We start from the raw sequence: 228059 nt of genomic DNA on the forward strand, positions 1-228059 counted from the left end.
AGCCCTTCAGCAGAGGATTGACGCCTTGAAGGAGAAGACATTGAAGAACCTCGTCGCCATCGAGGGCGGGAAGTTCTTGATGGGGGATTTCGGCCCCATAGATCCTAAAGTCAACCTGCCATATTCAGGCGACCGGAACGACGACGTCCTGCATGAAGTGACACTCAGCGACTATTCATTGGGCGCCTACAAGGTCACATATGAAGATTTCGACATCTTCACTGCCGCAATGGGAAAACCAAAGATTGCGCAGCAGGAAATGGACCTAAGCTATCGCGACTTGCCAAATATGGCAGCCGGCGTGAACTGGAATGATGCGCAGGCCTACTGCCAGTGGATCGGAAATGAGATTGGCGGAAAAATGGACCTGCCTACTGAAGCACAGTGGGAATTCGCTGCTCGAAATCGCGGGAAGTTCATCGTCTGGCCGACTGACAACGGAGTGGTCGATAATGGAAGAAATGTAGCCAACTACAAGTCTTACGCGGACTTCGCCACCAAACACAATGCACGGACCTACTTTTCATCTATTGGCTTATACCCACCTACCCCACTTGGGTTATATGACATGATCGACCATGGATTCGAGTGGGTAATTGACTGGTACTCTCCCTCATATCAACCCGCCTCCACCAAAGATCCTCACGGCCCACCCACTGGAACGGAGAAAGTGCAGCGAGGTCATTCGAATAGGGGCGGAGATTCGCTCTTCATCGTCTCAATGACAATAACTCGATTTCATTCCTTACCATCTCCGCCCCCAAAGATGTCGCCGCTCGACCAATCCATAATTCCGATTAATCCCAATAGATCAAACACATTTCGCTGCGCGGCGGGCAGCAAGTGAATTTCTCCTATGCAAGTGGCCCTCCTTGGGGTGGGTCATTATCCAGCATAACCGGTTGAAGCACCCCCTGTTGCAAGAGATTAGCTGGTTGCCTCCCGAGTGTCCCAGACAACCCAGTCGCCGGATGCCACTCCGGCTAGGGCACGGACCGCCGGCCAGATCAACTCCGCGAAGCTAAGCTTGATGTCGTCCCGCCAGTTCACCGCTGCGAATTAAATCGCTGAATGATCTCCGCCTCGCTCAATGCATGCCCGCCTGCGGCAAGGATCACATGCTGCGGAAACTCAGGCATTTTTCCATGGCCCGACGTCCTTAGGCGCTCCCCCTCTGGAAGCGGTGCCCCTCCCTCTTCCATGTAGCGACGAATGTGTTCGTAGAGCCTCCAAAGTAACTCATCTTCCCACCAGCCCTTATAGCCAATGTTCACGACGTCAGAGCACAAACGACGCGTCGGCTGAGTAGCCCAAAGGAGCGCCAACGAGTAAGACGAGCGCATTGCCTCTCCGGTCAACTCGTTTACATGGTAGCTCCGTACGTAGGCATCCTCCCAACGACGCGTCTTTACCGCTCCAACACCAGCTAGGCTCCAGAACTTCCAGAAACGCATTGGAATTATCGTAAAGAAATGAACCTCGCCCGTTCTCCTATTGAAAACAACCGGCTGATCTCGGGGAGTCAAGAAAGCCAGCCGAAAACAGAAAAATGAGAAGTTCAATAGAAACAGTGAGACCAATGAGGCGATTATAGAGATCGGCAAATTAAAGCCGACCTCAGCATTGACATGCACCAAGAAGGCATCAACCGACAAATACATCATCCCAGCTGCCGCGACAAAAAAAAGCACAGAAAAAACAACCAACATCGCGAATGCATCCGAGGTTCCGGCTGGCGCCCCAACAACAATTGCGTCCTCATGCACTGCCAAAATGGAATCACAGCCGCTCGCCCTCTCGTGTGCCGGCATATCCTTTGCCGGCTGAGCAGCGCGATACGGGGAGAGCACAGGCAAAGATGTCTTGCCTCTAATATCAGCATCAAATTCGAACCAGGGCTCACCTGATTTGCAGACAGGAACCAGCACTTGAAAGTCAGGATTGTCTTCTTTTGACATCACTCACTCCAGAACTTCATTAATAATAATATCCCCGTCCGCAGGAGACAGCATGATCTGCGGCAAACCGCTGTTCGAGATTCATCGCCATTCGGGCCCCCGCTCCCGCCCCCCCTTGCTCATCAGCCCTTCTGCCTTCCCAGACGTTTCTGCGTGGACTTCGCGACAACCGCATCGACCATCTCTTTGAGGCGCGCATCGTCAAAAAGACCGGCACCAATCGATGCGCGGATGTCGTCCGGCCACTTCGGCGCGCGCTTCAGCCGAAAGCTGAGATAGCGATTCAGCCCGATATAGGCGCTGAGCGGAAATGCAATCAAACATACCGCGCCGCCGATCCACATCAGCGGCCCTTTGGCCCAGTACTTCGAACTTCCGGGCCCAATCAACGGCTGCATCAGCGTAAGCGACTCCCAGAATGTCACGCCGAAGTCCTTGTAACGGACCTCTCCCGGCGCCCACGCCGGTCCCTCACCCTGCATGAAGCGGCGTACATACTCCCAGCGTTGGACCGGACTGGTTACGTCGCCATAGGCGAACGAGGGGCCCACACCAACCCGTTGAATCTCCACACTACCGCCGGGAGACTCCTTGATCGAGAGCACCAGGGCTGACTCGCGCCGTGGCACTTGACCGGTGAATATGGTGAAGGTCACCACTTCTGCATCCACGCAGGCCCAGTCGAAGGATTGCACCTCGCTACGCGGTCGACCAAAAAGATTCCATCCCAACTGCCACCAAGGCATTCCAAGTGACTTGAAAATGTGAACTCGCCGTGCCGGGGCATCAAACAAAACTGGTTCGTATCTGTAACCCGTCCAATCTTCCTGCACAAATATAAGATTAACAAATAGAACAAAAAACATAACACAGGCAAGAATAGGAGAAATCCACCCACCCAAGGATATAGCTTGGGAAGTTGTAAAAAGCATTCCTGCAAATCCCAATCCAACTCCCAGGGCACCAAGACTGCTCAGATAGCCTCGTAGCACTCCCATCTGATCGACAAACGAGAGCCCTCTCTCATAAACACTCAGGATGCCGCCGTGAGAACATGCCCCGGAGCTCGCGGACTCGGTTTTCGGCGGCATCACCAAGGTAAACGAGGCATCAGATCCCATTGGAAAAACCCATATCTACCCGTGGAAGAACACCACCATGAACCATCGATTCCCCCCTCATTTCCTGCTCGGCGCTCTTCCACATCGCTACCGCTGTCCCTTTAAGCATCACGAATTACATCCATTAGCGACCGACGTCGACCCGCCTGATTTCCAGGAGATTTCAACATTCTGCATAAGCCGCTATGCATCCTTGCATTACAGCGAACGGACGGATGATGCACCTGCCTGCCTGACTATGGCCTTGCCTTCTGCTGTACCAGCTCGTCGATAGCTTCTTGGTCCAATGCCGGGCCACCGGCTGCGGCAATAATCTCAGGCGGGAACTCTGGGACACGCGACAGATCCGTTGCGCGCAGCTTGTCGCCTGGCTGCAGCGGCGGACCGTCTTCCTCCATGTACTGCCGGATGTGCTCCCACAGCGCCAACTGCGTGCTGTCGAAGCCGTTGGATTGGACACCCAACTGGATCAGATGCTCGACTTCGTTACCGGTTCCCTCGCGGATCGCCAGCAAACCCAGCTCGAAACCTTCGGAAGCGAGGTTCGCCCCTCGGAAATAAATGTAGCTGTAGATACGCGCCTTGATCTGATCATCCCACCTGTAGGAGACGGGCGCTCCATGGGAACCACTCTTCCAGAACTTGAAAAATCCACCCTTTATATAGGGAAGAATGCAGACCAGCCTGGACTTCCTGTTGAACAGGACAGGATCATCCAGAGAGTTAATTCTGGCGGATCTCCAAAAGTATGAGCCAAAGCAAAACATGAAATATGCGCCGAAACCAAAAGTCGCAATTATGAATAGATCAACACCTCTTTCAAAGCGGATCGATAAAATATTCACATAAACCATGAGGGAGAAAAACAGCAACCCAAAAGACCACATAAAAAATGCCGAAAACTTAGACCACCCTATGTCCTTCGAATACTCGCCACGAACAGTGCCCACCTCCAGCGCATCGGGATGAACTCTCAGCACGGCATCAAAAGCAACCGGATCGACCTCCAATGACACTTCATGATCCGCAGGTAGAACGCGAAATGGCGCACGCCGCGCATGCGCGTTCTCCTTGAAGAGCTCGGGCCCAAACACGACTTCCGGTTCGGCCTTCTTCCATTCCGCTACTGTCGTCTCGCGAAGCATCAAGAGATGCATCCGTTAGCTAGTGACGTCCAATTATCAGGTTGTGCTGACCACTCAATGATCGACATCATCTCTCTCCTCTGAAGAAGCCCACATCACCAGGCCTGCATCCGTGCATCCGTGCATCCGTGCATCGCATTGCAAGGACGAAGGAAGCATCCGTTCCTGATTATGGCCTCGCCTTCTGCTGTACCAACTGATCAATAGCTTCCTGATCCAATGCCGGGCCGCCGGCTGCAGCAACAATCTCAGGCGGGAACTCTGGAACACGCGATAGATCCGTTGCGCGGAGCTTGTCGCCTGGCTGCAGCGGCAGACCGTCTTCCTCCATGTACTGCCGGATGTGCTCCCACAGCGCCAACTGTGTGCTGTCGAAGCCGTTGGATTGGACACCCAACTGGATCAGATGCTCGACTTCGTTACCGGTTCCCTCGCGGATCGCCAGCAAGCCAAGCTCGAAACCTTCGGAAGCGAGGTTCGCCCCTCGGAAATAGATGTAGCTATAGATGCGCGCTTTGATCTGGTCATCCCACCTATAGGAGACGGGAGTTCCATGAGAGCCGCTCTTCCAGAACTTGAAAAAACCACCCCTTACATAGGGAAGGATGTAGACCAATCTAGACTTCCTGCTGAACATGACAGGGTCATCAAGATAATTAATGGTTGCCGACCTCCAAAAATAAAATCCAAAACAAAGCATAAAATACGAAATAAACCCAAAAGAACCAAAGAAAATTAAATCTGAAACCCCCCGAAAAGCACCAGGCTTACCAAGCGAAGACAAAACAATAATTAGCGCGAATATACTAAGGGCCCACATTAAATATGCAGAGAACCTCGCCCATCCAACATTTTTTGAATATTCACCACGGACCGTACCCACTTCCAAGGCATCGGGATAAACCCTCAGAACTGCATCGAATGCGACCGGATCAACGTTCAATGACTCGCCATGATCCGAAGGAAGAATACGAAATGGGGAGCGTCGTGCATGAGCATTACTCTTCAAAAGCTCCGGCACAAATACCACTTCCGGCTCAGCACTCTTCCACACCGCCACTGTTGTTTCTCTAAGCATTACGAGTCCCCACCATCCATCAACTTTATCTTGGACGAAGATTCCGCAAAGTTGCCAGCATCCTCTTCCGTCTCCTGCAACCAGATAATTGCATGCGCATCTGTGTACCGGAAATTAGGAATTCCGTACGCCGTCACCAACTCAAAGACCCCACTCTCATTCTTCTCGATCCCAAGATCGATAGCCTCATTACGAATATCTACAACATCCGGGTACTCATTCATGAGAACACCCAAGGGCATGTCACCAGGAAAATATGCCCCGGCCAACACCATGCGCCTACTGAAAGTCTTTCTTGCATATACCCCTATGCAAATGCGGACCGTACTCTTGAGTTCACTGGGCATAGTGATCCTAACCCAGCCCTCACGCACCCCTCCTCGCTTCAAGCGATCTTTGTCACCGAGTATATTCTTAAGAACCATCCATGGCGTTATATTCGAGAATATTCCTTTACCGCCAGGAGTATTCATATCCGTAAACAACCTATCCTCAAATTCAAATTTGGCACCGGACTGCAGCATATTCAGCTTCAACTGCTCTTCCGCCAAACCCCTAAACCCCCCTCCAGAATTTTCACCCCATATAGACCTCGCCCCCCACTCTTCCAAAGGTGAATCCTTGAAATAGTAATAAACAAATGTCAAACCCACGCCTACCAAGGCCAGAATCAAGCCCCAACCTGTCATCCCAATTCCGAGAAGTGTCGCTGACGAGCTGACTGCTGCCGCCCACGCTGCCGCGCCAGCACCGAAAAGCACGATCGCTTGCACAGCTAGGATGCCAGTGGAAACTGAATCTCCACGTGATTTCGCTTGGACGGCTTTAGCTGAACTGACGACAGCATCCACAAGCGACGCTACCGCCACCAATCTTCCCGCCAGCATTTTCATATTCGCTGCCCGCAGATCGTAAGACTTCGCCTTATATATCTGCTCCTGGAGCGTCAATGCAGCGCCGGCGAACGCAAGGGAACCGGTCAAAATCCCTATTGCCGCCTCCGCCCGTTCCGTCTCATTTCCCTTGGAAAACTGCTCATAGTTCTTCATGATCGAAAGAACAGAAAGCACCCCGGCACCACCGGCCATGATCGCCGTTCCATTGGCCAATACCTTTCCGCTTGTCCCTGTCAGCTGTGCGAGCGTGGCGCCGTTGATATGGCGGGTCGCCTGAGTCCAGGCTCCACTCATTACGCCTGGCATCAATCGAATGGCGTACTGGGCCGCTCTCGATCCTTGACGAATGGCCCCTGTCAGCGCAACCGACTTCAGCGCATTTGCCTGCGCCCAAGCCTCCATCTCGCGCGGGGCCTTATCCACCCACATGTAGACTTCAACCAACGTGTCAGCAGCGGTAGTCGCGCCAATCGATTTCAGCATGCTGCTGAAGTTGACGACCGCCGATCCTTTTGCTGCAGTGACACGTCCTGCGGCGATTGCCGCATCCTGCGCATTTATCATCATCCGCCGCCATATGCGCAGCGCTTTATACAGCGGCATGGTGACGCCGACCAGAGTGGTGCCAGCATGGCGGGCACCGGCATTGCTTACCAATGAAATCAAACTCGTCATCCGCGCCAGGGCGACGGGCGTCATGCGCCCTGCCAACTGAAGCAGACATGCCGCTCCCCCGACAATCGGCAGCAGCCCGGACACATACCCGGAAGCAAGCATGCGCAATGCATTCGAATGCTTCCCTCCGAACCTCACCCAGCCCGCTGCCGCGGGATTCCTCGAAAGTTCCTCAACATTATCGAGAACGTTGCCCATCATGCCGAAGTGCCCGTCCCGCTTGTCGAGCCACTCCTTGAAGCCCTGCGAGGTATTGCCAAGCAACGCTCTCAACAGGATGTTTTCCCTCAAGGTCGGGTCATCGCCAAGGTAGCGCGCATACCATTCCCCGCCTTTGCCCTTCCCCAGATTGCCGGCGCCAGCCTCCCCCTGCTCCTGTGCGGTGTTGCCGGTGATATGGCCGCCATGAAGGACGCGGGCAGCGGTGCACGCATAGAAGAAGCCGCTGAGCTTATCGTCCTCATCGAAGTCGTACTCGAACAGGAATTTTCTCGGGGCGCAATCGAGGCAATCGAAATGATCCCCCTCCATTGCCAGAATTCCCTCCGCGTCCCTTCGAGCATGCGTCTCGTAGGCGTCGAGAAAACTCCGATAGTCCGCTTTCGCTCCCCGTCCACGAAGCTTCTTACGGAGCTTTTCGCACTGTTCCTCCGCCTGATTGACCGGGGAAGGCAGAACCACCCTTCCAGGAACCGAGTAATCAGAAACGGGATAGCCTGAAGCCAATGGACCGCCTGGGGCGACATGCACCTGCCTATTGGGCACAAACTCCGCTTCAGCCGGGAGCTGCTTGCCCTGTTGGAGTTGCACAAATACGTCGTGCATCATCGAGGTGTTGTGATAGCGCGAATACCCTGCCTCGTCGTACTCCTGCTGCTTACGTTGGCCTGCCTGCCTCAGGCTTTCCATCAAGCCTTCTATGCTCAGGGCCGACTTGAGCATCCAGTCAGCCTTCTCCGCGTTTCCGTCGGCACGGCCAAGGACGTAGTCACTCGCACTCTTGAAGTAGGTTGTACGCAGCACCGCTGTTTCATGAGCAATGCCCACAACATCATCAACCATGACCATCCGCAGATCAGATTCGGAATACTGGTTGCGCCCCCGCGATAGCATTTCCCTGGCAGCAACCACTACATCCTGCGCGACTTCAGAACGCATCCGCGGGGGCGCCGTTCCCGGAATTTTCAGCTCCATGGAGAGTCCGCTAGCCATGCGCGGGCTCCAGCGCGGGTATGGCCCAGCATCGCCCGCCAATGCCACGGTCGTGTACGAGTAGTCGTAGATGAGTTGCTCTGCAGAGCCCGCAGTGAACGGGAGCGACGCCGGGCACGACGCTGCTGGAGCGTTGATGCAGGTCATTCTCCTGTTCCGCAAGCCCTCGTCTTTTGCGTAGCGTTCCAAGACCTTGGGAGCCCAGGGGTTCTCACTGAAAGCCACCCATACTCTTCCCGTGTTCTTCGCATCGGGAATGACAAACAACATCGCAGCAGCATAGCCGGCCGTGCGCTCACATGAGAACCGCGGCACTTCACCCACCCCGACCAATGGAATAGGCGAGAGCGGAACCGGGGTCAGGTAGCCACCTTCGTCAACCAGATTCACCTGCCAGCCACCTTGTGCCTTGATCTCCGGCGTATGGGCCTTTTCATAAAAAGCGTAAAGGTACCCCTCGCGCAGCGTGCGCGCCGCGTAATCAAGGTACTTGAGCCTGGGCAGGCCAATCCCCCGCAGCAATGGCGAAAGATGCCCTTGGATACCGGACATGAAAGGCTTGGCGACCACCCCGGGCCTCACCACCAGCACGGGCAATCCTGTTTTCACACATGATGGACAACCGCCTTGGCCACATCGGCTTGCTGCACTCGCGGCTTGAATGGCCCTGGGGCCGTAAGTCATTATCGGCTGGTTACCGTCGAACATTCCTGTGTTCCTTAAGTTTGCGCAGTGTCGAAGGCAAAGTGGGGGAACCTGAACGGCCCCAATTCACTCTTGATCTGGTCCCAACCCTCCGGATCGGGAATCTCAGCCAAAGCATCCATCAACGGCGACCGCTCGGCTACTGAGCGCTCAACCAACGCAACCACCGTGGGATGGCTGGCGAGCAGTGGATGAATCTGCAATGTGTAGGCCGCCAACAGTTGAATATCGTGATTTACCGACAACCCAAGACGTTTTGCGGAGGCAAGCGCCGCACGCAACTGGTGAAGGTAATCTTTGGGAAGCACCTCAACCATGCCTTTCCAACCACGAGCCATCTCCTGGACCTGTTGACATTGCTCCAACTCCAGCCACTGTGCGTGATCGAGTCGCAGCCTCTGGCCGGAAACTTCGTGGCGTTGATCGCCGTCTTTAAGAGCAAGGCTCTGTATATCGTCGCGTCGATCAATGAAATGCCAGTGAGTGATGGGGCCCAACAACGAGCGCCGCTGAGGGATATCCAGAAGAGCCCAGACAAACTCGAGTACGCGTCGATCGGAGATCCGCAACACCCGTAGTTGGCCGGTCGTCCCAAGGCGCTGCTCCATTGTTACTGCGAAATGCCTGGCCAAGACTTCCAGCGGAGCATCGGTTTCCATCCATCCGGCCACGGACAATCCGGCAGCAGCTTCCTGTAGAGGGAAGGCCTGCTCTCGCAACGCCAGGTCGAGGACGCACGCAATCAGGTCGGAGTCTTCTGGCCTGATATGAACAAGTCGCGGCGTGCGGCAGACATCCGTGAATGCAGGGTGCTTCAAACACACATCAACCGAATGGCAATCGCGGCCAACGAACTCCTGGAAACCCGCGCCGCGATCCAGGAAGCGATCCAGCATCACGACAAGCCCGTGTTCCGAACCAGCCGCACGCTCAGCCAGAAACCGTTGAATGGACTGTTTTTTTTGGTTTGTATCCATCTTCAGACAAAAGCGGCGCCAGATGCAGCTGCCGCATCATCCTTGGTGGGGCATGCTTTCAGCTCGGCTTCCGGAATGGATTGAGAGCCGCTTGTACTCGCCGGCCCCACCCACTCCCTCTGGCTCGCCCTGAACTCGATCTTCCCCGGCGCGCCCAGCTCGATGTTGTCGCCCTCGATCCGGATGTATGCACCGGCGGCATTGGCCAGCAGGTGCTTGGTGGGTGCGGACAACTGCACGTCCGCTTCGGTGCTGGCGATGCGTACGTCGGTCTTGGCGGCCACCTTGGCCAGGTTCTTGTGCGCCCTGGCGCTGACCTTGCCCTGCGCGGCGTGCAACGCGATGCCGCTCTCCTGGTTGGGGCTCTCGCCCCGTGCCTTCTGGCCAACGGTATAGACGACCAGGCCGTTGGCGACGGCCAGGGTAAGCGCACCCTGCGTCATCCAGTTCAGGGCCACGCCCGCGCTCAGCAGGGTGTGCGTGCCGCTCACCCAGGCCTGGTCGGCAGGCGTCAGGCTGAGCACGCCGGCCACGCCGCTGCCCAGCAGTGCCGGTGCGCTCCAGCCCGGCGCCTCACCGCCGCCACCGGCGATGGCGCCACCGCTGCTGCCGCCCTGCGTCGCCTTGAGCTGCTCCTGCAACTCGCTCAGCATTTTGTCCGCAGGTAGTTCGTCCTGGTCCTTGGGCAGCTGCGCCTTCTGCTCCTTCGCCGAGTCGGCCAATGACTTCAACAGGTTCTGGCCTTCCATCAGCTGCGACAGCGCCTGCGACGCGGAGAGCTGCTGTGCACCCTGCTCGGTGGTCAGCAGCAGGCCCTTGCCGGCACGCAGGCTGCCCTGGGCGCGGGTGGAAAGCTCGGCGCCGAAGCCGCGCTCGGCGCCACGCACGTTGTCCTGCCCCGCTTTGACATGCCCCAAGGTGAGCGCACTTTCGTGCTGGGTGGTGGACAGCTGGGTGCGGCCTTGGCCGGGGGTGTCGTCAAAGCGCAGTTGCTGGTAGCCGCCGGTGCCGGACTGGCTTTCGGCCAGCGCCTGGCTCTTGAAACCGGTGAACACCGCCGCGTGGTCGTTGCCTTCGAACCAGGCCGCCGCATTGCCGGTGGCGTTGGCGCCGCCGCCGTTGATCTGGTTGTGCTGCGCATCCTGCTGGCCGCGGCCGTTGTAAAGGCTGCCGACCACCACGGGCCGGTCGATGTCGCCTTCCAGGAAGGCCACCAGCACTTCCTGTCCGCGTCGTGGCAACACCACGCCGCCCCAGTTGTCGCCGGCCCAGGGCGTCATCACGCGCACCCAGGTCCAGGCGTTGCCGTCGGCACTGGCGTTATTGTCACCCCCGGGATGATCGCGGCCGCTGCTGCCGTTGCCGCCACGCTGCCACGGGAACTGCACCTTGATGCGGTGGTCACGGTCGGACAGCAGTGGCTCGCCGTCACTGACCACGATGGCGCTGAGCGTACCGGTGATGGTGGGGCGCGGATGCAGGCGCCCGCCATGGCCATCGTCGGTCTGCGGCCGGTAACTCACCTCGGCCGGCACCGCGACGAAGTGGTTGTCGTAGAAGGCGGTCTCCACGCTGCGGCTTGCATCGGCTTGGGCGGTGCCGGCCAGTGCGGCAGGCAGCGACGGTACCGCGATGGCCGCAGGCCCAAGCAGCTGCTCCAGTGCATCTAACACATCGGCGTCCAGGTTGTTGCGTGCCTGGTGCTGCACCGACAGGCAGAAGAAGCGGGCATCGCCCTGCACCTGCGGATGCTGCTGCAGGCCGAACCGGGTGCCGGGTGCGAGCGCCCGCCACTGGCCGGCGCCTTCGATCTGGTGGGTCTGGACGCGCGGCGCATCCAGGTGCTGCTGGGCGCGGCGTTGCCCGCGCGCATTGTCCTGCCAACCGTAAGGACCGCCGGTGTCGCGGTCGACGATGCCGAAGTCGCTGGCACTCTCCGCCGCGGCGCTGGCCTGCCGGCGCTCGAGGGTGCGGTGGTCCCAGGTCGCGCGCTCCACGCGGTGGGTGCGCCACCGCCGCGCCACGTCCCAGCGCTGCACGGTGTCGCTGCGCTCGCTTTCATCGCGTCGATGGAAACGCACGCTGCCCGCATCGGTGGCGTCGTGGCCGTGGTCGGCCAGTACCAGCGTGTGCTTGCCGAAGTCCGCGTCCGAAGGTTGCCCCTCGTGCTCGAACCAGTAATAGATGCCTTCTTCGGCGAGCAGGCGCTGCACGAAGGCCAGGTCGCTCTCCTGGTACTGCGTGGTCAGGCTGCGCCGCGCGTACTGGTTGGCATCACGCAACGACCAACGCCACGCCGGTGCCAACACGCCGTAGTCGGCGAACACATCCTCCACGATCTGCACGACGGTCTTGTCGTGGAACACGTAGCTGTCCACGCGCTGGGACAGGAACGCCAGCCATGGCTGCAGGCGCAGGCGGTAGCGGGCAAGGCCGCCATTGCTGCCGATGCGCTCGGCAGCGGTGATCCGGCCATGCAGCGGGCGCAGGTTGCCGTCGGCCTGTTGCAGTTGAAGCAGGGCGGCCTGGCCGACCAGCGGCCCCAGTTCCAACCCGGCATCGGTGGACAACGCGGTGATGGTCCATTGGAAGCCCGGGCCATCGACCTGCTCGACGCCATCGAGGGTTTCAGCCACCAGCACCTCGCTTCCCAGCGCGGTATGCAGCCGCAGGAAGCGTTGCGCATGCGCCGGCCCCGCCAGCGCTGCCAGTATGTTGCTTGCCAGATCCATGGTCATTCCCTGCCTTGCAGTACGCGTGCCTGCCCCCTCAGGCATGCGTTCCGTTCACGCTACCGCTGCATTCGTGCAGCCCCCTGCCCCGCGCATTGCCGGTACCGGCCAGTGCGCACGGGAGTGGTCACACGCCCTGGACGATCTCTTCCAGCTGCAGGCGCACGCCTTCGCTGATCTTCAGCCGATAGTCGCGGCCACCGGCCGTGATCTGCACCTCGCGCGCGTTGCTGACCAGCTGCGGCTTGCCGACCACCGCCGCGTCCATGTGCACCCGCCAGGAGCCGCGGCTGATCTGCGCGGCCACGTTGCGCGCTTCCCAGCGTGCGGCCGGTGCAGCGGTATCCAGCAGTTCGATCACGTGTTCCGGGCGCACCCGGTTCCAGGCGCGGACGCGGTCCAGGTCACGTGCAAGGCCAACCTCCAGGCTGTCGCAATGCTTGAGGGCGGCTTCGCGGTCAAATCCATAGAATTCCATCGTCATTCTCCTTTGCTGGTAATCAAGAAACCTTGTACTTGAAATCACCCTTCTTGCCGGCGGTGACCTTGATGGCGTTGATGCGGTTTCCTTCCGCCATCGCAGCCAGGACACTTTCAGCAATCTCCGGCAACAGGGTGCCGTTGAGGATGTGGTCCACATTGCGCGCGCCCGAATCCACCTCGGTGCAACGCGCCAACACGGCTTCAACCAGGCTGTCGTCCCAGCTGAAAGTGGCCTTGTGGTTGGCCACGACACGGTCGCGGATGCGACCCAGCTTCAACGTGATGATCTTCACCAGCACGTCGTCGTTGATCGGGTAGTACGGCACCACCTTCAGGCGGCCCAGGAAGGCGGGCTTGAAGCTGCGCATCAGGATCGGGCGCAGCGCCTCGGCCAGCGCATCGGCGGCCGGGATCTCCTCGGCCGGCTTGTTGAGGCAGGCCTGCATGATCTGCGAGGAGCCGATGTTGGAGGTGAGGATGATCAGGGTGTTGCGGAAGTCGATCTCGCGGCCTTCGGCATCGTCCATCACGCCCTTGTCGAATACCTGGAAGAACATCTCCAGCACGTCCGGGTGAGCCTTCTCCACCTCGTCCAGCAGCACCACGCTGTAGGGGTTGCGACGCACCGCCTCGGTGAGCACGCCACCTTCGCCGTAGCCCACGTAGCCCGGCGGCGACCCCTTCAGGCCCGACACGCTATGCGCTTCCTGGTACTCGCTCATGTTGATGGTGACCAGCTTGCGCTCACCGCCATACAGGATGTCGGCCAGCGCCAGCGCGGTTTCGGTCTTGCCCACGCCGGACGGGCCCACGAACATGAACACGCCCCGCGGCTTGTTCGGGTCTTCCAGCTTGGCGGTGGCGGTACGCACGCGCTGCGCGATGGCATCGAGCGCGTGGTCCTGGCCAATGACGCGCTCCACCAGCAGGTTGCCCAGCGAGCGGATGGTGCGGATCTCGTCCTTGACCATGCGCCCCAGCGGCACGCCGGTCCAGGCCGACACGATCTCCGCCACCACGGTGCCATCCACCTGCAGCGGTACCATCGGGGTTTCACCCTGCAACTGCTTCAGCTCGGCCTGCAGCGTCGCCAGTTCGGCAAGCTGCGGCGACTGCGCCGGCTTGGCGGCCTTGCGCTTGCTGGCCGGCTTGGCGACGGCGACATCGCCCTCGCCTTCCTCGATGGCTTCGCCCTGCGGCGGCGGCGCCTGCTCCAACTGCTGCCGCAACTGGGCAATGCGCCCGGCCAGCTCACGCTCGCGGCCCAGGCGCTCTTCGTTGTTGGCCAGCACGGCCTGCGCTTCGGCCTGCTGCGCATGCAGCTCGGCCAGTCGTTCACCGTGCTGGTCGTTGCCACCGGCAGTCTCGCGCTGCAGCGCATCGATCTCGGCCTGCAGGCGGTCCAGGTGCTTGCGGGTGTCCTCGATGATGGCCGGCGTCGCGCTTTGCCCCAGGGCGACCTTGGCGCAGGCGGTGTCGAGCACGCTGACCGCCTTGTCCGGCAGCTGCCGGCCGCTGATGTAGCGATGCGACAGGCGCACGGCCTCGGTCACGGCCTCGTCCAGCACGCGGATGCCGAAGTGCGACTCCATCAAGCCGACCATGCCACGCAGCATCGCGGCGGCAAGCGTCTCGCTGGGCTCCTCCACCTTCACGACCTGGAAACGACGGGCCAGCGCGGCGTCCTTCTCGAAGTACTTCTTGTACTCGCCCCAGGTGGTGGCGGCGATGGTGCGCAGCTCGCCGCGCGCCAATGCCGGCTTGAGCAGGTTGGCCGCGTCGTTCTGCCCGGCGGCGCCGCCGGCACCGATCATGGTGTGGGCTTCGTCAATGAACAGGATGATCGGGTGCGGGCTCTTCTTGACCTCGTCGATCACGTTCTTCAAGCGGTTCTCGAACTCGCCCTTGACGCTGGCACCGGCCTGCAGCAGGCCCATGTCCAGCGTGTGCAGTTCAACACCCTGCAGCACCTCGGGCACGTCCTTTTCGGCGATGCGCCGGGCCAGGCCCTCGACCACCGCGGTCTTGCCCACGCCGGCCTCGCCGGTGAGGATCGGGTTGTTCTGGCGGCGACGCATCAGGATGTCGATCACCTGCCGGATCTCGGTATCACGGCCGATCACCGGGTCGATCTTTCCCTCGCGCGCACGCTGGGTGAGGTTGGTGGTGAACTGGTCCAGCGCCGGCGTCTTGGACAGCCCACCCTTGGCCTCGCCGGGCATCGCATCGTCGCCGTCCGCGCCTTCTGCGCCGGGCGCAGCGGCATCGGCGAAACGCACCGTCTGCACGGACTCCTGCGAGCCCTCGGTCAGCTTGGCGAATTCGTGCTTGAGCTCGTCGCGCTTGAAGCGCACGAACAGCTTGGAACCGCGATACGCCAGCTGCGCCAGGTCCGGCTCGGTCAGCAGCGCCAGCAGCAGGTGGCCGCTGCGGATGCGGGTGGTCTCCGAGTCCAGCGACGCGATCAGCCAGGCATGCTCGAACAGCTTGGGAATGTGCTGCGAAAACACCGGCGTGCGGCTGTTGCCGGTCTTGAACTGGCTGATCTCGTCGTTGAGGTCGCGCTCCAGCGACTCGGGCGAGATGCCACTGCGCCGGGCGATCAACACGAAGTCACACTGCGGCTGTTCCAGCAGGGCCAGGAACAGGTGCTCCAGGTCCACCTCGTAGTTGCCACGCGACATGCACAGGTTTGCCGCCCGCTCGGCGGCCTGCCGGCAGGTGTCGTCCAACTTGCTGATCAGGGTCTTGAGGTTGATGCTCATGCAGAAACGCGCACTCCATGCTGGATCAGTTCGGGTGCCCCCGGCGCCGGCGCCAGGGGCATGGGGTCATTGCAACGTGTGGATGCCATAGGTCGTGTCTTCGCGCGATGCCGTTTGCGGACGCGTGGTCATGTAGCTGTCCCAGCCCAGGCGCGCACCGCCGCCTTCGCCCAATGCGCTGCCCTGCACGTCGTCAGCACGCAGCACCAGCCTTACCTCGTATTCCAGCGTGCCCCCGGTCAACAGCGACAACCATTTGGCCAGCGCTTCGGCGGCGCTGCCGCCGGGCAGGAAGTCGTCAAACTGGTCGCGTCGCAGCGGCCCGATGCGCAGGCGCATGCGCAGGTCACGCTGCCAGACCCGGTCGCCGGCCAGCGCGCTGGCGCCGAGCACGGCATTGGCCTGTCCCAGCCGCGATGCCTGTCCGGACGGCACGCGATACCAGGCGCCGACGAACTGCTCCAGTTCCACCGGCACCTTGAAGTAGTCCGACAGAACACGCTGCATCAACGCAGCGGACACCGGCCGTTGGCGCACCGCGCCGGCGTAGTACGCCACGGCCTGGTCGAAGATCTCGCCCTGGCCCTCGTGCAGGCGGTCGCGCAGCTCGCTCATGCCCATGCCGAGCAGCGACAGCACCAGCGGCAGGAAGCGCTCGCGCCGGTCCAGCTCGTACTGCAGGGCCAGGCGGTGCTTCTTCCACGCGGCGTAATGCAGCGACACCGCGCGCGTGGAGAAGATGTCCAGGAACGCGCGCGCCGTGCGGTCGCGCTGGTACAGCTCACGCAGTTGCAGGGTCTCGGTGTAATGCAGCGGCAGCGCACCGGCCGTGCCCAGCAGGCCCATGAACTGCGGGGTCAGGTGCACCTCGCCCAGCGTCTCGTCGTGCAGCGCCTGTTCGATGGCCTGCGCGTCCTGCAGGGTCTCGCCCTTCAGCGACACCACCGTGCCTTCGGAGGACAGCTCGGTCGCCGGGAACCCCAGCGAGAGCGTGTTGCGGAAACGCACCCGCATGGGCACCGCCTGCCCGGGCGTGACGCCCTGGCGCAGGAACACCTGCTCGAGCAACCGCACCGCCTGGAAGAACTGGAAGCGGTGGGGTTCGGCGAGCAGCTGCTGCGCTACGCCAGGATCGATTCGCCGCTGCGCGCTGGGCATCGGACGATCTCCTCCCCGCTGTCGCCGGAAACCAGCACCAGTCGGGTGAAACTGTTGGCGTGCACGTACAGTGCGAAGAAGTGGTCCATCACCTGGGCGAAGGCGGCCACACCGGTGCCCACGAAGTGGGCTTCATTGATGGTCAGGCGGATCTCCAGGCCACGCACCACCGAGGCGAACTGGCGGCCGGACATCCACGTGGTGGCCGGGTGCTGCTCCAGGCCGAGAATGCCGTCGATCTGGCGCGCCGAGACATTGGAGCCGGACAGGTCATACAGGCGCAGCATCTCCTTCAGCGCCGGCAGGCCACTGCCGGTCAGCGACAGCTGGTTCAAGGACAGGTGCGAGATCAGCCGCCACTGCGCGTTGCGCCCATGACGGAAACGCAGCGGCTTGGTCGGCTTGCGCAGCAGGCCGATCGAGCGGGCCGGGCTGCCACCTTCCATGCTCAGGTCACCGCCGGCCGCGCCGTAAGGCAGCTGGTTGGGCAGGTCGCGGTTGCTGCAGGTCAATTCCACGCTGACCGTATCGGTCTGCGGCAACACCGGGTTGAAGGACAGGTCGACGAAGCTGATCTCCATCTCGAAGCCGGGGCTCTGCCGGGCGACGTCCTCATCGCGGCGCGCGACCCAGTACTGTCCGGTCCGCTCCGGGTCCTCGCCATGGTGCAGCGAATAGAACGGCCGGAATGCCTGGATCACCTCGCCCTGCGGCGTCTGCCGGATGCGGTGCACCGAATCGATCGAATGCACCTCGTAGGCGAACGCGCGCCGCGCGTCGGCCAACACCGGGTAGTTCACCGTACGGTGGGTGACCCGGATCGGCTCGCCGCTGGTCTTGAACAGGTTGACGATGGGCGTGCAGCCCAGGCGCACGTTGTGCACGCCCAGTTCCTCCAGGACCATCGTGTTGCTGCGGTCGTTGCCGGCACTCTGCAGCACCAGGTGCAGGGTGAAGCGACGGCTGGCGCCGGCGGTCACCGTCGGCAGGTGAAGGTCGACGAAGCCGAACTTCTCCGGGTAGGCGAACAGCTCGGTCAGCAGCCGATAGGCCGGATGCGAGCGCGCGGGGAAATCGATCAACGCCTCGTTGTCGGCAAACCCCACCGCTTCCAGAGGCACCTGCTCCAGGCGTCGCCAGCGGCCGTCGCCGTCCGATTCGACATAGGCGGCCTTGACCCCGTACATCAGCGCATCACGCAACGCCGCGCGTACCGACGGTTCGCCGTCCAGAAACAACCGCAGCTTCTCGGTGCCGAGCTGGGAGAACCCCAACTGGTCGGACAGCAGCTGGAAGCCCAGCGAGATCTGCCCGCCCACGCCGGCCGGCAGGGTCGTTGCCATCGGGGCCTCGGCTACCCCGCGGTACACCACCTGCTGCACGCCGATGGGCGCCAACACCACGTCATAGGCACTGCGGAAGTCGCAGGGCACGCCACGCACCGGCCGGCTCTGCAGGGCGGTGCCACGCGGGATGCGGACCGGCGCGCTGAGTTTGGATGCCACGCCGTCCATGTCGAAGTGCGCGATCGAGCACGACGGGAACGGACGCAGGTAATGCGGGTACAGCACGTCCAGCAGCGCGTCGGTGAACTCCGGGTAGTCATCCTCGATGCGCTTGGACACGCGCGCACTGAGCAGCGCGAAGGCCTCGATCAAGCGTTCGACATGCGGGTCCTGGCTGCCTTCCGGCGACAGCTGCAGGCGCCCGGCGATCTTGGGATAGCGCTCGGCGAACTCGCGACCATAGCGGCGCAGGTAAGCCAGTTCGCGCTCGTAGTAGGGCAGCAGGTCCTGCATCAGCCGGCCTGCGTGCGACGCGCGCGCGTCACCTGGTACTGCAATGTCGAGGGCTGCAACATCGCATCGAAACTGACGGGCTCACGCGCCGGCTCAAGGTCGAGCAGCGCATGGATGGTGAAGTGCAGGCCGCCGGCGAACTGGTTGCCGGCGTCCAGGTGCACGTTGATGTTCTTCAGGCGGCGCTCGTGGCGCGCCACGGCCTGTTCCAGCGAACGGCAGATCGCCGAGCGGTCGTAGGCATTGGCCAGGCTCATCGCCGAGAAATCGGCCAGCCCGTAGGTCAGCAGCGACTGGCGGCAGTTCGGGAACTCCTGCATGTCGCTCTCCTGGAACGCGGCGCGGGAGTTCAGCAGCCCTTCCAGGTCGCGTGCGATGGATTCCTTGTACTGCTCGAGCGAGACGGACTTGAATACCGGCCCGGCACCCGGCTGCTTGGGGGTATCGTCGAACAGTTTTTCCAGCAGACTGGGTTCGAGTCCCTTCATTGGTCCATCCACTCAGGTTTCGGCATCCGTGCATGCGGCAGCGGTGCAGCGAGGCAAGGCCGCTCCTGGCCCCGCCGGGATCAGACTGCGATGGCGCACGAGGCGCCATCGCAGCGACACAACATCACACGGTGTAGTTCGGGATGTTCTTGGTTGCGCTCCACTGCGCCACGGTCTTGCCACCAACACCGCCTTCCGGCTTCTGCTGCTGGTAAGTCCACTTGATGGCACCGAAGCTCAACTGAACAACCTCCTGGGGCATGCCCTCCTTGTCCACCGTAGTGGTGACGCGGTGGACCAGCACATTCATCAACTCGACCAGGTAGTAATTGATCGCGTTGCCGTCCTTGTCGGCGCGCATGAACTCCACGCGGGCCTTCGGGAAGGTGGTGCCGTTGGCGGCGGCCTGGTTGAGGGCCGTGGAGGCGAGGTCGATCGATTTGGTGATTTCGATCGGTGACAGGTTCACGCGGGCTGCCGTGGTACCGCCGGAGGTCGACGCGGTGGCCGAACGCGGCTGCAACAGGTCCTGCGAGAACGACTGGATCTCGATCCAGTCCTTGTGCTTGTCGTCGTGCGACTCGCCCTTGATGGTGTCAATCGAGAGAAAAGCGTGCTGCATATCTGGTCTCCTAAGTTCCGTTCTTCCGTGAGATTTGGGTTGCCGGGCGGGGGGGCCCGGCGGTTCAGGGGGCTATGCCCTCTAATCGCGTCGCTGCGTACAGGGACAGGGGTCCCCCCGACGCTACAGCAACAGCAAAACCGTTACGCCTTTTTCGCGGAAGCCGGCAGTTCGGCCACCAGACGCAACGAAACAGACAGCTCATCGAGCTGGAAATGCGGCCTGATGAAGGCCACCGCGCGGTAGACACCGGGCTTGCCCGGCACTTCCGAAACCTGCACGGAAGCCTCACGCAGCGGGAACTGCGCCTTGGCTTCCTGGTTGGCGTTGTCGTCCAGCAACACGTACTGGGCGATCCACCGGTTGAGGAACTCCTCGACGTTGCCGGCCGAGGCAAAGCTGCCGATCTTCTCGCGCATCATCGCCTTGAGGTAGTGGGCGATGCGCGAGACGGCGAAGATGTACTGCAGCTGCGCCGACAGGATCGCGTTGGCATTGGCCGAGTCGGTGTTGTACTTCTTGGCCTTCTGCGCCGACTGCGCACCGAAGAACGCGGCGTAGTCGGTGTTCTTGCAATGCACCAGCGGCATGAAGCCCAGGTCGCTCAGCTCCTTCTCGCGGCGGTCGGTGATGGCCACTTCGGTCGGGCACTTCAATGCCACTTCGCCATCGTCGGTACGGAAGGTGTGGGTGGGCAGGTCCTCGACCAGGCCACCGCCTTCCACGCCACGGATCGCGGCGCACCAGCCATAGTTCTCGAACGCCTGGGTCAGGCGCGCGCCCATGGCATAGGCGGTGTTGCACCACAGGAACTTGCTGTGGTCGGCGGCCTCGACTTCCTCGACGAAATTGAAGCCCTCCACGGTGGTGCCGTCCTTCGGGTTGTACGGCAGGCGGCCGAGGAAACGCGGCATGGTCAGGCCGACGTAACGGCTGTCCTCGCTCTCGCGGAACGACTTCCACTTGGCGTACTCGACGGTGTCGAACACCTTGGCCAGGTCACGCGGCTTGCCCAGGTCGGTGAACGACTCCAGGCCGAACATGCCCTCGCCCGCCGCGGAAATGAACGGCGCATGCGCCGCCGCGGCCACGTGCGACATCTGCTCGATGAAGTACATGTCCTCCGGCTGGCGGCCAAGGAAGTAGTCGCCGATCAGCGCGCCGAACGGCGCACCACCGAAGGTGCCGAACTCTTCCTCGTAGACCTTCTTGAACAGCGCGCTCTGGTCGAAGTCGATCGCGGACTTGAAGTCCTTGACCAGGTCCTTCTTCGGCGCGTTGAAGACCTTGATCTTCATGTTCGGGCCGGTGGAGGTCTGCGAGCACAGGTAGTGCAGGCCGCGCCAGCTGCTTTCCAGCTGCTGGAACTCCTTGGCATGCATCACCGCGCTGAGCTGCTCGGAGATGATCCGGTCGATCTCGGCGATGCGTGCATCGAGGGTGAGGTTGAGGTTGTCCGACACCACCACCGTGCCATCCAGCACCTCCTGCGCCAACGCGGAAATGATGTCCTTGGCGCGCTCGTGTTCGGTCTGCGACTTGGCGACCTTGCTCTTCTCGACGATCTGGTCGAGCAGGCCGACCTCTTCGGTGACCGCTGCTGCTGCGCCCAACTGGCTGGCTTCAACCGACATAGATCACTCCCCCTTGCCCGCGCCGAGCTGCTTGAGCTGCTCGGTGTTGTTGAGTACGTCCGTCAACAGGTCCTCCAGCTTCTCGTTGCCCGCTAGCTTGTTGCGCAGGTCGGCCAGCTTGGTGCGCGACTCCAGCAGACGGCGCAACGGCTCGATCTGCTCGACCACGGCTTCCGGGCGGAAGTCGTCGATCGAATTGAACTTCAGCTCGACACCGAACTCACCGCCCGAATCACTGATCTTGTTGGGAACACGGAACACCGCGCGTGGCGCGGCGCCTTCCATCACTTCGTCGAAGTTGTCCAGGTCGACGCTGACGAACTTGCGGTCCTTCACCTTCGCCAGCGGCTGTTCCGGATTGCCGCTGAAGTCACCCAGCACGCCGACCACGAATGGCAGCTCCTTCTGCTCGATGGCGTCACCCTTCTCAACGTCATACGTGAGCTGGACGCGCGGCGGCCGGATCTTCTGCAGCCGCTTCTGAACACTGTCCTTCTTGGCCATACGTGTCTCCTGACTGTGAGCTCGTTGGCTCAGTTGCCGATATTCTGAAAGGGATCGGAGTTATCGCTGCGTGTTTGCGGCCGTTCCGGCGCCGCGGCCGGGGCCGAGGCCGAGGCCGGTGCTGCCGTCGCGGCGCGACGCCCGGTCGACCGGGCCGGCGTGCGCGGGCGCGGCTTGGGCTTTTCAGCCACCAGCACCGCATCGCCCATCGTCGCGCGCAGCGTATCGGCAAGCGTCTGTGCCTCCCGGCGCGCGGTCTCGGAGGCAAGCACGCCACGCCCCTGCAGTCGCTGCAGCGATTGGTTCGCCACGCGGAAGCCGGCTACGGTGAGCACGCCATCGGCCACCAGGTCATCCGGATCACGCTGCAGCACTTCCTCGGCCGCAACGATCGCACGCGCGTAATTCCCCTGGTCGAACTGCAACTGCGCGATACGCACCCAAGGCTCCTTGCGCGTTGGATCCGACTTCGCCGCATCTTCGAATGCCTTGATCGATGCATCCGCGCCGACCGTTGCGACCTGTGCCTCGGCATTCGCCATGGTCGTTTCGAATGGCACTGCTACCGGCTTCTTCGGTGCGGACGCACACGCAGCAAGACCGGACAACAGAACCAATGCCATCATCGGCCGATAGGCGACCGCGCTTATTGCCTTCACATCCATCGTGATCCCTCGTTGAGAAAGTTCCTCTAAAGGGAACCAGACAACCGCCGATACAACACACGGGAATCCAGTCCCTGCGGCGCGAGTGTACATTCGCCAACACGCGTCGGTATAGTGATTTTCAACAAGTCAGAAATCACTGATCTACACACACTCTTCACATGTTGAAGATTGCACACCTGCTGCAGTGCACACGTCACTCCGTGTCGTAGCTCACACAAATCCACTGTCACCACAATAATGAATACGCCTATGAGAGATTTCCTACGCGTGGTTTCAGTTACAACTGTCATGGGGATAGTTCTACTGACAACGCCCGGCTGCGCGAGCAACGGAAAGATCGGTAAAGCGGTAGACAGCACCTTGCAGGCCGTGGGTCTGCGCGAGAAGAAACCTGCCGAACCCCCAGTGATTCCGCTGCGGCTGTACGCCGGCAGCAATCTCAATGCAGCCAATGACAAACGCGCCACCGCGGCCGTCGTGAAGATCTACCACCTGCGCAGCAGCCAACGCTTCGAGCAGGCGCCTTTCAACGCATTCCTCGATCAGGCCGGCGAGCAGGCAGCCCTGGGTGCGGACCTGCTGTCCGCCAACGAAGTGGTGCTGACACCGGGCGTGCGCCAGGAATTGTCCGAACAACTGAGTGATGGAACCATGGTGCTTGGCGTGGTGGCGCTGTTCCGCGCACCTGCCGAGAACCGCTGGCGGCTCACCTTTGATGCCAAATCCAAGGACCTCCCGGCCACCGGCGTGACCATCGGCGTGCACGCGTGCGCCCTGACCAGTGACAGTGCCGCCCTGCTGACCAGGATCTCGGGCGATCCCAACAGCCTGGCCTCCATCAGGTGCGCTTCGTCACGCTGATTAAGAGACGCAGTCTTCATAATGAACGCCGACCTTTCTATCGTTCAGTCTGTTCAGCAACGAAGCAAGGCGGCACGGATTTAACGCTTGCGCTAGTATCTTTGCGTCTTTAACCGACATGGCGGCAGGGGATTTGCACCGCTGTGATGGCATTGGAACAACAGTCAACACGATGTCGGTGAACAGGAAAGCATAAGGATTCGCATGCGACGCTCGACGGATAGGGGCCGTCGATTCAACGGGATTTCCAAGGATTGAAATGTGGCTTACGTAAGCAGGATGTCCAAAGTTCTCTGGGGTGAAGGCCTGTTCCTGCGCCCCCAGCATTTCCAGCGGCAGGACGCCTACTACGAGGCACGCCTGCAGGATCTTTCGCACACACTTCACCCCTACGGCTGGGGCGCACGCCGCGTCCGCTTCGATCCGCACGCGCTCAACGGCGGTGCGCTGCGTCCACTGGACCTGTCTGCGGTGTTCCCCGATGGCGAGACCTACGACGCGCCCGCGCACGACAGCCTCCCCGATGCCGTTTCGCTGCAGGGCCTGCCACAGGGCGTGCAATCCACGGTGATCCACCTGGCGTTGCCGCTGCTGCGTGACGACGGCAACAACTGCGGCGATGCCGAAGGTACCCAGCTCGCGCGCTACCGGCAGGCCAACCAGGTCACCGGCGATCTGTTCACCGATGCCGCCGAAGCCGAGCTGGCCTACCTGAGCAAAGCGGTGAAGCTGCTCACCGATGACCAGCCGCGCGACGCCTACGCCACCGTGCCGATCGCCCGTATCCGCCGCACGTCCAGCGGCGGCTTCGAGCTGGACGACGAATTCATCCCGCCGTGCGCGCAGTTGCAGGCCTCGCCCTACCTCCATCGCGAACTGCGCTCGGTGCTCGACGCCCTGCAGGCCAAGGTCGACGCGCTGTACGGCCTGCACCGGCAGACCTCGCAGAACATCATCGAGTTCCGCTCCGGCGACATTGCCTCGTTCTGGCTGCTGCACACCATCAACACCTCCTTCAGTGCGTTGGCGCACCTGCTGCACCATCCGCAGCTGCATCCCGAGCGCCTGCACCAGGAGTTGCTGCGCATGGCCGGCGCATTGCTCACCTTCTCCAACGCCTATGCACTGAGCGACCTGCCGGTGTACCGCCACGACCAACCGGAAGAGTCGTTCCGCAGGTTGCTGGACATCGTGCGCGCACTGCTGGATACGGTGATCTCCACGCGTTACTTCAAGATCGCGCTGAGCGAGGTGAAGCCGTCCTATCACCTGGGCCGGCTGGACTCGCAGCGCATCGATGGAAACGCCTCGTTCTACCTGTCCGTGTCGGCGGCCCTGCCCGCCCAGGAACTCATCCAGACCGTCCCGGTCCGGTTCAAGGTCGGCGCACCGGACGACGTGGAGAAGTGCGTGCTGTCCGCGCTGCCCGGCGTCAAGCTCGCGCACGCCGCCCAGGTGCCTGCCGCCATCCCGGTACGCCCGGGCAGCCATTACTTCGAACTGGATGCGCGCGGCGCGCTGTATGAGCGCATGCTCAAGGCGCAGTCGCTGATGATCTACGTGCCGGCCGGCATTACCGACCTGAAGATGGAACTTGTCGCGGTGACCTCATGATGAACTCCCAGCTTCCCCCGACCCCCGGGCCGATGCCGTCGCTGACCTCCAACGCGACGATGGCCAATGCCACGCCCAATGCCGCCGCGCCGCAAAGCCTGCTGGACCTGATGTCCGATGGCTTCTACCTGCTGCTGCTGCTCAAGCGCGGCCAGTTGCCGAACGACGCCGAGTCGTTCGTACAGACCGTGCAGAAATTCCTGGATGGCGTGGAACGCAACGCCATGCGCCTGGGGATCTCGTCCGAGGACGTCTATGCGTCCAAGTACGCGTTCTGCGCGGCCGTGGACGAGGCGATCCTGTCACAGCCCTCGGCACTGCATGAGGTCTGGGAACGCAACCCGCTGCAGCTGCGGCTGTTTGGCGAGCACCTGGCCGGCGAGCACTTCTTCGACCGGCTGGAGGAACTGCGGCGCCAGGGCGCTCCCCGGCTGCCGTCGCTCGAGGTCTACCACTACTGCCTGCTGATGGGCTTCGAAGGCAAGTACCGCCTGGAAGGCACTGAGAAGCTTGGCTACCTCACCGCGCGGCTCGGCGACGAAATCGTGTACCTCAAGGGCAAGCGCCACGGCTTCGCACCGCACGCCCTGCCGCCGGACAGCGTGCGCCACCAGCTGCGCCGCGTGATCCCGATGTGGCTGCCGGCGGTGCTGGTCGGCTGCTTCGGCGTGCTGGCCTTCTTCGGCCTGCGGTTCTACATGGGCCATGAAACCCAGAAGCAGCTGGCCGCCTACAACGATGTGGTGCAGATGCCGGAACGCACGGCCCACATCACGATCACCCTGCCATGAGCCTGCCGATATGGATATCCCAAGCTCCACCCTGCTCGCCTCCCTCTCCAAGCTTTCGCATCGTGATCGCCTGATCCGCCTGCAGGGCATTTCGGATGCACTGGTGGTGGAGCGCTTCGAGGGCGAGGAAAGCGTCTGCGGCGACACCCGCTTCCAGATCGACTGCCTGGCCACCGATGCCTCCCTCGATACCGAGGCCTGGCTGGAACAGCCGCTCACCCTGCAGCTCAGCCAGGCCGATGGCAGCACGCGTCAGTGGCACGGCCTGTGCACGGCCACCGCGCTACTGGGCAGCGACGGCGGCCTGGCGCGCTACCGGCTGGTGATGGAGCCATGGACCGCGTTGCTCGGCCTGCGCCGCAACGCCGTGATCTTCCAGGACATCGATACGCGTGCCATCTGCGAGGCCATCTTCGCCGACTACCCGCAGGCGGACTATCGCTTTGACGTGAAGGCCAGCCTCCCCCGCCGCGCCGTCACCACGCAGTACCGCGAGACCGACGGCGAGTTCATCAACCGCCTGCTCGCCGAAGCTGGCCTGGCCTGGCGGATCGAGCAGAACCAGGACGGTGATGGCAAGCACCAGCTGGTGATCTACGAGCCCGCCAGCGAGCTGGCCGACCTTGGCACGATCCGCTTCCATCGCGCCCATGCCACCGAGAGCAGCGATGGCATCACGCAGTTTTCGGAGCGACGGCAACTGGTTCCCAACATCAGCACGACCTCCAGCTGGCATAGCGAGAAGCTTGTCGCCGTCGCTGCGCAACTGGAAGCCGATGCCGGCAACCTGCCCCCGCTGGAGGTCTACGTGCAGCCGCGCGCCGGCCGCTTCAACGAGGCGCAATGGGCCGAAGACGAGGCGCAGGCACGACTGGACGCCCTGCGCGTGCCGCAGCAGTTGTTCAGCGGCGGCGGCAGCGAACGTCGCCTTGCCGCGGGCAGCCGCTTCGCCCTGGCCCAGCACCCCCAGCATGAAGGGCAGTCCCTTCACCTGCTGTCGGTCCAGCACGTCGCGGTCAACAATCTGGAACATGGCATCGCCGAACTGCTCGGCAGCGCGGAACTGGAGCGTGGCAGCTACCGCAACCAGTTCCTCGCCACCGACGCACAGGTAGCCATCCGCGCCTTGCCGCAGGACCGCCCCACCCTGCACGGCCCACAATCCGCGCGCGTAGTTGGCGTCGCTGACGCCGCACTCAGCCCCAATCGCGAGCACCAGGTCCGCGTGCAGTTCAATTGGCAGCGCGGCGCGCAGCCCAACAGCGGCGGCCTGAGCGATACCGGCAGTACCCAGGACGGCCATGCCCCCGGTGACCAGACCACCGGCAGCTGGGTTCCCGTTGCCGAATGGGTGGCCGGCCCCAACTGGGGCACGGCATTCCTGCCGCGCATTGGCAGCGAGGTGCTCGTTGAATTCCTTCACGGCGACATCGACCAGCCACGCGTGACCGGCCAGCTGTACAACGGGGAAGTTGCGCCGCCCTTCGGTGGCGGCGTGGACGAAGACGCCAAGCACCCTGGCGTGCTGAGCGGCCTGCACACCACCTCGCATGATGGCGGCGGCAGCCAGCAATGGGTGATCGACGATACGCCCGGGCAGCTGCGCACCCGCTTGCACAGCTCCTTGGCCGACAGCCGCCTGGAACTGGGCTACCTGATCGAACACCAGAACACCTCGCGCGGAAACCTGCGCGGTGAAGGGTTCGAACTGGCCACCACGGGCTGGGGCAATGTGCATGCCGCCGAAGGCATGCTGCTGTCGGCAAGCGCGCAGGAGCGTGCTGCCAACACCGTGATGGAGAATGCCAGCGTCGTTTCCCAGCTCAAGGGCGCCGAGCGCAGCCTGGACGCCATGCAGCAGACGCTCGGCCAGCAGCAGGTGCCCGGCCTCAGTGCCTGGCAGCAGACCGGCAAACTGCGCGAGCTGATCGACCCCGAGCAACAGGGCCGTTACCAAGGTGAGGTCAACGGGCAATCCGCATTCAAGCCTGACGACGGCCGCACCCCCGGCGACACGCCGGTCGAACGCTTCGGCAAGCCGCTCCTGCTGGCCGAAGCACCGCATCACGTTGCATGGACCACCCCGGCCAGCGCCGTGGCCTTCGCCGGCCAGAACCTGGAACTGACCGTACAACAGGACCTGCATGCCAACGCCGGCGAAACACTGGCCTCGGTGTCCGGCGGCAGTGTTTCCCTGTTCTCGCAGGCCGGCCCGTTGCGGGTCATCGCCGCGCAGGGGCCGGTCAGCCTGCAGGCCAATGACGGTGAACTGGAACTGCTCGCCGAGCAGGCACTCACGGTGACCGCCACCGACAAGCGCATCGACGTGCTCGCCCAGAGCAAGGTGGTGCTGCAGGCCGGCAGCAGTGCGATCACGCTGGAGGGCGGCGACATCACGTTCAGTTGCCCGGGCGAGTTCACCGTCAAGGCAAGCGAGCATCCGTTCATGGGAGGGCAAAGCGATGCTGCGGGTCTGGACGCACTGCCACGTGGCCTGACCGACGCAGCGCGAAAGTTCTCTTTTTCCAGCTAGGCACGACTCTCCAGCCATCCCGAGCCGCCATCCTTGGCCGCTGCGATGCCGTAGCGGATGAGCGCAATGCTTCAATCAAGCGACAGCCGCTCGTTGAAGCACAGAGGGAGTTGGGTTGAAAGCTCCCGTATGAGGCAACGGTGGTACGCCGTTGCCTCATCACTGGAGTGAAGACACGCACCCTGCGACTCACTCGCCTCGTTCTTGTTCCGCCCTGCACACGCGCGTCACCTGCCGATGTCCTGCTCACAGGCCTGCGTATCCCTCACGGATTCGTCGCGAAGGCAGAAGACCGATACCCGGCCGCCCTCCCGGGACGCGATGCATTGGTACTCTCGACAATGCCGCATTTGTGATCGACGCACGCTGCTTTCCTCACCAATCACGCGTGCATCCGGGGACCTGAGAAAGGTACGGCATGGCCTCCCGCGAACAGCCTCCCCCCCTTTCCTCAAGTTCGGATGCCATCGCTTCCACGGATGCTACGATCCGCTCCCTCCACGCACGGAAGACGCGCCATGACCGACCTGCCACCCCTCCCGCCCCTTCCGCTCGGTCGCTACCGGCATTTCAAAGGAGGCGAATACGAGGTGATCGGCCTTGCCAGGAGCAGCGAGACGCTGGAGCCGCTGGTCCTCTACAAGCCGCTGTATGGAGATCTCGGCATCTGGGCACGGCCTTACGCCATGTTCGTCGAACAGGTCGAGGTGGGCGGCGTGCTGCAACCCCGGTTTGCCCATCAGGAATGAGCCCCGGCTGATCCACGGTGATGGCGGTTGTCGGGCGGCTGCCCCCTGTCGTAAGACGCCTTCCAGATATGGGTTGCACAGGTATCGCCCTGTAAAGACACTCGCCCCAACCTGCTATAGGATTTCCGCACAAACCACCTGCAGGAACTCCGCCCATGCTGCGCTCACTCGCTCTCCCGACCTTAGCGCTTGCCGGACTGCTGGGCCACGCCGCAGCTGTCCAGGCGGCTATTCCGCTGACCAACGCCCTCTGCCCGGGTGACCTTGAAGTCCACGCGGACGAAGGTGGCCCAATCTACGTGAACGGTCGTGAGACCAAGCTCAAGCAATTCAACGAGAACTATTACGAGGCCTTCGACAGCCAGAGCGGCGTGACCCTGTCACTCAGCCGCAAGCCGGACGGCGGCGTGGACCTCTCCTACACGGGGCGCGGGGGTGCAAATGGCGTTTGCGTCGTCGCAAGGCAGATCGTCGCCGGAACCGGGCCCGCCCCCGCAGCAAGCGGGCCCGCCACGTCCAGCGGACTGCCCGCGGAAGTCACCTGCGAATCACGCGGCAGCGAGCAGCAGGAATGCGACATGGATACCCGCGGCAACGTGGAGCTGGTACGCCAACTGAGCCACAGCGCCTGCGTCGAAGGCCAAAGCTGGGGCCTCAACCGCCACTCGATCTGGGTCAAGGACGGCTGCCGTGCCGTGTTCCGCAACAGTTCTTCCGAGGGCCACGCGCCGCACCACGCCAGCGCGAATGGCGGCGTCCAGCTGGGCGCCTGCAACATGCGAGCGAACGCCGACGGCGCCCTGGTCACCCGTGTCCCGGTCAACGACACCTTGGACGAGCTCATCGTGGACTATCCCGATGGTCGCTTCCTGTGCATGGTCACCAAGGAAGGCATGGTCCAATCGCTCACCCGGATCAAGCAGCGCTCGCACTGACGGCGCTCCTCCCTTCGCCTCGAAGCAGAACCCCTCGCAAGAGCGCCGCCGGCACGTAAGCCGGCGGCGTCTTCAAGCAATGCCTTGGGACCGCATCAACCGTTCGGGCACATCAGTTCCAGGCAGCTTTCATAGATGGCCTCGCACTTGTCCTGCGCGGTGCCACGGGCAATGCAGGCGTTATAGCTGTTGAGACAGCCCGTGCCACACCAGGACGCGGAGGCCACTCCCCCGAAAACGGCCATCGACAGGAAGCCACAGGCGACGACGCGCTTGATCCACTTCTTCATGCCACTCTCCTTGTAGGCCTGATCGTTCAGGCAGACAGAGCATAGGACGCGATGTAACGACCATTCTGTTTCGCGGCGCACATTTGCGCCCACCGGCCTGCTTGAGCGTGGGCACGACGTCAATCGAAGCTAGATGATGCCCAGATGCACCCGCAAATCGCCCGCGCAGGTGGCACCATCGCAATCAGAGAAAGTCGGGCCATCACGCAGCAACTTCGTACTCGTAGAACGGGGCCGCGTGCCATCAAGGATGTCGTGGAACACGTGGAGATTGCCGGGGACCAGGGTTCAACCAGACCGGGGCCCCAGCCCTCAGCCCACCAACCACCATGGCTACAATCCGCATGCAGCCCAGCACAACGAGCTGGCAACCAGACGCAGGCATCGCATGAACATTCGTCCCTACCAGAATGCCGATTGGCCCCGCCTCTGCGCGATTCATGACCTGGCCCGCATGGATGAGTTGCGCGAAGCTGGCCTGCAGGATGCATTCATTCCCCTGGAGATCGCCGCCGAGAAAGAAGGTCTCTTTGACTATGACATCCTTGTCGCCGAGAGGAACGGCACTGTTCTGGGCTTCGTCGCCTTCAGTGAGGACGAACTCGCATGGCTGTACGTAGACCCGGGGTCCTACCGCTCCGGCGTCGGAAAACTTTTGACGAAGGCGACGCTGCTGGAACGACCGAACGGACTTTCCATCGAGGTCCTGTCCGGGAATGAGGCCGCATTGGCATTCTACAAATCCGTGGGATTCATGGAATCAGGCATCGCCAACGGACGGATGCCAGGCAACGAGAAGTTCCATGTCACCGTCCACTGCCTGACGTACGCCGGCAACACCTGACTGACGGTTGCAACCGGTCTGCACCCGTGCGCGCAGCGCCTGATGGTCGTCCATCCTGAGCTGGGCGCCATCGCTCTTCTTGACCATCGAAACGAGCGGTCTATGCCTGATTCTTGGGAAAGTTCTGAAGCATGGCTTCATGCGAAAGAGCGGCCTTCTCCCCTTCGTCAAGATACCTCACGCGGTCATGAACGCGACGCCATTCATCAATGGCCTCGCTCCCGAAGTTGCCTCCCAGCCTGCATAGAGGCCATCCCCCATCGGAGCCGTTCCCGATCTGGAACGACAGCGGTGGCGTTTTGATACACGCACTGTCCATACGTCCAAGCACGGACAGATCGGTTGTGACCTTGCGCTTGTAGATGCCAATGCAGACTTCACGACGCTGTCCATACTCGAAGGGCTCGCCGCGGATGCCCCGATGAAATTCAAGTATCGATAGATTGGATGCATCCAACTCCGCGAACGCATAATCGTGCCGGAACACGATGGGGGTTATGCCGATATGGCACGACATGGCGAACATCCCGTCCTCTGCGGACACCTGCAGTACGACCGCCGCCCCCCAATATCCATCACGCGGGTGCGTTTTGATGACGTCGCCCGTATCGAGCAGCAGCTGAGGCTGCTTCGTTGCTTTCAACTTCGTCACAGACGCCTCCAGAAATCCACACACTCATTCCGGCACCACCCTGGGTACTCGTGAGATGGTAGGCCAGCTGGCGAACGCCCTCAATTGCCTGACCGAGGAGCGCACATCTGCAGACACTCATTTCATTGCGAGGCCTGAGTGCGCCCGTTCGGGAGCAGGTTCCGGTTTGGGCTCGGGGATAAGCCCCGGCTCCACGCCGATCCCGATGTACTGCGCCGCCCGCCTGCCGAAAACGACCTTGGCGTCAGGTAGCGACCTCATGCGAGCGTGGGCAGATTTCGGTGTGGACGGCGTTCTGAATGGTCCTGGTTTCTGTGCGCGGCCAGCATTCCGGAGCATGTCTATCGGCGCGAGTTTGGAGCGAGGACAACGTTTGCCGCCAGCTTGCGTCATGCGCTCGCTTGTTGGCTGAGCTCGCCGGCCCTAAGATCAAGTTGTTCTCAGGGAAGCGCGCGTCATGCGGTGCCTCTCGGATAGTCGTGTACCCGGCCCTCTGAGTTCATCTATTTGGCAGCTAGGCCTGCATGGAGAGATCATGAACCCTCAAAGCATGAAGCACCTCATTGCCCGCTACCTGGCTTCCTACAACGCGTTCGACGTTGATGGAATGCTGTCGCTTCTTTCCCAGGATGTTCGCTTCGAGAACTACTCGGGCGACCAACTCACGGCGGCAACAACCGGAGCTGCTGAGTTCAGACAGCTCGCGGAGCAGTCCAAGTTATTGTTCTCTGAGCGCGAGCAACGCATAACGGACTTGGAGTTCGGCCATGACTCCGCCATCGCAACCATTGCGTACCGTGGAACGCTGGCCGCAGACATTCCTAACGGCCCGCTCGCCGGTACTGTTCTTGACCTTCAGGGAAAATCGGAATTCTCATTCGGCAACGGACAAATCACAAAAATCGTTGACCGTAGTTGAGTGCGCGCCCAGGAGGCCAGCCGACGCCGCCAGGCGAAAGCCAAAGTGCCGTGAGCGGCCAACTTTGGCTTCTACCCTGTGCGACCCCAAACGGACATCTGTGCTTCTGCCGGTGCGAGCCTGCAGTAATCGCCGAGCGTATCTCGTTGGGTCCGGTTATACGTCGGCTTGTTAGCCGGACCGAGCAGCCCTAAGATCAAGCCGTATCAAGGGTATAGCCCACCATGCGGTGCTTTGTGGTTAAGTCGTACAACCGGACCCACGGGTCAGTCTATTAGGTAGTTAGGTGCCGTGAGAGTTCCAGATGACATCCACGAGCGAGTTCTTGGCCTTACTACCGACATTCTCAACACCTGGGAGCCGGACTATAGAAGAGCCAGATGGCGTATCTATGGAGAGTTACGCGATTACTGTGAGTCCGTAGCGATTACGGGGCGAGATCACCCGTTCCTCTGGGAGACCTTGGCTGACTCCACAGTCGATGATCGCACCGCGATTGACATCTACGCCCGCGCCTTCGCACTAGCCATAGCTTCGGGTGCTTCGGAGTACGAAGCTTCGATTCTCTTCGCCCTAGCCGAGCGGCACTCAAATCTTGGCGAGGTATCAGTGGCCTATGATTACGCCTTTCAAGCAAATGAGCGCGCCATGCGCACCGGCGACCTAGATCTTCGGCGAGATGTCAGTCAGTTCTTGCTCGATCATTCGGGTGTCCCGGCGGGGAACCTAACAATTCATTCAAGCCGAACCCGCTTCGCGGGTCGGCTCAATTCCAGAGTTAGGCCGCATGGATAGTACGTCGCGTCAGTCGCTCATACTTTCGTTGCTCCGGGGTCTTTTGGGCGAGGTTCACCCTGAGTTGCGTCAAGCCTCAATCGAGACCGACGGAGACGCGCATATCGTTCGCGTCCGATTTGAGTACGACGGAGATGCCCATGGGCCTGCTCAAGAGAGCTGCTCCTGTGCGGCTGGAGAAGTCATCGGAGATTTTCCGGCGCCATGGGGTCTCGATGAACAACACGTGGCTGCGCCGTTGCCTCGCGTTTTATCTCCCCTGCGATACGTTGTTTACCGTCGCTGGGAGCACGAGGGTGCGGCCGCGCCATACATCCAAGCCGAACTCGCTTCGCGGGTGAAAAATTCAGGGTAGGAGATGAAGATCTTTCGCCGTCAGTTGATGTACGTTCAAGTTCACCAAGACCACTTCATTGCTCGTGCCGTCGGTGGAGACAGGACAATTCGCCGCCAGTGCCACGCTCTTGGCAATCGTGCGGGTCCAATCAGGAACTTCTCAACCATCCGGTCTCAGCTCAAAGAAATATTCTCAGAACTCAAGTCCGGCTTCTCGCTCGTCAAGCCATGGGCGCTTTTGCATTTTGATCCAGTCGAGTACCCGGTCACAAAGGAAGAGCTCGCTGAATTCCAAGCGGTTGCTATGCGTAGCGGCGTGAGCTTCTGCTTGCTCTCCACTTGGGAACACCAACACGAAGACAAGGACTTGCTGACCATCTTGGGGCAGGGTCCGACCAAGTAACTTAAAGCCGCGGCGCAGCGCGGCTGGTTTTGAGAATTCGAACGTCTGCTTCTGGCCGATAGCGGCCTCCTCCGCTGAACCAAGCATCGCTCTGCGTCACGGCGACGTCGGCCCCTCGGGCTCTACGGCCGGCTCTGCGCCGATCCCGAAGTGCTGCGCCGCACGTCGGCCGTAAGCGACCTTGATGCCCGCAAGGATCACCGCGGCCGGCGATACGGCCATATCCGGCAGACTCAGAGGCAGTTCGGGCACACCACAGCGTCAATGACCGAGCACCACACCCGGAAGCGCAAGGGCGACAAGGTGACTCCAACCAAATGAGATTGCGGAGCGGCTTCGATATTGCGAAGCAGCCGACCCAAATCGCAGGCAAAGAAAAAGGCACCTAAGTGCCTGTTTTCAAATGGTGCCGAAGGTGGGACTCGAACCCACACGCTTTTAAGGGCGGCGGATTTTGAATCCGCTGCGTCTACCGATTCCGCCACTTCGGCTGGCCGGAGCGGGAGTATAGCGGACGCATCGGCGATTGGGCAGCCTCTGCGGCACAATTTTTGTGTAATGGGAGTTTCGCCGACTGGCTATACTTGTTTCGACTGACTGATCAAGGGTACAGGCAAGCGATGACCTCGCTTCAGGACGTGCAGGTGCTCGTCGTCGAGAACGACGAGCTGAATGCCATGCTGCTGCAGCTGCAGCTGGAAGGTGAAGGCATGCACGTGGCCGGCGTGGCCCCGTCCGTGGCCGATGCCCTGCGCCTTGTCGAGGAGCTGCAGCCGCAGGTCGTGTTCCTCGACTACTGGCTGGCCCGCAACGAGAACAGCACCCCGGTGGCCGAACGGCTGGTGGCGCTGGGCACGCCCTTCCTGGTCGCGACGGGCATGGATATCAGCCAGTTGCCGGCCGTGTTCAACGCGGGAATCAAGCTGCGCAAACCCTATACCGGCGCGGACCTCGGCGCCGCATTGCGCAGGGCGCTGGCGCCGGCCTGAGCCGCCGCAGGCGCTGACGACGCCCGGACTCCTTCCGCTCGCCCGCCTCCTCCCGTTACCGGGAGAAGGCATGCTCCGCCTCGCTTCAGCCCTTGCGGGCCTTGGCAAAGGCCTCGGCCAGGGCGTTGTTGATCGGCGGCGCCGATTGCGCCGGGCGCGGGTTGCCATTGCCTCCCGGACGTGCGCCGCGGCCGCCATTGCCGCCGTCACGATGCGGCGCCATGCCCTGCCCTGCGCCGCGCTGCTCGCGCTCGGACTTCTTCGGCGCCGGTGCGTCGTCCAGGCGACGGGTCAGGGCGATGCGCTTGCGCGGCACGTCCACCTCCAGCACCTTGACCTTGACGATGTCACCGGCCTTGACCACGTCGCGCGGGTCCTTGACGAAGGTATCCGACAAGGCGGAGATGTGGATCAGGCCATCCTGGTGCACGCCGATGTCGACGAACGCTCCGAAGGCGGCCACGTTGCTGACCACGCCCTCCAGGACCATGCCTTCGCGCAGGTCCTTGATGTCCTCCACGCCTTCGGCAAAGCGCGCCGCCTTGAACTCGGGGCGCGGGTCGCGGCCGGGCTTTTCCATTTCCTTGAGGATGTCGCGCACGGTCGGCACGCCGAACTTTTCATCGGTGAACTGCTCGGCCTTGAGCCCACGCAGGTAGCTGCCGTCGCCCAGAAGCGCCTTGATCGGGCGATCGGCCGCGGCCACGATGCGCTCGACCACCGGATAGGCCTCCGGGTGCACGGCCGAGGCATCCAACGGCTCGTCACCGTCGGCGATGCGCAGGAAGCCCGCACACTGCTCGAACGTCTTGTCACCCAGCCGCGGCACCTTCAGCAGCTCCTTGCGGCGCTTGAACGGGCCGTTCTCGTCGCGGTGGCGCACGATGTTCTCCGCCACCGTCGAGGACAGGCCCGACACGCGCGACAGCAGTGCCGCCGAGGCAGTATTGACGAACACACCGACGGCATTCACGCAGTCCTCCACGCGCGCATCGAGCGCCTTGGCCAGGCGGAACTGGTCCACGTCATGCTGGTACTGGCCCACGCCGATCGCCTTGGGCTCGATCTTTACCAGCTCGGCCAGCGGGTCCTGCAGGCGACGCGCGATGGACACCGCGCCGCGCAGCGAGACGTCCAGGTTCGGGAACTCCCTGGCCGCGAACTCCGAGGCCGAGTACACCGAGGCACCTGCCTCGCTGACCACGACCTTCTGCAGCTTCGGATTGTTGCAGGCCTTGATCACCTCGCCGGCCAGCTTGTCGGTTTCGCGGCTGGCGGTGCCGTTGCCGATGGCGATCAGCTCGACGTTGTACTTGCTGCACAGCTGCTTGAGCGCCTGCAGCGACTGTTCCCACTGGCGACGTGGCTCGTGCGGGTAGATGGTGTCGGTGGCCACCAGCTTGCCGGTGGCGTCGACCACCGCGACCTTGCAGCCGGTGCGGATGCCCGGGTCCAGCCCCAGCACCGTCTTCGGCCCTGCCGGCGCGGCCAGCAGCAAGTCCTTGAGGTTGTCACCGAACACGGCGATCGCCTCGGCCTCGGCCTTCTCGCGGGCCTGGTTGAACAGGTCCAGCAACAGGTGCATGTGCAGTTTGGCGCGCCAGGCCAGGCGGCAGGCATCGAGCAACCAGCGGTCCGCCGGGCGGCCCTTGTCGGCGATGCCGGCCTTGCGCGCCACGCGCCCTTCGGCGTACTGGTGGCCAGCCTCGGCCTCGCTGCCGGGGTCCAGCTCCAGGTACAGGATTTCCTCGCGGCGGGCGCGGAACAACGCCAGCAGGCGATGCGAAGGGATCTTCGCCAGCGATTCGGCATGATCGAAGTAGTCGCGGTACTTGGCGCCTTCGTTCTCCTTGCCTTCGGCCACCCGTGCGCGGATCACGCCGTTCTCGCCCAGCCACTGGCGCAGCTCGCCGACCAGCGCAGCGTCCTCGCCCCAGCGCTCCATCAGGATCGCGCGGGCACCTTCCAGCGCCGCCTTCGCATCGGCCACGCCCTTGTCGGCGTCGATGAATCCTGCAGCAAACGCCTGCGGGTCCCGCGACGGGTCGCCGAGCAGGCCGTCGGCCAACGGGTCCAGCCCCGCTTCGCGGGCGATCTGCGCCTTGGTCCTGCGCTTGGGCTTGTACGGCAGGTACAGGTCTTCCAGCCGGCTCTTGGTATCGGCGGCGAGGATGTCGTTGCGCAATTCCTCGCTCAGCTTGCCCTGCTCGCCGATGCTGGCCAGCACCGCAGCGCGGCGGTCTTCCAGCTCACGCAGGTAGGTCAGCCGCACTTCGAGATTGCGCAACTGGGTGTCATCCAGCCCACCGGTGACTTCCTTGCGGTAGCGGGCAATGAACGGGACGCTGGCACCTTCGTCCAGCAGGGCGATGGCGGCCTTGGCCTGTGCGGTCTGCGCACCGATCTCGGTGGCGATGGTCTGCGCGATCTGCTGCGCGAGCTTGGAATCCTGCATTGCCTGTGTGAGCGCCACGTTCAAGGGGAACCGGCATTCTGGCAACGCAACGCCGCCTGCGGAAGCGGTTGACAGCAAGCGCCGGGCATGCAGCCCGGCGCGTCGTTCGGAAAGCTCAGGCCAGGTGCTGGTTCAGCCGCTGGCTGGCAATGTCATCGCGCAGGTCCTCCAGCACCATGACCCGCATCCGGCCCCGGCCGGTCACATCCAACATCCGCTCCACGTAGACCTCCGGGCCGTTCTCCGTGTCCGCGCGGGTCTTGCTGAAACCATAGGGCAGCACGCCCTTGTCACCGTCCTTGCTGCCACCGATATAAAGAACAACTGCCATGGTGGTTGGTACTCCTCGTAATTCTGCAACGACGCCACGGTACGCGGGTGGGCGTTAGAAGGATGTACACAAAAGGTTCGCGGTGCATGACTGTTGCGTTGCGACACGAAGACAGCGCGCAGTCAGGGCCACCATCCGCGGCCCTGCAACGCATAGCGGTCAGCCGCACGCTCGAAGGGATTGCGCACGCTCACCCCGCCACAGGCGAGGTACACCGGCAGGAATAACGGACCCAGCACCATGTACTGGTAGACATGGGCGCGTTCATGATCACCCAGGCGCACGCGCGGGTGTTCACAACGCCCCGCTCGATGCTCGTAGGTCAGGCACAGACCATCCAGGTCGGGGCCGGTATGCAGGATCACCATGCCCAGCGTGATCGCGCCACCCGGCCCCCATGGCCAGTGCCGGAACACCAGCGCACGTTCGCGACCGCTCCAACGCCCGCGCGCGCCTGCCGCCATGCCGGCCATTCCCGCCAGCAGCCCGATCAGCGTGTTGGGCGAGGTCCAGATCGCTCCCAGCACCTGCAGTGCGGTCACGCCCCATGACGGGGCCGGACGGAACTGCCCGGGCACCTGCCTGGCCATCGGCGCGGCTATCTGCCCGCCGCGCGCAGGCCGCGCAACTGCTGCTGGAACCAGGCCGAGGCATCCTGTTCGGCCGCCCCCGGGCAGGCCACCCGATAGGCACGGCCGCTGATGCTGCTGCGGCTGGCCGCACGCTCGATGAACTGCTCGGGCGTATCGGCCAGGTTGCGCTTGAGCAGGTAGTCGTACTTGCGTTGCAGGTGGGACTTCGCCTCGGCCGCGTCGTGCCAGCTGCCATTGCGCTGGAAACGGCAACCCGAACGCTCCAGCGCCTGCATCAGGCCGCTGATCTCGCGCTGTGCGGCGGCACTGGGCGCGGCGGTGGCCACGGACGAAAGCGCGGCCAAGGCCAGGCCGGCCAGAAGAACGATGCGATGCTTCATCAGCGTTTGCTCAACCAATCGTGGATGGCGCCCGGCACCTCGCGTTGCGCGCGGCCGGACACGTAGATACCGATATGACCACCGCGGAACCCGACCTCGGTGTAGTCGTCGCTGCCCACCTTCCCGCGCATGGCCCGGGATGCCGCTGGCGGCACCAGATGGTCCTGTTCGGCATAGATGTTCAACACCGGCATGCGCAATGCTGCCAGGTGCACCGGTTCGTCACCGATGGTGATGGCGTCGTGCATCAGCCCGTTGCCCTGGTAGAACTGCTTGACGAACTGGCGGAATGCCTCGCCGGCCAGGTCGGGCGAATCGAAGATCCACTTTTCCATGCGCAGGAAATCCTCCAGCGCCTGCTTGTCGTCCAGGATGTCCATCAACCCCACGTACTTCTGCACGTTGAGGCGGAACGGCTTGAGCATCAGGTAGCTGGCATTCATCAGGTCGGCCGGGATGTTGCCCAGCGTGTCGACGAACAGGTCCACGTCCACGTGGCGCGCCCAGTGCGAGAGCATGTTATCCGGCGTCTGGAAGTCGACCGGCGTCACCATCGTGATCAGGTTGCGCACCTTGTGCGGGCGCAGCGCGCCGTAACACAGCGAGAACACGCCGCCCTGGCAGATGCCCAGCAGGTTGACCGGTGCGCCGTGCTGCTGCGCGCGCAGGTGGTCCACCGCGCCGTCGATGTAGCGCAGCAGATAGTCCTCCAGGGTCAGGTAGCGCTCGGAGCGGTCCGGGTAGCCCCAGTCCAGCACGTAGACGTCCTGGCCCAATGCCAGCAGCTTCTGCACCAGCGAGCGGCCGTCCTGCAGGTCCACCATGTAAGGGCGGTTGACCAGCGCATAGACGATCAGCAGCGGGGGCTGCCCGGCGGGCGCCGGCGTGTCGCCGACGAAGCGGTACAGCCTGACCTTGCCGTCGCTCCATACTTCCTCGCGCGCGGTCACGCCGTAATCGACATCGTCCACGCCCGGCAGCAGCTTCAGGCCATCGACCAGCTTGCGCTGCCATTGCAGCGTTTCCTGCAGCAGGTCATCGCTGCCGAAGCCCAGCGGCCCCTTCATGGCGCCCTCCCGCGGCGCGCGGCCGGCTTGCCCGCGGACTTGCCGGTGGCGGCAGCCTTCTTGGCAGCGGCTTTCTTCGCGGCAGGCTTGACCGCCGTCTTCGCTGCGACCGGCGCTACGGTGGTCTTCGCCGGTTTCTTCGGTGCAGGTCGCGGCGCTGCCTTTGGCGCGGCGTCCGGAACAGGCCTGGCCGCCGCATTGAGCAGGCGTCGCACCTGGCGCTCGAGCTCGGCGATGCGCCGGTGTGCGGCATCCATCTCGGTGCGGGTCGGGACGCCCATCAGTTCGCAGGCGCGCTCCAGCTCACTCTGTGAGGCAGCACGCAGGCGCATCTGTGCATTGGCCAGGTCGGCGTAGATGCGCTGGAACTCCTCGGACAACGCCATCTTGCCGTAGGCTTCCTCTGCCGCGTCGATCCACAGGTCGAACATGGCACGCGCACTGGTCAGCTGCGCCCCGGGCGACTCGTGCTCGGCCAGCTTCTGCTCGAAGCGGTTGAAGGCGTCGTCCAGCACTGCGCGGATCGCATCGACATAGTTTTCGGCATGGGCCTGGTACTCGCGCTGCTTCTTCAGCAATGCCTGCCAGCGCGCCTGGTGCTCGCGTGCTGGGCCGAACGCCGGTGCCTCCAGCCATTCATCCCCCAGCCCACCCTGCGCGGCACGTGCGAAGTCACGCACCCAGGGCTGGTCGTTGAGCGCGTTGCCACCACGGGCCGCGCCCAGCATCCATTGCAACAGCGCATCTCCCTGCCCTTGCACGGCCTCGCGCCAGGCGCCGGCGACCTCGGCCGCACTGGTGTCGCGCCCGGCGAACCGCGCCGCGATCTGCTGCATGGTGCCGAACCAGTCGCCGGCCTGGTGCTGGAAACGCCCGCCCAGTTCCTGCACTTCGGGCGGGGTATCGGTGGTGACCAGCCGGGTCCATTGCTCGATGCTCTCGCGCCACGGAAATTCGGCGGCACTGCCTTCGGCGGCCCCCTTCATGCCCTGCGCCCATGCCTCCCAATAACGGCGCATGCCCGCCTCGAAATCACCCTCATCGTTGTTGCCTGACGCGCTCATGCTCGTGTTCCCGGATTGCGCTGCGATGATATCAATGCCCGCACCACGCCATGTCAGGGCTTGGGAATGCGCAGCGTCTTGCTGATCATCAACGAGCCGGACAAGCCGAACAGCAGCACCAGCGGGTGCAGCTGCCACGGGCCCAACTGCCAACTGCCACCCCACAGCGCCGGGCCGATGGCATTGAAGTGCGCCGCCAGCGCCAGCACGATCACCAGCGCCAGGCTGGTCGGAATCGGGGTGCCCTCGAAGTACGGCACCTTGTCGGCATCGCCGGCAATCTCTTCGGCCGTCACGTTGTAGCGGGCCAGGCGACTGACGCCGCAACAGACGAAGTAACTCAGCACCAGCCAGTCCCAGCCCCCCTGCATGCCGCAGGCATAGGCCAGCGCCGCCGGGGCCACGCCGAAGGAGATCACGTCGGCCAACGAATCCAGCTCCCGCCCCAGCGTGGACGAGGACTGGCGCCAGCGCGCCACCCGGCCATCCAGCGCATCGAAGATGAACGCCAGCGGGATCAACGCCATGCCGAACATCAGGAAGCCACGCTCGCCGTCCTGCAGGAAACGCATCGCGGCGAACACCGCGCCGGTACCGCAGAAGGCATTGCCAAGCGTGAACCAGTCCGCCAACTGGAACTCGCGGAGCATCGAAAAGTGACGTTTCATGGGGACTCACGGGACATGGACCCGGACAGGTTACCGCGAGCACCCACGGCCGCGACAGCGCCGTGGCTCGGGCCACCCACCTTGCGTTTACGCAGCGGCGATCGCCATCATCGGCACTGGACCCGCCGCCGCCACGTCCGCCCAAGCCTGAACGGACGACGACGATGCTGGACACCCCCACCCTGGCCGCCCAGTTGCGGCATCCCCATGGCGCGCCTGCGCTGGCCGTGGCCGAGTCGATGAACCGCAGCAACGGCGCGCTCAACCGCACCGCGATCGCATTGCTGGCGGTCCAGGCCAACGAACACGTGCTGGAAATCGGCCCCGGCAACGCAGCCTTCGCCCCACTGCTGCTCAGCGCACCCGGCAGTCGCTATCTGGGCGTCGAACTGTCCAGCGCGATGGTCCACGCCGGCAACAGGCTCCTACGCGACCAGGGGCTGGCCGACCGCGCGCGCCTGCAGACCGGTGACGCGCAGGCGCTTGCCGTGGGTAACGGCGGCTTCGACGCCGCACTGGCCGTGAACACCCTGTACTTCTGGCCGGACCTGCCCAGCGTGCTGGCACAACTGGCCGCTGCGCTGCGCCCCGGGGGCCGGCTATGCCTGGCCTTCGGCGATGCCACGTTCATGCGCACCCTGCCGTTCACTGCCCACGGCTTCCACCTGTACGAACGGGCCCAGGTCGAGCACGCCCTGCGCGCCAGTGGCTTCCCGACCTGGAGGCACCAGACCCATGCCGAAACCGGTACCAGCAATGCGGGGAGCCGTATCGACAAGCAGTTCCACCTGCTGTTGGCCCGGCGCGGCTGACGCTTACAGGCGGGTGAAGCTCCAGGACTGCATCCGGCCATCGCGGTATGGCATCACGCCATGGAACGGACGCGTGTCCTCGTCGAACACCAGCGGCAGGAAATGGCGGTCGCCCTCCCACAGCGGCAGCGATTCCAGCTGGTCCACCGGCACCCACTCCAGCGTGCCTTCGGGGTTGGATTCCAGCGGCGTGCCGGTGTAGTCATCGATGACGAAGATGAAGGCGAACCAGTCCTCGCCATTCTTGCCGAAGCCCGGCCAGCTGAGGGTCCCGCGCAGGCGCGTGGTACCGCATTCGATGCCGGCCTCCTCGCGGATTTCGCGGTGCATGCAGGCCAGGATGTCCTCGTCGGCCTCCATCTTTCCGCCCAGGCCGTTGTACTTGCCCAGATGGATGTCGCCGGGGCGGGTATTGCGGTGGATCATCAACGCCTGCTTACCGTCGGCGGACAACACGTAGCCAAGCGTGGCCATGATCGGGGTGTACGGCATCAGCAACAACCGGAACGGGAAAGCGCCAAGTATGACCGATCCCGCCGCCGGGCTCAGTGCTCCCGCGTGCCGGCAACCCGCAGCGGTGCCTGCGAACCTTCGATGCGACGCAACGTGGCCACGCCGTGGCCGCGCTCGGCCAGGTATTCCAGCCACTTGCCAAGGAAGGTGTTCATGCGCATGCGATGGCTGATCAGTGCATCGGCCGGCGGATACATGCCGACCACGTCCTGCCAGCGCCGGCCCACGTAGCAATGGGTGGCCTCGGCCTGGCGTGCGTCCTGGTACAGGCGGACATAGGCCGACGGATCCGGCTCGCCGGTCAATGGGTCGCAGATGTCGTAGGTCATGCGCAGCTCCACCGTGTAGCGGTGGCATTCGATGACATCCAGGCGCAGGTCCAGCCCGTCGCCGATGCAGGACACGTAGCTGCCCGCGGCCAGGTCCTGCGGCGCGAACAGCCGCACCAGATGGTCATGGTTTTCCGCGTACAGGCCCATCAGCCAGCTCAGACGGCTCAGCCGGGGGATGCGATCAATACGGGAAAGTGCTTGTGCCATGGACTGATCGTACACGCGGCGATGTGTCAGAGGCAGTCTTGTGGATCGGACGCACTGGCGCGCATGCTGGGGTAGTGCCGAGCCATGTCCGGCACGGGGGCATTTCTATCTTCGCCCCCTCCCTTTGGCCGAGCCAAGGGGAGGGTTGGGGAGGGGTGCTTCATTCGCACTGCCCTGTCCATCGCCGGCTTCGCGGCCGGGGCTGCGCCTGCCGGTCAGTACATCTCGCGCTGCAGGCCCAGCGTGGCCAACACCTTGCTGGAGATTTCCTCGATCGAGGTATGCGTGGTGCTCAGGGTCGGGATGCGCTCCATGCGGAACATGGTCTCGGCCGCGGACACTTCCCGCTTGCAGACCTCGGCGCTGGCGTAACGCGAGTTCGGGCGGCGCTCCTGGCGGATCTGCTGCAGGCGCTCCGGGTCGATGGTCAGGCCGAACAGCTTGTTGCGGTACGGGCGCAGCCGTGCCGGCAGGCGGTCCTGCTCCAGGTCTTCCTCGGTCAGCGGGTAGTTGGCCGCGCGGATGCCGTAGTGCATCGCCAGGTAGATGCAGGTCGGGGTCTTGCCAGCACGCGAGACCGCCACCAGCACCACGTCGGCCTCGTCGTAGTTCACCGCGATGCCATCGTCATGGCTGAGCGCGAAGTTCATCGCGTTGATGCGGCGGTGGTAGGTGTCGAAATCGACCATGCCGTGCGCCTGGCCGACCTTGGAATGGCGGGTCGCGTTCAGCTCCTGCTCCAGGGGGCCGATGAACGGCTTGAACACGTCCAGCACCAACGCCCCGCTCTCCTCCAGGATCAGCCCCAGGCTGGAATCCACGCAGGAGCTGACCACGATCGGGCGCACCTGGTAGCGCTCCCCCGCGGCCCGGATCCGGGCCGCGGCGTCATGGGCTTTGTCCGCATCGTCGACAAAGGACATCCGGTCCGTGACAAAGCTGAATCCGGTGAACTGGGTGAGGAGGCTGTGGCCCACGGTTTCGGCGGTGATGCCGGTACCGTCGGAAACGTAGAAAACCGGCCGAATTGCCGACATGCGCGTTCCTTTCGTCTGTAAGTTTCGACCCTGCCCCGGGTGGGGGTCAGGCCCCTGTCCCGGAAAAGACAAGCACAAGACAAAGTATTGTCACAAGCTTGTGCGGGTACGGTGTGCACTGCATCATATTGGCTTCTTCCTACGGACGTGGCCATCCAAGCCCGGCTAGGGCGATGGCCTAACGGAGCATCGCGCTTGAACGAGAATATCCTGTGGTTGCATGAGCTGCGCCTGGCTGATCTGGCCCGCGTAGGCGGTAAGAATTCCTCGCTTGGCGAGATGATCGGCAATCTGGCCGGTCTCGGGGTGTCCGTCCCCGGTGGTTATGCCACCACCGCCGAAGCCTTCAAGGACTTCATTGCCCACAACGACCTGTCCAAGCGCATCTTCGACAAGCTGGCCACGCTGGACGTGGAGGACGTCGCGGCGCTGACCGCTGCCGGCAAGGAAATCCGCACCTGGGTGATCGACGCCCCGCTGCAGCCGGCCTTGGACACCGACATCCGCGATGCCTACGCCAAGCTGAGCGCCGACAACGGCGGCGGCGACGTGGCCGTGGCGGTGCGCTCCTCGGCCACCGCCGAAGACCTGCCCGACGCCTCCTTCGCCGGCCAGCAGGAAACCTTCCTCAACGTGACCGGTGCCGACGACGTCGTGCACAAGGTCAAGGAAGTGTTCGCCTCGCTGTACAACGACCGCGCCATCGCCTACCGCGTCCACCACGGCTTCAAGCACGAGGACGTGTTCCTGTCGGCCGGCGTACAGCTGATGGTGCGCTCGGGCGTGGGTTCCTCCGGCGTGCTGTTCACCCTGGACACCGAGTCCGGCTTCCGCGACGTGGTGTTCGTCACCTCGTCCTTCGGCCTGGGCGAGATGGTCGTGCAGGGCGCGGTCAACCCGGACGAGTTCTACGTCTACAAGCCCACCCTGCAGGCCGGCAAGCCGGCGATCCTGCGCCGTTCGCTGGGCTCCAAGGCCATCCGCATGGTCTATTCGGACGTCCCGGGCGAGCGCGTCAAGATCGAGGACACCCCGGCCGCGCTGCGCAACACCTTCTCGATCAGCGACGAGGACGTGCAGGAACTGTCCAAGCAGGCGCTGGTCATCGAGAAGCACTACGGCCGCCCGATGGACATCGAGTGGGCCAAGGACGGCGTCAGCGGCAAGCTGTTCATCGTCCAGGCCCGCCCGGAGACCGTGAAGTCGCGCGCCAAGGCCACCCAGATGGAGCGCTACGCGCTGCAGGGCAAGGGTGAAGTGATCGCCGAGGGCCGTGCCGTCGGTGCCAAGATCGGCGTCGGCACCGCCCGCGTGGTGAAGTCGCTGGACGACATGGCCCGCGTGCAGCCCGGCGACGTGCTGATCGCCGACATGACCGACCCCGACTGGGAGCCGGTGATGAAGCGTGCCTCGGCCATCGTCACCAACCGTGGTGGCCGCACCTGCCACGCCGCGATCATCGCGCGCGAGCTGGGCGTGCCGGCCGTGGTCGGCTCCGGCAACGCCACCCAGTTGATCCAGGACGGCCAGGAAGTGACCGTCAGCTGCGCCGAAGGCGATACCGGCTTCATCTACAACGGCAAGCTGGCCTTCGAGCGCACCACCACCGACCTTGAGAACATGCCGCCGGCACCGCTCAAGATCATGATGAACGTGGCCAACCCGGAACGTGCCTTCGACTTCGGCCAGCTGCCGAACGCCGGCATCGGCCTGGCCCGCCTGGAAATGATCATCGCCAGCCACATCGGCGTTCACCCGAACGCGCTGCTGGAGTACGACCGCCAGGACGCCGATACCCGGAAGAAGATCGACGAGAAGATCGCCGGCTACAACGACCCGGTGAGCTTCTACGTCAACCGCCTGGCCGAAGGCATCGCCACCCTGACCGCGTCGGTTGCGCCGAACCCGGTGATCGTGCGCCTGTCGGACTTCAAGTCCAACGAGTACGCCAACCTGATCGGCGGCAGCAACTACGAGCCGCACGAAGAGAACCCGATGATCGGCTTCCGCGGCGCCAGCCGTTACGTCGACCCGTCGTTCTCCAAGGCGTTCGCGCTGGAATGCCAGGCCGTGCTGCGCGTGCGCAACGAGATGGGCCTGGAGAACCTGTGGGTGATGATCCCGTTCGTGCGCACCCTGGAAGAAGGCCGCAAGGTGGTGGAAGTGCTTGCCGCCAATGGCCTGAAGCAGGGCGAGAACGGCCTGAAGATCATCATGATGTGCGAAGTGCCGTCCAACGCGCTGCTGGCCGACGAGTTCCTGGAGATCTTCGACGGTTTCTCGATCGGCTCCAACGACCTTACCCAGCTGACCCTGGGCCTGGACCGCGATTCCTCGATCGTCGCGCACCTGTTCGACGAGCGGAACCCGGCGGTCAAGAAGCTGCTGTCGATGGCCATCAAGACCGCGCGCGCCAAGGGCAAATACGTCGGCATCTGCGGCCAGGGCCCGTCCGACCACCCGGACCTGGCCGAATGGCTGATGCAGGAAGGCATCGAGTCGGTGTCGCTGAACCCGGACACCGTGGTCGACACCTGGCTACGCCTGGCCAAGCTCAAGGCCAACAGCTGATCCAGCGGTTGGTTGCATGAACAAAACCCCGCCAAGGCGGGGTTTTGTTTTGGACGGGCGAAGAGAAGCGAAGCCCCTTCCCCACCTCCCTTCGCCCTGCAGGAGAGAGGGCACGCAGGCCAGCACGCATTCCCGGCCCTGCCGGCACCGCTCACCCCTGCATGTGCCCCGCCAGCGACTGGTATGCCAGGCGCACCGGCTCGAAGCCGTAGGTCTTCTCCAGGCGCCTGACGATGAAATGGCCGCGCGCCATGTCCTGGTAGTAACTCACGAACATGGTGTTCAAGGTGGCGCCGGCCACCGCGCCGATCACCGGCACGGCCTGTGCGGCGAACTTCTCCGAAACCACCACGCCAAACCGTGCGGCGACCTTCTCCACGATCTTGGCCAGCCACTTGCCGGCTTCCTTGGGCCCGATCCCCAACCCCAGGCCGTGACCCTTGACCGCGCTACCGGCCAGCTCCGCCGAGAAATGCCGCATCAGCTCCGTGGTGAAGCCGCGGGTCATGTAGTAGCCGGTCTCGCTGGCATCGTCCTTGCCACTGTTGCCGCCCAGCGCGAATACCTCCAGGCATGCCTGGCGCGTGGCGAAATCGTTCAGGTCGAAGCCTTCGCTGCGGGCGATGTCGGCGACCGCGCGCATGATGATGGTCGTCGACAACGGCAGCTCGATGGCCAGCGTCATCAGGCCACCCGCCCCTCCGACGGCACCGGACGCGGCCGCCGCCAGCTTGTGCAGCCGTGGCGAGGCGCGCTTGCCTGGCTGCGTGCGGTCCATGGTCAGCAGCGCGGCCTGCGCGGCCTTGTACAAGGCCGCCTCGGTAACGCTCTGGATGCGCGAGGACACTGCATTGGGCAGTTTGCGCACCGCGAACTCCAGCGGCGCGCCGACCACGTTGGCCATCCGCGCGGTCAGGGTCGGCGCCTCCAGCAGGGCCACCGCGCGCTGCAGGTCGGCCATGTCCTGCGGATGGTCCTGCACGCGCAGCGCCAGCTCGTTCATGCCCTCAGTCCGCGGTCGGCAGGCCGGCCAAGGCCCCCATGAACTGGCGGTAGTGACGCAGTTCGGCGATGGAGTCGTGCACGTCGCTCAATGCGGTATGGCTGGAGGTCTTGGTCACGCCGCCGGCCACGGTCGGCGCCCAGCGCTTGGCCAGCTCCTTGAGGGTGGACACGTCCAGGTTGCGGTAGTGGAAGTAGCGCTCCAGGCGCGGCATCTGGCGATGCAGGAAGCGGCGGTCCTGGCAGATCGAATTGCCGCACATCGGCGATGCACCGGCCTTGATCCAATCCTGCAGGAACACGATGGTCTGTGCCTCGGCCTGGCCGAGCGAGGTGGTGCTGTCCAGCACCCGCTGCCACAGGCCCGAGCGCTGGTGCTGGTTGCGGTTCCACTCGTCCATGGCCTCCAGCGTGGCCAGCGGATGCGAGATGGCGAACTCCGGCCCTTCGGCCAGCACGTTGAGCTGTGCGTCGGTGACCACCGTGGCGATCTCGATGATCGAATCGTTGTCCGTGTCGAGCCCGGTCATCTCCAGGTCGATCCAGATCAACCGGTCATTGCCTGCACTGTTATCCGCCATGTCATGCCTCTTGCTGGGGGCCTGCGACGGGTGCGCTGGCCGGAATACGAAGCGCACATGATACGCCGGCACCACCGGCCGGCCGCGTCAAAGCTCGCCGGGCCCCAGCAATGGCCGGCCGCGCTTGGCCCGAAAGTAATTGGTCAGGCGCAGGCTGGCATCGGCTGCCAGCACCCCGCCGTGCACCTGCACGCGGTGGTTGTGGCGCGGGTCGCCCACCAGGTCGAACACGCTGCCGCAGGCGCCGGTCTTGGGGTCGGCGGCGGCGAACACCAACCGCGCGATCCGCGCGTGCACCAGCGCCATCGCACACATCGCGCAGGGCTCCAGCGTCACGTACAGGGTGCTGCCGATCAACCGGTGGTTGCCCAGCCGCTTGCCCGCCGCGCGCATCGCCACGATCTCGGCATGCGCGCTCGGGTCATGGCTGGCGATGTTGAGGTTCCATCCCTCGCCCAGCAGTTCGCCGTCCGCACCGACCAGCACCGCACCCACCGGGATCTCGTCGAACTCCCGTTGTGCACGATCGGCCAGGGCCAATGCGTGACGCATCCAGTGTTCGTCATCGCGGGAGGAATCGGTCGGGGACATCGTGGCAACGGTCAAGGCAAGGCATCAGCGCAGGGGATGGGTGCAGAGGATAAGGCGTCACCGCCTGTCACGCGACGGGCAGCCATCCCGGGCCTGAACCCGCGCCGTCCTGCTCAGGCACCGCGCATGGGCGCGGCATCGCTGCCCGACGGGCGCACGGAAACCCGGTTCCTGCCACCGCGCTTGGAGGCGTACAGCATCTCGTCGGCGGTCTTCAGCACCGCCTCGATGTCGAAGCTGCTCTGCGGCCAGTTCGCCACGCCCAAGGAGACGGTGATGCTACCGACCTTGGGAATCTTCATTTCCTCCACCGCCCGGCGCAGGCGCTCGGCCACCTGCGTGGCGGTTGCCAGCGTGGTGGACGGCAGCAGGATCAGGAACTCCTCGCCCCCCACGCGCAGCGGCACGTCGTAGGCACGGCAGGCTTCACGCATGCGTTGCGCCAGGCAGCGCAGGGCTTCGTCGCCGGCGTCATGGCCGTAGGTGTCGTTGACGGCCTTGAAGTGATCGATGTCCAGGGAAATCACCGAGAAGGTGTTCGCCTGGCTCTCGAAGGTCCTCAGCGCATCGTCCATGCGCCGGCGATTGCCCAGCTGGGTCAGCGGATCGGTCGCGGTGTCCTCGCGCAGCTTGGAGAAGCTCTTCTGGATGGCATCGATGCCCATCAGCATCGCCTTCTTCAGCTCCCGCGATTCGAAGTACCAGGACTTCACCGAACGGATGTCCCCGGCCGAGGCCGGGTCGTCCATCTTGCGGGCACCATCGGCGAGCAGGCGCAACGGCCGCGAGATCAGGCGCGCGCTCCAGAGCAGGAATGCCAGGGTGAGCAGCATCGCCGGCAACGCCTTGTACAGCGTCGACTGCATCAGCTCGGTGAGCGGCGCCAGGGTCGCCGCCTGCGGACGCTGGGCGACGATGCCCCAACCGGTCGACGCCACCGGCGCATAGCCGGCCAGCATGCTCACGCCATGCGAGTTGACGGCAGCGCCCTTGCCGGACTCGCCGGCGGCGACGCGGTCGACCACCGCATTGTTCTCCACGAAATCACCGATCCGCTGCGGATCCGGGTGATAGATGATGCGTTTCTGCCGGTCGACCACGAACAGGTAGGAACCATCGACGTAGAAGTGCTGACCCAGCAGCCGGTCCAGGATGTTTTCCTTCTGCAGGTAGATGGCGCCGCCCACCGCGCCCAGGTACTGCCCGGCCGGGGACACGATCGGATGGTTGATGAAGACGATGAAGTTGCCGGTCGCCGACTGGTACGGTGCGCTGATCAGCGGCCGCTTCTCGCGCAGCGCCGCCTTCACCGCTTCGCTGTTCAACACCCTGCCCTGCAGCCCGAGCGCCTCTGGCGACGTGGCCAGCACCTTGCCGGTGGCATCGAAGATCGTGATCGAGTTGAAGCTCTTGCTCATCATCCGCAGCCGCGTGGCCTCGCCACCCAGGCGGCCCACGTCGTCCATCTGCGTTGCCAGCAGTTGAGCGGTGTACGCCAGCTGCAACTGCGAGGCCTGGAGGAAATCCTCCGTGCTCTTGGCCAGCTTGCTCGCATACGCGTAGTTGCTGTCCAGCGTCGCGTCCATCAGCTGCTGGCGCTGGACCGTATAGCTTGCATAGAACGTATTGGCGAACGGCACCAGTGCTCCGAGGAAGGTGAGCACCAGGATGAGCTTTCGTAAATCCATGAGATCCAACGCGAACGTGTGACGGGTGTTGCCGCGGCTTTCGCTCGAATCCCCGGGTGCGCAGCCCCCTGCCCGGAACGGCGCATTCTACCGATCCACTTCCCTGTGGGCGATGTCAGCCCCGCCATCGGCCTGCCGCCTTTCCAGGCGGGCCTGGAGGGATACCCGCGGCGCGCGGGAGGCGCCGGCACCCAAGAGCCGGTTCACGACGAGCCTTGCGGGCGTCTCGCGCCATGTTTTGGGCCACGGCGGCCGGCGCACTGGAGTTTGGGCTCGCAGCGCAGAGGCCCTCCCGGTGAAAAGAGGGCTGGCGGCACATGGCCGCCACCGGCAATAGTACATGCGGCATCGCCACGCACGTCACATGAATAGACATTTGCTGACGTGCAGCTGCAAGACGCAGGACAGGCCAGGACAATCGCCAGACAAAAATCCCGCGCCGCACGAGTGCCACCCAGGCCAGCGATGGCGCCCGGCGGCAGCAAATACAACGGACAGCAAAAAGCCGCTGCAGGCAGCGGCTTTCGGGAAGCTTGGCGGACAGAGTGGGATTCGAACCCACGGAAGGTTTGACCCTTCGCCGGTTTTCAAGACCGGTGCCTTAAACCGCTCGGCCATCTGTCCATTGATCAGGTCCCGCGCTCCGGCATGCGGCTCGGGGCGCGCATTCTCGCATGCCCGCCCGTTTTTTGCTCAACCGGCCTCGATCGCCAGCGCGCCTGCGGTGGAGGCACGGATCTTTTCCTTGGCGCGTTCGCAGGCACCACCGCAATCCAGCCGCGAGGCTTCCAGCTGCGGCGGCAGGTGCTCGGCCAGGAAGTCGATGAACACGCGCACCGCCGGCAGCAGGCCGCGGCGGGAGGCGAACACGGCGTGGCAGATGCCCTGCGGCAGCGACCAGTCCGGCAACACCACTTCCAGCTCGCCGTTGCGCACCGCGTCGGCGCACACGGTCTCCGGCAGCATCGTGATCCCGTAGCCGTCCTTGACCATCGACTGCAGCAGCGGGAAGTCGAAGCCGGCCACGCGCGGCTGCAGGTCCACGCGGCGCACCTCGCCACCGGGCCCGTGCAGCTCCCAGCGCTGGCGCGCCTCGTCCTCGCTGATGCTCATGGTGACGTGGTTGGCCAGGTCTTCCGGCGCGGTCGGTCGGCCGGCTTTGTCCAGGTAGGCCGGGCTGGCCACCAGCAACTCCTGCACCTGGCCGAAGCTGCGCATCACCAGGCTGCCATCGTCGTCCAGGCGCGAGCGCACCCGCAGGGCGACGTCGTAGCCTTCGTTGATGATGTCCACCCGGCGGTTGCTGATGTTCAGCTGCAGCCGCACCTTGGGGTACTGCTCCAGGAACTTCGGCAGCAGCCTGGGCAGCTGCATCTGTGCCAGCGACACCGGCACGCTCGCACGGACCAGGCCGCGCGGTTCGGCACTGAGCCGGTCCACCACCTCGCGGGCGGCCTGCGCCTCGGTCAGCATCGTCTGGGCATGCCGATGCACGCTCATGCCGACATCGGTGACCGCGAAACGTCGCGTCGAACGCTGCAGCAGGCGCACGCCCAGGTCGGTTTCCAGCTGGCTGATGCGCCGGCTCAGGCGTGACTTGGGGATGCCCAGGGCGCGCTCGGCCGCCGCAAAACCGCCGTGGTCCACGACCATTGCGAAGTAATAGAGGTCGTTGAGGTCCTGCATGAATTGATCCCAGAATTGGAACGAATCACCGAATTCAAACAGCTTTGTCCTGATTTTACAAATCAGACCCCAAACAGTCCTATTTAAGCAACCCCATCCCGCCGCGCAGCGTTCCAGAAATGCTTACGGTTCAATATGTTCCGTTCAGGCCACGAAAAAGCCCGCCATGCGGCGGGCTGTTCCGGAATCGGCCAGATGCGCAACGCGCCGTCAGCCGATGCGCTCCGCGCCACCCATGTAGGGCTGCAGCACGGCGGGGATGCTGATGGAACCATCGGCGTTCTGGTAGTTCTCCATCACCGCGATCATCGCCCGGCCCACCGCCACGCCCGAGCCATTGAGCGTGTGCAGCAGCTCCGGCTTGCCGGTGGCGGGGTTGCGCCAGCGCGCCTGCATGCGGCGGGCCTGGAAGTCGCCACAGTTCGAGCAGGAGGAGATCTCGCGATAGGTCTGCTGCGACGGCAGCCAGACTTCCAGGTCGTAGGTCTTCACCGCCGAGAAGCCCATGTCACCGGTGCACAGCAGCACCTTGCGGTACGGCAGGCCCAGCTGCTGCAGCACGGTCTCGGCGCACTGGGTCATGCGCTGGTGCTCGGCCTCGCTCTCCTCGGCCCGGCACGCGCTGACCAGCTCGACCTTCTCGAACTGGTGCTGGCGGATCATGCCGCGCACGTCGCGGCCACCGCTGCCGGCCTCGGAACGGAAGCACATCGAATGCGCGGTCATGCGCAGCGGCAGGCGTTCGGCCTCGATGATCTCGTCGCGCACGATGTTGGTCAGCGGCACTTCCGAGGTGGGGATCAGGTAACGCGTGGACTCGCCCAGCGCGGTCTTGAACAGGTCTTCCTCGAACTTCGGCAGCTGGCCGGTGCCGCGCAACGAGTCGGCGTTGACCAGCACCGGCACGTTGGTTTCCTCGTAGCCGTGCTCGTTGCTGTGCAGGTTGAGCATGAACTGGCCCAGCGCACGGTGCAGGCGCGCCAGTTGGCCACGCAGCACGGTGAAGCGCGCGCCGGACAGCTTGGCGGCGGTTTCGGCGTCCAGCCAGCCATCACGGGCACCCAGCTCGACATGGTCCTTGACCGGGAAATCGAACGTGCGCGGCGTACCCCAGCGCAGCTGCTCGACGTTGTCGTTCTCGTCCTTGCCGGCGGGCACATCGTCCGCCGGGAGGTTGGGGATGCCCATCGACAGCATCTCGATCTTCTCGCGCAGCACGTCGAGCTGGGCTTCGGAGGCCTTCAGCTCGTCGGCGAAGCCGGCCACCTCGGCCATGATCGCCGACACGTCCTCGCCCTTCGCCTTGGCCTGGCCGATCGCCTTGGAACGGCTGTTGCGCAGGCTCTGCAGCTCCTGGGTACGGACCTGGATGCGCTTGCGGTCCGCCTCGAGGGCCTCGAACGCACTCACGTCCAACGCGTAGCCGCGCGTATCGCGCAGGCGCTGTGCAAGTTCGGCGGGTTGCTGGCGAAGAAGGGCTGGATCAAGCATGGGAGGCACTGTGTACGGATGTGAAAGGGGATTATCGCGCGAACGGCGTCCGTCTGCCGCGCTTTGTCCATCCTGTGCCAGAATCGTCTCGTTCAATCCGGTCAAGCCCATGCCCGCCTCTTCTTCCCGCTCCGACCAGAACATCACCTTCCATCTGCCACGCAGCAGCCTGAAGATCGCTGGCATCGCCTTTGCCGTGGGCCTGCTGCTGTTTGTCGTGGTCTGGCTCAACGCGCGTCGCAACAACGACTTCTACCGCGCCGACCCGGCCCAGCCGCAGACCGCCGTGGCCGAACTGGCCCCGCTGCCGGCCCCGTTGCCCGCCGGTGCGGGTGCGGCCGACATGCCCGAGGCCCGCCCGGCGCCGGTCGAGGAGAAACCCGAGCTGGTCGAGGCACCGCCCGCCCCGCCGCCGCAACCAATCGCCGAAACCGCGCCCACGCAAAGCCCGGCCGGTGACGCGCCGGCGCCGGTCGCGGCAACCCCCACCGACCGTCCCAGCCCCCTGCCCGGCCAGCGTCCGCCCGAGTACCCGCCAGCCGCCCTGCGCCGTGGCGACAGCGGCACGGTGGTGGTGCAGGTCGTGGTCGGCGTGGATGGCACCGCACTGGATGCACGCGTCATCCAGCGCAGTGGCTCGCGTGACCTCGACCGTGCGGCGCTGGATGCCGTGCGTGGCTGGCGATTCCAGCCGGCGCTGAGCAATGGCCAACCGATGCAGGCCAGCCTGGATATCCCGTTCGATTTCAAACCGGCTCAGTAAGCTGAACCATCGCCCGCGCCAGGGCGATGGGTTTAGGCCCGGCTCACCGCCGGCGGACCAGACTGGCGGCGTCGAGTCACTACCGAGACGCCCCGTCGATGTCCAGCATCCCGCATGACCAAACCAGTGCAGACACCACCGGCCGCGGCATCCATGCCGTGGCCGGTTGGCTGTGGGCGTTGCTGGCGGCCGGGATGCTGGCGTTGCTGCTGCTGATGGGGTGGCAGGCAACGCATCCGGCCGTATTGACCGAAGCCACGCCTCCGGCCATGCCGGCGGCCAGCCCGCCCCTGGCAGCCAAGCCGCAACCCGCACCGGCGGTGATCGACATGGACGCCGAACCGATCGTCGGCAACCCGATGCCGCGCTATCCGGCCGACGTGCTTGACGCGGGCATCGAAGGCGACGTGATCGCACGCCTGCAGATCGACAGCAGCGGCCGGGTGACCGATGCCGTCATCGTTTCGCACCAGGGCCAGCAGGACGTGCGGCTGGACCAGGCCGCCATCGAAGCCCTGCTGCAATGGCGCTTCCACCCTGCCCTGCGCGATGGCAAGGCCATCGCCAGCGTCGTGCAGGTGCCGGTGGAGTTCAGGACCGGGCGCTGAGTCCGAAGCCAGCACCGCTGGCCAACTGGTCGAAGCCCGGGAACGACGTCGCCACGTTGGCCACGTCATTGATGCGCACCTCGCCGGTGCTCAGCTGACCGGCGATGGCGAATGCCATCGAGATGCGATGGTCGCCATGGCTTTCGATGGTGCCACTGCCCAGCACGCCACCGTGGATGGTCGCGCCGTCATCGGTTTCGTCCACGCGCAGGCCCAAGGTGCGCAGGCCGGTGGCCATCGCCGCCAGGCGGTCGGATTCCTTGACCCGCAGCTCGGCCGCGCCGGTCACCACGGTCTGTCCTTCTGCCGCCGCCGCGGCGACGAACAGCGCCGGGAACTCATCGATCATGTCCGGCACCACGGCTTCGGGAATCTGCGCGCCCTTCAGCGGCGCATGACGCACGACCAGATCCGCCACGGCTTCGCCACCGTGCTCGGCGTGGTTTTCCTCGGTGATGTCCGCGCCCATCAGGCGCAACGCGGTCAACAGGCCGGTCCGGCGCGGGTTCAACCCCACCGAACGCAGGCGCACTTCCGAACCCGGGATGATGCTGGCCGCCACGATGAAGAACGCCGCCGAGGAGAAGTCCGCCGGCACCGCGATATCGGTCGCGCGCAGGCGCTGGCCACCACGCAGGCGTGCCTTGCCCGGTTCGAAGTCGATCTCCACGCCGAACGCACGCAACATGCGCTCGGTGTAGTCGCGGGTGGGGTGCGGCTCGACCACAGTGGTTTCGCCCTGCGCGTACAGGCCAGCCAGCAGCAGCGCCGACTTGACCTGGGCACTGGCCACCGGCAGTTCGTAATGGATGCCCTGCAGCGTCTGGCCACCGTGGATATGCAACGGCGGGGTGCCGTCGTCCTGGGTGTCGATGCGGGCGCCCATCTGCGCCAGCGGCACGGTCACCCGGCGCATCGGGCGCTTGGTCAGCGATTCGTCGCCCACCAGAGTGCTGTCGAACGGCTGCGCGGCCAACAGGCCGGCGAGCAGGCGCATGCCGGTGCCGGCATTGCCGCAGTCCAGTTCACGCTGCGGGGCCTTCAGGCCGTCCACGCCCACGCCGTGCACGATGCGCTGTGACGGTGACGGGGTTTCAAAGCGCACGCCCATTTCGGCGAAGATGGCCGCCGTGGCGCGGGTGTCCTCGCCTTCCAGGAAGCCGTCGATGTGCGAGACGCCATCGGCCAGCGCGGCGAACATCACCGAGCGGTGCGAGACCGACTTGTCGCCGGGAATGATCAAGGTGCCCTGCAGGGCCGATCCTTTGCGTGCAATCCAGTAAGGCTGGGAACTCATGCGGGCTCTCTAAACGTTCTTTTCTTCCCGGCGCCATGCGGGAAGCGGGGGACTGAAGGCGGATCAACGGTCACGGGCTGGAACTGCCCCACCCGCCCTTCGGGCACCTTCCCCCGCCTGGGGGAAGGGACAGGTCTGCGTCCGGGACGCGATCAGGGCACGGCGACCGGATAGGAACCGAGTACCTTGATCTGCGCCGAATGGGCCTTGAGTTCGGCCAGCGCGGCCTGCATCGATTCATCCTCGATGTGACCGGCCAGGTCGATGAAGAAACCGTACTCCCACTTGGCCTGGTGCGACGGCCGCGACTCGATGCGGTTCATGCTGATGCCATGGCGCGCGAACGGGCTGAGCACGTCGAACAGCGCACCGGGCTTGTCGTGGATGAACACCAGCACCGAGGTGCGGTCATGGCCGGAGGACGGGAACAGCTGGCGACCGATCACCAAAAAGCGCGTGGTGTTGTCCGCGTCATTCTGGATCGGCTTGGTCACCACCTTCTTCAGGCCGTAGACGTGGCCGGCGCTCTCGCCGCCAATGGCGGCCGCGTCATCGGCATTGCGGGCGCGGCGTGCGCCTTCGGCATTGCTCGATACCGGGATCTTCTCGGCCTTGGGCAGGTTGGCACGCAGCCAGGACGAGGTCTGCATGAACGACTGCGGGTGCGCGTAGATGCGCTCGATGTCCTCGAGCCGACCGCTGCGCGACATCAGGAACTGCTGCACGCGCAGTTCCACCTCACCGCAGATCTTGAGGTTGGAGGTCAGGAACATGTCCAGCGTGATCTGGATGGTGCCCTGCCCGGAATTCTCCACCGGCACCACGCCGAAGTCGGCGTTGCCGGCTTCCACTTCCTGGAACACTTCCTCGATGCTGGCCATCGGCAGGCCCATCGCCGAGCGGCCGAAATGCTTGAGCACGGCCTGCTGGCTGAAGGTGCCTTCCGGGCCGAGGTAGCCGATCTTCAGCGGCTCCTGCTGGGCCAGGCAGGCGGACATGATCTCGCGGAACACGTGCACCAGCACTTCATCGCTGAGCGGGCCTTCGTTGCGGTCCACCACCATGCGCAGCACCTGCGCCTCGCGCTCGGGACGGTAGTAGTCCACGGCGGCGGCGAGCTTGCCCTTGGCCTTGCCGACCTGGTGGGCGAACTCGGCACGCTCGGCGATCAACGCCTGGATGCTGCGGTCGATGTGGTCGATCTTGGCGCGCACATCGGCCAGCACCGGCTTGGCGATGGCACCGGCGGCGGGCTTCTTCTCGGCCGGCTTGGCGGCCTTCTTCGCGATGGCCGGCTTGGCCTTGGCGGGGGTCTTGGGCGGCTTGCTTGCCATCAATCATTTACCTGTTGCGGGCCGGCGCACGGCGCACGGCGTTGTTGGGGGCTCAGCCGTTGCGCTGCTGGAAATCACGCATGAACGCGGCCAGCGCCTGCGCGCCCTCCAGCGGCATGGCGTTGTAGATCGAGGCGCGGATGCCACCGACCGCCTTGTGGCCCTTCAGGGCCAGCAGGCCGGCGGCCTTGGACTCGCTCACGAAGCGCGCATCGAGTTCTTCGCTGGGCAGGAAGAACGGGATGTTCATGCGCGAGCGCACCGCCGGCACCACTTCGTTGCGGTAGAAGCCGCCGGAGCCGTCGATGGCGTCGTAGATCGCGGCCGACTTGGCCTGGCTGAGGCGGGCGAAGGCCTCCACGCCGCCCTGGGCCAGCATCCACTTGAACATCAGCCCGGCCAGGTACCAGTTCCAGGTCGGCGGGGTGTTGAGCATGGAATCGCGCGCCACGTGCGAGCGGTAGTCGAAGATGTCCGCGCGCGGCTGGCCGGCGCGTTCGAGCAGGTCGCGGCGGATGATCACCACCGCGATGCCGACCGGGCCGAGGTTCTTCTGCGCACCGGCGTAGATCACGCCGTAACGCGAGACGTCGATCGGCTCGGAGGCGATCGAGGAACTGAAATCGGCGATCAGCGGCACCTCGCCCACGTCCGGCACGTCGCGGAACTCGACGCCATGGATGGTTTCGTTGGCGGTGATGTGCACGTAGGCCGCGTCGGGCGACAACTGCCACTGCGCCACCGGCGGGATGTCGTGGAAGCCGCCGGCTTCGCCGCTGGCGGCCACGTGCGCATCGACATAGGGCTTGGCCTGCTTGACCGCGGTCTTGCCCCAATGGCCGGTGACCACGTAGTCGGCACGCTGGCCCGGGCTGGCGAAGTTCAGCGGCAACAGCGCCTGCTGGGTGGTGGCGCCACCGCCGAGGAACAGCACGGCATAGTCATCGGGGATGCCGACCAGCGTGCGCAGGTCGGCTTCGGCCTGCGCCGCCACGGCCATGAAGTCCGCGCTGCGGTGGCTGATCTCGACGATGGATGCGCCTACGCCATTCCATTCCAACATTTCCTCCTGCGCCTGGCGGAGGACTTGCTCCGGCAGCGTTGCAGGGCCGGCACTGAAATTGAATGCGCGCGTCATGACACACCTGTTGGGCAGAACCCCTAGTATGCCGCAGCGCAACAGCCTTTGGGGACGCAGAAAAAGTTGCATCTGCACCCAATTGGATCGCCGCCAAGCCGGCCAGGGCGCGGCCGGCGCGTGGGCTCAGCGGGCGCCGTACAGCAGCAGGGCGCTGATCGCCGCGCCCAGCAACAGGGCGCTGAGCAGCAACCAGGGCCAGCGCCGCGGACGCCGCGGCGCGGCGGTGGCGGCCGCTTCGGCCGGTTCGGCCGGCGCTTCCTCTTCGACCGCAAGCACCGCCGCCAGGCTTGCGGGGTTCAGCGGCATTTCCAGCACGAAGCGGTGCCCGCCGTCGAACACGACCTGGTCACCGGCCTGCAGCCAGCAGTTGCGTACCGCCACACCATTGACCAGCGCCCCGTCGGCCGAACCGAGGTCGCGCAGCAGCACCTTGTCGTCGTGGCGCTCGAAGCGGGCATGGCGTGCGGTGAAGGTAGGGTCGTCGATGACGATGTCATTGGTGGCTTCGCTGCCGATGCCACGGGACCGATCCAGGGTGAAACTGCGGCCATGGTGGCGGCCACCGACGCCGCGCAGCAGCACGCGCTGGTCATCACCCGGCTCGGCGACGGCCTCGGGCACCTGCCCGGCCGGCTCGCATTGGCCGCGCAGCAGCATCTCCGCCCCGTCGGCGTAGACCGAATCACCGGCGCGCAGCTGCGCCATCCGGCGCACCGGGCGGCCGTTGACGTGGATTCCGCGGACGCCATTGGCGACCTGCAGCCAGACGCCGCGCTGGTCCACGCAGAACTGCGCCAGCAACATCGGACCGACGCTGTCATCGCCCAGCCGGACCTGCCCGGATGCATGGCGCACGATGCGCTGGACGCCCGGACTCAAGGGCTGGTCGGGCTGCTGGCGGTTGCTGAAATGGACTTGCAGGATAGGCACCGCGGCAGACTAGCAGGTCGGCCTGCCGCGCAGAAGGTGCCACGACGCCCGGAGCAGGCCACGCAGGTCCTACAATGCCCTCCCTTCAACCCGACGCCGTATCGCAGGAACGCTTCATGTCCACCATCGACATCCGCCACGCCCACAGCCTGTCCGAAGACAACGCCCGCTCCGCCATCGCCGAAGTGGCGCAGAAGCTGCAGGAGCGCTTCGACGTCACCACGCGCTGGGAAGGCCAGGTGCTGCACTTCGCCCGTTCCGGCGTGGAAGGCGGCATCGAACTGCTGCCCGGCGCGGTGCGGGTCAAGGCTGAACTGGGCTTCCTGTTGTCCGCGATGAAGGGCATGGTGGAATCGGAAATCCAGCGCGTGCTGGCCGAAAAGCTCGGCTGAGCCTCCATCACGCCAAGCACGCATCCCACTCGTTACGGTGTTGCCCAAGGTTTCGTCCCTACAGGAGCACCGTCATGAGCGCATATGAACGTCGTCCCGGTGACGACGGCGGCAGCAGCCCCGGCCTGCAGCACCAGGCCGAGCGCATCGGCCGCAGGATGACCGAATCGGCCCAGCAGGTCTGGCTGGCCGGGCTGGGCGCATTGGCCCGGGCACAGAACGAAGGCAGCCGCCTGTTCGATTCACTGGTCAAGGAAGGCGAGGCCGCCGAAGAGCGCAGCCGCGAGGAGTCCACGCGCGGCGAAAGCCTGCGCGACACCGTGGAGAACACCCTGGGCCAGGCGCGCGAGCGCGCCGCCGGCACCTGGGACCGGGTGGAGAAGAACTTCGAGGACCGTGTGCACCGGGTGCTGCGCCGGATGGACATCCCCAGCCGCTCGGACATCGAGGCGCTGAACGAGCGCCTGGACGCGCTCAACCGGCGCCTGACCAAGGCCGAATCGCGCGCCGCGCACGCCGCTTCGCCTCCGCATGAAGATTGATGTTGCATAGCAGCAAAAGTTGCGCAAGAATCCATTGACCCGCCAGCAGTACCGCGCCGTTTGTCTCCCTCCCCTCACGGCTCCGGATGGCGGGTTTTTCATGCCTGCGCTCCGGGAAAGATGCCCCGCGGGACGGTAAAGGCGACAATGGTCGGCCCGGCCGATCGCGCCATGAGAGCCGCCATGCAGACCCCGCTGTCCGACACCCCCACCCGCCACGACCAGCATGGCCGCTACCCGCGCGCCGAAACCGTAGAGGACTTCCGCCACAACCTGGAGGCCATCCAGACCCGGATCGATGCCGCCTGCGCGCGCGCCGGCCGCGACCGCGGCAGCGTGCGGCTGTTGCCGGTCAGCAAGACCATCGACGAGGCCCACATCCGCCTGGCCTACCAGGCCGGCTGCCGCCTGCTGGGTGAGAACAAGGTGCAGGAAGCCCACCACAAGTGGGAGGCGATGCAGGACCTGCACGACCTGCAGTGGTCGGTGATCGGCCACCTGCAGACCAACAAGGCCAAGCTGGTGGCGCGCTTCGCCAGCGAGTTCCAGGCCTTGGACAGCCTGCGCCTGGCCGAGACCCTGGACCGTCGCCTGCAGCTGGAAGGCCGTTCGCTGGATGTCTACGTGCAGGTCAACACCTCCGGCGAGGACAGCAAGTTCGGCCTGGCACCGGCCGATGTCCCGGCCTTCCTCCAGGCCCTGCCGCAATTTGGCAGCCTGCGCGTGCGTGGCCTGATGACCCTGGCGCTGTTCTCGGCCGAGGCCGAGCGGGTACGCCGCTGCTTCATCGAACTGCGCCAGCTCCGCGACCGCCTGCGCCAGCAAGCGCCTGCCGATATCACGCTGGACGAACTGTCGATGGGCATGTCCGGTGACTTCGAGATCGCCATCGAGGAAGGCGCCACGGTGGTCCGCGTCGGGCAGGCCATCTTCGGCGCAAGAACGGTGCCGGACAGCCGCTACTGGCCGGGTTGAGCACGCGCGCGGGCAGCGTCCCCGGCAGCGCCCTGACGGCTTTCGCAAAAGCTGAAATTGGCCCTTCTTACGGTCATGAAGGAAGCTAGACTGAGGCCCCCTGTCTTCCGTTCCCTCGGGTAAATCGATGTTTTCCTGGATCCTGGCCCTGGTGCTCGCGCTGTTGATCTGGAGCCTTGCGGCCGCCTGGCTGTGGTTGGTCAAGCGCCGGGAAACCGAGATGAAGCATGGCCTGGCCGCGCTGGCCGGCATGCGCTGGCGCGAGTTCTCGCAGATCGTCCGTTCGGCGATGGCCGAGCGCCGTGGCCTGGTTGCCCTCAATGCCAGCGATGACAGCGAACGCGGCACCAGCAGCGACTTCCTGCTGCAGCGGGACGGCGAGCGCTGGCTGGTGTCGTGCAAGCACGGACGCGCGTATCGGTTTGATGCCTCGGCCGTGCACGAACTGGGCGCGGCGATGCGCCTGACCGGTGCGGTCGGCGGCCTGCTGCTGACCGAAGGCCAGGTGGACCGCGAGGGCGTGACCGAGGCCGGGCGGCAATCCATCGAGGTGATCGACGGGCGCGACCTGTGGCAGTTCCTCAAGCCCTACGTGCCGGACGAAGTTCGCGAAACGGTCACCGGCTTCGCGCGCCGCGAGGCCGTGCGCCACACCGGCATTGCCGGGCTCGCCGCCGTCACCCTGGGCCTGCTGGTCAGCATGGGCTACCTCACACTTCGCGACGAAGGCGCCAGCGGGGCGGCCATGCCGCGCAGCGCACCGGCAGCGTCGGCGGCGGCACGCGAAGGACACCCGAAGCCGACCGGCAACGGTGCCGAAGCCGCGGCGCCGGATGCCGCAACGCCCGCTGCCGCAGCCACTCCGGTGGCCAGTGCCAACCCCGGCGACCTGGTCGCCGATCCCGACCCGCAGACGCTGCTGCGTTACCAGCAGTCGGTGTCCAAGGCATTGGCGCGCACCCCGGGCGTGGTCAGCGGCATCTGGCAGACACGCAGCACCCTTGCAGTGGAACGCAGTGGCGAGGATGCGGCGATCTGGCCATTGATCTGCGCCGAGCTGGAACGTTTCCCGGCGCTGCGTACCACCCGCGTGCAGCTCAACCCGCGTCCCGGCGTCGATGAGCCGGTGCGCTGGCGGCAGTGCCGCACGTTCTGAGCCGTAGGCGCGGCCCTGGCCGCGCGGCGGGGACACCCCTCCCGAGCGGGATCAACGGCGATGGCAGGCATTCGCCAGCGCGCTGAGCGTCGCGGTTCCGCGGCCGAAGCCGCCCCTACCGGTTGCCGGGCGCGAAGCGGGCGATCAGGTCGTAGGCATCGCCCAGGAACTTCTGTCGCACCCAGGTGATGGGCTGTTCGCCGCGCCAGGTCTGGCGGTCGATGGTCAGGCAGGCGGTACCGGCCGGCACCTGCAGCAGGGCGGCTTCCTCGGCGGTGGCGGCCACCGCGCTGATGCGATGCTCACCACGCGTCCAGGACACGTTCTGCAGCAGCCAGCTGCCCGGCGGCTGTACCGAGAAGTCCACTTCCAGCGTTTCGGGGACGGCCTCGGGATTGATCAGGCGCCGCTCCAGCGCCAGTGGCTTGCCGTCGGCCAGGTGCAGGCAGCGCATCGCCAGCAGCTTGCCGGTACCGACCAGCGCCAACTCCTCGACCTGTCCTGCGCGGGCCTTGCGATGGGCGTGCTCCAGCAACTGGAAGCCATAGGCATGACCGCGCTGGATGACCGACACCGCGATGTCCGGGATCTCCAGCGCCACGTGTTCCAGGTGCGGCGGCTGGCGCGCCACGAACGAACCGGCGCGGCGGCGGCGCTCGATCATGCCGCTCTCGGCCAACGTGGTCAGCACCTTGTTCACCGTCATCCGGGAACACCCGTACTGCTCCATCAACTCATGTTCGAAGGGAATGCGGTAGCCCGGCTCCCACTCGCCGCTGAGGATGCGGCTTTCGATGTCACTGCGGATGCGTTGGTTGAGGGTGGGAGCCTTCTTGCTCTTCACTCGCGATTCCTGAAATGGGCAACACCGTGTCGTCAGGCCAGTATCCGGCCGAGGGCGGCGCGGTAGCGCAGCGTGATCGCGTCGCGATTCACATGGCGTCCTGCCCGTACCAACTCGCGACCGTTGCGCCAGACGCTGCGGAGGGCGCCATTACGTGCGGCGAACAGCCAACTGTCAAGCAAGGCATCCCCCTGTCGACCCTGCAGTGCCGGGTGTTCCGGATCCAGTTCGAGCAGGTCGGCCGGCGCGCCCGCCTGCAACCCGCTGGCCACGCCCAGCACCTGCGCCGCGCCCTCACCGGCCTGCTGGTACAACCAGCGCCCGGTGGAGAACACGCCCGGCGACAACACGTTGCGCCCCCGCAACGCCAGGCGCTGGCCGTACTCGAGCAGACGCAGTTCCTCGGCTGCATCGATCAACACGTTCGAATCCGAGCCCACCCCGAACCGGCCGCCGGCCTGCACGAAGTCGCGCATCGGGAACAGGCCGTCGCCCAGGTTGGCCTCGGTGATCGGGCACAGCCCCACTACCGCTCCGCTGTCGGCGATCTGCTGCACTTCCCGCGCGGTGACGTGGGTGGCATGCACCAGGCACCAGCGCGGATCGACCGCGACGTGGTCGTACAACCACTCCACCGGGCGCTGGCCGCTCCATGCCAGGCAGGCGTCGACCTCGCGGGTCTGCTCGGCGATATGGATGTGGATCGGACCCTGCCCCATCGCCGCCAATGCCTGCAGTTCCTGCGGGGTGCTGGCGCGCAGGCTGTGCGGGGCCAGCCCGAGTACGGCATCGGGCGTGCCGGACAGGGCGCGCTGACAGCCTTCCAGCAAGCGCGCGAAGCCATCCACGTCGTGCAGGAAGCGACGCTGGCCCGGCGTCGGCGCCACCCCGCCGAAATCGCTGTGCGCATAGAAAACCGGCAGCAGGGTCAGGCCCAGCCCGGTCTCGGCAGCGGCGGCGGCCACGCGCGCGGACATTTCCGCCGGATCGGCATAGCCGCTGCCATCCTGGGCGTGGTGCAGGTAGTGGAACTCGCCGACGCGGGTGAAGCCGCTTTCCAGCATCTCCATGTAAGCCTGCGCGGCGATGGCCTGGAAGTCGTCCGGGTCGAGCCGGTCGAGGAAGCGGTACATCAGCTCGCGCCAGCTCCAGAAGCTGTCGCCCGAGCGCCCGCCCACTTCGGTCAGGCCGGCCATCGCGCGCTGGAACGCATGGCTGTGCAGGTTGCCGAGCCCGGCCACGACCGTGCCCAGCCGCCGGTCCCCGTCCTGCGCCGGCACGCCTGCCGTCACGGAAGTGATGCGCCCGGCCTGGCTTTCGATGCGCACGTCATGCGCCCAGCCATCGGCCAACAAGGCCTGCTGGGCATGGAAATGAACCGGTTGCGATGAGGATGGGGTGATCACTGGACACTCTCCGTTTTCGGTCGTTATTGTATATACAAATTCACCGGGATGAGTGCCCATGCGCTGCGACACGCTCTGGCAGAACGCCAACCTGATGACCCTGGACGATGCCAGCGGCGGCCTGGGCGTGGTCCGTGACGGCATGATCGCCGCCACCGAAGGTCGCATCGTATACGCCGGCCCGGCCAACACCGCCCCGGCATTCATACCGGCCGAGCGCATCGATTGCGGCGGCCGCTGGATCAGCCCCGGGCTGATCGACTGCCACACCCACCTGGTCTACGCCGGCAACCGCGCCGGCGAGTTCGAGCAGCGCCTGCAGGGCGTGAGCTACGCCGACATCGCCCGGGCCGGCGGCGGCATCGTCTCCACCGTGCGCGCCACCCGCGCCGCCGACGATGCCGGGCTGATCGCCGCCTCCCTGCCCCGACTGGACGCGATGCTGGCCGAAGGCGTGACTACGATCGAGATCAAGTCCGGCTACGGCTTGAGCCTGCCCGACGAGCGCAAGCAACTGCGCGTGGCCGCCGAACTGGGCAGGCTGCGCAAGGTGGAAGTGGTGCCGACCTTCCTCGGCGCGCATGCGGTGCCGCCCGGCCACGAGGCACAGGCCTACATCAACGACGTCAGTGCAGTGATGATCCCGGCCATCGCCGCCGAAGGCCTGGCCGAGGCCGTGGACATCTTCTGCGAGAACATCGCCTTCTCCACGGCACAGGCGCAGCAGGTGTTCGAGGCCGCACGCGCGCACGGGCTGGCGATCAAGATCCACGCCGAGCAGCTGTCCAACCAGCATGGCGCCGAACTGGCCGCCCGCCACGGTGCGCTGTCCGCCGACCATATCGAACACCTCGACGATGCCGGCATCGCCGCCATGCGCACGGCCGGTACCGTCGCCGTGCTGTTGCCGGGCGCGTTCTACTTCACCCGCGAAACCGTGCTGCCGCCGATCCAGAAACTGCGCGACGCCGGCGTGCCGCTGGCCCTGGCCACCGACAGCAACCCCGGCACCTCGCCGCTGACCAGCCCGCTGCTGACCATGAACATGGGCGCGACCCTGTTCCGCCTAACCGTGGACGAATGCATCGCCGGCTTCACCCGCGAAGCCGCCCGCGCGCTGGGCCGCAGCGATCGCCTCGGCAGGCTGGTCGCCGGCATGGACTGCGACCTGGCCATCTGGGACATCGAGGCACCCGCCGACCTGGTCTACCGCATCGGCTTCAACCCCTTGCATGCCCGCATCTGGCGCGGGCAGGCCGCCTGACACCACGCACTACAACGCACGTTTGGAGCATTCATGAGCACCACCCTGACCCTTCTTCCCGGCCACGTCCCGCTCGCGCAGTGGCGGCAGATCTACCGCGGCGCCAACGTGCAGCTGGACGCCTCGGCGCAGGCCGCCGTGCAGCGCAGCGCGCAGGTCGTGGCCGACATCGTCGCCAGGGGCGCGCCGGTGTACGGCATCAACACCGGTTTCGGCAAACTGGCCAGCGTGCGCATCGAGCGCGAGGACCTGGAAACCCTGCAGCGCAACATCGTGCTCTCGCACGCCGCCGGCGTGGGTGAGCCGATGCCGGTCAACGTGGTGCGGCTGATGATGGCGCTCAAGCTGACCAGCCTGGCGCAGGGTGCCTCGGGCATCCGCCCGGAAACGCTGGCGCTGCTGGAAGCCATGCTGCAGAAGGATGTGGTGCCGGTGGTGCCGAGCCAGGGTTCGGTCGGTGCCTCGGGCGACCTGGCACCGCTGTCGCACCTGGCCAGCGTGATGATCGGCGTGGGCGAAGCCTTCGTCGGTGGCGTGCGCATGCCGGCCGAACAGGCGCTGCAGCAGGCCGGCCTGGCACCGCTGGTGTTGGGCGCGAAGGAAGGCCTGGCCCTGCTCAACGGCACCCAGTACTCCACCGCATATGCGCTGGCCGGCCTGTTCGAGATCGAAGTCGTGTTCCAGAGCGCGCTGGTCACCGGTGCGCTGTCGGTGGAAGCGGCCAAGGGTTCGGATACCCCGTTCGACCCCCGCATCCACCGCATCCGCGGCCAGCGCGGGCAGATCGCCACCGCCGCTGTGCTGGGCCAGCTGATGCAGGGCTCGGCCATCCGCGAATCGCACCGTGACAACGACGTGCGCGTGCAGGACCCGTACTGCCTGCGCTGCCAGCCGCAGGTGATGGGCGCGGCACTGGACGTGATCCGCCAGGCCGCGACCACGCTGGAAATCGAAGCCAATGGCGTGTCCGACAACCCGCTGGTGTTCACCGATACCGGTGAGGCGTTGAGCGGCGGCAACTTCCACGCCGAGCCGGTGGCCTTTGCCGCCGACATGCTGGCCATGGCGATCTGCGAGATCGGCTCGATCAGCGAGCGCCGCACCGCGATGCTGGTGGACCCGGCGTTGAGTGGCCTGCCGGCGTTCCTGACCCCGAAGCCGGGCCTGAACTCGGGCTTCATGATCCCGCAGGTGACTGCCGCGGCATTGGTGTCGGAGAACAAGCAGCGCGCCTACCCGGCCAGCGTGGATTCGATTCCAACCTCGGCCAACCAGGAAGACCACGTATCAATGGCCGCGCATGGTGCACGCCGCCTGATCGCGATGGCCGAGAACGCCGCCAACGTGATCGGCATCGAGCTGCTGGCCGCCGGCCAGGGTTGCGACTTCCATGCGCCGCTGCGTTCGAGCGATGCACTGGAAGGCGTGCGTGCGGTGCTGCGTGCGCAGGTGCCGACGCTGCAGGACGACCGCTACTTCCACCCGGACATGGTCGCCGCCACCGAGTTGGTGCGCAGCGGCGCGCTGCTGGCGGGCCTGGGCGTGCAGTTGCCGGGCGTGGATGTGGCTGGCAACTGACCTGACGTCATGCGGCATTGGGTTCACATGGGGGGTTCTATGCGCTTTCGCTTCAGTGCAAAGCGCTGCCCTCATCTGCCCTTCGGGCATCTTCTCCCGCAGGCGGGAGAAGAGACGGCATCGGCTTTCCGCGCAGTGTATGACATAGCCGTGCGGCCAGCGCTCGCAGCAAACCCTTCCCTTCTCCCGCAAGCGGGAGAAGGTGGCGCGCAGCGCCGGATGAGGGCGCTTTTCAGCTTCACTGCAAAAAGCTCCCCTCATCTGCCCTTCGGGCCTCTTTCCTCGCACGCGGGAGAAGGGATAACGCATTCCCACACGCTTCATCGTTCTGCCCTGCCCTCTGGAGTCCTCCATGACCCACTCGCCTGACTGGCTGCAGATTCACCGCGGCGATGCCCCGTTGATCGTCAGCTTCCCGCATACCGGCACCGAACTGCCCGACGCGCTGGTCGGCCACTTCGTATCGCCATGGCTGGCCCGCCGCGACGCCGACTGGTGGGTGCACGAGCTGTACGCCTTCGCCAGGGAGCTGGGCGCCACCACGGTGCGCACCGCGGTCTCCCGCTCGGTGATCGACGTCAACCGCGACCCCTCCGGCGCCTCGCTGTACCCGGGCCAGAACACCACCGGCCTGTGCCCGACCACCACCTTCGACAACCAGCCGCTGTACCGCGACGGCCATGCACCGGACGAGGCGGAGATCCAGCGCCGCCGCCAGACCTGGTTCGACCCGTACCACGCCGCGCTGCGCGCCGAGATCACCCGACTGCGCGCCATCCACGGCACCGTGGTCGTCTACGACGCACACTCGATCCGCTCGCTGATCCCGCACCTGTTCGACGGCGAACTGCCGCAATTCAACATCGGCAGCGCCGGCCCCAGCGGTGCGCCGGACACGTCCTGCGACAACGCGCTCACCGACGTGGTCGAGAACCTGTGCGCGATCAGCGGCCTGGGCCACGTCCGCAACGGCCGCTTCAAGGGCGGCTGGATCACCCGCCACTACAGCGACACCGCCGGCGGCGTGCATACCCTGCAGATGGAGCTGGGCTGCCGTGGCTACATGCACGAGCCCGCGCCGGCCGATGTCGATGAGCACAGCTGGCCGACCCCGTACGACCCCGACCACGCCGCACCGGTACGCGACACCCTGAAACAGATCCTTCGCGCCTGCCTCGATTTTGCTTCCCGGAGAAACGCATGACCCGTCACGATCCTTCCCGCAGCCCGCGCGCGCCGCGCGGCAACACGCTCAACTGCAAGTCCTGGCAGACCGAGGCCCCGTTCCGCATGCTGCAGAACAACCTCGACGCCGAAGTGGCCGAAGACCCGACCTCGCTGGTGGTGTACGGCGGCATCGGCCGCGCCGCGCGCGACTGGGAGAGCTACGACAAGATCCTGGAAACGCTCCAGCGCCTGGACGACAACCAGACCCTGCTGGTGCAGTCGGGCAAGCCGGTCGGCGTATTCCCCACGCACCCGGATGCACCGCGCGTGCTGATCGCCAACTCCAACCTGGTGCCGCACTGGGCCAACTGGGAGCACTTCAACGAGCTCGATAAGAAGGGCTTGATGATGTACGGCCAGATGACCGCCGGCAGCTGGATCTACATCGGCAGCCAGGGCATCGTGCAGGGTACCTACGAGACCTTCGTGGAGATGGGCCGCCAGCATTACGGTGGCAGCCTGGCCGGCAAGTGGATCCTCACCGCCGGCCTCGGCGGCATGGGCGGCGCGCAGCCGCTGGCCGCATCGCTGGCCGGCGCCAGCAGCCTGACCATCGAATGCCGCCAGAGCAGCATCGACTTCCGCCTGCGCACCCGTTACGTCGACGAGCAGGCCACCGACATCGACGACGCGCTGGCGCGCATCGCCAAATACACGGCTGCCGGCGATGCCAAGTCGATTGCCCTGCTCGGCAATGCCGCCGAGATCCTGCCGGAGCTGGTGCGCCGTGGCGTGCGCCCGGATTGCGTCACCGACCAGACCAGCGCGCATGACCCGGTGCACGGCTACCTGCCGATCGGCTGGAGCGTGGAGCAATGGCTGGCCGAGCAGCAGGCCAACCCGGAGAAGGTACGCGACGCCGCCAAGGCCGCCATGCGCGTGCACGTGGAGGCGATGCTGGCCTTCCATGCAGCCGGCATCCCGACCGTCGACTACGGCAACAACATCCGTCAGATGGCCTTCGATGAAGGTTTGAAGAATGCGTTCGACTTCCCGGGCTTCGTGCCGGCCTACGTGCGCCCGCTGTTCTGCCGTGGCGTTGGCCCGTTCCGCTGGGTGGCACTGAGCGGCGACCCGGAGGACATCTACAAGACCGATGCCAAGGTGAAGGAGATCATCGCCGATGACCCGCACCTGCACCGCTGGCTGGACATGGCCCGCGAGCGCATCAGCTTCCAGGGCCTGCCGGCGCGCATCTGCTGGGTCGGCCTGGGCCTGCGTCACAAGCTGGGCCTGGCCTTCAACGAGATGGTCCGCAATGGCGAGCTGAAGGCACCGGTAGTGATCGGCCGCGATCACCTGGATTCGGGCAGCGTCGCCTCGCCCAACCGCGAGACCGAGTCGATGAAGGACGGTTCGGATGCGGTCTCGGATTGGCCGCTGCTCAACGCCATGCTCAACGTCGCCGGCGGCGCCACCTGGGTGAGCCTGCACCACGGCGGTGGCGTGGGCATGGGCTACTCGCAGCACTCCGGCGTGGTCATCGTCTGTGACGGCAGCGAGGCCGCTGACCAGCGCATCGCCCGCGTGCTGTGGAACGACCCCGGTACCGGCGTCATGCGCCATGCCGATGCCGGCTACGACATCGCGCTGGACTGCGCCCGCGAGAAGGGCCTGGACCTGCCGGGCATCCTCGGCTGATCGCCACACCTTCACTTCCGTAGCGATGGAAACCATGCCCCCTCCCGTCCACGGGAGGGGGCATCTGTTTTCGGGCGCAACGCCGCTCGGGCGCGCCGTCCGTCGATGTGCTATCAAGCAGCACCTTCGTCGGGTAAACACCATGCGCAGCCTGCTCACGTTGCTGTTGATGCTGTTCGCGGCTTCGGCCTACGCGGCCAACGACGACATTGTGCTGCCGGCCGGCTGGGAGCAGCGCCTCGATACGACCGTACCGGCCCTGGCCCGGCAGGCATTGGCGCGCTACGACACGCCCGATGCGCAGCAGCGGCTGGGCACGGTGTTCCGCCTGCAGTTGGCCGCCGGCAGGTATGCCGACGCCATCACCAGCATCCAGGCGCTGCGCCGCCTGCGCAACGACCCACCCAACCAGCCGCCGTTGTTCCTGCAGTACGAGATCCATGCGCGTGCGCGGCAGGCGCAGACCGAGTATCGGCAAGCGTTCGCGCAGGCATGGCCACAGGCCTTCGCCGCCCGCTTCGCCGAGCTCGACGACCGCAGCGCGCAGCAGGCCGGCGTTGCCTTCGGCGGTTACCTGCCGCGCATGCGCCAGGACCTGGACCAGCGCATCGAACACGCACGTGGCAAACGCAGCCTCCCCCTGGACCAGGCCATCGAACTGGTGCGTGCCTGGCAGGTCCACGACAGCTACGCCGCCTTCCAGCCCCTGTTCGCCGCGGCACAGGCCGCCGACGACGCACGCCGTTACCAGGTCGAGCGCGACCTGTTGATCGCCACCCCGGACGGCGCCCGCGTGTCCGCGCTGCTGGTGCTGCCGCGCCACGCCGCCACTCCCCTGCCCGCACTGCTCACCTTCACCGTCTACGCCAACGACGATTGGGCCTGGGACGACGCCCGCAAGATGGCCGCCCACGGCTATGCGTCGGTCGTGGCGTACAGCCGCGGCAAGGGCCGCAGCCCGGATGCGATCGTGCCGTTCGAGCACGATGGCGGCGACGCGGCGGCGGTGATCGACTGGATCGCCGCGCAACGCTGGAGCGATGGCAGGGTCGGCATGTATGGCGGCAGCTACAGCGGCTTCACCCAATGGGCCGCGCTCAAGCAACGCCCGGCCGCGCTGAAGGCCATCGCCACCTCGGCCACGACCGCACCCGGCATCGATGTCCCGATGGAAGGCGGCGTCTTCCTCAACTTCATGTACGCCTGGCCGTTCTATACGGCCAGCAATCGCAGCCTGGACGATGCCAGCTACGGCGACAGCGCCCGTTGGCAGCGGCTCGACCAGCAGGCCTACCGCGGCGGTGGCCGCTACCGCGACCGGCCCGCCATCGATGGCACGGCCAACCCGGTGTTCAGCCGCTGGCTGCAGCACCCGCGCTACGACGCCTGGTGGCGCGCGATGATTCCGCAGGGCAGTGCGTTCGCCGACATCGACATCCCGGTCCTGGCTACCACCGGCTACTTCGATGGTGCGCAGATCGGCGTCCTGCACTACTTCCGCAACCACCTGCAGCACCGCCCGAACGCCGACCATACCCTGCTGATCGGCCCCTACGAACACTTCACCATGCAGACCGGGCTGCCGCCGGTGGTGCAGGGCTACACGCCCGACCCCGGCGCCCGCATCGACCTGCAGGCAATGCGGCTGGCCTGGTTCGACCACGTCTTCAAGGGCGCGCCCACGCCCGCCCCGCTCGCCGGGCGCGTCAACTGGCAGGTCATGGGCGCCGACACCTGGCGGCATGCCGACACGCTGGAAGCCATGGCCACGCGCAGCCAGCGCTACTATCTGCACGCCGGCGCCAATGCCGCGCACCGGCTCGATGCGGCACCGTCCAACGGCCCACCGGCGATCCAGCGCGTGGACTTCAGCGACCGCAGCGACGCCGACTGGCAGCCTTCGCCGAACGTGTTGAACCCCACGCTGGACCCGCACGCCGGGTTGATATTCCGCAGCGACGTGCTCACGCACGACCTGGAATTGGCTGGACCGTTCAGCGCCGACCTGTACTTCACCCTCAACAAGGCCGACGCCGACCTCAGCATCGGCATCTACGCGCAGGGGCCTGCAGGCCAGTACTTCGACCTGGCCTATGCGCTGCAGCGCCTGAGCCAGGCCGATGACCGCAGCCAACGCCACCTGCTGCAGCCCGGCCAACGCAGCCACGTGCGGATCCATGACACCCGCCTGCTCGGCAGCCGCCTGCCCGCCGGCAGCCGCATCGTGGTCACCGTCGGCGTGCTCAAGCAACCCAACGTGCAGCTCAACCTCGGCAGCGGCAAGGAACCCGCCGACGAGACCCTGGCCGACGCCGGCGAGCCGCTGGTCATCCAGTGGCACGGCGACAGCCACGTGACCCTGCCGATCCGCGATTGATCCGCATCCGGCCAGGACGCGGGCGAGCTCAGCGCAACAAGGCTTCCAATCGCTCGACCACCCGGTCGAACGCGGCGATGTCACGCGTGGCCCGGCTGATCGCCACCGCGCCTTCGACGCTGGCGATCAGCATCGTCGCCAATGCCTGCGCCTGGACCGGCGCATGGCCTTCGCCGATGAACGCTTCGGCCAGGCGTCGCTCCCACGCCGTGAACGCAACACCGGCCGCTTCCCGGGCATCGTCGGCGCCGCCGTCGATGGGCTCTTCCACCGCCGCGGCAAGTACCGGGCAGCCCACGTGGAAGTCGGACTTGAGCAGGCGTTCGCGCCATAGCGCCAGGAAGCGCGAAACGCCGCTGACCACGCCCTCGCGCAGGACCTCGTCGAGCATGGCGTCGATGCGGCTGCCGGCCAGGGCGGTCGCTTCGGCCAGCACCTGCTGCTTGCCACCGGGGAAATGGTGATAGGTCGAGCCAAACGGCGCCTCGGCACGCTTGGTGACCTCGCGGATGCTGGTGGCATTGAGGCCATAGGTCGCCAGCATGTCGGCGGCGGTGCTGATCACGCGCTGCGGGGCATCGGTGGGACGGCGGCGCATCGCGAGGTCCTTGCTATGACGGGTGTCATAGCTTAGCGTACGCGCGTTATGACAGTCGTTATAAAAGGTTTGCCCACGCCATGAATCTCTGGTTCCGTCTGCTGCACCTGCTGATCTGTTCCTGGTTCCGCCCGCGCCTGCAGGCCCCCACCGGCGTGTCGCGGCTGCAGTTCCGGGTGCTGCCCAACGACATCGACCTGAACCTGCACATGACCAACGGCCGTTACTGGACGATCTTCGACCTGGGCCGGCTGGACCTGGTGCTGCGCACCGGCCTGGGCAAAGTGGCGATGCGCCGCAAGTGGGCGCCGATCGCCGGCGCCGGCACCATCCAGTTCCGGCGCGAACTCAAGCCATTCCAGCGCTTCACCCTGGAAACGCGCATGGTCGGCTGGGTCGGCGGCCGCATCCTGATGGAGCAACGCGTGCTGGTCGGCGACGACGACAAGGTAGCCACCCGCGCCCTGCTGATCACCGGCATGTACGACCGGCGCGGCCGACGCTTCGTCACCGGCGAGGAAGTGCTGCAGGTGCTGGGCGTGCAGGACGTGGCATCGCCCCCGTTGGGCGCGGCGGCGCAGGCCCTGCTGGCCGCCGACGCCGCACTCAAGCTGGAGGACTGAGCAGGCCCGCGCGCGCCTGCTCCTGCCACTCAGTGGCTGCGCGTCAGTGCGTAGCGCCCGCCGCCGGTAACGGCCAGCAGCAGCAGGCCACCGCAGATGGCGACGTTCTTGAAGAACTGGATCGTATTGAGGTCGCGCGCTTGCCCCTCCATCGACCAGAACCCATGGCCCATCACGGCCGTACCCAGCGTGAAAAGAACGAACAACAGTGCCAGCGGCCGCACCCACAGGCCCACCACGATGGCCGCGCCGACGAAGAACTCCATGAACACCGACACCGCTGCCGCCAAGGTGGGAAGCGGTGCATGCAGCGATGCCATGTAGGCCACCGTTCCGGCGAAGTTCGTCAGCTTGGAAAGCCCTGACATGATGAACAAGACCATCAACAGGATGCGCGCGGCCAGGATGATTGCATCGCGGTTGCGCTCGACGAGACCGTCCATCATCGGATCCCTCCAGGCGGGAGTTGGGATGGGGAGCACAGCATGCACCCGCACCGGGCGCGATTGCGACACGGCCCGGCACGCCTGGCCGGTATACCCCGCTTCACCGGCAGGCACCGTGATGAAACCGGCACCGTGGCCGATTCAAACCCCGCCGTTCCCCCGCCGCCTGCAGACAGTGCCCGCCGCTCACGGCACGATCCGGATCGGCACCGGCACATCCACCACCTCCCACAGCGCATCCATCTGCGCATCGGTCAGCGCGATGCAGCCATCGGTCCAGTCATGCTGCTGCAAGGCCGCGGCCGGCAGGGGCGACTGATTCGGCTGGCCGTGGATCATGATGTCCCCTCCCGGGGACACGCCGCGCCGCTGCGCATCGGCACGGTCCGCGGCATTCGGGTAGGAGACATGGATCGAACGGTGGTAGCGGCTGTTCGGGTTCTTCCAGTCCAGCATGTACACCCCTTCCGGCGTGCGTTTGTCCCCCTCCTGTTGCTTGTGCCCGGCCGGCACCCGCCCCAGCGCGATCGGGTACTGCAGCAACAGCGTGCGGCCACTGAAGACGAACAACTGCCGCTCGGACTTGTCCACGTAAACAAACGTGGCCTTTGGTTGCGCTGCCTCGACGTCGTCGGTGGCCGCAGCCGTACCCACCATGGCCAGCATCGACGCCAGGCAGGCGTTGCTTCCCTTCAGCACGTGACACCCCTGTTGAACGTTGCCTCTGAGCCTACCCGACGACGCGTCGGTACGCCGCCATGCGCCGGCGGGGCCGGTGACGGGCGTCATGGCCTATGCCAGACTCCGGCCACTTCGTCAGGATGACCGCAGGACGGCAGATGATTGTTCCGGAGTATTGGGCCGAGGCCCGCAGGCAGGTCCGCCATCGCCGCCGCAGCGTCACCGTCCGCCGCTTCGGCTGGTCCGAGCTCAGCCTGGAGGCCGCCCAGGCGCATGCCGAGGCGCGCGTGCAGCAGGCCATGGACGCCATCCTTGCCGGCGAATCACTGCCGCGCCGCGAGCGCCGCACCCACTATGGCGTGGAAGGCGTGCCCATCCGCGAACAGGTCGTTGCACGCGAGGGCGAAGATGTCATCACCCGCAACAGCTACGGCGCGCTGTGCCTGAACACCCCGGACGTGCTGTTCGCCGACATCGACCTGGAAGAGCCTCCCTCCGGCTGTGTACTGCCCTTGTTGCTGTCGGCGGCCTGCTGGCTCGGGGTGATGGCCATCGTCGGCGTCAACGCGAACAACTGGTGGATAGGCGCCGCAGCCGCCACCCTCGCGCTGGTCCTGCTCAACTGGCTGGTGGTAGCGGTCAGGCGCGTGCGCTTCAACGCCAATGGAGGCGCCCAAGGGCGCGCGCTGGCCAGGCTGGAGCAGTTCTCACGGCAACAACCGGACTGGACGCTGCGCACCTACCGCACGCCGGCCGGTTTGCGGGTGCTGGTGATGCACGCGGTGTTCGATCCGCAGGACAAGGCGGTCCACCAGTTCTTCAAGGCGGTCCACGCCGATCCGCTGTATGCCCGCATGTGCCGCCTGCAGCACTGCTTCCGCGCGCGTCTTACTCCCAAGCCATGGCGGATGGGGATGAAAGCCCGCATCCAGCCACGCGTCGCGGCGTGGTCAGCCGAGCAGGCCAACCGCCCGGACCGGTTGGCCTGGATCGCCGATTACGAGCGGCAATCGCCGGGCTTCGCCGCCTGCCAGTACCTGCGGACGTTCGGTGATACCGTGCGCGTCCATCCACGCGCCGCGCAGGTGCGAGCACTGCACGATCGCTACAGCCGGGCCGAAAGCCGCCTGCCGCTGGCCTGATCGGGTTTGCGCAAATGGGCCGGCGCGGCGTCCGGACGGTGAAATCCGGCTTCACGCGACGCTGCCGAACACGCCTTGAAAAGCGCCGCCGTGCGTCCATATCGGACATGAACGCGGCCGTGGTTGGTCAGTAAATGACGCCCTTCCGGGGCGTTCCTGCACAAAGCAATCCGACGCCTGACCATGTGTATCCGGGTGAAGGAAATCCGCCACGGCCGCTGCTATGTTGCCGCCGCCATGCACACCCCCGGCCCTCCCGTCCAGCACGTTCCCGACCTGCCGCAGGCGCTGCGCAGCGTACCGCTGCGCACGATCGCGCCGACCTCGGCGCTGGTGCTGGTGTTCTTCAGTGCCTGGCTGGCTGCCGACCGGCGCCTGCCGGAACTGGCCATCAGCCTGCTGCTCACCGCTGTGGCCGTGGCAGCCACGGTCCTGGCCCAGCGTCGAAGGCTGGACATCGCCGGGGTGCTGGCCGCCCTCGCCAATGCAGGCGGCTGCCTGTTGGCGGCGTGGGTGCTGCAGCATTCGGCGCTGGCATGGACGTTCCTGGTCCTGATCAGCAACTTCTTCATCGTCCGCTACGAGGTCGCCGCACCGGTCAACCTGGCATTGGTCGTCGGGCTGTTGCTGCAGCCCGGGCTGCTGCTCGCGCCGATCCAGCCGCAGGCGCTTGCCGTCATCGTGCTGACCTTCGGTTTCGGCCATCGCTTCTCGCGGCGCCTGCAGGGCGACCGCAGCCGCCTGGAGCAACTGGCCTCGCTCGATGCCCTCACCGGCGTGCCCAACCGGCGCGCGCTCGAACGTACCCTCAGCCAGCAGATCATCGGCCAGCGCGAGAGCCGCTTCCGGCACGCGCTGGTGGTGCTGGACATCGACCACTTCAAGGACGTCAATGACCGCCACGGTCACGCCGCCGGCGATGCCGCCCTGTCTGACCTGGCCGCCATCCTGCGCTTTGAACTGCGCGACCGGGACCAGGTGTTCCGCTTCGGTGGCGAGGAATTCGTGATCCTGGCCGAGACCGGTACGCGCGAAGCCCTGGAATGCTTCACCGAACGGATCCGCAAGGCGGTGTACGAGGCACTGCGGGGCCCCGACGGCCGCATCACCATCTCCCTGGGCGGGGCGATGTATGCCGGCGAACAGCGCTGGCAGGACTGGTTCGCGCGCGCCGATGCGGCGCTGTACGAAGCCAAGCGCAAGGGACGCAACAGCGCGGTCATCGCCGGCTGACCTGCCGCGGCGCGGTTGCAGGCCAAGGCGCATCGCCTCCCCGTGCCGACATGACAAGGGCCGCTTGCGCGGCCCTTGCTTCACACCATCAACGCTGCGGCTGCGATCACGACTTCAGCGGGATCAGGCGGATCTCCACGCGGCGGTTCTGTGCACGGCCGGCGTCGGTGCTGTTGTCGGCGATCGGGTAGGCCTTGCCGGCACCCAGCGTCTCGATGCGCGCGCCCTGCACGCCCTGCGCGGTCAGGTAGGCGGCCACGGCGTCGGCGCGTTCCTTCGAGATGCGGTTGTTCACCGCGTCGGTGCCGATGCTGTCGGTGTGGCCAACCACTTCGATCATGGTCTGGTTGTACTCGCGCAGGGTGCTGGCCACGCCATTGAGCGCACCGTAGAACTGCGGCTTGAGGGTGGTCTTGTTGAAGTCGAAGGTGATGCCGTCGGGCAGGTTCAGGGTGATGTTGTCACCTTCGCGCTGCACGTCGATGCCGGTGTTGGCGGTGCGCTCGCGCAGGGCCCGCTCCTGGCGGTCCTGGTAGTTGCCGATCGCCGCGCCGCTCAACGCACCGATACCGGCGCCGACCATCGCACGCTGGCGACGCTCGGTGGCATCGCCACCGCTGAGCAGGCCCGCGGCCACGCCGATGGCGGTGCCGATCAGCGCGCCCTTGCCGGTCTTGTTCTGCTGCTGGGTCTGGTTGCCGTACGGGTCCTGCTGCACGTAAGAGCCACCGGTGGCACAGGCCGAGAGGACGGCAGCTGCCACCAGACCAAGGGAAATATTGCGGACAGCGGTAACGGTGCTCATCAGAGTCTCCTTCATGGGCCGGCAGGAAGGCCGGCGTGGATTTGCCGGGCAAGGATAAACAGCAGGCTGCGACGTGGGGATGATGGAACCGCGCCGGAAGCGGGTTCCATTCATCTAACTGTCTGAAGCGTTCAAACTCTCAGCGGCACCGGTGGTAGGCGGCCAATGCGGCCTCCCTGCCCTGCGCCAGATCGACCAGCGGCTGTGCCGGATACGTGGGCGCCTGCTCGGCCAGCAGCGACGGTGACAACCACGGCGCGAACCGCGCCTTGACCGGCAGCCCCGCCAGTTCCGGCACCCAGCGGGTGATGTAGCGCGCATGCGGGTCGAACTTCTGCGCCTGCGTCACCGGGTTGAACACCCGGAAGTACGGCGCCGCGTCAGCGCCGGTGCCGGCGATCCACTGCCAGCCCATGCTGTTGTTGGCCAGGTCGGCATCCACCAGCGTGTCCCAGAACCAGCGCGCGCCTTCCTCCCAATGCATGCGCAGGTGCTTGCACAGGAAGCTGCCGACCAGCATGCGCACGCGGTTGTGCATGTAGCCGGTAACCCACAGTTCGCGCATGCCGGCATCGATGATGGGGATGCCGGTGCGGCCCTGCTGCCAGGCGCCCAGCAGCTCGGCGCGCGGCGGCGCCCAGGCGAACGTATCGAAGCGCGGATTGAGGTTGCTGTCGGAAGTCTGCGGAAAGTGATGCAGCAGGTGCCAGGAGAACTCGCGCCAGCCCAGTTGCCGCACGTAACCTTCGATGTCGGCGTCGCGACCGGCACTGCGCAGCCGCTCCAGCGCGTGCACGATGCGCCACGGCGCGATCTCGCCGAAATGCAGGTGCGGCGACATCAACGAGGTGCCGGTACGGTCCGGCAGGTCGCGCTGCTCGCGGTAGCCATTGAGCGCGCCATCGGTGAAGACGTCCAATGCCTCCTGCGCACCGGCCTCGCCCGGTTGCCAGTGCGCCCAGAACCCCGCATCCCAGTGCAACCGCGGTGCCAGCTGCAACGCCTGCAGCGGCAGGCCCTGCAGGCCATGGCCGGGCAGCCGCGACGGCGCCTCGGTCAAGGCCGCCAGCCGCCACCGGCCCAGCGCGTTGCGCCAGAACGGCGTGAACACCTTGTACGGGCCGCCCTGTTGGGTCGCCAGTTCCCACGGTTCAAACAGCAGATAGCCGTTGTGGCTCTCGGCGTGCACGCCCTGCTCGCGCAGGCCGCGCTTGATCGCCGCGTCGCGTGGCTGGGTGGCCGGCTCGTACTTGCGGTTCCAGTACACCGCCTGCGCGCCGCTCTCGGCGATCAGCGCCTGCAGTTCGGCATGGCTGTCGCCACGCCGCAGCACCAGCGCACTGCCACGTGCACGCAGGTCGGCGTCAAGCTGCTGCAGCGACTGGTGCAGCCATGCATCGGAGGCCGCGCCCGGTGCCCATGCGCCCTCTTCGTGCGGCGCATGGATGTAGACCGGCAGCGGCGTATGCCCTGCCTCGATCGCGGCCTGCAGGGCCGGGTTGTCACGCAGGCGCAGGTCGCGCCGGAACCAGACGAGGGCGATGGACATGGCGGAGGGGCTTACTCGAACGCGCCGACCGAGTCGTGGCTGAGGTTGTCGAAACGGGTGTACTCGCCGAAGAACTTCAGCTTGCACGAGCCGGTCGGGCCACCACGGTGCTTGCCGATGATGATCTCGGCCAGGCCCTTGTCCGGCGAACTTTCCTTGTTGTAGTAATCGTCGCGGTAGATGAACACGATCATGTCCGCGTCCTGCTCGATAGCGCCGGATTCGCGAAGGTCGGCCATCACCGGGCGCTTGTCGGTACGCGTTTCCAGCGAGCGGTTGAGCTGGGACAGCGCGATCACCGGCACGTTCAGCTCCTTGGCCAAACCCTTGAGCGAACGCGAGATCTCGGAGATTTCGGTGGCGCGGTTCTCGCTGTTGCCCGGCACACTCATCAGCTGCAGGTAGTCGATCACCACCAGGCCCAGGTCGTGCTCGCGCTTGAGGCGGCGGCACTTGGAGCGCAGCACTTCCGGCGACACGCCCGGCGTGTCGTCGATGAAGATCTTGGTTTCCTTCAGCATGCGGATGGCACCGGTGACGCGGCTCCAGTCCTCGTCCTCGAGCTGGCCGGTACGCAGGCGCTGCGCGTTGATGCGGCCATTGGAGGAGATCAGGCGCATCGCCAGCTGCGAGGCCGACATTTCCATCGAGAACACCGCCACACCCTTCTTCGACTTGATCGCGGCGTACTCGGCGATGTTCAGCGCGAAGGTGGTCTTGCCCATCGCCGGACGCGCGGCAAGGATGATCAGGTCGGTCGGCTGCAGGCCGGCGGTCATCGCGTCGAAGTCGTTGTAGCCGGTCGGCAGGCCGGTGATGTTGCCGCCGTTCTCGAAGCGGTTGCGCAGCTCCTCGAAGGCGTCCTTCAGCGCGCCGGGCATGGCCACGAAGTCGGTCCGCCCGCGCGCGCCCTGCTCGGCGATGGCGAACACCGACTTCTCGGCGGTGGCCAGCAGTTCGGTGCTGTCGCGCCCTTCGGGCTGGAAGCCGTCATTGACGATGTCGGTGCCCACCTGGATCAGCTGCCGCAGCACCGCCTTGTCACGCACGATCTCGGCGTAGGCGCTGATGTTGGCCGCCGACGGCGTGGTGCTGGCCAGCTCGATCAGGTACGCACCATCGCCCACCTGTTCCAGCTTGCCCTGCGACTCGAACCATTCCCCCAGGGTCACCGCGTCGAACGGGCGGTCACGCTCGGACAGCTCGCGGATGGCGCGGTAGATCAGCTGGTGGTCGCGGCGGTAGAAGTCCTTCTCGGTCAGCGCCTCGTTGACCCGGTCGAATGCCTCCGGCGCCAGCATCAGGCCACCGAGCACCGCCTGCTCGGCTTCCACCGAATGCGGGGGTACGCGCAGGGCATCAATGCGCTGTTCGCCGCGCTCAGCGCGGTCGTTGCGGTCGGAACGGAAACCAGTACGAGCGGACATAAGAAAAACGTGATTCCTGCGCTAAGGCACTACGGCCATGGTAGGTGGGCATCTGCCACCGGGGTACGGACAACTCTGTGGATAACCTGTCCACAATTCCAGCCCCCGCGGCCTGGCGGGGCGTTCCGGAGTGGGCGGCCATACAGAAAGAAGCACCCGGCGCCGTTGCGGCGCCGGGTGCCGATTATCGCAAAGCCGCCGCGCCCGTGCCGACCGCTCAGCCGGCGTGGTGGGTCCCGATCCAGGCCAGGAAGCGGTCCACGAAGCCCTGCAGGAACGTCCGCGTGGCCTCGTTGGTGATCGTGCCGTCGGCCTCGATCAGACCCTCCTTGAAGTGCAGGAAGGCCTCCGGCTGCGCCAGCACCGCCAGATTCACGAAGACCAGCACGTTGCGCAGGTGCTGCTGGGCCAATGCACTGCCGATGGCCCCGATGGAGGCACCGGTCACCGCCGCCGGCTTGCCGTCGAAGGCATTGTCACCGTACGGCCGCGACGCGGTGTCGATGGCGTTCTTCAGCACGCCGGGGATGGAGCGGTTGTACTCGGGGGTGACGAACAGGACCGCGTCGGCGGCACGCACCTGGTTCTTCATCCGCGTGCCCTGTGCCGGAAACTGGCCGTCGTGGTCCTGGTTGTACAGCGGGATATCACCGATCTGGATGTACTCGAAGCGGGCCCGGTCCCCGGCCAGCTTCTCCAGCGCATGCGCCAAGCGGCGGTTGATCGAATCCTTGCGCAGGCTACCGACGAAAACGGCAATCTTGTACGGGCTCATGGCGGGCTCCAACCGGAAGATGGAGGCAGGCTAGCCGCCCGCCGCGTTGGACCGGGTGAAGGCCGCGCGCCACGCCCCGTTCCCGTGGACGCGGGAGGGGCGAGCTTGCCGCAATGCGCGGGCGTGTCAGCCGGACCGCGATGGCAGGTGCCTCACGCCAGTTGCGCGGCCGCGGCGACGATATCGCCCTCGCCCGGCAGCACCAGCAGGGCGGCACCGGCCAACGGCGTGTAGGTATCGGCACCGGTCACCCGCCGCAGCGGCACCTGGCCGTGGCCGGCCTCGACCAACGCGGTGATCACGCCCTCGCCCACCCCGGCGCTGTGCCGGCCCTCGTCGACCACCAGGATCCGCTTGGCGCCCTTGGCCTGTTCGGCGATCCAGCCTTCGTTCAACGGCACCAGCCAGCGCAGGTCGAGCACCCGCACCTTCCAGCCCTGCGCCTGTTCGATGGCCCTGGCCGCGCGCAGGCTCATCGGCACGCCGTTGCCATAGGTGAAGATCACCAGGTCGTCATTGCCTTCGCCATACGCGCGCCCCTCGCCCAGCGCGATGGCCTGCTCCGGCGCCGGATACGGGAACAGCCATTGCCCATCGCCGGTCTCGTACAGGTCCTTGGTCATGTACAGCGCGATTGGCTCCAGGAAGATGCAGACCCGCCCGTCCACCTTGGCCAGCGCCGCCAGCGTGCGCAGCATCGCCGCCGCATCATCGCCGCGCGACGGGCAGCCCACCACCAACCCGGGGATATCGCGGATGGCGGTGATCGAGTTGTCGTTGTGGAAGTGGCCGCCGAAGCCCTTCTGGTAGCCCAGCCCGGCGATGCGGATCAGCATCGGGTTGCGGTACTGGTCGTTGGAGAAGAACTGCAGCGAGCAGGCTTCGCCACGCACCTGGTCGATGGCGTTGTGCAGGTAGGCCAGGTACTGGATCTCCGGCAGTGGCAGCATGCCCACGTTGGCGAAGCCCTGCGCCATGCCCAGGATCATCGTCTCGTCCAGCAGCGTGTTGAACACCCGGCGCGGGCCGAATGCCTTCTGCAGGCCCTTGGTCACCGTGTAGACGCCCCCCTTCTGCGCCACGTCCTCGCCGAACAGCAGCGTTTCCGGGTACTTGCAGAACAGGTCGTGCAGGGCCTGGTTGATCTGGATGGCCAGGTGCTTGGGCGGCTGGTTCTCCGGCAGCGCGGCCTCGCTCCCGAACACCTGCAACCGGCGCTCGGCGTAGTCGGCGCGGGTGGCTTCCTTGACCACCCGCGCCGGCGAGTACGGCGCCAGCGGTGCAACCACCTCAGCCAGTGCCTTCAGCCGCGGCCGCTGGTCGGCGGCTTCGGCCGCTTCGAAGCAGCGGCGCCGGGTGTGCTCGTACAGCGCCAGCACTTCGTCCTTGTCCATCAACCCGGATTCCACCGCGATCTGCGCCGAACGCAGCAGCGGGTCACCGGCCTCCACCGCGCACAGCTCCTCCAGGGCCCGCCATTCGATCTCGAAATCGGTGCCGGCATGGCCCATCAGGCGGTTGGTGCGCAGGTGCAGGAAGGTCGGCCGGCGGGTGCGGCGGCAATGCTCCACCGCACGCTGCACCTCGGCGTAGCCGCCGGCCAGGTCCAGGCCGTCGGCCTGGAAGTAATCCAGCCCTGGCCGGTGGCGGAAGCTCTCGCCGATCCAGCCTTCGGGCGTCTTCACCGAGATGCCGATGCCGTTGTCCTCGCAGACGAACAACACCGGGGCCGGCAGCTTCTGGAAGCTGCTCCACGCCGCGGCGTTGAAGGCGGTCTGCGCGGTGGCATGGTTGGCCGAGGCATCGCCGAACGAGCACACGGTGATGCTGTCATCGGGGATCGGCAGCGCATGGCCCAGCCGCTTGCCGGCCTCGATCGCCATTGCCGTGCCCAACGCCTTGGGCAGGTGCGAGGCGATGGTCGAGGTCTGCGGCAACACCCACAGCGGCTTGCTGCCCCATACCTTGTGGCGGCCGCCGCTGGCCGGGTCGTCCTTGCTGGCGGCGAACGACAACGCCGAATCCATCACCGGGTCCATGCCCGGCAGCTTGCGGAAGCGCTCGGCCATGAAGCCACCGGAGCGGTAATGCAGGAAGGCCGGATCGGTATGCCGCGTCGCCCGCGCCACCATCGCGTTGCCCTCGTGGCCGGATGAACCAATCGTGTAGAAGACCTTGTTCTGCACGCGCAGCACGCGCGCCATCAGGTCCAAGTGGCGGCTGATCAGTTGTGACTCGAACAGCTCACGGAAGCCGGCCGCATCCAGCGCGCTGCCCGGCAGCACCGGCGCGGCGTCCTGCGGGCCGGCGTCCGGCCCACGGCCGAGGCCGTTCACGAATTCGATGAAGTTGGTATCGCAGATCTCGGCGCGGTTCAGGCCCTTCATCCGGGCCGGGATGGGATTCGGTACACGAGCGAACATGCAGACAGGCTCCACGAAACAAGGCGGTGTTGCGGGGGAAATGGGGGATCAGCGCGACGCGGCGAAGCGCGCCTGGACCTCGGCGTCCGGCACCGGCATGGCGACGAAGCCGGGCTGGCGGCGGACGTCCTCCAGCCAGCGTTCGACCGCCGGGTACGAAGACAGCGAAATGCCGCCGTCCTCGGCCACGGCGGTGTAGGCGAACAGGGCAATGTCGGCGATGCCGTAATCGCCGCCGGTGAACCAACGGTGGTCGGCCAGGTGGTGGGCCATCACCGCCAACGCCTCGTGGCCGCGCGCACGCAGCCGTGGCAGGTCGGCACGGCGCGGCGAGTCATCCGGCGTCCAGCCACTGATGAAGCGCGCCACGGCGATATAGGGCTCGTGGCTGTACTGCTCGAAGAACATCCAGGACAGCGCCTGGGCACGTTGCCAGCCATCGGTCGGCAGGAACGGCGTGCCTTCGGCCAACCAGAACAGGATGGCATTGGATTCGGCAAGCACGCGGCCATCGTTGCGCTGCACCACCGGCACCTTGCCGTTCGGGTTCAGCGCCAGGAACTCGGCCGTGCGGGTATCGCCGCCGGCGCTGTCGACCTCTTTCCACTGGTAGCGGGAGCCCAGTTGTTCCAGCAGCAAACGAACCTTGTGGCAGTTGCCCGAACTGGACATGCCGTAAACCGTCAGTGCAGCGGCAGTACTCACAGCGTCGATTCTCCCCGCACCGCGATGGCGTGCGGCAATTGAATATGACCGGAATCGACGCCGGTTGGTAGCTGCAACCGCAGCAATCGGCAGGCGGTCAGCGTGCCGCCAACCAAGCCTGCCGCGACTGCCCCCAAACCTCCACGTCCACCTCATGCGGCGGCGGCAGTCGGGCATTGCGCAGCACCCGCGCACCCAGCTTGCGCGCCACGTGCTGGGAGTTGCTGTTGTCCGGCGCGATGGTATGGATCACTTCCTCCCAGCCCAGCGCATCAAAGGCCCAATCGATGGCCGCGCGTGCGGCTTCCGGGGCGTAGCCGCGTCCCCAGTGCGACGACACGATGCTCCAGCCCACCTCGGTACCGGGCCAGCCGTACGGCTGCCAGGGCCCGACCCGGCCGATCCAGGTCCCGCTGTCCTTCTCGATGACGGAGAACATCGAGTAGCCCAGCAACTGCCAGCTGCCGACCAGCCCGGCCAGGCTGCGCCACGCCACCGGCTTGGGCTGCACGCCCCCCAGGTGCTGCATGGCCACCGGGTCGGCGCAGAACGCGGCAAAGGCCTCGAAGTCCTGCCGGCCCGGTGGGCGCAGGATCAGGCGTTCGGTTTCCAGACGCAGATCGAAGATGCTCATGGATCAAGGCTCCTGCCGGGATTGGTCCGAACCCTAACACCTGCCCGGGACATCGGTCGCCTGCGCGATGCGGGCCGGCTCCAAACAAGGAAGGCCGGCAAGATGCCGGCCTTCCAGATGCTCTCGGTGCAGCACGCCTGCTTACTGGCGGCTGCTGCCCCCATCCACCGCGGCGGTCTGCGTCACCACCTGGCCGTCCAGCACCGGCAGGCGGTCGCTGCTCGGGCGGTTGTCCATCCGCACGGTCTTTTCCTGGCCCTCGTAGCGGTAGGTCACGTCATAGCCGACCGTGCGGTCGCTGTTGCCCAGCGACACGCGCTCACCCGGACGGCTGTCCATGCGCATCGTGCCGGTGCTGCCATCGGGCTTGCGGTAGGTCACGTTGTAGCCGGTCACGCGGCTGCTTTCGGCGGTGCGCTGCTCGGTGTGGCACTGGCGCTCGGTGCGCTGGACCACACGGCCGCCCACGTGGCGCTTGTCGACCTGGTTGCCGATCACACCGCCGGCCACCGCGCCTGCAGCGGTCGCGGCCTTCTTGCCGTTGCCGCCGCCGATCTGGTTGCCCAGCAGGCCACCGATCACCGCGCCCGCCACGGTGCCGCCGACGTTGCCGTCGCGCTCGGGCAGCCGCTCCTGCACCACCACGTCGTTGCAGACCTCATGCGGGGTGCTGGTGGTCGAGGTCTCGTTGATCGGCTCGGTGCGGGTCACCGTGCCGTACACGCGCTCCTTCTCGGTGACCGGGGCCACCTTCAACACGTCGGCGTATTCCAGCTTGCCGCCTGCCTCGACCTGCGAACTGGCAGCGGCGTCATCGGCCAGCGGCTGGTTGTCCAGCACCGGGTTCGGCGTCTGCGCGGCCGGCAGCGTGGTGGCCTTGTCGCGCCCCTGCATGAAAGCGGCAGTGGCGATGCCACCCACCAGCAGGGCGCCGGCGGCAACCAGAACAGTAGTGGTCGTGCTTTTCATGGTTCAGCTCCCTGCGGATGGCCCGCGTCTTGATATGGGGTGGATTCCAGCACGCCAAAGCTGAACAGAGGCCCGCATGAATGGCATCGGCCTATCGAAAAAGCACGGCACGCCGCAATATCGCGGTTGTTGTACTCCCCAACCACAGGATTTGCCATGTCCCTGATGCTGACGCCGTTTATGGAGTGGGCGCGCAAGCTGCGCTACCCGACCCTGTTCAAGATCACGGCAGGCCTGTTCCTCGTCACGTTGCTGCTGCCGGACCCGATCCCGTTCCTGGACGAGATCCTGTTCGGGCTGGGTACGCTGCTGCTGGCCAACTGGAAGCGACGCAAGGACCCCTCCGACGCGCCGCAGGTGTTGCCGCCACGCAAGTCCTGACCCGTGCAACTGGTCGACAGCCACTGTCACCTCGATGCCGATGCGTTTGACGCCGACCGCGCGGCGGTGATCGCGCGCGCGCAGGCGGCCGGGGTGATCGCGCAGGTGGTGCCGGCGGTGACCGCGGCCAGCTGGCCCAAGCTGCGCCAGAGCTGCACGCTCGCCCCCGGCCTGTTCCCGGCCTACGGGCTGCACCCGATGTTCCTGGCCGAACACCGGCCGCAACACCTGCAGCAGCTGGACGAATGGATCACCCGCGAATCCCCGCGCGCCATCGGCGAATGCGGCCTGGACTTCTTCGTTGAAGACCTGGACCCCGAAGCACAGCGGTTCTATTTCCAGGGCCAGCTCGACCTGGCCCACCGCCACCGGCTGCCGCTGGTGGTGCATGCCCGCCGCGCGGTGGACGAGGTCATCCTGCGCATCCGCCGCACCGGCGGGCTGCAGGGGGTGGTCCACAGCTTTTCCGGCAGCCCGGAACAGGCCCGCCAGTTGTGGCAACTGGGGTTCCTGATCGGCCTTGGTGGCCCCCTCACCTATCCCCGCGCCAACCGCCTGCGCACGCTGGTGGCGCAGATGCCGCTGGAGTTCCTGCTGCTGGAGACCGATGCGCCGGACCAGCCGGACGCCGGCATCCGTGGCCAGCGCAACGAACCTGCCCGGCTGGCCAGCATCCTGGAAACCGTCGCCGAGCTGCGCGGACAGGCGCCGGAAGAAATCGCCGCGCAGACCACCGCCAACGCGCAACGCCTGTTCGGACTGCCGTAGGGGCGGCCCGGGCCGCGAAGTTCGCGAAGCGACTCCTACGTGGCTTTCTTCTTCAGCAGGACTTCCAGCGCCTTGCCGACCGCGGCGAAGGCGAATGCCCCGGTGATGTGGGTGGCCGCGCCCAGTCCGGCGCCACAGTCCAGCTTCATCGCCTCGTCCGGGCCCAGGTTCGGGCGCAGGCCGCACACGCTGCCGTCGGCCTGCGGGTATTTCACGTTCTCCAGCGAGTACACCGCCGACACGCCGAAGTAGCGCTGCGGGTTCTTCGGGAAATTGAACTCGGCGCGCAGCTTCTTGCGGATCAGCGCCATCATCGCGTCGTGCTCGGTACGCGACACGTCGCGCACCCGCACCAGGGTCGGGTCGGTGCGTCCGCCGGCCGCGCCAACGGTGATCATCGGCAGCTTGCGGCGGCGGCACCAGGCAATGGCCTCCACCTTGACCCGGAAGCTGTCGCAGGCATCGATCACCAGGTCGAAGTTGCGGTCCAGCAGTTCGGCCATGTTCGAACCGGTCAGGAACGACTCCACCGCCTCGACCTCGATGTCGGGATTGATCGCCTTGCAGCGCTCGGCCATGGCCAGCGCCTTGTTGCGACCGTACTGGCCCGCCAGCGCGGGCAGCTGCCGGTTGGTGTTGGACACGCAGATGTCGTCGGCGTCGATCAGGCTCAGGTGCCCGACCGCCGAGCGCGCCAGCGCCTCGACCACCCAGGACCCCACCCCGCCCATGCCGACCACGGCCACCCGGCAGCCAGCCAGGTGCTCGATGGTCCCGGCACCGTACAGCCGGTCGATGCCGGCGAATCGCTCACGCAGTTGTTCTTTCATCCGCCCATTTTAGCCGGGACGGCATAATGGCCGGGCAGTACCCCTACAACGACCATGCCACGTAGCCCGGAGCCAACGCATATGTCCGAACCCGTCCGCCAGCCGTCCAAGGCTACCCGTTATCTCTATGTCCTCATCGCCGGCCTGCTGATCGGCGTGGTGGCGACGGTGATGGGCATGCGTGCCATCCAGGCCCGCCAGGACCATTTCCCCGACAGCCTGATGACAGTGATGTCCAAGCAGGTGCAACTGCTGGGCGAAAGCCAGAAGCAGAACCGCTGCACCATCAACGACACCGCCCCGCGCGTGCAGACCCTGCGCGCCCTGGCCAACGACCTGGAAGTCGCCTTCCCCGGCCTGCGTGACGACGAGCGGTTCCAGCAGCATGCCAACCGCTTCCGGGCCACCCTCAACGACGCCCTGGCCAAGCCGGCGGCAGACTGTGCCAGCCTGGCGGCGCTGTCCCAGAAGATCGGCAGCGACTGCAAGAGCTGCCACCAGGACTTCAAGTAATCCATCGGTGAATATCGTGTTCACATGTGGTTGGCCCTCCATTCACATGTGAAACGACAGGATCTACGCCGTCGGGTAAGCACTTACCTTTTTGTTCACTGGCGAAGGAGAAGCACCATGAAGATTCAGTTGATCGCCGCAGGCGCCATTGCCAGTCTGGCTCTGGCCGGTTGCGCCACGTCGCCCGGTTACGGCGGCGGCTACAACGGTGGTGGCAACAACTATGGTGGCGGCTACGGGAGTGGCAACAACTACAACCAGAACCGCTGCGCCGATTGCGGCATCGTCACCCGCATCAACGCCGTGTCCTCCGGCCGCACCGCACCGACGGCGACCGGCGCGATCCTGGGCGGCATCGTCGGCGCCGTGGCCGGCCATGAGATCTCCGACCACACCGGCGGCAGCAAGGGCAACCAGAACATCGCCGCCGTGGCCGGCGCCGCCGCCGGCGCGCTGGCAGGCAACAAGATCCAGCAGAACGTCACCGGCGAGTCCTATGACATCCAGGTGCGCATGGACGACGGCCGCGTGATCATGGTCAACCAGAAGAACCTCAACGGCGTGGCAGAGAATGCCTACGTCCGCGTGGTCAATGGCCGCGTGGTACTGCGCTGATCCAGGCAACCGCCACGCCGGAAAAGGAAAGGCCCGCTTGCGCGGGCCTTTCTTTTGTCATGCCAGCCTGTCTGTATCAGACCGGCTGCACGGCGTCGGCCTGCAGGCCCTTCTGGCCCTGGACGACGGTGAAGGAGACCTTCTGGCCTTCCTTCAGGCTCTTGAAGCCCTGGGTCTGGATGGCGCGGAAGTGCACGAACACATCCTCACCATTCTCACGGCTGATGAAGCCAAAGCCCTTGGCATCGTTGAACCACTTGACGGTACCGGTTTCGCGATCGGACATCTCGACTAACTCCCTGTTGCTCTCTCTCGTTTGATGGAACGCCCCGGAAGGCGGCTGATTGCAAGGAGGAAGCGAGGTGCAACGATGCAGCAAATCGTGCGATCTACCCATCAGGCCACGATTCACGGTGACCTTGCCAAGCTCAGCGGCTGCAACTTAACCCGGGAAAAATCAAATTGCAATCCCGGTGAAGCCGTTAAAGTCAACCCCCAATGGACCCTTTCAGAACCAATATGGACTATTCATTCATCTTCTATACGGTTGCGGCCCTCCTCGTATTGACCGGCATCGCCGGCATCATCCTGCCCGCGCTGCCCGGGGTCCCGCTGGTGTTCGTGGGCCTGCTGGTGGCCGCCTGGACGGAAGGGTTCGAACGGGTCGGTTGGATCACGTTGGTCGTGCTTGGCGTTTTGACCGTCATTTCCATCATCATCGACGTCATATCGACGGTGATCGGCGCAAAGAAGGTGGGCGCCAGCCGCCTGGCGCTGGTCGGCTCGGCGGTCGGCACGGTGGCCGGCCTGTTCTTCATGCCGATCGGCCTGTTCGTCGGCCCCTTCCTGGGCGCGCTGGGCGGCGAGTACCTGCACGGGCGCAAGCTGGGCCAGGCCACCAAGGTCGGCCTCGGCACCTGGCTGGGCATCGTACTGGGCGTGGCCTTCAAGCTGGGCCTGGCCATGACCATGGTCGCGGTGTTCGCGGTGGCGTGGTTCGTCAACTGAGCGCGCGGCCAAGACTCCCCCTACACAGGGCAATCGCCGACAATGTCAGCCGGAGCACGGATGCCGCTTTGCTGCGGAAGTCCCCGGCCCTTTGCCATGACCGGAACCCCACCATGCCGAACACGCCCCTTCGCTATGCCCTGCTGACCGCCCTGGCCAGCGCCAGCGCCCCCGCCCTGGCCCAGGAATCCCTCACCGCCCCCGCATCGCCACAGGCCTGCTTCGCGCTGGACTCCGACGCCGCGCGCCTGGCCTGCTACGACAGCGCGCTGGGGCGCACTCCGGCCGACACCCGTGCCGCCGATGCCGCGGCCAACGCCGCGCAGGCCGCTCGCAAGGAAGCCAAGGTCAGTGCCAAGGCCCTGGATGAGGAGGACCCGCGCCGCAACGAGCTGTTCGCCCACGACGAGCTGGCGGCAATGGCCGCCAACGCCGGCCGCGGCTCGCTGCTGGACAGCCGCTGGGAGCTGGCCAAGGACTCCAAGCTCGGCCTGTTCCAGCTGCGCGCCTACAAGCCGGTGTACCTGCTGCCCGCGTTCTGGAGCAGCAAGCCCAACGAAATGCCGCACTCGCCCAACCCCAACAACACGGTCACCGAGCCGGAAGCACTGAACAGCACCGAGCTGAAGTTCCAGCTCAGCTTCAAGACCAAGGTGGCCGAGAACCTGTTCGGCGACAACGGCGACATCTGGGTCGGTTACACCCAGAGCTCGCGCTGGCAGGCCTACAACAGCGAACTGTCGCGCCCGTTCCGCGAGACCAACTACGAACCGGAAGTGATGCTGGCCTTCCGCAACGGCTATTCGCTGCTGGGCTGGAACGGCCGCATGACCGGCATCAGCCTCAACCACCAGTCCAACGGCCGCAGCGACCCGCTGTCGCGCAGCTGGAACCGGGTGATCTTCAACTTCGGCCTGGACCGCGAGAACTGGGCCCTGATGCTGCGCCCGTGGTACCGCATCCCCGAAGGCGACCGCGACGACAACAACCCGGACATCGAGGACTACATCGGCCGTGGCGATGCCACCCTGGTGTACAACCGCAATGGCCACGAACTGGCCATCACCGGCCGCCACTCGCTGCGCAGCGGCGACCGCTCGCATGGCTCGCTGCAGGTGGACTACGGCTTCCCGATCAACAACCTGCTGCGCGGCCACGTGCAGGTGTTCGATGGTTATGGCGAGAGCATGATCGACTACAACCACCGGGCCACCTACATCGGCGTTGGCGTCTCCCTGCTGGAGTGGTACTGAGGCAATGAAGGCAACCCTCTGGCACAACAACCGCTGCTCCAATTCACGTGGCGCGCTGGCCCTGCTGCAGGAAGCCGGCGTGGACGTGGAGGTGATCAACTACCTGGAGACACCGCCTTCGATCGCCGAGCTGCGCACGCTGCTTGCCGAAATGGGCATGCCTGCCCGCGACCTGCTGCGCAGCAAGGAAACGGCGTATGCCGAGCTGGGCCTTGCCGACAAGCTGGACGACGAGCCGGCGCTGGTCCAGGCCATGCATGCCCACCCCGTCCTGATCAACCGGCCGATCGTGCGCACCGCCAAGGGCACCGCCCTGTGCCGCCCGCCGGAGACGGTGCTGCAACTGATCGACTGAGCCGCCTGGCGTGGCCGTCCACTGGCGGCCACGGTCTCCGCGCCGCTCAGTGATCGGCAGCCTTCGCCGCGACGATCGCGTCGTACAGCTCCTCGAAGCTCTTGCTGGGCTGGAACAGCCGGCCATTGATGAAGAACGTCGGCGTGCCGCCGACGCCACTGTGCAGGGCGCCATCGATGTCATCCTGGATGCGCCGCATGTAGCGGGCATCCTCCATCGCGGCAACCAGCCCGTCCTCCGGCAGGCCCAGTTCGCGCATCAGCTCCCGGTAGATCACCTCACCCAGTTGCTGCTGGCTGCGGAACAGGGCGTCGTGGGCCGGCCAGAACTGCCCCTGCGCGGCGGCATACTCGGCCGTGATCGCCGCCGGCAGCGCCTGCGGGTGCGACTGGACCAGCGGGAAGTTGCGGAACACCACGCAAAGCTCGTCGCCGAACCGCTGCTGCAGCCGCTTCACCAGCGAGAACGCCTCGCCGCAGTAGGGGCACTGGTAATCGGCATACTCGACCAGCACCACGGGCGCATCCAGCCGCCCCTGGTAATGGTCCTGCGCACTTACCGGAACACTCAGCACACTCATCGGCTCACTCCGGACAGGAATCAACGGCGTCGCACCATCGCCCGGCACCCCGGGCGCGTGCTCTGCCGGCCACGCTACGCCTGGACCCGCGCAGCCCGCGTGAAACCGCCCCCCCCCTCTTTCCCATGCCGGGAACGGCGGGCAGAATCCCTGCGAGCCCGACAGGAAGTCCGTGTATGACCCGACCGCATCGTTCGTTCTTCGCCTATGGTTCTGCCCTGCTGGGGGTGCTGAGCCTGATGGCGGTCGCCTGCTTCCACTTCCCCGAACTGCTGACCAGCCGCGAGTTCCGCGCCGTCTACAACGAGCAGTTCGCCCGCCACCTGCTGCTGGTCGGGCTGGCGGCGGCCTTCATCATGGGCACCTTCGCCATCCTGCGTGACCGCAACAAGCGCATCGCCACCCTGGGCGTGGGCACGGCCACCCTCGCGGTGCTGCTGGGCGGCACCAACGTGCAGTTCGACCCGGTCGGGCAGACGCCGTATTCGCTCGGCCTGGATTGGTTCGTGCTGTCCCTGTTCTTCTCGGCGCTGGTGTTCGTGCCGCTGGAGCGCTACCTGGGCAAGCGCGTGCTGTCGCCGCTGCGGCCCGGTTGGCGCACCGACGTGGGCTACTTCTTCATGAGCCACGTGCTGGTGCAGTTCATCCTGATCCTGGTGACCGCCTCCACCTCGACCATCGCCGGGCTTGCAGCGTTTCCCTCATTGAAAGCGTTGATCCAGGCGCTGCCGGTCTGGGCGCAGTTCCTGATCGCCGTGTTCGTGGCCGACATGGCCCAGGCCCTGTTGCATCGCGCGTACCACAATATTCCCTGGCTCTGGCGTTTCCACGCGGTGCACCACTCCAGCCGCCACATGGACTGGCTGGCCGGCTCGCGCATCCACATCGTCGAGATCGTGATGACGCGCAGCGCGGTGCTGCTGCCGCTGCTGGTCCTGGGCTTTTCCACGCCGGCGGTGAACGCCTACGTGATCCTGGTCGGCCTGCAGGCCGTGCTGGCGCACGCCAACCTGGGCATCCGCTTCGGCTGGCTGGAGTACCTGCTGGTGCTGCCGCGTTACCACCACTGGCACCACGCGCGGCAGAAGGAATACGTGGACGTGAACTACGCCATCCACCTGCCGTTGGTGGACATGCTGATGGGCACCTTCAAGCTGCCGCGCGACCAGGCACAGTGGCCGGAAGAGTACGGCGTGATGAAGCTGGAGACGGTGCCGAAGGGGATCATCCAGCAGCACCTCATGCCGTTCCAGGGCGGGCGCAAGTACGAGGACTTCGTGGATTGAAGCCGGGCTTGGCGCCTTGCCGTCGCGCGAAGGCGGCGTTGGGGCGCCGCCAACTCACCTCCAGTCGGTGATGCCCTCGCGGCGGTAGACCTCGGCGAATGCCGGGCGCGCCTTCATGCGTGCGGCATGCGCGGCCAGCACCGGCCACTGGTCGGTCGGGCGCGGCATGTTGCGGCTCCAGCGCATCAGCATGGTCAGCAGGAAATCGACCACGCTGGCCCGCTCACCCAGCACGTAGGGACCATGCGCCTGCAGGTGGTCGGCCATCTGCTGCCAGGCCGCTTCCAACTGCAGGCGCGCGCGTTGCTTCACCTCGGCGACGTTGGCCTCACCGGCCGGCTCATCCGGGTAGAACCAGGCGCGATAGGCCGGCATCAGCGTGTACACGCAGAAGCAGATCCAGCGGTAGTAGTCGCCCCGCGCCGGACTGCCCGGCAGCGGCGCCAGTCCGGCCTGCGGGTGCAGATCGGCCAGGTGCATGGCGATGGCCGCCGATTCGGTCAGCACCTGCCCGTCCAGAACCAGCGTGGGCACGCGGCCGGCCGGATTCAGTGCCAGGTAGTCGGCCGACTTCTGCTCGCGGCGGTCGAAGTCCAGCTGGTGCAGTTCGTGCTCGATGCCCAGTTCGAGCAACAGCCAGTGCACGACCAGCGAGGCGGTGCTTTGCGAGCCATACAACACGACGGACATGGGCAGCTTCCAAAGGGGTGATGCGGCATTCTAGCCTCGGCAGGAGCGGCCTCGGCCGCGAAGCCAGCACACATTCAAACCTTCCCAGCCTCGCACCCGAAGGCGCTCCTGCGGTCTATTGGCAGCCGGCCATGCAGCTGTTGAGGCGCTCGCCGCACACTGCCGCGGCCGAACGGTTCTGGCAGAACGCCTGCGAGGTCTGGCAGGCACCACGCAGCTCCGGGTTGGTGATCTTGTCGCACTGGTTGTTCCGGCCCGCCTCGCCGCAATCCCCGTAACTGCGCGGGTTGGCATTGCAGGCCTGGTAACGGCTCTGGCAATAGGTCACGCAGGCCGCCGGATCTCCCTTCGGTGCCACCTCCCGGTAGCTACCACACCCCAGCAGCAAAGCGGCCAGAACCCCTGACAGCACGATGGAAGCTCGCATGAATTTTCCCTTCCTGACAATGGTGACCGCAGTCAGCGCTCGATCACCCGACCGCCGCACTCAACCACACAACTACGCCAAGACGCCTCGCATGGCCCGGTGCTGGCCACCACGCCTGGACAGAATGAGCCCGCGCCATTGACGACCTCGCAACGCTCGACATCCTTGTCCTGCACATAGATCCGCTCACACTTGTGTTCGACCCTCTCAGCCCTGCTCTCACACAAGGATGCCTCGTTTTGGGCGAGCATTTCGGCATCGCTGATGCACAGCGTCTTGCGGCTCGAACATTGATCTACACAGATCCGCCCTGCGGCTGTCTCCGGCATGACCACCTCATAGGATCGGCAGCCGGTGACCACCACGGCAGACGCCACTACCACAAACCACATCCAACGATGGCGCCAACCATGATCTCGCGACATGCATCCTCCCTGACCAAGTCATACCGGCAGTCAACGTGCCCGAAAACGACGATGGCCCGAGCATAGCCCGGGCCATCGCGATATCTCCAGTGACAATGGCGAGACTTACTCCACGATCACCGGAATCTTGCCGATGCGGGCCTGCCATTCGCGCGGGCCAGTCTTGTGCACCGATTCGCCGGTGGAATCCACTGCCACGGTCACCGGCATGTCCTGCACGGTGAACTCGTAGATCGCTTCCATGCCCAGGTCGGCGAAGCCAACCACCCTGGAGGCCTTGATCGCCTTGGACACCAGGTAGGCCGAACCGCCGACCGCCATCAGGTAGGCCGACTTGTTGTCACGAATGGCCTCGATCGCGGCCGGGCCACGCTCGGCCTTGCCGACCATGCCCAGCAGGCCGGTCTGTTCCAGGATCTGGCGGGTGAACTTGTCCATGCGGGTGGCGGTGGTCGGGCCGGCCGGGCCCACCACTTCGTCGCGCACCGGATCGACCGGGCCCACGTAGTAGATGAAACGGCCCTTCAAGTCGACCGGCAGTTCTTCACCCTTGTTGAGCATGTCGACCATGCGCTTGTGCGCGGCGTCGCGGCCGGTCAGCAGCTTGCCGTTGAGCAGCAGGGTCTGGCCCGGCTTCCAGCTGGCCACTTCTTCCGGGGTGACGGTGTCCAGGTCGACGCGGGTGCCCTTGGAGGCGTCGTAGGTGATCTGCGGCCAGTCTTCCAGCGACGGCGGGTCCAGCATCACCGGGCCGCTGCCGTCCAGGGTGAAGTGCGCATGGCGGGTGGCGGCGCAATTCGGGATCATCGCCACCGGCAGGTTGGCGGCGTGGGTCGGGAAGTCCTTGACCTTGATGTCGAGCACCGTGGTCAGGCCGCCCAGGCCCTGTGCGCCAATGCCCAGCGCGTTGACCTTCTCGTACAGCTCCAGGCGCAGCTCTTCGGCGCGGTTGGACGCGCCACGGGCCTGCAGGTCGGTGATGTCGATCGGCTCCATCAGCGATTCCTTGGCCAGCAGCATCGCCTTCTCGGCGGTGCCGCCGATGCCGATGCCGAGCATGCCCGGCGGACACCAGCCGGCGCCCATGGTCGGCACGGTCTTGAGCACCCAGTCAACGATGGAGTCGGACGGGTTGAGCATGGCGAACTTGCTCTTGGCCTCCGAGCCACCGCCCTTGGCGGCGACGATCACGTCGACCGTGTCACCTGGCACCACCTTGATGTTGACCACGCCCGGGGTGTTGTCCTTGGTGTTGGTACGCTTGCCGGCCGGGTCGGCCAGCACCGAGGCGCGCAGCTTGTTGTCCGGGTAGGCGTAGGCGCGGCGAATGCCCTCGTTGGCCATGTCCTCGACGCCCATGGTGGCGTCGTCCCAGCGCACGTTCATGCCGATTTCCAGGAACACGGTGACGATGCCGGTGTCCTGGCAGATCGGGCGGTGGCCCTCGGCGCACATGCGCGAGTTGATCAGGATCTGCGCGATCGCCTCCTTGGCGGCCGGCGATTCCTCGCGCTCGTAGGCGGCGGCGAGGTTCTTGATGTAGTCGACCGGGTGGTAGTACGAGATGTACTGCAGCGCGTCGGCGACGGACTGGATGAGGTCTTCCTGCTTGATCGATGTCACGGCTTGCTCGCTTGCTGAAGGCTGGCGGGGGTTCAGCCGGGCATTTTACGCCCTGCCGCCAACCCGTGCGCCCCGGCTGGAACGGCCCCGGCGGCGAAGCCGGGGTTCCAACCGACACGGACATCCCTCCAACCCGTGCTCCCGTGCATCGCGCCCGGCGGCGCTCCTACACTGTCACGCCGGTCCGCGCTGCCGCGTCCTTGTCGCATGAACGCCGAAACCCCCTTCCAGACCCACCGCCCGCGCCTGATGGCGCTCGCTTACCGCCTGCTCGGCAGCCGTGCCGATGCCGAGGACGTCGTCCAGGACGCCTGGCTGCGCTGGGCCGAGGCGGCCCCGGGCAGCATCGCCGACCCGGAAGCCTGGCTGGTCACCGTCACCACCCGGCTGGGGCTGGACCGCCTGCGCGCCGCCTCCCGGCAGCGCGTGGACTACATCGGCCCCTGGCTGCCGGAGCCGCTGCAGGTCTCGCTGGACCTGCCCGCCCCACCCGCCCCGGACCAGGTCCACGCCCTGGCCCAGGACCTGTCGCTGGCCTTTCTGACCCTGCTCGAACAGCTCAGCCCCGACGAACGTGCCGCCTTCCTGCTCAAGGAGGTGTTCGACCACGACTATCCGCAGATCGCCCGCCTGCTCGGCCACGGCGAAGCCAACTGCCGCCAGTTGGTCCACCGCGCCCGCCAGCGCCTGCGGGCCGGCCGGCCGCGCTTCGAAGCCGATGGCACCCAGCATCGCCAGCTGTTGGCGCGCTTCATGGACGCCTGCCAGGACGGCGACAGCGATGCCATCCAGGCCTTGCTGCACACCAATGCGCGCCTGCTTTCCGACGGCGGCGGCGTGGTGACGGCGGCGATCCGTCCGTTGCTCGGTGCCGAGCGCATCGGCCGCCTGTTCTGGGCCATCGCGCGGCGTGGTGGCGCCCAACCGGCCCGGCTGGGCAGCGTCAACGGGCAGCCGGCCATCCTGCGTTTCCACGCCGGCCAGCTGCACTCGGTCACCACCATCGAGGTGGTCGATGGCCGCATCGCCACCATCTACAGCGTGCTCAATCCGAACAAGCTGCCCAACCTTGTCACAGCCGGCGACGCTGGCGCGTCCTTGCAGTGAAAGACGGCCACCGTGGCCGTCATGGAGCCCATGATGTCTTCGTCCAATTCCCCCCGCGTCCCCTATACCCGCCTGGCTGCCGAGGCGTTCAAGGGCCTGCTCGCCACCAGCAAGGCCGTGCACGACAGCTCCATCGACTCGGACCTGCTTGAACTGGTGTTCCTGCGGGTGTCGCAGATCAATGGCTGCGGCTACTGCATGGACATGCATGCGACCACGCTGCGCAAGGCCGGCATCGCGCCGCGCAAGCTCGACACCCTGCCGGCCTGGCATGAAAGCCGCTTCTTCGATGCCCGCGAGCGCGCCGCACTGGGCTGGGCCGAAGCCCTGACCCGCCTGCCCGACGGCGCCCCGTCGCAGGCTGCCTTCGACGCCCTGGCACCACACTTCGATGACAAGGGCATCAGCGACCTGAGCATGGGCGTGGCGGTGATCAACGCCTGGAACCGGCTGGGCGCGGGCCTGCTGCCACCGCTGCCCTGAGAAAGCGCCAGGCAAGCACCCGGCCAGCGTCGCCTGGTCCGATGGCCGGTTCCCGTGCCAGACCGCACAATACGCGGCATGGGAACCCTCGTCCTGATCCTCGACCTCATCGGCACCTTCGTCTTCGCCCTGTCCGGGGCGACGATGGGGGTGCGCCGGCGGCTGGATATCTTCGGCGTACTGGTGCTGTCCTTCGCCGCCGCACTGGCCGGCGGCATCACCCGTGACCTGCTGATCGGCGCCACTCCGGTGGCGGCGATCAGTGACTGGCGCTACCCGGCCATCACCTTGGCCGCAGGCGTGGTGACGTTCTTCTGGGCACCGCTGATCGAGCGCCTGCAGTACCCGGTGCGCATGTTCGATGCGATGGGCCTGGCCCTGTTCGCGGTGGCCGGCACGCAGAAGGCGCTGGCGTTCGGCATCGCTCCGCCGATGGCCGCCGCGTTGGGCATGTTGACCGGCATCGGCGGCGGCATCGCCCGCGACGTACTGCTGGCGCAGGTGCCGCTGGTGCTGCAGGCCGAGCTGTACGCGGTGGCCGCGTTGGCCGGCGCGGCGGTGGTGGCCGTGGGCTACTGGCTGGGCCTGCCGCCCCTGCCCTGCGCACTAGCCGGCGCCGCGCTGTGCTTCGGGCTGCGCATGATGGCCATGCATTTCGGCTGGCACCTGCCGGTGGCGCTGCAGTCCTCCGATCCGCCGCCGCCGGAAGGCCCGCGCCGCTGAGCCTGCCGAGGGGGAAGTAACGACATGCTCACGCCGCTTGCGCCATGTTGGGGCTTCTTTTGCAGGAGACGACCATGGCAGCACAACGTTCCGACACCCTGATTGGCGATGACGTGGTCCGCAGCCTCGGCCAGCAGGGCCAGTCCTCGCAGGTCCTGGTGCAGGTCAAGGATGGGCAGGTCACGCTGTCCGGTGACGTCCCCAGCACCGCCGCCAGACAGCAGGTCGAACAGCTGGTGGCTGGCATTGATGGCGTGCGCGGCGTGCACAACCACCTCAATGTCGACACCGGCACCCGCTCGTTCGGTGAGCGCGGCCAGGCCGTGCGCGACAACCCCGATGGCCGCGACGACGCACAGATGGGCGACATCGACCTCGGCAAGGACGGCTGAACGCAGCGGTACGCGGTAACCTGAAGCGGCCCCCGTCCGCCTGAGCCGCCATGCCGCATCCCGCTTCCGCACCGAACAACGCCTCGGGCAAGCAACCCAGTTTCCGTGAGCGCATGGACGCCATGCGCAACCTGCCGCCGTTCCTGCGGCAGGTCTGGCAGACCAGCCGCTGGTTGACCCTCACCAGCCTGGGCCTGCGCCTGATCCGCGCGCTGATGCCGGTGGCGATGCTGTACGTGGGCAAGCTGATCATCGACGAGGCCGTGCGCCTGGCCGGTGCCGGCGCGATGCCACCGCTGGGCGAGGCGCTGGCCAGCGGCCACCTCAACACCCTGCTGGAACTGCTGCTGCTCGAACTGGGCATCGCCATCGGCTCGGACCTGCTCGGCCGGCTGGTCAATTACGCCGATTCATTGCTGTCGGAGCTGTTCACCAACGCGACCAGCGTGCGCCTGATGGAGCATGCCGCCGAGCTGGACCTGGAGGACTTCGAGGACCCGGACCTGCAGGACAAGCTCGACCGCGCCCGGCGCCAGACCATGGGCCGGATGAGCCTGATGGCGCAGCTGTTCGGGCAGGCGCAGGACATGATCACCGTGATCAGCTTCGCCGCCGGGCTGGTGATGTACGCGCCGTGGCTGATGCTGCTGCTGGCGGTGGCGCTGGTGCCGGCCTTCATCGGCGAATCGCACTTCAACACGCTGGGCTATTCGCTCAATTTCAGCTGGACGCCGGAGCGGCGCCAGCTTGACTACCTGCGCCAGGTCGGCGCCAGCGTCGAGACCGCCAAGGAGGTGAAAATATTCAACCTCCACCGCTTCCTGATCGACCGCTACAAGCTGCTGGCCGAACGCTTCTACCGCGCCAACCGCGCCTTGGCACGCAAGCGTGCGGTGTGGGGCACGCTGTTGGCCGCGCTCGGCACGCTGGGCTACTACGCCGCCTATGCCTACATCGCCTGGCGCACCATCCGTGGCGAGTTCAGCATCGGCGACCTGACCTTCCTGTCGGGCAGCTTCATGCGCCTGCGCCAACTGCTCGAAGGCCTGCTCAGCGGCTTCTCGCAGGTGGCCAGCCAGGCCTTGTACCTGGACGACCTGTTCTCGTTCTTCGCGATCAAGCCCGAGATCCATTCCACCCCGGATGCCATCGCCATCCCGCGTCCCATCCGCGAGGGCTTCGTGTTCGAGAACGTCGGCTTCCGCTACCCCGATGCCGAACGCTGGGCGGTGCGTCACCTCGACTTCCAGTTGCGTGCGGGCGAAGTGATCGCGCTGGTCGGCGAGAACGGCGCCGGCAAGACCACGCTGGTCAAGCTGCTGGCACGGCTGTACGACCCGGACGAAGGCCGCATCCTGCTCGATGGCCGCGACCTGCGCGACTACGACCTGGACGACCTGCGCGCCAACATGGGCGTGATCTTCCAGGACTTCGTGCGCTACCACCTGTCGGCCGGGGAGAACATCGGCGTCGGGCTGGTCGAAGCCATGGACGACCAGGCCCGCATCCGCGATGCGGCCCATCGCGCGTTGGCCGACGAGGTGATCGAAGGCCTGCCCAATGGCTACGCACAGTTGATCGGCCGCCGCTTCAAGACCGGCGTGGACTTGTCCGGCGGCCAGTGGCAGAAGATCGCCATCGCCCGCGCCTACATGCGCGATGCGCAGGTGATGATCCTCGACGAGCCCACCGCCGCGTTGGACGCACGCGCCGAGTTCGAGGTGTTCCAGCGCTTCAAGGAATTGTCGGACAACCGCACCGCCGTGCTGATCTCGCACCGCTTCTCCTCGGTTCGCATGGCCGACCGCATCCTGGTGCTGGCCGACGGCCGCATCGAGGCCAGCGGCACCCACGCGCAGTTGATGACCGAAGGTGGCCGCTACGCCGAGCTGTTCGAGCTGCAGGCGGCGGGTTACCGCTGAGCCGGGAAGCCAGCGGAGGGTGCCGAGCCATGCCCCCTCCCCGACCCGTCCCTTGCCTGCGGAAAAGGGAGGGCGCCGAACCGCTTCTCCGGCGATGGGACCGGGCGAATCTCCCTCAAATGCGATTCATTCCCATTTGGGTCAATTCGGCTAGAATAGCCGCGACACTCCAAATCCGAACCACAGCAATGTCTTCCGCTTTTGGCGCCGAAACGGTGCTCGAGGTCCGTCACTGGACGGACGCCTACTTCAGTTTCTCCACCACCCGCGACAGCGGCTTCCGCTTCGACAACGGCCAGTTCGTGATGATCGGCCTGGAAAACGAAGGCGCCCGCCCGCTGATGCGCGCCTATTCCATCGCCAGCGCCAACTGGGAAGAGCAGCTGCACTTCTTCAGCATCAAGGTGCAGGACGGCCCGCTGACCTCGCGCCTGCAGCACCTGAAGGTGGGCGACAAGGTCCTGGTCGGCAAGAAGCCCACCGGCACCCTGCTGATCAGCGACCTGCACCCGGGCAAGCACCTGTACCTGCTGGGCACCGGTACCGGCCTGGCGCCCTGGCTGAGCATCGTCAAGGACCCGGAAACCTACGAGCGCTTCGAGAAGGTCATCGTCTGCCACGGCGTGCGCTTCGAGAAAGACCTGGCCTACCGCGACTACTTCGAGAAGGAACTGCCGCAGGACGAGATCCTGGGCGACATCGTCCGCGACAAGCTGCTGTACTACCCGGCGGTCACCCGCGAGCCGTTCCCCAACCAGGGCCGGTTGACCACGCTGATGGAAACCGGGCAGATGCAGCAACGCCTGGGCCTGCCGACGCTGGACCCGGCCAACGACCGCTTCATGATCTGCGGCAGCCCGCAGATGCTGGCCGACCTGCGCAGCGTGCTCGACGCACGCGGCTTTGAAGTCTCCACCCGCATCGGCACGCCGGGGCACTACGTGTTCGAGCGTGCCTTCGTCGAGAAGTAAGCCAGGCAAGCACCCGGCGTGACCACTTGCAACGGCTGGGTCCTGCGGGGATCCAGCCGTTGTCGTATCCGGCGGCTCAGCCCAGTGCCGCGCGGATATCCGCTTCCAGCGATTCCGGGCGCGCGGTCGGCGCGTAGCGGGCAAGTACCTGCCCGTCGCGGCCAACCAGGAACTTGCTGAAGTTCCACTTGATCGCACCGATGCCCAGCGCCCCGCGCTTTTGCCGTTGCAGCCAGTGCCAGAGCGGATGGGCCTCCGGGCCGTTGACCTTGATCTTGCCCGACATCGGGAAGCTCACCCCGTAATTGAGCGCACAGAAGCTGGCGATCTCACCGGCTTCGCCCGGCTCCTGGTGGCCGAACTGGTCGCAGGGGAAGCCGATCACCACCAGGCCCTGCGGCCCCAGCTCACGCCACAGGCGCTCCAGCCCTTCGTACTGCGGCGTGAATCCGCATTTGGAAGCGGTGTTGACCAGCAGCAGCACCTTGCCGCGGAATCCGTCGAGCGCCAGCGGCTGCCCATCCAGCGCCGTGGTCTGGAAATCGTATGCACTGGTCATGGCTGCACCTCCGGAATGAGCCTGCAAGCCTACGTCATCGCGGTCTCATCGGCGGCCAACATGCGCCAACGGCGTCGCCCATGCCGTTCGGCACACCCCCTGCCCTGCGCCCCGGGTTACCCTTTCCGATCAGTCTTATCCGGAGTTTCCGACTTGAATACCCGCCTTGCCCTTGCCCTTGCCGCGACCCTGGGCCTTGCCCTGCCGGCCTACAGCGTGACTGCCCACGCCGCCACCGCCCAGACCGCCCAGCAGGCCAACCCGTTCTTCGCCGAAAGCACGCTGCCGCTGCATTACCCGCAGTTCGACAAGATCAAGGACAGCGACTTCGCCCCGGCATTCGACGCAGGCATGGCCCAGCAGCTGAAGGAAGTGGAGGCGATCGCCAACAACCCGGCCGCACCGACCTTCGACAACACCCTGATCGCGCTGGAAAACAGCGGCGCCATCCTGGACCGCGCCACCACCGTGTTCTTCGCGCTGATCGGCGCGGACACCAACGACGCGCGCAAGAAGCTGCAGGCGGACTACTCGGCCCGGTTCGCCGCCCACAGCGATGCCATCAACCTCAATGGCAAGCTGTTCAGCCGCATCGAGACCCTCTACAACGACCGCGCCAAACTGGGCCTGGATGCCGAGGGCCTGCGCCTGGTCGAGAAGTACTACGACAACTTCGTCCGCGCCGGCGCCAAGCTGTCCGACGCCGACAAGGCCAAGCTCAAGGACATGAACGCCGAGCTGGCCAACCTGGGCACCCGCTTCAGCCAGAACGTGCTGGCCGAGGTCAACGCGTCCTACATCGTCGTCGATGACGTCACCCAGCTCGATGGCCTGTCCGCCGAGCAGGTCGCTGCCGCCGCCGAAGCCGCCAAGGCCCGCAAGTTGGACGGCAAGTACGTCATCGCCCTGCTCAACACCACCGGCCAGCCGGCGCTGACCAACCTGACCAACCGCGCGCTGCGCCAGCGCATCTACGAAGCCTCGGTGTCGCGCGGCAGCAAGGGGGGCGAGTACGACAACACCGCGCTGGTCTCGCGCATCATGACCATCCGCGCCGAGAAGGCCGCGCTGATGGGCTTCCCGAACTTCGCCGCCTACTCGCTGGGCAACCAGACCGCCAAGACCCCGGAAGCGGTCAATGCCATGCTCGGCCAGCTGGCCCCGGCCGCGGTGGCCAATGCCAAGCGCGAGGCCGGCGACCTGCAGGCCATGATCGACGCCGAGCAGAAGGCCGCCGGCAAGCCGACCTTCGAACTGCAGCCCTGGGACTGGGCCTTCTACAGCGAGAAGGTGCGCCAGGCCAAGTACGACTTCGACGAATCCCAGCTCAAGCCGTTCTTCGAGCTCAGGAGCGTGCTGGAAGACGGCGTGTTCTTCGCCGCCGGCAAGGAATTCGGCCTGACCTTCAAGCAGCGTACCGACCTGCCGGTCTACCACGACGACGTCACCGTCTACGACGTGTTCGACGCCGATGGCAGCCAGCTGGCGATCTTCATCTTCGACCCGTATGCGCGCGAGTCCAAGCGCGGTGGCGCCTGGATGAACTCCTACGTCTCGCAGTCGGCGCTGACCGGCGACAAGCCGGTGGTGGCCAACCACCTCAACATCCCCAAGCCGCCGGCAGGCAAGCCGACGCTGCTGACCTGGGACGAGGTGAACACCACCTTCCACGAGTTCGGCCACGCCCTGCACGGCATGTTCTCCAACGTGAAGTATCCGTACTTCTCGGGCACCGCCGTGCCGCGTGACTTCGTCGAGTTCCCGTCGCAGGTCAACGAGATGTGGGCCGACGAGCCGACCATCCTGGCCAACTACGCCAAGCACTACCAGAACGGTTCGGCGATGCCGCAGGCGCTGCTGGACAAAGTGATCGCCGCGTCCAAGTTCAACCAGGGCTTTGCCACCACCGAGTACCTGGGCGCGGCGATGCTGGACCAGCGCTGGCACCAGATCGGCGTCAGCGACGTGCCGGCACCGCAGGACGTGATGAAGTTCGAGCATGAAGCGCTGGTCAAGGACGGCATCTACTACGCGCCGGTCCCGCCGCGTTACAAGACCCCGTACTTCAGCCACATCATGGGCGGTTACTCGGCCGGCTACTACGCCTACATCTGGTCCGAGGTGCTGGACGCCAACACCCAGAAGTGGTTCCGCGAGCACGGCGGCCTGTCGCGCGCCAACGGCGACCATTTCCGCCAAACCCTGCTGTCCAAGGGTGGCAGCGTGGATGCGATGGAGCTGTTCCGCAACTTCGCCGGCCACGAGCCGCAGATCGAGCCGCTGCTGGAGAAGCGTGGCCTGACCTCGGGGTCGACCGCGAAGTAAGCTTCACCGCGCATGCAAAGCGAAACGCCCGGCACTGCCGGGCGTTTCTTCATCTGGTGCTGGAGCAAAGCGCCCTCATCCGCCCTGCGGGCACCTTCTCCCGCAGGCGGGAGAAGGGAGAGTCATCGGCTTCGATCCTTGGCGGCGCCCGTACCCGTGACGGCTTGCGGAGAGTCGAGCAGCTGCCTTCTCTCGTGCGCGGGAGAAGGTGCCCGCAGGGCGGATGAGGGCCGTCGGCGCGCAACGCGGCCGCCTCAGCCCCTCGCCTCCACCACCACCGTCGCCGTCATGCCGTTGGCCAGCACGATGCCATCATGCACCGTGCCCGCGTCCAGCCGGATCCGCACCGGGATGCGCTGTGCCAGGCGTACCCAGTTGTAGGTCGGGTTGACGTTGGCCAGCAGGTCGGTGCCGGTCGGACTGTCTGCATCGGTGATGCCATGCGCGATGCTCTCGATGTGGCCATGCAGGGTCTGCCCGCTCATCAGCTCGATCTTCGCGCCGTCGCCGACATGCAGCTGCGAGAGCTTGGTCTCCTCGAAGTACCCGTACACCCAGAACGAATCGGTATCGATCAGCGCCAGGCGCGCGGCGCCGGCACTGGCGTAATCGCCCTGGCGGACCTCCAGGTTGGTGACGTAGCCGTCCACCGGCGCACGCACCTGGGTGCGCTCCAGGTTCAGCTCGGCGGTCGCCAGCGCGGCCTGGGCCTGCTCCACCGCCGCCAGGGCCTGCTGCTGGGCCGCACTGGCCTGCTGCCGGCTGGCCTGCGCCTGCGCGACCCCGGCACGGGCGGCCTGCGCGGCACTGCGTGCATCGCTGCGCGATTCCTCGGAGATCAGGCTGCCGGCAATGCGCTCACGACGCTGGTACTGCAGCTCGTAGCGGGCCGCGTTGGCGCTCTGCTGCGCGGCACCGGCCGAAGCGGCCTGGATGCTGGCACCGGCGGCACGCGCGGCGGCCTGCGCCGCGGCCAGGTTGCCGCGCGCCTGTGCAAGCGCATTGCGGTAGCGTTCCTCGTCGATGGTGAACAGCACATCGCCGCGCTTGACCTGCTGGTTGTCCTGCACGGACACGCCGGTCACCGGCCCGGAGACGTCCGCTGCCACGCGCACCACTTCCGCACGCAGGCGGCCCTCGCGGGTCCACGGCGAGTACATGTAATGACGCCACATCGCGATGGCGATCAGGGCCGCGATCACGACGACCACGGTGGTAAGGGAGAAACGAAGCAGGGATTGGGTCTTGGGAGTCATTGGGGGAATCTCAGAACAGCAACAGGCCTAGGCCACCAAACAGGCAGGTGAACACCGCGATGCGGAACAACGAGGGGTGCCACACGTAGCGATACCAGCCGCGCCGCCCGGCCACTGCATCCAGCACCCACAGCAGGGCGCAGACCACGCAGAACAACACCAGCAGGCCGGGGAACAGGCTGCCGCCGAAGGCGATTTCAATGGGCACGGGGCAGTTCCTCCAGGGTGGGGTCGGTTGCAACGATGTAGGTCGCCATCACCGAGTGGTCATCGACCATCGCCAGGCGCACCAGCCGCAGGTGCCGCAGCACCTGCCGCGCCACGCCACGCTGGCCGGCTTCTTCACGCGCGGCATCACTGGCCTGGCGCAGTTGCCGATCGGCGCGCCACCAGGCATGACGGGACGGCTGCTGGAAGAAGTCCGCCAGCGCCGCCACCGCCGCATCAACCTGCTGGTGCAACGGGCCGGACAGGGGCTCGCGCGCGACGTCATGGCGCAGGTGGATCAGCGCGCGACCGGTCTCGTTGACCGCCAGCGCCCAGGCCAGCAGCCGCCGCGAGTCCTCGCTGCCGGGCGTGGTGTGCACCACGATCTGGTGCACCAGGTCACTGTTCATGCTCTCGAACCGATGCCGCAGCCCCGGCAGTGGCCCTTGCGCGGCCAGGCGCACCTGCGCCCGCAATGCCGCCATCTGTCGCCGCCGCAACCACGATGAACCTGCCACCGAGGGCAGCAGCATGAAGCTCACCAGCGCCGCCGCCAGCGCGGTCAGCTGCGACAGGCTGTCGTTGAAGAAGTGCTGCGGGTCGAACACCATCGGGTTGGTCAACGCCAGGATATTGACGAAGCCCATCGCGTAGCCCAGGCCGAGCGCGGCCAGCTTGGGGCGGGTGGTCAGGTACGGGCCGACGATGAAGAACGGCAGGATGCCCGCCACCAGCAACGCATAGCCATCGAGCCGGGTCAGCACCTCGAACTCGCAGGCATAGCCGGCCACCAGGCCCAGCAGGTAGCCGCCGGACATCCTGACGGTCAGCCGTGCGGCGTTGGGCACCGTGGCGAACAAGCCGGAGAAGATCGTCGCCAACAGCATTGCGTTGGCGCCCATCGGCCAGCCGGTCGCGATCCAGAACGCACCCAGCAGCAGCATCGTCACCGTGGTGCGGATGAAGGCCAGCCCGGCGCCGGCATGGTCATTGCCGCGCACGAAGTGCACCTGCTCCACGCCGCCGGAGGCCACCACCCGGTCCAGCAGCTGCGCGCGGGCCTGCACATACGCTTCGAGCTCATGGGTGAAGCGCAGCAGCAGGCCGGTGCCCACCTCGAAGTCCTCGGCCTGGGCACGGTCAGCCAGCCCCTCGCGCAGCCGTGCGGCGCGCTCGGGCAAGGCCTGGTGCACCGCGTGGATGCGCGTGGCCAAGGCCTCCGGTGCCAGCGAAGCCGCCGACTGCAGCGCGTTGCCCAATGGCTGGTACAGGGCCACCAACGACTGCGCCGCATCGGTGTTGTCCATCCGCATCAGCCGGTTGATCAGGTGGTGCAGGGACTGGAAGCTGGTCGAGGCCGCCATGAAGCGCTGGTTGAACTGCTGGATGTGCAGGCTGCGCGCGCGCGCCTCCGGGTCTTCGAAGATCACCGAACTGCGCAGGTCTTCCAACGTCACCGCATCGCGCACCACGCGCAGGTGCGCCTGTTCCATGCGCTCACGCGGCAGCTCGCCCTGCACCGCCTCGCGCACGAACTCCAGGAAGTTGGCGTACTGCCCGCGGACCGCCGCGCGCAGGGTGTCGCGCAGACGCACCGGCAGCACGGTGTCGCTGATCACCGCGCTGACCACCAGGCCCAGCATCACCTCGCTGATCCGGGCCACCGCCGAATCGAACACCTGCCCCGGATGGGTGGAGATCACCGGCAGGGCGATGATCGCCGCGGTATAGCCGGCCAGCACGAAGGCGTATGACTTGAAGTTGCGGTGCAGCGTCGCACCGGCGGCGCAGGCACCGATCCACAGCGCCATCACCAGCAGGAACGGTTCGCGCTGTTGGGGGAACAGCGCCACGATCGCCAACGCGGCGGCGGCGCCGACCAGCGTGCCGAGCACGCGGTAGAAGCCCTTGGCCAGCACCATGCCGCTCTGCCGGTGCATGACGATGATGGTGGTCATCATCGCCGTCCCCGGTTGCGGCAGGCCCATGCGCATGGCCAGCCAACCGGTGATGAAGAACGACAACGCCACGCGCAGCACGAACAGCCAGGCGTCGGCTTCGCCTTTCAGGAAATCACCCAGGCCCGCGTACCACGGGGCGGCCCCGGTACTCGGCGTGGCGGAGGAAGGTACGGCGGACATTGCGACCTCAGATGGCGTCGATGCCGGCAAGCATCTTTTTCAGCAGTGCTTCCAACTGGTGCTGCTCGGCTTCGTTCAACCCTTCCACCTGCTGCAGCAGCAGGCCGGACATGGCCGGCAGCATGCGCTCCACGCAGGCCACGCCTTCGTGGGTCAGGCGCAGGTCCAGCTTGCGCCGGTCCTCCGGGTGCGGAATGCGCTCCAGCAGCCCCTTGCGGCACAGCAGGTCGGTCAGGCGGGTGATGTTGGCCGACTTCTCGGTGGCCGCGCCGGCCAGCTCGGACGGGCTGACCGGGCGGTCCGGCGTGCCGTACAGCATCATCAGCACGTTGTACTCGGCGTGGCAGAGGTCGAAGTCGCGCAGCACCGCGTTGGCGTGGTCATGGACCGACTTGTAGATGCCCTTGACCAGCCGGACCAGCACCGCCGGTTCGCGCGGGAAACCCGGCCACCGGTTGCAGGTGGCATCGATGCGGATTTCGGTGGGGTCGAAGCTGCTCATCGCCAGGAAAGGAGTCAGGACTGGCGAATATAATACACAAATGAAATATCAATGAGTGAATGAAATATCACGCCGGACAGCCAGCCCCGACCAGGAATCACCTCGAACGGCAGCGGCAGTTCCTGCTTATGTACACGAATGAACCGGGATCCGACACCATCCCTTGCCCCTTCACCGCGTCCCCCGCCGGCGCCGCCATCGGCGGCCGGCTGCCCCCAGCACACGCCTAGCGGACACCCACGTAGCCACCGGGCACGCCGCGCGGCGACAGCACCAGTTGCCACAACTGCGAATGCCGGGTGCGGAAGGTGGACATCGAACCGGCCAGGTAGAACCGCCACATCCGCCGGAAGCGCTCGTCGTAGCGCGGGTCCAGCACGTCCCAGGCCGCTTCCACGTTGTCGCGCCAGGCCTGCAGGGTCAGGTCGTAGTCGGTGCCGAAGTTGTGCCAGTCCTCCAGCACGAACAGCCCTTCCATCGCCGCGGTGATCTGCGCGGCCGAGGGCAGCATCGAGTTGGGGAAGATGTAGCGCGCGATCCACGGATCGGTGCGGTCGCGGCTGATGTTGGTGCCGATGCTGTGCAGCAGGAACAGGCCCTGCTCGCCGAGGCAGCGCCGGGCGGTCTCGAAGTAGGTGCGGTAGTTCTTGACCCCGACATGCTCGAACATGCCCACCGACAGGATCGCGTCGAAGGGCTCGTCCAGCTCGCGGTAGTCCTGCAGGCGGATCTCGACCGGCAGCCCGGCGCAGATCTCCCGGGCCAGCACCGCCTGTTCGTGCGAGATGGTCACCCCGACGCCCTGCACGCCATAGCGCTCGGCCGCGAACTTCAACGCCTCGCCCCAGCCACAGCCGATGTCGAGGATGCGCATGCCCGGTTGCAGCCGCAGCTTGCGGCAGATCAGGTCCAGCTTGGCCTCCTGGGCCGCATCCAGCGTATCGGCGTGGCGCCAGTAGCCGCAGCTGTAGACCAGACGCTTGCCCAGCATCGCCCGGTACAGGTCATTGCCCAGGTCGTAGTGGCGCTTGCCAACCTCGAAACTGCCCTGCCCGCTCTGCAGGTTGAACAGCTTGGCCTTGAGCGCGTCCCAGACCTCGCCGCTGCCGTGCACGCGCTCGTCCAGGCGCGCCTCCAGCAGGTGGGTCAGGAAGCCATCGAGCGAATGCGCGCGCCACCAGCCTTCCATGTAGCTCTCGCCCAGCCCGAGCGAGCCATCGGCCAACACCCGCGCGTAGAAGCGCGGGTCGAGGATGTCGATATCCTGCGCACGCGTCCCACCCGGGACCACGTCCGCCTCCTGCAGCAGTGCTTCGACGCGTCGTTGCAACCCTGCATCCATCGCTGGCCCTCCACGGTTTACGGCTGTGCGAACAACTCCCGGTAATCGGCGGCCACGTACGGCAGCAGGGCGGCAGCCGGCACGTCCACCGTCTGCGTGCCATCGGAATACGGCCCCACCTGGTACGGCGCGAACACGAAGCGCAGCGCACTGATGCGGCCGGAGGCGTCCATCACCGGCTGGAACTGGGCGAAGTTGGCCGCGTCCGGGGCGGTGCCCTCGTCGATCATCTTGGCCAGGTTGCGCACCTGGGCCTGCTGTTCCTCCGGCGACAGGTCCTCGCCCTGGGCACGAACGGTCGCCTGCTCCAGCAGCTTGTCCTCGGCGTAGTCGCTGATCGCTTTCCAGCCCTTGTCGCCGTCGATCAGGTCCTCGGCGCGCAGCAGCTTCTGCCGCTCGGGCAACCAGACAAAACGCGCCACCAGCGGCTGGCCATGGGCCCCACCGGTGTAGCTGCTGCCGTCGGCGGACACCGCGACGACCTTGCTGGTATCGGCCAACATGTCGAAGGCCAGCGACAGCTCATAGGGCGCGGTCGGCTTGTCGTTGCCCAGTTCGCCCACGGCCTTGAGCAGTTCGGCCTTGGCATGCTCGGCGTACTGCGTCAGTTCCTGCGCCAGGCCCGGGTACTTGGCCGCGGCGGGCGGGTAGCTGATGCCGATCACATAGCTCGGCGTGTTCTCGATGACGTCGCGCAGGTCGGCCGGTGCCGCACCCTGCTCGACCGGCGCAGCCGGCGTCTCCGGCGTTGCCGCTACCGGCGCCTGCGGCGCGTCCTCACGCTTGCATCCTGCCAATGCCAACAGCAGCACCGCTGCTGCATACGATCCCTGTGCAAACCTGTTCATGCCCTGTGCTTCCTCGAAGAGATGGCCGCCCGATCGGGCCTGGCCGCGCAGGGCCAATTATCCCAGCAGGTCCGTGTATTCGCCATGACGTTGCATGAAAGCGGCGGCATAGGCGCAGGCCGGCACCACCCTCCAGCCTTCGGCGCGTGCATGGTCCAGCGCATGCCGGGTCAGCGCGGCGGCGATGCCACGTCCACCGATGGCCTCCGGCACCCCGGTATGGGTGATGACCATGGTGTTGCCTTCCATCACGTAGTCCAGCTCGGCCAGATGGCCGTCCACCCGGGTTTCGAAGCGACGCGCGTGCGCGTCGTGCCGGATCGAAGCGCCGTCATTCCCCGTTGCTGCCATGTGCCTGCTCCTTTTTCCAGGTACCGGGTCGCAAAGTCAACGCAGCGTGATGACGCAAAGGCCTCCCGCGTCCGCCGCATTGCGTCACTTTCCGACATTCCCGCCCCCGGCGCGAGCCCGGGGGCGGCTCAATCCTGCCAGAAATGCTGGCATGACTCTTGCTCTGTACCTGGACAACGGACAGAACAGCACCAGGACAGCCCCATGTACGACAACGAACGCGCCATCCCGAGCAACGACCACGATGCCACCCTGCTGGAAGGCCTGTTCCAGCTCACGGTGACCGGCGACACCCACACCTGGGAGTTCGAGAAGATCGACAACGAGGTCTACACCCGCCTGCTGGCGACCTACGAAGCCTGAAGCCCCCGGGGCTGACGCCTGTCAGCCCGCACGAGCTACCGCCGCAGCCGTGCCTGGCGTGTTCCTTCCGCCAGGCCGCAGGTCCCCGGGGCAAGGCCCCGGCACCCGGAGCCCCCTTCCCTGCCTCAACGGCCGAAGCTGGGATTCATCAGCGCCTGCAGGAAGTGCTGCAGCAGGTCCGGCGACATCAACAGCATGAACATCACGCCATAGGCCGCACCGGCCAGGTGGGCGCTGTGGTTGACGTTGTCCCCGCCCTTCTTGTCCATCCAGATGCTGTAGCCCACGTAGAACACGGCATACAGCACGGCCGGGGCCGGGATGAAGAACACGAAGATCAGCGACCACGGCGACACCAGCACGAAGGCGAACAGCACCGCCGACACCGCGCCGGAGGCCCCCAGGCTCAGGTAGTTCGGGTTCTTCTGGTTCTTCAGGTAGCTGGGCAGGATCGATACCAGCAACGCCGACAGGTAGAACAGCGGGAACACCCACCACTGCCCGCTCAACCGCAGCATCAGCCCCTCGATCGCGCGACCGAAGAAGAACAGCGTGATCATGTTGAACAGCAGGTGGGTGAAATCGGCATGGATGAAGCCGTAGGTCAGCAACCGGTCGTACTGCTTGTGCCGGTCGATGGCCGGCGGCCACAGGATCAGCCGGTCCGCAAGCTTGCGGTTGTTGAACGCCATCCAGGACACCAGCACGGTGACGGCGATCAGGAACAAGGTGACGGGATAGTTCATGGGCGGTCAGGCTCGGCTCAGGCTGCGCGGTAGTTGTCGACGACCTTGTACCGGCGCGCGTACCAGCCAAAGGCCAACGCTGCCAGCAGGGCGAATCCGGCGAAGAAGAACATCTGGAAGGCGGTCACGCTCAGACCGGTGGTGGCGATGTTGGTGGTCACCGCATCATTGCGCACCGCGAAGTTGGCCAGCAGCACCCACAGGTTACCGACCGTGGTGGTCAGGTTCCAGAAACTCATCACCACGCCCTTCATCGATTGCGGGGCCTGGCTGTAGGCGAACTCCAGGCCGGTCGCCGAGACCAGCACCTCGCCGAAGGTCAGCAGCGCGTACGGCAGGATCTGCCAGACGATGGACATCGGCTCGCCGCCGTCCATCACCACCTGGATGCCACCGATCACGATCCAGGCCAGGCCGCTGAAGGCGATGCCGGCGGTCATGCGGCGCAGCGCGGTCGGCTCCCAGCCCAGCTTGGCCAGCAGCGGGTACAGCACCAGGTTGTTGAACGGGATCAGGATCATCACCAGCGCCGGGTTCAACGCCTGCATCTGCGAGGCGACGAACCAGGCCGGCTTGGTCATTTCCTCGCCCTGGATCACCCAGGTCGAGGCCTTCTGGTCGAACAGCGAATGGAACGGGGTGACCAGCGCGAAGATCACCAGCACCCGCAGCACGTTGCGCACGCCATTGACCGCCTCGTCCGGATGGATGCCACGGGCACGGTCCAGCTGCAGCCAGGCGCCGCCGCCGACACCGGCGATCACCAGCACCAGCGCGATGCAGGCGGCGATCACGAAGCCCAGCACCGGGGTCATCGCCAGCGAGACCACCGCGGCGACCAGGCCCAGCCCGGCCAGCACCAGGCCCGGCCGGCCGTGGCCGGCCTTGCGCGCGAACAACGCGGTGCGGATCACCTTGCCGAAGGAGTTCGGGTCATCGGCCATGTCCGGCTTGACCAGCACGTAGCGCTTGCGGCCCAGCCAGAACACGAAGGTGGCGATGAACATCAGCAGGCCCGGGATACCGAAGGCCACCGACGGCCCGAAGTTCTTCAGGAACAGCGGCATGCTGAGCGAGGCGAACAGCGAGCCGAAGTTGATGATCCAGTAGAAGGCGTCGAACACCTTCTTGGCCAGGTGCTTGTTGCTCTGGTCGAACTGGTCGCCGACGAACGAGGCCACCAGCGGCTTGATGCCGCCCGCGCCGAAGGCGATCAGGCCCAGGCCGGCGAAGAAGCCCATGCGGCTGTCCTCGAACACTGCCAGGAACGCATGGCCCAGGCAGTAGATCAGGCTGAAGGACAGGATGGTGTTGTACTTGCCGAAGAAGCGGTCGGCGACCCAGCCACCCAGCAGCGGGAAGAAATACACGCCGATCATGAAGGTGTGCATCAGGTCCTTGGCTTCCAGCGCGCGCGCATCCGCGTCCAGGATGTGCTGCAGCAGCGTGGAGGTGATCAGGAACTGGACCAGGATGTTGCGCATCCCATAGAAACTGAACCGCTCGCAGCCCTCATTGCCGATGATGTAGGGGATCTGGCGGGGCATGCGCCCCTTGGGCGTTGCGGCGGCGGGGTGGCTGGTCGTCATCTGGAGGCGATCCGTTGATACAAAGGTTGCAAGCGTAACGCATCGTGCTGGCATCGTGACCTGCCATGTGTACCGGCAGACCGCTTGATACCGCATGCAGAAGGGTCTGGAACTACGGATATGCACGAACCCTAGACGGCATTGGGAATACGATGGCGGCTCATCCATTCGAGCCGTGGCAATGCTGCGTTGGGGCTGTTTCGGGCTGTTGGTTCTCTCGTTCTCGGCGCTGGCCCAGCCAGTGGCGCCGGTCATCAAGGTTGCCAGCGTACGGCTGCCCCCGGTCAGCGAAGGCTGGATGGGCGAGCGCGAGCGCATCGCCAGCCTGCTGGCCGAGCTGCATCCGGACGTGATCGTGGTCCAGGACGTGCAGCAGAACAGCGAGACCAGCAACCCGGCCTGCTGGCTGGGCGGCAAGCTCCGCTACAGCTGTGACTTCATCTCCGCCGACCGCCCCAGCCAGGCCCAGCGCCGCGGCAATGCGGTATTGACCCGGCTGGCCACGCTGGAGGACGGGATCACCCTGCTGCATGGCGATGGCACCCCGGCCATCGCCGGCATGCAGCGCCTGCAGTTGCAGCGCGCTCGGCTGAACATCTACACCGCGCGGATGCGCCCGGCCGAGGACACGCCCATCGCGCGCGGCCACCAGGCCGCCGACCTGCGCACCTGGATGGACGCCACCGGCGAGGGCCTGCCGTCGCTGGTGGTGGGCGACTTCAGCGCGCCCACCGATGAGCTGGTACGGCAGTTGCCGGGCTTCCAGCCGGCCCGCCGCAACCCCTCGGCGCGCCGCAGCGAAGCCCGCCCCAGCGAGAACAACGAACACGGCATGGACGTGCTCTACCAGGTGCGCAGCTTCGCCGACATCAAGCAGCAGACCATCGTGCTGCCCCCCGGCGAGGCCGGCGCCGCCATGCCGATGGGTATGATGGCCACCCTGCGCATCACCCGCCCGTTCGACGACGCCGCCGTCGATACCCCCTGAAACGACGAAAGCCGGACCTTCCGGCCCGGCTTCCGCTGGATACTGACCGTGCCGGTGCGCCCCGAGGGCAACACCGGCGCCCGGCGTCAGGCGATGGCTTCCTGGTAACGACGCTCGACTTCGTTCCAGTCGACCACGTTGAAGAACGCGCCGATGTATTCCGGGCGACGGTTCTGGTACTTCAGGTAGTAGGCGTGTTCCCACACGTCCAGCGCCAGGATCGGGGTGTTGCCGTCCATCAGCGGGCTGTCCTGGTTGGCCGAGGACTCCACGACCACCTTCTTGTCCGGGGTCACGCTCAGCCAAGCCCAGCCGCTGCCGAAGCGGGTCAGCGCTGCCTTGGTGAAGGCTTCCTTGAACTTCTCGAAACCGCCCAACTGGGCATCGATGGCCTTGGCCACGTCACCGACCGGCTGGCCGCCCCCGTTGGGCGACATCACGGTCCAGAACAGCGAGTGGTTGGCATGGCCACCACCGTTGTTGCGGACCGGGCCCTGCAGGTTCTCCGGCAGCGACTTGGTCTTCTTGACCAGTTCCTCGACCGGCAGGTCGGCGTACTCGGTGCCTTCCAGCGCGGCGTTGACGTTGTTGATGTAGGTCTGGTGGTGCTTGCTGTGGTGGATCTCCATCGTGGCCGCGTCGATATGCGGTTCGAGGGCGTCGTAGGCGTAGGGCAGCTTGGGCAGGGTGTAGGCCATGAGGGATCTCCTTTAGATACCGGTTTTTGCGTCCGGCCGAAAAACCGGACAGTGCGGTATGAATGGTAGGGACGAACGGTCAACTTACCAAGGCCGGTGTAAAGGAAACTTTGTCCCGCCCTTGGGTCATGGATCACCTGCAAGCAACATGCGTCGCCATTGTTACCCCGGCGTGAAGTGGACCGACTGAACCTCCCGTTCAACAAACACGGCACGCTGGCGTGATAATCGTCGCCTGTTCCGCCAACGTCCTCTTCGCCCATGCGCAAGCCGTTACTGCTGGTTGTAGCCATCGTCCTTCTGATCGCAGGGCTGTGGGGAATGCGCGTGGTGCAGCAACCCGCACCGCCGCAGTTCGCGCCCTCGCTGACCCAGGAGGTAGCCGACCCGCCCGCTACCGCATCGCCTGTCCAGCGGACCAGCGCAGCGGCGGACCCATTGCCGGCCTTCCTGCCGGCCGAAGCACGCGCCACCATCGCGCTGATCCAGCGCGGCGGCCCGTATCCGCACCGGCAGGACGGCAGCGTGTTCGGCAACCGCGAACGCCAGCTGCCGCAGCGGCCGCGCGGTTACTACCGCGAGTACACCGTCGATACGCCGGGACTGGACCACCGTGGCGCCCGGCGCATCGTCACCGGCGGCACGCCGCCGGAGGTCTGGTACTACACCGAAGACCATTACGAAAGCTTCCGCAGCTTCAGCGTCCCCGCCACCGGAGTACGGCCATGAGCGACAGCGGTTTTGACATGGGGCTGGAAGACGTCAGCCAGGCCGGCGTCTACGGCGTCGGCGACGGCGACCTCGGTGGCCTGGCCGCGGCGGCCCGCGATGCCGGGCTGAAAGTACTGCGGGTGGACCTGGAAGGCTGCAGCGACAAGCGCACCCTGCTGATGCGGCTGGGTACCCAGCTGGACTTCCCGCCCGGCTGGAGCCGCAACTGGGATGCCCTGTCCGACGCGCTGCGCGACTTGTCCTGGCTGCCCGCCAACGGCTACGCGGTGCTGTTCAGCGAGGCCACCGACCTGCGCCGGGACAGCCCCGAGGACTTCAACACGTTGCTGGATGTGCTCTCGGAAACGGCGATCAGCTGGGCAGAGCAGAACGTGCCGTTCTGGGCATTCTTCGAGCTGCCCGACGCCGGCGTCCCTGCGGACGAATGAGCCCCGGCTTCGCCGCCAAGGCAGCTCCTGCACAGTGCAGGAGCGACCTCGGTCGCCAAACCCCCTGGCGCTCAGGTCACGCGTCCAGCTCTTCCCAGCGTGCGTAGGCCGCATCCAGCTCGGCCTGCACCTTGCCCAGCTTCTGCGTGTGCGCGGTGACCTCGGCGCTGGAACGGGTATAGAACGCCGGGTCGTTCATCGCGCTGGTCAGGCCTTCCACGTCCAGTTCCAACTGCTCGATCTTCGCCGGCAGCTGTTCCAGCTCACGCGCGTCCTTGAAGCTGAGCTTGCGCTTGGCCGGTGCCGCCTCGGCCGCCGGGACAGCCGGCTTGGCCGCCGGCGCGGTCGCCGAGGCCTTGGCCACCGCCATGCCACTCATGGCAGGCGCCGGGCGCTGGCGCAGCGAGTCGGTGTAGCCACCGATGTAGTCGCCCACCTTGCCCTCGCCTTCCAGCACCAGCGTGGAGGTGACCACGTTGTCCAGGAAGTCGCGGTCATGGCTGACCAGCAGCAGGGTGCCGGTGTAATCACCCAGCAGCTCTTCCAGCAGCTCCAGGGTTTCCACGTCCAGGTCGTTGGTCGGTTCGTCCATCACCAGCAGGTTGGACGGCTGCGCGAACAGCTTGGCCAGCAGCAGGCGGTTGCGCTCGCCGCCGGACAGGCGGGTGATCGGCGCGCGCGCACGCTCGGGGGTGAACAGGAAGTCCTGCAGGTAGGCATGCACGTGCTTGCGCTTGCCGTTGAGGTCGATGAAGTCCGCGCCTTCGGCCACGTTCTCGATCGCGCTCCAGTCCTCGCGCAGGGTGGCGCGGTACTGGTCGAAGTAGGCGATCTGCAGGTTGGTGCCCTGGCGCACTTCGCCGCTGTCCGGCTGCAGCTCGCCCAGCAGCAGTTTGAGCAAGGTGGTCTTGCCGCTGCCGTTGGGGCCGATCAGGCCGATGCGGTCACCGCGCAGGATGGTGGTCGAGAAGTCCTTGATCATCACCCGCTCACCGAACGCGAAGTTCACGTCCTTGATGTCGATGACCTTCTTGCCGGAGTTCTCCGCACCCGCGGCTTCGAGCTTGACGTTGCCCCCCAGCTCGCGGCGCTGGCTGCGCTCGTTGCGCATGGCCTTGAGCCGGCGCACGCGGCCTTCGTCGCGGGTACGACGGGCCTTGATGCCCTGCCGGATCCAGACCTCTTCCTGCGCCAACAGCTTGTCGAAGCGGGCGTTCTCCTGGGCCTGCGCGTTGAGGCGTTCCTCGCGGCGGCGCTCGTAGTTCTCCCAATCGCCCGGCCAGCTGGTGACCTGCCCGCGGTCGATCTCGACGATGCGGGTGGCCAACGCACGCAGGAAGCGGCGGTCGTGGGTGACGAACACCACGCAGCCGTTCCAGCCCTTGAGGAAGCCTTCCAGCCAGTCGATCGCCTCGATGTCCAGGTGGTTGGTCGGCTCGTCCAGCAGCAGCACGTCCGGACCGGCCACCAGCGCGCGCGCCAGCAGCACGCGGCGCTTCATGCCGCCGGACAGGCGCCCGAACTCGGCCTCGCCGTCCAGCTCCAGCTTGGTCAGGGTCTCGGCCACGCGCTGATCCAGGGCCCAGCCGTCGGCACCGTCGATCTTGGCCTGCACCTTGCCCATTGCATCACCGTCGAACACCTCGGCGTGGCTCAGGCGGTGGAACTCGGCCAGCCAGTGGCCCAGCTCGCCGAGCCCATCGGCGACCACGTCGAACACGCTGCCGGCCGCGCCGTGCGGCACTTCCTGCTCCAGGCGGGTGACGCGCACGCCCTGCTGGACGCGCACTTCGCCATCGTCCGGCTTCAGTTCGCCGGCCATCAGCTTCATCAGGGTGGATTTGCCGGCGCCGTTGCGACCGATCAGGGCGATGCGCTCACCCGGCTCGATCGACAGTTCGGCTTTTTCCAGCAACAACGGGCCGCCGACGCTGTAGTCGACGTTCTGCAGAGTAATCAAAGGCATCCGCACATTGTACGGGAGTCAGCCGTCGGCGAAGACGTCGGCCGGCAACCCCAGCAGCTGGCGCAGGCTGGTCGGCACGCGTTTGCCGGGGTGACGGACCAGCCACAGGCGTCGCCGCAGGGGCGGCAACGGGCTGTCCAGCACCTGCAGCTTGCCCAGCGCGACCAGGTCGGCCACCGCATGCCGCGACAGGCAGGCCAGGCCCAGGCCGGCCACCGCCCCCTGCTTGATGGCCTCGGTACCGCCCAGTTGCAGTACTTCGGCAAACCCATGCAGGTGCGGCAACAAGGCGTGTTCGGCCGCCTCGCGGGTACCGGAACCCGGCTCGCGCAGCAGCCAGCAGGCCTGCCGCAGCGCCTCCAGGCCCGCGCCGGCACGCAGCGCCGCCGCCCGGGGATGGCGCTCGCCGAAGACGATGACCAACTCGTCGTCCATCCATTCGGCCACGTCCAGCCCGGGCTCGTGGTTCGGCCCTTCGATCAGGCCGACATCCACCTCCATGCGCTGCACCGCGCTGGTGATCTCGCGGGTATTGCCGATCACCAGGTCGACATGGGCCTGGCCGTTGCTCTCCAGCAGGTCCGCTATGCGTGAAGGCATCAGGTAGTTGCCGATCGTGGTGCTCGCCCCCACCCGCCAGCGCACCGGGGTGCCCCCCGCCTGCCCGCTGCGGAAGCGCCGCTCGAGGTCCGCCATGCCCGCCAGCAACGCCCGGGCCTCCGGCAGCAACGCGCGACCGTGCCCGTTCAGCACCAGCCGCCGCCCGATGCGGTCGAACAGGGCCAACCCGAGCAGGCTTTCCAGTTCATTCAATGCCGCACTCACCGCCGATTGCGACAGGCCGATGGCTTCGCCGGCGGCGGTGGTGGTCCCGGCCTCGGCAATGGCGGAGAAGATCTGCAGCTGGCGCAGCGAGAGATGCACGACCTACCCATAAAACAGGTTGAATATACGAATAGTATCTGTTTTACAGCTGATGCGGCCGGGAGCAGCATGGGGCATCTCCTGATAACCCATCGTTATGAACACCGCTACGCAAGGGCTGGCCCAGCCCACCCCGAACCGCCTCCCCGGCCTGCTGCTGACCGCCCTGATCGCCGGCCTGTCGATCTGGCTGGGCACCCTGCCCTGGCTGCAGGCCCATGGCATCAGCGCCCTGACGTTGGCCATCGTGATCGGCATCGTGATCGGCAACACCGCTTACCCGGCGCTGGCTCCCCGGGCGGCCCCAGGCGTTGGCTTCTCCAAGGCCACCCTGTTGCGCGCCGGCATCATCCTCTATGGCATGCGCCTGACCCTGCAGGACATCGGCCAGGTCGGCACCGCAGGCGTGGTCATCGACGCCCTGGTGCTGTGCTCGACCTTCGCCCTGTCCTGGTGGCTGGGCACCCGGGTGCTGGGGCTGGACCGCAATTCGGCCCTGTTGATCGGTGCCGGCAGCTCGATCTGCGGCGCGGCGGCGGTGATGGCGGCCGAACCGGTGGTCAAGGGCCGCGCCGAGCAGGTCGCCGTGGCCGTGGCCACGGTGGTGATCTTCGGCACGCTGGCGATGTTCCTGTACCCGCTGCTGTACCAGTGGGGCATCAATGCCGGCTGGATGCCGCTGGATGAAACCGCCTTCGGCGTGTTCACCGGCTCCACTGTGCATGAGGTGGCCCAGGTGGTCGCCGCCGGTCGGGCGATCAGCGAGCCGGCCGCCGACGCCGCGGTCATCACCAAGATGGTGCGGGTGATGATGCTGGCTCCGTTCCTGGTCGGCCTGTCGGCGCTGCTGGCCCGCGGGCAAGCGGCCGGCGACGGCCAGCGCGCGAAGATCACCGTGCCGTGGTTCGCGTTCGGCTTCATCGCCATGGTGGCGTTCAACTCGCTGCACCTGCTCCCGGCCGGCGTGGTCAGCGCCCTGGTGGATCTGGATACCGCCCTGCTGGCGATGGCGATGGCCGCACTCGGCCTGACCACCCACGTCTCGGCCCTGCGCCAGGCCGGCACCAAGCCCATGCTGTTGGCGGTACTGCTGTTTGGCTGGCTGCTGGCAGGCGGCATGCTGATCAATCTGGGCGTCAGGGCGATGCTCTGAAGCGGTGATGCTCCCTTCCCCCGCCTGCGGGGAAGGTGCCCGAAGGGCGGATGGGGGGCGCTTTGCACTCGTAGCCTCACGCGTCACAACCTTGCCCTCACCCCAACCCCTCTCCCGCCAAGCGGGAGAGGGGCTTTACTTCGATCAACGGCGGGAGTGCCGCGATGCTCCCTTCCCCCGCAGGCGGGGGAAGGTGCCCGAAGGACGGAAGGGGGCGCTTTGCACTCGTAGCCTCACGCGTCACAACCTCGCCCTCACCCCAACCCCCTCTCCCGTTAAGCGGGAGAGGGGCTTTGCTTCGATCAGCGGCGGGAGTGCCGCGATGCTCCCTTCCCCCGCCTGCGGGGGAAGGTGCCCGAAGGGCGGATGGGGGCGCTTTGCGCCTACGGCTGGAAGCTGCCCTCACCCCAACCCCTCTCCCGCTGAGCGGGAGAGGGGCTTTACTTCGATCAGCGGCGGGAGTGCCGTGATGCACCCTTCCCCCGCCTGCGGGGGAAGGTGCCCGAAGGGCGGATGGGGGCGCTTTGCGCCTGCGGCTGGAGGCTGCCCTCACCCCAACCCCTCTCCCACGTGTGGGAGAGGGGCTTTGCTTCGGTTCGCATTGCTTCGACCTGCCCTACCTTCGGGGGCTTTGCCTCTGTCAGCGTAACGCCCTCGCTTTTCTGCGAAAATGCCGCATGACTGACTTCTCTACCCTGCCCCTGTCGCCGGCGCTCGCGCCCGGCATCAACGCCCTGGGCTACACCACGATGACGCCGGTGCAGGCATCGAGCCTGCCGCCGATCCTGGAAGGCCGCGACGTGATCGTCCAGGCCCCCACCGGCAGCGGCAAGACCGCCGCCTTCGGCCTGGGCCTGCTCAACCGCCTGGACCCGGCCACCGGCCGCACCCAGGCGCTGGTGCTGTGCCCCACCCGCGAACTGGCCGACCAGGTCGGCAAGCAGCTGCGCAAGCTGGCCACCGGCATCCCTAACCTCAAGCTGCTGATCCTCACCGGCGGCATGCCGCTGGGCCCGCAGCTGGCCTCGCTGGAAGCGCAGGACCCGCACGTCGTGGTCGGCACCCCCGGCCGCATCCAGGAACTGGCGCGCAAGCGCGCGCTCAACCTTGGCCAGGTACGCGGCTTCGTCCTCGATGAAGCCGACCGCATGCTCGATATGGGTTTCGAGGAACCTATCCGCGAGATCGCCGGGCGCACCCACAAGGAGCGCCAGAGCCTGTTGTTCTCGGCCACCTTCCCCGAGGCGATCCGCGAGCTTGCCCGCGCCCTGCTCAACGACCCGGCCGAAGTCACCATCGACGGCCAGGCCGAGGCCCCGGCGATCCAGCAGTTGTTCTTCGAAGTGGAACCGGCCCACCGCCAGAAGGCCTTGGGCGGCCTGTTGCTGAAGTACACGCCGGAATCGGCGGTGGTGTTCTGCAACACCCGCAAGGATGTGGACGAGGTTGCCAACTCGCTGCGCCAGTTCGGTTTCTCCGCGCTGGCCCTGCATGGCGACATGGAGCAGCGTGACCGCGACGAGGTACTGCTGCAGTTCGCCAACCGCAGCTGCAACGTGCTGGTCGCCAGCGACGTGGCCGCGCGTGGCCTGGACGTGGAAGACCTGGCCGCCGTCGTGAACTACGAGCTGCCCACCGACATCGACACCTTCCAGCACCGGGTCGGCCGTACCGGCCGTGCCGGCCGCAGCGGCCTGGCGATGAGCCTGGTGGCCGGCCGCGAGCGCAACCGCGCCGATGCGCTGGAGGCCCAGCAGGGCAACCCGCTCAACTGGCAGAAGACGCCGCTGGCCACCGCGCGTCCGGCGCAGCTGCCGCAGGCGGCGATGAGCACCCTGCGCATCGACGGCGGCAAGACCGACAAGCTGCGCGCCGGCGACATCCTCGGCGCGCTGACCGGCGATGCGGGACTGTCGGCCAAGGCGATCGGCAAGATCGACATCTTCCCGACCCGCTCCTACGTGGCCATCAGCCACGAACAGGCCGGCAAGGCCGTCGCCCGCCTGGAAGCCGGCAAGATCAAGGGCAAGCGTTTCCGCGTCCGCATCATCTGATTTTCCCGCGCGCCATGACGGCAGCGAGCAAGGACAACCGCCCCGGCTGGCAGCAGATTGCTGCTGGCTGGCTGCTGCTCGCATTGGTCACGCTTCCAGCGGTGCAGCTCACCAGCGACGCCGGCACCACGCCCTTCTGGTCATCGCTGGGCAGGAACTTCGTCTTCCTGCTCGGCATCCAGCTGCCGTGGGTGCTGGCGACGCCGGGGCTGTGGCGATTGTGCCGGCGCTGGCCACTGGGAATGGACAGCGATACCCGCGTCATCGGCCAGCTGCTGTTGGTGGGCTTGCCACTCATTCCCACGTTGTCACTGGCCGGCTGGGTACTGGGCCATGGGCTGTCGCACCTGCCGGCCGCGTTGCCATTGCCGGCCCATTGGCCACGTGCGGTGCTGGCCACGAGCCTGTTTGCGCTGCCCACCTATTTTGCCGTGATCGGGATCGGGCAGACCCTTGCCTACATCCAGCGCTACCGGCGCCGCGGGGAGCTGCTCGCCCAGGCCCGCGAGCAGGCGTTGGCATCACGCCTGAACCACCACTTCCTGTTCAATGCCCTCAATGCCATCGGCAGCCTGGGTTACCGGGATGCGGCCCGCGCCGATGCCGCGCTGGCACAGCTCGGTGAGCTGCTGCGCACCCTGCTGGACAACGCCGCCATCGTGCCCCTGCGCGAGGAGGTGTCCAATGCCGTGGCCTTCGTCGAGCTCCAGCAGTTGCTGCAGGACCGCCCCATCGCGCTGCAGCTCCAGGCTGACCCCGATGCCTGGCAGGCGATGGTGCCCAGCCTGCTGCTGCAGCCCTTCATCGAGAACGCCCTGCGGTTTGCCCAGGCTTCCACCGTGCCGGATGCCGCGATCACCCTGTCGATGACGGCATCCTGCAGATCGTGATCGGCAACCCCTGCGGCAGCGCGCCTCCCGGACGGGGCATCGGCGTGGACGCCAGCCGGCAACGCCTGCACGCGCTGCATGGCAGCCGCGCCTCGGTGGACGTCAACCGCGCTGCCGGCCATTGCCACACCCGCATCCGACTGCCGATGCCGGCGAGGATGGAGGTGGCATGATCCGCACGCTCATCGTCGACGACGTTCCACTGGCCCGCGACAAGCTGCGCCGCCTGCTGGCCGTGCACGCCGATATCGACATCCGTGGCGAAGCCGCCGACGTCGAACAGGCACGCCATCTGCTGCAGCACCAGACAGTGGACCTGCTGCTGCTCGACATCCAGATGCCCGGCCAGGACGGCATGCAGCTGGCCCAACGGCTACCCGCCCCAGCGCCGCTTGTGATCTTCACCACCGCGCACGCGCGGCACGCCGTCGATTCCTATGCGTTGGGTGCCGTGGACTACCTGCTCAAGCCATTGGACGGCATGCGCCTGGCGCTCGCGTTGCAACGCGTGCGTCGGCAATTGGTCCAGCCGCCGCCTTCAACGCCGCAGCCGCTCTGCATCCGCAACGGCGCCGGCATTGAGTACATCCCCGTCGGCGACATCGACTACATCGACAATGCCGGCCACTACGCCTGCGTCCATGTGGGCCGGCAGGTACACCTGCTGCGCGAAAGCATCGGGCGTCTGGCCCAGCAGCTGGCCCCCGCCGGCTTCCTGCAGGTCCAACGGGCGGTGATCGTCAACCTGGCCCGGGTGCGTTCGCTCCAGCACCGCCGCAATGGCGATGCAACCCTGCTACTGCTTGATGGCACCGCGCTGCCGCTGAGCCGGTCGCACCGCGACGCATTCGATCAGGCCATCGCACGGCGCGGCTGAGCCGGTTCGCACCGTTCGTGCCAGTCTGTACCCGGCCCGTGCCATCCGGGCTGCCCGGGGCTACACCACGGCATGCACCACCGCCACCATTGCGGTTGGTCCACCGTCCTCCCCTCACATGCACCGTCATCTGTTCGCCGCCCTGCTGCTGGGCACCTGCTTTGCCTCCAATGCCGCCCGCCTCGTGGTGACCCCCACCGATGGGCCCGCCGACCAGCCCGTGCAGATGCAGGTGGAAGGACTGCTGCCGACGCAGGCGGTGCAACTGCGGCTGTCCCTGCAGGATTCCCGCGGTGTCGAGTGGGTATCGCAGGCGACCTTCCGCGCCGACGTCGATGGCCGCGTGGACACGCGCCGGACCGGCGCCGAGGCCGGCACCTACAGCGGCGTGGACGCCATGGGGCTGTTCTGGTCGATGCAGCCGGTGTCCGGTGACGGGCCGCCCTCCCCGCTGCCGATACGGCCTGATATTGGGGGGCTGCTGTTCAAACCCGTACCGTTCACGCTGCAGGCCTGGATCGACGGCGTGCTGGTTGGTGAGCAGCAACTGCTACGCCGCATCAACCATCCCGGCGTGCGTGCCCGCCCACTGGGCGTCGATGGCCTTGTCGGCAACCTCTACCTGCCTGCGGATGCGGCACGGGACGGCCAGCGCCTGCCGGTGGTGATCACCCTCGGTGGCGCGGAAGGCGGCATCGACACCGCCAACTACTACGCGGCCTGGCTGGCCTCCAATGGCTTCGCGGCCGTGGCACTTGCCTACTACCGCATGCCAGGCCTGCCCCAAGACCTGATCCGCGTTCCGATCGACCCGGTCAGCCGCGCCATCGACTGGCTGCAGGCACAACCGTTCACTGGCCAGGTGGGGGTGATGGGCGGTTCCTGGGGGGCCACCGTGGCCATGGCATCGGCCGCCCACGACCCACGCCTGAAGGCGGTCGTGTCGTGGGTGGGCAGCCCTGCTCCGTTTCGCGGCATCCGCCGCGACGTGCCGCCGGCGGACTTCCGCGCGGTCGATCTCCCGGCCCTGAGCCATCAGGGCCGCGACCTGCCGTTCCTCCCCTATCTGGAGGACATCAACTGGAACCAGCCGGGCGACCATGCCGCCGCACTGGAGAACGCCACCTTGCCGATCGAACGCATCAACGGCCCCGTGCTGCTGGTCGCCGGCGGCGACGACCAACTGGGCGCATCCGGTGAAATGGCGGCCGTCGCCATGCGACGCCTGCAGCGCCGCAGCGTCCCGCAGGCCGATGCGCTGCTGTACTACTCCGATGCCGGTCACCTGATCGGGCAGATGCACCAGCCCACCACCTTCCGTCACGCCAGCGGCCCGCATCTCCGGGTTGGCGGCACGCCGGCCGGCCATGCCCGCGCCGACCGGGAAAGCGCCCCCGCCGTGCTGGCCTTCCTGCGCCGGGCACTTGTCATTCCGCAGTGAATGCGCGCTAGCGCTTGGCCCGACGGATCCACCACGTCACGCCAACGATGGCGGCGGAGGTGAGCAACAACAGTCCACGTGCACTGCCATCCCCCATGCCGCGGTGGATCAACAACAGGTACAGGCCAACGCTTCCAGCCAGCGCGCACAGGCTCCAGCCATTGCGCCGGGCGAACGCGCCAGCGAGCACGGCCAGCAGCCAGCCATAGGCAAACGCCCACGGATCCAGCCGTGGCGCGAACTCGTAGACATTGCAGACCACGAACCAGGCGGTCCAGCCCAGCATCGCCAACAGCAGTACCAGCCAACCCAGAATGCGCATGCCCTGCCCCGAATGAACCTGCGGCCATCATGGCATCGCCACGTCGGGCAGGAGCAGCCTCGGCCCGCTCGGGCTGTCAGCTGAAGATCGCCACGCTCTGACGGCCGCGCATCACCAGCTGCCGCTGCGCGTTCCAGACCTGCATGTCCTGCGAGGAGTAGCCGTCGCGTGCGTGCTGGCTGAAGGAGCGCAGCAGGAACCACTCCCCGGCCGGCGCCGGGTCCAGCAGTTCGAAGCTCCAGTTGATCGAGCTGACCGGCGCAGGCGCGCGGTATGCGGTGAAGGCCGCCGGTGGCATGGCATCCCCCATCGCCGCCAATGCAATGGCCGGATCCACCCCCTGCGCGTCGCGGTGACGTACCCAGGCCAACTGCTCCGGGAACGCCGCCGCGGACACCGGCATCGCACCACCGGCCGGCTTGAGCTGGAAGTTCTGCAGGAACGCCGGCACGAACGGCGCGGCCGCCGCATTCAACTCACGGCAATCGTCCACGCCGGGCACGTCCGGGAAGTCGCCGAAATCATGGACGATGCCGCTCTCGCGGGCGCGTCCGAACACCCCCATCAGGCGCGCCGCCAGCGCGCCCTCGGCGAAGACGTCCACCCCAAGGCTCACCACCGATTTGCCTTCGCGCAGCACCTGCGGCGCGAAGGTCAACTGGCCCACGGCCGGGCCAATGAAGTTGACCTGCATCGCGCGCAGCGGCGGCAGCGGCGTCGCATGCGACTGGAGCGCGGCGCTGATGCCCAGCGCGGTGACGATGCCACCGTACGCGGTGCGCCCCTGGCGCCAGCTGTCGGGCAGCAGCACGCCCTTGCGCGCGTCGAAGGAGGACAGCAGTTCACTCAGGTTCGGCATGGGGCGTCCTGCAATGGAAAGTCAGTAGACCAGCGTGGCCTGCAAGGGCACGCCGGCAGGCAGGCGCGCACGGCCGCCGAGCCCGTCGAGCTCGACCAGCACCGCCGCGCCGAGCACCTGCGCCTCCAGTTGCCCGGCCAGCAGCAGGGCTGCGGCCAGCGTGCCGCCGGTGGCCAGCACGTCGTCGACCAGCACCACCCGGGTACCCGGCGCGATGGCATCGGCGCACACCTCGATGCGGTCGCTGCGGTACTCCAACGTGTACTCCTGCTGCAGGGTGGCACCGGGCAACTTGCCGGGCTTGCGCACCGGCACGAAGCCGGCCCCCAGCTCCAGCGCCAACGCTGCGCCGAGGATGAAGCCACGTGCCTCCACACCCAGTACCGCCTGCACGCCGGCCGCGCGCCAGGGCGCGGCCATGGCCTTGACGGCCGCATCGAACGCCTTGGCGTCCGCCAGCAGCGGGGTGATGTCCTTGAACAGGATGCCGGGCTTGGGGAAGTCGGCCACGTCGCGGATCGTGCGCGACCACTCGGGATAAACAGGAGTCATTTCAATCATCGAATCAGGAAAACAGGAGTCAGGAGCTGCACGACAGCATCGAGCAGCCGGCCCGTTCGCGCGCCCATTCCGGGCGGCGCCGGGCGAACGCCTCGCGGCCCGGCTGGTCGTCATAAGGATGCCGCAGGACGTCCAGCAAGTCCGTGATACCGGCCGAATCGCCTTGTTCGGCACGGTCGATGGCCTCCTGCGCCAACCAGTTGCGCAGCACGTACTTCGGGTTGGCGACGTTCATCGTGGCGCGACGCACCTCCGGCGCCTGCCCGTCGGCCAGCACGCGCTGGCCATGCCGCTGCAGCCAGTCCTGCAGCTTCGGCAGCACCTGCCCGCGCTTGTCCGGCGCGTAGAACGCCGCCTCCAGCACCGCCACATCCGGCGCCGCGGGGTCCACCTCGGCCAAGGCACGGAACGCCAGCGTCATGTCCATTTCGCCCTCGTGCAGCAATTGCAGGAACTGCGCCATCAAGGTGTCGTCCCCCTCGACGAAACGGCCCAGGCCCAGCTTGGCCACCAGATGATGGCGCTGCTCCTGCTCGAACCGCGTCCGGAACGCATCCAGCCCGGCCTGCAGCGGCGCGGCATCCTCGAACAGCGGCGACACGGCCTGCGCCAGCCGCACCAGGTTCCAGTACGCCACCTGCATCTGCGTGCCGAAGCGATAGCGCCGGCCCTGCGCGTCGGTGGTGTTGGGCGTCCATTTCGGGTCGTAGTCCTCCACCCAACCATACGGGCCGTAATCGATGGTCAGCCCGAGGATGGACATGTTGTCGGTGTTCATCACGCCATGCACGAAGCCCACCCGCATCCAGTGCGCCACCATCACCGCGGTGCGCGTGCAGACCTGCTCGAACCAGCGCGCATGGCGCTGCGCGCCGGCGTCGGCCAGTTCGGGGTAGTCGCGGTCGATGCAGAACGCCACCAGTTGGGTCAGCAGCGCGATGTCCCCGCGCGAGGCAGGCAGCTCGAAGCTGCCGAAACGGAGGAACGACGGCGCCACCCGGCACACCACCGCGCCGGGTTCGCCCTGCGGGTTGCCGTCGTAGAACATGTCGCGCACCACCGTTTCACCGGTAGCCACCAGGCTCAGGGCGCGGGTGGTCGGCACCCCCAGGTGATGCATCGCCTCCGAGCACAGGAACTCGCGTACCGAGGAGCGCAGCACCGCCCGGCCGTCGGCGCCGCGCGAGTACGGGGTCGGCCCCGCCCCTTTCAGCTGCAGCTCCCAGCGCTGGCCGCCGGCCAGCAGTTCGCCCAACGAGATCGCGCGGCCATCGCCGAGCTGCCCGGCCCATTGGCCGAACTGGTGCCCGCCATAGTTGGCCGCCCACGGCTGCATCCCGGCATACAGCGCGTTGCCGCCGAACACCTGCGCGAAGCCTTCGCCCTGCACGACGGATTCGTTGAAACCCAGCAGTGCCACCACCTCGGGCGAGTACGCCAGCAGGCGGGGAGCGGCCACCGGCGTGGGATTGACTGCCGACCAGAGCGCACCGCGCACTTCGCGGCGGCCGGGGCCACGCTCGGGATCGCCGGGCAGCGCCTGCACGAGTCGGTTGTCGAAATGAGGGTCGTTGTTGTGCATCGCCTGCTCGTCACTGCCGTACACCCGGATCCTACCGGTTATGGCGCGCACGGTCGGCCACGGGGCGGCACAAAAGAAAACGCCGGAAGCTTTCGCTTCCGGCGTTCCAAGCTACCTTTCGGTGGCAGGGGTCGATTAGACCGCCTGCACCTGGTCAGCCTGCATGCCCTTCTGGCCCTGCACGGCGACGAAGGTCACCTTCTGGCCTTCCTGCAGCGACTTGAAGCCGGTGCCCTGGATGGCGCGGAAGTGCACGAACAGGTCCGGGCCGCTTTCCGGGGTGATGAAGCCAAAGCCCTTGGCATCGTTGAACCACTTCACAGTGCCGGTCTGACGATCAGACATTACAAACTCCTGAAACATTGATGAGAAAAATCGCAGCCACCGGATATTCGGGGCCGAGACTGAGTTGCAGGCGTTGGTAAAGCGGAACGATGAGCGGATCGGTGAGATCAACTGCATCAGGCCACGATTCACGGTGACCCTTGCAAGCACAGTGGGGCGAACGATACGCGGCTTTTGGTTAAAAAGCGATAAATACCGTATTCATCAAAGCTGAGCGGTTCAGCACCGCGCCAATGTCGTCCGGATTCATGGACTTGGCTGGGCAACGCCGGTCGGCGTCCCACGGGGGCACCGCTACACTGCGCCCCATGACAGCCCCCGATTCCCCGCCCGCCCCCCGCATCTGGGTTGACGCCGACGCCTGCCCGGTCGTCATCAAGGACATCCTGTTCCGCGCCGCCGAGCGCACCGGCATCGAAACGGTACTGGTGGCCAACCAATGGATCCGCACCCCGGCCTCACGGTTCATCCGCGCGCTGCAGGTGCCCGGTGGCCCGGACGTGGCCGACGACGCCATCGTCGAGCGGGTCGCCGCCGGCGACCTGGTCGTGACCCAGGACATCCCGCTGGCCGCCCGCGTGCTGGACAGGCAGGCCGCGGCGCTGAACCCGCGGGGAGAGGTCTACACCGCCAACAGCATCGCAGAGCGACTGTCGGTACGGAACTTCATGGAGGAGTTGCGCGGCGCCGGCATCCAGACCGGTGGTCCGGCCGCCCTGCACCCACGCGACCGCCAGGCCTTCGCCGCGCAGCTGGACCGCTGGCTCGCCCAGCGCCCACGGCCAGTCGCCTAGGCATGCGGGGCTGCCGGCCTGGGGGTCCACCACCTTGCAGTCGCAGGGCCGTCACCGGCAGCCGGGCCGCACTCCCTGCACCACGGCAATGCATCGGCCTAACGCTTGGCCGGGACATCACCCCAGCCGACGCGAGCTGGTGAACTGGCGCGGTTCGCCATTCAACGGATCGATGAAGGCCAGGCGTCGGGCCAGCAACTGCAACGGGGTACTGAAATCCTCCGGCGCGCGCTGCAGCAAGCGCGGATAGCAATCGTCCCCCAGGATCGGCGCGCCCAGCGCGGCCATGTGCACGCGCAACTGGTGCTTGCGCCCGCTCACCGGCTCCAGGGCGTAACGCCAGACCTCCCCGCACCGCTCGATCACATCGATCCGGCTCAGCGCATTGGGCGCGCCAATGCCCTCGCGCATGACATGGAACGGCTCGCCGCGCTCCAGCCGGCTATGCCACTGCACGGGGAACACCCAGCCTGGCAAGGCCGGCGCCAGCGCCTCGTAGTGCTTTTCGATCTTCCGCTCGGCGAACAGGCGCTGGTACGACGCGCGGCTCTCCGGGTTGCAGGAAAACAGCACCAACCCGGCCGTGCCCCGGTCAATCCGATGCAGCGGCACCAGTGCCGGGTTGCCGGTGCAGGCCACCAGGCGCGCCAGCAGCGTCTGCCGGACATGCCGCCCGGCCGGCATCACCGGCAGGAAATGCGGCTTGTCGGCCACCAGCAGATGCGCGTCCTGGTACAGGATGTCCGCATCGAACGGCACCACCGGCTCCTGCGCCACCTCGCGGAAGTAGCGGATCTCACGCCCGGCCTGCCAAGGCTGCCCCGGGTCCAGCGCGCTGCCATCCAGGGCCTGGACCCGCCCCCGCGCGAACCGGTCCAGCCACTGCGCGCGCGTGATCGCCGGAAAGCGCACACACAACCCCTCCAGCAGGCTCGCCCACGGACCGGGGGCCAATTGCAGATGACTGGGCAGATCGTCGGTGCTCACGCGTTCGGGTCCCGGCAGGGGCAAAGCCGTATCATTGTCGGTCTTTGCCCCCGGTAATCCCATGGCCCTTACTGCCACCATCCGCAAGGCCGAGCTGCAGATCAGCGACATGGACCGCGGCTACTACGCGACCCACAACCTGACCCTGGCCCAGCACCCGTCCGAAACCGACGAGCGGCTGATGGTCCGCCTGCTCGCCTTCGCCCTGAATGCCGGCGACCGGCTGGAGTTCGGCCGCGGGCTGAGCACCGATGACGAGCCGGACCTGTGGGAACACGATTACACCGGCGACATCGTGCAGTGGATCGACCTGGGCCAGCCGGACGAATCGCGCATCCGCAAGGCCTGCAACCGCAGCGGCCGCGTGCAGATCATCAACTACGGCGGCAATGCCTCGGACATCTGGTGGCAGAAGCAGGGCAAGCCGCTGGCCCGCTTCGACAACCTGTCCGTGCTCGACCTGCCCGGCGATTTCGTCGAACGCTGGGGCAGCCAGATCCAGCGCGCCATGCGCTGGAGCGTGCTGATCCAGGACGGCGAGGTGCAGCTGATCAACGACCAGATGCAACTGGACGTGATCCCGCAGTGGCGCAAGCGCCCGGCAGGCTGAGCAGGCGGTGGCAGTGAACACGATCCGTTGCGACGTGCTGGTGGTCGGCGCCGGTGCCGCCGGCCTGATGTGTGCGCTCACCGCCGGCCAGCGCGGTCGCATCGTGCAGGTGATCGACCATGCCAACAAGCCGGGCAAGAAGATCCTGATGTCCGGTGGCGGGCGCTGCAACTTCACCAACACCGGCACCACGCCGGCCAACTTCCTCTCGGCCAACCCGCACTTCTGCAAATCGGCGCTGGCGCGCTACACGCCGGCCGACTTCATCGACATGGTCGAGCGGCACGGCATCGCCTACCACGAGAAGGAACTGGGCCAGCTGTTCTGCGACATCTCCTCCAAGCAGATCGTAAGAATGCTGCTGGACGAATGCAGTGCCGCCGGCGTGCAGGTGCGCACCGACTGCGGCGTGGAGGACATCGAACGCGGCGCCGACGGCTTCCGCGTGCGCACCGCGCAGGGGCTGTTCCACTGCGCCTCGCTGGTGATCGCCACCGGCGGGCTCTCCATCCCGAGCATGGGCGCCAGCGGCTTCGGCTATGAAGTGGCGCGCCGCTTCGGCCACGAAGTGCTGCCGACCCGCGCCGGGCTGGTACCGCTCACGCTCAGTGGCAAGCACCAGGAACGCTTCGCCGACCTCAGCGGCGTCGCCCTGCCGGTGGAAGCGCGCTGCAACGGCCAGCACTTCCGCAACTTCATGCTGCTGACCCATCGCGGCATCAGCGGCCCGGCGATCCTGCAGATCTCCTCGTACTGGCAACCCGGCGACGACCTGCGCCTGGACCTGTTGCCCGACCGCGATGCCGCCGAGTGGCTGCGCGCGATGAAGCGCGAGCGCGGCGCCTCCGAGCTGCGCACCGTGCTGTCGGAGGTCATCCCGCGCCGGCTGGCGCTGCGCCTGTGCGAGCAGTGGCTCAAGGACAAGCCGGTGCGGCAACTGGACGAGCGCGAGCTGCAGGCCGCCGCCAGCCTGCTCTCCGACTTCCCGCTGGTCGCCAGCGGCACCGAGGGCTACCGCACCGCCGAAGTCACCCTCGGCGGCGTGGACACGCGCAAGGTATCGTCCTCTACGATGGAATCGCAGCACGTGCCGGGCCTGCATTTCATCGGCGAGGTGCTGGACGTGACCGGCTGGCTGGGTGGCTACAACTTCCAGTGGGCCTGGGCTTCCGGCCACGCGGCGGGCCAGGTGGCATGAGCCGCACAGGGGCCATTTGTGCCCCATCCCGGCACTGTCAAACGTTCCACGCATAGACGCCGTACCTGCCCATCGTGTATTAAACGGCGTCCGAAGGAGTCTTGAATGCAGAACGCCAAAGACATCACCTTGCGCCTGCTGATCGTCGATGACAGCGCCGAGAATGCCGAAGCCATCGTCAGTACGTTGCGCAACAGCGGCATCGCCGTGCGTCCCTTCCGGCCGCAGAGCCCGGACGAGCTGGTCCAGGCCGTGGGCGGGCAGCCGCTCGACCTGGTGCTGGCCGCCAACGCGTACACGATCCCGCAGTCGCTGCTGACCCAGCAGGTCGCCGCCAGTGGCAAGGACATCCCGATGATCCTGCTGGCCGACCAGGTCGACGCGCAGTTGCTGCTCGACGCCTCGGCCAACGGCATGCGCGCCATCGCCCTGCGCACCGAGCCGGACCACCTGCTGTCGGTGGTGCGCACCGAATGGACCGACCTGCAGGCACGCCGCGGCCTGCGCCGCATCGAAGTACAGATGCGCGAGACCGAGCGCCGCTGCGATGCGCTGATCTCCTCCTCGCGCGACCCCATCGCCTACATCCACGAAGGGATGCACATCCGCGCCAACGAGGCGTACCTGGACATGTTCGGGTATGAGTCGTTCGATGACGTGGAAGGCATCTCGCTGCTGGACATGGTCGCCCCGCAGTACGTGGAGGACTTCAAGAACCTGCTCAAGTCGCTGAGCAAGGGCGAGGCGCCGCCGCCGCAGTACGAAGTGCACGCGCGCAACCAGGACGGCGACACCTTCCCGGCAACCATGGAGTTCACCGCCGCCACCTACGAAGGCGAGTCCTGCTTCCAGGTGGTGTTCCGCCGCCGCGAGGAGTTCGACCCCGAACTGGCGCGCGAGGTGGAAGAGCTGCGCCAGCGCGACCAGGTCACCGGCCTGCTCAACCGCCCCACCTTCATGGTCCACCTGGAGAACGCGGTGGCCCAGGTCAGCCGCAGCGACGGCCAGTACGGCTTCCTGCTGGTCGAACCAGACCACTACAACCGCCTGCTGGCGGACATCGGCCTGGATTCGGCCGATGCGCTGATCGCCGCGCTCGGCCAGCACCTGGCGAGCGCCATCAACGAGGAGGCGCAGCTGGCACGCTTCGGCGAGCACAGCTTCGCCCTGCTCTGCCAGGGCCAGTACGCGCACACCACGCAGGTGGCCGAACGCGTGCGCCAGGCCTTCGCCTCCCATGTGTTCAGCATCGGCCAGCGTTCGGCCACGGTCACTGTCAGCATCGGCGGCGTGCAGGTCGGCGAGAAGATCGCCAGCGTCGGCCAGGTGCTCAGCCATGCCAACGACTGCAACCGCGCGGCCATCGAGCTGGGCGGCAACACGGTCAAGGTGTTCGACCCGGGCGCGACCGATCGCGTCGAGGAAGAACGCATCCAGCGCTGGGTGCAGCGCATCGGCGAGGCCATCGCCGGCGACGGGTTCCATCTGCGTTTCCGCCCGGTGCTGAACCTGATGGGCGAGCCGATGCAGCTGTACGACACCTCGCTGCTGCTTGAGAACAACGGCGAGCTGGTCAGCCCTGGCACCTTCCTGCCCATCGCCGAGGACCACGGCCTGCTGGCGCCGCTCAACCGCTGGGTGGTGGCCAACGCCATCCGCGCGCTGGGGGAACGCCGCCGCGCCGGCCACACCACCCGCCTGATGGTGCGCATCACCCCCGAGTCGTTCACCGACCCGCAGTTGCTGGACGTCATCCGCGACGGGCTGGCCAACGAAGGCGTGGACGGCGACCAGCTGTGGCTGCAGATCCCCGAGGCCAAGGTATTCACCCACCTGCGCAACGCGCAGCAGTTCCTCGCCGGCGTGGCCACGATGGGCTGCAAGGTCGGGCTGGAGCAGTTCGGCTCGGGCCTGGATTCGTTCCAGCTGCTGGCCCATTTCCAACCGGCGTTCCTCAAGCTGGACCGCAGCTTCACCGCCGATCCGGCGCAGGCCAAGGAACAGTTGGACAAGACCCGCGAGATCACCGGCAAGGCGCAGGAGGCCGGCATCCTCACCGTCGCCGAGTTCGTCACCGACGCGGCCACCATGAGCCTGCTGTTCAGTGCCGGCGTGGACTACGTACAGGGCGATTTCGTCGGGCCGCCGACGGCGCAGATGGACTTCGAGTTCAACTGAGGCCTGCCCTCACCCCAACCCCTCTCCCGTACACGGGAGAGGGGCTTTTGCACCGACAGCGCACGATTGATGCTCCCTTCTCCCGCCTGCGGGAGAAGGTGCCCGAAGGGCGGATGAGGGGCTCCACGGTCCCTCGCCATCATGTAGGAACAAAAAAGGCCGCGCATCGCGCGGCCCTTCTGTTTCCGGAACCGCCGAGGCTCAGACCTCGACGATGCCCGGGATCGCCACGTCCGGGTTCACATCAGCCTCGTAATCCACGCCGTCGATGCCGAAGCCGAACAGGCGCAGGAAGTCGGCCTTGTAGCCGGCTAGGTCGCTGATCTCGTACAGGTTCTCGTTGGTCACCTGCGGCCACAGCTGCAACACCTTGCCCTGCACTTCCGGGGCCATTTCCTTGTAGTCCGCGCGCAGGCGGCCTTCGGCGTCGACCAGCGCGACGTCGCGACCCTTGCCGTCAACCAGTGCCGGGCGGATATGGTCAGCCGCGTTGGCGCCACCCTGCGGGCCGTTGTACAGGATGTCGTACAGCGTATCGAGCTGCTCGATGCAGCCCTCGTGCGTGCCTTCTTCCTTCATCACCTTGAACAGCAGCGACAGGTACAGCGGCATGGTCGGGATGGCCGAGCTGGCCTGCGTCACCACCGCCTTGAGCACCGACACGCGCGCGTCGCCGCCGATGCCCTGCAGCTTGCCGCGGATGTCCTTGACCTTGGCATCCAGGTCCTTCTTGGCCGCACCGATGGAACCGTTCCAGTAAATGGCCTGGGTGATCTCCTCGCCCACGTAGGTGAAGGCGGTGGTGGTGGCGCCCGGCGCCAGCACGCCGGCTTCCAGCAGCGCATCGATCCACATCTGCCAGTCCTCGCCCCCCATCACCTGCACGGTGCCGCCGATCTCCTCGGCGGTGGCCGGCTGCAGCGTGGTTTCGGTCAGCACTTCCTTGTCGGTATCCAGGCCGCGCAGCGTGATCGGCGCGCCGATCGGCTTGAGCGTGGAGCTGATCACCTCACCAGTCCTGGGATGCTTGCGACGCGGCGCCGCCAGGCTGTAGACGACCTGGTCAACCTGGCCCAGGTCGGACTTGATGATCTCGATGACCTTCTGCTTCACCTCGTCGGAGAACGCGTCGCCGTTGACGCTGCGCGCGTACAGGCCGGCCTGGTGCGCGTACTTCTCGAACGCGGCGGAGTTGTACCAGCCCGCCGTGCCCGGCTTGGTCTCGCTGCCCGGGCGCTCGAAGAACACGCCCAGCGTGGCCGCATCGCTGCCGAAGGCCGCCTTGATACGCGCCGCCAGGCCGTAACCGGTCGAGGCACCCAGCACCAGCACCTTCTTCGGGCCATTGGCCAGCTTCGGCAACGACTGGATGTAGTCGATCTGTTCCTTGACCGCCGCGTCGCAACCGGTCGGGTGGGTGGTGACGCAGATGAAGCCGCGCACACGCGGTTTGATGACCATGAAAACCTCAGCTAGGTAAGCAGGAAAACAGCGCCGCCATGACAGGGAAACCACGGCCCGGCGCCGAACCGGAAGGATCGTAGTGTGCACCCGCAGCGAACACAACCGACGCCACCGCATGGAAATCCCCGTGCAACCTGCCGGCGCGGGCAAAAGAAAAGCCGCGCGGTGCGCGGCTTTTCCGGGTTGCCGGGAGGGGCACCGTCACGGGCGACGGGCCAGCTCCTCGACGTCCTTGGCCTTGGGCATCAGGTCCTGCTTGCTGACCTTGAACGGGCCGATGCTCAGCAGCGGCACCGCCACGATGATCGAGGACACCACCACGATCACCGCACCGGCCATGTGCGTCTCGGCCAGGCCTTCCATCGACTCGCCGCCGTACAGGTACAGTGCCAGCGCCGACAAGAAGAACATCACCGCGGTGATCACCGTACGCGACAGCGTCTGGTTGATCGACTTGTTCAGCACTTCCAGCGGCTCTGCGCGCAGGCTGCGGAAGTTTTCGCGGACACGGTCGAACACCACGATGATGTCGTTGATGGCGAAACCCATCACCGACAGCATGCCCGCCAGCACGGTCAGGTCGAACTCACGACCCAGCAGCGACATGTAGGCGATGGTCAGGATCAGGTCGAAGAACGCGGTGATGCTGGCCACGATCGCGAACTTCCATTCGAAGCGCGCGGCGATGTAGATCAGGAAGCCGATCACCATGAACAGGGTCGCATAGACGCCGTTCAGGGCCAGGTCCTTGCCCACCTGCGGGCCGACGAACTCGCCCGGCTGCACCGAGGCGGGGTTGTCGGTGGTGGTCACCGCCACGCGCACCTTCTCCGCCACCTGGGCAGCGGCATCGGCGGCGTTGTTGTGCTCACCGTCCGGCTGCAGGCGGATCATGACGTCGTTGCCGCCGCCCACGCTCTGCACCTGGGCGTTCTCGAAGCCGGCCTTGGCCAGGCTTTCACGCACGTTGTCGGCGTTGATCGGCTTCTCGAAGTGCGTGCGCACCACGGTACCGCCGGTGAACTCCAGCGCGTAGTTGAAGCCCTTGAAGCCGATCACGGCCACCGACAGCAACAGCAGTACCACCATCAGCGCAAGCACGGGCTTGCGGTGGCGCATGAAGTCGATGTTGGTGTCGTTCGGGACGATATGGAGTGGAAACAGTTTCATGTATTGAGTCTCTTCCCGATCAGATCGCCACGGACTTCAGGTTCTTGCGGCGGCTGTAAATCAAGGTAGCCAGCGCACGCGACACGGTGATCGCGGTGAACATGGAGGCGAAAATACCGATGATCATGGTCAGCGCGAAGCCCTTCAGCGGGCCCGTGCCGAACGCGTACAGCGCCACGCCCACGATCAGGCCGGTCAGGTTGGCGTCCAGGATGGTGCCCGATGCACGCTCGTAGCCTTCGGCGATCGCCTTCTTGGCCGGCATGCCCAGCCGCAACTCCTCGCGGATACGCTCGTTGATCAGCACGTTGGCGTCCACCGACAGGCCCACCGACAACGCCAGGCCGGCGAAGCCCGGCAGGGTCATGGTCGCGCCGAACAGCGACATCACCGCCACCACGATCAGCAGGTTGAACAGCAGCGCCACCGAGGTGATCGCACCGAACATGCGGTAGTAGACGGTGAAGAACACCAGGGTGAACACGAACGAGAACACCACGGCCTTGACGCCGCGGGCCACGTTTTCCTTGCCCAGGCTCGGGCCGATCACGTATTCCTCGACGAAGTCCATCGGCGCGGCCAGCGAACCGGCACGCAGCAGCTTGGCCAGGCCGTCAGCCTCGGTCTTCTCCAGGCCAGTGGTCTGGAACTCCTTGCCGAACACGCCGTTGACGTTGGCCACCGAGATCACTTCTTCCTTGACGCGGAAGCTGCGCTCTTCCTTGCCATTGACCATGGTCACCTGCGGGATGCGCTCGGTGTAGACCACGGCCATCGGCTTGCCGACGTTGGCGCTGGTGAAGTCGAACATGCGCTGGCCGCCCACGGCGTTGAGCGTCACGCTCACCGACGGCAGGCCATTCTGGTCGGTGGAGACGTTGGCCTTGACCATCTGGTCGCCGGTGACGATGGTGCGCTTGTTCAGCAGCACCGGGCGGCCGGCGCGGTCACGGTACAGCTTGGCCTCCGGCGGGATGCGGCCGGTATCGGCGGCGTCCTGCGCGTTGCCATCGACCACGGCGCGGTACTCCAGCGTCGCGGTGGCACCGATCATGCGCTTGGCCTCGGCGGTGTCCTGCACGCCCGGCAGTTCGACCACGATGCGGTCGTCGCCCTGGCGCTGGATGATCGGCTCGGCCACGCCCAGTTCGTTGACGCGGTTGCGCAGCGTGGTCAGGTTCTGCTCGATCGCACCAGTGGCGATCTGGCTCATTTCCGTCTGCGGCACCGTGGCGGTGATGCGATCGCCGCTCACCGAGTAGGTGAAGGTCGGCTGCGCCTTGGCCAGCGCGGCGCGGGCCTTGTCCGCATCGGCGGCGTTGGCCAGGGTGACCTGGATGTCGCTGTTGCCACGACGCTCCACCGAACGGTAGGTGACGCGGCTGTCACGCAGGGTGGTCCGCACGTCTTCGGTGAAGGCCTCGAAGCGCTTGTCCACGGCGGCCTTCTGGTCGACCTGCAGCGCGAAGTGCACGCCACCGACCAGGTCCAGGCCCAGCACCATCGGCTTGCCGCCGAGCTTGGCCAGCCATTCCGGCACGGTCGACGCCAGGTTCAGGGCGACGGTGTAGTTCTCGCCGGCCGCCTCGCGCAGCACGTCGTTGGCGCGCGTCTGCGCATCCAGCGACGGCAGGCGGACGATCAGGCTGTCGCCTTCCTTGGCCACGCCCTTGGGCGTGACACCGGCGGTACCCAACGCCGTGGTGACGCGCTCCTTGAAGGCGTCATCGATCTGGCCACCGCGGTTGGCGGTGATCTGGACGGACGGATCCTTCTGGTACATGTTCGGCAGCGCATACAGCGCGCTGACCGCCAGAACGATCACGATCAGGAAGTACTTCCAACGTGGAAATTCAAGCATTGCGGATTCCTGCGTGGCGCCTTCCCGGCGTCACGACGTGACGGAAAGGGAATTCAGCCTCAGGCAGCCGACTTCAGCGTGCCCTTGGGCAGCACGTTGCCGATGGAGCCCTTCTGCACGCGGATGCGCACGTTGTCGGCCACTTCGACGGTGACGAAGTTGTCGCCGATGTCGGTGACCACGCCGGCGATGCCGCCGGAGGTCAGCACTTCGTCGCCCTTGCTGATCTTGTCCAGCATCGCCTTGTGTTCCTTCTGGCGCTTCATCTGCGGGCGGATCATCAGGAAGTACATGACCGCGATCAGGGCGATCGGCAGCAGGAAGGTGCCCATGCCCGGGGCAGCCGGGGCGGCCTGGGCGACGGGAAGCAGGATGGCCATCAGATTCATTACGTAAGTCCTTGGTGTTGGGCGGCACCCTGCCCGGCCTGGGGCCGGCGGTCACCGCGAAACGGGGTCAGCCGTGAAGTATGCCACGGCCCCGGGACCTCGTCCCGGGCCGCGTGGCTGCTGGGTTACTCCCCCGACAAGGCCGGGGCAGACACGCCCCGGGCCGCGTAGAAGGACTCGCGGAAGGCCAGGAAGGTTCCCGCCTCGATCGCCGCGCGCATGTCGGCCATCAGTTTTTCGTAATAGAACAGGTTGTGCAGGGTGCCCAGCATCGGCGCCAGCATCTCGTTGCAGCGGTCCAGGTGGCGCAGGTAGGCGCGGGTGTAGCCGCTGGTGCAGGCGTGGCAGCCGCAGCCCGGCTCGATCGGGTCCATGTCGCGCTCGTACCTGGCGTTGCGGATGCGCACGGTGCCGAAGGAGGTGAAATAGTGGCCGTTGCGGGCGTTGCGGGTCGGCATGACGCAGTCGAACATGTCCACGCCGCGCGCCACGCCCTCGACCAGGTCTTCCGGGCGGCCGACGCCCATCAGGTAGCGCGGATGGTCGGCCGGCAGGATCGGGTGCATGTGGTCGAGCATGGCGTTGCGCTCGTGCTCGGGCTCGCCCACCGCCAGGCCGCCGATGGCGTAGCCGTCGAAGCCGATCTTCTGCAGCCCCTCGGCCGAGCGGCTGCGCAGGTCGGTGTGCACGCCCCCCTGGACGATGCCGAACAGTGCCGCGTCATTGCCCATCGCGTCATGCGCGTTGCGGCTGCGCTGGGCCCAGCGCAGGCTCAGTTCCATCGACTTCTGCGCCACCGCCTCGGTGGCCGGGTACGGGGTGCATTCGTCGAAGATCATGACGATGTCCGAATCCAGCACCTTCTGGATCTTCATGCTCTCTTCCGGCCCCAGGAAGACCCGGGCGCCGTCGGTTGGCGAGGCGAAGGTGACGCCTTCCTCGGTGATCTTGCGGCGATGCGCCAGCGAAAACACCTGGAAACCACCAGAGTCGGTCAGGATCGGGCCGTCCCAGCGGCAGAACCCGTGCAGGCCGCCGTGGTCGGCGATGACGTCCAGGCCCGGGCGCAGGTACAGGTGGAAGGTGTTGCCCAGGATGATCTCGGCGCCGAGCGCGCGGACCTGCTCCGGCAGCACGCCCTTCACCGAGCCATACGTGCCCACCGGCATGAACGCCGGGGTCTGCACGGTGCCGCGCGGGAAGGACAGCTGGCCGCGGCGGGCGCGGCCATCGGTGGTCTGGAGCTTGAAGTGCAGTCGGGACATGGCGAGAGGCAGAAATTCGGGAATGGGGGCGGAAATCAGGCGCGCCGGAGACGGACAGTCTACCGGCGCGCGTTCGGCGGGGCTTGGATCGCCGGGGACTGGCGGTCAACCGGGACGGGAGGCGGCATCCCCGCCGTCGCCGGCGGCCTCCCCGCCCTGAGGGAACAGCAGCATCGCATCGCCGTAGCTGAAGAAGCGGTACTCCTGCGCGATGGCGTGGGCATAGGCCTCGAACACCCGTGCCTTGCCAGCAAAGGCGCTGATCATCATCAGCAGGGTGCTTTCGGGCAGGTGGAAGTTGGTCACCATCGCATCGACGCTGCGGATGCGGTAGCCGGGGGTGATGAAGATCTGGGTCTCGCCTGCATACGGCTGCAGCTCGCCCTCGCGCATGGCGCTCTCCAGCGCCCGCACCACGGTGGTGCCGACACCGATCACGCGCCCCCCGGCCGCGCGGGTGCGGCGCACCTGCTCGACCAGTTCGGCGCCGACGTTGAGCCATTCACGGTGCATCACGTGCTGGCTCAGGTCATCCACGCGCACCGGCTGGAAGGTGCCGGCGCCGACGTGCAGGGTGATGTGGCCGAACTGCACGCCGCGTTCGCGCAACTGCGCCAGCAGGCCTTCGTCGAAATGCAGGCCGGCGGTGGGAGCGGCCACCGCACCGACCTGGCGCGCGAACACGGTCTGGTAACGCTCGCGGTCATCCAGGCCAGGCTCGCGGTGGATGTACGGCGGCAGCGGCAGCCGGCCCTCGTGGACCAGCCACGACTCCAGCGGCTCGGGGATGTCGAACCGCAGGACATAGAACTCGCCATCGCGGCCCAGCACCTCGGCCTCGCCGCCGGCGTCGAGCTGGATGCGGCTGCCCGGCTTGGGCGACTTGCTGGCACCGATCTGGGCACGGGCCTGCTGGCCGCCGAGCAGCCGTTCGATCAGGATCTCGACCCGGCCACCGGTGGCCTTCTGCCCGAACAGGCGCGCCGGGATCACCCGGGTATCGTTGAACACCAGCAGGTCACCGGGCTGCAACAGTGTCGGCAGGTCGCGCACATGGCGGTCATCGAAGGCGGCCGGCGCCGGCGGCACCAGCATCAGCCGGCTGGCCGAACGCTCGGCCAGGGGCGCCTGGGCGATCAACGCCTCGGGCAGGTCATAGTGAAAATCGGACTTCTTCAAGGCCGGAACGTCGTACGGGGAGCCGGCTATTGTAGCCCCCATGCGGTTTTCGGCTGGTAGGCGGCCCGGCCAGCGCCGGGAGGCCGGGAGCCCTGCCGGGCATGGCTCGGCGCTGCCCGCCCCCTCAGCGCTCGAACTTGGTCGACAGGATGATCGCGCTGGTCGTGCGTTCCACGCCGTCGATGGCACCGATGGCATCGGTGACCACGTCCATTTCGCCGACGCCGCCCACCACCACCATCGCGATCAGGTCGTGGTTGCCGCTGACCGAGTGCAGCGAGCGCACTTCGGCGATGTCGCGCAGCGCCTTCACCACCGCCGGCATCTTCTTCGGCAGCACGGTGATCAGCACATGTGCGCGCACCTGGCCCTGCTCGTAGTCCTCGTGGGTGCGCACGGTGTAACCGGCGATCACCCCCTGCTGCTCCAGGCGGTCGATGCGGCTCTGCACGGTGGTCCGCGAAAGCCCGAGCCGGCGGGCGATCTGGGCGGTGGAGGCGCGCGCGTCCTCGCGCAGCACGGACAACAGGCGTTCGTCAGCGGCGGAAATCTTCACATTGCAAACCAGATTCGTCGATTCGACGAAATTACCCGAAAATCCGTCCAGTTCATATCTGCCATATGTCCAGAATCTCCAGATAATGGATATATACAAGTTACTTCTGGAGATGAGCATGACCGTACTCGGCCCCCTCGCCCCGCTTCGCGCGCACGCCGGCACCCGCCTTACCCAGGGTCTGGACGATGCCAGCGTCGAACGCCTGGCCACCGCCCATCCCGATCTGGCCCAGGCCATCGCGGCTGCCGCCACCGAATACACCCGCATCAAGGACGAAGCCGCCGACCTGCTGGATCTGGACGAAAAGGACCAGATCGCCGCGATGCAGGCCGGTTTCGTCAATTTCTACGCCGATGACGCCGTGGTCCCGTACATCGCGCTGGCCGCGCGCGGCCCGTGGGTGATCTCGCTCAAGGGCGCGGTGCTGTACGACGCTGGCGGCTACGGCATGCTCGGCTTCGGCCACACCCCGGCCGACGTGATGGACGCCGCCGCCAAGCCGCAGGTCATGGCCAACATCATGACCCCGAGCCTGGCCCAGCGCCGCTTCACCAACGCCATGCGCAAGGAGATCGGCCACACCCGCGGCAGTTGCCCGTTCACCCACTTCATGTGCCTGAACTCCGGCTCCGAGGCCGTGGGCCTGGCCGCGCGCATCGCCGACATCAACGCCAAGCTGCAGACCGACCCGGGTGCCCGCCACGCCGGCGCCACCATCAAGCGCGTGGTCATCAAGGGCAGCTTCCACGGCCGCACCGACCGCCCGGCGCTGTATTCGGACTCCAGCCGCAAGTCGTATGACCAGCACCTGGCCAGCTACCGCGGCGAGAACAGCGTCATCACCATCCCGCCGTACGACGAAGCCGTGCTGCGCAAGGTGTTCGCCGATGCCGAAGCCAACAACTGGTTCATCGAGGCCGTGTTCCTGGAGCCAGTGATGGGCGAAGGCGACCCGGGCCGCGCGGTGCCGGCCAGCTTCTACAAGGTGGCTCGCGAGCTCACCCGCGAGCACGGCAGCCTGCTGCTGATCGACTCCATCCAGGCCGCACTGCGCGTGCACGGCACGCTGTCCTTCGTCGACTACCCCGGCTACGAAACGCTGGACCCGCCGGACATGGAAACCTATTCCAAGGCCCTGAACGGCGCGCAGTTCCCGCTGTCGGTACTGGCCGTCACCGAGCATGCCGCGGGCCTGTACCGCAAGGGCGTGTACGGCAACACCATGACCACCAACCCGCGTGCGCTGGACGTGGCCTGTGCCACCCTGGCCCACCTGTCACCGGACGTGCGCCAGAACATCCGCCTGCGCGGCGAACAGGCCGTGCAGAAGCTGGAAGCCCTCAAGGCCAGGCTCGGCGGCCTGATCACCAAGGTACAGGGCACCGGCCTGCTGTTCTCCTGCGAGCTGGCCCCGCAATTCAAGTGCTACGGCGCCGGCTCCACCGAAGAGTGGCTGCGCATGCACGGCGTCAACGTGATCCACGGTGGCGAGAACTCGCTGCGCTTCACCCCGCACTTCAACATGGACGAGGCAGAGCTGGACCTGCTGGTCGACATGGTCGGCCGTGCGCTGGTCGAAGGCCCGCGCCGCGAGCAGGCCAACGCTGCCTGAGGCCTGCTTTCCCGGCCTGAAACACGAAGAGGCGGCCATTGGCCGCCTCTTTCGTTTGCTGCTCCCGGGTTCGGCGCCGATGCCCGCCTCCATCGCGTGCATCGGCGCCCGTGGTGCACGGCCTAGCGGCTCGCCAGCGGCACGTCGAACTGCCCGGCACCGCCCAGCGCCTTGTACACCGACACCACGTTGACGTTGACCGTGGCCTCGGCCGCGGCGAGCGCGTCGTCGGCCGCGAGCTGGTTGCGCTGTGCATCCAGCAGCGCCAGGAAGTCCTGTGAACCTTCCCGGTACTGGATCTGCGCCAATGCCTCGGCCCGCCGCGCCGCCTCGGCCTGCTCGGCGATGATCGCCAGGCGCGACTGCTCCTTGGCATAGCGGGTCAGCGCATTCTCGGTGTCCTCCAGCGCCAGCAGCACCGTCTTCTCGTACTCGGCGGCGACACCATCGGCCTGCGCCTTGCTCGCACGCAGCCGCGCACGCACGGTACCGAAGTCGAATGCGGCCCAGCTGATCGACGGCGTCAGTGACCATGCCTTGTTGCTGCCATTCACCAGGCCGTTGGCATCGCCGCCGAGGAAGCCGACGAAGCCGCTGACGCTGATGCGCGGGAACAGGTCGGCCGTTGCCACGCCCACGCGTGCCGTCGCTGCGGCAAGGCGGCGCTCGGCCGCGCGCACGTCCGGGCGACGACGCAGCAGGTCGGTGGTATCGCCCAACGGCAGGGCCTGGGCGAAGGCCGGCACCTCGCGGGGCTGCAGCAAGGCGTCCAATGCCTCCGGACGCTGGCCCAGCAACACCGCCAGGCGATGCCGCGACTGCACTTCGGACACTTCGAGCAACGGGATGTCGGCCTCGATCGCCTTCAATCGCGCGCGACTGCTCTGCACGTCCAGCTCGCTGCCGGCCCCCAGCTTCCAGCGGGTTTCGGTGAGCTGCTGGGTATCGCGCAGATTGACCAGCGTCTGCCGTGCCACGGCGATGCGCTTCTGCGTGCCGCGCAGTTCGAAGTAGTTGCGCGCCACTTCCGCAGCCACGGTGACCTGTGCATCGAGCAGGTTGTCACGCTCGGCGCCCAGGTCGGCGCGCGCCGCCTCGGCGGCGCGACGCTGGCGGCCGAACAGGTCCAGTTCCCAGCCCGCGTCGAAGCCCAACTGGTAGGTTTCACTGAACACCCGCTCGCCGCCCTGGCTCGCATCCGGCTGCTTGCGCCGGTCCTGGCTGCCACCGGCGGTGACGTGCGGCAACTGGTCCAGTCGCTGCTCGGTGAACGCCGCGCGCGCCATCCGCACGCGTGCCATCGCGATGCGCAGGTCCAGGTTGCCGGCCAGCGCGCCGTGCATGAGCTGGGTCAGCACCGGGTCATTGAACTGCGACCACCAGTCGGCCACCGGCGACACGCTGCTGAACACCGGGTCGGCCGTGCCCTGCAACTGCACTGGCTGCACGGGCGGTGCGGTGTAGTCCGGGCCGACGGTCATGCAGCCGGCCAGCAATGCGCTGGCCACGGCGACGGTCAGGCCACGCATCACCATGGCAGCACCTCGCCCAGGTAAGTGAAGCTGCCGGTGGGGCCGTCGTTGCCGATCAACGCCATCTGCACGCTGGAGCGCGCGCCTTCGCCCACTTCGATCTCGCCTTCGCCACCGTTCATGTCGGTCTTCACGTAACCGGGGTGCACGGTGTTGACCTTGATCGGCGTGTCGCGCAGCTCGTAGGCCAGGCTCAGCGTCCAGCTGTTCACCGCCGCCTTGGACGCGTTGTAGGCGGGAATCTTGAAGTCCCAGATCCCCGACGCCGGGTCGGCGTGCAGCGTCTGCGAGGCCAGGATGCTGGAGACGTTGACGATGCGACCGGCCTGCGAACGCTGCAGCAGCGGCAGGAATGCCTGGGTCACCGCGACCAGGGCGAACACATTGGTATCGAACGTGCGCTGCCAGGCATCCAGTGGCTGCGCTGACGGTGCCACGGCCGGGTTCTCAAGCAGCACGCCGGCGTTGTTGACCAGGATATCGAGGCGGCCGTGGCGCTCGGTGACGTGCTCGACCGCGATGGCGATGCTGTCGGCGTCGGCGACGTCCAGCTGCAGCGCTTCCACCGGCAGGCCCTCGGCCTGCAGCTTCAGGGCCAGGTCAACGGCCGCCTGGCGCTTGCGACCGGCCAGCAGGGTGTGCACGCCCGCCTGCGCCAGCTGGCGCACGGTCTCAACGCCGATGCCACGGGTGGCGCCGGTGACCAGCGCGATCTTTTGGTTGTGGTGGTTCATGGGAAGCCTCGGAAGAGAAAGTCGGGAAGGAAACAGGAAGGGAAACAGCCACCGGGGCGGTCACGGCCCCTGCCTTGGCAGGGGCCGTCATCCGTGCCCGGGCAGGTCGGGCTCAATGGTGGATCGTCGGTTCACCGTGCTGGACCAGCTTGCCGCCACCGTTGCGGGTCACCAGCTTGCGCAGGGCCACGTAGAACACCGGGGTCAGGAACAGGCCGAACAGCGTCACGCCCAGCATGCCGGCGAACACCGTGATGCCCGTGACCGAGCGCACCTCGGCACCTGCACCGTGCGAGAGCACCAGCGGGATCGTGCCGGCAATGAACGCGATCGAGGTCATCACGATCGGGCGCAGGCGCAGGCGGCACGCTTCCAGCGCCGCGTCGACGATGCCCCTGCCGCCCATCTCCAGCTCGCGGGCGAACTCGACGATCAGGATCGCGTTCTTGCACGCCAGGCCCATCAGCACCACCAGGCCCACCTGCACGAACACGTTGTTGTCACCGCCGGTCAGCCACACGCCGAACAGGGCCGACAGCAGCGTCATCGGCACGATCAGGATCACCGCCAGCGGCAACGACCAGCTTTCGTACAGCGCGGCCAGCACCAGGAACGCCAGCAGGATCGCCACCGGGAACACGATGAAGGCGGCATTGCCCTGCGTGGCCTGCTGGTAGCTCAGGTCGGTCCATTCGGTGGTCATGCCCACCGGCAGCACCTGCCCGGCGATCTCGGTCAGCTTGTTCATCGCCTGCGCCGAGGACAGCACGCGCGGGTCGGCCTCGCCGGCCAGGTCGGCGGCCGGGTAGCCGTTGAAGCGCAGCACCGGGTCCGGGCCGTAGGTTTCCTTGATGGTCACCATCGAGCCGATCGGCACCATCTCGCCGCGATCGTTGCGGGTGCGCAGCTTGCCGATGTCCTCCACGCTGTCACGGAACTGGCCATCGGCCTGGGCGATCACCTGCCAGGTACGACCGAACTGGTTGAAGTCGTTGACGTAGGCCGAGCCCAGGTAGGTCTGCAGCGTGTCGAACAGTTCGGTCAACTGCACGCCCTGCGCCTTGGCCTTGACTCGGTCCACCTCGGCATCGAGCTGCGGCACGTTGGCCTGGTAGCTGGTGATCGGGTAGCCCATGCCCGGCGTCTGCATCACCGCGCCCTGCATGGTCTGCACCGCGGTCTGCAACGCACCGTAGCCCAGGTTGCCGCGGTCCTCGATGAACATCTGGTAGCCATTGCCGTTGCCCAGGCCAAGGATCGGCGGCGGCATCATCGAGAACGCGAAGCCCTCCTTCAGTCCGGCGATCTTCTGGTTGATCTCGGCGTTGATCTCGGCAGCGGTCCGCCCATTGCGCTCGTTGAACGGCTTGAGCGGGATGAACGCCACGCCGGTGTTGGGCGTGTTGGTGAACTGCAGCGCGTTCAAGCCGGGGAACGAGATGGTGTGCGCGACGCCGTCGGTCTCCTCGGCGATCTGCGCGACCTTGCGCAGCATTTCATCGGTACGCGCGATCGACGCGCCTTCCGGCAGCTTCACGCCGGCGATCAGGTACAGCTTGTCCTGGGTCGGGATGAAGCCCGGCGGCACCAGCTTGAAGATCACGCCGGTGCCCAGCAGCAGCACCGCATACACCAGGAACACCGCACCGCGACGACCGAGGATCTTCGACACGCCGCGCTCGTACTTCTCCGAGCTGGACTTGAAGAAGCGGTTGAACGGGCGGAACACCCAGCCGAACAGGCGATCGATCAGGCGGCTCGGGGCATCCTTGGCGGCACCGTGCGGCTTGAGCAGTCGCGCGGCCAGCGCCGGTGACAGGGTCAGCGAGTTGATCGCCGAGATCACCGTGGAGATGGCGATGGTGACGGCGAACTGCTTGTAGAACTGGCCGGTCACGCCGGACAGGAACGCCATCGGCACGAATACCGCGCACAGCACCAGCGCGATCGCCACGATCGGCCCGGACACCTCCTTCATCGCCTGGTGCGCGGCCGCCGTTGGCGACAGGCCTTCCTCGATGTTGCGCTCCACGTTCTCCACCACCACGATGGCGTCGTCGACCACGATGCCGATCGCCAGCACCAGCCCGAACAGGCTCAAGGTGTTGATCGAGAAGCCCAGCAGGTACAGCGCGGCGAACGTACCGACCACCGACACCGGCACCGCGATCAACGGGATGATCGAGGCACGCCAGGTCTGCAGGAACAGGATCACCACCAGCACCACCAGCGCGATGGCCTCCAGCAGCGTGGAGACCACGGCCTTGATCGAATCGCGCACGAAGATGGTGGTGTCGTACACGGCCTCGTACTTCACCCCGGCCGGGAAGGTCTTCTGCATCTGGTCCATCGTGCCGATCACCGCGTCGCGGATCTCCAGCGCGTTGGCACCCGGGGCCTGGAAGATGCCGATGCCCACCGCGTTCTTGCCATCGAGCTGCGAGCGCAGGGTGTAGTCACCGGCCCCCAGCTCGATGCGCGCCACGTCGGACAACCGCACCACTTCGCCGTCGGCACCGCTCTTGAGCACGATGTCACCGAACTCCTGCTCGCTGCGCAGGCGGCCCTGCGCGTTGATCAGGGTCAGGAACTGGCTGTTGGGCATCGGCTCGGCGCCGAGCTGGCCGGCGGACACCTGCACGTTCTGCTCGCGCATGGCGCGCACCACGTCACCGGCGGTCAGCCCGCGCGAGGCCACCCGGTCCGGGTCCAGCCAGGCGCGCATGGCGTAGTCGCCGCCACCGAAGATCTGCGCATCGCCCACGCCGGGAATGCGGGTGAGCGCATCCTTGACGTGCAGACGGGCGTAGTTGCGCAGGTACAGGGTGTCGTACTTGCCGTCCGGCGAGGTCAGGTGCACCACCATCAGGAAGGTGGGCGACTGCTTCTGCGTGGTTACGCCCTGCCGGCGCACGTCCTCGGGCAGGCGGGCTTCCGCCTGGGCCACGCGGTTTTGCACCTTCACCGCCGCCGCGTCCGGGTCGGTGCCCGGGCGGAAGGTGATGGTCATCTGCAGCACGCCGTCCGAGCCGGCCACCGACTTGAGGTACATCATGCCCTCCACGCCGTTGATGGCTTCCTCCAGCGGCGTGGCGACGGTCTCGGCGATCACCTTGGGGTTCGCGCCCGGGTACACCGTGCGCACCACCACCGACGGCGGCACCACTTCCGGGTATTCGCTGACCGGCAGGATCGGCAGCGTGATCAGGCCGGCCGCGAAGATGACGATCGACAACACCGCCGCGAAGATCGGTCTGTCAATGAAGAAACGTGAGAAATCCATGAGGGAAATTCCTTGAAGTAGCCAGCGATGGCGTGCAGCCACCCTGCCCTCGCCCGTGGTGGGCGAAGGCGCGTGGCCGGCACGGCGCCGGCATCAGACGAAACCGGAAATCAGTTCAGCGCGGCGGTCTTCGGCCCGGCCGGCAGGGGCTGCATCGCCACCGGCTTGGCCTGCACCGGCATGCCGGGCATGAAGACCTTCTGCACGCCGTCGACGATCACCTTGTCACCAGCGGCCAACCCGGCCTCGACGATGCGCAGGCCATCGGCGGTACGGCCCAGCTGCACGTCCTTGCGCTGCGCCTTGCCGTCCTTGTCGACCACGTACACGTACTTGCGGTCCTGGTCGGTGAGCACGGCCTTGTCGTCCACCAGCATGGCCTGGAACTGGCCACTGCCGAGCAGGCGCACGCGTGCGAACAGGCCCGGGGTGAACTGCCGGTCGGCGTTGTCCAGCAACGCGCGCACGCCGATGGTGCCGGTGCTGCGCACGACCTGGTTGTCCAGGAAGTCCACCTTGCCCTCGTGCGGGAAGCCCTGCTCGCCGGCCAAGCCGATCTGCACCGGCAGGGCCTGGTCGCGCTCGCTCGGTCGCTCGCCCTTGCGTGCCATCTGCGCATAGCGCAGGAAGGTGGCCTCGTCGGCGTCGAAATAGACGTGCACCGTGTCCAGCGATACCAGCGTGGTCAGCACACTGGCGGCATCGCCGGCCGTGACCAGGTTGCCGGCGGTGACCATCGCGCGGCCGGCGCGGCCATTGATGGGAGCACGCACCTTGGTGAACTCCAGGTTCAACGCGGCCGCGTCCAGCGCCGCCTTGGCGGCCTGCACGTCGGCCGCCGCCTGGTCGGCCGCCGCGCGCTTCTGCTCCCAGGTTTCGGTGGAGATGGCCTGCTGCTCGGACAGGCGGCGGGCACGCTCGGATTCGCTGCGGGCCAGCGACGCCTGCGTCCGCGCACGTGCCAGTTCGGCATTGGCCTGCTCGTAGGCAGCCTGGTAGGTGCGTGCATCGATCAGGAACAGCACGTCACCCTTCTTCACTTCCTGGCCTTCGACATAGTTGACCTTGTCGATGTAGCCGGACACGCGCGGGCGCAGCTCGACGTTCTGCACCGCCTCCACGCGGCCACTGAACTCGTCCCACTGGTTGACCTGCTTGACCAGCACCGGGGCGGCGTTGACCTCCGGCGGGGGCGGCATGCCCGCTTCTTCGGCGTGGCCGCCACTGCAGGCGGCCAGTACGGCGATGGCCAATGCGGAGAAGCTGGCCAGCACGACACGTCGTGCGGTGGGGAATCGGGGCGTCATTGCGTTCATGTCATCCATCCAGAACAGGGGGAGAAAGGGAAGCGAAAGAGAAGCTGAAAGCGCGGGTGCTGCAGTAAGGCTGTAAGAGAGGGGCCGGCATGCCGGTTGCTGCGCGTGGGGCCGTGCATTGCGTCGCTGGACGCGCGTGGCCGACGCATTCAGTGTCCCGCCTACGGAAATTTTTCTCCCACCTGCGGGACAAACCGCATCAATCGGTGCCACATTGCAGGGACAAGGCGCTGCACCCGGCCAACCGGATGCGCGGCCACCTCGACCCCGTCGGGGAAAGCAAACTCCAATGAATTCAGGCTTTTGAACGAAACACGCGCGTCAGTGATCAAGCCTGGCGCGGCTTGGCGGCGGATCCGGCGGAAACTGGGAAGGTGGCGCAGACGCATGGCTGCAAGTCCGATCTGTGCGGAGCTGTGCAAGGTACGCCTCCAATCCATACTTGATTAGTACGGATTCAGGGGAATAATCATCCCGTCGCCGGCACAATCCCGCTGCCGCTCCCCTGAAGAGTCCCCCTCGATGGCCAACGACCTCAACGACACCCTGATCTTCGTCAAGGTGGTTGAACAAGGCAGCTTCACCGCCGCCGCCCGGCTGCTCGGGCAACCCAAGACCACCGTCAGCCGCAAGGTGCAGGAGCTGGAAACCCGGCTGGGCGCACGCCTGCTGCACCGGACCACGCGCCGTCTGGGCCTGACCGAGGCCGGCACCGTCTACTACGAGCACTGCCAACGCATCGCCCGCGAACTGGAGCAGGCCGAGAGCGCGGTGAGCCAGTTGCAGTCCGGCCCGCGCGGATGGCTGCGCTTCACCGTGCCGTACTCGGTGGGCACCACCTGGATTGCGCCGCTGCTGGGCCAGTTCCAGGCCCAGTACCCGGAACTACGCGTGGAGATGCACCTGGGCAACGAAACCCTGGACCTGATCTCCGGCGAGATCGACATGGCCCTGCGCATCGGCCCCCTGCCCGACTCCAACCTGGTCGCGCGCAAGCTGGGCACGCTGCGCACCCAGGTGTTCGCCAGCCCGTCCTACATCAAGCGCTACGGCGAACCCCGCCACCCGGACGAGCTGCAGTTCCATCGCACCCTGTCCGTGCGCAAGCCGCACAACGCCAACAACCGCTTCACCTGGCCACTGGCCGAGGCCGGTGGCGAGATGCGCGAGTTCGTCGTCAATCCGCTGTTGCTGGCCAATGACACGGCCGCGCTGAACAGCATGCTGGTCGCCGGCGAAGGCCTGATGCTCAGCAGCGACGTGATGGCCAAGCCCTACGTCGAGTCCGGCATGCTGCGCCGCGTGCTGGCCGGTTGGACCGGCCCGGAGTACGACTTCAACGCCGTGTTCGCCGGCGGCGGCATGGTCTCGCCCAAGGTGCGGGCATTCATCGACTTCCTGGTCGAGAAGCTCAACTTCGACGTCAACTACATGCTGCTGCAGTGCCCCAACGCCGGCCGGCTGGCCGAGTTCATCGAGCCCACCAAGCCACGCGGGCTGGAACTACCCGACGGCCGCGTGCTGGAAGTGCTGGAAGCCTGACCCGCACGGCGAACAGTCATCGTCGCCTGCCCGGTGCCGCCTGCCCTGGCGCAGGCGACACCGGCCGGCGAACGGATGCCGGCCGTGGTGGATACACGGTCAGCGTCGCCCGGCTGACATGGTTGGCCTGTAGCCACCACCCACGCCCGCGGTCGCATCGTCTCCAGCAATGGATCCAACAATGCTGCGAGCATAGCCCCGGGAGACGATGCGTCATGCCGGCCAGCACGAGTGCCACTCAGGCATTAGGGCAGGTTGCGGCTTGGGTGTGTTAGCAGGCGCTCGTTCCCGGCTTCTGGGCGGCTTCCGGAAATATCAGGGGCTCGCACTCTGGCCCCTATTCTTCCGAAATGGCACTAACGCTGATCGACACATGTATGGAGTGAGAAGTCTTCGAACGTTCCATCGGTTCGAAAAATGTGGAAGCACTGAGTGTCGAAATCAGCACCCAGCACTTCGAAGTGATCGATACCGACACCAATCTTCTGCGGCGCATCCGGATGCCGCTTTAGCAACTCCGATAAAAGTTTTTGATCTCCGCTATTGACGCGATCTCCCACCGCGTACCGATGCAGCATCGTTTGGAAAAACTCACGCGCCGCAGTTCTACTTTTGAAAGTAACGACCCCGAGGTCGACCGGAATGGAACGCCCCATTTCTATCCCCAGTTTGTGAACAATTTGAGTTGCAATGAAACCCACGGATCAAGCGAGCTCCGTACAGCCGCAACTCGCTTCGGTACAATTGACTCTAGGCCGTTTGCATCCGCACCTATTTCCGGCATTGAACGCAATCGAAGACCTACGGCGGTTTCGCGGAAAAGGCCATTTCCAGTGAGGAACCGCGTCGCAGGGTGATAGGTGCCCGATTCGATAGCAGCCAATACTGCCCCGCCTACATTTCGCATATCTGCTAGCGGTTTAAGCAGCGATGGCAAGCTGTACACCACGTACTTGTAAATGAGTGCGACCTGCGAATCTATCTTCCCTACCTCATGAGCCGCGAAGTGTCTATTGTCGATCATCTTTCGCAACGGAACCTCGCGAGCCCACGACTCGGCTGATTTCGCGATCGCACTGACGAACTTATCCGAAGATGCATCCCGCATGTAACGTTGAAAATATAGCGGAACTACACGCTCATGAAACTTCAGCCATTCTTCCAACGTACTCGCGAGGCCGCGCTCCCACACTGTCGACGGCAGATCGCTTAACGACGACGACTCAAAGCTGTCTTTTAGCAGCTGGAGGTCGAACGGATCCCAATATCGGTTTCGGCCGCAAATCTCCCTCGTTACGTCGAGCGATCGAACAAATCGCCGCGTCGCTTCAAAGTTGCCCGCATCCAACTCGATACCCATCATCGCGAGCTTCGCCCGCGCATCTTCGCCGTGCTTAACGGCCGCCTGCCGAATGTAAGTAGCCAAGAACTTGGCAGGGCCCGCTGTCGCAATACCCGGACGCGAGAGCTCACCGAGGATCTCTTCGCGGTTCTCCGCAAAAAGGGCCGCATAGCCGGCTCGTACTGATTTTGTCGAACTGGCGAAGAGGTCCCTTTGCGCGTCCTGGTCACGAAATGAGTCTTCATCCAAAACGACAGTACGTCCCACCAAGTCCTTCATAAGCCGACCAGCGCGCCCGCGAAGGTTCGCGAACTCGTAGGCGGATAGCTTTGGAGCATCCTCGCGCGCCCCCGAGCGGACAAACAAGTTCGGATTGCGAATAAATACGATGTTCGCAGGCAAGTTGACACCCTGCATGAGGGTGGTCGTGCATACCAACTTGGATATCTCTCCGTTACGGAAAGATGTTTCGACGGCAAATCGAGCATGAGGTGGAACTCTTCCGTTGTGATATGCGATACCGTCTCTGACTAAGTGTGTAAGCGAATACTCAGGATGGACTGAGTCTGCGAGATAGGCCGCCAACGACTCGTTCTTGCCAGCGTGTCGAGGTAGAAGTTGCTGTAGTCCGATCGACGTCCGGACTGCTTGGTCTGCGGTTGGGGAAAACACAATGGTCTGTGATTCCGCTTCTACGCTCTTCACCATCAAACCCAAGAACTTAAGGAAACCGTCCGTATACGTTGACTGTCCTTGCCCCTGTACGATGCTACCGTCATCAATCTCAAGCTCGGCGATCGGCGCGTCCGCCAGCAGCTCCCGATGCTGTCGGATGAAGGCCTTGCGACCACGCTTAGTAATCGAGTACGTCAGATTAGCAACTGGCCCGTCACTAGTCGTGACTTCGCGCGTGCTTGCCCCAAAGACGAGGGTACCTAGCTCCCCTACGTTATCAATCCTCGGCCCGCTGATAACGATGCGATCGATTTGCTTTTCGTTTGAAAGCTCGGTGATGACGTCGTACAGAATCTTCGATCGCAAACCGTCTTCTTGGGCGACACGCTCAAGATTCTGCACTTCGTCGACTATGAGCATCCCCAGTTCGTTCCAGGAGGATGCTTCAAGCGCATATAGCGCTCGCTCCTGTGTGACGACTGAAATGCTCCCTTTCAAAGTTCCCGCCGACGCGCTATCGCGCACGATTACATGGCCAAGCCCAAGATCCGCAAGCAGGCGCCTTAGGTCAAGTGAAACCTGCGTTATCAAGCTAACGGTGGGGACGATAAAAACTGCACTGGAGTCCGGTTGACGCTCGAAGCTTCGAGCAAGCGCAAGATATAAAGCGAAAGACTTCCCCGCCGAGGTAGGAGCGGAGATTCCGACAAGGCGGTTCGAATCCACCGCGTCAAGCACTTCACTTTGAAATCTCGTAAGAAAGAACTCTCGGCCACTGATGACTCGAGAAAACTCCAGCTGCATGACGACCGTGGCGAGCTGGGCGCGAACACTATCAAATGGCTCGTAACCTTCACCGCGCGCGTACCCGTCATCGATCATGGAGGTCGTCGGGGAGAGCCCTAGCCGGGTGAGGCAAACGATGATGCGTTGCCGCATTGCGCGGCGAACGTCATCCGTCGAGTGCTCCCAGACCATCGAGATGATCAATACGGCTAAACGCGAGGCGATCTCGTCAGCCTCCCAACTAAGCTCGTCAAGACACGATGCAGCTTTCCGGAGCAAGTTTTCACTGATCGCGCGTCTTGTGGCGGCCAAAAGCCCGAGTCGACATGCGAAGTTGTGAAGCTCCAGATCCGCCAAAGCCGCCGCGACCCCGGCCGCCTCTCGCTGCACTTCGGGCGTCATGGCTCGAAATCCTCAAGTAGTGATTCGAGATTCCAGAACGGTAGGAAAAAGAAGTGCATGCGTGCAAGCAAATGTTCGCTGTGGGTTTCAAACAGCTCATTCTTGATCGTCCCAATGTGCTTCTTCACGGTCTTCTCTAGGGCAGCAAGAGTCGCCGCGCTGTCAGAACCACCGATCTTGGCCGTTTCGGTATAGGATATAACGGAAACTAGTTGGACTTGAAAATCGAGCTTATTGCGCTTGATATTCTTTGCAATGGCACGTAGCGGCTCCTCGATGAACTCGTCATATACGTAAAGGTCAAGTTCGTTCATGAGATCGGCGTGCGCTTTTACGATGCTACTAAGCGCCGCCTCAAGAGCGTTCGCAAACTGATACTTGGACGTATACGTCTTGGCTTCCCCCAAATAGATCACCGGCGTCACATCTACCAATCCTAGATGTATGGCGTCGGCACCGTGACGCTCCACGGCGGGGTTGGTCGTGAGTGGCATCTTTCGCAGCAGGGCGGGCGCCTTAAAGAAGTGCTGCATAAAGTTGAAAAGCAACAACTCTCCGAATTGGCCTCGCGGGAACCCAGAGCGGAACTTCGAATTCGCTAGCTGGACGATGTGCGAAACGGCATTGGCCGTGTTATACCCGCGCTCCTTCAACTCTTCGTCCAGCATGGAGTTAAAGCGAGATCTGGAGTACACCCAATCTACGATCGAATTTCGGAGCTCTCGAACGAAATCCGGACGACGCTCACCAAGATCGGAGTACGCGATAGCTGCCCCGCGTCGAGTTTTCCCCGGGAAGGGAACATCGTGACATTCGAAGTGATGAACATGATTGAAAAGCGCGTCTGTATGCGCCAACAATTTTTCGAGCTCAGCTTGTGAGATCAAAGGTCACTCCCGACTTGATACACAGCAGGTTTGTTTACTGCCTCCGATCCGCCCAGAACGCAGCCGAGCATATCGGGCGCAGCGACCGCAAACGTCGCGCACCTGAAATCAAATATTGCGCCTGTACTCCCTGACCGCATTATACAAGGCTATGGCCGATCTGCCCAAGGCTGTGAACTTTTTACCGCTTCCATCAGCGAAGCGAACATATTGCGCCGCTCCCGCTCCCGCTCCCGCGCCCACGCCCACGCCTTCAGCGCCGCCTGACGAGGAGCGCCCGGGGTCGCGACTGAAGCCGCTCCTACAAAAGACGCCCCGCTGACGATCTGTTGGCCCTTCTCACTTTCGTAGAGCGGATCAGCTCTGTCGGCAAAAGGTGTCAAAGACAATTTCCCAAGCCTGCAGCCATTTGCTTCCGAAGACCGCTTCGGCTCGTGACCGTCCGGAGCTCGACGCGGTGCAGGGAGACCTCAGCCCACATGACCATCGCGGTCCTCGCGCACCCGAGAGCCCCAGAACCCAATTGCAGCTGCGGCGCCGTCGCTTTACAGAGCAGGTATGTTGGCGACTGTAAAAACATACGGCCGGGCATAAAGCCACTTTAATCCGGTCATCGACCGCCTACGACGGCTTAGGGTCGAAAGCCGACAAACCATTCCCACCGCCCTACTCATCCCCCGCCAGAAACCAGACCGGTTTCAACGGCAGCCTGCGCCGCGCACCATCGTCCAGCTGGCCATAATGTCGCGTCCACAGATCCACCAGTTGGTTGGCATCGATCAGGGTGATTCGGCGGTGGCTTTGACGCGCTTCCAGGTCGGCATCCTTGGTGAAACCTGACAGGGCCACGAACAGACCCACGTCGCCCTCGCCCAACACCGCCATGAAGCTGCGCAGCCCCATGACGTCGATCCGGGGAGAGTTGGCATTGCGCTTGACCTGCACCTTGATGCGCGGCGGGCGGGTGCCCAGTGGGTCGTTGTAGGCAATGACGTCGATGCCGCCGTCCTTTCCGGGTGGTGCGATCCATGCGACGTGGTAACCCATCGCGGTGAGCAGGGCGCCGACCAGTTCCTGGAACTCATACGGCGGCATGGCGGCCAGGTGGGCCTCGATCTCGGCCCATGCCATTTCCTCGGCCTGCTCCAGCGTGATGCTGGCCGATTTTTCCACGGCCTCATCGTCGCCCTCCTCCACCTCCGCGACCGGCTGGGCCTTCTTCCACTTGTGGTACAGCCGCACCGCCTCGCGGTAGAACTGCTCGCCGTCTGGATACTGCTGCAGCGCCTGCGCGCCTTCGCTGGTCACCGTCCAGATGCCCTTGTCCTTCACCAGCCAGCCGGCCTTGACCGTGTCCACGGTGGCGAAGCGCACGATCTTCTCGAAGCGCCGTCCACCGGTGGGGTAATCACCTGCCTCGTAAGGTGTCAGCTGCACCTGCGCGGCCAGGGCGGCCAAGGCATCACCGGCCTTCATGCCGTCCTGCTGGGCCTGCAGGATGCCAAACAGCTTGCGTATCAGTTGGCCGGTTCGGGCCTTGGTTACTTCCGCCATCCTTTCCCCCGTGGACTCCTGTCCGGTTGCGGCACCCGTCCGGAAATGCGCTTTCGGCGCCGGCGGGTGTGGTTGTTTTCCCGGATTCTAGCCGGGGATCTGGCTCGAGCGCGCGGGTCGGCCGCCTGGCCTGCCGGATTCACAGCCCAGGCCACGCCTACGACGCGGGTTGAAGGGTTGCTGTGGTATGCCAGGGGCCCGTTGATGGAGGTTTGCCATGAACAGCAAGAACACGATCTGCCTTTGGTATGACGGCACGGCGCTGGAGGCGGCGACGTTCTATGCCGCCACGTTCCCCGACAGCAAGGTGAATGCAGTGCATCGCGCGCCGGGGGACTACCCCGCCGGCAAACAGGGCGACGTCCTGACCGTGGAGTTCACGGTGATGGGCATCCCCTGCCTGGGTTTGAACGGTGGCTCGGCCTTCAAGCACACCGAAGCGTTCTCGTTCCAGGTGGCCACCGATGACCAGGCCGAAACCGACCGGCTGTGGAATGCCATTGTCGGCAACGGCGGCCAGGAGAGCGCCTGCGGCTGGTGCAAGGACCGCTGGGGCCTGTCGTGGCAGATCACACCGCGCGTGCTCAGCGAGGCCATCAGTGACCCCGACCCGGCCGCGGCCAAGCGGGCGTTCACCGCGATGATGGAGATGACGAAGATCGACATCGCCAGGATCGAGGCGGCACGCCGGGGGTGAAGCACGGGATTGGATCGGTTGGCGCGTTTGCTCCCGCGACGCACACGCGCTTCGCGGCCATGGCTGCCCCTACGGGAAGTGGGGGTGGCTTCCCAGGATGACAGGCGGGGTTTTCCCGGCGGCAACGACGTTCCGGGCGGGCAAGGTGGCGATGGCCGCGGCGAAAGCGGCCACCCCTTCACCGAAAAGGACGACCGACGATGCAGAACCTGAGTTCCCTTCGTTTGACCGACAAGCAGTTGAGCGCATTGGATGCCGCACTGACCGAGCTGGAGGCACAGCTGGTGGGGCTGGTGGCGATGTCTGCCGCGCAGCGCAAGAAGCTCTCGCGCATGGGCAGCAAATCCGAAGCCTTCTGCCGGCAGACGTTGCATGTGCTGGCGCAGAACCCACAGGTGGTACCGGCGACGTTGAGCATCGCCGAGGCCCTGTCCGACCTGGACACGTTGGACCGCCTGCGCCCCCGCCTGCAGCGCATCCTGCGCCTTGCCGAACGGGCCTCCGATACCGACATCGCCCTGCGCAGCGACGTGATGCGCTGCGCCCTGGACGGTTACGCCCTGCTCAAGGTGGCCGGTCGCAACCAAGGCCTGGAAGCCCTGCGGCGCAATCTGGGCAGCCGCTTCTCCAAATCCTCGCGCGGCGGCAGGTCTTCCCCTTCGTGAAACCGTACTGACGGGGCTGGCGTCATCGCCCTAGCACTCGACCACAAAGAGGCCACCCACGGGCGGCCTCTTTCTTTTGCAGGAAGGTTGCGCGCCCGGGCGTCGTGTCACCGGCCCTGCCCTTCATTGGCCCGGCCGATGCTTCAACGGTCAACGTGTCGGCCTCACACGTGGCGCTTGAAGCGACATGGGCCACGCTCCCGGTGGCAGACGTGCCACATATGCTTGCCGCGCGCACCTTCAAGGGGCATGGATGCCGCTACAAGCGTCATGGATGGCGAAAAAAACGGCATCGTTGCCGGTTCATTCGCCACCGCTGGCGAAAAGAGCGGCATCGCTGCCGGTGTGAGCGGCACCGATGACACAACTCACGGCGCGAGCAGCGCTTACGGGGCAATCAACGCCCCGGTTTGGTGCGTGGCTTAGGACGCATGCGAGATTGCGGCCGCTGACGAACGCTGGCTTGGGGGATTACCAGGCGTTGGCGGTTTCGCGGACTACGCCGCGCCCACCGATGGAGCATTGCCAGGCGGCTCGGCGGGCTCGGCGGCTACCAGCGGGCGCTCCGGCGCCGGGCGGCTCGGGAAAGCGTGACGCAGGATGCGCCAGACCACCTGGCCGAACTGCTTCGGCAGTGAGCCGGTGTTGTAGTGCTGGCCGTAGCGGGCGCAGATGGCCTTCACGTCCACCGCCATCGCGGCATACCGGTTGGCGGGGATGTCGGGATAGAAGTGGTGCTCGATCTGGTGGCTGAGGTTGCCGGTCATCACGTCCAGCAACCGGCCGCCGGCGAGATTGGACGAACCGCGCAACTGGCGCAGGTACCAATGGCCGCGCGTCTCGTTGCGGATGCAGTCCTTGGGGAAGGTTTCGGCGTCGGCGGTGAAGTGGCCGCAGAAGATCACCACGTACGTCCACACGTTGCGGATGACGTTGGCCAGCAGGTTGCCCAGCAGCACCGGCAGGAAGAACGGGCCGGCCAGTGCCGGAAACAGCACGTAGTCCTTCAGCAGTTGCTTGAGCATCTTGCGGCGCACCGGCCTGGCCTGCGCCCACAGCTGCCGCAGCGTGATCTTGCGGTTGAGCAGGCGGCCCACGCGCAGGTCCTGTATGGCGATGCCCCACTCGAACAGCAGCGCGAACACCACCGCCACGAACGGCTGCGCCAGGAAGAACGGATGCCAGCGCTGCTCGGGGAAGATGCGCAGCAGCCCGTAGCCGATGTCATCGTCCAGCCCGCGCACGTTGGTGTAGGTGTGGTGGCGGAAATTGTGGGTTTTGCGCCAGTTCTCGGCGGTGCCGACGATGTCCCACTCGTAGGTCTTGCCCTGCAATGACGGGTCGCCCATCCAGTCGTACTGGCCATGGATGACGTTGTGCGCCAGCTCCATGTTCTCCAGGATCTTGGACAGCGCCAGCAGCACCACGCCGGCGATCCAGGCCGGCACCAGCACGCTGTGCACGAATGCCCCCAGGAACAGCAGCGTGCGCCCGGCGACGCCGGTCCAGCGCACGGCCGCGACGATCCTGCGGATGTAGCGCGCGTCGGCGGCGCCCAGCGAAGCCAGGTGCCTGGCGCGCACCGCGTCGAGTTCATCGCCGAAGGCCTGCAGTTCGGCCGCGGACAGGGTGCGGTTGTGCACGGAAGACATCGATTACAGCTCCAGGGCGAGATCGGTACTGGCGCTGTTGACGCACAGCTTCAGCGAGGTGGACGGTTCGGCGGCGTAGTCGCCGGTCAGCGTATGCCGGGTGATGCCGGACACCTTGTCGCAGACGCAGGTGTTGCAGATGCCCATGCGGCAACCACTGGCCGGCTGGATGCCCTGAGCCTCCAGCGCCGCCAGCAAGGGCTTGCCGCGCGGCAGCGTCAACGTGCGACCGGTCCGCAGCAGCTGCACCTGCACGCTGCCCTGCTCGATGTCCGGCAAGGCCGGTTGGCTGAAGGCCTCGCTTTCGAACTGGGCAACCTGGCCCTGCAGGCGTTGCCGTGCCGCTTCAACGAACCCGGCCGGCCCGCAGGCCAGCACCCGCGTGGCCGCCGGTGCATCCAATGCCGCGAAGTCGTGCGCATCCACGCGCGCCGCGGGCGCGGCCGCATCGCGGGTCAGCAACAGTTGCAGGTGGAAGTGCGGATGGCGGGCGGCAAGCGCCTGCAGCTCCTCGACGAAGCACAGCTCCTCGCGGCGACGCGCCCAGTACAACAGGTCCACGGCCACCGGCATGCCCTGCGCATCCAGCGCTTGCAGCAGCGAGCGCATCGGTGTGATGCCGCTGCCGGCGGCCAGCAACAACAGGCGCTGGCCTGGATCGGTGCGCAGGGTCATCTCACCAAAAGCCTGGCCCAGCGCGATCACGTCGCCTGGCCGGGCATTGCGGGTCAGCCAGGTGCTGGCCTTGCCATCGGGGATTGCCTTGACGGTGATGGCCAGGCGCCCATTGGGCAGCACGGTCGGGCTGTAGCTGCGGGTGACCAGGCGGCCATCCACCTCCACGCCGACGTTGATGTGCTGGCCCGCCTGCACCCCGGCGAAGTGCCGGTTGGGTTGCAGCTCCAGGGTCACCGCATCGGCGCTGGCGGCGTTGCGGGCCACGACACGCGCCAACGGGCGGCGCAGCGTCCACAGGCGATTGACGCGGGTAGACCAGAAATCGAAGAAGCCCTCGCTCAGCCAGGGGATCTGGGGGGGCGTGGCATTACGGTAGACAGCACTCATGGCGACGAACTATACGGCCGAGCATACAGCTGTGTATACACTCGTATATTCACCATACCGGCTATGATTCACGAATCCGTCCATCCTGCCCGCGATGACCCGTCCCGATCAGCCCTTGACCCACCACGACGACCAGCACCCGGCACGCAAGGCTTCGATCTCGCGCGACGACCTGCTGGCGGCGGCGTTGGCGCTGATCGGCCCGCATCGCAGCGTGTCCACGTTGAGCCTGCGCGAGGTGGCCCGCGAAGCAGGGATCGCCCCGAATTCGTTCTATCGCCAGTTCAGGGACATGGACGAGCTGACCGTGGCCCTGATCGACCTGGCGGGCCGCTCGCTGCGCACCATCATCGGCCAGGCCCGCCTGCGTGCGGCCGACAGCAACCGCGGCGTGATCCGCCTGTCGGTGGAAACCTTCATGGAGCAGCTGCGCGCCGACGACCGGCTGATGCACGTGCTGCTACGTGAGGGCACCGCCGGCTCGGACGCCTTCAAGCAGGCGGTGGACCGTGAGCTCAACTATTTCGAGGACGAGCTCAAGGTGGACCTGGTACGCCTGGCCGCACTGGACGGCGCCACGCTGCATGAGCCCGCGCTGGCCGCCAAGGCCATCACCCGCCTGATCTTCGCCATGGGCGGCACCGCCATGGACCTGCCGGAAGAGAAGGACCCGGAGCTGATCGAGCAGATGTCGCAGATGATCCGCATGATCATCACGGGCGCACGCGTGCTGGGACGCAACCCCGTCCGCGCCTGAGCGGCGCAGCCTTGCCCGCCTGCGCACCCGCGGGCAGGCCACCACCCTCACCTGCCGCAACACCCACCCGAACCTGCCACGGTCAGCGCTGCAGGCACTCCCGGTAACGTCCGTCCACGCGGTTGGCGAACCACTCGGTGGTCAGCTCACGGGTGATCTTGGGGCTGTCCAGGCGGATGCCGGGGATCACCGCGCGCGGCAACGGCTTGCCGGCCCGGGATTCGGCCAGGGCGAACACGCGCTGGTGCAGCGGGCTCTCGCTGAAAGCCAGTTGGTCCGCCTGCTCCAGCGCCCGCCGGATGCCCCGCTCGTCCATTCCCAGCGCCGCGCCCAGTTGCCGCACGGCACGCTCGGTCTGGCCCGGCGCATCCAGCGGCGCCCCCGGTGCCAGCAGGTCACCATCCAGCGCCAGCGCCTGCCCGGTGGCAACCGCCACCGCGTTCTGGAAGGCCGCATTGCGGCTGGCATACCAGCCGGCGTTGTAGTCGGCGAACCGGTGCACCTTGCGGGTATACGGCGTTTCATAGCCCAGCAGGTGCATCGTGCCGAAGTACACGCCACCGCGCCGGCTGAACACCTCGTCGCGGATACTGGCCTGCACCGGGTACGGATACCCTTGGGCATGCGCCTGCGCAAAGGGGATGCTGACCTGCATCGCGCCACCGGTCTGCACCGGGTTCTTGCCGGCGAACAAGCGTTGCCCCAGCGGCACGCGGTCGATGATCTCCTCATACAGGCGGCTGAGGTCACGCTCGGTACGCACCCCGGCCAGCTTGTCACCGTAGCTGCGGCCATCGGTTGCCTTGATCCGCAGGCCGGCATCCACCAGCAGGCCCGGGACATGCAACGCCGAGGCACGCCGGTCGATCTCCTGGCGCGCGATGCGCGGCAGGTTGGCGACGGCCGGATCGGCGCGATACCCCGACTCCTGCTCGATCACCGCCAGCACCGCGCAGATGTTCTCGGCGTTGGGGGCAATGCGCTGCGCGGCGAAGGCCGCCTGTATGTCCGCCGCCCAACCGGCACGGTCCGCGGTCCGCGCAGGGATGCGACGCTCGATCTCGTTGCGCACCACGTCCGCCGGCGGACCCGGGGCGGGCGCCGGCACCGTGCTGCAGGCAGCCAGGACGCCCATCGCAACCGCCCCCAGCAGGACACGGTGCAGGGGCAGCGGCAAGACGGGCATGAAAGCGGCATTCACAGCGGGCATCCCGGGTACATGAAGGTCGAACTCAGCGTGCGTGCAATGCCCGGCACAGTACGTTGCCGGCCCCCACTGCGCCACAGCGCCGTCTTCATGATCGCCGCCGCACTGTACGGGTGGCGCTCGGCTGCGGTATCTATAGCGCTCGTGTTCCCACGGATGGACCGCATGACACTTCCGCACACCCGCCTCCGCCTGCGCTGGCTCACCGCCGTCGCCGGCGTCCTGATCCTTGCCGGTTGCGGTGAGAAGACCGAGCAGGAGCAGCTGGAGGCATTGCGCGACAGCCTGACCTACACGCAGTACCGGCGCCTTTCGCACCACGGCCTGCCCGCCTCCTACAACGCCTGGCGCGAGGGCATGCGGATGGCCGGCAGCGAGCCCACGCCGGAGCTGACGCCCGATACCGAATGCATGATCCATGGCCTGCTCGGCTACAGCGCGCTCAGCGCTGACCGCAGCACCATTGCCATCGCCGAATCGGACATCGTCGATGCCCTGCCCGCCTGCAGGGACTACGCGCAGATCAGCGCCGCCCTCCGCTCGGTGGCCTTCCACCGGCGGGAATGGCCGCAACTGGCCGAACAGCAGAGCGAATTCGCGATCAACGGCGGCAAGACGCTCGACGCCGGGCAGGCCACCGAGGCACGGATGCGGATGCTGATCGTGCATGCCGCACTGGGTTACAAGGCCATCACGGACAAGCGCTGGGACCGTGCCCAGGTCCATATCGACGCGATCGCACTGAGCCTGAAACAGCCGTGGCTGTCGGAGCTGGGGCGTGCCGGGCTGGCCATCAACAATGGCGACGTGCGCGAAGGGCTGGTGATGCTCAAGCGCCTGAGCGAGAACCCGCAGGTGCCGCCGGAAGCGCGCGCCTATCTGGGTGAACTGATCGGGCAGATCGAGGCCGAGACCGGCGACGTCGATTCCAGCCTGTGGATGGCCAGGGTGTTCACCAAGGTGGTCTGGGGCGAGATCAAGCGGCACGGGCCGGATGGGCTGGCCAGCCTGATGGAGTTCGTCGACCAGCAGAGCGCGAAGGTCGACCAGTTGATGGGCGACGGCAAGGGCATGCTCGACGGCTGGTGGCAGTCGGCCAAGGAACACCTGCGCAGCGACGGCAAGTCGTTCGACGACTGAGCCGCGCCTGTTTTCTTTCTTCCCGGGACGGTCATCCGCCCCGCAACGTTCTGGATGCATGACATGACGTTTCATATCCGCGACGAGCAACCCGCCGACATCGACGCGATCCACCGCCTGACCGAGGCTGCATTCGCCGAGGCGGTCCATTCCAGCCATACCGAGCAGTTCATCGTTGCCGCGTTGCGTGCGGCCGGGCAGCTGACGGTGTCGCTGGTGGCCGAGGAGCACGGCGAGCTGATCGGGCACGTCGCGATATCGCCGGTGGTGCTGTCATCGGGCGACGCCGGCTGGCATGGCCTGGGGCCGATATCGGTCCGCCCGGATCGCCAGGGCCAGGGGATTGGAGCGGCGTTGATGCGGGCGGCGATTGATCGCTTGACGCAGCTGGGCAGTGCCGGCTGCGTGCTGCTGGGGGAACCGGGGTACTACGCGCGGTTCGGCTTCAAGGTAGTTCCGGGACTGGAGCTGCCGGGGGTTCCGCCGGCGTACTTCCAGGCACTGCCGCTGGCCGGCACCGTACCGGTGGCGCAGGTGCACTACCACGCGGCATTCGAAGCAACGGCATCCCCATAGGAGCGGCCTCGGCCGCGAAGCCGCGATTCCTGCAGTCTCGCAAAGCTACCCCTCCCCAGCCCTCCCCTTCGCTGCGCGAAAGGGAGGGAGCGCAGCACCGGCGCACGCACACCTCGTAGGAGCGGCCTCGGCCGCGAAGCCACGACTCCTGCAGTCTCGCAAAGCTACCCCTCCCCAACCCTCCCCTTCGCTGCACGAAAGGGAGCGCAGCACCGGCGCTCATGCGCCCCGTAGGAGCGGCCTCGGCCGCGAAGCCACGATTCCTGCAGCCCCCGCACAAGTTCCCCCTCCCCAGCCCTTTCCTTCGCTGCGCGGAAGGGAGGGAGCGCAGCACCGGTGCTCATACACCCCGTAGGAGCGGCCTCGGCCGCGAAGCCACGATTCCTGCAGTCTCGCAAAGCTACCCCTCCCCAACCCTCCCCTTCGCTGCACGAAAGGGAGCGCAGCACCGGCGCTCATGCACCCCATAGGAGCGGCCTCGGCCGCGAAGCCACGATTCCTGCAGTCTCGCAAAGCTACCCCTCCCCAACCCTCCCCTTCGCTGCACGAAAGGGAGCGCAGCACCGGCGCTCATGCACCCCGTAGGAGCGGCCTCGGCCGCGAAGCCACGATTCCTGCAGCCCCCGCACAAGTTCCCCCTCCCCAGCCCTCCCCTTCGCTGCGCGAAAGGGAGGGAGCGCAGCACCGCCGCGCATCCCGCACCCATCGACGCACCCAATCCGGTCACCGCCATCGCGCGCCCGATACGCTAGGCTTGTCGCCCCAACGCCAGCAACGGCACACGTCTTGAGAACCGTCCACGCAACCCGCTACATCACACCGCTGCGCGAAGGGGGGTCCCTGCCAGCCGTGATCGAGGCCGACGACGATGGCATGTACGTCATCAAATTCCGTGGTGCCGGCCAGGGACCGAAGGCGCTGATCGCCGAACTGGTCGCCGGCGAACTGGCCCGCGCGCTTGGCTTGCCCATCCCGGAGATCGTCCTGGTCGAACTGGACCGCGAATTCGCGCGCACCGAGCCGGACCCCGAGATCCAGGACCTCATCCGCGCCAGCGAGGGCACCAACCTGGGCAGCGACTACCTGCCCGGTGCAATCAACTACGATCCGGCGGCGATGCAGCCCGATGCCGAGCTGGCCTCGCGCATCGTCTGGTTCGATGCCTACACCAGCAACGTGGACCGCACCGTACGCAACCCCAACCTGATGGTCTGGCACCGCAAGCTGTACCTGATCGACCACGGTGCCGCGCTGTACTTCCACCACGACTGGGAGAACGCCGGCGAGGCCTGCGCCAAGCCCTTCGTCCTCATCCGTGACCATGTGCTGCTGCCCTTCGCCAAGGACATCGCCGGCGCCGACCGCGCACTGGCCCCGCTGCTGACCGATGCGGTCATCGACGACATCGTCGCGTTGATCCCGGACGCCTGGCTGCAGGACGAGCCCGCGTTTGCCGATGCCGCCAGCTACCGCAAGGCCTACGCCGATTACCTCAAGCGCCGCCTGCAGCTGCGGGATGCATTCGTACAGGAGGCCATCCGTGCCCACGCTGCACACGTATGACTACGCGGTGATCCGCGTCGTGCCGCGGGTCGAGCGTGAGGAGTTCATCAATGTCGGCGTGATCGTGTCCTGCCCGAGCGCCGGGCATCTGCAGGCGGCCATCGAGATCGATGAAGCACGCCTGCAGGCGTTCGCCCCGCAACTGGACCTGGAGGCATTGCGCCCCTGGCTGGACGCCATCGTCGCCATCTGCGAAGGCCGCGCCGAAGCCGGCCCGATCGCACAGCTGCCGCCGCGGGCACGCTTCCATTTCCTCACCGCCAAGCGCAGCTCGGTGGTGCAGACCTCGGTGACCCACGTCGGCCGCACCCGCGAACCGGCGGGCATCGTCGAGCACCTGCTCGAACGGATGGTGCGCGTACCGCGCTGATCGCCGGCACGTGCACGCCAGGACAATGGCCCGCATCACGCGGGCCATTGTTCATTCGGCGTCCGTCAGGGCACGCGCGGCATCGCGCAGCGCGAACTTCTGCACCTTGCCGGTGGCCGTCCGTGGCAGCGGCCCGAACACGAAACGCTTGGGTACCTTGAAGCCGGCCAGATTCTGGCGGCAATGCGCCAGGGCTGCGTCCGGGCTGAGGTCCAGTTCGTCCTTCAACTCGACGAAGGCACATGGCGTCTCGCCCCACTTCGGGTCCGGCCTGGCCACCACGGCCGCGGCGAGCACCGACGGGTGGCGGCACAGCACGTCTTCCACTTCCAGCGAGGAAATGTTCTCGCCGCCGGAAATGATCACGTCCTTGGAGCGGTCACGGATCTTCACGTTGCCGTCGGCATACACCACGGCAAGGTCACCGGTACGGAACCAGCCGCCGGAGAAAGCCGCATCGGTGGCGCGGGGGTTCTTCAGGTAGCCCTTCATGGTGATGTTGCCGCGGAACATGATTTCCCCGACGCTGGCGCCATCCCACGGCACCGGCTGCAGGGTATCGGGGTCCAGCACCTGCATGTCTTCCTGCAACAGGCAGGCCACGCCCTGGCGACTGTTGAGCTCGGCGCGTTCATCGATGGGCAACCGCGCCCACTCCGGCTTGGGCTGACAGATCGATGCAGGGCCGTAGACTTCGGTGAGGCCGTAGACGTGGGTGATCTCCACGCCCATGCGTTCCATCTCTTCCAGCACCGCCGCCGGCGGCGCGGCACCGGCCACCTGCCCCTTCACGCCGGCAAGCCCTTGCTTCAGTTCCTCCGGTGCCGCCGCCAGCGCGGCATGCACCACCGGCGCACCGCAGTAGTGGGTGACGCCATGTGTGCGCATCAGCTCCAGCACCTGCTTGCGGTCGAATCGCCGCAGGCAGACCTGGGTGCCGGCGACGGCAGCCATCGTCCACGGGAAACACCAACCGTTGCAGTGGAACATCGGCAGCGTCCACAGGTAGACCGGATGCGGCGGCATGCCCCAATCGATGATGTTGGCCACCGCGTTCAAGTAGGCGCCGCGATGGTGATAAACCACGCCCTTCGGGTCGCCGGTGGTGCCCGAGGTGTAGTTCAGCGCGATCGCATTCCATTCGTCGCCGGGCAGGCCGTAGGCGAACGTCGGGTCACCGGTTTCCAGCAACGCTTCGTACTCGATCGCGCCAAGGAACTCGCCTTCCTCGATGGCCGCATCGTCCACGTCGATGACCTGCGGTGCCTGCCGGCACAGCGCCAGCGCCCGCTTCATCACCGGCGAGAACTCGCGGTCCACGAACACCACCTTGGCCTCGCCGTGGTCCAGCATGAATGCAAGCGTTTCCGCGTCCAGGCGGGTGTTCAGCGTATTGAGCACGGCACCGAGCATGGCCGGGGCGAAGTGCAGCTCGATCATCGCCGGCGTATTGGGCAGCAGCGCCGCCACGGTATCGCCTTCGGCCACGCCCATGCGCTGCAACGCCGACGCCAACCGACGGCAACGCGCCTGCACCTGGGCCCAGTTCAGGCGCCGCTCGCCATGCACCACCGCCAATCGCTGCGGGTGCACGGTAGCCGCCTTGCGCAGGAAGCTCAGCGGTGACAACGGCGTGTAGTTGGCCTGGTTGCGGCCAAGATCCTGGTACATCGAGGGGCCCTCTCTCCGGTGATGTGCCGGCAGAGAGTCGGGCAGGACGCGGGGGTTTGTCGCTGCGACCTTAGTCGCAGGGAATTGGCTCATTGCTGCCGGACGGCCCGTCCTGCGTTGGGGTCCGCGCCGGAGGTGCCCTCTCCACAGGCCTGGCGCACGCGCCCTCCATCCTTCCCGGCGCAGGCCCGCAAGCGGCGTTCCCGCAAAAAGAAAGGCGCCGGCAAGCCGGCGCCCTTCTCATTCCAACCGCCGCAGCGATCAGCTTTCCGGCGTGGCTGGTGCCGTCTCATCCGCCGAGGTATTGGCGTCGTCGTCGAGCACGTCCTCACCGTCGTCCAGCGAGGCATCCAGGCGTTCGACGGCCTGCAGCTTCTCGCCCTTGGACAGGCGGATCAGGGTCACGCCCTGGGTGTTGCGGCCCACGCGCGAGATTTCCGAGCCGCGGGTACGCACCAGCGTGCCGCCGTCGGAGATCAACAGCACTTCATCGCTGGTGCCCATCAGCACCGCACTGACCAGCTTGCCGTTGCGCTCGCTGGTCTGGATGCCAATCACACCCTGGGTGCCACGACCCTTGCGCGGGTAGTCGGCCAGTGGGGTGCGCTTGCCGTAGCCGTTCTCGGTCGCGGTCAGGATGTAGCGGATGCTGGCATCGTCGCTGCCGTTGTCGACGATCTCGCCGCCATCGGTTGCCACTTCCTCGACGCTGCTGCCCTCGTCCTCGTTCTCGTCCTCGGCGCCGCCGGCGCTTTCGGCCACGATCAGGCTGACCACTTCCTCGCCGTTGGCGAGCTTGATGCCGCGCACACCGGTGGCGGTACGGCCCATCGAGCGGACCCGGTCCTCGCCGAAGCGGACGGTCTTGCCGTTGGACGCGAACAGCAGCACGTCGCGCTCGCCATCGGTCAGGCCAACGCCGACCAGCGCATCGCCTTCATCGAGGTTGATGGCGATCTTGCCGCGCGCCAGACGGAACGCGAACTCGCTCAGCGGCGTCTTCTTGACCGTACCGTTGCGGGTGGCGAAGAACACGAAGTGGTTGTCGTCGTACTCGCGTACCGGCAACACCGCCTGCACGCGCTCGTCGTTCTCCAGCGCGATCCAGTTGATGATCGGGCGGCCGCGCGCGGTCGAGCCGGCCTCCGGCAACTGGTGCACCGGCAGCCAGAACACCTTGCCCGAGCTGGTGAAGGTCAGCAGCGTGTCGTGCGTATTGACCAGCCACAGCTGTTCGATCGAATCCTCGTCCTTGGTCGCCGCCGCACTGCGGCCGCGGCCACCGCGACGCTGGGCGCGGTAGGCACTGACCGGCTGGCGCTTGACGTAACCGGCGCGCGACAGCGTCACCACCACGTCTTCCGGCGCGATCAGGTCGAGGATGTCGAGGTCTTCCTCGCTGTGGCGGATCTCGGTGCGGCGCTCGTCGCCGTACTCGACCTTGATGGCGACCAGTTCCTCGCGGATGACCTGGCGCAGGCGCTCCGGGTCTTCCAGGATCTCGATGAGGCCGGCGATCACCACCAGCAACTGGCGGTATTCCTCGGTCAGGCGGTCCTGCTCCAGCCCGGTCAGGCGGTGCAGGCGCATTTCCAGGATCTGGGTGGCCTGGACTTCCGACAACTGGTAGTTGCCGTTGACCAGGCCGATGCCCTTGGGCAGGTCTTCCGGACGCGACGCCTCGGCACCGGTGGCGGCCAGCAACGAGCCCACCAGGCCCGGCTCCCACACCTTGGCCAGCATGCGCTCCTTGGCCTCGCCCGGGTTGGCCGACGTCTTGATCAGCTCGATCATCTCGTCGATGTTGGCCAATGCGACGGTCAGGCCTTCCAGCACGTGCGCGCGGGCACGGGCCTTGCGCAGTTCGAAGATGGTGCGGCGGGTAACCACTTCACGGCGATGGCGGAGGAAGGACTCCAGCATCTCCTTGAGGTTCATCAACTTCGGGCGGCCGTCGACCAGCGCCACCATGTTGATGCCGAACACCGACTCCATCTGGGTCTGCTGGTACAGGTTGTTGAGCACAACCTCGGCAGACTCACCGCGCTTGATCTCGATGTAGATGCGCATGCCGTCCTTGTCGGACTCATCGCGCAGCTCGCTGATGCCTTCGAGCTTCTTTTCCTTGACCAGCTCGGCGATCTTCTCGATCAACCGCGCCTTGTTCACCTGGTACGGGATCTCGGTGACGATGATCGACTCGCGGCCATTGTCGGCCACTTCGATATCGGCCTTGGCACGGATGCGCACGCGGCCACGGCCGGTGCGGTAGCCGGCGATGATGCCGGCGGTGCCATTGATGATGCCGGCGGTCGGGAAGTCCGGGCCCGGGATGTATTCCATCAGGCCATCGACATCGATCGACGGGTCGTCGATCAAGGCGATGCAGGCACTGATGGACTCCGCCAGGTTGTGCGGCGGGATGTTGGTGGCCATGCCCACCGCGATGCCGGCCGAACCGTTGACCAGCAGGTTCGGGAACCGGGTCGGCATGACCGTCGGCTCCAGTTCCTTCTCGTCGTAGTTGGGCTGGAAATCGACGGTTTCCTTGTCCAGGTCGGCGATCAGCTCATGCGCCAGGCGCGACATGCGCGCCTCGGTGTATCGCATGGCCGCGGCCGAGTCACCGTCGATCGAACCGAAGTTACCCTGGCCGTCCACCAGCATGTAACGCAGCGAGAACGGCTGCGCCAGACGCACCAGCGTGTCGTATACCGACTGGTCGCCATGCGGGTGGTACTTACCGATGACGTCACCGACGATACGCGCCGACTTGTAGTAGGGCTTGTTGCTGTGCGCGCCCAGTTCGTTCATCGCGAACAGGACACGGCGATGGACCGGCTTGAGGCCATCGCGTGCATCGGGGAGTGCGCGTCCGACGATCACGCTCATGGCGTAATCGAGGTAGCTCTTGCGCATCTCGTCTTCCAGTTTTACCTGGATGATTTCCTTGGCTGTTTCTGCCATTCGGGTTCCGTTGTCTGGTGACGATCCCGTCCGGTGGAGTGGCCTTGGAGGCAACCCCGCCGGAGCCTTGAATCAACCGATGGAGTCTATCACAGACGGGGGTTTTACCGGAACAAATCAGGAACTTAGGCGCCGCTTTCTGGACGATGCCGGCGTGCCGCGCCGGCACGGGAAACACCACGGAGCCAAGCCACGCTCCGCGGGGGCCTTGCCGGGAGCCCCCTTGCCGGGCGTGGCTCGGCACTACCGGGGTGGACGCTGGCTAGGGCCGGGTGCTGATTCAGGCGAAGGCCGCTGCCATGGCCGCGGCGTCCGGCTTCAGGATCACGCCGCGCTCGGTGACGATGGCATCGATCAGCTCGCCCGGGGTGACATCGAACACCGGGTTCCAGGCAGCAATGCCTTCGGCCACGGTGCGCACGCCACCGACGCCGAACAGCTCGCCCGGGTCACGCTGCTCGATCTCGATCTGGTCGCCATGGGCGGTGTTCATGTCCACCGTCGAGGACGGCGCCACCACCATGAACTTGACGCCGTGGTGGCGCGCGGCGATGGCCAGCTGGTAGGTGCCGATCTTGTTGGCGGTATCGCCATTGGCGCAGATGCGGTCGGCGCCGACGATCACCCACTGCACCGCACCGGTCTTCATCAGGTGCGAGGCGGCCGAGTCGGCGATCAGGGTGGCGTCGATGCCGTCCTGCTGCAGTTCCCACACGGTCAGCCGTGCACCCTGCAACCACGGCCGGGTTTCGCCGGCAAACACGCGCGCGATGTTGCCCTGCGCCTTGCCGGCGCGGATCACGCCCAGCGCGGTGCCAAAGCCCGCGGTGGCCAGTGAACCGGTGTTGCAATGGGTCAGAACCCCGCTGCCCGGGGCGATCAACCCGGCGCCCAGTGCGCCCATGTGCCGGTTGGCGGCCAGGTCTTCGTCGGCGATGGCCTGCGCTTCCAGCGCCAGCACTTGCTTCCAGTCCGTCCCGGCTGTCGCCAGCGCCCGGCGCATGCGCGCCAGCGCCCAGGCCAGGTTGACGGCGGTCGGGCGCGAGGCATTCAGGCGCTCCAGCGCCGGCTCCAGCATCGCCAGCGCCGCAGCGCCATCGGCCGCCTGCACTTCGCGCGCCGCCAGCACCACGCCCCAGGCCGCGGCGATGCCGATGGCCGGCGCGCCCCGCACGGTCAACGCATGGATGGCCTCGGCCACGGCGTCGCTGTCATGGCACAGCACGTGCTCCACGACGAACGGCAGCTTGCGCTGGTCCAGCAGTTCAAGGGCGTCCCCCGTCCAGCGGATCGGGCGGATGTGGTCGTAACGGGCGTAATCGATGGTGGGGATGGCGTTCATCGGGCCATTGTAATCGGCCCGCCTGGCGGCCCGTTCAATCGGCGGAAAATTCCGCCCGGCAGCCTTTGTCGACCCAGATGCCGAAGCGATCCCAGCCCCAGCTGTCGCCCTCGCGGCAGGCCGCGCTGGACAGCTGTTCGACCAGGGTGACCCGGCGGGTGACGCTGACGCCGCATTCGCGGCGCAGCCCGCCCTTGGATTCGCAGACGACGCGGCGTGGGACGTCGACGAAGCCCGAGCCGTCCTCGGCGCCCACCTCGAACTGGCCCTGGCACCCGCGGCTGACCCAGATCTCGTTGCGGTCGTAGCCCCAGCTACGCCCTTCCCGGCACGGCAGTACCGACTGCTGGCGCAACAGTCGCACCGGGGCACCGCGCAGGACCACCGGGCAGGATTCGTAGCGCCCCTTCGACTCGCAGCGCACCACCCGCCGCGACACCCGCGAGCTGCTGCCACGGCGGGCGAACTCGGCACGACAGCCTTCGCTGACCCAGATCGCGTCGCCCTCCACGCCCCAGCTGGTTTCGCGGATGCAATCACGGCTGGAGAGCTGGCGCACCATCTGCACGCCACGGGAGACATCCATCGGACAGAACACGCGTTCCATCTCGCCGGACTCGCAGCGCACGACCAAGGGCGCCGGGGTGTCAGGCCCGCCCCCCTCCGCTGCAAGCAGCGAAGGCGACACCAGCAACAACAGGCCAAAAACTCCCTTCATCCGATGCTCACGCCCCCTTGCAGCCTTGATGGATTCCGGCACGGGCACAGTGCCCGAGTGGTTGTGATCAAAGCATCATCATCGCCATGCCGGCAAGGCAGGTCCATGACCTGAACGGGTGATTGGCCTGAAATCATCGGCATTACGGGGAATATTCAGATGATTCCCGTTCATCCCGCGATAGCGTCCTCGCCGATGAACGCCGCGTCTGTTCAGGCCATGCGCATCGCAAGACGGTTCAGGCGTTGGCGAAGTCGAACGCCAGCACGTCGGCGATGCGCGAGGTGCCGGCCAACGCCATCAGCAGGCGATCCACGCCCACCGCTACGCCCGCGCAGGCAGGCATCGACGGCAGCGCCGCCAGGAATGCCTCATCCAGCGGCAACACCTCCGCACCACGCGAAGCGCGGATCGCGAGGTCACGCTGGAAGCGCTGGCGCTGCTCCTGCGCGTCGGTCAGCTCGTGGTAGCCGTTGGCCAGTTCGAACGTCCCCAGGTACAACTCGAAGCGCTCGGCCACCGGCGGATCCTCCCTGCGGATCCTGGCCAGTGCCGCCTGGGTGGCGGGCCAGTCATGGATGACGGTGATCTGGTCAGGCAGGAAGTGGGCCTGGATGCGATGGGTCATCAGCAGGTCCAGCCAATCATCGCGGGTCAGGCCCTCGGGCTGGATGCCGACCTCACCCAGCGCCGCGCGCAGGGTGGCTTCATCGGCCAGGAAGGGATCCAGCCCGATCGTCTCCAGGAACAACTGGCGGTAGGTCAGTACGCGCACCGACGCTTCGCGGCCCACCGCGGCCAGCGCTTCGCGCACCAGCGCGACGGTTTCCTCGATCAGCTGGTGATGATCCCAGCCGACGCGGTACCACTCCAGCATGGTGAACTCGGGGTTGTGCCGGCCACCGGCTTCGCCGTTGCGAAACACCCGGCCCAGTTCGTAGCAATCGCCCACGCCGGCGGCCAGCAGCCGCTTGAGGGGATATTCCGGCGAGGTCCGCAGCCAGCGCAGCGGCGAACCGGCATCCACGTGCCCGGTGAAGCGGGTCTGGAAGCCCTCGATGTTCGGCTCGGTGTTGCCGGCGGCGGACATGATCGGCGTTTCCACCTCCAGCACCTCCCGGCGCGCGAAGAACGCGCGGATCAGTGCATTCAGACGTGCCCGCTGGCGCAATGCCTCGATCACGAGTGCAGCTCCCCGACCGCGTCGACCAGCGGCAACGTCAGGATGTCGCGTGCGTCATCGCGATACCCGGCCGACAGGTACAGCGACTTGGCCCGCGCGTTGTGGTGATTGACCTCCAGCCGGATCACCGCCGCGCCCTGCCCTGCGGCCCAGTCCCGCGCCAGCGCCAATGCCTGCCGGCCCCAACCACGGCCACGCGCGGCGGGCGCGAGGTATAACTCGTCGAGCAGAACGAAACGCCCTCCCTGCTCCACGCTGAAACACCACCCCAGTGTCACGTAACCCGCGTCGGCAACCGCCTCGGAGGACAACAACAGGACGGCGCCGCAGCGCGCATCCTCCAGCACCGTGCGCAGGCCGGGCTCGACCAGCGCGGGCTGGTAGGTGATGCGGTCTTCCGCATAGAAATCACGGACCATGCCGATGATGCGCGGGAAGTCCTGCGCGTCGGCGACACGGCATTTCAGTTCGTCGCTCATGCCTGCTTCCCGTTCTCGGCGAGGAAGGCCAGCAGCCGGGCTTCATCCCACACCGCCACGCCCAGTTCATTGGCCTTGTCCAGTTTGGAACCGGCCTCTGTGCCGGCGACGACGAAGCTGGTCTTCTTCGACACGCTGCCGGCGACCTTGGCGCCCAGCGCCTCCAGCTGCGCCTTGGCGTCGTCGCGGTTCATCTGCGCCAGCGTGCCGGTCAGCACCACGGTCTGGCCTTCCAGCGGACCGGCCGCCTGCTGCTGCGCCTCGGGCGTCAGCGCCAGCAACTGCTGCAACGCAGCCCCGGCGGCGGAGAACAAGGCGGCGTTGGCATCCACGTCCAGCCATGCCACCAGCGCATTGGCGGTCTCCGCCGGCAATCCGGCGGTGACGAAGTTGTGCGCGCTTTCGTCGCGGATCGCCTCGGCCGAGGGGAACGCTTCGGCCAACTGCTTGGCCCGTACCGGCGTGACCTTGGGAATCTCCAGGTCCTGCAGCATGTTGGCCAGGTTCAGCTCGGCGCGCAGCTTGGCGTGGGGGGCGTGTGCATCGGTGATCTGCACGCCCCGTGCCAGCAACGCATCGATGGCCTGCTGGTTGCCCGGCTGCGCCATGAAGTGGCCGATCGAACGCGCGACTTCACCACCGATGTCGGGCACCCGCTTGAACAGCGGCCACGGCATGCGGCGGATCAGCGCCAGGTCACCAAACCAGACCGACAACGCCTTGGCGGTGCTCTCGCCGACGTGCTCGATGCCCAGCGCGAACAGCAGCCGGCTGAGCGTGGTACTGCGGCTGTTGGCGATGGCGGCGATGAGGTTGTCGGCCCACTTGGTCGCGATCTTCTTCGTGTTCCATTCGAAACGGGCGGGCACCGACAATGCCCGCGCACGCCAGCCGGCGTCGGCCGCGTCCAGCCGGAGGATCTGGTTCAGCGTCCCGCCGCTGCCTTCCGGTGCCAGATGCAGGCTGAGCTGCGACGCCAAGGCCTCCGGCGATTCGGCATCCAGCGCCAGCTTCAGCACCAGCAACTGGTCGCGCTGCAGCGCGTACAGGTCGGCCACGCCGCGCACGATGCCGGCATCCACCAGCGTCTCGATGTACTTGTCACCGAGCCCATCGATGTCCATGGCCTTGCGCGAGGCGAAATGGGCAATGGCCTCCTTGCGCTGCGCCGGGCAGCTCAGCTCACCGGAGCAACGCCATACCGCCTCGCCTTCCTCGCGGACGATTTCCGAACCGCACACCGGGCAGTTGGCCGGCATCTGCCACGGCGTGGTGCCCTCGGGGCGGCGGTCGGTGATGACGCTGACCACTTCCGGGATCACGTCACCGGCACGGCGCACGATCACCGTGTCGCCGACGCGCACGTCCAACCGCGCGATCTGGTCGGCGTTGTGCAGGGTGGCGTTGGTCACCACCACGCCGGCCACGTGCACCGGCTTCAGGCGGGCCACCGGCGTCGCCGCGCCGGTGCGGCCGATCTGGATCTCGATGGCCTCGACCGTGGTGGTCTGCTCCTGCGCCGGGAACTTGTGGGCGATGGCCCAACGCGGCGCGCGCGCAACGAAGCCCATTTCCTGCTGGCCTTCGCGGTCATCGAGCTTGTAGACCACGCCATCGATGTCGAAGGCCAGGCCGTCGCGGCGCGCGCCGATGTCGCGGTAATACGCCAGCAGGCCATCGGCACCTTCCACCACCTGGCACAGGTCGCTGACCGGGAAGCCCCAGCGCGCCAGCTGCGCGAGCGTGCCGGAATGGGTCGGCGGCAGTTCACCGTCCACTTCGCCCAGACCGTAGGCATAGAAGCTCAGCGGGCGTTGGGCGCTGATCTTCGGGTCCAGCTGGCGCAGCGAGCCAGCCGCGCCGTTGCGTGGGTTGGCCAGCACCTTGCCGCCGTGCAGGCGCGCCTGCTCGTTGTAGCGCTCGAAGTCCGCGCGCGGCATGTAGACCTCGCCGCGCACTTCCAGCACGTCCGGCCAGCCCTCGCCCTGCAACTGCTGCGGGATCACCTTGATCTGGCGCAGGTTGGCGCTGACGTCCTCGCCGGTGGCACCGTCGCCACGGGTTGCGCCCTGCACGAACACGCCGTTCTCGTAGCGCAGGTTGATCGCCAGGCCGTCGAGCTTGGGCTCGGCGGAGAACATCAGCGTCGGCCGGCGCAGGCGCTCGTCGATGCGGCGCACGAAGTCACGCACTTCCTCGTCGCTGAAGGCATTGCCCAGCGACAGCATCGGCACCGCATGCACGACCTCGGGAAACCGCGAGGACGCCTTGCCGCCCACCGCATGGGTCACCGAGTCGGGCGAATCCAACTCCGGATGCGCCGCCTCCAGCGCCTCCAGCTCACGGATGAGGTGGTCGTACTCGGCGTCGGGAATGATCTGTTCGTCGCGCTCGTGATAGGCGCGTGAAGCGTCGGTCAGCAGCTTTCGCAGCTCGGCGACGCGCTGGGAGGCGGGGGTGTTGGAAGTCATGCGGTGATTTTAAACCGCGAGGGTGTGGATGCGATGAGGGCCGGAGCCGTTGTGGTCGCGTTGGCGGCAATACCTGCCAACGGAGGTTCTCATCTGCGGCCCGAGGAAGATGCGAAAGGCCCCCTCCCCGGCCCTCCCCTTGCCTGCGGCAAAGGGATGGGGAAGATCACCAGCGCGGCGACTTGGTCAGCGGCGGCGCCTGGTGCTGGCGGTCGTAGGCGCGCAGCTCGTCGCGGATATGCGCGATGCGTTGGCGGCCGAGGGCGTTGCGGCTGTCATCCAGCACTACGCCGTCGAGCAGCTCACCCATGCGCTGCACGGTCGGCAGCATCTTTTCCCAGGCGTCCAGCGCGGTCATCGGCGCCGGCAGGGTCAGGAAGAAGGCGATGGCCGGAGTCTCCATCTCACGGATGTTGGCCATGTCGAAGCTGCCCGGCTTCATGATGCTGGCCATCGAGAAGATCGGCCCCCGCTCCGGGTGGCCCTCGACCAGACGGTGGAACACGCCCATGTAACCGAAGACCAGCCCGGTCTTCTCGGCGGCTACCACGATGTCCTCGCCACGCAGCACCTGGCCGGCGCGGGCGGCGACGTACAGGGAAACGATCTTGTCGAAATCCTGGCTCGGGCGCTTGCCCAGGTCGCTGCCACCGGCCGGCTCGGTGTCGAGCAGGCCCAGCTCGGCCTGGGTGACCGGCTCGCCATCGGCACCTTCGCCCGGCGCACCGCCCTCCTCCACCGCGCCCAGTACCGGCTCACGCCGCGACGGGCGCTCGGCGGTGTCCACCGGCTCCTTGCGCTTGCCCTGCGCCGCCTTGCGGGGGCGGCCAAACAGGAAGATGGCTGCAATCAGCAGCAGTCCGGCAACCAGAATGCCGATACGCAACAGTGCCATGTCGGACATGCGTGGGAATCTCCGGGTAAATCGTTCAGGTGGCTAAAGAATGGCACGTCAGGCCGCGCCCGCCAATCGCGCGGCCTCTTCCAGGTCCACGCTGACCAGACGGCTGACGCCCGGCTCGCGCATGGTCACGCCGGAGAGCTGGTGGGCAGCCTCCATGGTGGCCTTGTTATGGCTGACGAACAGGAACTGCACCTTCTCGCTCATTTCCTTGACCATGTTGGCCAGGCGGCCGACGTTGGCCTCGTCCAGCGGCGCGTCCACCTCGTCCAGCAGGCAGAACGGGGCCGGGTTGAGCTGGAAGATGGCAAACACCAGCGCCACCGCGGTCATCGCCTTCTCGCCGCCGGACAGCAGCGAGATGCTGGACACGCGCTTGCCCGGCGGGCGCGCCATGATGGTCACGCCGGTGTCGAGCAGGTCTTCGCCGGTCAGCTCCAGGTAGGCATGGCCGCCGCCGAACAGGCGCGGGTACAGTGCCTGCACGCCGGTGTTGACGCGGTCGAAGGTGTCCTTGAAACGGCCGCGGGTCTCGCGGTCGATCTTGCGGATGGCGTCTTCCAGCGTCTCCAGCGCGGTGGTCAGGTCCACGTTCTGCGCGTCCAGGTACTCCGAGCGCTGCGACGCCTCGCCGTACTCCTGGATCGCCGCCAGGTTGACCGGTTCCAGCCGGCGCATGCGCGCGTCGATCTGGTGCACGGCCTGCTCCCAGTCGGACAGGCGCGCGTCCTCGGGCAGCGTGTTGATCACGTCCTGCAGGACGAACCCGGCCTTCTCGACCGCGCCGGACAACTGCTCGGCGCTGAGCACCAGCGCCTGCTGGTCCAGCTTGCGCTGGGAAATGCGTTCGCGCTGGGCCAGGGCCTGCTCGTCGCGCTGCTGTCGGGTCTGCTCCAGCTTGCGCAGCTCGGCGTCCACGCTCTCCAGCAGCGCCCGCGCCTCGCCCAGCACGCGCTCCACGCGAACCCGCTCGCCCAGTGCGTTCTGGTGCTCGGCTTCCAGCGCCTGCACCGGCGTGTCACCGTCATCCAGCTGCGAATGCAGTTCGCCCAAGCGCGAATCCAGTTGCCCGCGCTGGCTGCTCATGCGCTCCAGCGCCTGGCTCAACGAGGCGATCTGGGTGCGCTGCGACTCCAGCGTCAGGGCCAATGCATGCATGTTGTCGCGCACGCTGCGCGCGCCGTCGCGGGCCAGGTCACGTGCTTCGGTCAGCTGCCGGCGTTCGCTTTCCAGCGTCTGCTTGCCCGACTCCAGGTCGCCCATGCTCGACACCGCATCTTCCAGCCGCACGCGCGCCTCGCTGGCCTGCTCGCGGCTTTCATCCAGTGCTTCAAGCAGCTGGGCCAACTCGTTCTCGATGCGCTCGATGCGGGTCCGCGCGGCATCCACGCGCCCCTGCTGGCTCTGCAGTTGCCCCGCCAGTTCCGACGTCGCGCGGTGCGCCTGGTACAGGGCCCGCTGCGCTTCCTCGCGGTGCTGCTCGGCGGCCAGCAACTGCTCGCGCAGGCTGGCCAGTTGTTCGACCAGCTCACCTTCCCGGGCCTGCAGGCCCTCGATCTGCTCACGCAGGGAGACGATCTCGCGCTCACGCAGCAGCGCACCCTGCTGGGCGGCACCGGAATGGGACACCTGAAGCCAACCATCGCCCAACCGCTCGCCGTCACGGGTGATGACCGCATCGCCCGCCGGCAGCTTGGCCTGCAACGCCCGCGCCTGGGGCAGGTCCTCGGCCGCGTGCAGGTGCATCAGCAGACGGCGGATGGCCAACGGCCCCTGCACCTTGGCGGCCAGCGAGGTCGCGGCGAAATCCGCCTTGCCTTCGTCGGCCGACACCAGCGTGATGCGGCCCTCGCCGAGTTCGCCCAGCGCCTCGACCAGGGTTTCCGGCGCCTCCACCAGCACGCCTTCGATCAGCTGGCCCAACGCGCTTTCCACCGCGTTTTCCCAACCGCCTTCGACACTGATGCGCTCGCCCACACGCGCCGCCGAATCCAGCCCGCGCGCCTTCAACCAGGCCACCGCGGCACCCTGCTCCTGGCCCAGCGCCGCCTGCTGCAGCGCTTCCAGCGATGACAACCGGCCGCGCGCGGCCTGCACCTGCTGGCGCACGTCGGCCAGCTCGGATTGGCTGCCGCGCTGCGTTTCCTGCAGCGTCGCGGCGGTCTCCTTGCGGGATTCGACCTGCTCGCTCAGTTCGTCGACCGTGGTCTTCTGGGTTTCATGCTGCAGTTGCAGTTGTTCGAAGGCCTCGGCCAGCGCGTCCAGGTCCAGGCTGGCACGCTCGGCGCTGAGGGCTTCGCGGCGGCGATCGGCTTCCAGGATCTGTCGATCCAGGTAGTCCACGCGGGTGCGCTCGACCTCGCCGGAACGGGTGGCTTCGGAGGTGTTGCGGGTGTGCGCCTCCCAGCGCAGCTGCCAGTCGGCCAGCCGGGCCTCGGCCTCACGCAGGGCTTCCTGGCGGAATTCGTTCTCTTCCTGCAACTGCTCCAGCTTCGGCTCGGCCTCGTCGACCGCTTCACGCAGCACGATCAGGCGGGCTTCGTCGCCGCTGATGTGCTGGCCCAGGTCGGCCAGCGCCTGCCGGGTCTCGTCACGCGCCTTGTGCAGGCGTTGCGCCATCTCGCGCTGGTGCTGGATCTGCTGTTCGAGGCGGGCCAGCGTGCTGCCCACCTGATAGACGTCGGCCTGGGCGCGATTGAGCGCCTCGGCGGCCTCCTCGCGGCGCACGCGGCCGGTCTCGATGCCGCTCTCGGCCTCGCGCTGCTCGGCGATCAGCTGCTGCAGCTTGGTTTCCTCCCGCGACAGCGCTTCGCGCAGCCCACCCAGGCGGCCATCCAGCCCACGGAACTCCAGCGCCTTCCACTCGGCATCCTTGACCCGGCGCTCTTCCTGCAAGGTCTGGTACTGCTCGGCCTGCCTGGCCTGGCGCTTGAGGTGCTCCAGCTGCTTGCCGATCTCCTCGCGCAGGTCGTTCAGGCGGTCCAGGTTCTCGCGGGTGTGGCGGATGCGGGTCTCGGTTTCCTTGCGGCGCTCCTTGTACTTGGAGATGCCGGCCGCCTCCTCCAGATACACACGCAGGTCTTCCGGGCGCGCCTCGATGATCTGGCTGATCATGCCCTGCTCGATGATCGAGTAGCTGCGCGGCCCCAGGCCGGTACCCAGGAACAGGTCGGTGATGTCGCGACGCCGGCACTTGGTGCCGTTCAAGTAGTAGTTGCTGCTGCCGTCGCGGCTGACGGTGCGCTTGACCGAGATCTCGGTGAACGAGGCGTACTCGCCGGAAATGGTGTGGTCGGAATTGTCGAAGATCAGCTCGACCGTGGCCTGCGACACCGGCTTGCGCCCGGAGGCGCCGGAAAAGATCACGTCGGTCAGCGAATCGCCGCGCAGGCGGCTGGCCGAGCTCTCGCCCATCACCCAGCGCACCGCGTCGATGATGTTGGACTTGCCACAGCCGTTCGGGCCGACCACGCCGGTCATGTTGGTCGGCAGGTGCAGCGTCGTGGGATCGACGAACGACTTGAAACCAGAGAGCTTGATCGTGGATAGACGCATGGATTCGGGCTGTTGGCGGGCCCCGGCGTTCCAGCCGTTGCCCGGAGGGAAACTCCGGAGGTTCCGCTTCCGCCCTCAAGTCATTGATATCCGTGGAGATTCAATGTTCACGAGGCGGCATTGGCAACCGAGTATAGCGACACCCTTGGTTCACGGGCGGTCGGCGGCGGCCGGGCAAAAGAAACGGGCGCCTTTCGGCGCCCGTTCTTTGCAACCCGTGCGGCAGGATCAGGCGTCGGCTTCGACGATGACCTTGACGGTGGTTTCCACGTCGGCGTGCAGCTTGACGATCACGTCGTACTCGCCCACGTTGCGGAACGCGCCTTCGCCCAGGATCACTTCGCTCTTGCTCAGCTCCAGGCCGGCAGCGGTGAAGGCTTCGGCGATGTCGCGCGGGCCAACCGAGCCATACAGCTTGCCTTCGGTCGAAGCGTGCGCACCGATGGTGACGCTGGCGCCTTCGAACTTGGCAGCGCGGCTTTCGGCGCCGTCATGGGCCGCCTTGGCCTTGGCTTCGTACTCGGCGCGCTTGGCTTCGAACTCGGCAACGTTGCTCTCGGTGGCCGGGACGGCCTTGCCCTGCGGCACGAGGAAGTTGCGGCCGTAGCCCGGCTTCACGTCGACCAGGTCGCCCAGGCCGCCGAGGTTGGTCACTTTCTGCAGGAGAATCAGCTTCATTGGTAGTGCTCCGTTATTCGTTAGCGGCACCCGGGGGCGCCGCAACGCTTGCTGTCCGAATGGACGGTGTAGAGAAGACCGGAGCGCCCGAACCGGCAGGGCCGGCCAGCGCTCCGCGCCTCATCAGACGTCGTGGTTGTCCGTGTACGGGATCAGGGCCAGGAAACGGGCGCGCTTGACGGCCGTCGACAGCTGGCGCTGGTACTTGGACTTGGTGCCGGTGACGCGGCTCGGAACGATCTTGCCGTTCTCGGTCAGGTACTGGCGCAGGGTGTTGAGATCCTTGTAATCGATCTCCTTCACGCCTTCGGCGGTGAACTTGCAGAACTTGCGGCGACGGAAGAACTTGGACATGAAAGTGCTCCTTATTCAGCAGAAGCGGCGTCGTCGCCGGCTTCGTCGTTGTTGGAAGTGGCACCTTCTTCGTCGTCACGACGACGACGCTCGCCACGCTCGGGCTTGTCACCCTTCTCGTCCTTGCTCTTCATGATCAGCGACTGCTCGGTGTCAGCCTCGTCACGCTTGATGACCAGGTTGCGCAGCACGGCGTCGTTGAAGCGGAAGCTTTCGGTCAGCTCGTTCAGGACCGACTGGTCGGCTTCGATGTTCAGCAGAACATAGTGGGCCTTGACCAGGTTCTGGATCGGGTACGCCAGCTGGCGGCGGCCCCAGTCTTCCAGACGGTGGATGGTGCCGTTGCCGGCTTCGACCAGCGCCTTGTAGCGCTCGATCATGGCGGGAACCTGTTCGCTCTGGTCCGGGTGGACCAGGAACACGACTTCGTAATGACGACTCATGTTTTCATACCTTTCGGATGTAGCCCTTGCGGGCCGGACAGCCCCCCGCCGTGGATTGCGGTGGGGCAAGGGATCCCGCGCCGGGGCGCAGGAAGCCGGCAATTATCCACCCGAACCGGCCCGCAGGCAAGTCAGGCAGTGCGTCCGGCTGAACACAGCATCCGATGCCTGCACCCGGCCCGACCAATCAACTGCTGCGCCGCAGCAAGTACACTCTGTAACCGCTTCCACGCCGCACCCGGAGCCCTCGTGCCCCCTCTGCCCTCCCTGGCCGCCTCGCTGAGCCCGCGCCAACGCACCTTCATCCTCCTCGCCCTCTCCCTCGGCGGCTTCGCCATCGGCACCAGCGAATTCGCCAGCATGGGCCTGATGCTGGAGATCAGCCGTGGCCTGGCCATCAGCGAAGCCCAGGTCGGCCACCTGATCAGCGCCTACGCGATCGGCGTGGTGGTGGGCGCGCCGGTACTGGCCTTCGCCGGCGCCAGCGTGAGCCGGCGCACCCTGCTGTTGTGGCTGATGGGCTTCTATGCCGCTGGCAACCTGGCCAGCGCCCTTGCGCCGAACTACGCCACGATGCTGCTGGCCCGCTTCGTGGCCGGCCTGCCGCATGGCGCCTATTTCGGCGTGGCGATGCTGGTGGCCGCTTCGATCAGCCCGCCCGAACAGCGCGGCTCGGCCGTCTCGCGGGTGCTGCTGGGACTGTCCATCGCCATCCTGGTCGGCAATCCATTGACGACCTGGCTGGGCCAGCAGTTCACCTGGCGCACCGCCTTCGGCCTGGTCAGTCTGCTGGCCATCGCCACCGTACTGATGGTCGCCCGCCAGCTGGCCCCCGACCCGAACGAGGTGCGCACCACGCCGATGCGCGAGCTGCGCGCCTTCAACACGCCGCAGGTCTGGCTGGCGCTGGCGATCGGCGCGATCGGCTTCGCCGGCATGTTCTGCGTATTCACCTACCTCGCACCGACCCTGGTGCATGTCACCGGCGTGGACGAACGCTGGATGCCGGTGGCGGTCTGCCTGTTCGGCGTGGGCGCCATCATCGGCAACGTGGCCGGCGGCAAGCTGGTGGACCGGTTGCAGTTCCGCGCCGCCGGCGTGTTGCTGGCCTGGTCGATCGTGGTGTTGCTGCTGTACCCGCTGGCCGCGCACTCGGCCTGGGCGATGGTGCCGGCAGTGATCGCGGTGGGCACCATGGGCGCCCTGGCCGCGGCCCTGCAGACCCGCCTGATGGACGCCGCCGGCGAGGCCCAGACGCTGGCCGCGGCGTCGAACCACGCCGCGTTCAATACCGCCAATGCGCTGGGTCCCTGGCTGGGCGGCATGGCGATCGGTGCAGGTTTCGGCTATGGCTCGACCGGCTGGGTCGGCGCCGCGACGGCGGCGGTCGGCCTGCTGCTGTGGGGCGTGGCGGTGGCGCTGGAGCGTCGCCAGGCGCCGGCAGGGCAAACCTGCACGTAATGCCGAGCCATGCCCGGCACGCTTGCTGGGCACGAACGCCCGGCGGGAATCCGTCGTGCAAGGCCGCAGTGGCGCGCGGTTCGGCGCCAGCGCGGCTGGGCGGTCGACTCAGCCCAGGGCTTCGTCGGTGGTGAAGCTCTCCCCGCACCCGCATTCGGCGGCGGCGTTGGGATTGTTGAAGGTGAAGGTCTCGCTGAGGCCATGCTTGCCGAAGTCGATCTCGGTGCCATCCACCAGCGGCAGGCTCTGTGCGTCGACGTAGATGCGCACCCCGTCCTGCTCGAACACGGTGTCGCCTTCACGCTGGTCCTTGGCCAGGTCGGTGATGTGCCCCCAACCGGAGCAACCCGTGCGGGTCACGCCAAAACGCAGGCCCAACGCGCCGGGCGTGGAACTGACGAAGCGCTGCACGCGCGAATGGGCGACGGGGGTCAGATGAACAGCCATGCGGGGCGACTCCAGCAGATTTACGGTCCAATTATAGATGTGGCCAGGCTCCGGGAAGCGCAAGCGTTGATAAATGCCTCGCGTGCCCGGCGTTTAGGCCGCTAAAATCACGCATTCACAGATCGAGTCGATCAACAGAGGATTCAAGTCATGACGGTGGTCAGCGTTGCACACGCCCTTGCCGGGAAGATCCCGGAAGGCGGAGAAGTCACGGTTCGCGGGTGGGTGCGCACGGTGCGCGGCTCGGCGGGGCTGGCCTTCGTCAACGTCAGCGACGGCTCGGGCTTTGCCCCGATCCAGGTCGTGGCTACCGACACGCTGTCCAATTTCGAAGAGATCAAGAGCCTGACCCCCAGCTGCTCGGTGATCGCCACCGGCACCCTGGTCAAGTCGCAGGGCAAGGGGCAGAGCTTCGAGATCCAGGCACAGACGCTGGAAGTGGTCGGCTGGGTCGAGGACCCGCTGACCTACCCGATCCAGCCCAAGCCGATGTCGCCGGAGTTCCTGCGTGAAGTGGCGCACCTGCGCCCGCGCACCAACCTGTTCGGTGCGGTCACCCGCATCCGCGACTGCCTGTCCAAGGCCGTGCACCGTTACTTCCACGAGAACGGCTTCTACTGGATCAGCACCCCGATCATCACCACCTCCGACGCCGAAGGCGCCGGCCAGATGTTCCGCGTCTCCACGCTGGACATGGCCAACCTGCCGCGCACCGGCAACGGCGAGATCGACTTCAGCCGCGACTTCTTCGGTAAGGAAACCTTCCTGACCGTGTCCGGCCAGCTCAACGTCGAGGCGTACTGCCTGGCACTGAGCAAGGTCTACACCTTCGGCCCGACCTTCCGCGCCGAGAACAGCCACACCACCCGCCACCTGGCCGAGTTCTGGATGGTGGAGCCGGAGATCGCCTTCGCCGACCTGGCCGAGGACGCGCGCGTGGCCGAGGAGTTCCTGAAGTACCTGTTCCGCGCGGTGCTCGACGAGCGCGCCGACGACATGGCCTTCATCGCCGAGCGCGTGCAGAAGGACGCCATCACCCGCCTGGAGTCGTTCGTCAACGCACCGTTCGAGCGCATCGAGTACAGCGATGCGATCACCCTGCTGCAGAAGTCGGGCAAGAAGTTCGACTACCCGGTCGAATGGGGCCTGGACCTGCAGACCGAGCACGAGCGCTGGCTGACCGAGGAACACGTCGGCCGCCCGGTGGTGGTGACCAACTACCCCGAGCACATCAAGGCCTTCTACATGCGCCTGAACGACGACGGCAGGACCGTCGCGGCGATGGACGTGCTGGCCCCGGGCATCGGCGAGATCATCGGCGGCAGCCAGCGCGAAGAGCGCCTGGACGTGCTGGACGCGCGCATGGCGCAGTTCGGCCTGGATCCGGAGCACTACCAGTGGTACCGCGATTTCCGTCGCTACGGCTCGGTGCCGCACGCCGGCTTCGGCCTGGGCTTCGAGCGCCTGGTGGTCTACGTCTGCGGCCTGTCCAACATCCGCGACGCCATCCCCTACCCGCGCGCCCCGGGTTCGGCCGAGTTCTGATATCGACAGGAGCCTTGTGATGAGAAAGCAGGTCGCCGTGAACACCGTCACCGCCCATGGCACGGCTGTCCGCCCTGCCCTTGCTTGCCGTCACCGGGCTCCGCGCGCATGACCCTGTTCTTCGCCCTGTGCTTCGTCGGCGTGGCCATCGCCGGGTTCAGCGCGCTGCTGATCTTCTGGCCACTGACCCTGGTGCATGTCCGCGACCGCCACCCGGCAGTTGCCGATGGCTTTGGCGAGTTCGCCTTCCTCGACGGCAAGGCCTTGCGCTGGCTGGTCAGCGGCCGCTACCGCGCGCTCGATGACCGCGCACTCAGCGGCCTGGCCACCCCGGCCCGGATCGCCTTGTACGTGATCTGGTTCGGGCTGGGCATGGCCGGCCTGCTTTGGCTCTATTCCCTGGTACTGAAATGAACGACTCCGACACGCCCACCGACCAGTGGTGGCTGGCCCATCTCGGCAACACCCTGATCTGGGCACGCCTGCGCGTGCGCCCGGCCGGCACCGCCGAGGTGCTGGACAGCGACGGCAACACGCTCAGCTATGACAGCGAGGACACCGCCCGCGCGCAGTTGTTCGACGCCGAATTCGTGGCCTACGACGGCCTGGACGAAGAAGATGCGCTGGCACGCGGCTTCTCGCTGAGCGAGGTGCAGCCACCGCAGGCCAGCGATGACGACGCCCTGCGCGGACGCATGGTGCAACTGCTCGGCGGGCGGGCCTGATCCGGGCCGATGTTCACCCCGGCCGCCTTCGCCGAAACCGATCTGCGCTGGCTGGACCTGTTGCTGGCGCGCGACCCGTTCGTCACCGTACTGACCCTCGGCGCCGACGGCATGCCGGAAGCCAGCCGGCTGCCGGTGCTGTACCGGCGTGAGGGCGACCGGATCGAGCTGAGCGGCCACTGGGCGCGGCCCAACCCGCAGGCCCGCCATTCCGGCGCGGCCAAGGTGCTGGTCAACGGACCGCACGGCTATGTGTCGGCCAGTTGGTACCCGGACAAGGAGGCCGCCTCGCGGGTCCCGACCTGGAACCATGCCGGCGCCGAGTTGACCGGCCAGTTGCACACCTTCGATGACGCCGACGGCCTTTCCCACCTGCTGGAACAGCTCAGCGACCATTTCGAGGCCCGCGCCGGCCAGGCCTGGCGCTTTGAACGCGACCATGCGCCCCACCAGCGCATGTTGCGCGGCATCGTCGGCTTCCGCTTCCAGGCACAGCGCACCGAGATCACGCTGAAGTTCAACCAGAACCATCCCGAATCCAACCAGCTGGCCGTCATCGATGCCCTCGATGCGCTGGCCGATGCCGACAACCGCGAACTTGCGCAGTGGATGCGCCGGTTCCGCCGCGGACTGGCCGGCGACGACTGACGACAACGCTTCCCGCGACGTCGTACCGCCCCACGGTGCGACGCCCTCTCCTACCTGATCGCAAGGGAATCCCAACGATGAAAGACATCCTCAAGCTGCTGCAGAACAACCGCGAATGGGCGGACCGGATCGAACGTGAAGACCCGGAGTTCTTCCACCAGCTGGCCAAGCAGCAGAACCCGGAATACCTGTGGATCGGCTGCTCCGACTCGCGCGTGCCGGCCAACCAGATCATCGGCATGGCGCCGGGCGAGGTGTTCGTGCACCGCAATGTCGCCAACGTGGTGGTGCATACCGACCTGAACTGCCTGAGCGTGATCCAGTACGCGGTGGACCAGCTCAAGATCAAGCACATCCTGATCGTCGGCCACTACGGTTGTGGCGGCGTGCATGCGGCGTTGAACAAGGTGCGCGTCGGCCTGGCCGACAATTGGCTGCGCCACGTCGGCGATGTCGCGCAGAAGCACAACGACATCCTGTCCCAGATCGAGGACCCGGAGCTGCGCCACGCCCGCCTGTGCGAACTGAACGTGATCGAGCAGGTGGTCAATGCCTGCCACTCGACCATCGTGCAGGACGCCTGGGCACGCGGCCAGAAGCTGATGGTGCACGGCTGGGTCTACAGCCTGCGCGACGGCCGGGTCAGCGAGATGGGCATCGACGTCGGTGCACCGGAAGAATTGCAGCCGGCCTACGAGAAGGCATTGTCGTTCGTGCCGCGGCGCGGCAAGCGGCACTGAGTCGTACGTTTGGGCTTACGCAAAAGAGCCCCCCTCATCCGCCCCTTCGGGGCACCTTCTCCCGTCGACGGGCGAAGGCAAATCTTCCGCCGGGACATCCGCATGCTTGCTTCCCCCATCAACCTGCCTGGCTGGATCGAGGAACACCGCCACCTGCTCAAGCCGCCGGTCGGCAACAAGATGATCGAGAACGGCGACTTCATCGTGATGGTGGTCGGCGGCCCCAACAGCCGCAGCGACTACCACTGGGACGAAGGCCCGGAGTGGTTCTACCAGCTGGAAGGCGAGATGGTGCTGCGCGTGCAGGAAGACGGCACGGTGCGCGACATCCCGATCCGGGCCGGCGAGATCTTCCTGCTGCCGCCGCGCGTGCCGCATTCGCCGCAGCGCATGCCCGGCTCGGTCGGGCTGGTGGTCGAGCGCAAGCGGCTGGAACATGAACTGGATGGATTCATGTGGTTCTGCCCAAGCTGCAACCACAAGATCTACGAGGAGTTCTTCCCGTTGAAGAACATCGAGACCGACCTGCCCAAGGTCTTCGATCGCTTCCACTCCTCCCTGCAGCACCGGACCTGCACGCAATGCGGCACGGTCCATCCGCTGCCCCAGCCGGCCACCCCGGAGGCCTGAGCCGGGGCGCGGTGCCGGGGTACACTGCGGGTTCTTTCTCGACGCCCGCACACCGATGAACGAAACCCTGTCCCCGGCCCACGCCACCGCACTGGATGCTGCCGATCCGCTGCGCCACCTGCGCAACCAGTTCCTGATCCCGCAGCACGACGCCGAGGACCAGATCTACTTCGTCGGCAACTCGCTGGGCCTGCAGCCCAAGGGTGCCAAGGCGATGGTGCAGGAAGTCATGGACCTGTGGGCAAGCATTGCCGTGGAGGGCCATTTCACCGGTCCCACGCACTGGATGAGTTACCACCGGCTGGTGCGCGACTCGCTGGCCCGCGTGGTCGGCGCGCTGCCCGGCGAAGTGGTGGCGATGAACACGCTGAGCGTGAACCTGCACCTGATGATGGTCAGCTTCTACCGCCCGACCGCCGAGCGTCCGGCCATCGTGATGGAAGCCGGCGCATTCCCGACCGACCGCCATGCGGTCGAGGCGCAGATCCGCTTCCACGGCTTCAACCCGGACACCGACCTGATCGAGGTCCAGCCGGACGAGCCCAACGGCACCATTTCGATGGGCGCGATCGAGCGCGCCATCGCCGACAACGGCAAGCGCGTGGCGCTGGTGCTCTGGCCGGGCGTGCAGTACCGCACCGGCCAGGTGTTCGACCTGGACGCGATCACCCGGCTGGCGCGTGCACACGGCGCCAACATCGGCTTCGACCTGGCCCATTCGGTCGGCAACGTGCCGCTGGCCTTGCACGACATCGCCCCCGACTTCGCGGTGTGGTGCCACTACAAGTACCTCAATGCCGGCCCCGGCGCGGTCGCCGGTTGCTTCGTGCACGAGCGCCATGCCAACGACACCACGCTGCCGCGCTTTGCCGGCTGGTGGGGCCACGAGCAGGCCACCCGCTTCCAGATGGCGCCGCAGTTCGTGCCGGAAGTCGGCGCCGAAGGCTGGCAGCTGAGCAACCCGCCGGTACTCGGCCTGGCCCCGCTGCGGGCCTCGCTGGCCTTGTTCGACGACGCCGGCATGCCGGCGCTGCGGGCCAAGTCCGAGCGGCTGACCGGCTACCTGGAAACGATGGTCCGCGCGCGCCTGGGTGAAGTGCTGCAGGTCATCACCCCGAGCGACATCGAACGCCGCGGCTGCCAGTTGTCGCTGCGCGTGAACGGCGGCCGCAGCCAGGGCCGCTCGCTGTTCGAATACCTGCAATCGGTGGGCGTGCTGGGCGACTGGCGCGAACCGGACGTGATCCGCATCTCGCCCACGCCGATGTACAACCGTTACCGCGATGTCTACCGCTTCATCGACGAAGTGGAAGCCTGGGCCGGTGTCTGAGCCTACGGAACCCCTGCATTTGACCACGACCGCTCCCCGCAGCCTTACCCTGATCGGCGCCGGCCTGGCCGGCTCGCTGCTCGCCATCCTGCTGGCCCGCCAGGGCTGGCGCATCACCATCTACGAACGTCGCGGCGATCCGCGCGTGGCCGACTACGAGTCCGGCCGCTCGATCAACCTGGCCCTGGCCGAGCGCGGACGCAATGCACTGCGTCAGGCCGGCGTGGAAGACGCCGTGATGGCGCGCACGGTGATGATGCGCGGACGCATGGTGCATCCGCGTGGCGGCGACGAGGAACTGCAGCGGTATGGGCGCGACGACAGCGAGGTGATCTGGTCGGTGCACCGCAAGGACCTCAATGTCACCTTGCTGCAGCTGGCCGAGCAAGCCGGTGCGCAGGTGCATTTCCACCGGCGCCTGCACACGGTGGATTTCGATGCCGGCTACGCCCGCTTCATCGATGACCGCGATGACTCGCCGCATGACATCCACTTCGACACACCGCTGATCGGCGCCGACGGCGCCGGTTCGGCGCTGCGCGCGGCAATGAACCGCAAGTCACCGCTGGGCGAGCGCATCGATTTCCTCGACCACTCGTACAAGGAACTGGAGATCCCGCCCGGTCCGGACGGCCGCTTCCTGATCGAGGGCAATGCCCTGCACATCTGGCCACGTGGCCGGTACATGTGCATCGCCCTGCCCAACGACGAGGGCACCTTCACCGTCACCCTGTTCCTGCCCAACGCCGGGGAGCCGAGCTTCGCCACGGTGCGCAGCGGTGCCGAAGCCGAGGCCCTGTTCCAGCGCGACTTCCCGGATGCGCTGGCGCTGATCCCCAACCTGCGCCAGGACTGGGAACAACACCCGCCGGGCCTGCTCGGCACGCTGTACCTGGACCGCTGGCACCAGGATGGCAAGGCCGTGTTGATCGGTGATGCCGCGCACGCGATGGTGCCGTTCCACGGCCAGGGCATGAACTGCGCGTTCGAGGACTGCGTGGTGCTGGCCCGCACGTTGGCCGAATGCGCGACCACCGAAGACGCCTTCGCTGCGTTCGAGGCCGAGCGCAAGCCCAATGCCGCGGCCATCCAGCAGATGGCGCTGGACAACTACCTGGAGATGCGCGACCGCGTCGCCGACCCGGCCTTCCTGCTGCAGCGCGAGCTGGAACAGGCCCTGCAGGCGCGCTGGCCGACCCGCTTTGTCCCGCACTACACGATGGTCACCTTCCTGCACACGCCCTATGCGCTCGCGCTGGAACGCACCCGCATCCAGCAGCGCATCCTGGCCGACGCCACCGCCGGCCATGACACGCTGGCGCACATCGACTGGGCCGCGCTGGAGCAGGTCGTGCACGCGCAGTTGCCGGTACTGGAGGGCGCGCACTGATGGCCGACAGCTTCCTGTTCTACGACCTGGAGACCTTCGGCCAGGACCCACGCCGCACCCGCATCGCGCAGTTCGCCGCGGTCCGTACCGACCCGCAACTGCGCGTGATCGACGAGCCGGTGAGCTTCTACGTCAAACCGGCCGATGACCTGCTGCCATCACCCATCGCCACGCTGATCACCGGCATCACCCCGCAGCACGCGCTGGCCGAAGGCGTCAGCGAAGCGGAGGCGTTCGCCCGCATCCAGGAGCTGATGGCACGCCCGAAGACCTGCACGCTGGGTTACAACACGCTGCGCTTCGACGATGAATTCGTCCGTTACGGGCTGTTCCGCAACTTCCATGATCCGTACGAACGCGAGTGGCGCAGCGGCAACTCGCGCTGGGACCTGCTCGACATGCTGCGCCTGGTCCACGCGCTGCGCCCGGAGGGCATCCACTGGCCCACCCGCGAGGACGGCGCCACCTCGTTCAAGCTGGAACACCTCGCGTTGGCCAACGACGTGCGCGAAGGCGACGCCCACGAGGCACTGTCCGACGTCTACGCCACCATCGGCATGGCGCGTCGCTTCCAGCAGGCGCAGCCACGCATGTGGGAGTACGCGCTGCGCCTGCGCGACAAGCGCTTCGTCGCCAGCCTGCTCGACGTGGTGGCGATGCAGCCGGTACTGCACATCTCCATGCGCTACCCGGCCAGCCGGCTGTGCGCGGCCCCGGTACTGCCGCTGGCCCACCATCCGCATATCAACAACCGGGTGATCGTGTTCGATCTGGAAGGCGACGTCGACGCGCTGATGGACCTGTCGGTGGAGGAGATCACCCAGCGCCTGTACACCCGCGCCGCCGACCTGCCCGAAGGCCAGCAGCGCGTACCGCTGAAAGAGGTCCACCTCAACAAGGTGCCGGCGCTGGTGGCCTGGAACCACCTGCGCGCGCCCGACTTCCAGCGCCTGGCCATCGACCCGGCCGAGGTCGAAGCCAAGGCCGAAAGGCTGCGCGCGATCGGCCCGGCACTGGCCGAAAAGGCCCGCCAGGTGTTCGCCCGCGAACGCGGCCAGGAAGGCCCGGTCGACGCCGACGCCTCGCTGTACGACGGCTTCCTGGCCGAAGGCGACAAGGGCCTGCTGAGCAAGGTCCGCACCGCCCCACCGGAGGCACTCCAGGCGCTGGAACAACGCTTCCGTGACCCGCGCCTGCCGGAGTTGCTGTTCCGCTACCGCGCCCGTAACCACCCGCAATCGCTGGATGCGACCGCACGCTCACGCTGGGATGCGTATCGTCGCCAGCGACTGCTCGACGTGCCCGGCCTGTCCGAACAGACCTTGCCGGCGTATTTCGCGCAGATCACCGCACTCCGTTCCGAACACCAGGACAACCCGGCTTCCCTGGCCCTGCTCGACGCGCTGGACCAGTGGGGCAACGACCTGCAGACCACGCTATGACCCAGTACTTCAGCGACGCCAGCTACAAATTCCTGCGCGGCCTGGCCCGGCACAACGACAAGGCCTGGTTTGCCGAGCACAAGCAGCAGTACGAAGACCACGTACGGCAGCCGTTCCTGCGCCTGATCACCGACCTGCAGCCAGACCTGACCGAGGTCAGCGCGCACTTCCGTGCCGACCCGCGCACCGTCGGTGGTTCGCTGTTCCGCATCTACCGTGACTCGCGCTTCTCCAACGACAAGACGCCATACAAGACCTGGCAGGGCGCACGGCTGTTCCACGAACGCCGCAAGGAAGTCCCCGCGCCGTCGTACTACATCCACCTGGCACCGGGCGAGAACTTCATCGGTGCCGGCATCTGGCATCCGGAACCGGACACCCAGCGCAAGCTGCGTCAGTTCATCTTCGACAACCCGGGCAGCTGGAAGGCCGCCGCGCACGCGCCGGCGGTGCGCAAGCGCTACGACTTCGAGACCAGCGAGAAACTGGTGCGCCCGCCGCGCGGGTTCCCCGCCGATTTCGAGTTCATCGACGACCTCAAGCATCGCAACTGGGTGCTGTGGCGCGCCATCGACGACGACACCATGACCGGGCCGCGCCTGCGCCAGACCCTGGCCAAGGACCTGGCCGCGCTGGCGCCGTTCGTCGACTACCTGTGCGCGGCACTGGACCTGGAGTTCTGAGCCGGGGTTCACGCAGCCAACACGGATTTGCGGCAACCTTGCCTGCAACCCTCCCGGACCCCACCGCCATGGCCAGCATCCACCACCAGCTCTGGATCGACGCTCCCCTGGCCACCGTCTATGAAGCCCTGGCCTCGGCCGAGGGCCTGAGCCGCTGGTGGATCCCCCACCAGCACCATGTCATCGATGGCGAGCCGGTCATCAGTCACAACCCCGGTGGCGCGCATGGCGTGGTGGCGATGAAGCTGCTGGAGGCCGTACCCGGCCAACACGTGCGGCTGGAGGTCATCAGCCATCACCCGGCGCTCAGCCCGGCCTCGTCCTGGGCCGGGACCGAAATCCGCTTCGACCTCTCGCGCCGGGCCAGCCCCGGCGCGTGGCGCGGCCTGCCGCACGAAGGCGAGCCGATGACCGTGGTGGAGTTCCAGCACCTGGGCTGGGACCCCGACAGCGAGTACTTCGGCTTCTGCAGCCAGGCGTGGGCCGAAACCCTGGTTATGCTGCGTCGTTGGGCCGAATCGCAGGCCGGCGGACGGCAGTGAGCCGCAGGAGCAAACGATGAAGAAATGGATCCTTCCGGCGGTCATCCTGGTCGCCCTGGCGCTGGCCGGCTATGTCATTGGCGGCCCTTACCTCGCCATCCACGGCATCAGCCGTGCCATCGAGGAACGCGACACCGGCCGCCTGCAACGTCACGTCGACTTCCCGGCGTTGCGGGTCAACCTCAAGGCCCAGCTCGGCGACTACATGGTGCGCAAGGCCGGTCCCGACGCGCAGTCCAATCTTTTCGGCGCGGTGCTGCTGGGCGTAGCCAGCAACGTGACCGGCGCCGGCGTCGACACGATGGTGACCCCCATCGGCGTGGCCGCCCTGCTGCAGGGCGACAGCCTGTGGAAGCGTGCCATCGGCAACACCGCCAATGGCGATACCTGGGGCCCGCCCGCGCCGGCCAAGCCCCTGGCCAACACCCAGGGCCACTACGAATCGTTGTCGCGCTTCACCGCCACCACCCGCCTGGAGGATGGCCGCGAAGTGGTGTTCGTGCTGAGCCGGCAAGGGCTGCGCTGGCGGCTGACCAACATCCAGTTGCCGCTGCAAACGCCGTAGCCGCGCGTCCACGCGCGAAACGCCCCCTGCAACGCCGCGCGCAGCCACGCTGCGTTGCGGGTGTTCCGTGCCGGGCATGGCCCGGCACTACCAGGGCGCCGGTTGTCGGCGCCCTCCCCGCTCAGGCGATACGCCGCTGCGGTTCCTCGACCACGCTGTCGGCCAGGAACGCCTCCAGCGAATCATCCATCGCCTCCATCCACGGCGTGTGGTGTGGCGGCGCGAGGGTACCGGTCAGCACCGAGCGATAACTGCAGTTGCGGTAGCCGAGGATGTCGTCCTTCTTGTCGTGCTTCCACTGCTTGAACAGGTCGGCAACCGCTTCGACGTTGAAGTCGGGATAGTCGGTCGCATCCAGCAGGTCGCGCACATAGGCGGTCTGGAAATCGATGTCCTGCTCGACCGAGGTGGTGGCCTCCTCACGGGCCACCCAGGCCTGGCTGTCAGCCTGCATCCGCGCCCCCTCCGGCAAGGCGATCCGCCCGAGGATCACGTCGCGCGCGTACCAGGCCTGCGCATCGAACATGTTGAACGTGTAGTACTGGTCCTGCATGCCCAGGTAGATCAGGTTCGGGTTGTCGATCCAGAACACGCCCTTGTACAGGTCCGGCGGGTACAGCCGGTTGCGGGTGCGCAGGGTCAGCGCATCCGGCAGGAACGGGAAGTGATGCTGGTAGCCGGTGCACAGCACGATGGCATCCACGTCCTTGCTGCTGCCATCGGCGAAATGCGCGGTGGTGCCTTCCACGCGCAGCAGCAGCGGCCGCTCGTCGAATGCCTCCGGCCAGTCATAGCCCATCGACGCGCTGCGATAGCTGTAGGTCACCGACCTGGCACCGTACTTGTGGCATTGGGTACCGATGTCCTCAGCCGAGTAGCTGCTGCCGACCAGCAACAGGTCCTTGCCGGTGAACTCGCAGGCATCGCGGAAGTCATGCGCATGCAGCACGCGTCCCGGGAAGCGCTCCAGCCCTTCGAAGAACGGCGCGTTCGGCGTGGAGAAATGGCCGGTGGCGACGATGACGCGATCAAACTCCTCGCTTGCCAGCTCGTCCTTCTTCAGGTCACGCACGGTCACGGTGAAGCGCTGGGTCTGCTCGGAATAGTCCACCCATTGCACTGCCATGTTGAAGCGGATCTGGTCGCGCACGCCGCTCTTCTCGATGCGGCCCATGATGTAGTCGCGCAGCACGGCGCGCGGCGGGTAGGAGGCGATCGGGCGGCCAAAATGCTCTTCGAAGCTGTAATCGGCGAATTCCAGCGCTTCCTTCGGGCCGTTCGACCAGAGGTAGCGGTACATGCTGCCGTGTACAGGTTCGCCATAGGCATCCAGCCCGGTGCGCCATGTGTAGTTCCACATTCCCCCCAGATCGGACTGCTTCTCGAAGCAGACGATCTCCGGTACCTGTGCACCCGCGCGGCGGGCGGATTCAAATGCACGCAGTTGTGCCAGGCCGCTCGGGCCGGCACCAAGAATGGCGATACGCATGGTCATTCGGGTTGTTTCTCCTGTGTAGCTGCTGCCGTGCAGGCACGACAACACTGCGCAAGGGCGCGTTATGCACGGGCGGGAGAGACAATGCGTCCGGTCCCGCGCCGCGCGCGAAACACCCGGCCGCCACGCAAGGCAGCACGACGAGGGATTGGCGAATTCAAGCCACCGGTCGGGGAACAGGCCCCGCCCCTTCATCACCGGGTGGGTGCTGTGCGGGCGGGTGATCTGCCGCTTGCGTGCAGATGGAAAAGGACGCGACAGGATTGTCGCTGGGTCAAGACGAGGCCCGCGAAAGCGGTTTCATCCTAACATGCGTTGCATGGCGGTTTGCAAACCGACCACGGCAGCGCCGAGCGATGCTCGGCGCTGCGTCCTGGCCGGTCCGCGTGGTTGCGGACCTGGCGAGGAATGTTGGCCTCGCGACCGAAGTTGCTCCTGCCGCGGATCAATCGGGGTTGGCGACGCCATGCGGCACGTGGCCGGCGGTCACATGCTGGCGTGCGCTGTCGATGTTGTGCTGCGAATCGTCGAAGAAGATGTCCGCGCCGAAGGCTTCCAGGAATGGCCCCTTGTGGCGGCCGCCCAGGAACAGGGCTTCATCCAGGCGCACCCCCCATTCGCGCAGGGTGCGGATCACGCGCTCATGCGCCGGCGCCGAGCGCGCGGTGACCAGCGCAGTGCGGATGGGCGCTGCCTCGCCAGGCGGAAAGGCCGCCTGCAGCGCATGCAGGGCGGAAAGGAAGTTGCGGAACGGGCCGCCACTGAGCGGCTCGTGCGCGCGTTCGCGTTCGTGCCGGCCAAATGCCTCGACGCCCTGCTCGCGCGAAATGCGTTCGCTCTCGTCGCTGAAGATCACCGCGTCACCATCGAAGGCGATGCGCAGCTGGGTGCTCGGACGCCCGGTATCGGTTGCCGCGGCGGTGGCGGCGAGCACGTCGGCAGCGCTCTGCGGCAGGATCGTCGCCGCGGCGATGCCATGCACCAATGCACGCCGCACCGATTCGGGGTTGGCCGACAGGAACAGATCGGTGCCGAACGGCTTCACGTACGGCCAGGTGGGCTCGCCGGCGGTGAAGGTGGCGCGCACGATGTCCAGCCCGTAATGCTGGATCGAGTTGAAGATGCGCAGGCCGGTGTCGGCGGAGTTGCGCGACAACAGGATCACCTCCACCCGCGGGGTGTCTTCCGGTGCACCGTCGTTGAGGGCCAGCAGCTTGCGTACCACCGGGAAAGCCACGCCCGGCTTGAGGATGTCGTCCTCGTGCTCGCGCTGGTAGGCCGCGTAGGCCTCCACCCCTTCGCGTTCGAACAACGCATGCCCTTCCTCGAGGTCGAACAAGGCGCGCGAAGTCACCGCGACGGTGAGGAGCCGGGGAGTGTTGTCACCCATGAACGAGGAACCCAGTGATATCGAAGAGCGGGGCCCAGTCTACCCGGAACCCCGTGCAACGGCGGTCACGCCGCCCACTCAGAACATGAACTGCTCGCTGAGGATGCGCTCTTCGAGGTTGTGCTCGGGGTCGAACAGCAAGGTGACCTGGCGCTCGCGCGATTCGCGGATGGTGACTTCCACCACGTCGCGGGTTTCGTGCGAATCTGCGGTGACGCTGACCGGGCGCTTGTAGGGGTCCAGCACCCGGAAGCGCACCTCGGTGTCGGCCTTGAGGATCGCCCCGCGCCAGCGGCGCGGCCGGTAGGGGGCCAGCGGAGTCAAAGCGATGGTGTTGGAGCCCAGCGGCAGGATCGGACCATGCGCGGAATAGTTGTAGGCGGTGCTGCCGGCGGGCGTGGAGACCAGCACACCGTCGCAGATCAGCTCTTCCACCCGCTGCTGGCCATTGAGGTCGATGCCGATATGCGCGGCCTGGCGGGTCTGCCGCAGCATCGAGACATCGTTGTAGGCCAGCGAGCCGGTGCTGGTACCGGATTCGGTCAGCGCGATCATCTCCAGCGGGCGCAGGTGCGCCGGCTCGGCCTGGGCCAGGCGTTCGACCAGGTCTTCGTCGCGGTGGTGATTCATCAGGAAACCCACCGTGCCGAGCTTCATCCCGAACACCGGCTTGCCCTTGTTGCCGTGCCGGTGCAGGGTCTGGAGCATGAAGCCGTCGCCGCCCAACGGGCAGATCACGTCGGCATTTTCCGGATCATGGTCGCCATAGCGGGCCGCCAGCGTGGCGCGGGCCTGCTGCGCGGCGTCGACGGAACTGGCCAGGAAAGCAATTCGGGGGGACACGGGCGTCTTCGGGTTCGGCTCTGGGGGCGAGGATAACCCGCTGCGGCTGAAGCGACAGCATTGCTTTCATGCGTGGGGTTTCCTGTTGCTGCCTCTTGCCCTCACCCCAACCCCTCTCCCGCGGGCGGGAGGGTGGCTCCAGTCCGCCAAGGCTGCTTCAAGCCCCTCTCCCGCCCGCGGGAGAGGGGTTGGGGTGAGGAAAAAAAGCAGAAACACCGGAAACAAAAAAGGCCGGGCCCGCTCGCGCAGGCCCGGCCTTCAAACCATCAGCTTCAGACGCCGTGCGCGGCCAACTGGCCCAGGCGCTGCACCGCCACCGACACGGTCGGGTAGTCCAGCGTCTTCTGCTCGGCCAACTCGGCCAGCATCGACAGCGTGAAGCGCAGGCTGCTGTCGTCCCGGTTCAACCAGGCCGCCACCTTGGCCTCGGCAGAGGCGCCCTTCATCGACAGCACCTGGCCGGTCAGGTTGCGCTGGTGCGCGGCCAGTTCGTCGCGCAGCACGCCACGGGCCACCGCATGCCAGCGACCATTGACCTCCAGCGCGTCGATCTGCTCGAACAGCCACGGCATCTGCAGGGCTTCGCCCAGGCGGAAGTGGACCTTGGACACGTCCACCGGCTTGAGCTTGCGGGTACGCGCCAGCTCGATGATGTCGAACGCCGGCTCCAGGAAGTGCAGTTCGGACAGCTGCTGTGCCAGTGCCGCCGGCAGGCCCTTCTCCTTCCACTGCTTGACGCTGGCCTCGTAGGCCGGGCGCTGCGAATCCGGCAGCACGCCCGAGGCGACGCGGATGTCGTTGAACGGCCCCTGGTAGCGATCGACCGCGGCGGTGATTCCCGGCATCGCACCCGGACGGTTCAGCAGCCAACGCACGAACGAACGCTGCAGCTTCCAGATCACCTCCAGCGCATCGACCTGCACGGCCTCCGGCAGGGTGCCGTCGAGTGCGTCGATCTGCGTCCACAGCGCACGGGCATCCAGCGTCTCGCGGCTGATGGTGTAGGCCTTGGCGACCTCGGCCACGGTACGGCCGGTGTCCTCCTGCATGCGCATCAGGAAGGTGGCGCCCATGCGGTTGATGGTCTGGTTGGTCACCGCCGTGGCGATGATCTCGCGCTTCAGGCGGTGGCGGTCCATCGCATCGGCGTACTTCTTCTGCAGCGGCTGCGGGAAGTAACGCAGCAGCTCCTTGGACAGGTACGGGTCCTCCGGGATGTCCGATTCCAGCAACTGCTGGAAGGCGACGATCTTGGAGTACGACAGCAGCACCGCCAGCTCCGGACGAGTCAGGCCCAGGCCACGCAGCTTGCGTGCCGACAGCTCGGCGTCGGACGGCAGGAACTCGATCTGGCGATCCAGCAGGCCCTGCTGTTCCAGCGTGCGGATGAAGTGCTGCTTCGACCCTAGGCGGGTCGCGCTCATGCGCTCCATCAGGCTCAGTGCCTGGTTCTGGCGGTAGTTGTCCATCAGCACCAGCTCGGCGACCTCGTCGGTCATCGACGCCAGCAGCTTGTTGCGCTGGTCGACGGTGAGCTTCTTGGCGCGCACCACGTCGTTGAGCAGGATCTTGATGTTGACTTCATGGTCGGAGGTGTCCACACCGGCCGAGTTGTCGATGAAGTCGGTGTTGAGCAGCACGCCCACCTGCGCGGCCTCGATGCGGCCCAGCTGGGTCATGCCCAGGTTGCCGCCCTCGCCCACCACCTTGCAGCGCAGCTCGCCACCGTTGACGCGCAGCGCGTTGTTGGCACGGTCGCCCACGTCGGCATTGGTCTCGGTGGAGGACTTGACGTAGGTGCCGATGCCACCGTTCCACAGCAGGTCCACCGGCGCCTTCAGCGCGGCGTTGATCAGGTCGGTCGGGGTCATCGCCTTGATGCTGGCGTCGATGCCCAGGGCCTCGCGCACCTGCGGGGTGATCTCGATCGACTTCAGCGAACGCGGGTAGATGCCGCCGCCCTTGCTGATCAGCTTGCTGTCGTAGTCCGCCCAGCTCGAGCGCGGCACGGTGAACATGCGCGCACGTTCCTTGAACGAGCTCGCCGCCACCGGGCTCGGGTCCAGGAAGATGTGGCGGTGGTCGAACGCGCAGACCAGGCGGATGTGCTCGGACAGCAGCATGCCGTTGCCGAACACGTCGCCGGACATGTCGCCGATGCCGACCACGGTGAAGTCCTGCTTCTGGCAGTCGCGGCCCAGTGCACGGAAGTGGCGCTTGACCGACTCCCACGCACCGCGCGCGGTGATGCCCATGCCCTTGTGGTCGTAGCCGACCGAACCACCGGAAGCGAACGCGTCGTCCAGCCAGAAACCGTGCGCACGGGCGATGCCGTTGGCGGTGTCGGAGAAGGTCGCGGTGCCCTTGTCGGCGGCCACCACCAGGTACGGATCGTCCTGGTCATGGCGCACCACGCCCACCGGCGGCACGATCTTGTTGTTGACGATGTTGTCGGTGATGTCCAGCAGGCCGTTGATGAAGCGCTTGTAGCAGGCCACGCCCTCGGCGAACCACGCATCGCGGTCCACCGACGGGTCGGGCAGCTGCTTGGCGAAGAAGCCCCCCTTCGAGCCGACCGGCACGATCACGGTGTTCTTCACCATCTGTGCCTTGACCAGGCCCAGCACTTCGGTGCGGAAGTCCTCGCGGCGGTCGGACCAGCGCAGGCCGCCACGGGCCACCGGACCGAAGCGCAGGTGGGTACCTTCCACGCGCGGGCCGCACACGAAGATCTCGCGGTACGGGCGCGGCTTGGGCAGGTCCGGCACCTTGGCGGCATCGAACTTGAAGCTGATGTAGTCGGCCGGGCCGCCATCGGCACGCAGGCCGTCCTTGCGCGGCATGTAGTAGCTGGTGCGCAGGGTGGCTTCGATCACGCCGATGAAGCTGCGCAGGATGCGGTCCTCGTCCAGGCTGGAGACGCCGTCGAGCAGCTTGACCAGCACCTCGTGGACCAGCGCCATGCGTGCATCGCGGCTGCCCTTGCGCGCCTTGACCACGCCGTCGAGCAGCTTGAGGGTGGCCGCGTCGCCACCGGCCAGCGCCTTGAACTGGGCCAGCTGGGCGTCCAGCGCGGCGGCGTCCACGGCCGGGGTCGGGTCGAAACGGGCTTCAAACAGCTCCACGATCAGGCGGGCCAGCAGCGGGTAGCGGCTGAAGGTGCCTTCCACGTAGGACTGCGAGAACGGCACGCCGATCTGCAGCAGGTACTTGCAGTAGCCACGCAGCATCGAGACCTGGCGCCAGTCCAGGCCGGCGGCCAGCACCAGGCGGTTGAAGCCGTCGTTCTCGGCGTCGCCGCGCCACACGCGGGCGAAGGCATCGCTGAAACCGGCATTGGCCGCGGACGCATCGATGCCCGGCACGGTCGATTCGACCTCGAAGTCCTGCACGTAGACCGGCGCGTCATCGACCATCAGCCGGTACGGGCGCTCGGCGACCACGCGCAGGCCCATGTTCTCCATCATCGGCAGCACGTCCGACAGCGGGATGTCGTCGAGCTGGCGGTACAGCTTCAGGCGCAGGCCATCGACGTCGTCGCGGCGGATCGACTGCAGGCTCAGGCGCAGGTCTTCCGGACCGGTCAGCGCGTCCAGCTGGGCCACGTCGGCCGCGGCGATCTCGGCGCTGGAGTCCTCGATGTAGCCGGCCGGCAGTGCCTTGCCGATGCGGGCGGCGATACGCAGGCCTTCGGTTTCACCGTGGCTTGCGACCAGCGCTTCACGCAGGTCGTCCTGCCAGTTGCGCAGCACGTGGGCCAGGCGCTTTTCCAGGCCTTCGGTATCCAGCTCCAGGCTCTGGCCGGCCTTCGGGCGCACGATCAGGTGCACCTGGGCCAGCGGCGAGTCGCCCAGCACCACGCTGGAGTCCACGTGCTCGCCCTGCAGCGCATCCTTGAGCAGGCTCTCGATGCGCAGGCGCACGTCGGTGTTGAAGCGTTCGCGCGGCAGGAACACCAGCGCGGAAATGAAACGGCTGAACTTGTCGCGGCGCAGGAACAGGCGGCTGCGCACGCGCTCCTGCAGGCCCAGCACGCCGATGGCGGTGCGGAACAGCTCGTCCTGGCTGGACTGGAACAGCTCCTCGCGCGGCAGCGACTCCAGGATGTGGCGCAATGCCTTGCCGCTGTGGCTGGACAGGCTCAGGCCCGAGCGCGCCATCACGCCTTCATAGCGCTGGCGCACCAGCGGGATTTCCCACGGGCGACGATTGTAGGCGCTGGAGGTGAACAGGCCCAGGAAGCGCTGCTCGCCGATGATCTTGCCCTTGGCGTCGAACTCCAGCACGCCGATGTAGTCCATGTAGCCGCCGCGGTGGATGCGCGAGCGGGCATTGGTCTTGGTCAGGATCAGCGCGTCGTCCAGGCCGCCGCTGGTGTTCAGGCCCTGCGCGGCCAGGCCCTTGACCGGGCGCGCCACCGAGGTGTCCTTGCCACGCATCAGGCCCAGGCCGGTGCCGTTCTGGGCGACCAGCACTTCTTCCTTGCCCTGCTTCTCGACCTTGTACTCGCGGTAGCCGAAGAAGGTGAAATGGTTGTCCGCGGCCCAGCGCAGGAACTCCTGCGCCTCCACGCGCGAGGCCTTGCTGACCGGCAGCGCACGCTTGCCCAGGTCATCGGCCAGCGCCTGTGCCTTGGCCTTCATCGGCTCCCAGTCCTTGACGATGGCACGCACGTCGTCCAGCGCCTCGGACACGCGCTTGGCCACTGCATCCAGCTCGGCCGCCGGCTGGCGGTCGATCTCCAGCAGCATCACCGATTCCAGCGCACCCTCACCCACGCCAGCCAGCTTGCCGGCCTTGTCGCGCGAAATGGCGATCACCGGGTGGCCCAGCACATGCACGCCGACGCCCTGCTCGGCCAGCGCCAGGGTCACGGTGTCGACCAGGAACGGCATGTCGTCGTTGACGATCTGCAGCACGGTGTGCGCCGACTCCCAGCCATCGGCCTTCAGTGTCGGGTTGAACACGCGGACGTTGGCCTTGCCCGCCTTGCGGGTACGTGCGAACTCCAGCATGCCGGCGGCCAGCACGGCCCAGTCATCGGCCGAGTGCAGCTTGAACTCGTCCCCTTCCATGCGCTTGTAGAAGGCCGAGGCGAATGCGACCGCCTGGGCCTGCGCCGCGGCGGGATAGCGCTTGCGCAGGGCAGCGAAGACCGGCTCCAGCGACAGCGCAGCGTCGGCGGGGACGTGCTTGGCCAGGGGCGTGCTCTTCGGTTTGACGGACTTTGCAGCAGGCTTTTGCGATTTCATGTCGGAGCTTCGGGTAGGGCTCGTTGAAGGTGCGGCGATTGTATCCCCGGCAACAAAAATAGCTGTGCTGCATGGCCGCAATCACGGCGCCAAAATTGCAATGAAGATGTAACGAAACCGCTGTTTTCAAGGGATATTCTTCATCCTGAAGCCTTTCCCAACCAATTTCCGGCCATGCCGATTCCGTCGGGTTTCGCGCCGCTGTACTAATTGTGTACTGGACGGTATAGTCCAGAAAGTGAACACCCCGCCCCCCTCTCCGCCGCGCACCCAGGCACGGGACCAGCCCGTGTTCGCTGCCGTGGGCGAGTTGCTGGCCACCCACGGCATGCAATTGAGCATGGATGCGGTGGCCGCCCATGTCGGCTGTTCCAAGCAGACCCTGTACAGCCGCTACGGCTCCAAGACCAACCTGCTGCGGCTGGTGATGCAGCAGCACGTGGCCACGACCACCGCGCAGCTGATCAAGGGCGACAGCCGGCCGCTGCGGCAGATCCTGGTGGAATTCGCCATCCACTACCTGGAACACCGCAACCAGCCCCGCATCCGCCAGACCGCGCAGTTGCTGGCCATCAGTGCAAACCAGTTTCACGAGGAGGCGCGTACCCTGTACAACCTCAGCGCGGACGCGGTGCGCAGTCAGATAACTGAATGGTTACGAACCGAGATGGCGAGAGGCCGCCTGATCCATGACGATCCGCAGTTCATGGCCGAACTGCTGATCAGCATGCTTGCCGGTCAGGACTTCGAACGCCAACGCTTTCACGCCCCCCATCGCGATACGCCGGAAAAGCGCCGCCGTTGGGCCGAATTCGCCATCGATGCCTTCCTGCGCGCCTTTCCGGTACCGCCGACTGGCATTCCTGGTTCCGTCAACAAATCAAGAACCCCCGGAGTTTTCCCCCGATGACTGCCCCGCTCCGTCTCCTCGCCCTTACCTGCGCCGCGACAATTTCGCTGGCGGCCTGCAAAAAGCCGCAGGAGCAGGCCGCTCCCCCGCCTCCGGAAGTCGGCGTGGTCGAGGCCAAGCCGCAAACCCTGCCGCTGCAGCGCGAGCTGGTGGGCCGCCTGTCCCCGTACCGTTCGGCCGACGTGCGCGCGCGCGTGGCCGGCGTGCTGCAGAAGCGCGTCTATGAGGAAGGCAGCAACGTCAAGGAAGGCCAGGAGCTGTTCCTGATCGACCCGGCCCAGCTGCGTGCCGCCCTCAACGAGGCCGAGGGCGCCCTTGCCTCGGCCCGGGCCACCCTGGCCAACGCCCGCGCCACCGCCACCCGCGCCCGTTCGCTGGCACCACAGAAGTATGTGTCGCAGTCGGACCTGGACAACGCCGTGGCCGCCGAGCGCAGTGCCGCCGCCGCCGTGCAGCAGGCCGAGGCCGCCGTGGCCAATGCCCGCATCAACCTGGGCTATGCCCGCGTCACCTCGCCGATCACCGGCCTGGCCGGCAAGGCGCAGGTGACCGAAGGCGCGCTGGTGGGCCAGGGCGATGTGACCCTGCTGACCACGGTCGACCAGATCGACCCGCTGTACGTGAACTTCTCGATGACGGCCGATGAGCTGAGCGCCCTGCGTGCCGCCCAGGACAAGGGCGCGCTGGCACTGGCCGGCGACGGCAAGACCACCGTGCAGGTCAACCTGCCCGACGGCAGCGCCTACGCCCACGAAGGCACGCTGGACTTCTCCTCGCCGACGGTCGACCCGGCCACCGGCGCGGTGTCGCTGCGCGCGGTGCTGCCGAACCCGGACCGCATCCTGCTGCCGGGCTCGTTCGTCAGCTTCAAGGCCAACCTGGGCGCGCGCAACAACGCCTTCCTGCTGCCGCAGCAGGCGGTGCAGCGCGACACCCGCGGCGGCTACGTGATGGTCGTCGGCGCCGATGGCAAGGTCGTGCGCAAGGACGTGGTGCTCGATGGCCAGCAGTCGGGCAGCTGGCTGGTCTCCTCCGGCCTGGCCAGCGGCGACAAGGTCATCGTCTCGGGCCTGCAGAAGGTCAAGGAAGGTGCCCCGGCCACGACCAAGCCGTGGCAGCCGCAGGCCGCCGCCCAGCCGGGTGCCCCCGCACAGGCGCCGGCACCGGCACCGGCGAAGAAGGACTAACGGAACTCCGTCATGCCTAAATTTTTCATCGAACATCCGGTCTTTGCCTGGGTGGTGGCGATCCTGATCTCGCTGGGTGGCGTGATCTCGATCCTCAACCTGGGCATCGAGTCCTATCCCAGCGTGGCTCCGCCACAGGTCACCGTCACCGCCAACTACCCGGGCGCCAGCGCGTCGACCACGGAAAAATCGGTCACCCAGGTGATCGAGCAGCAGCTGACCGGCATCGACAACCTGATGTACTTCAGCTCGTCGTCCTCGTCCAACGGCCGCGCCACCATCACGCTGACCTTCGACAGCGGCACCGACCCGGACATCGCCCAGGTGCAGGTGCAGAACAAGGTGTCGCTGGCGACCCCGCGCCTGCCCTCGGAAGTGACCCAGCAGGGCGTGGTGGTGGCCAAGGCCAACGCCGGCTTCCTGATGGCCATCGGCGTGCGCTCCGATGACGGCAGCGTGGACCGCGATGCCCTGAACGACATCGTCGGTGCACGCGTGCTGGAGCAGGTATCGCGCGTGCCGGGCGTCGGCAGCACCCAGCAGTTCGGCTCCGAGTACGCCATGCGCGTGTGGCTGAACCCGGAAAAGCTGCAGGGCTACCACCTGGCCGCCAGCGACGTGTACAACGCCATCGGCACCCAGAACCTGCAGTTCGCCGCCGGCTCGGTGGGCGGCGACCCGACCCCGTCCGACCAGGCCTTCACCGCCACGGTGGTCGCCGAAGGCCGCTTCAGCACCCCGGAAGACTTCGAGAACGTCATCCTGCGCGCCAACGCGGACGGCAGCGTGGTGCGCCTGAAGGACGTCGCCCGCGTCGCCTTCGGCGCGAGCAACTACGGCTTCGACACCCGTTACAACGGCAAGCCGGTGGCCGTGTTCGCCATCCAGCTGCTGCCCGGCGCCAACGCCCTGGACGTGTCCAAGGCGGTGCGCTCCAAGATGGACGAGCTGGCCCCGAGCTTCCCGCCGGGCGTGAGCTGGTTCACCCCGTATGACAGCACCACCTTCGTCAACATCTCCATCAAGGAAGTGATCCACACGTTGATCGAAGCCATCGTGCTGGTCTTCCTGGTGATGCTGATCTTCCTGCAGAACTTCCGCGCCACGATCATCCCCACCCTGGTCATCCCGGTGGCGCTGCTCGGCACGTTCATGGGCATGCTGGCGATCGGCTTCACGATCAACCAGCTGACCCTGTTCGCGATGGTGCTGGCGATCGGCATCGTGGTCGACGACGCGATCGTGGTGATCGAGAACGTCGAGCGCATCATGAGCGAGGAAAAGCTCGACCCCAAGCCGGCCACGCAGAAGGCGATGGGCCAGATCACCGGCGCGGTGGTGGCCATCACCGTCGTGCTGGCCGCGGTGTTCATCCCCAGCGCCCTGCAGCCGGGCGCCTCCGGCGAGATCTACAAGCAGTTCGCCCTGACCATCGCCATGTCGATGGCATTCTCGGCGCTGCTGGCGCTGACCTTCACCCCGGCATTGTGCGCGGCTTTCCTCAAGCCGACCCACAACGACAACCCGAACTGGGTCTACCGCACCTTCAACAAGTACTACGGCAAGCTGGAGAAGAGCTACGTCGGCACGGTCGGCGGCGTCATCAAGCACAGCCCACGCTGGCTGATGGTGTTCGCGCTGCTGCTGGTGCTGTGCGGCTTCCTGTTCACCCGCCTGCCGGGCAGCTTCCTGCCCGAGGAAGACCAGGGCTACGCACTGGCCATCGTGCAGCTGCCGCCGGGCGCCACCAAGAGCCGCACCAGCGCCGTGTTCGACCAGCTGCTGGGAACGCTGGAGAAGGAAGAAGCCTTCGAAGGCCTGATGCAGATCACCGGTTTCAGCTTCATCGGCTCCGGTGAGAACGTGGGCATGGCCTTCGTCCGCCTGAAGGACTGGGACGCCCGCAAGGAGACCGCGCCGGAGTTCATCCAGAAGATGAACCAGAAGGCATATGGCATCAAGGACGCGCAGATCTTCTTCGTCAACCTGCCGACCGTGCAGGGCCTGGGCCAGTTCGGTGGTTTCGACATGTGGCTGCAGGACCGTGCCGGTGCCGGCCAGGATGCGCTGATGGATGCGCGCAACACCCTGCTCGGCGCCGCGTCACAGGACAAGTCGCTGACCGCGGTGCGTCCCAACACGCTGGAGAACTCGCCGCAGCTGCAGCTGCACGTGGACCGCGTGCAGGCGCAGACCATGGGCGTGAAGGTCAACGACGTCTACACCGCCATCCAGATGATGCTGGCGCCGGTGTACGTCAACGACTTCTTCTACGCCGGCCGCATCAAGCGCGTGAACATGCAGGCCGACGCGGCCTACCGCACCGGCCCGGAATCGCTGCGCAGCTACTACGTGCCCAGCTCGCTGAGCAAGGACGCCGACGGGCAGTCGTCGATGATCCCGCTCAGTGCGGTGGTCAAGTCCGAGTGGATCTACGCCCCGCCCGCGCTGAACCGCTACAACGGCTATTCGGCGGTCAACATCGTCGGTTCGCCGGCACCGGGCGGCAGTTCGGGCCAGGCCATGGCGACGATGGAACGGCTGGTGCAGGACGACCTGCCGGCCGGCTTCGGCTTCGACTGGAGCGGCATGTCCTACCAGGAAATCCTGGCGGGCAACGCGGCCACCCTGCTGATGGTGCTGTCCATCGTGGTGGTGTTCCTGTGCCTGGCCGCGCTGTATGAAAGCTGGTCGATCCCGGTCGCGGTGCTGCTGGTGGTGCCGATCGGCATCCTCGGTGCGGTGGTGTTCTCGTTGATGCGCGGCCTGCCGAACGACCTGTACTTCAAGATCGGCATGGTGACGGTGATCGGCCTGGCGGCGAAGAACGCGATCCTGATCGTGGAATTCGCGGTCGAGCAGCGCGCCATGGGCAAGACCCTGCGCGAGGCCACGATCGAAGCGGCGCACCTGCGCTTCCGCCCGATCCTGATGACCTCCTTCGCCTTCATCCTGGGCGTCCTGCCGATGGCGATCTCCACCGGTGCCGGCGCCAACGCCCGTCACTCGCTGGGTACCGGCGTGATCGGTGGCATGCTGTTCGCCACCCTCATCGGCGTGTTGCTGATCCCGCTGTTCTTCGTGTGCGTACGCCGCGTGCTCGGCGACAAGCTCGACGAACCGTCGAAGGAGTACCTGGAGCAGCACAAGGTACGCACGGCGCAGGTGGATCGCTGATCCTACCGCTGTACCGGCAAACAAAAAGCCCCGGCAATGCCGGGGCTTTTTTTGGGCACGCTGTAGGAGCGACCTCGGTCGCGAAGCCGTCGATGAAGAACGGCGGCATTGATTGCAATTGCAGACGACTTCCGCAGCTTCCGCCTAGATCAGCTTCGCGACCGAGGTCGCTCCTACAACGCGGTTGCCTCGCCTGCGCCGCACCAGACTCAGCACAGAAAAAATCCGATGCCGGTTGCCCGGCATCGGATCTCTGGTTCACGCTTGGCTGCGACTCAACGCAATCCGGTCTCGTTGCGCGCAATCACCATGCGCTGGATCTCCGAAGTGCCTTCATAGATCTCGGTGATCTTGGCATCGCGGAAGTAACGCTCCAGCGGCATTTCCTTCGAATAGCCCATGCCGCCATGGATCTGCACCGCTTGGTGGGCGATCCACATCGCTGCCTCCGACGCGGTCAGCTTGGCGACCGCCGCCTCGGTGGAGAACTTCCTGCCCTGCGACTTCAGCCAGGCTGCGCGCAAGGTCAGCAGCATCGCCGCATCCAGCTTGCACTTCATGTCAGCGACCTTGGCCTGGATCATCTGGAAGGTGCCGATCGGCGCGCCGAACGACTTGCGCTCCTTCACGTAGTCCACCGAAGCCTCGTAAGCGGCGCGGGCGATGCCCACCGCCTGCGACGCGATGCCGATGCGGCCCGAATCCAGCAGGCTCATCGCGATCTTGAAGCCCTGCCCTTCCTCACCGATCACATCCTCGGCACTGGCCACGTAGTCCTGGAACTCGATCTCGCAGGTCGCCGACGCACGCACGCCCAGCTTGGGCTCGGTCTTGCCGCGGCCAAAGCCCGGCTTGGTGGTGTCGATCATGAAGGCGGTGATGCCGCGCGCGCCCTTCTCCGGGTCGGTCATCGCGAACAGCACGATGTAGCGCGCCACCGGGCCGGAGGTGATCCAGCTCTTCTGGCCGTTGACCAGGAACGAACCATCGGCCTGCTTGACCGCGCGGCAGCGCATCGCAGTGGCATCGGAGCCGGACTGCGATTCGGTCAGCGCGAACGCACCAATCGCGCTGCCCTCGGCAATCGCGCGCACGTAGGTCTGCTTCTGTGCCTCGCTGCCGTAGCTCAGCAGCGCATTGCAGAACAGCGAATTGTTGACCGACATGATGGTCGCGTGCGCCGCGTCGGCGGCGGAGACCTCGACGATGGCCAGCACGCTGGAAACCGGGTCCATGCCCGAGCCGCCGTACTCGACCGGCACCTCGATGCCCATCAGGCCGTTCTCGCCCAGCAGGCGGATGTTGTCCAGCGGGTACTCACCGGTGGCGTCGAAGTGCTCGGCGCTCGGGGCGATCTTTTCCTTGGCGATACGACGGGCGACGTCCTGCAGCATCAGCTGCTCGTCGGAAAAACTGAAGTCCACAACACCCCTCCCAGGGCTGAATCAAGTTGCGATTGTAACCATCGCAGCCGGGTTCAGCCTATGCCTTGCCTTGACCCGGCGTGGCGGCAGCGCGAAAATATCTCTATATCGCGATAGGTAGATATTTATGGATCTGGAAGACTGGTCAACCCGTCTGAAAGTGTTCGCCGATGCAACGCGGGTACGCCTGCTGACGCTGCTTGAACAGGAAGAACTCACCGTAGCCGAGTTGTCGGCCATCACCACGCTGGCCCAGCCGCGCGTGTCCACCCACCTGGCGCGCCTGAAGGAAGCCGGGCTGGTCCGCGACCGCCGTGCCGGCGTGTCCGCGTACTACCGCTTCGACGAGGCCTCGCTGGACCCGGCCCAGCGCGCATTGTGGCATGCCCTGAGCACCGGCAGCGACGACCCGCTGCTGCGCCAGGACGCCGAGCGCGTGCCGGCGGTGCTGGCGATGCGCGCCGCCGACCAGAACTGGGCCGACAGCGTGGCCGGCGACATGGAACGCCACTACTCCCCGGGCCGCACCTGGGAGGCGATGGCGCGCAGCGCGCTGCCGCTGCTGGAAACCGGCGACGTGCTCGACATCGCCTCCGGTGATGGCGTGCTGGCCGAACTGCTGGCCCCGCACGCACAGCGCTACGTCTGCATCGACACCAGCGCCCGCGTGGTGGCCGCCGCCAGCGAGCGCCTGCGCAAGCTGCCCAACGTGGAGGTGCTGGAAGGCGACATGCACAAGCTGCCCTTCGCCGATGGCAGCTTCGACCTGGTGGTGCTGATGCATGCCCTGACCTACTCCAGCCACCCGGCCAAGGCCGTGGCCGAGTGCGCCCGGGTACTGCGGCCCGGCGGCCGGCTGATGCTGTGCAGCCTGGCCCGGCATGAGCACAAGGTGGCGGTCGAGGCCTACGGCCACGTCAACCTGGGCTTCACCGGCAAGGAACTGCGCAAGTTCGTCGAGAAGACCGGGCTGGAAGTGTCCAGCCTGGAAACCGTGACCCGCGAGAAGCGCCCGCCGCACTTCGAAGTGATCGCGCTGATCGCCCATCGTCCCTGAAGCATCGAACCCGGCCCGCCCTATGCAAGCCCTCCCCTGGCTCCACCCCGAACGCGTCGCCAAGCTGCTGGCCGCGCTTGAACAACGCATCCTGATCATCGACGGCGCCATGGGCACGATGATCCAGCGCCATCGCCTGGAGGAAGGCGACTACCGGGGCGAGCGCTTCGTGGGCGGGTTCGACAGCCAGCACGTGCACGAACCCGGTTGCGAGCACGACCTCAAGGGCAACAACGACCTGCTGCTGCTGACCCGCCCGGACGTGATCGCCGGCATCCATACCGCCTACCTGGAGGCCGGTGCGGACCTGGTGGAGACCAACACCTTCAACGCGACCTCGATCAGCCAGGCCGATTACCACCTGGAACACCTGGTGTACGAGCTCAACAAGGCCGGTGCCCAGGTCGCCCGCCAGTGCTGTGACGCAGTGGAAGCCCGCACCCCGGACAAGCCGCGCTTCGTGATCGGCGTGCTCGGCCCGACCAGCCGCACCGCCTCGATCAGCCCGGACGTCAACGACCCCGGCTTCCGCAACACCAGCTTCGACGCGCTGCGGCAGACCTACCGCGAGGCCATCGACGGGCTGATCGACGGCGGCGCCGACACGCTGATGGTGGAAACCATCTTCGACACGCTCAATGCCAAGGCGGCGTTGTTCGCCATCGAGGAGGTCTTCGACCAGCGCGGCGGGCGGCTGCCGGTGATGATCTCCGGCACCATCACCGATGCCTCCGGCCGTACCCTGTCCGGCCAGACCGCCGAGGCGTTCTATGCCTCGGTCGCGCATGGCAACCCGCTGTCGATAGGCTTCAACTGCGCGCTCGGCGCCACCGACATGCGCCCGCACGTGGAAACGCTGGCGCAGGTGTCCAGCGGCTACGTCAGCGCGCACCCCAACGCCGGCCTGCCCAATGCCTTCGGCGAGTACGACGAGACCCCCGAGGAAATGGCCGCCACCCTGAAGGAGTTCGCCGAATCCGGCCTACTCAACCTGGTCGGCGGCTGCTGCGGCACCTCGCCCGACCATATCCGTGCCATCGCCGAAGCGGTCGCCGGGCTGCCACCGCGCGCCCTTGCCCCGCTCACCAAGGCTGCCTGAGGAAACGCCATGAAGAAGAAGATCCTGCTGGTGGGTGCCAGTGGCACCCTGGGCAAGGCCGTTGCCGCACACCTGCGCCAACGGCATGAGGTGATCACCGCCTCGCGTTCGGACGCCGCGCATCCGGTCGACCTCGGTGACGAGCAGAGCGTATCGGCGCTGTTGCAGGCGGTGGGTCCGTTGGATGCCATCGTCTCCACCACCGGCAACGTTCATTTCGGCCCGTTGACGCAGATGACCGCCGCCCAGTTCAACCAGGGACTGCAGGACAAGCTGCTGGGCCAGGTGCGACTGGCACTGCTCGGCCAGCATCACCTCAATGAGGGTGGCTCGATCACCCTGACCACCGGCATCCTCACCGAACAGCCGATCGCCCAGGGCGCCAATGCCACCGCGGTCAACGCAGCGGTGGAGGGCTTCGTCCGCGCCGCCGCGCTGGAGCTGCCGCGTGGCCTGCGCATCAACGTGGTCAGCCCCAGCGTGCTGGTCGAAGCGCTCGATGCCTACGGCGACTTCTTCCCGGGCTTCGAACCGGTCAGCGCCGCACGTGCCGCCCTGGCCTACCAGCGCAGCATCGACGGCATCGCCAACGGACAGGTTTTCAAGGTCTGGTAATGGGCAACGACTCCTCCCCCGCCATGCACTACACCCGCCTGTCCGGCCTGGAACCGCTGGTCATCACCCCGGACCTGCTGTTCATCAACGTGGGCGAACGCACCAACGTCACCGGCAGCGCGCAGTTCCGCAAACTGGTCAAGGAAGAACGCTACGAGGAAGCCGTCGAGGTCGCCCGCCAACAGGTGGCCAACGGGGCGCAGATCCTTGACGTCAACATGGACGAAGGCCTGATCGATTCGGAGAAGGCGATGGTGCGCTTCCTCAACCTGATCATGTCCGAGCCGGACATCGCGCGCATCCCGGTGATGGTCGATTCCTCCAAGTGGAGCGTGATCGAGGCCGGGTTGAAGTGCCTGCAGGGCAAGAGCGTGGTCAACTCGATCTCGCTCAAGGAAGGCGAGGCCGCCTTCCTTGAACACGCGCGGCTGGTGCGCCGCTACGGCGCCGCCGCGGTGGTGATGGCCTTCGACGAAGTGGGCCAGGCCGACACCTGCGAACGCAAGGTGGAGATCTGCACGCGCGCCTACCGCATCCTCACCGAGCAGGTCGGTTTCCCGCCGGAAGACATCATCTTCGACCCGAACATCTTCGCCGTGGCCACCGGCATCGAGGAGCACGACAACTACGCGGTGGACTTCATCGAGGCCACCCGCATCATCAAGCGCACGCTGCCCGGCTGCCATGTCTCCGGCGGCGTATCGAACGTGTCGTTCTCGTTCCGCGGCAACGAGACCGTGCGCCAGGCGATCCACTCGGTGTTCCTGTACCACGCCATCCAGGCCGGCATGGACATGGGCATCGTCAACGCCGGCGCCATGCCCATCTATGACCAGCTCGACCCGGAACTGCGCGAAGCGGTCGAGGATGTGATCCTCAACCGCCGCCGCGACGGCACCGAACGCCTGCTCGACATCGCCGAGCGCTACAAGGGCAGGAAGGGCGAGAAGAAGACCGAGGACCTGGGCTGGCGCCAGCACCCGGTGCGCGCGCGCCTGGCCCATGCGCTGGTGCATGGCCTGGATGCCTGGGTCGAGGAAGACACTGAGGAGGCCCGCCAGCAGGCCAGCCGGCCGCTGGACGTGATCGAAGGCCCGTTGATGGACGGCATGAACGTGGTCGGCGACCTGTTCGGCGCCGGCAAGATGTTCCTGCCGCAGGTGGTCAAGTCCGCGCGCGTGATGAAGAAGGCCGTGGCCTACCTGCTGCCCTTCATCGAGGAGGAGAAGGCGCGCACCGGTGACGTGGGCAAGTCCAACGGCAAGATCATCATGGCCACGGTCAAGGGCGACGTGCACGATATCGGCAAGAACATCGTCGGCGTGGTCCTGGCCTGCAACAACTTCGAGGTCGTGGACCTGGGCGTGATGGTGCCGGCGCAGAAGATCCTGGACGCCGCCCGCGCCGAGAACGCCGACATCATCGGCCTGTCCGGGTTGATCACCCCGTCGCTGGAAGAGATGAGCCACGTCGCCAGGGAGATGCAGCGACAGGGCTTCAGCATGCCGCTGATGATCGGCGGCGCCACCACCTCGCGTGCGCATACCGCGCTGAAGATCGACCCGTTCTACAGCGCGCCGACGGTGTGGGTGAAGGACGCCTCGCGTGCGGTCGGCGTGGCCCAGTCGCTGATTTCCAGCGACCTGCGCGACGCCTTCGTCGCCGCAAACGACGCCGACTACGCCGACATCCGCAACCGCCACAGGAACCGCGGTGATGCCAAGCGGCTGGTATCGCTGGAGCATGCGCGCGGCCAGCGCTTCACCTGTGACTGGGCGCAGTACACCCCGCCGGCACCCGCCTCGCCCGGCCTGCACGTGTTCGACGACTATCCGCTGGAAGACCTGCTGCCGGTGATCGACTGGACGCCGTTCTTCCAGGCCTGGGAGCTGGCCGGCAAGTTCCCGGCGATCCTCACCGACGAGATCGTCGGGCCGCAGGCCAGTGACCTGTTCAAGGATGCGCAGGCGATGCTGAAGCGGATCGTTGATGAGAAATGGCTGACGGCCCGGGCCGTGTTTGGAATCTGGCCGGCGAACAGCAAGGGCGACGATGTGGTGGTGAACCTTGCAGGCGCAGCATTCACCTCCCTTCCCCCGTTCACGGGGGAAGGTGCCCGCAGGGCGGATGGGGGCGGCTCTGGCTCCACGGGCCCTAAGAGCGCCCTCCCCCCAACCCCTCTCCCGCGCGCGGGAGAGGGGCTTGCTCAGCTTGATTCGCACCACACCCTGCACTTCCTGCGCCAGCAGGTCGACAAGCCGGCCGAGCGCCCGGATTTCTGCCTGGCCGACTTCATCGCCCCGGAAACCAGCGGCAAGCAGGACTGGATCGGTGCCTTCGCGGTCACCGCCGGCATCGGCATCGAGCCGCACGTGGCCCGCTTCGAAGCCGCCTACGACGACTACAACGCCATCCTGCTCAAGGCCCTAGCCGACCGCCTGGCCGAGGCCATGGCCGAGCGCCTGCACCAGCGCGTGCGCACCGAGTTCTGGGGCTACGCCGCCGACGAGCAACTCGACAACGAGGCGCTGATCGCCGAGAAGTACAGCGGCATCCGCCCGGCCCCCGGCTACCCGGCCTGCCCGGAGCACAGCGAGAAGCAGACCCTGTTCGCGATGCTGGGCGCCGGCGACATCGGTATGTCGTTGACCGAGAGCTTCGCGATGTTGCCGACCGCGGCGGTCTCGGGCTATTACTTCAGCCATCCGCAAAGCCAGTACTTCGTGGTGGGCCGGGTCTCGCGCGAACAGGTCAGCGACTACGCCCGCCGCAAGGGCGTGGAGCGCGCCCAGGTTGAACGCTGGCTGGCCTCCAACCTGGACTACGACCCCGAGTAAGCCGCCATGGAAAGCCGCAACGCCGAACTGATCCGCAAGTACGCCCGGCCGGGCTGCATCGGCCTGTGCGGCACCTCTGACTGGATCGGCAAGGCCATCCGCAAGGCCCAGGCGCCGCTCACCGAGGACGGGCACCGCAGCCTGTGGTCGCACGCCTTCCTGTTCAGCGAACAACGCCTGGACGGCCATTGGTGGGTGCTCGAATCGGACCTGGACCTGCGCAACCGCCAGTTGCGGCTCGGCGCGCAGGAGAACCGCGCCGACCGCTACTTCGACGATGAGGCCTTCCCCAACCTGGCCATCCTCGACTTCAACCTGGACGCCGCCCAGACCCGCAACGTCCAGGTCGCCGCGCTGGACCTGCTGGCCGGGCTGTCCAGCTACTCGCTGAGCGAGCTGGTGGGCACGTTGTTCGCGATGCACAGCACCCGCCTGCGGCGGCGCGGCAACCTGCTGTCCAAGGAAGGCGCGCTGTACTGCTCGGCGATGGTGCAGCATTGCTACACCGCCGCCGGCATCGACCTGATGCCGGGGGTGCACGGCAAGAACGTCGCCCCGCAGGACCTGTACGATTCGGACCTGCCCCATACCACCCACTCGCTCATCCGCGACCTCGGCATCTCCAGCCTGCGCCGGCTCAAGCACGGCACCGTGGAACTGTTGAACACCCCGGTCGAAGACCTGTTCTGACCCCATGACCGCCGCAAGCCCCCTCCCCGCAGCCGTGCCCACCGCGCGGCTGTCGAGCTTCTACTTCTTCTACTACGCCGCGCTCGGCGCGTTCACCCCGTACTGGAGCCTGTACCTGCAGTCGCGCGGCATGACCGTCACCGCGATCAGCGTGATGATGAGCCTGTGGTACGCCACCCGCGTGGTCGCACCCAGCACCTGGACGTCGCTGGCCGCGGTTTCGCCCAGGCCGATCCGCTGGCTGCGCATCGGCTGCGTGCTGACCCTGCTCAGCTTCTGCGGCTTCCTGCTGCCGGCGCCACAGTGGACGCTGTACGGGGTGATGATCGCCTTCTGCTTCTTCTACAACGCGGTGATGCCGCAGTTCGAGTCGATCACCCTCACCCACCTGGGCAGCGACAGCCACCGTTACGGGATGATCCGGGTGTGGGGCTCGTTCGGCTTCATCATCGTGGTCACCCTGTTCGGCTGGCTGATCGAGCACCACGGCGCCGGCAAGCTGCCGTGGCTGATGCTGCCGCTGTTCGTGCTGATGATCGGCTCGGCGTTCGCCAACCGCTACGCGCGCGGCATCGGCAGCCACAGCCACCACGACGGCGGCTTCTGGGCCATCGTCCGGCAGAAGCACGTCATCGCCTTCTTCATCGCCGCTTTCCTGGAGCAGTTGTCGTTCGGCCCGTACTACACGTTCTTCTCGCTCTACATGGACCAGCATGGTTACAGCACCTCGCTGCTGGGCGTGATGTGGACGGTGGGCGTGGTTTTCGAGGTCGCGGTGTTCTTCCTGATCGCCGGCTTCTTCAAGCGCTGGGATGCCAGCTGGCTGCTGATCATTTCCATGGCCAGCGCCGCGCTGCGCTGGTGGGTGACCGCGCTGTACCCGGAGAACCTCCCGGTGATGCTGGTCGCGCAGACCACCCATTGCCTGGGCTTCGCGGCGTTCTTCGCGTCGGCCATGCAGCTGCTGGCGCGCTACTTTCCCGGCAACCTCAACGGCCACGGCCAGGGCCTGTTCTACGGCTTCTCATCCGGCCTGGGCGGCGTGCTCGGCGCACTGATCGCCGGCCAGCTGTGGCGGTTCGGCGACGGCAAGGCCGCCTTCCTGGTGGGCGGCGGCTTCGCCCTGCTCGGCTCGCTGATCGCCCTGTACTGGCTGCCGCCATCGCGCCAGGCCCGCCAAGCCGCAGGCTGAGCACACCCTTCCCCTGCCCGGTCCTGCTATAACGGCGCAGCGTTCACGACTCAGGGGGAGTTGTCATGAAACTGCACCGTTGGCCCTGCATTGCAGTGGCTGCACTGCTGCTCGCCGCACCCGGGCTGGCCCGGGCCGAGGAAGACCAGACCTTCGGCGCCTTCGTCTCCTCCTGCTTCCAGTACCTGGGCGAACCGCAGAAGCTGACCGAGACGCTGGACCGGGTGGCCCAGCGCCTGCAGGGCGAGACGGCGCACCAACACCTCAACGGAAGGGCCGGCAAGGCCTGGCTGATGACGGTCGAAGACAGTGTCTACGGCTTCGTACTGACCGACCAGGGCACCTGCACGATGACCGCCGCCAGCGGTGACCCGGAGACCATCGCCCAGGATTTCGTCCTTTTCAGCGAACTGGCCGAGAACAGTTACCGGATCGCCCAGGAGCCGGTCACCCGCGAAGACGGATGGGACTACCACGGCCTGACCGTGTTCGACCCGGGCAACCCCACCGACATCTACGTCCACATGGCCGTCAACACGGCACCAGTGACCGATCGACGCGCGATCATCAGCGTTGCCCGGGTCCGCAGCACCGATCCCGATCGCCCTGCCCGCACAACAAAAAAGACAGGCCACTGACCTGTCTTTTCCGTGTCCATCGCGGTGAGCGGTGCACCTACCAGACCAGATCGTCCGGCACCTGGAACTTCGGGTCCGCGTAGGGGTCGTCCTCGATCGGCGCGTTCGGGTCGACCTTCAACGCCACGCTCGGCGCGAACACGGCTTCGGCCTCGGCCAGCAACGCCGCGGTGACCAGCAGGTAGCGGCCATTCTGCTGCAGCACGCCCAGCTCACCGGCGTTGAGCGCCTTGAGCTGCTCGGCGGTGACGTAGATGCGCTTGATCTTGCCGCCATAGGGGAAGTGGCGGGCGATGTCGGCATCGGGGACATTGAGCCCCTTGTCCTTGATCAGCTCGTCCAGCTTGGCGCGCGCTTCGCGGCGCAGGCGGGCTTCTTCCTGCTTCAGCCGCTCGGCCTCGATGCGTTCGTCCTTCTCCCGCTGCGCACGGATCGCATAGGCCTTGGCCAGGTCGATGTCCTCCTGCGAACGCGGCTTGTGCGGGCCCTGCCGCTGCGGCTTGCCCTGCGCCGGCCTGGCCTGCCCCGGCTTGCCAGCGTGTGCCTGCGGCTTGCCACCACCGGGCTTGCCCGGCGGCTGGCCCTGGCGGTTCGGTGCACGCCCGTCACGGCGCGCTTCGGGTTTGCGCTCCGGCTTGGGCGCGGCCTTGAAACCCAGCCCGAGGAGCTGGTCGCGAAGAGTGTCACTCATGCTTGCAATGCTTCTGTATCAGTAGTGCGGGGGCGGCGGCTCGGTGGCCGGGTCGGCGTACAGCGCCGTACGCACCTTGCCGAGGTCATCGAGCAGGTTGCGCAGCAGGTTGGTGTTGCGGGTGCCTTCCATCCGGGCTTCGGCCAGGGCCTCGCTCAGTTCGGCCAAGGCCTGTTCCTGGAAGGAAACACGCATCTCCAGCTCGATCAGGCGTGATTCCAGCGCCTGTTCGCGCTCGCTGGGGATTGGGTCATGCATGCAGGGAGCGTCCCCGGCCAATGCCGTAATAGGCGAGGCCGGCGGCCTCGATCTCCTGGGGTTCATAGATGTTGCGGCCATCGAACACCACCGCATCACCCAGCGTTTGGCGCAGCCGTGCGAAATCCGGGCTGCGGAACTGCTTCCATTCGGTGATCACGGCCAGCGCGTCGGCACCTTCCAGTGCTTCGTATGCGGTCTCGCAGAACACCAGGTCCGCCCGCTCGCCGAAGACCCGACGGGCTTCGTGCATGGCTTCCGGGTCGAACACCCGCACCGTGGCACCTGCCTCCCACAACTGCGCCAGCAGGCGCCGGCTCGGGGCCGCGCGCATGTCATCGGTGTTGGGCTTGAAGGCCAGGCCCCACACGGCGAAGGTCTTGCCGCGCACGCCCTCGTCCTCGCCACGGTCGTAGTGGCGCTGGATCAGCTCGAACAGATGGCCCTTCTGGCCATCGTTGACCGCCTCTACCGCGTTGAGCAGCTGCGCCTGGTGGCCATGCTGGGCCGCGGTGCGCGCCAGCGCCTGCACGTCCTTGGGGAAGCAGGAGCCGCCATAGCCGGCGCCGGGATAGATGAAGTGCCAGCCGATGCGCGGGTCAGAGCCAATGCCCTGGCGCACCTGCTCGATGTCGGCCCCCACGCGCTCGGCGATGTTGGCGATCTCGTTCATGAAGCTGATCTTGGTCGCCAGCATCGCATTGGCGGCGTACTTGGTCAGCTCGGCCGAGCGCACGTCCATCTCGACGACGCGGTCGCGGTTGCGGTTGAACGGCGCATACAGGCGGCGCAGCACCGCCACCGCGTCCGGATTGTCGGCACCGATGACGATGCGGTCCGGGCGCATGCAGTCGGCCACCGCATCGCCTTCCTTGAGGAATTCGGGATTGGAAACCACGTCGAAGGCGATCTCCACGCCGCGCGCGGCCAGTTCCCCGGCAATCGCGGCACGGACCTTGTCGGCCGTGCCCACCGGCACGGTCGACTTGTTGACCACCACCGCCGGCTGCGTCAGATGGCGGCCGATGGTGCGGGCCACCGCCAGCACGTACTGCAGGTCGGCGCTGCCGTCTTCATCCGGCGGCGTGCCGACCGCGATGAAGACGACCTGGCCATGCGCGATCGCGCTGGCCGCCTCGGTGGTGAAGGCCAGCCGCCCTGCGGCGTGGTTGGCCTTCACCATCGGCTCCAGGCCGGGCTCGTAGATCGGGATGATTCCCTGCCCGAGGCCATCGACCTTTGCCTGGTCGATATCGACGCAGATCACGTCGTGGCCGACTTCGGCCAGGCAGGTCCCGGTGACGAGACCCACGTAACCGGTACCGAAAATCGCTACGCGCATGGCTGCGACGGCTCCGTTCTGATGCGGATTACTGCAGGACGCCCAGCAGCTCGACGTCGAAGGTCAGCGTGGACTCCGGGCCGATCGGGCCGCTGCCATTGCTGCCATAGGCCAGCTCGGCGGGGATCCAGAAGCGATACTTGGCGCCGACCGGCATCAGCGACACGCCCTCGGTCCAGCCCTTGATGACCTGGTTCAGGCCGAAATCGACCGGCTGGCCACGCTCGTAGCTGCTGTCGAACACGGTGCCGTCCAGCAGCTTGCCTTCGTAGTTGACGCGCACGCGGCTGGTGGCCATCGGACGCTCGCCGCTGCCGGCGCGCAGCACCTGGTACTGCAGGCCCGAGGCGGTGGTCACCACGCCCGGCTGGGTCTTGTTCTTGGCCAGGAATGCATTGCCCTGCTCACGGTTCTTGCCGGCGACGGCGGACTGCTTGGCGGTGCTGAATGCCTGCAGCGTGGCCTTGGCCTGCTCATGGGTCATCGTCGGGTTGCCCTTGGAGAACACGTCGTTGACCGCCTTGAACACCGAGTTCAGGTCGATGTCGTCCTTGATCGCGGCCAGCGACGGGCCCACGGCGTAGCTGCCGAGCATCAGGCCGACCTTCTTGCGGTCGACGGTCGGCTGGCTGCCCGGCGCTAGGCCCGGCACCTGCTGGCCGGCGCGGGCCATCATCACGGTGCGCAGCGCGGCGTCGGTCTGCTGGGCTTCTTCCTGCGAGAGCAGCGGCTGGCCGCCGGCGAACGCATTCTCGACGGCACGGCGCAGTTCGGCCACGTCCACTTCGCCAGCGATGGGCTCAAACGAGCTGGCGACATCAATACCGATGGCATAACTGATCGTTTCACGTTCCGAGGTCAAAACGGACTTCTCCTTGGTAGCCGCCGGAGCGGCAGGTTGTTGCGAAAACGCGACCCCGGGGGCCGCCATCGCCAGAATCAGAAGCGACGCAACTGCGCCACGCTTTCCCATCTTCATTCGCTGCTTTCCTGGAAGTGAACAAACGCCACCGGTGGCGCGAGGGGCGACATTGTCGCATGCGCACCGGATATGTCGAGGCAGGTCAACGCGCCGGAACCGGGGCCGCCAGCTCGCGATCGATCGCCGCGCGCAGCTCCGGGTCATCCGGGCGCACCCGGCTCGGGAACTGCGCCACCACCCGCCCGTCGCGGGAGATCAGGTACTTGTGGAAGTTCCAGGCCGGTGCCACGCCGGTGGCACGCGTCAACTCGCGGTACAGCGGCGTGGTTTCCGGGCCGATCACATGCACTTTCTGGAACATCGGGAAGCGCACGCCATAGGTCAGCGTGCAGAACTCCTGGATCTGCTCCTCGCTGCCGGGCTCCTGGCCTTTGAAATCATTGGACGGAAAGCCCAATACGGCAAAACCACGCGCGGACAGTTGCTGTTGCAATGCCTCCAGCCCTTCGTACTGGGGCGTGAAGCCACATTTGGAGGCGGTGTTGACCACCAGCAACACCTTGCCGCCGTAGGTGCGGTTCAGGTTGATCTCCTCCTTGCCGGCCAACGAACGGTAGTTCTGGTCCAGCAAGGGGCCGGCCGAGGCCCCGGCAATGGCGCCGAAGCCAACTCCAACCACCAATCCAATCAATGCGTTACGAAGCTTCATGAGCATTCTCCGGGTGACCTGGACCGCCAACGGGCGGCATAGGCCATCAGTTGGGCATGCAGGGAGTTGCATGCCGCCGTGTCGGTGTTATAGTTGCATACAACACCAGCCACCCTACACAGGG

General features: G+C 66.2%; 206 protein-coding genes, 2 tRNA genes and 1 pseudogene. 89 read left to right on the forward strand and 120 right to left on the reverse strand.

Annotated elements, in window-relative coordinates:
* Window positions 1–847, forward strand: an 847-nt coding sequence (locus AC06FE_RS00005) for a formylglycine-generating enzyme family protein (RefSeq protein ID WP_478071901.1), incomplete at its 5' end; no start/stop codon positions are given.
* Window positions 848–1046: 199 nt separating this feature from the next.
* On the opposite strand, the gene AC06FE_RS00010 is transcribed toward AC06FE_RS00005, so the two are convergent.
* The 16 genes from AC06FE_RS00010 to AC06FE_RS00085 all read right to left on the reverse strand — a co-directional run bounded on the left by AC06FE_RS00010 (window position 1047) and on the right by AC06FE_RS00085 (window position 22617).
* A complete protein-coding gene (locus AC06FE_RS00010; RefSeq protein ID WP_478071902.1) occupies window positions 1047–1958 on the reverse strand; it encodes a DUF6708 domain-containing protein in 912 nt (303 codons plus the stop codon).
* Between the two features lie 122 nt (window positions 1959–2080).
* Window positions 2081–3079, reverse strand: coding sequence for a DUF6708 domain-containing protein (locus AC06FE_RS00015; RefSeq protein WP_478071903.1), 999 nt, complete (start codon window positions 3077–3079; stop codon window positions 2081–2083).
* 236 nt (window positions 3080–3315) lie between these two features.
* Window positions 3316–4224: a DUF6708 domain-containing protein gene (locus AC06FE_RS00020; RefSeq protein WP_478071904.1), complete on the reverse strand. Its 909-nt coding sequence runs from the start codon at window positions 4222–4224 to the stop codon at window positions 3316–3318.
* A gap of 169 nt (window positions 4225–4393) precedes the next feature.
* Complete coding sequence (locus AC06FE_RS00025; protein WP_478071905.1) at window positions 4394–5302, reverse strand: DUF6708 domain-containing protein; 909 nt, start codon at window positions 5300–5302, stop codon at window positions 4394–4396.
* Window positions 5302–8793 carry a T6SS effector BTH_I2691 family protein gene (locus tag AC06FE_RS00030; RefSeq protein ID WP_478071906.1) on the reverse strand — a complete coding sequence of 1164 codons (3492 nt, stop codon included), beginning with the start codon at window positions 8791–8793 and terminating at the stop codon, window positions 5302–5304. Before AC06FE_RS00030 ends, AC06FE_RS00025 begins: the two co-directional genes overlap by 1 nt.
* An 11-nt stretch (window positions 8794–8804) precedes the next feature.
* Window positions 8805–9767: a DUF4123 domain-containing protein gene (locus tag AC06FE_RS00035; protein WP_478071907.1), complete on the reverse strand. Its 963-nt coding sequence runs from the start codon at window positions 9765–9767 to the stop codon at window positions 8805–8807.
* A 2-nt stretch (window positions 9768–9769) separates the two neighbouring features.
* Window positions 9770–12499: a type VI secretion system Vgr family protein gene (locus AC06FE_RS00040; RefSeq protein ID WP_478071908.1), complete on the reverse strand. Its 2730-nt coding sequence runs from the start codon at window positions 12497–12499 to the stop codon at window positions 9770–9772.
* Window positions 12500–12626: 127 nt separating this feature from the next.
* Window positions 12627–12977, reverse strand: coding sequence for a hypothetical protein (locus tag AC06FE_RS00045; protein ID WP_192288492.1), 351 nt, complete (start codon window positions 12975–12977; stop codon window positions 12627–12629).
* Window positions 12978–12999: 22 nt separating this feature from the next.
* Window positions 13000–15747, reverse strand: a complete 2748-nt coding sequence (tssH, locus tag AC06FE_RS00050; RefSeq protein ID WP_478071909.1) for a type VI secretion system ATPase TssH — start codon at window positions 15745–15747, stop codon at window positions 13000–13002.
* A 66-nt stretch (window positions 15748–15813) separates the two neighbouring features.
* Entirely contained in the window at window positions 15814–16905 is a 1092-nt protein-coding gene (gene tssG, locus AC06FE_RS00055) for a type VI secretion system baseplate subunit TssG (protein WP_192288490.1), read from the reverse strand.
* Complete coding sequence (tssF, locus tag AC06FE_RS00060; RefSeq protein ID WP_446540590.1) at window positions 16869–18704, reverse strand: type VI secretion system baseplate subunit TssF; 1836 nt, start codon at window positions 18702–18704, stop codon at window positions 16869–16871. Before tssF ends, tssG begins: the two co-directional genes overlap by 37 nt.
* A complete protein-coding gene (tssE, locus tag AC06FE_RS00065) occupies window positions 18704–19192 on the reverse strand; it encodes a type VI secretion system baseplate subunit TssE (RefSeq protein WP_132864110.1) in 489 nt (162 codons plus the stop codon). The genes tssF and tssE overlap by 1 nt, the downstream gene beginning before the upstream one ends.
* Window positions 19193–19316: 124 nt before the next feature.
* Window positions 19317–19814, reverse strand: coding sequence for an Hcp family type VI secretion system effector (locus AC06FE_RS00070; protein WP_132864111.1), 498 nt, complete (start codon window positions 19812–19814; stop codon window positions 19317–19319).
* A gap of 143 nt (window positions 19815–19957) precedes the next feature.
* Window positions 19958–21448: a type VI secretion system contractile sheath large subunit gene (gene tssC, locus AC06FE_RS00075; protein ID WP_192288488.1), complete on the reverse strand. Its 1491-nt coding sequence runs from the start codon at window positions 21446–21448 to the stop codon at window positions 19958–19960.
* Between the two features lie 3 nt (window positions 21449–21451).
* On the reverse strand, window positions 21452–21952 hold the full coding sequence (tssB, locus tag AC06FE_RS00080; protein WP_132864113.1) for a type VI secretion system contractile sheath small subunit: 501 nt from the start codon (window positions 21950–21952) through the stop codon (window positions 21452–21454).
* Window positions 21953–21981: 29 nt separating this feature from the next.
* On the reverse strand, window positions 21982–22617 hold the full coding sequence (locus tag AC06FE_RS00085) for a tetratricopeptide repeat protein (RefSeq protein ID WP_478071910.1): 636 nt from the start codon (window positions 22615–22617) through the stop codon (window positions 21982–21984).
* Window positions 22618–22869: 252 nt separating this feature from the next.
* Here AC06FE_RS00085 and tssJ point away from each other — a divergent pair, with 252 nt between their 5' ends.
* The 6 genes from tssJ (at window position 22870) to AC06FE_RS00115 (ending at window position 30103) form a co-directional block, all read left to right on the forward strand.
* Complete coding sequence (tssJ, locus tag AC06FE_RS00090) at window positions 22870–23481, forward strand: type VI secretion system lipoprotein TssJ (RefSeq protein WP_192288486.1); 612 nt, start codon at window positions 22870–22872, stop codon at window positions 23479–23481.
* A 279-nt stretch (window positions 23482–23760) separates the two neighbouring features.
* Window positions 23761–25095: a type VI secretion system baseplate subunit TssK gene (tssK, locus tag AC06FE_RS00095; protein ID WP_478071911.1), complete on the forward strand. Its 1335-nt coding sequence runs from the start codon at window positions 23761–23763 to the stop codon at window positions 25093–25095.
* Window positions 25095–25886: a type IVB secretion system protein IcmH/DotU gene (icmH, locus tag AC06FE_RS00100; protein WP_425603734.1), complete on the forward strand. Its 792-nt coding sequence runs from the start codon at window positions 25095–25097 to the stop codon at window positions 25884–25886. The genes tssK and icmH overlap by 1 nt, the downstream gene beginning before the upstream one ends.
* Window positions 25887–25896: 10 nt before the next feature.
* On the forward strand, window positions 25897–28419 hold the full coding sequence (locus tag AC06FE_RS00105) for a type VI secretion system Vgr family protein (protein ID WP_478071912.1): 2523 nt from the start codon (window positions 25897–25899) through the stop codon (window positions 28417–28419).
* Window positions 28420–28937: 518 nt separating this feature from the next.
* Window positions 28938–29168, forward strand: a complete 231-nt coding sequence (locus AC06FE_RS00110) for a DUF1653 domain-containing protein (protein ID WP_478071913.1) — start codon at window positions 28938–28940, stop codon at window positions 29166–29168.
* Between the two features lie 155 nt (window positions 29169–29323).
* Window positions 29324–30103 (forward strand): DUF3011 domain-containing protein, encoded by a 780-nt coding sequence (locus AC06FE_RS00115; RefSeq protein WP_478071914.1) that lies wholly within the window; start codon window positions 29324–29326, stop codon window positions 30101–30103.
* A 95-nt stretch (window positions 30104–30198) separates the two neighbouring features.
* Here the strand turns inward: AC06FE_RS00115 and AC06FE_RS00120 are convergent, their stop codons facing one another.
* The gene (locus AC06FE_RS00120) at window positions 30199–30393 is read right to left on the reverse strand and encodes a hypothetical protein (RefSeq protein ID WP_192288481.1); all 195 of its coding nucleotides are present in this window, start codon (window positions 30391–30393) and stop codon (window positions 30199–30201) included.
* 388 nt (window positions 30394–30781) lie between these two features.
* Between AC06FE_RS00120 and AC06FE_RS00125 the strand changes: the two genes are divergently transcribed.
* On the forward strand, window positions 30782–31237 hold the full coding sequence (locus AC06FE_RS00125) for an N-acetyltransferase family protein (protein ID WP_478071915.1): 456 nt from the start codon (window positions 30782–30784) through the stop codon (window positions 31235–31237).
* A gap of 100 nt (window positions 31238–31337) precedes the next feature.
* Here AC06FE_RS00125 and AC06FE_RS00130 read toward each other — a convergent pair whose 3' ends face one another.
* Entirely contained in the window at window positions 31338–31889 is a 552-nt protein-coding gene (locus tag AC06FE_RS00130) for a hypothetical protein (RefSeq protein ID WP_478071916.1), read from the reverse strand.
* A 535-nt stretch (window positions 31890–32424) separates the two neighbouring features.
* On the opposite strand from AC06FE_RS00130, the gene AC06FE_RS00135 reads away from it, so the two are divergent.
* The 3 genes from AC06FE_RS00135 to AC06FE_RS00145 all read left to right on the forward strand — a co-directional run bounded on the left by AC06FE_RS00135 (window position 32425) and on the right by AC06FE_RS00145 (window position 34342).
* Window positions 32425–32808, forward strand: a complete 384-nt coding sequence (locus AC06FE_RS00135) for a nuclear transport factor 2 family protein (protein ID WP_478071917.1) — start codon at window positions 32425–32427, stop codon at window positions 32806–32808.
* Between the two features lie 787 nt (window positions 32809–33595).
* Complete coding sequence (locus AC06FE_RS00140; RefSeq protein WP_478071918.1) at window positions 33596–33958, forward strand: MafI2 family immunity protein; 363 nt, start codon at window positions 33596–33598, stop codon at window positions 33956–33958.
* 3 nt (window positions 33959–33961) lie between these two features.
* Entirely contained in the window at window positions 33962–34342 is a 381-nt protein-coding gene (locus AC06FE_RS00145) for a hypothetical protein (RefSeq protein WP_446540583.1), read from the forward strand.
* 404 nt (window positions 34343–34746) lie between these two features.
* Here AC06FE_RS00145 and AC06FE_RS00150 read toward each other — a convergent pair.
* Window positions 34747–34833, reverse strand: a tRNA-Leu gene (locus tag AC06FE_RS00150).
* A gap of 129 nt (window positions 34834–34962) precedes the next feature.
* Here AC06FE_RS00150 and AC06FE_RS00155 point away from each other — a divergent pair.
* Window positions 34963–35331 (forward strand): response regulator, encoded by a 369-nt coding sequence (locus AC06FE_RS00155; RefSeq protein ID WP_132864122.1) that lies wholly within the window; start codon window positions 34963–34965, stop codon window positions 35329–35331.
* Window positions 35332–35416: 85 nt separating this feature from the next.
* Here AC06FE_RS00155 and AC06FE_RS00160 read toward each other — a convergent pair whose 3' ends face one another.
* The 7 genes from AC06FE_RS00160 to AC06FE_RS00190 all read right to left on the reverse strand — a co-directional run bounded on the left by AC06FE_RS00160 (window position 35417) and on the right by AC06FE_RS00190 (window position 41889).
* Window positions 35417–37786 (reverse strand): Tex family protein, encoded by a 2370-nt coding sequence (locus tag AC06FE_RS00160; RefSeq protein ID WP_478072352.1) that lies wholly within the window; start codon window positions 37784–37786, stop codon window positions 35417–35419.
* A gap of 115 nt (window positions 37787–37901) precedes the next feature.
* Window positions 37902–38117, reverse strand: coding sequence for a hypothetical protein (locus tag AC06FE_RS00165; RefSeq protein WP_132864124.1), 216 nt, complete (start codon window positions 38115–38117; stop codon window positions 37902–37904).
* Window positions 38118–38239: 122 nt separating this feature from the next.
* Window positions 38240–38707, reverse strand: coding sequence for a hypothetical protein (locus AC06FE_RS00170; protein WP_478071919.1), 468 nt, complete (start codon window positions 38705–38707; stop codon window positions 38240–38242).
* An 8-nt stretch (window positions 38708–38715) separates the two neighbouring features.
* Window positions 38716–39090 carry a YfeK family protein gene (locus AC06FE_RS00175; RefSeq protein WP_192288475.1) on the reverse strand — a complete coding sequence of 125 codons (375 nt, stop codon included), beginning with the start codon at window positions 39088–39090 and terminating at the stop codon, window positions 38716–38718.
* A complete protein-coding gene (gene phaC, locus AC06FE_RS00180; RefSeq protein ID WP_192288474.1) occupies window positions 39090–40157 on the reverse strand; it encodes a class III poly(R)-hydroxyalkanoic acid synthase subunit PhaC in 1068 nt (355 codons plus the stop codon). Before phaC ends, AC06FE_RS00175 begins: the two co-directional genes overlap by 1 nt.
* Window positions 40154–41221, reverse strand: a complete 1068-nt coding sequence (gene phaE / locus AC06FE_RS00185) for a class III poly(R)-hydroxyalkanoic acid synthase subunit PhaE (RefSeq protein WP_478071920.1) — start codon at window positions 41219–41221, stop codon at window positions 40154–40156. Before phaE ends, phaC begins: the two co-directional genes overlap by 4 nt.
* A 53-nt stretch (window positions 41222–41274) precedes the next feature.
* Window positions 41275–41889, reverse strand: coding sequence for a CDP-alcohol phosphatidyltransferase family protein (locus tag AC06FE_RS00190; protein ID WP_192288472.1), 615 nt, complete (start codon window positions 41887–41889; stop codon window positions 41275–41277).
* A gap of 164 nt (window positions 41890–42053) precedes the next feature.
* On the opposite strand from AC06FE_RS00190, the gene AC06FE_RS00195 reads away from it, so the two are divergent.
* On the forward strand, window positions 42054–42701 hold the full coding sequence (locus AC06FE_RS00195) for a class I SAM-dependent methyltransferase (protein WP_478071921.1): 648 nt from the start codon (window positions 42054–42056) through the stop codon (window positions 42699–42701).
* 3 nt (window positions 42702–42704) lie between these two features.
* Here the strand turns inward: AC06FE_RS00195 and AC06FE_RS00200 are convergent, their stop codons facing one another.
* The 3 genes from AC06FE_RS00200 to ppsR form a co-directional block, all read right to left on the reverse strand.
* Complete coding sequence (locus AC06FE_RS00200; RefSeq protein ID WP_192288470.1) at window positions 42705–43193, reverse strand: NUDIX hydrolase; 489 nt, start codon at window positions 43191–43193, stop codon at window positions 42705–42707.
* A gap of 53 nt (window positions 43194–43246) precedes the next feature.
* Window positions 43247–43753, reverse strand: a complete 507-nt coding sequence (locus tag AC06FE_RS00205; RefSeq protein WP_478071922.1) for a DUF1249 domain-containing protein — start codon at window positions 43751–43753, stop codon at window positions 43247–43249.
* 215 nt (window positions 43754–43968) lie between these two features.
* A complete protein-coding gene (ppsR, locus tag AC06FE_RS00210) occupies window positions 43969–44790 on the reverse strand; it encodes a posphoenolpyruvate synthetase regulatory kinase/phosphorylase PpsR (protein WP_132864133.1) in 822 nt (273 codons plus the stop codon).
* 195 nt (window positions 44791–44985) lie between these two features.
* Here ppsR and ppsA point away from each other — a divergent pair, with 195 nt between their 5' ends.
* The gene (ppsA, locus tag AC06FE_RS00215) at window positions 44986–47361 is read left to right on the forward strand and encodes a phosphoenolpyruvate synthase (protein ID WP_192288468.1); all 2376 of its coding nucleotides are present in this window, start codon (window positions 44986–44988) and stop codon (window positions 47359–47361) included.
* A 151-nt stretch (window positions 47362–47512) separates the two neighbouring features.
* On the opposite strand, the gene AC06FE_RS00220 is transcribed toward ppsA, so the two are convergent.
* From AC06FE_RS00220 to serS, 7 genes are all read right to left on the reverse strand, one after another.
* Window positions 47513–48364 carry an EcsC family protein gene (locus AC06FE_RS00220; protein ID WP_192288467.1) on the reverse strand — a complete coding sequence of 284 codons (852 nt, stop codon included), beginning with the start codon at window positions 48362–48364 and terminating at the stop codon, window positions 47513–47515.
* Between the two features lie 4 nt (window positions 48365–48368).
* Complete coding sequence (orn, locus tag AC06FE_RS00225) at window positions 48369–48944, reverse strand: oligoribonuclease (protein WP_478071923.1); 576 nt, start codon at window positions 48942–48944, stop codon at window positions 48369–48371.
* 87 nt (window positions 48945–49031) lie between these two features.
* Window positions 49032–49535 carry a tRNA adenosine(34) deaminase TadA gene (gene tadA / locus AC06FE_RS00230; protein ID WP_478071924.1) on the reverse strand — a complete coding sequence of 168 codons (504 nt, stop codon included), beginning with the start codon at window positions 49533–49535 and terminating at the stop codon, window positions 49032–49034.
* Window positions 49536–49648: 113 nt separating this feature from the next.
* Window positions 49649–51223: a sensor domain-containing diguanylate cyclase gene (locus tag AC06FE_RS00235; RefSeq protein ID WP_192288465.1), complete on the reverse strand. Its 1575-nt coding sequence runs from the start codon at window positions 51221–51223 to the stop codon at window positions 49649–49651.
* A gap of 534 nt (window positions 51224–51757) precedes the next feature.
* Window positions 51758–51847: transfer RNA gene (locus AC06FE_RS00240), tRNA-Ser, on the reverse strand.
* A gap of 69 nt (window positions 51848–51916) precedes the next feature.
* The gene (locus AC06FE_RS00245; RefSeq protein ID WP_132864139.1) at window positions 51917–52909 is read right to left on the reverse strand and encodes a LysR family transcriptional regulator; all 993 of its coding nucleotides are present in this window, start codon (window positions 52907–52909) and stop codon (window positions 51917–51919) included.
* 210 nt (window positions 52910–53119) lie between these two features.
* Complete coding sequence (gene serS / locus AC06FE_RS00250; RefSeq protein ID WP_478071925.1) at window positions 53120–54400, reverse strand: serine--tRNA ligase; 1281 nt, start codon at window positions 54398–54400, stop codon at window positions 53120–53122.
* Window positions 54401–54509: 109 nt separating this feature from the next.
* Between serS and AC06FE_RS00255 the strand changes: the two genes are divergently transcribed.
* Both AC06FE_RS00255 and AC06FE_RS00260 read left to right on the forward strand, forming a co-directional pair.
* The gene (locus tag AC06FE_RS00255) at window positions 54510–55163 is read left to right on the forward strand and encodes an energy transducer TonB (protein WP_192288463.1); all 654 of its coding nucleotides are present in this window, start codon (window positions 54510–54512) and stop codon (window positions 55161–55163) included.
* Window positions 55164–55261: 98 nt separating this feature from the next.
* A complete protein-coding gene (locus tag AC06FE_RS00260) occupies window positions 55262–55771 on the forward strand; it encodes an energy transducer TonB (protein WP_478071926.1) in 510 nt (169 codons plus the stop codon).
* On the opposite strand, the gene aroA is transcribed toward AC06FE_RS00260, so the two are convergent.
* From aroA to AC06FE_RS00280, 4 genes are all read right to left on the reverse strand, one after another.
* Window positions 55755–57068 (reverse strand): 3-phosphoshikimate 1-carboxyvinyltransferase, encoded by a 1314-nt coding sequence (gene aroA / locus AC06FE_RS00265; protein WP_478071927.1) that lies wholly within the window; start codon window positions 57066–57068, stop codon window positions 55755–55757. The two genes, AC06FE_RS00260 and aroA, sit on opposite strands and share 17 nt — an antisense overlap.
* A gap of 152 nt (window positions 57069–57220) precedes the next feature.
* The gene (gene pheA / locus AC06FE_RS00270) at window positions 57221–58402 is read right to left on the reverse strand and encodes a prephenate dehydratase (protein ID WP_192288461.1); all 1182 of its coding nucleotides are present in this window, start codon (window positions 58400–58402) and stop codon (window positions 57221–57223) included.
* 52 nt (window positions 58403–58454) lie between these two features.
* Window positions 58455–59540: a 3-phosphoserine/phosphohydroxythreonine transaminase gene (gene serC, locus AC06FE_RS00275; RefSeq protein WP_478071928.1), complete on the reverse strand. Its 1086-nt coding sequence runs from the start codon at window positions 59538–59540 to the stop codon at window positions 58455–58457.
* Window positions 59541–59666: 126 nt separating this feature from the next.
* Window positions 59667–60473 (reverse strand): FHA domain-containing protein, encoded by an 807-nt coding sequence (locus AC06FE_RS00280; RefSeq protein WP_132864146.1) that lies wholly within the window; start codon window positions 60471–60473, stop codon window positions 59667–59669.
* Between the two features lie 116 nt (window positions 60474–60589).
* Here AC06FE_RS00280 and AC06FE_RS00285 point away from each other — a divergent pair, with 116 nt between their 5' ends.
* From AC06FE_RS00285 to AC06FE_RS00300, 4 genes are all read left to right on the forward strand, one after another.
* On the forward strand, window positions 60590–60865 hold the full coding sequence (locus AC06FE_RS00285; RefSeq protein WP_132864147.1) for a polyhydroxyalkanoic acid system family protein: 276 nt from the start codon (window positions 60590–60592) through the stop codon (window positions 60863–60865).
* 74 nt (window positions 60866–60939) lie between these two features.
* Complete coding sequence (locus tag AC06FE_RS00290) at window positions 60940–61407, forward strand: phasin family protein (RefSeq protein WP_132864148.1); 468 nt, start codon at window positions 60940–60942, stop codon at window positions 61405–61407.
* A gap of 183 nt (window positions 61408–61590) precedes the next feature.
* Window positions 61591–62382 carry a YggS family pyridoxal phosphate-dependent enzyme gene (locus AC06FE_RS00295; RefSeq protein WP_478071929.1) on the forward strand — a complete coding sequence of 264 codons (792 nt, stop codon included), beginning with the start codon at window positions 61591–61593 and terminating at the stop codon, window positions 62380–62382.
* Window positions 62383–62509: 127 nt separating this feature from the next.
* On the forward strand, window positions 62510–63538 hold the full coding sequence (locus tag AC06FE_RS00300) for a restriction endonuclease (protein ID WP_478071930.1): 1029 nt from the start codon (window positions 62510–62512) through the stop codon (window positions 63536–63538).
* 115 nt (window positions 63539–63653) lie between these two features.
* On the opposite strand, the gene hutC is transcribed toward AC06FE_RS00300, so the two are convergent.
* Window positions 63654–64382, reverse strand: coding sequence for a histidine utilization repressor (gene hutC, locus AC06FE_RS00305; protein ID WP_478071931.1), 729 nt, complete (start codon window positions 64380–64382; stop codon window positions 63654–63656).
* Window positions 64383–64414: 32 nt separating this feature from the next.
* Window positions 64415–65785 (reverse strand): formimidoylglutamate deiminase, encoded by a 1371-nt coding sequence (locus AC06FE_RS00310; protein WP_478072353.1) that lies wholly within the window; start codon window positions 65783–65785, stop codon window positions 64415–64417.
* Window positions 65786–65846: 61 nt separating this feature from the next.
* Here AC06FE_RS00310 and hutI point away from each other — a divergent pair, with 61 nt between their 5' ends.
* From hutI to AC06FE_RS00335, 5 genes are all read left to right on the forward strand, one after another.
* Complete coding sequence (gene hutI / locus AC06FE_RS00315; RefSeq protein ID WP_478071932.1) at window positions 65847–67052, forward strand: imidazolonepropionase; 1206 nt, start codon at window positions 65847–65849, stop codon at window positions 67050–67052.
* Window positions 67053–67085: 33 nt separating this feature from the next.
* On the forward strand, window positions 67086–68630 hold the full coding sequence (gene hutH / locus AC06FE_RS00320; RefSeq protein ID WP_478071933.1) for a histidine ammonia-lyase: 1545 nt from the start codon (window positions 67086–67088) through the stop codon (window positions 68628–68630).
* Window positions 68631–68982: 352 nt separating this feature from the next.
* Window positions 68983–69834 (forward strand): N-formylglutamate deformylase, encoded by an 852-nt coding sequence (gene hutG, locus AC06FE_RS00325; protein WP_132864155.1) that lies wholly within the window; start codon window positions 68983–68985, stop codon window positions 69832–69834.
* Window positions 69831–71498: a urocanate hydratase gene (gene hutU, locus AC06FE_RS00330; protein ID WP_478071934.1), complete on the forward strand. Its 1668-nt coding sequence runs from the start codon at window positions 69831–69833 to the stop codon at window positions 71496–71498. Before hutG ends, hutU begins: the two co-directional genes overlap by 4 nt.
* Window positions 71499–71640: 142 nt before the next feature.
* Window positions 71641–73875, forward strand: coding sequence for a CocE/NonD family hydrolase (locus AC06FE_RS00335; RefSeq protein ID WP_478071935.1), 2235 nt, complete (start codon window positions 71641–71643; stop codon window positions 73873–73875).
* A 28-nt stretch (window positions 73876–73903) separates the two neighbouring features.
* On the opposite strand, the gene AC06FE_RS00340 is transcribed toward AC06FE_RS00335, so the two are convergent.
* Window positions 73904–74473: a TetR/AcrR family transcriptional regulator gene (locus tag AC06FE_RS00340; protein ID WP_446540507.1), complete on the reverse strand. Its 570-nt coding sequence runs from the start codon at window positions 74471–74473 to the stop codon at window positions 73904–73906.
* Between the two features lie 80 nt (window positions 74474–74553).
* Between AC06FE_RS00340 and AC06FE_RS00345 the strand changes: the two genes are divergently transcribed.
* Window positions 74554–75096: a thioesterase family protein gene (locus AC06FE_RS00345; RefSeq protein ID WP_132864159.1), complete on the forward strand. Its 543-nt coding sequence runs from the start codon at window positions 74554–74556 to the stop codon at window positions 75094–75096.
* A 29-nt stretch (window positions 75097–75125) separates the two neighbouring features.
* Here the strand turns inward: AC06FE_RS00345 and AC06FE_RS00350 are convergent, their stop codons facing one another.
* A complete protein-coding gene (locus AC06FE_RS00350; protein WP_478071936.1) occupies window positions 75126–75542 on the reverse strand; it encodes a DoxX family protein in 417 nt (138 codons plus the stop codon).
* A 186-nt stretch (window positions 75543–75728) separates the two neighbouring features.
* Window positions 75729–76241 carry a L,D-transpeptidase family protein gene (locus tag AC06FE_RS00355; RefSeq protein WP_478071937.1) on the reverse strand — a complete coding sequence of 171 codons (513 nt, stop codon included), beginning with the start codon at window positions 76239–76241 and terminating at the stop codon, window positions 75729–75731.
* Window positions 76242–76381: 140 nt separating this feature from the next.
* Between AC06FE_RS00355 and AC06FE_RS00360 the strand changes: the two genes are divergently transcribed.
* Window positions 76382–77365 carry a hypothetical protein gene (locus AC06FE_RS00360; RefSeq protein WP_478071938.1) on the forward strand — a complete coding sequence of 328 codons (984 nt, stop codon included), beginning with the start codon at window positions 76382–76384 and terminating at the stop codon, window positions 77363–77365.
* Between the two features lie 195 nt (window positions 77366–77560).
* Window positions 77561–78598: a GGDEF domain-containing protein gene (locus AC06FE_RS00365; RefSeq protein ID WP_478071939.1), complete on the forward strand. Its 1038-nt coding sequence runs from the start codon at window positions 77561–77563 to the stop codon at window positions 78596–78598.
* Window positions 78599–78704: 106 nt separating this feature from the next.
* On the opposite strand, the gene AC06FE_RS00370 is transcribed toward AC06FE_RS00365, so the two are convergent.
* The 8 genes from AC06FE_RS00370 to AC06FE_RS00405 all read right to left on the reverse strand — a co-directional run bounded on the left by AC06FE_RS00370 (window position 78705) and on the right by AC06FE_RS00405 (window position 87885).
* The gene (locus AC06FE_RS00370; RefSeq protein WP_132864162.1) at window positions 78705–79403 is read right to left on the reverse strand and encodes a YiaD family glycine zipper/OmpA-like lipoprotein; all 699 of its coding nucleotides are present in this window, start codon (window positions 79401–79403) and stop codon (window positions 78705–78707) included.
* 139 nt (window positions 79404–79542) lie between these two features.
* A complete protein-coding gene (locus AC06FE_RS00375) occupies window positions 79543–80952 on the reverse strand; it encodes a cryptochrome/photolyase family protein (RefSeq protein WP_478071940.1) in 1410 nt (469 codons plus the stop codon).
* An 11-nt stretch (window positions 80953–80963) separates the two neighbouring features.
* Window positions 80964–82379 (reverse strand): replicative DNA helicase, encoded by a 1416-nt coding sequence (locus AC06FE_RS00380; RefSeq protein WP_478071941.1) that lies wholly within the window; start codon window positions 82377–82379, stop codon window positions 80964–80966.
* A 217-nt stretch (window positions 82380–82596) separates the two neighbouring features.
* Window positions 82597–83154: an NADPH-dependent FMN reductase gene (locus tag AC06FE_RS00385; RefSeq protein ID WP_478071942.1), complete on the reverse strand. Its 558-nt coding sequence runs from the start codon at window positions 83152–83154 to the stop codon at window positions 82597–82599.
* 152 nt (window positions 83155–83306) lie between these two features.
* Complete coding sequence (locus tag AC06FE_RS00390; protein ID WP_478071943.1) at window positions 83307–85577, reverse strand: thiamine pyrophosphate-dependent enzyme; 2271 nt, start codon at window positions 85575–85577, stop codon at window positions 83307–83309.
* 48 nt (window positions 85578–85625) lie between these two features.
* Window positions 85626–86282: a glutathione S-transferase family protein gene (locus tag AC06FE_RS00395; RefSeq protein ID WP_279432512.1), complete on the reverse strand. Its 657-nt coding sequence runs from the start codon at window positions 86280–86282 to the stop codon at window positions 85626–85628.
* Window positions 86283–86379: 97 nt separating this feature from the next.
* Entirely contained in the window at window positions 86380–86916 is a 537-nt protein-coding gene (locus AC06FE_RS00400) for a GNAT family N-acetyltransferase (protein ID WP_313250875.1), read from the reverse strand.
* 141 nt (window positions 86917–87057) lie between these two features.
* Window positions 87058–87885 (reverse strand): glycine zipper 2TM domain-containing protein, encoded by an 828-nt coding sequence (locus AC06FE_RS00405; RefSeq protein ID WP_446540500.1) that lies wholly within the window; start codon window positions 87883–87885, stop codon window positions 87058–87060.
* A gap of 156 nt (window positions 87886–88041) precedes the next feature.
* Between AC06FE_RS00405 and AC06FE_RS00410 the strand changes: the two genes are divergently transcribed.
* Together AC06FE_RS00410 and AC06FE_RS00415 are read left to right on the forward strand one after the other, a co-directional pair.
* Window positions 88042–88266, forward strand: coding sequence for a DUF6116 family protein (locus AC06FE_RS00410; RefSeq protein ID WP_132864170.1), 225 nt, complete (start codon window positions 88042–88044; stop codon window positions 88264–88266).
* 3 nt (window positions 88267–88269) lie between these two features.
* The gene (locus AC06FE_RS00415; RefSeq protein ID WP_132864171.1) at window positions 88270–89034 is read left to right on the forward strand and encodes a TatD family hydrolase; all 765 of its coding nucleotides are present in this window, start codon (window positions 88270–88272) and stop codon (window positions 89032–89034) included.
* A gap of 35 nt (window positions 89035–89069) precedes the next feature.
* Here AC06FE_RS00415 and AC06FE_RS00420 read toward each other — a convergent pair whose 3' ends face one another.
* Window positions 89070–89864 carry a tRNA threonylcarbamoyladenosine dehydratase gene (locus AC06FE_RS00420; RefSeq protein WP_132864172.1) on the reverse strand — a complete coding sequence of 265 codons (795 nt, stop codon included), beginning with the start codon at window positions 89862–89864 and terminating at the stop codon, window positions 89070–89072.
* Window positions 89865–89945: 81 nt separating this feature from the next.
* Between AC06FE_RS00420 and AC06FE_RS00425 the strand changes: the two genes are divergently transcribed.
* Window positions 89946–90377 (forward strand): hypothetical protein, encoded by a 432-nt coding sequence (locus AC06FE_RS00425; protein ID WP_478071944.1) that lies wholly within the window; start codon window positions 89946–89948, stop codon window positions 90375–90377.
* Window positions 90378–90494: 117 nt separating this feature from the next.
* Complete coding sequence (locus AC06FE_RS00430) at window positions 90495–90992, forward strand: glycine zipper 2TM domain-containing protein (protein ID WP_192288441.1); 498 nt, start codon at window positions 90495–90497, stop codon at window positions 90990–90992.
* Window positions 90993–91068: 76 nt separating this feature from the next.
* Here AC06FE_RS00430 and AC06FE_RS00435 read toward each other — a convergent pair whose 3' ends face one another.
* Complete coding sequence (locus AC06FE_RS00435) at window positions 91069–91278, reverse strand: cold-shock protein (RefSeq protein WP_055944114.1); 210 nt, start codon at window positions 91276–91278, stop codon at window positions 91069–91071.
* A 233-nt stretch (window positions 91279–91511) separates the two neighbouring features.
* Between AC06FE_RS00435 and AC06FE_RS00440 the strand changes: the two genes are divergently transcribed.
* The 3 genes from AC06FE_RS00440 to arsC all read left to right on the forward strand — a co-directional run bounded on the left by AC06FE_RS00440 (window position 91512) and on the right by arsC (window position 93608).
* Complete coding sequence (locus AC06FE_RS00440) at window positions 91512–92000, forward strand: DUF456 domain-containing protein (RefSeq protein ID WP_192288440.1); 489 nt, start codon at window positions 91512–91514, stop codon at window positions 91998–92000.
* 113 nt (window positions 92001–92113) lie between these two features.
* Window positions 92114–93253: a phospholipase A gene (locus AC06FE_RS00445; RefSeq protein WP_192288439.1), complete on the forward strand. Its 1140-nt coding sequence runs from the start codon at window positions 92114–92116 to the stop codon at window positions 93251–93253.
* A gap of 4 nt (window positions 93254–93257) precedes the next feature.
* Complete coding sequence (gene arsC, locus AC06FE_RS00450; protein ID WP_313250886.1) at window positions 93258–93608, forward strand: arsenate reductase (glutaredoxin); 351 nt, start codon at window positions 93258–93260, stop codon at window positions 93606–93608.
* 46 nt (window positions 93609–93654) lie between these two features.
* On the opposite strand, the gene AC06FE_RS00455 is transcribed toward arsC, so the two are convergent.
* Window positions 93655–94188, reverse strand: coding sequence for a DsbA family protein (locus AC06FE_RS00455; RefSeq protein WP_478071945.1), 534 nt, complete (start codon window positions 94186–94188; stop codon window positions 93655–93657).
* Window positions 94189–94364: 176 nt separating this feature from the next.
* On the opposite strand from AC06FE_RS00455, the gene AC06FE_RS00460 reads away from it, so the two are divergent.
* Window positions 94365–95474, forward strand: coding sequence for a sterol desaturase family protein (locus AC06FE_RS00460; RefSeq protein WP_192288436.1), 1110 nt, complete (start codon window positions 94365–94367; stop codon window positions 95472–95474).
* 54 nt (window positions 95475–95528) lie between these two features.
* Here the strand turns inward: AC06FE_RS00460 and AC06FE_RS00465 are convergent, their stop codons facing one another.
* From AC06FE_RS00465 to AC06FE_RS00480, 4 genes are all read right to left on the reverse strand, one after another.
* Window positions 95529–96164: a glutathione S-transferase family protein gene (locus AC06FE_RS00465; protein WP_478071946.1), complete on the reverse strand. Its 636-nt coding sequence runs from the start codon at window positions 96162–96164 to the stop codon at window positions 95529–95531.
* 115 nt (window positions 96165–96279) lie between these two features.
* Complete coding sequence (locus AC06FE_RS00470; protein ID WP_192288434.1) at window positions 96280–96591, reverse strand: hypothetical protein; 312 nt, start codon at window positions 96589–96591, stop codon at window positions 96280–96282.
* A gap of 32 nt (window positions 96592–96623) precedes the next feature.
* Complete coding sequence (locus AC06FE_RS00475; RefSeq protein WP_478071947.1) at window positions 96624–97016, reverse strand: hypothetical protein; 393 nt, start codon at window positions 97014–97016, stop codon at window positions 96624–96626.
* A gap of 105 nt (window positions 97017–97121) precedes the next feature.
* Window positions 97122–98639: a fumarate hydratase gene (locus AC06FE_RS00480; protein WP_192288433.1), complete on the reverse strand. Its 1518-nt coding sequence runs from the start codon at window positions 98637–98639 to the stop codon at window positions 97122–97124.
* Between the two features lie 207 nt (window positions 98640–98846).
* Here AC06FE_RS00480 and AC06FE_RS00485 point away from each other — a divergent pair, with 207 nt between their 5' ends.
* The 6 genes from AC06FE_RS00485 (at window position 98847) to AC06FE_RS00510 (ending at window position 104237) form a co-directional block, all read left to right on the forward strand.
* Complete coding sequence (locus tag AC06FE_RS00485; RefSeq protein WP_478071948.1) at window positions 98847–99746, forward strand: RNA polymerase sigma-70 factor; 900 nt, start codon at window positions 98847–98849, stop codon at window positions 99744–99746.
* A gap of 33 nt (window positions 99747–99779) precedes the next feature.
* Window positions 99780–100229 carry a carboxymuconolactone decarboxylase family protein gene (locus AC06FE_RS00490; protein ID WP_132864184.1) on the forward strand — a complete coding sequence of 150 codons (450 nt, stop codon included), beginning with the start codon at window positions 99780–99782 and terminating at the stop codon, window positions 100227–100229.
* A gap of 78 nt (window positions 100230–100307) precedes the next feature.
* The gene (locus tag AC06FE_RS00495; protein ID WP_132864185.1) at window positions 100308–100952 is read left to right on the forward strand and encodes a trimeric intracellular cation channel family protein; all 645 of its coding nucleotides are present in this window, start codon (window positions 100308–100310) and stop codon (window positions 100950–100952) included.
* Between the two features lie 74 nt (window positions 100953–101026).
* A complete protein-coding gene (locus tag AC06FE_RS00500; RefSeq protein WP_478071949.1) occupies window positions 101027–101344 on the forward strand; it encodes a BON domain-containing protein in 318 nt (105 codons plus the stop codon).
* A 50-nt stretch (window positions 101345–101394) separates the two neighbouring features.
* Window positions 101395–103266, forward strand: coding sequence for an ABC transporter ATP-binding protein (locus AC06FE_RS00505; RefSeq protein WP_478071950.1), 1872 nt, complete (start codon window positions 101395–101397; stop codon window positions 103264–103266).
* Between the two features lie 188 nt (window positions 103267–103454).
* Window positions 103455–104237, forward strand: a complete 783-nt coding sequence (locus AC06FE_RS00510; protein ID WP_132864188.1) for a ferredoxin--NADP reductase — start codon at window positions 103455–103457, stop codon at window positions 104235–104237.
* Window positions 104238–104313: 76 nt separating this feature from the next.
* Here the strand turns inward: AC06FE_RS00510 and AC06FE_RS00515 are convergent, their stop codons facing one another.
* Window positions 104314–104796 carry a glutathione peroxidase gene (locus AC06FE_RS00515; protein ID WP_323439577.1) on the reverse strand — a complete coding sequence of 161 codons (483 nt, stop codon included), beginning with the start codon at window positions 104794–104796 and terminating at the stop codon, window positions 104314–104316.
* A 153-nt stretch (window positions 104797–104949) separates the two neighbouring features.
* Between AC06FE_RS00515 and AC06FE_RS00520 the strand changes: the two genes are divergently transcribed.
* The gene (locus AC06FE_RS00520; RefSeq protein ID WP_478071951.1) at window positions 104950–107121 is read left to right on the forward strand and encodes a M3 family metallopeptidase; all 2172 of its coding nucleotides are present in this window, start codon (window positions 104950–104952) and stop codon (window positions 107119–107121) included.
* Between the two features lie 254 nt (window positions 107122–107375).
* Here AC06FE_RS00520 and AC06FE_RS00525 read toward each other — a convergent pair whose 3' ends face one another.
* From AC06FE_RS00525 to AC06FE_RS00555, 7 genes are all read right to left on the reverse strand, one after another.
* Window positions 107376–108377, reverse strand: coding sequence for an HlyD family secretion protein (locus tag AC06FE_RS00525; protein WP_478071952.1), 1002 nt, complete (start codon window positions 108375–108377; stop codon window positions 107376–107378).
* Window positions 108378–108387: 10 nt separating this feature from the next.
* The gene (locus AC06FE_RS00530) at window positions 108388–108585 is read right to left on the reverse strand and encodes a DUF1656 domain-containing protein (RefSeq protein WP_478071953.1); all 198 of its coding nucleotides are present in this window, start codon (window positions 108583–108585) and stop codon (window positions 108388–108390) included.
* Entirely contained in the window at window positions 108575–110725 is a 2151-nt protein-coding gene (locus AC06FE_RS00535) for an FUSC family protein (RefSeq protein WP_478071954.1), read from the reverse strand. Before AC06FE_RS00535 ends, AC06FE_RS00530 begins: the two co-directional genes overlap by 11 nt.
* Before the next feature lie 7 nt (window positions 110726–110732).
* Window positions 110733–111227 (reverse strand): MarR family winged helix-turn-helix transcriptional regulator, encoded by a 495-nt coding sequence (locus tag AC06FE_RS00540; RefSeq protein ID WP_192288424.1) that lies wholly within the window; start codon window positions 111225–111227, stop codon window positions 110733–110735.
* 226 nt (window positions 111228–111453) lie between these two features.
* The gene (gene cfa / locus AC06FE_RS00545) at window positions 111454–112569 is read right to left on the reverse strand and encodes a cyclopropane fatty acyl phospholipid synthase (protein WP_478071955.1); all 1116 of its coding nucleotides are present in this window, start codon (window positions 112567–112569) and stop codon (window positions 111454–111456) included.
* Window positions 112570–112586: 17 nt separating this feature from the next.
* On the reverse strand, window positions 112587–113417 hold the full coding sequence (locus tag AC06FE_RS00550) for a DUF3298 and DUF4163 domain-containing protein (protein ID WP_313250910.1): 831 nt from the start codon (window positions 113415–113417) through the stop codon (window positions 112587–112589).
* Window positions 113418–113474: 57 nt separating this feature from the next.
* The gene (locus AC06FE_RS00555) at window positions 113475–113768 is read right to left on the reverse strand and encodes a GNAT family N-acetyltransferase (protein ID WP_132864197.1); all 294 of its coding nucleotides are present in this window, start codon (window positions 113766–113768) and stop codon (window positions 113475–113477) included.
* 204 nt (window positions 113769–113972) lie between these two features.
* Here AC06FE_RS00555 and AC06FE_RS00560 point away from each other — a divergent pair, with 204 nt between their 5' ends.
* The gene (locus tag AC06FE_RS00560; protein WP_165931161.1) at window positions 113973–114131 is read left to right on the forward strand and encodes a hypothetical protein; all 159 of its coding nucleotides are present in this window, start codon (window positions 113973–113975) and stop codon (window positions 114129–114131) included.
* A 125-nt stretch (window positions 114132–114256) separates the two neighbouring features.
* Here the strand turns inward: AC06FE_RS00560 and AC06FE_RS00565 are convergent, their stop codons facing one another.
* Together AC06FE_RS00565 and AC06FE_RS00570 are read right to left on the reverse strand one after the other, a co-directional pair.
* Complete coding sequence (locus AC06FE_RS00565; RefSeq protein WP_192288422.1) at window positions 114257–114877, reverse strand: rhomboid family intramembrane serine protease; 621 nt, start codon at window positions 114875–114877, stop codon at window positions 114257–114259.
* A gap of 17 nt (window positions 114878–114894) precedes the next feature.
* Complete coding sequence (locus tag AC06FE_RS00570; protein WP_478071956.1) at window positions 114895–116466, reverse strand: POT-type proton-dependent oligopeptide transporter; 1572 nt, start codon at window positions 116464–116466, stop codon at window positions 114895–114897.
* 181 nt (window positions 116467–116647) lie between these two features.
* On the opposite strand from AC06FE_RS00570, the gene AC06FE_RS00575 reads away from it, so the two are divergent.
* Window positions 116648–117454: an endonuclease/exonuclease/phosphatase family protein gene (locus tag AC06FE_RS00575; protein ID WP_313251826.1), complete on the forward strand. Its 807-nt coding sequence runs from the start codon at window positions 116648–116650 to the stop codon at window positions 117452–117454.
* Window positions 117455–117540: 86 nt separating this feature from the next.
* Here AC06FE_RS00575 and AC06FE_RS00580 read toward each other — a convergent pair whose 3' ends face one another.
* Window positions 117541–118152 carry a superoxide dismutase gene (locus tag AC06FE_RS00580; protein WP_132864200.1) on the reverse strand — a complete coding sequence of 204 codons (612 nt, stop codon included), beginning with the start codon at window positions 118150–118152 and terminating at the stop codon, window positions 117541–117543.
* Window positions 118153–118413: 261 nt separating this feature from the next.
* Between AC06FE_RS00580 and AC06FE_RS00585 the strand changes: the two genes are divergently transcribed.
* Together AC06FE_RS00585 and AC06FE_RS00590 are read left to right on the forward strand one after the other, a co-directional pair.
* Complete coding sequence (locus tag AC06FE_RS00585; protein ID WP_313250917.1) at window positions 118414–118881, forward strand: guanyl-specific ribonuclease; 468 nt, start codon at window positions 118414–118416, stop codon at window positions 118879–118881.
* Window positions 118878–119312, forward strand: coding sequence for a barstar family protein (locus AC06FE_RS00590; RefSeq protein WP_132864202.1), 435 nt, complete (start codon window positions 118878–118880; stop codon window positions 119310–119312). The genes AC06FE_RS00585 and AC06FE_RS00590 overlap by 4 nt, the downstream gene beginning before the upstream one ends.
* A 76-nt stretch (window positions 119313–119388) precedes the next feature.
* Here the strand turns inward: AC06FE_RS00590 and AC06FE_RS00595 are convergent, their stop codons facing one another.
* Both AC06FE_RS00595 and AC06FE_RS00600 read right to left on the reverse strand, forming a co-directional pair.
* Entirely contained in the window at window positions 119389–121278 is a 1890-nt protein-coding gene (locus AC06FE_RS00595) for an ATP-binding cassette domain-containing protein (RefSeq protein ID WP_478071957.1), read from the reverse strand.
* 18 nt (window positions 121279–121296) lie between these two features.
* Window positions 121297–122202: a LysR family transcriptional regulator gene (locus AC06FE_RS00600; protein WP_478071958.1), complete on the reverse strand. Its 906-nt coding sequence runs from the start codon at window positions 122200–122202 to the stop codon at window positions 121297–121299.
* Between the two features lie 97 nt (window positions 122203–122299).
* Here AC06FE_RS00600 and AC06FE_RS00605 point away from each other — a divergent pair, with 97 nt between their 5' ends.
* The 6 genes from AC06FE_RS00605 to AC06FE_RS00630 all read left to right on the forward strand — a co-directional run bounded on the left by AC06FE_RS00605 (window position 122300) and on the right by AC06FE_RS00630 (window position 128617).
* The gene (locus tag AC06FE_RS00605; RefSeq protein ID WP_478071959.1) at window positions 122300–123355 is read left to right on the forward strand and encodes a YeiH family protein; all 1056 of its coding nucleotides are present in this window, start codon (window positions 122300–122302) and stop codon (window positions 123353–123355) included.
* Between the two features lie 677 nt (window positions 123356–124032).
* On the forward strand, window positions 124033–125409 hold the full coding sequence (gene dbpA / locus AC06FE_RS00610) for an ATP-dependent RNA helicase DbpA (RefSeq protein ID WP_478071960.1): 1377 nt from the start codon (window positions 124033–124035) through the stop codon (window positions 125407–125409).
* A gap of 14 nt (window positions 125410–125423) precedes the next feature.
* Window positions 125424–126299, forward strand: coding sequence for a histidine kinase (locus tag AC06FE_RS00615; RefSeq protein WP_478071961.1), 876 nt, complete (start codon window positions 125424–125426; stop codon window positions 126297–126299).
* Window positions 126296–126472, forward strand: a complete 177-nt coding sequence (locus tag AC06FE_RS00620; protein WP_478071962.1) for a hypothetical protein — start codon at window positions 126296–126298, stop codon at window positions 126470–126472. Before AC06FE_RS00615 ends, AC06FE_RS00620 begins: the two co-directional genes overlap by 4 nt.
* Window positions 126469–127176, forward strand: a complete 708-nt coding sequence (locus AC06FE_RS00625) for a LytR/AlgR family response regulator transcription factor (protein WP_478071963.1) — start codon at window positions 126469–126471, stop codon at window positions 127174–127176. Before AC06FE_RS00620 ends, AC06FE_RS00625 begins: the two co-directional genes overlap by 4 nt.
* Window positions 127177–127294: 118 nt before the next feature.
* Window positions 127295–128617 carry an acyl-CoA thioesterase/bile acid-CoA:amino acid N-acyltransferase family protein gene (locus tag AC06FE_RS00630; protein WP_478071964.1) on the forward strand — a complete coding sequence of 441 codons (1323 nt, stop codon included), beginning with the start codon at window positions 127295–127297 and terminating at the stop codon, window positions 128615–128617.
* A 7-nt stretch (window positions 128618–128624) separates the two neighbouring features.
* Here AC06FE_RS00630 and AC06FE_RS00635 read toward each other — a convergent pair whose 3' ends face one another.
* The 5 genes from AC06FE_RS00635 to AC06FE_RS00655 all read right to left on the reverse strand — a co-directional run bounded on the left by AC06FE_RS00635 (window position 128625) and on the right by AC06FE_RS00655 (window position 132286).
* The gene (locus tag AC06FE_RS00635; protein WP_478071965.1) at window positions 128625–128939 is read right to left on the reverse strand and encodes a hypothetical protein; all 315 of its coding nucleotides are present in this window, start codon (window positions 128937–128939) and stop codon (window positions 128625–128627) included.
* A 76-nt stretch (window positions 128940–129015) separates the two neighbouring features.
* A complete protein-coding gene (locus AC06FE_RS00640; protein ID WP_132864208.1) occupies window positions 129016–129798 on the reverse strand; it encodes a thioesterase family protein in 783 nt (260 codons plus the stop codon).
* 21 nt (window positions 129799–129819) lie between these two features.
* Window positions 129820–130359, reverse strand: a complete 540-nt coding sequence (locus AC06FE_RS00645; protein WP_425603729.1) for an adenine phosphoribosyltransferase — start codon at window positions 130357–130359, stop codon at window positions 129820–129822.
* A gap of 19 nt (window positions 130360–130378) precedes the next feature.
* Complete coding sequence (locus AC06FE_RS00650) at window positions 130379–131941, reverse strand: protein adenylyltransferase SelO (protein WP_478072354.1); 1563 nt, start codon at window positions 131939–131941, stop codon at window positions 130379–130381.
* Between the two features lie 135 nt (window positions 131942–132076).
* Window positions 132077–132286 carry a cold-shock protein gene (locus tag AC06FE_RS00655; RefSeq protein ID WP_039005002.1) on the reverse strand — a complete coding sequence of 70 codons (210 nt, stop codon included), beginning with the start codon at window positions 132284–132286 and terminating at the stop codon, window positions 132077–132079.
* 308 nt (window positions 132287–132594) lie between these two features.
* On the opposite strand from AC06FE_RS00655, the gene AC06FE_RS00660 reads away from it, so the two are divergent.
* A complete protein-coding gene (locus tag AC06FE_RS00660) occupies window positions 132595–133080 on the forward strand; it encodes a YaiI/YqxD family protein (RefSeq protein WP_192288407.1) in 486 nt (161 codons plus the stop codon).
* A 117-nt stretch (window positions 133081–133197) separates the two neighbouring features.
* Here AC06FE_RS00660 and AC06FE_RS00665 read toward each other — a convergent pair whose 3' ends face one another.
* A complete protein-coding gene (locus tag AC06FE_RS00665; RefSeq protein ID WP_478071966.1) occupies window positions 133198–134067 on the reverse strand; it encodes a pseudouridine synthase in 870 nt (289 codons plus the stop codon).
* A 61-nt stretch (window positions 134068–134128) separates the two neighbouring features.
* On the opposite strand from AC06FE_RS00665, the gene AC06FE_RS00670 reads away from it, so the two are divergent.
* The 3 genes from AC06FE_RS00670 (at window position 134129) to AC06FE_RS00680 (ending at window position 138053) form a co-directional block, all read left to right on the forward strand.
* On the forward strand, window positions 134129–134677 hold the full coding sequence (locus AC06FE_RS00670; RefSeq protein WP_478071967.1) for a YaeQ family protein: 549 nt from the start codon (window positions 134129–134131) through the stop codon (window positions 134675–134677).
* Window positions 134678–134690: 13 nt separating this feature from the next.
* Window positions 134691–135875: a BaiN/RdsA family NAD(P)/FAD-dependent oxidoreductase gene (locus AC06FE_RS00675; protein WP_313250940.1), complete on the forward strand. Its 1185-nt coding sequence runs from the start codon at window positions 134691–134693 to the stop codon at window positions 135873–135875.
* Window positions 135876–135980: 105 nt separating this feature from the next.
* Window positions 135981–138053 carry an EAL domain-containing response regulator gene (locus tag AC06FE_RS00680; protein WP_478071968.1) on the forward strand — a complete coding sequence of 691 codons (2073 nt, stop codon included), beginning with the start codon at window positions 135981–135983 and terminating at the stop codon, window positions 138051–138053.
* A 201-nt stretch (window positions 138054–138254) separates the two neighbouring features.
* Here AC06FE_RS00680 and fabV read toward each other — a convergent pair whose 3' ends face one another.
* From fabV to AC06FE_RS00715, 7 genes are all read right to left on the reverse strand, one after another.
* Complete coding sequence (gene fabV / locus AC06FE_RS00685; protein ID WP_478071969.1) at window positions 138255–139514, reverse strand: enoyl-ACP reductase FabV; 1260 nt, start codon at window positions 139512–139514, stop codon at window positions 138255–138257.
* A 204-nt stretch (window positions 139515–139718) separates the two neighbouring features.
* Window positions 139719–140687 carry a protein translocase subunit SecF gene (secF, locus tag AC06FE_RS00690; RefSeq protein ID WP_132864215.1) on the reverse strand — a complete coding sequence of 323 codons (969 nt, stop codon included), beginning with the start codon at window positions 140685–140687 and terminating at the stop codon, window positions 139719–139721.
* Window positions 140688–140706: 19 nt separating this feature from the next.
* A complete protein-coding gene (gene secD / locus AC06FE_RS00695; protein ID WP_478071970.1) occupies window positions 140707–142548 on the reverse strand; it encodes a protein translocase subunit SecD in 1842 nt (613 codons plus the stop codon).
* Between the two features lie 59 nt (window positions 142549–142607).
* On the reverse strand, window positions 142608–142937 hold the full coding sequence (gene yajC / locus AC06FE_RS00700) for a preprotein translocase subunit YajC (protein WP_132864217.1): 330 nt from the start codon (window positions 142935–142937) through the stop codon (window positions 142608–142610).
* 125 nt (window positions 142938–143062) lie between these two features.
* Window positions 143063–144202, reverse strand: a complete 1140-nt coding sequence (tgt, locus tag AC06FE_RS00705; protein ID WP_192288400.1) for a tRNA guanosine(34) transglycosylase Tgt — start codon at window positions 144200–144202, stop codon at window positions 143063–143065.
* Window positions 144203–144307: 105 nt separating this feature from the next.
* Window positions 144308–145381: a tRNA preQ1(34) S-adenosylmethionine ribosyltransferase-isomerase QueA gene (queA, locus tag AC06FE_RS00710; protein ID WP_478071971.1), complete on the reverse strand. Its 1074-nt coding sequence runs from the start codon at window positions 145379–145381 to the stop codon at window positions 144308–144310.
* Between the two features lie 124 nt (window positions 145382–145505).
* Window positions 145506–145937 carry an Lrp/AsnC family transcriptional regulator gene (locus AC06FE_RS00715; protein ID WP_132864220.1) on the reverse strand — a complete coding sequence of 144 codons (432 nt, stop codon included), beginning with the start codon at window positions 145935–145937 and terminating at the stop codon, window positions 145506–145508.
* Between the two features lie 118 nt (window positions 145938–146055).
* Here AC06FE_RS00715 and AC06FE_RS00720 point away from each other — a divergent pair, with 118 nt between their 5' ends.
* On the forward strand, window positions 146056–147552 hold the full coding sequence (locus tag AC06FE_RS00720) for an aminotransferase class III-fold pyridoxal phosphate-dependent enzyme (protein ID WP_478071972.1): 1497 nt from the start codon (window positions 146056–146058) through the stop codon (window positions 147550–147552).
* 122 nt (window positions 147553–147674) lie between these two features.
* Here the strand turns inward: AC06FE_RS00720 and AC06FE_RS00725 are convergent, their stop codons facing one another.
* From AC06FE_RS00725 to AC06FE_RS00740, 4 genes are all read right to left on the reverse strand, one after another.
* Window positions 147675–149087 carry an efflux transporter outer membrane subunit gene (locus AC06FE_RS00725; protein ID WP_478071973.1) on the reverse strand — a complete coding sequence of 471 codons (1413 nt, stop codon included), beginning with the start codon at window positions 149085–149087 and terminating at the stop codon, window positions 147675–147677.
* Window positions 149081–149818 (reverse strand): SDR family oxidoreductase, encoded by a 738-nt coding sequence (locus tag AC06FE_RS00730; protein WP_478071974.1) that lies wholly within the window; start codon window positions 149816–149818, stop codon window positions 149081–149083. The genes AC06FE_RS00725 and AC06FE_RS00730 overlap by 7 nt, the downstream gene beginning before the upstream one ends.
* Window positions 149819–149930: 112 nt before the next feature.
* A complete protein-coding gene (locus tag AC06FE_RS00735) occupies window positions 149931–153101 on the reverse strand; it encodes an efflux RND transporter permease subunit (protein ID WP_478071975.1) in 3171 nt (1056 codons plus the stop codon).
* Window positions 153102–153211: 110 nt separating this feature from the next.
* Window positions 153212–154417 carry an efflux RND transporter periplasmic adaptor subunit gene (locus AC06FE_RS00740; RefSeq protein ID WP_478071976.1) on the reverse strand — a complete coding sequence of 402 codons (1206 nt, stop codon included), beginning with the start codon at window positions 154415–154417 and terminating at the stop codon, window positions 153212–153214.
* Between the two features lie 522 nt (window positions 154418–154939).
* On the opposite strand from AC06FE_RS00740, the gene AC06FE_RS00745 reads away from it, so the two are divergent.
* Window positions 154940–155959 (forward strand): LysR family transcriptional regulator, encoded by a 1020-nt coding sequence (locus tag AC06FE_RS00745; protein ID WP_446540466.1) that lies wholly within the window; start codon window positions 154940–154942, stop codon window positions 155957–155959.
* A 356-nt stretch (window positions 155960–156315) separates the two neighbouring features.
* Here the strand turns inward: AC06FE_RS00745 and AC06FE_RS00750 are convergent, their stop codons facing one another.
* From AC06FE_RS00750 to AC06FE_RS00765, 4 genes are all read right to left on the reverse strand, one after another.
* Entirely contained in the window at window positions 156316–156660 is a 345-nt protein-coding gene (locus tag AC06FE_RS00750) for a DCL family protein (RefSeq protein ID WP_478071977.1), read from the reverse strand.
* The gene (locus tag AC06FE_RS00755; RefSeq protein WP_478071978.1) at window positions 156618–159164 is read right to left on the reverse strand and encodes a DEAD/DEAH box helicase; all 2547 of its coding nucleotides are present in this window, start codon (window positions 159162–159164) and stop codon (window positions 156618–156620) included. The genes AC06FE_RS00750 and AC06FE_RS00755 overlap by 43 nt, the downstream gene beginning before the upstream one ends.
* Window positions 159161–160051, reverse strand: a complete 891-nt coding sequence (locus AC06FE_RS00760) for a HamA C-terminal domain-containing protein (protein ID WP_478071979.1) — start codon at window positions 160049–160051, stop codon at window positions 159161–159163. Before AC06FE_RS00760 ends, AC06FE_RS00755 begins: the two co-directional genes overlap by 4 nt.
* A 666-nt stretch (window positions 160052–160717) precedes the next feature.
* On the reverse strand, window positions 160718–161605 hold the full coding sequence (locus AC06FE_RS00765) for a restriction endonuclease (protein WP_478071980.1): 888 nt from the start codon (window positions 161603–161605) through the stop codon (window positions 160718–160720).
* Between the two features lie 217 nt (window positions 161606–161822).
* Here AC06FE_RS00765 and AC06FE_RS00770 point away from each other — a divergent pair, with 217 nt between their 5' ends.
* The gene (locus AC06FE_RS00770) at window positions 161823–162302 is read left to right on the forward strand and encodes a VOC family protein (RefSeq protein WP_478071981.1); all 480 of its coding nucleotides are present in this window, start codon (window positions 161823–161825) and stop codon (window positions 162300–162302) included.
* A gap of 200 nt (window positions 162303–162502) precedes the next feature.
* Window positions 162503–162967, forward strand: a complete 465-nt coding sequence (locus AC06FE_RS00775; protein WP_132864233.1) for a hypothetical protein — start codon at window positions 162503–162505, stop codon at window positions 162965–162967.
* A gap of 497 nt (window positions 162968–163464) precedes the next feature.
* Here the strand turns inward: AC06FE_RS00775 and AC06FE_RS00780 are convergent, their stop codons facing one another.
* A complete protein-coding gene (locus AC06FE_RS00780; protein ID WP_313250971.1) occupies window positions 163465–164619 on the reverse strand; it encodes a fatty acid desaturase family protein in 1155 nt (384 codons plus the stop codon).
* A gap of 3 nt (window positions 164620–164622) precedes the next feature.
* The gene (locus AC06FE_RS00785) at window positions 164623–165684 is read right to left on the reverse strand and encodes a ferredoxin reductase (RefSeq protein ID WP_313250972.1); all 1062 of its coding nucleotides are present in this window, start codon (window positions 165682–165684) and stop codon (window positions 164623–164625) included.
* Window positions 165685–165778: 94 nt separating this feature from the next.
* On the opposite strand from AC06FE_RS00785, the gene fabR reads away from it, so the two are divergent.
* Window positions 165779–166441, forward strand: a complete 663-nt coding sequence (gene fabR / locus AC06FE_RS00790) for an HTH-type transcriptional repressor FabR (protein WP_132864236.1) — start codon at window positions 165779–165781, stop codon at window positions 166439–166441.
* A gap of 82 nt (window positions 166442–166523) precedes the next feature.
* Here fabR and AC06FE_RS00795 read toward each other — a convergent pair whose 3' ends face one another.
* A complete protein-coding gene (locus AC06FE_RS00795) occupies window positions 166524–167627 on the reverse strand; it encodes a DUF1615 domain-containing protein (RefSeq protein WP_132864237.1) in 1104 nt (367 codons plus the stop codon).
* Between the two features lie 186 nt (window positions 167628–167813).
* Here AC06FE_RS00795 and AC06FE_RS00800 point away from each other — a divergent pair, with 186 nt between their 5' ends.
* From AC06FE_RS00800 to AC06FE_RS00815, 4 genes are all read left to right on the forward strand, one after another.
* Window positions 167814–168788: a hypothetical protein gene (locus tag AC06FE_RS00800; RefSeq protein WP_478071982.1), complete on the forward strand. Its 975-nt coding sequence runs from the start codon at window positions 167814–167816 to the stop codon at window positions 168786–168788.
* Window positions 168789–168851: 63 nt separating this feature from the next.
* On the forward strand, window positions 168852–169364 hold the full coding sequence (locus tag AC06FE_RS00805) for a GNAT family N-acetyltransferase (RefSeq protein ID WP_478071983.1): 513 nt from the start codon (window positions 168852–168854) through the stop codon (window positions 169362–169364).
* Window positions 169365–170150: 786 nt separating this feature from the next.
* Window positions 170151–170927, forward strand: coding sequence for a HipA family kinase (locus AC06FE_RS00810; protein WP_478071984.1), 777 nt, complete (start codon window positions 170151–170153; stop codon window positions 170925–170927).
* Window positions 170905–171297, forward strand: coding sequence for a DUF3037 domain-containing protein (locus AC06FE_RS00815; protein WP_192288535.1), 393 nt, complete (start codon window positions 170905–170907; stop codon window positions 171295–171297). Before AC06FE_RS00810 ends, AC06FE_RS00815 begins: the two co-directional genes overlap by 23 nt.
* A 51-nt stretch (window positions 171298–171348) precedes the next feature.
* Here AC06FE_RS00815 and AC06FE_RS00820 read toward each other — a convergent pair whose 3' ends face one another.
* The 12 genes from AC06FE_RS00820 to rpsF all read right to left on the reverse strand — a co-directional run bounded on the left by AC06FE_RS00820 (window position 171349) and on the right by rpsF (window position 188059).
* Window positions 171349–172968, reverse strand: a complete 1620-nt coding sequence (locus AC06FE_RS00820; protein WP_478071985.1) for an acyl-CoA synthetase — start codon at window positions 172966–172968, stop codon at window positions 171349–171351.
* Window positions 172969–173229: 261 nt separating this feature from the next.
* Complete coding sequence (gyrA, locus tag AC06FE_RS00825) at window positions 173230–175935, reverse strand: DNA gyrase subunit A (RefSeq protein ID WP_478071986.1); 2706 nt, start codon at window positions 175933–175935, stop codon at window positions 173230–173232.
* 280 nt (window positions 175936–176215) lie between these two features.
* Window positions 176216–177277 carry an S-methyl-5-thioribose-1-phosphate isomerase gene (mtnA, locus tag AC06FE_RS00830; protein WP_446540454.1) on the reverse strand — a complete coding sequence of 354 codons (1062 nt, stop codon included), beginning with the start codon at window positions 177275–177277 and terminating at the stop codon, window positions 176216–176218.
* Window positions 177278–177311: 34 nt separating this feature from the next.
* Window positions 177312–177995, reverse strand: coding sequence for a DUF3011 domain-containing protein (locus tag AC06FE_RS00835; protein WP_192288531.1), 684 nt, complete (start codon window positions 177993–177995; stop codon window positions 177312–177314).
* Between the two features lie 238 nt (window positions 177996–178233).
* Window positions 178234–179178 (reverse strand): EF-P lysine aminoacylase EpmA, encoded by a 945-nt coding sequence (gene epmA / locus AC06FE_RS00840; RefSeq protein WP_313250988.1) that lies wholly within the window; start codon window positions 179176–179178, stop codon window positions 178234–178236.
* On the reverse strand, window positions 179175–179657 hold the full coding sequence (locus tag AC06FE_RS00845; RefSeq protein ID WP_323439539.1) for a GNAT family N-acetyltransferase: 483 nt from the start codon (window positions 179655–179657) through the stop codon (window positions 179175–179177). Before AC06FE_RS00845 ends, epmA begins: the two co-directional genes overlap by 4 nt.
* Window positions 179654–182128: an NAD-dependent DNA ligase LigA gene (gene ligA / locus AC06FE_RS00850; protein ID WP_478071987.1), complete on the reverse strand. Its 2475-nt coding sequence runs from the start codon at window positions 182126–182128 to the stop codon at window positions 179654–179656. The genes AC06FE_RS00845 and ligA overlap by 4 nt, the downstream gene beginning before the upstream one ends.
* Window positions 182129–182294: 166 nt before the next feature.
* Window positions 182295–183032, reverse strand: a complete 738-nt coding sequence (zipA, locus tag AC06FE_RS00855) for a cell division protein ZipA (protein ID WP_478071988.1) — start codon at window positions 183030–183032, stop codon at window positions 182295–182297.
* Window positions 183033–183080: 48 nt separating this feature from the next.
* On the reverse strand, window positions 183081–186584 hold the full coding sequence (smc, locus tag AC06FE_RS00860) for a chromosome segregation protein SMC (protein ID WP_478071989.1): 3504 nt from the start codon (window positions 186582–186584) through the stop codon (window positions 183081–183083).
* Between the two features lie 228 nt (window positions 186585–186812).
* Entirely contained in the window at window positions 186813–187262 is a 450-nt protein-coding gene (rplI, locus tag AC06FE_RS00865; RefSeq protein ID WP_132864251.1) for a 50S ribosomal protein L9, read from the reverse strand.
* A 123-nt stretch (window positions 187263–187385) separates the two neighbouring features.
* Entirely contained in the window at window positions 187386–187616 is a 231-nt protein-coding gene (gene rpsR, locus AC06FE_RS00870) for a 30S ribosomal protein S18 (protein ID WP_054666474.1), read from the reverse strand.
* Window positions 187617–187627: 11 nt separating this feature from the next.
* Entirely contained in the window at window positions 187628–188059 is a 432-nt protein-coding gene (rpsF, locus tag AC06FE_RS00875; RefSeq protein ID WP_132864252.1) for a 30S ribosomal protein S6, read from the reverse strand.
* Window positions 188060–188308: 249 nt separating this feature from the next.
* On the opposite strand from rpsF, the gene AC06FE_RS00880 reads away from it, so the two are divergent.
* Window positions 188309–189520, forward strand: coding sequence for an MFS transporter (locus tag AC06FE_RS00880; protein WP_478071990.1), 1212 nt, complete (start codon window positions 188309–188311; stop codon window positions 189518–189520).
* Between the two features lie 108 nt (window positions 189521–189628).
* Here AC06FE_RS00880 and AC06FE_RS00885 read toward each other — a convergent pair whose 3' ends face one another.
* A complete protein-coding gene (locus AC06FE_RS00885) occupies window positions 189629–189967 on the reverse strand; it encodes a HesB/IscA family protein (RefSeq protein WP_132864254.1) in 339 nt (112 codons plus the stop codon).
* A gap of 150 nt (window positions 189968–190117) precedes the next feature.
* Here AC06FE_RS00885 and asnS point away from each other — a divergent pair, with 150 nt between their 5' ends.
* The 12 genes from asnS to AC06FE_RS00945 all read left to right on the forward strand — a co-directional run bounded on the left by asnS (window position 190118) and on the right by AC06FE_RS00945 (window position 200207).
* The gene (gene asnS, locus AC06FE_RS00890) at window positions 190118–191512 is read left to right on the forward strand and encodes an asparagine--tRNA ligase (RefSeq protein WP_132864255.1); all 1395 of its coding nucleotides are present in this window, start codon (window positions 190118–190120) and stop codon (window positions 191510–191512) included.
* A 108-nt stretch (window positions 191513–191620) separates the two neighbouring features.
* On the forward strand, window positions 191621–191926 hold the full coding sequence (locus AC06FE_RS00895; RefSeq protein ID WP_132864256.1) for a hypothetical protein: 306 nt from the start codon (window positions 191621–191623) through the stop codon (window positions 191924–191926).
* Window positions 191923–192237 carry a hypothetical protein gene (locus tag AC06FE_RS00900; protein WP_313251001.1) on the forward strand — a complete coding sequence of 105 codons (315 nt, stop codon included), beginning with the start codon at window positions 191923–191925 and terminating at the stop codon, window positions 192235–192237. The genes AC06FE_RS00895 and AC06FE_RS00900 overlap by 4 nt, the downstream gene beginning before the upstream one ends.
* A 9-nt stretch (window positions 192238–192246) precedes the next feature.
* Entirely contained in the window at window positions 192247–192885 is a 639-nt protein-coding gene (locus tag AC06FE_RS00905; protein ID WP_478071991.1) for an FMN-binding negative transcriptional regulator, read from the forward strand.
* Between the two features lie 77 nt (window positions 192886–192962).
* Window positions 192963–193625, forward strand: coding sequence for a carbonate dehydratase (can, locus tag AC06FE_RS00910; RefSeq protein WP_478071992.1), 663 nt, complete (start codon window positions 192963–192965; stop codon window positions 193623–193625).
* A gap of 102 nt (window positions 193626–193727) precedes the next feature.
* Window positions 193728–194255 carry a 3-hydroxyanthranilate 3,4-dioxygenase gene (locus AC06FE_RS00915; RefSeq protein WP_132864260.1) on the forward strand — a complete coding sequence of 176 codons (528 nt, stop codon included), beginning with the start codon at window positions 193728–193730 and terminating at the stop codon, window positions 194253–194255.
* Window positions 194256–194310: 55 nt separating this feature from the next.
* On the forward strand, window positions 194311–195585 hold the full coding sequence (gene kynU / locus AC06FE_RS00920; protein ID WP_478071993.1) for a kynureninase: 1275 nt from the start codon (window positions 194311–194313) through the stop codon (window positions 195583–195585).
* Window positions 195586–195604: 19 nt separating this feature from the next.
* Window positions 195605–196975 carry an FAD-dependent oxidoreductase gene (locus AC06FE_RS00925; protein WP_478071994.1) on the forward strand — a complete coding sequence of 457 codons (1371 nt, stop codon included), beginning with the start codon at window positions 195605–195607 and terminating at the stop codon, window positions 196973–196975.
* Window positions 196975–198417, forward strand: coding sequence for an exodeoxyribonuclease I (sbcB, locus tag AC06FE_RS00930; protein WP_478071995.1), 1443 nt, complete (start codon window positions 196975–196977; stop codon window positions 198415–198417). Before AC06FE_RS00925 ends, sbcB begins: the two co-directional genes overlap by 1 nt.
* On the forward strand, window positions 198414–199100 hold the full coding sequence (locus tag AC06FE_RS00935; protein ID WP_446540443.1) for a DUF2461 domain-containing protein: 687 nt from the start codon (window positions 198414–198416) through the stop codon (window positions 199098–199100). The genes sbcB and AC06FE_RS00935 overlap by 4 nt, the downstream gene beginning before the upstream one ends.
* A 38-nt stretch (window positions 199101–199138) precedes the next feature.
* Entirely contained in the window at window positions 199139–199642 is a 504-nt protein-coding gene (locus AC06FE_RS00940) for an SRPBCC family protein (protein WP_478071996.1), read from the forward strand.
* A gap of 16 nt (window positions 199643–199658) precedes the next feature.
* Window positions 199659–200207 carry a DUF2939 domain-containing protein gene (locus AC06FE_RS00945; RefSeq protein WP_478071997.1) on the forward strand — a complete coding sequence of 183 codons (549 nt, stop codon included), beginning with the start codon at window positions 199659–199661 and terminating at the stop codon, window positions 200205–200207.
* A gap of 121 nt (window positions 200208–200328) precedes the next feature.
* Here the strand turns inward: AC06FE_RS00945 and AC06FE_RS00950 are convergent, their stop codons facing one another.
* The 4 genes from AC06FE_RS00950 to AC06FE_RS00965 all read right to left on the reverse strand — a co-directional run bounded on the left by AC06FE_RS00950 (window position 200329) and on the right by AC06FE_RS00965 (window position 209187).
* Window positions 200329–201702 (reverse strand): flavin-containing monooxygenase, encoded by a 1374-nt coding sequence (locus tag AC06FE_RS00950; protein ID WP_478071998.1) that lies wholly within the window; start codon window positions 201700–201702, stop codon window positions 200329–200331.
* A gap of 445 nt (window positions 201703–202147) precedes the next feature.
* The gene (locus AC06FE_RS00955) at window positions 202148–203092 is read right to left on the reverse strand and encodes a 5'-nucleotidase (RefSeq protein WP_132864268.1); all 945 of its coding nucleotides are present in this window, start codon (window positions 203090–203092) and stop codon (window positions 202148–202150) included.
* Window positions 203093–203170: 78 nt separating this feature from the next.
* Window positions 203171–203935 carry an NAD kinase gene (locus AC06FE_RS00960; RefSeq protein ID WP_132864269.1) on the reverse strand — a complete coding sequence of 255 codons (765 nt, stop codon included), beginning with the start codon at window positions 203933–203935 and terminating at the stop codon, window positions 203171–203173.
* A gap of 272 nt (window positions 203936–204207) precedes the next feature.
* Complete coding sequence (locus AC06FE_RS00965; protein ID WP_478071999.1) at window positions 204208–209187, reverse strand: NAD-glutamate dehydrogenase; 4980 nt, start codon at window positions 209185–209187, stop codon at window positions 204208–204210.
* Window positions 209188–209425: 238 nt separating this feature from the next.
* On the opposite strand from AC06FE_RS00965, the gene AC06FE_RS00970 reads away from it, so the two are divergent.
* From AC06FE_RS00970 to AC06FE_RS00980, 3 genes and pseudogenes are all read left to right on the forward strand, one after another.
* Window positions 209426–210097 (forward strand): TetR/AcrR family transcriptional regulator, encoded by a 672-nt coding sequence (locus tag AC06FE_RS00970; protein WP_478072000.1) that lies wholly within the window; start codon window positions 209426–209428, stop codon window positions 210095–210097.
* Window positions 210094–211266: pseudogene (locus tag AC06FE_RS00975) on the forward strand (efflux RND transporter periplasmic adaptor subunit); the annotation flags it as partial. The gene AC06FE_RS00970 and the pseudogene AC06FE_RS00975, both read left to right, overlap by 4 nt.
* Before the next feature lie 30 nt (window positions 211267–211296).
* Window positions 211297–214461 (forward strand): efflux RND transporter permease subunit, encoded by a 3165-nt coding sequence (locus AC06FE_RS00980; RefSeq protein WP_132864273.1) that lies wholly within the window; start codon window positions 211297–211299, stop codon window positions 214459–214461.
* A 275-nt stretch (window positions 214462–214736) separates the two neighbouring features.
* Here the strand turns inward: AC06FE_RS00980 and AC06FE_RS00985 are convergent, their stop codons facing one another.
* On the reverse strand, window positions 214737–215885 hold the full coding sequence (locus AC06FE_RS00985) for an acyl-CoA dehydrogenase family protein (RefSeq protein WP_132864274.1): 1149 nt from the start codon (window positions 215883–215885) through the stop codon (window positions 214737–214739).
* Window positions 215886–216012: 127 nt separating this feature from the next.
* Here AC06FE_RS00985 and AC06FE_RS00990 point away from each other — a divergent pair, with 127 nt between their 5' ends.
* From AC06FE_RS00990 to AC06FE_RS01020, 7 genes are all read left to right on the forward strand, one after another.
* Complete coding sequence (locus AC06FE_RS00990; protein ID WP_478072001.1) at window positions 216013–216942, forward strand: ArsR/SmtB family transcription factor; 930 nt, start codon at window positions 216013–216015, stop codon at window positions 216940–216942.
* Between the two features lie 22 nt (window positions 216943–216964).
* Complete coding sequence (locus AC06FE_RS00995; RefSeq protein ID WP_478072002.1) at window positions 216965–218041, forward strand: homocysteine S-methyltransferase family protein; 1077 nt, start codon at window positions 216965–216967, stop codon at window positions 218039–218041.
* A 9-nt stretch (window positions 218042–218050) separates the two neighbouring features.
* Window positions 218051–218656, forward strand: coding sequence for a short chain dehydrogenase (locus AC06FE_RS01000; protein ID WP_192288192.1), 606 nt, complete (start codon window positions 218051–218053; stop codon window positions 218654–218656).
* A 23-nt stretch (window positions 218657–218679) separates the two neighbouring features.
* Complete coding sequence (gene metH, locus AC06FE_RS01005; RefSeq protein ID WP_478072355.1) at window positions 218680–221493, forward strand: methionine synthase; 2814 nt, start codon at window positions 218680–218682, stop codon at window positions 221491–221493.
* A gap of 6 nt (window positions 221494–221499) precedes the next feature.
* Window positions 221500–222183, forward strand: a complete 684-nt coding sequence (locus AC06FE_RS01010) for a hypothetical protein (RefSeq protein WP_313251039.1) — start codon at window positions 221500–221502, stop codon at window positions 222181–222183.
* A 4-nt stretch (window positions 222184–222187) separates the two neighbouring features.
* Window positions 222188–223375 (forward strand): MFS transporter, encoded by a 1188-nt coding sequence (locus AC06FE_RS01015; RefSeq protein ID WP_446540435.1) that lies wholly within the window; start codon window positions 222188–222190, stop codon window positions 223373–223375.
* Between the two features lie 65 nt (window positions 223376–223440).
* A complete protein-coding gene (locus AC06FE_RS01020; protein WP_478072003.1) occupies window positions 223441–224013 on the forward strand; it encodes an NMCC_0638 family (lipo)protein in 573 nt (190 codons plus the stop codon).
* Window positions 224014–224050: 37 nt separating this feature from the next.
* Here AC06FE_RS01020 and AC06FE_RS01025 read toward each other — a convergent pair whose 3' ends face one another.
* The 5 genes from AC06FE_RS01025 to AC06FE_RS01045 form a co-directional block, all read right to left on the reverse strand.
* Window positions 224051–224704: a DUF2058 domain-containing protein gene (locus AC06FE_RS01025; RefSeq protein ID WP_132864282.1), complete on the reverse strand. Its 654-nt coding sequence runs from the start codon at window positions 224702–224704 to the stop codon at window positions 224051–224053.
* Between the two features lie 18 nt (window positions 224705–224722).
* Window positions 224723–224962: a SlyX family protein gene (locus tag AC06FE_RS01030; protein ID WP_132864283.1), complete on the reverse strand. Its 240-nt coding sequence runs from the start codon at window positions 224960–224962 to the stop codon at window positions 224723–224725.
* Window positions 224955–226304, reverse strand: coding sequence for a UDP-glucose dehydrogenase family protein (locus tag AC06FE_RS01035; RefSeq protein WP_478072004.1), 1350 nt, complete (start codon window positions 226302–226304; stop codon window positions 224955–224957). The genes AC06FE_RS01030 and AC06FE_RS01035 overlap by 8 nt, the downstream gene beginning before the upstream one ends.
* A 28-nt stretch (window positions 226305–226332) precedes the next feature.
* Entirely contained in the window at window positions 226333–227283 is a 951-nt protein-coding gene (locus AC06FE_RS01040; protein WP_192288186.1) for an FKBP-type peptidyl-prolyl cis-trans isomerase N-terminal domain-containing protein, read from the reverse strand.
* An 85-nt stretch (window positions 227284–227368) separates the two neighbouring features.
* Window positions 227369–227935 carry a glutathione peroxidase gene (locus tag AC06FE_RS01045; protein ID WP_132864286.1) on the reverse strand — a complete coding sequence of 189 codons (567 nt, stop codon included), beginning with the start codon at window positions 227933–227935 and terminating at the stop codon, window positions 227369–227371.
* Between the last annotated feature and the right edge of the window lie 124 nt (window positions 227936–228059).

The organism is Stenotrophomonas sp. Steno-C18, from assembly GCF_056393195.1.

Excerpts from the sequence above, each read along its gene's own strand:
- AC06FE_RS00010 (WP_478071902.1), bottom strand. The coding sequence starts at position 1,958 with ATGTCAAAAGAAGACAATCCTGACTTTCAAGTGCTGGTTCCTGTCTGC.
- AC06FE_RS00015 (WP_478071903.1), bottom strand. The coding sequence starts at position 3,079 with ATGGGATCTGATGCCTCGTTTACCTTGGTGATGCCGCCGAAAACCGAG.
- AC06FE_RS00020 (WP_478071904.1), bottom strand. The coding sequence starts at position 4,224 with ATGCTTCGCGAGACGACAGTAGCGGAATGGAAGAAGGCCGAACCGGAA.
- AC06FE_RS00025 (WP_478071905.1), bottom strand. The coding sequence starts at position 5,302 with ATGCTTAGAGAAACAACAGTGGCGGTGTGGAAGAGTGCTGAGCCGGAA.
- AC06FE_RS00030 (WP_478071906.1), bottom strand. The coding sequence starts at position 8,793 with ATGTTCGACGGTAACCAGCCGATAATGACTTACGGCCCCAGGGCCATT.
- AC06FE_RS00035 (WP_478071907.1), bottom strand. The coding sequence starts at position 9,767 with ATGGATACAAACCAAAAAAAACAGTCCATTCAACGGTTTCTGGCTGAG.
- AC06FE_RS00040 (WP_478071908.1), bottom strand. The coding sequence starts at position 12,499 with ATGGATCTGGCAAGCAACATACTGGCAGCGCTGGCGGGGCCGGCGCAT.
- AC06FE_RS00045 (WP_192288492.1), bottom strand. The coding sequence starts at position 12,977 with ATGGAATTCTATGGATTTGACCGCGAAGCCGCCCTCAAGCATTGCGAC.
- tssH (WP_478071909.1), bottom strand. The coding sequence starts at position 15,747 with ATGAGCATCAACCTCAAGACCCTGATCAGCAAGTTGGACGACACCTGC.
- tssG (WP_192288490.1), bottom strand. The coding sequence starts at position 16,905 with ATGCCCAGCGCGCAGCGGCGAATCGATCCTGGCGTAGCGCAGCAGCTG.
- tssF (WP_446540590.1), bottom strand. The coding sequence starts at position 18,704 with ATGCAGGACCTGCTGCCCTACTACGAGCGCGAACTGGCTTACCTGCGC.
- tssE (WP_132864110.1), bottom strand. The coding sequence starts at position 19,192 with ATGAAGGGACTCGAACCCAGTCTGCTGGAAAAACTGTTCGACGATACC.
- AC06FE_RS00070 (WP_132864111.1), bottom strand. The coding sequence starts at position 19,814 with ATGCAGCACGCTTTTCTCTCGATTGACACCATCAAGGGCGAGTCGCAC.
- tssC (WP_192288488.1), bottom strand. The coding sequence starts at position 21,448 with ATGTCGGTTGAAGCCAGCCAGTTGGGCGCAGCAGCAGCGGTCACCGAA.
- tssB (WP_132864113.1), bottom strand. The coding sequence starts at position 21,952 with ATGGCCAAGAAGGACAGTGTTCAGAAGCGGCTGCAGAAGATCCGGCCG.
- AC06FE_RS00085 (WP_478071910.1), bottom strand. The coding sequence starts at position 22,617 with ATGGATGTGAAGGCAATAAGCGCGGTCGCCTATCGGCCGATGATGGCA.
- tssJ (WP_192288486.1), top strand. The coding sequence starts at position 22,870 with ATGAGAGATTTCCTACGCGTGGTTTCAGTTACAACTGTCATGGGGATA.
- tssK (WP_478071911.1), top strand. The coding sequence starts at position 23,761 with ATGTCCAAAGTTCTCTGGGGTGAAGGCCTGTTCCTGCGCCCCCAGCAT.
- icmH (WP_425603734.1), top strand. The coding sequence starts at position 25,095 with ATGAACTCCCAGCTTCCCCCGACCCCCGGGCCGATGCCGTCGCTGACC.
- AC06FE_RS00105 (WP_478071912.1), top strand. The coding sequence starts at position 25,897 with ATGGATATCCCAAGCTCCACCCTGCTCGCCTCCCTCTCCAAGCTTTCG.
- AC06FE_RS00110 (WP_478071913.1), top strand. The coding sequence starts at position 28,938 with ATGACCGACCTGCCACCCCTCCCGCCCCTTCCGCTCGGTCGCTACCGG.
- AC06FE_RS00115 (WP_478071914.1), top strand. The coding sequence starts at position 29,324 with ATGCTGCGCTCACTCGCTCTCCCGACCTTAGCGCTTGCCGGACTGCTG.
- AC06FE_RS00120 (WP_192288481.1), bottom strand. The coding sequence starts at position 30,393 with ATGAAGAAGTGGATCAAGCGCGTCGTCGCCTGTGGCTTCCTGTCGATG.
- AC06FE_RS00125 (WP_478071915.1), top strand. The coding sequence starts at position 30,782 with ATGAACATTCGTCCCTACCAGAATGCCGATTGGCCCCGCCTCTGCGCG.
- AC06FE_RS00135 (WP_478071917.1), top strand. The coding sequence starts at position 32,425 with ATGAACCCTCAAAGCATGAAGCACCTCATTGCCCGCTACCTGGCTTCC.
- AC06FE_RS00140 (WP_478071918.1), top strand. The coding sequence starts at position 33,596 with ATGGATAGTACGTCGCGTCAGTCGCTCATACTTTCGTTGCTCCGGGGT.
- AC06FE_RS00145 (WP_446540583.1), top strand. The coding sequence starts at position 33,962 with ATGAAGATCTTTCGCCGTCAGTTGATGTACGTTCAAGTTCACCAAGAC.
- AC06FE_RS00155 (WP_132864122.1), top strand. The coding sequence starts at position 34,963 with ATGACCTCGCTTCAGGACGTGCAGGTGCTCGTCGTCGAGAACGACGAG.
- AC06FE_RS00160 (WP_478072352.1), bottom strand. The coding sequence starts at position 37,786 with ATGCAGGATTCCAAGCTCGCGCAGCAGATCGCGCAGACCATCGCCACC.
- AC06FE_RS00165 (WP_132864124.1), bottom strand. The coding sequence starts at position 38,117 with ATGGCAGTTGTTCTTTATATCGGTGGCAGCAAGGACGGTGACAAGGGC.
- AC06FE_RS00170 (WP_478071919.1), bottom strand. The coding sequence starts at position 38,707 with ATGGCCAGGCAGGTGCCCGGGCAGTTCCGTCCGGCCCCGTCATGGGGC.
- AC06FE_RS00175 (WP_192288475.1), bottom strand. The coding sequence starts at position 39,090 with ATGAAGCATCGCATCGTTCTTCTGGCCGGCCTGGCCTTGGCCGCGCTT.
- phaC (WP_192288474.1), bottom strand. The coding sequence starts at position 40,157 with ATGAAGGGGCCGCTGGGCTTCGGCAGCGATGACCTGCTGCAGGAAACG.
- phaE (WP_478071920.1), bottom strand. The coding sequence starts at position 41,221 with ATGAGCGCGTCAGGCAACAACGATGAGGGTGATTTCGAGGCGGGCATG.
- AC06FE_RS00190 (WP_192288472.1), bottom strand. The coding sequence starts at position 41,889 with ATGAAACGTCACTTTTCGATGCTCCGCGAGTTCCAGTTGGCGGACTGG.
- AC06FE_RS00195 (WP_478071921.1), top strand. The coding sequence starts at position 42,054 with ATGCTGGACACCCCCACCCTGGCCGCCCAGTTGCGGCATCCCCATGGC.
- AC06FE_RS00200 (WP_192288470.1), bottom strand. The coding sequence starts at position 43,193 with ATGCCGTACACCCCGATCATGGCCACGCTTGGCTACGTGTTGTCCGCC.
- AC06FE_RS00205 (WP_478071922.1), bottom strand. The coding sequence starts at position 43,753 with ATGGCACAAGCACTTTCCCGTATTGATCGCATCCCCCGGCTGAGCCGT.
- ppsR (WP_132864133.1), bottom strand. The coding sequence starts at position 44,790 with ATGTCGGCAATTCGGCCGGTTTTCTACGTTTCCGACGGTACCGGCATC.
- AC06FE_RS00220 (WP_192288467.1), bottom strand. The coding sequence starts at position 48,364 with ATGAACGAGCTGGCGCTGCGCGTGCAGGACCATCCGCAGGACATGGCC.
- orn (WP_478071923.1), bottom strand. The coding sequence starts at position 48,944 with ATGGCGGATAACAGTGCAGGCAATGACCGGTTGATCTGGATCGACCTG.
- tadA (WP_478071924.1), bottom strand. The coding sequence starts at position 49,535 with ATGTCCCCGACCGATTCCTCCCGCGATGACGAACACTGGATGCGTCAC.
- AC06FE_RS00235 (WP_192288465.1), bottom strand. The coding sequence starts at position 51,223 with ATGGATTTACGAAAGCTCATCCTGGTGCTCACCTTCCTCGGAGCACTG.
- AC06FE_RS00245 (WP_132864139.1), bottom strand. The coding sequence starts at position 52,909 with ATGCAGGACCTCAACGACCTCTATTACTTCGCAATGGTCGTGGACCAC.
- serS (WP_478071925.1), bottom strand. The coding sequence starts at position 54,400 with ATGCTTGATCCAGCCCTTCTTCGCCAGCAACCCGCCGAACTTGCACAG.
- AC06FE_RS00255 (WP_192288463.1), top strand. The coding sequence starts at position 54,510 with ATGCCCGCCTCTTCTTCCCGCTCCGACCAGAACATCACCTTCCATCTG.
- AC06FE_RS00260 (WP_478071926.1), top strand. The coding sequence starts at position 55,262 with ATGTCCAGCATCCCGCATGACCAAACCAGTGCAGACACCACCGGCCGC.
- aroA (WP_478071927.1), bottom strand. The coding sequence starts at position 57,068 with ATGAGTTCCCAGCCTTACTGGATTGCACGCAAAGGATCGGCCCTGCAG.
- pheA (WP_192288461.1), bottom strand. The coding sequence starts at position 58,402 with ATGGCAAGCAAGCCGCCCAAGACCCCCGCCAAGGCCAAGCCGGCCATC.
- serC (WP_478071928.1), bottom strand. The coding sequence starts at position 59,540 with ATGACGCGCGCATTCAATTTCAGTGCCGGCCCTGCAACGCTGCCGGAG.
- AC06FE_RS00285 (WP_132864147.1), top strand. The coding sequence starts at position 60,590 with ATGTCCACCATCGACATCCGCCACGCCCACAGCCTGTCCGAAGACAAC.
- AC06FE_RS00290 (WP_132864148.1), top strand. The coding sequence starts at position 60,940 with ATGAGCGCATATGAACGTCGTCCCGGTGACGACGGCGGCAGCAGCCCC.
- AC06FE_RS00295 (WP_478071929.1), top strand. The coding sequence starts at position 61,591 with ATGCAGACCCCGCTGTCCGACACCCCCACCCGCCACGACCAGCATGGC.
- AC06FE_RS00300 (WP_478071930.1), top strand. The coding sequence starts at position 62,510 with ATGTTTTCCTGGATCCTGGCCCTGGTGCTCGCGCTGTTGATCTGGAGC.
- hutI (WP_478071932.1), top strand. The coding sequence starts at position 65,847 with ATGCGCTGCGACACGCTCTGGCAGAACGCCAACCTGATGACCCTGGAC.
- hutH (WP_478071933.1), top strand. The coding sequence starts at position 67,086 with ATGAGCACCACCCTGACCCTTCTTCCCGGCCACGTCCCGCTCGCGCAG.
- hutG (WP_132864155.1), top strand. The coding sequence starts at position 68,983 with ATGACCCACTCGCCTGACTGGCTGCAGATTCACCGCGGCGATGCCCCG.
- hutU (WP_478071934.1), top strand. The coding sequence starts at position 69,831 with ATGACCCGTCACGATCCTTCCCGCAGCCCGCGCGCGCCGCGCGGCAAC.
- AC06FE_RS00335 (WP_478071935.1), top strand. The coding sequence starts at position 71,641 with ATGCGCAGCCTGCTCACGTTGCTGTTGATGCTGTTCGCGGCTTCGGCC.
- AC06FE_RS00340 (WP_446540507.1), bottom strand. The coding sequence starts at position 74,473 with ATGCGCCGCCGTCCCACCGATGCCCCGCAGCGCGTGATCAGCACCGCC.
- AC06FE_RS00345 (WP_132864159.1), top strand. The coding sequence starts at position 74,554 with ATGAATCTCTGGTTCCGTCTGCTGCACCTGCTGATCTGTTCCTGGTTC.
- AC06FE_RS00350 (WP_478071936.1), bottom strand. The coding sequence starts at position 75,542 with ATGATGGACGGTCTCGTCGAGCGCAACCGCGATGCAATCATCCTGGCC.
- AC06FE_RS00360 (WP_478071938.1), top strand. The coding sequence starts at position 76,382 with ATGATTGTTCCGGAGTATTGGGCCGAGGCCCGCAGGCAGGTCCGCCAT.
- AC06FE_RS00370 (WP_132864162.1), bottom strand. The coding sequence starts at position 79,403 with ATGAGCACCGTTACCGCTGTCCGCAATATTTCCCTTGGTCTGGTGGCA.
- AC06FE_RS00375 (WP_478071940.1), bottom strand. The coding sequence starts at position 80,952 with ATGTCCATCGCCCTCGTCTGGTTCCGGCGCGACCTGCGCCTGCGTGAC.
- AC06FE_RS00380 (WP_478071941.1), bottom strand. The coding sequence starts at position 82,379 with ATGTCCGCTCGTACTGGTTTCCGTTCCGACCGCAACGACCGCGCTGAG.
- AC06FE_RS00385 (WP_478071942.1), bottom strand. The coding sequence starts at position 83,154 with ATGAGCCCGTACAAGATTGCCGTTTTCGTCGGTAGCCTGCGCAAGGAT.
- AC06FE_RS00390 (WP_478071943.1), bottom strand. The coding sequence starts at position 85,577 with ATGTTCGCTCGTGTACCGAATCCCATCCCGGCCCGGATGAAGGGCCTG.
- AC06FE_RS00400 (WP_313250875.1), bottom strand. The coding sequence starts at position 86,916 with ATGAGCATCTTCGATCTGCGTCTGGAAACCGAACGCCTGATCCTGCGC.
- AC06FE_RS00405 (WP_446540500.1), bottom strand. The coding sequence starts at position 87,885 with ATGAAAAGCACGACCACTACTGTTCTGGTTGCCGCCGGCGCCCTGCTG.
- AC06FE_RS00410 (WP_132864170.1), top strand. The coding sequence starts at position 88,042 with ATGTCCCTGATGCTGACGCCGTTTATGGAGTGGGCGCGCAAGCTGCGC.
- AC06FE_RS00420 (WP_132864172.1), bottom strand. The coding sequence starts at position 89,864 with ATGAAAGAACAACTGCGTGAGCGATTCGCCGGCATCGACCGGCTGTAC.
- AC06FE_RS00425 (WP_478071944.1), top strand. The coding sequence starts at position 89,946 with ATGTCCGAACCCGTCCGCCAGCCGTCCAAGGCTACCCGTTATCTCTAT.
- AC06FE_RS00430 (WP_192288441.1), top strand. The coding sequence starts at position 90,495 with ATGAAGATTCAGTTGATCGCCGCAGGCGCCATTGCCAGTCTGGCTCTG.
- AC06FE_RS00435 (WP_055944114.1), bottom strand. The coding sequence starts at position 91,278 with ATGTCCGATCGCGAAACCGGTACCGTCAAGTGGTTCAACGATGCCAAG.
- AC06FE_RS00440 (WP_192288440.1), top strand. The coding sequence starts at position 91,512 with ATGGACTATTCATTCATCTTCTATACGGTTGCGGCCCTCCTCGTATTG.
- AC06FE_RS00445 (WP_192288439.1), top strand. The coding sequence starts at position 92,114 with ATGCCGAACACGCCCCTTCGCTATGCCCTGCTGACCGCCCTGGCCAGC.
- arsC (WP_313250886.1), top strand. The coding sequence starts at position 93,258 with ATGAAGGCAACCCTCTGGCACAACAACCGCTGCTCCAATTCACGTGGC.
- AC06FE_RS00455 (WP_478071945.1), bottom strand. The coding sequence starts at position 94,188 with ATGAGTGTGCTGAGTGTTCCGGTAAGTGCGCAGGACCATTACCAGGGG.
- AC06FE_RS00460 (WP_192288436.1), top strand. The coding sequence starts at position 94,365 with ATGACCCGACCGCATCGTTCGTTCTTCGCCTATGGTTCTGCCCTGCTG.
- AC06FE_RS00465 (WP_478071946.1), bottom strand. The coding sequence starts at position 96,164 with ATGTCCGTCGTGTTGTATGGCTCGCAAAGCACCGCCTCGCTGGTCGTG.
- AC06FE_RS00470 (WP_192288434.1), bottom strand. The coding sequence starts at position 96,591 with ATGCGAGCTTCCATCGTGCTGTCAGGGGTTCTGGCCGCTTTGCTGCTG.
- AC06FE_RS00475 (WP_478071947.1), bottom strand. The coding sequence starts at position 97,016 with ATGTCGCGAGATCATGGTTGGCGCCATCGTTGGATGTGGTTTGTGGTA.
- AC06FE_RS00485 (WP_478071948.1), top strand. The coding sequence starts at position 98,847 with ATGAACGCCGAAACCCCCTTCCAGACCCACCGCCCGCGCCTGATGGCG.
- AC06FE_RS00490 (WP_132864184.1), top strand. The coding sequence starts at position 99,780 with ATGTCTTCGTCCAATTCCCCCCGCGTCCCCTATACCCGCCTGGCTGCC.
- AC06FE_RS00495 (WP_132864185.1), top strand. The coding sequence starts at position 100,308 with ATGGGAACCCTCGTCCTGATCCTCGACCTCATCGGCACCTTCGTCTTC.
- AC06FE_RS00500 (WP_478071949.1), top strand. The coding sequence starts at position 101,027 with ATGGCAGCACAACGTTCCGACACCCTGATTGGCGATGACGTGGTCCGC.
- AC06FE_RS00505 (WP_478071950.1), top strand. The coding sequence starts at position 101,395 with ATGCCGCATCCCGCTTCCGCACCGAACAACGCCTCGGGCAAGCAACCC.
- AC06FE_RS00510 (WP_132864188.1), top strand. The coding sequence starts at position 103,455 with ATGTCTTCCGCTTTTGGCGCCGAAACGGTGCTCGAGGTCCGTCACTGG.
- AC06FE_RS00515 (WP_323439577.1), bottom strand. The coding sequence starts at position 104,796 with ATGACCAGTGCATACGATTTCCAGACCACGGCGCTGGATGGGCAGCCG.
- AC06FE_RS00525 (WP_478071952.1), bottom strand. The coding sequence starts at position 108,377 with ATGACTCCCAAGACCCAATCCCTGCTTCGTTTCTCCCTTACCACCGTG.
- AC06FE_RS00535 (WP_478071954.1), bottom strand. The coding sequence starts at position 110,725 with ATGTCCGCCGTACCTTCCTCCGCCACGCCGAGTACCGGGGCCGCCCCG.
- AC06FE_RS00540 (WP_192288424.1), bottom strand. The coding sequence starts at position 111,227 with ATGAGCAGCTTCGACCCCACCGAAATCCGCATCGATGCCACCTGCAAC.
- cfa (WP_478071955.1), bottom strand. The coding sequence starts at position 112,569 with ATGGATGCAGGGTTGCAACGACGCGTCGAAGCACTGCTGCAGGAGGCG.
- AC06FE_RS00550 (WP_313250910.1), bottom strand. The coding sequence starts at position 113,417 with ATGAACAGGTTTGCACAGGGATCGTATGCAGCAGCGGTGCTGCTGTTG.
- AC06FE_RS00555 (WP_132864197.1), bottom strand. The coding sequence starts at position 113,768 with ATGGCAGCAACGGGGAATGACGGCGCTTCGATCCGGCACGACGCGCAC.
- AC06FE_RS00560 (WP_165931161.1), top strand. The coding sequence starts at position 113,973 with ATGTACGACAACGAACGCGCCATCCCGAGCAACGACCACGATGCCACC.
- AC06FE_RS00565 (WP_192288422.1), bottom strand. The coding sequence starts at position 114,877 with ATGAACTATCCCGTCACCTTGTTCCTGATCGCCGTCACCGTGCTGGTG.
- AC06FE_RS00570 (WP_478071956.1), bottom strand. The coding sequence starts at position 116,466 with ATGACGACCAGCCACCCCGCCGCCGCAACGCCCAAGGGGCGCATGCCC.
- AC06FE_RS00575 (WP_313251826.1), top strand. The coding sequence starts at position 116,648 with ATGCTGCGTTGGGGCTGTTTCGGGCTGTTGGTTCTCTCGTTCTCGGCG.
- AC06FE_RS00580 (WP_132864200.1), bottom strand. The coding sequence starts at position 118,152 with ATGGCCTACACCCTGCCCAAGCTGCCCTACGCCTACGACGCCCTCGAA.
- AC06FE_RS00585 (WP_313250917.1), top strand. The coding sequence starts at position 118,414 with ATGCGCAAGCCGTTACTGCTGGTTGTAGCCATCGTCCTTCTGATCGCA.
- AC06FE_RS00590 (WP_132864202.1), top strand. The coding sequence starts at position 118,878 with ATGAGCGACAGCGGTTTTGACATGGGGCTGGAAGACGTCAGCCAGGCC.
- AC06FE_RS00595 (WP_478071957.1), bottom strand. The coding sequence starts at position 121,278 with ATGCCTTTGATTACTCTGCAGAACGTCGACTACAGCGTCGGCGGCCCG.
- AC06FE_RS00605 (WP_478071959.1), top strand. The coding sequence starts at position 122,300 with ATGAACACCGCTACGCAAGGGCTGGCCCAGCCCACCCCGAACCGCCTC.
- dbpA (WP_478071960.1), top strand. The coding sequence starts at position 124,033 with ATGACTGACTTCTCTACCCTGCCCCTGTCGCCGGCGCTCGCGCCCGGC.
- AC06FE_RS00615 (WP_478071961.1), top strand. The coding sequence starts at position 125,424 with ATGACGGCAGCGAGCAAGGACAACCGCCCCGGCTGGCAGCAGATTGCT.
- AC06FE_RS00625 (WP_478071963.1), top strand. The coding sequence starts at position 126,469 with ATGATCCGCACGCTCATCGTCGACGACGTTCCACTGGCCCGCGACAAG.
- AC06FE_RS00630 (WP_478071964.1), top strand. The coding sequence starts at position 127,295 with ATGCACCGTCATCTGTTCGCCGCCCTGCTGCTGGGCACCTGCTTTGCC.
- AC06FE_RS00635 (WP_478071965.1), bottom strand. The coding sequence starts at position 128,939 with ATGCGCATTCTGGGTTGGCTGGTACTGCTGTTGGCGATGCTGGGCTGG.
- AC06FE_RS00640 (WP_132864208.1), bottom strand. The coding sequence starts at position 129,798 with ATGCCGAACCTGAGTGAACTGCTGTCCTCCTTCGACGCGCGCAAGGGC.
- AC06FE_RS00645 (WP_425603729.1), bottom strand. The coding sequence starts at position 130,359 with ATGATTGAAATGACTCCTGTTTATCCCGAGTGGTCGCGCACGATCCGC.
- AC06FE_RS00650 (WP_478072354.1), bottom strand. The coding sequence starts at position 131,941 with ATGCACAACAACGACCCTCATTTCGACAACCGACTCGTGCAGGCGCTG.
- AC06FE_RS00655 (WP_039005002.1), bottom strand. The coding sequence starts at position 132,286 with ATGTCTGATCGTCAGACCGGCACTGTGAAGTGGTTCAACGATGCCAAG.
- AC06FE_RS00660 (WP_192288407.1), top strand. The coding sequence starts at position 132,595 with ATGACAGCCCCCGATTCCCCGCCCGCCCCCCGCATCTGGGTTGACGCC.
- AC06FE_RS00670 (WP_478071967.1), top strand. The coding sequence starts at position 134,129 with ATGGCCCTTACTGCCACCATCCGCAAGGCCGAGCTGCAGATCAGCGAC.
- AC06FE_RS00680 (WP_478071968.1), top strand. The coding sequence starts at position 135,981 with ATGCAGAACGCCAAAGACATCACCTTGCGCCTGCTGATCGTCGATGAC.
- fabV (WP_478071969.1), bottom strand. The coding sequence starts at position 139,514 with ATGGTCATCAAACCGCGTGTGCGCGGCTTCATCTGCGTCACCACCCAC.
- secF (WP_132864215.1), bottom strand. The coding sequence starts at position 140,687 with ATGAAACTGTTTCCACTCCATATCGTCCCGAACGACACCAACATCGAC.
- secD (WP_478071970.1), bottom strand. The coding sequence starts at position 142,548 with ATGCTTGAATTTCCACGTTGGAAGTACTTCCTGATCGTGATCGTTCTG.
- yajC (WP_132864217.1), bottom strand. The coding sequence starts at position 142,937 with ATGAATCTGATGGCCATCCTGCTTCCCGTCGCCCAGGCCGCCCCGGCT.
- tgt (WP_192288400.1), bottom strand. The coding sequence starts at position 144,202 with ATGTCCCGACTGCACTTCAAGCTCCAGACCACCGATGGCCGCGCCCGC.
- AC06FE_RS00720 (WP_478071972.1), top strand. The coding sequence starts at position 146,056 with ATGACCGTACTCGGCCCCCTCGCCCCGCTTCGCGCGCACGCCGGCACC.
- AC06FE_RS00725 (WP_478071973.1), bottom strand. The coding sequence starts at position 149,087 with ATGGTGATGCGTGGCCTGACCGTCGCCGTGGCCAGCGCATTGCTGGCC.
- AC06FE_RS00730 (WP_478071974.1), bottom strand. The coding sequence starts at position 149,818 with ATGAACCACCACAACCAAAAGATCGCGCTGGTCACCGGCGCCACCCGT.
- AC06FE_RS00735 (WP_478071975.1), bottom strand. The coding sequence starts at position 153,101 with ATGGATTTCTCACGTTTCTTCATTGACAGACCGATCTTCGCGGCGGTG.
- AC06FE_RS00740 (WP_478071976.1), bottom strand. The coding sequence starts at position 154,417 with ATGAACGCAATGACGCCCCGATTCCCCACCGCACGACGTGTCGTGCTG.
- AC06FE_RS00745 (WP_446540466.1), top strand. The coding sequence starts at position 154,940 with ATGGCCAACGACCTCAACGACACCCTGATCTTCGTCAAGGTGGTTGAA.
- AC06FE_RS00755 (WP_478071978.1), bottom strand. The coding sequence starts at position 159,164 with ATGACGCCCGAAGTGCAGCGAGAGGCGGCCGGGGTCGCGGCGGCTTTG.
- AC06FE_RS00765 (WP_478071980.1), bottom strand. The coding sequence starts at position 161,605 with ATGGCGGAAGTAACCAAGGCCCGAACCGGCCAACTGATACGCAAGCTG.
- AC06FE_RS00770 (WP_478071981.1), top strand. The coding sequence starts at position 161,823 with ATGAACAGCAAGAACACGATCTGCCTTTGGTATGACGGCACGGCGCTG.
- AC06FE_RS00775 (WP_132864233.1), top strand. The coding sequence starts at position 162,503 with ATGCAGAACCTGAGTTCCCTTCGTTTGACCGACAAGCAGTTGAGCGCA.
- AC06FE_RS00780 (WP_313250971.1), bottom strand. The coding sequence starts at position 164,619 with ATGTCTTCCGTGCACAACCGCACCCTGTCCGCGGCCGAACTGCAGGCC.
- AC06FE_RS00785 (WP_313250972.1), bottom strand. The coding sequence starts at position 165,684 with ATGAGTGCTGTCTACCGTAATGCCACGCCCCCCCAGATCCCCTGGCTG.
- fabR (WP_132864236.1), top strand. The coding sequence starts at position 165,779 with ATGACCCGTCCCGATCAGCCCTTGACCCACCACGACGACCAGCACCCG.
- AC06FE_RS00795 (WP_132864237.1), bottom strand. The coding sequence starts at position 167,627 with ATGCCCGTCTTGCCGCTGCCCCTGCACCGTGTCCTGCTGGGGGCGGTT.
- AC06FE_RS00800 (WP_478071982.1), top strand. The coding sequence starts at position 167,814 with ATGACACTTCCGCACACCCGCCTCCGCCTGCGCTGGCTCACCGCCGTC.
- AC06FE_RS00805 (WP_478071983.1), top strand. The coding sequence starts at position 168,852 with ATGACGTTTCATATCCGCGACGAGCAACCCGCCGACATCGACGCGATC.
- AC06FE_RS00820 (WP_478071985.1), bottom strand. The coding sequence starts at position 172,968 with ATGTACCAGGATCTTGGCCGCAACCAGGCCAACTACACGCCGTTGTCA.
- gyrA (WP_478071986.1), bottom strand. The coding sequence starts at position 175,935 with ATGGCAGAAACAGCCAAGGAAATCATCCAGGTAAAACTGGAAGACGAG.
- mtnA (WP_446540454.1), bottom strand. The coding sequence starts at position 177,277 with ATGAACGCCATCCCCACCATCGATTACGCCCGTTACGACCACATCCGC.
- AC06FE_RS00835 (WP_192288531.1), bottom strand. The coding sequence starts at position 177,995 with ATGAAGGGAGTTTTTGGCCTGTTGTTGCTGGTGTCGCCTTCGCTGCTT.
- AC06FE_RS00845 (WP_323439539.1), bottom strand. The coding sequence starts at position 179,657 with ATGAGCGACGAACTGAAATGCCGTGTCGCCGACGCGCAGGACTTCCCG.
- ligA (WP_478071987.1), bottom strand. The coding sequence starts at position 182,128 with ATGACTTCCAACACCCCCGCCTCCCAGCGCGTCGCCGAGCTGCGAAAG.
- zipA (WP_478071988.1), bottom strand. The coding sequence starts at position 183,032 with ATGTCCGACATGGCACTGTTGCGTATCGGCATTCTGGTTGCCGGACTG.
- smc (WP_478071989.1), bottom strand. The coding sequence starts at position 186,584 with ATGCGTCTATCCACGATCAAGCTCTCTGGTTTCAAGTCGTTCGTCGAT.
- rplI (WP_132864251.1), bottom strand. The coding sequence starts at position 187,262 with ATGAAGCTGATTCTCCTGCAGAAAGTGACCAACCTCGGCGGCCTGGGC.
- rpsR (WP_054666474.1), bottom strand. The coding sequence starts at position 187,616 with ATGTCCAAGTTCTTCCGTCGCCGCAAGTTCTGCAAGTTCACCGCCGAA.
- rpsF (WP_132864252.1), bottom strand. The coding sequence starts at position 188,059 with ATGAGTCGTCATTACGAAGTCGTGTTCCTGGTCCACCCGGACCAGAGC.
- AC06FE_RS00885 (WP_132864254.1), bottom strand. The coding sequence starts at position 189,967 with ATGGCTGTTCATCTGACCCCCGTCGCCCATTCGCGCGTGCAGCGCTTC.
- asnS (WP_132864255.1), top strand. The coding sequence starts at position 190,118 with ATGACGGTGGTCAGCGTTGCACACGCCCTTGCCGGGAAGATCCCGGAA.
- AC06FE_RS00895 (WP_132864256.1), top strand. The coding sequence starts at position 191,621 with ATGACCCTGTTCTTCGCCCTGTGCTTCGTCGGCGTGGCCATCGCCGGG.
- AC06FE_RS00900 (WP_313251001.1), top strand. The coding sequence starts at position 191,923 with ATGAACGACTCCGACACGCCCACCGACCAGTGGTGGCTGGCCCATCTC.
- AC06FE_RS00905 (WP_478071991.1), top strand. The coding sequence starts at position 192,247 with ATGTTCACCCCGGCCGCCTTCGCCGAAACCGATCTGCGCTGGCTGGAC.
- can (WP_478071992.1), top strand. The coding sequence starts at position 192,963 with ATGAAAGACATCCTCAAGCTGCTGCAGAACAACCGCGAATGGGCGGAC.
- AC06FE_RS00915 (WP_132864260.1), top strand. The coding sequence starts at position 193,728 with ATGCTTGCTTCCCCCATCAACCTGCCTGGCTGGATCGAGGAACACCGC.
- kynU (WP_478071993.1), top strand. The coding sequence starts at position 194,311 with ATGAACGAAACCCTGTCCCCGGCCCACGCCACCGCACTGGATGCTGCC.
- sbcB (WP_478071995.1), top strand. The coding sequence starts at position 196,975 with ATGGCCGACAGCTTCCTGTTCTACGACCTGGAGACCTTCGGCCAGGAC.
- AC06FE_RS00935 (WP_446540443.1), top strand. The coding sequence starts at position 198,414 with ATGACCCAGTACTTCAGCGACGCCAGCTACAAATTCCTGCGCGGCCTG.
- AC06FE_RS00945 (WP_478071997.1), top strand. The coding sequence starts at position 199,659 with ATGAAGAAATGGATCCTTCCGGCGGTCATCCTGGTCGCCCTGGCGCTG.
- AC06FE_RS00950 (WP_478071998.1), bottom strand. The coding sequence starts at position 201,702 with ATGACCATGCGTATCGCCATTCTTGGTGCCGGCCCGAGCGGCCTGGCA.
- AC06FE_RS00955 (WP_132864268.1), bottom strand. The coding sequence starts at position 203,092 with ATGGGTGACAACACTCCCCGGCTCCTCACCGTCGCGGTGACTTCGCGC.
- AC06FE_RS00965 (WP_478071999.1), bottom strand. The coding sequence starts at position 209,187 with ATGAAATCGCAAAAGCCTGCTGCAAAGTCCGTCAAACCGAAGAGCACG.
- AC06FE_RS00980 (WP_132864273.1), top strand. The coding sequence starts at position 211,297 with ATGCCTAAATTTTTCATCGAACATCCGGTCTTTGCCTGGGTGGTGGCG.
- AC06FE_RS00990 (WP_478072001.1), top strand. The coding sequence starts at position 216,013 with ATGGATCTGGAAGACTGGTCAACCCGTCTGAAAGTGTTCGCCGATGCA.
- AC06FE_RS00995 (WP_478072002.1), top strand. The coding sequence starts at position 216,965 with ATGCAAGCCCTCCCCTGGCTCCACCCCGAACGCGTCGCCAAGCTGCTG.
- AC06FE_RS01000 (WP_192288192.1), top strand. The coding sequence starts at position 218,051 with ATGAAGAAGAAGATCCTGCTGGTGGGTGCCAGTGGCACCCTGGGCAAG.
- metH (WP_478072355.1), top strand. The coding sequence starts at position 218,680 with ATGCACTACACCCGCCTGTCCGGCCTGGAACCGCTGGTCATCACCCCG.
- AC06FE_RS01010 (WP_313251039.1), top strand. The coding sequence starts at position 221,500 with ATGGAAAGCCGCAACGCCGAACTGATCCGCAAGTACGCCCGGCCGGGC.
- AC06FE_RS01015 (WP_446540435.1), top strand. The coding sequence starts at position 222,188 with ATGACCGCCGCAAGCCCCCTCCCCGCAGCCGTGCCCACCGCGCGGCTG.
- AC06FE_RS01020 (WP_478072003.1), top strand. The coding sequence starts at position 223,441 with ATGAAACTGCACCGTTGGCCCTGCATTGCAGTGGCTGCACTGCTGCTC.
- AC06FE_RS01025 (WP_132864282.1), bottom strand. The coding sequence starts at position 224,704 with ATGAGTGACACTCTTCGCGACCAGCTCCTCGGGCTGGGTTTCAAGGCC.
- AC06FE_RS01030 (WP_132864283.1), bottom strand. The coding sequence starts at position 224,962 with ATGCATGACCCAATCCCCAGCGAGCGCGAACAGGCGCTGGAATCACGC.
- AC06FE_RS01035 (WP_478072004.1), bottom strand. The coding sequence starts at position 226,304 with ATGCGCGTAGCGATTTTCGGTACCGGTTACGTGGGTCTCGTCACCGGG.
- AC06FE_RS01040 (WP_192288186.1), bottom strand. The coding sequence starts at position 227,283 with ATGAAGATGGGAAAGCGTGGCGCAGTTGCGTCGCTTCTGATTCTGGCG.
- AC06FE_RS01045 (WP_132864286.1), bottom strand. The coding sequence starts at position 227,935 with ATGAAGCTTCGTAACGCATTGATTGGATTGGTGGTTGGAGTTGGCTTC.